This is a genomic window from Xanthobacter dioxanivorans, from assembly GCF_016807805.1.
Taxonomy (GTDB): Bacteria; Pseudomonadota; Alphaproteobacteria; order Rhizobiales; family Xanthobacteraceae; genus Xanthobacter; species Xanthobacter dioxanivorans.
This window is the reverse complement of sequence record NZ_CP063362.1, coordinates 1,006,737-1,233,472: the sequence shown is the minus strand read 5'-3', so window position 1 is coordinate 1,233,472 and position 226,736 is coordinate 1,006,737. Positions and strand designations below refer to the sequence as shown.

At 67.3% G+C, this 226,736-nt stretch carries 205 protein-coding genes, 4 tRNA genes, 1 other RNA gene and 6 pseudogenes (2 of these 216 cut by a window edge); 119 read left to right on the top strand and 97 right to left on the bottom strand.

Going from position 1 to position 226,736, the window contains the following annotated elements; genetic code table 11:
• The 5 genes in view from EZH22_RS05900 to EZH22_RS05880 are tightly spaced (at most 55 nt apart) and all read left to right on the top strand, a layout consistent with a single transcriptional unit that may run on beyond the window.
• Positions 1 to 1,225: the 3' portion of a hydantoinase B/oxoprolinase family protein gene (locus EZH22_RS05900; protein ID WP_203194811.1), read on the top strand. 518 nt of this gene lie to the left of the window's left edge; only the last 1,225 of its 1,743 coding nucleotides appear in the window; its start codon lies off the left edge, out of view; its stop codon occupies positions 1,223 to 1,225.
• On the top strand, positions 1,222 to 2,085 hold the full coding sequence (locus EZH22_RS05895) for a sugar phosphate isomerase/epimerase family protein (RefSeq protein ID WP_203194810.1): 864 nt from the start codon (positions 1,222 to 1,224) through the stop codon (positions 2,083 to 2,085). The genes EZH22_RS05900 and EZH22_RS05895 overlap by 4 nt, the downstream gene beginning before the upstream one ends.
• A gap of 55 nt (positions 2,086 to 2,140) precedes the next feature.
• The gene (locus EZH22_RS05890; RefSeq protein WP_231711319.1) at positions 2,141 to 2,887 is read left to right on the top strand and encodes a TetR/AcrR family transcriptional regulator; all 747 of its coding nucleotides are present in this window, start codon (positions 2,141 to 2,143) and stop codon (positions 2,885 to 2,887) included.
• Positions 2,888 to 2,939: 52 nt separating this feature from the next.
• Positions 2,940 to 4,043, top strand: coding sequence for a phosphotransferase (locus EZH22_RS05885; protein ID WP_203194809.1), 1,104 nt, complete (start codon positions 2,940 to 2,942; stop codon positions 4,041 to 4,043).
• Positions 4,040 to 5,386 carry an aspartate aminotransferase family protein gene (locus EZH22_RS05880; RefSeq protein WP_408647672.1) on the top strand — a complete coding sequence of 449 codons (1,347 nt, stop codon included), beginning with the start codon at positions 4,040 to 4,042 and terminating at the stop codon, positions 5,384 to 5,386. The genes EZH22_RS05885 and EZH22_RS05880 overlap by 4 nt, the downstream gene beginning before the upstream one ends.
• 53 nt (positions 5,387 to 5,439) lie before the next feature.
• Here the strand turns inward: EZH22_RS05880 and EZH22_RS05875 are convergent, their stop codons facing one another.
• Entirely contained in the window at positions 5,440 to 6,774 is a 1,335-nt protein-coding gene (locus tag EZH22_RS05875) for an aspartate aminotransferase family protein (RefSeq protein ID WP_203194808.1), read from the bottom strand.
• Between the two features lie 144 nt (positions 6,775 to 6,918).
• Here EZH22_RS05875 and EZH22_RS05870 point away from each other — a divergent pair, with 144 nt between their 5' ends.
• The gene (locus tag EZH22_RS05870) at positions 6,919 to 7,461 is read left to right on the top strand and encodes a cupin domain-containing protein (protein ID WP_203194807.1); all 543 of its coding nucleotides are present in this window, start codon (positions 6,919 to 6,921) and stop codon (positions 7,459 to 7,461) included.
• 10 nt (positions 7,462 to 7,471) lie between these two features.
• Here the strand turns inward: EZH22_RS05870 and EZH22_RS05865 are convergent, their stop codons facing one another.
• Positions 7,472 to 7,657, bottom strand: a complete 186-nt coding sequence (locus tag EZH22_RS05865; protein ID WP_203194806.1) for a hypothetical protein — start codon at positions 7,655 to 7,657, stop codon at positions 7,472 to 7,474.
• Between the two features lie 299 nt (positions 7,658 to 7,956).
• On the opposite strand from EZH22_RS05865, the pseudogene EZH22_RS05860 reads away from it, so the two are divergent.
• A pseudogene (locus EZH22_RS05860) lies at positions 7,957 to 8,669 on the top strand (ABC transporter substrate-binding protein); the annotation flags it as partial.
• 254 nt (positions 8,670 to 8,923) lie between these two features.
• Here EZH22_RS05860 and EZH22_RS05855 read toward each other — a convergent pair.
• Positions 8,924 to 9,607 carry a TetR/AcrR family transcriptional regulator gene (locus tag EZH22_RS05855; RefSeq protein ID WP_203194805.1) on the bottom strand — a complete coding sequence of 228 codons (684 nt, stop codon included), beginning with the start codon at positions 9,605 to 9,607 and terminating at the stop codon, positions 8,924 to 8,926.
• A gap of 699 nt (positions 9,608 to 10,306) precedes the next feature.
• Here EZH22_RS05855 and mhpA point away from each other — a divergent pair.
• From mhpA to EZH22_RS05840, 3 genes are all read left to right on the top strand, one after another.
• A complete protein-coding gene (mhpA, locus tag EZH22_RS05850) occupies positions 10,307 to 11,833 on the top strand; it encodes a bifunctional 3-(3-hydroxy-phenyl)propionate/3-hydroxycinnamic acid hydroxylase MhpA (protein ID WP_408647719.1) in 1,527 nt (508 codons plus the stop codon).
• Between the two features lie 99 nt (positions 11,834 to 11,932).
• Complete coding sequence (locus EZH22_RS05845) at positions 11,933 to 12,835, top strand: SphA family protein (protein WP_203194803.1); 903 nt, start codon at positions 11,933 to 11,935, stop codon at positions 12,833 to 12,835.
• Positions 12,836 to 13,111: 276 nt separating this feature from the next.
• A complete protein-coding gene (locus tag EZH22_RS05840) occupies positions 13,112 to 13,657 on the top strand; it encodes a nuclear transport factor 2 family protein (RefSeq protein ID WP_203194802.1) in 546 nt (181 codons plus the stop codon).
• Between the two features lie 230 nt (positions 13,658 to 13,887).
• On the opposite strand, the gene bktB is transcribed toward EZH22_RS05840, so the two are convergent.
• The 4 genes from bktB to mmsB form a co-directional block, all read right to left on the bottom strand.
• Positions 13,888 to 15,075: a beta-ketothiolase BktB gene (gene bktB / locus EZH22_RS05835; protein ID WP_203194801.1), complete on the bottom strand. Its 1,188-nt coding sequence runs from the start codon at positions 15,073 to 15,075 to the stop codon at positions 13,888 to 13,890.
• A 941-nt stretch (positions 15,076 to 16,016) separates the two neighbouring features.
• Positions 16,017 to 17,243 carry an ABC transporter substrate-binding protein gene (locus EZH22_RS05830; protein WP_203194800.1) on the bottom strand — a complete coding sequence of 409 codons (1,227 nt, stop codon included), beginning with the start codon at positions 17,241 to 17,243 and terminating at the stop codon, positions 16,017 to 16,019.
• A 117-nt stretch (positions 17,244 to 17,360) separates the two neighbouring features.
• Positions 17,361 to 18,860: a CoA-acylating methylmalonate-semialdehyde dehydrogenase gene (locus EZH22_RS05825; protein WP_203194799.1), complete on the bottom strand. Its 1,500-nt coding sequence runs from the start codon at positions 18,858 to 18,860 to the stop codon at positions 17,361 to 17,363.
• Between the two features lie 28 nt (positions 18,861 to 18,888).
• A complete protein-coding gene (gene mmsB / locus EZH22_RS05820; protein ID WP_231711318.1) occupies positions 18,889 to 19,737 on the bottom strand; it encodes a 3-hydroxyisobutyrate dehydrogenase in 849 nt (282 codons plus the stop codon).
• Positions 19,738 to 20,003: 266 nt separating this feature from the next.
• Between mmsB and EZH22_RS05815 the strand changes: the two genes are divergently transcribed.
• Positions 20,004 to 20,891, top strand: coding sequence for a LysR family transcriptional regulator (locus tag EZH22_RS05815; RefSeq protein ID WP_203194797.1), 888 nt, complete (start codon positions 20,004 to 20,006; stop codon positions 20,889 to 20,891).
• A 317-nt stretch (positions 20,892 to 21,208) separates the two neighbouring features.
• Here the strand turns inward: EZH22_RS05815 and EZH22_RS05810 are convergent, their stop codons facing one another.
• Positions 21,209 to 21,925 carry a GntR family transcriptional regulator gene (locus EZH22_RS05810; RefSeq protein ID WP_203194796.1) on the bottom strand — a complete coding sequence of 239 codons (717 nt, stop codon included), beginning with the start codon at positions 21,923 to 21,925 and terminating at the stop codon, positions 21,209 to 21,211.
• Between the two features lie 294 nt (positions 21,926 to 22,219).
• On the opposite strand from EZH22_RS05810, the gene EZH22_RS05805 reads away from it, so the two are divergent.
• Complete coding sequence (locus EZH22_RS05805; RefSeq protein ID WP_203194795.1) at positions 22,220 to 23,074, top strand: fumarylacetoacetate hydrolase family protein; 855 nt, start codon at positions 22,220 to 22,222, stop codon at positions 23,072 to 23,074.
• Positions 23,075 to 23,231: 157 nt separating this feature from the next.
• Here EZH22_RS05805 and EZH22_RS05800 read toward each other — a convergent pair whose 3' ends face one another.
• Positions 23,232 to 24,161, bottom strand: coding sequence for an AEC family transporter (locus EZH22_RS05800; RefSeq protein ID WP_231711317.1), 930 nt, complete (start codon positions 24,159 to 24,161; stop codon positions 23,232 to 23,234).
• A 369-nt stretch (positions 24,162 to 24,530) separates the two neighbouring features.
• Between EZH22_RS05800 and EZH22_RS05795 the strand changes: the two genes are divergently transcribed.
• The 8 genes from EZH22_RS05795 to EZH22_RS05760 all read left to right on the top strand — a co-directional run bounded on the left by EZH22_RS05795 (position 24,531) and on the right by EZH22_RS05760 (position 31,485).
• Positions 24,531 to 25,316: an alpha/beta hydrolase gene (locus EZH22_RS05795; RefSeq protein WP_203194793.1), complete on the top strand. Its 786-nt coding sequence runs from the start codon at positions 24,531 to 24,533 to the stop codon at positions 25,314 to 25,316.
• Between the two features lie 61 nt (positions 25,317 to 25,377).
• A complete protein-coding gene (gene mdcA / locus EZH22_RS05790; protein WP_203194792.1) occupies positions 25,378 to 27,048 on the top strand; it encodes a malonate decarboxylase subunit alpha in 1,671 nt (556 codons plus the stop codon).
• A gap of 11 nt (positions 27,049 to 27,059) precedes the next feature.
• Complete coding sequence (mdcC, locus tag EZH22_RS05785; protein ID WP_203194791.1) at positions 27,060 to 27,377, top strand: malonate decarboxylase acyl carrier protein; 318 nt, start codon at positions 27,060 to 27,062, stop codon at positions 27,375 to 27,377.
• On the top strand, positions 27,370 to 28,299 hold the full coding sequence (locus EZH22_RS05780; RefSeq protein WP_203194790.1) for a biotin-independent malonate decarboxylase subunit beta: 930 nt from the start codon (positions 27,370 to 27,372) through the stop codon (positions 28,297 to 28,299). Before mdcC ends, EZH22_RS05780 begins: the two co-directional genes overlap by 8 nt.
• Positions 28,286 to 29,017 carry a biotin-independent malonate decarboxylase subunit gamma gene (locus tag EZH22_RS05775; protein ID WP_203194789.1) on the top strand — a complete coding sequence of 244 codons (732 nt, stop codon included), beginning with the start codon at positions 28,286 to 28,288 and terminating at the stop codon, positions 29,015 to 29,017. Before EZH22_RS05780 ends, EZH22_RS05775 begins: the two co-directional genes overlap by 14 nt.
• Before the next feature lie 55 nt (positions 29,018 to 29,072).
• Complete coding sequence (gene mdcG / locus EZH22_RS05770) at positions 29,073 to 29,684, top strand: malonate decarboxylase holo-[acyl-carrier-protein] synthase (protein ID WP_231711316.1); 612 nt, start codon at positions 29,073 to 29,075, stop codon at positions 29,682 to 29,684.
• A complete protein-coding gene (mdcB, locus tag EZH22_RS05765; RefSeq protein ID WP_203194788.1) occupies positions 29,660 to 30,556 on the top strand; it encodes a triphosphoribosyl-dephospho-CoA synthase MdcB in 897 nt (298 codons plus the stop codon). The genes mdcG and mdcB overlap by 25 nt, the downstream gene beginning before the upstream one ends.
• A 47-nt stretch (positions 30,557 to 30,603) precedes the next feature.
• Entirely contained in the window at positions 30,604 to 31,485 is an 882-nt protein-coding gene (locus EZH22_RS05760) for an acyltransferase domain-containing protein (RefSeq protein ID WP_203194787.1), read from the top strand.
• Positions 31,486 to 31,536: 51 nt separating this feature from the next.
• Here EZH22_RS05760 and EZH22_RS05755 read toward each other — a convergent pair whose 3' ends face one another.
• From EZH22_RS05755 to EZH22_RS05730, 6 genes and pseudogenes are all read right to left on the bottom strand, one after another.
• On the bottom strand, positions 31,537 to 33,105 hold the full coding sequence (locus tag EZH22_RS05755; protein WP_203194786.1) for an MDR family MFS transporter: 1,569 nt from the start codon (positions 33,103 to 33,105) through the stop codon (positions 31,537 to 31,539).
• A 1-nt stretch (position 33,106) separates the two neighbouring features.
• A complete protein-coding gene (locus EZH22_RS05750; protein WP_203194785.1) occupies positions 33,107 to 34,336 on the bottom strand; it encodes an HlyD family secretion protein in 1,230 nt (409 codons plus the stop codon).
• Positions 34,337 to 34,464: 128 nt separating this feature from the next.
• A pseudogene (locus tag EZH22_RS05745) lies at positions 34,465 to 34,617 on the bottom strand (LuxR C-terminal-related transcriptional regulator); the annotation flags it as partial.
• 131 nt (positions 34,618 to 34,748) lie between these two features.
• Positions 34,749 to 36,140, bottom strand: a complete 1,392-nt coding sequence (locus EZH22_RS05740) for a sensor histidine kinase (RefSeq protein WP_231711315.1) — start codon at positions 36,138 to 36,140, stop codon at positions 34,749 to 34,751.
• 613 nt (positions 36,141 to 36,753) lie between these two features.
• Positions 36,754 to 37,128 (bottom strand): response regulator transcription factor, encoded by a 375-nt coding sequence (locus tag EZH22_RS05735; RefSeq protein ID WP_203194782.1) that lies wholly within the window; start codon positions 37,126 to 37,128, stop codon positions 36,754 to 36,756.
• Between the two features lie 263 nt (positions 37,129 to 37,391).
• A complete protein-coding gene (locus EZH22_RS05730) occupies positions 37,392 to 37,640 on the bottom strand; it encodes a hypothetical protein (RefSeq protein ID WP_203194781.1) in 249 nt (82 codons plus the stop codon).
• Positions 37,641 to 37,930: 290 nt separating this feature from the next.
• On the opposite strand from EZH22_RS05730, the gene EZH22_RS05725 reads away from it, so the two are divergent.
• From EZH22_RS05725 to EZH22_RS05715, 3 genes are read left to right on the top strand one after another with little or no spacing between them, the layout of a single operon-like run.
• Entirely contained in the window at positions 37,931 to 38,125 is a 195-nt protein-coding gene (locus EZH22_RS05725; RefSeq protein ID WP_203194780.1) for a hypothetical protein, read from the top strand.
• 27 nt (positions 38,126 to 38,152) lie between these two features.
• Complete coding sequence (locus EZH22_RS05720) at positions 38,153 to 38,578, top strand: organic hydroperoxide resistance protein (RefSeq protein WP_203194779.1); 426 nt, start codon at positions 38,153 to 38,155, stop codon at positions 38,576 to 38,578.
• On the top strand, positions 38,578 to 39,381 hold the full coding sequence (locus EZH22_RS05715) for an SDR family NAD(P)-dependent oxidoreductase (RefSeq protein WP_231711314.1): 804 nt from the start codon (positions 38,578 to 38,580) through the stop codon (positions 39,379 to 39,381). The genes EZH22_RS05720 and EZH22_RS05715 overlap by 1 nt, the downstream gene beginning before the upstream one ends.
• Before the next feature lie 115 nt (positions 39,382 to 39,496).
• Here the strand turns inward: EZH22_RS05715 and EZH22_RS05710 are convergent, their stop codons facing one another.
• Complete coding sequence (locus tag EZH22_RS05710) at positions 39,497 to 40,906, bottom strand: aldehyde dehydrogenase family protein (RefSeq protein WP_203194778.1); 1,410 nt, start codon at positions 40,904 to 40,906, stop codon at positions 39,497 to 39,499.
• Between the two features lie 114 nt (positions 40,907 to 41,020).
• Positions 41,021 to 43,966 (bottom strand): ATP-binding protein, encoded by a 2,946-nt coding sequence (locus EZH22_RS05705; protein WP_203194777.1) that lies wholly within the window; start codon positions 43,964 to 43,966, stop codon positions 41,021 to 41,023.
• Between the two features lie 397 nt (positions 43,967 to 44,363).
• On the opposite strand from EZH22_RS05705, the gene EZH22_RS05700 reads away from it, so the two are divergent.
• The 4 genes from EZH22_RS05700 to EZH22_RS05685 all read left to right on the top strand — a co-directional run bounded on the left by EZH22_RS05700 (position 44,364) and on the right by EZH22_RS05685 (position 47,757).
• Positions 44,364 to 45,491 (top strand): C4-dicarboxylate TRAP transporter substrate-binding protein, encoded by a 1,128-nt coding sequence (locus tag EZH22_RS05700; RefSeq protein WP_203194776.1) that lies wholly within the window; start codon positions 44,364 to 44,366, stop codon positions 45,489 to 45,491.
• A 44-nt stretch (positions 45,492 to 45,535) separates the two neighbouring features.
• Entirely contained in the window at positions 45,536 to 46,057 is a 522-nt protein-coding gene (locus EZH22_RS05695) for a TRAP transporter small permease (protein ID WP_203194775.1), read from the top strand.
• Complete coding sequence (locus tag EZH22_RS05690; RefSeq protein ID WP_231711313.1) at positions 46,054 to 47,361, top strand: TRAP transporter large permease; 1,308 nt, start codon at positions 46,054 to 46,056, stop codon at positions 47,359 to 47,361. The genes EZH22_RS05695 and EZH22_RS05690 overlap by 4 nt, the downstream gene beginning before the upstream one ends.
• Positions 47,362 to 47,484: 123 nt before the next feature.
• Positions 47,485 to 47,757 (top strand): hypothetical protein, encoded by a 273-nt coding sequence (locus tag EZH22_RS05685; protein WP_203194774.1) that lies wholly within the window; start codon positions 47,485 to 47,487, stop codon positions 47,755 to 47,757.
• Between the two features lie 60 nt (positions 47,758 to 47,817).
• Here the strand turns inward: EZH22_RS05685 and EZH22_RS05680 are convergent.
• The 3 genes from EZH22_RS05680 to otsB form a co-directional block, all read right to left on the bottom strand.
• A tRNA-Leu gene (locus EZH22_RS05680) sits at positions 47,818 to 47,904 on the bottom strand.
• Between the two features lie 212 nt (positions 47,905 to 48,116).
• On the bottom strand, positions 48,117 to 49,604 hold the full coding sequence (otsA, locus tag EZH22_RS05675; protein WP_203194773.1) for an alpha,alpha-trehalose-phosphate synthase (UDP-forming): 1,488 nt from the start codon (positions 49,602 to 49,604) through the stop codon (positions 48,117 to 48,119).
• 5 nt (positions 49,605 to 49,609) lie between these two features.
• Entirely contained in the window at positions 49,610 to 50,356 is a 747-nt protein-coding gene (otsB, locus tag EZH22_RS05670) for a trehalose-phosphatase (RefSeq protein ID WP_203194772.1), read from the bottom strand.
• Between the two features lie 269 nt (positions 50,357 to 50,625).
• Here otsB and EZH22_RS05665 point away from each other — a divergent pair, with 269 nt between their 5' ends.
• Both EZH22_RS05665 and EZH22_RS05660 read left to right on the top strand, forming a co-directional pair.
• On the top strand, positions 50,626 to 50,982 hold the full coding sequence (locus EZH22_RS05665; RefSeq protein ID WP_203194771.1) for a hypothetical protein: 357 nt from the start codon (positions 50,626 to 50,628) through the stop codon (positions 50,980 to 50,982).
• 84 nt (positions 50,983 to 51,066) lie between these two features.
• Positions 51,067 to 51,309, top strand: a complete 243-nt coding sequence (locus tag EZH22_RS05660; protein ID WP_408647671.1) for a YMGG-like glycine zipper-containing protein — start codon at positions 51,067 to 51,069, stop codon at positions 51,307 to 51,309.
• Positions 51,310 to 51,676: 367 nt separating this feature from the next.
• On the opposite strand, the gene EZH22_RS05655 is transcribed toward EZH22_RS05660, so the two are convergent.
• Positions 51,677 to 51,859, bottom strand: a complete 183-nt coding sequence (locus EZH22_RS05655) for a DUF1328 domain-containing protein (protein WP_203196396.1) — start codon at positions 51,857 to 51,859, stop codon at positions 51,677 to 51,679.
• A gap of 327 nt (positions 51,860 to 52,186) precedes the next feature.
• On the opposite strand from EZH22_RS05655, the gene EZH22_RS05650 reads away from it, so the two are divergent.
• The 4 genes from EZH22_RS05650 to EZH22_RS05635 all read left to right on the top strand — a co-directional run bounded on the left by EZH22_RS05650 (position 52,187) and on the right by EZH22_RS05635 (position 55,574).
• Complete coding sequence (locus EZH22_RS05650; protein WP_203194769.1) at positions 52,187 to 52,543, top strand: hypothetical protein; 357 nt, start codon at positions 52,187 to 52,189, stop codon at positions 52,541 to 52,543.
• Positions 52,544 to 52,795: 252 nt separating this feature from the next.
• Complete coding sequence (locus tag EZH22_RS05645) at positions 52,796 to 53,020, top strand: hypothetical protein (RefSeq protein ID WP_210352036.1); 225 nt, start codon at positions 52,796 to 52,798, stop codon at positions 53,018 to 53,020.
• A gap of 495 nt (positions 53,021 to 53,515) precedes the next feature.
• Complete coding sequence (gene rpsA / locus EZH22_RS05640) at positions 53,516 to 55,228, top strand: 30S ribosomal protein S1 (RefSeq protein WP_203194767.1); 1,713 nt, start codon at positions 53,516 to 53,518, stop codon at positions 55,226 to 55,228.
• Between the two features lie 118 nt (positions 55,229 to 55,346).
• Complete coding sequence (locus EZH22_RS05635) at positions 55,347 to 55,574, top strand: hypothetical protein (protein WP_203194766.1); 228 nt, start codon at positions 55,347 to 55,349, stop codon at positions 55,572 to 55,574.
• 12 nt (positions 55,575 to 55,586) lie between these two features.
• Here EZH22_RS05635 and EZH22_RS05630 read toward each other — a convergent pair whose 3' ends face one another.
• From EZH22_RS05630 to EZH22_RS32800, 10 genes are all read right to left on the bottom strand, one after another.
• Positions 55,587 to 56,336 (bottom strand): carbonic anhydrase, encoded by a 750-nt coding sequence (locus EZH22_RS05630; protein ID WP_203194765.1) that lies wholly within the window; start codon positions 56,334 to 56,336, stop codon positions 55,587 to 55,589.
• 221 nt (positions 56,337 to 56,557) lie between these two features.
• Positions 56,558 to 57,538 (bottom strand): phosphotransferase enzyme family protein, encoded by a 981-nt coding sequence (locus EZH22_RS05625; RefSeq protein ID WP_333473687.1) that lies wholly within the window; start codon positions 57,536 to 57,538, stop codon positions 56,558 to 56,560.
• Between the two features lie 99 nt (positions 57,539 to 57,637).
• Positions 57,638 to 58,237, bottom strand: coding sequence for a HupE/UreJ family protein (locus tag EZH22_RS05620; RefSeq protein WP_203194764.1), 600 nt, complete (start codon positions 58,235 to 58,237; stop codon positions 57,638 to 57,640).
• A gap of 23 nt (positions 58,238 to 58,260) precedes the next feature.
• A complete protein-coding gene (hypE, locus tag EZH22_RS05615) occupies positions 58,261 to 59,265 on the bottom strand; it encodes a hydrogenase expression/formation protein HypE (protein ID WP_231711312.1) in 1,005 nt (334 codons plus the stop codon).
• A gap of 61 nt (positions 59,266 to 59,326) precedes the next feature.
• Complete coding sequence (gene hypD, locus EZH22_RS05610) at positions 59,327 to 60,451, bottom strand: hydrogenase formation protein HypD (RefSeq protein ID WP_203194762.1); 1,125 nt, start codon at positions 60,449 to 60,451, stop codon at positions 59,327 to 59,329.
• A gap of 11 nt (positions 60,452 to 60,462) precedes the next feature.
• Positions 60,463 to 60,765, bottom strand: a complete 303-nt coding sequence (locus tag EZH22_RS05605) for a HypC/HybG/HupF family hydrogenase formation chaperone (protein ID WP_203194761.1) — start codon at positions 60,763 to 60,765, stop codon at positions 60,463 to 60,465.
• Positions 60,766 to 61,027: 262 nt separating this feature from the next.
• Positions 61,028 to 62,503 (bottom strand): sigma-54-dependent transcriptional regulator, encoded by a 1,476-nt coding sequence (locus tag EZH22_RS05600; RefSeq protein WP_203194760.1) that lies wholly within the window; start codon positions 62,501 to 62,503, stop codon positions 61,028 to 61,030.
• Entirely contained in the window at positions 62,500 to 63,489 is a 990-nt protein-coding gene (gene hypB / locus EZH22_RS05595) for a hydrogenase nickel incorporation protein HypB (RefSeq protein WP_203194759.1), read from the bottom strand. The genes EZH22_RS05600 and hypB overlap by 4 nt, the downstream gene beginning before the upstream one ends.
• Complete coding sequence (hypA, locus tag EZH22_RS05590) at positions 63,489 to 63,830, bottom strand: hydrogenase maturation nickel metallochaperone HypA (protein WP_203194758.1); 342 nt, start codon at positions 63,828 to 63,830, stop codon at positions 63,489 to 63,491. Before hypA ends, hypB begins: the two co-directional genes overlap by 1 nt.
• Positions 63,823 to 64,347, bottom strand: a complete 525-nt coding sequence (locus EZH22_RS32800; protein ID WP_203194757.1) for a nickel-dependent hydrogenase large subunit — start codon at positions 64,345 to 64,347, stop codon at positions 63,823 to 63,825. The genes hypA and EZH22_RS32800 overlap by 8 nt, the downstream gene beginning before the upstream one ends.
• Between EZH22_RS32800 and EZH22_RS32795 the strand changes: the two genes are divergently transcribed.
• On the top strand, positions 64,341 to 64,568 hold the full coding sequence (locus EZH22_RS32795) for a hypothetical protein (RefSeq protein ID WP_203194756.1): 228 nt from the start codon (positions 64,341 to 64,343) through the stop codon (positions 64,566 to 64,568). The two genes, EZH22_RS32800 and EZH22_RS32795, sit on opposite strands and share 7 nt — an antisense overlap.
• A 419-nt stretch (positions 64,569 to 64,987) precedes the next feature.
• Here the strand turns inward: EZH22_RS32795 and EZH22_RS05575 are convergent, their stop codons facing one another.
• The 8 genes from EZH22_RS05575 to EZH22_RS05540 all read right to left on the bottom strand — a co-directional run bounded on the left by EZH22_RS05575 (position 64,988) and on the right by EZH22_RS05540 (position 72,339).
• Positions 64,988 to 65,884, bottom strand: coding sequence for a [NiFe]-hydrogenase assembly chaperone HybE (locus tag EZH22_RS05575; protein ID WP_203194755.1), 897 nt, complete (start codon positions 65,882 to 65,884; stop codon positions 64,988 to 64,990).
• 5 nt (positions 65,885 to 65,889) lie between these two features.
• On the bottom strand, positions 65,890 to 66,744 hold the full coding sequence (locus tag EZH22_RS05570; RefSeq protein WP_203194754.1) for a hydrogenase expression/formation protein: 855 nt from the start codon (positions 66,742 to 66,744) through the stop codon (positions 65,890 to 65,892).
• A 10-nt stretch (positions 66,745 to 66,754) separates the two neighbouring features.
• Positions 66,755 to 67,195, bottom strand: coding sequence for a thioredoxin domain-containing protein (locus EZH22_RS05565; protein ID WP_203194753.1), 441 nt, complete (start codon positions 67,193 to 67,195; stop codon positions 66,755 to 66,757).
• Entirely contained in the window at positions 67,195 to 67,527 is a 333-nt protein-coding gene (locus tag EZH22_RS05560) for a HypC/HybG/HupF family hydrogenase formation chaperone (RefSeq protein ID WP_203194752.1), read from the bottom strand. Before EZH22_RS05560 ends, EZH22_RS05565 begins: the two co-directional genes overlap by 1 nt.
• A gap of 3 nt (positions 67,528 to 67,530) precedes the next feature.
• Positions 67,531 to 68,169: a HyaD/HybD family hydrogenase maturation endopeptidase gene (locus EZH22_RS05555; protein WP_203194751.1), complete on the bottom strand. Its 639-nt coding sequence runs from the start codon at positions 68,167 to 68,169 to the stop codon at positions 67,531 to 67,533.
• Between the two features lie 478 nt (positions 68,170 to 68,647).
• Positions 68,648 to 69,397 carry a Ni/Fe-hydrogenase, b-type cytochrome subunit gene (gene cybH / locus EZH22_RS05550; RefSeq protein WP_203194750.1) on the bottom strand — a complete coding sequence of 250 codons (750 nt, stop codon included), beginning with the start codon at positions 69,395 to 69,397 and terminating at the stop codon, positions 68,648 to 68,650.
• Between the two features lie 12 nt (positions 69,398 to 69,409).
• Positions 69,410 to 71,224, bottom strand: coding sequence for a nickel-dependent hydrogenase large subunit (locus EZH22_RS05545; RefSeq protein ID WP_203194749.1), 1,815 nt, complete (start codon positions 71,222 to 71,224; stop codon positions 69,410 to 69,412).
• Positions 71,221 to 72,339 (bottom strand): hydrogenase small subunit, encoded by a 1,119-nt coding sequence (locus tag EZH22_RS05540; protein ID WP_203194748.1) that lies wholly within the window; start codon positions 72,337 to 72,339, stop codon positions 71,221 to 71,223. The genes EZH22_RS05545 and EZH22_RS05540 overlap by 4 nt, the downstream gene beginning before the upstream one ends.
• 273 nt (positions 72,340 to 72,612) lie before the next feature.
• Between EZH22_RS05540 and EZH22_RS05535 the strand changes: the two genes are divergently transcribed.
• The 6 genes from EZH22_RS05535 to EZH22_RS05515 all read left to right on the top strand — a co-directional run bounded on the left by EZH22_RS05535 (position 72,613) and on the right by EZH22_RS05515 (position 77,660).
• Positions 72,613 to 74,232 (top strand): RNA-directed DNA polymerase, encoded by a 1,620-nt coding sequence (locus EZH22_RS05535; protein ID WP_210352035.1) that lies wholly within the window; start codon positions 72,613 to 72,615, stop codon positions 74,230 to 74,232.
• Between the two features lie 93 nt (positions 74,233 to 74,325).
• An RNA gene (ffs, locus tag EZH22_RS05530) (signal recognition particle sRNA small type) lies at positions 74,326 to 74,423 on the top strand.
• Between the two features lie 303 nt (positions 74,424 to 74,726).
• Positions 74,727 to 74,849, top strand: a complete 123-nt coding sequence (locus EZH22_RS32345) for a hypothetical protein (protein ID WP_269902907.1) — start codon at positions 74,727 to 74,729, stop codon at positions 74,847 to 74,849.
• Between the two features lie 83 nt (positions 74,850 to 74,932).
• Positions 74,933 to 75,217 carry a hypothetical protein gene (locus EZH22_RS05525; RefSeq protein WP_203194746.1) on the top strand — a complete coding sequence of 95 codons (285 nt, stop codon included), beginning with the start codon at positions 74,933 to 74,935 and terminating at the stop codon, positions 75,215 to 75,217.
• Positions 75,218 to 75,437: 220 nt separating this feature from the next.
• Positions 75,438 to 77,306, top strand: coding sequence for a DNA polymerase III subunit gamma/tau (locus EZH22_RS05520; protein ID WP_203194745.1), 1,869 nt, complete (start codon positions 75,438 to 75,440; stop codon positions 77,304 to 77,306).
• 33 nt (positions 77,307 to 77,339) lie between these two features.
• Positions 77,340 to 77,660: a YbaB/EbfC family nucleoid-associated protein gene (locus tag EZH22_RS05515; protein WP_203194744.1), complete on the top strand. Its 321-nt coding sequence runs from the start codon at positions 77,340 to 77,342 to the stop codon at positions 77,658 to 77,660.
• Between the two features lie 139 nt (positions 77,661 to 77,799).
• On the opposite strand, the gene EZH22_RS05510 is transcribed toward EZH22_RS05515, so the two are convergent.
• Positions 77,800 to 78,381, bottom strand: coding sequence for a GNAT family N-acetyltransferase (locus EZH22_RS05510; RefSeq protein ID WP_203194743.1), 582 nt, complete (start codon positions 78,379 to 78,381; stop codon positions 77,800 to 77,802).
• Between the two features lie 186 nt (positions 78,382 to 78,567).
• On the bottom strand, positions 78,568 to 79,698 hold the full coding sequence (locus EZH22_RS05505) for a type III PLP-dependent enzyme (protein ID WP_203194742.1): 1,131 nt from the start codon (positions 79,696 to 79,698) through the stop codon (positions 78,568 to 78,570).
• 653 nt (positions 79,699 to 80,351) lie between these two features.
• Between EZH22_RS05505 and EZH22_RS05500 the strand changes: the two genes are divergently transcribed.
• The 3 genes from EZH22_RS05500 (at position 80,352) to hemA (ending at position 82,973) form a co-directional block, all read left to right on the top strand.
• Positions 80,352 to 80,888, top strand: a complete 537-nt coding sequence (locus tag EZH22_RS05500) for a hypothetical protein (RefSeq protein ID WP_203194741.1) — start codon at positions 80,352 to 80,354, stop codon at positions 80,886 to 80,888.
• Between the two features lie 106 nt (positions 80,889 to 80,994).
• Positions 80,995 to 81,513, top strand: coding sequence for a hypothetical protein (locus EZH22_RS05495; protein ID WP_203194740.1), 519 nt, complete (start codon positions 80,995 to 80,997; stop codon positions 81,511 to 81,513).
• A 173-nt stretch (positions 81,514 to 81,686) separates the two neighbouring features.
• Positions 81,687 to 82,973, top strand: coding sequence for a 5-aminolevulinate synthase (gene hemA, locus EZH22_RS05490; protein ID WP_203194739.1), 1,287 nt, complete (start codon positions 81,687 to 81,689; stop codon positions 82,971 to 82,973).
• A gap of 355 nt (positions 82,974 to 83,328) precedes the next feature.
• On the opposite strand, the gene yidC is transcribed toward hemA, so the two are convergent.
• Genes yidC through rpmH form a run of 3 tightly spaced genes read right to left on the bottom strand, consistent with a single transcriptional unit; the run spans position 83,329 to position 85,762 of the window.
• Positions 83,329 to 85,152: a membrane protein insertase YidC gene (gene yidC / locus EZH22_RS05485; protein WP_203194738.1), complete on the bottom strand. Its 1,824-nt coding sequence runs from the start codon at positions 85,150 to 85,152 to the stop codon at positions 83,329 to 83,331.
• Positions 85,149 to 85,598, bottom strand: coding sequence for a ribonuclease P protein component (rnpA, locus tag EZH22_RS05480; RefSeq protein WP_203194737.1), 450 nt, complete (start codon positions 85,596 to 85,598; stop codon positions 85,149 to 85,151). The genes yidC and rnpA overlap by 4 nt, the downstream gene beginning before the upstream one ends.
• 29 nt (positions 85,599 to 85,627) lie before the next feature.
• Positions 85,628 to 85,762, bottom strand: coding sequence for a 50S ribosomal protein L34 (gene rpmH, locus EZH22_RS05475; protein ID WP_012113946.1), 135 nt, complete (start codon positions 85,760 to 85,762; stop codon positions 85,628 to 85,630).
• Between the two features lie 406 nt (positions 85,763 to 86,168).
• Here rpmH and EZH22_RS05470 point away from each other — a divergent pair, with 406 nt between their 5' ends.
• The 4 genes from EZH22_RS05470 (at position 86,169) to EZH22_RS05455 (ending at position 91,493) form a co-directional block, all read left to right on the top strand.
• Positions 86,169 to 87,953: a glucan ABC transporter ATP-binding protein/ permease gene (locus EZH22_RS05470; protein WP_203194736.1), complete on the top strand. Its 1,785-nt coding sequence runs from the start codon at positions 86,169 to 86,171 to the stop codon at positions 87,951 to 87,953.
• A 196-nt stretch (positions 87,954 to 88,149) separates the two neighbouring features.
• Complete coding sequence (locus tag EZH22_RS05465; RefSeq protein WP_203194735.1) at positions 88,150 to 89,592, top strand: D-alanyl-D-alanine carboxypeptidase family protein; 1,443 nt, start codon at positions 88,150 to 88,152, stop codon at positions 89,590 to 89,592.
• Between the two features lie 189 nt (positions 89,593 to 89,781).
• Positions 89,782 to 90,954 (top strand): CobW family GTP-binding protein, encoded by a 1,173-nt coding sequence (locus EZH22_RS05460; protein WP_203194734.1) that lies wholly within the window; start codon positions 89,782 to 89,784, stop codon positions 90,952 to 90,954.
• Positions 90,951 to 91,493: a DUF924 family protein gene (locus EZH22_RS05455; RefSeq protein ID WP_203194733.1), complete on the top strand. Its 543-nt coding sequence runs from the start codon at positions 90,951 to 90,953 to the stop codon at positions 91,491 to 91,493. Before EZH22_RS05460 ends, EZH22_RS05455 begins: the two co-directional genes overlap by 4 nt.
• Here EZH22_RS05455 and EZH22_RS05450 read toward each other — a convergent pair.
• From EZH22_RS05450 to EZH22_RS05440, 3 genes are all read right to left on the bottom strand, one after another.
• Positions 91,483 to 92,730: a TIGR03862 family flavoprotein gene (locus tag EZH22_RS05450; protein ID WP_203194732.1), complete on the bottom strand. Its 1,248-nt coding sequence runs from the start codon at positions 92,728 to 92,730 to the stop codon at positions 91,483 to 91,485. The two genes, EZH22_RS05455 and EZH22_RS05450, sit on opposite strands and share 11 nt — an antisense overlap.
• A gap of 113 nt (positions 92,731 to 92,843) precedes the next feature.
• Entirely contained in the window at positions 92,844 to 94,343 is a 1,500-nt protein-coding gene (locus EZH22_RS05445) for a phosphomannomutase/phosphoglucomutase (RefSeq protein WP_203194731.1), read from the bottom strand.
• A 244-nt stretch (positions 94,344 to 94,587) separates the two neighbouring features.
• Positions 94,588 to 95,949: an aspartate aminotransferase family protein gene (locus EZH22_RS05440; protein WP_203194730.1), complete on the bottom strand. Its 1,362-nt coding sequence runs from the start codon at positions 95,947 to 95,949 to the stop codon at positions 94,588 to 94,590.
• 256 nt (positions 95,950 to 96,205) lie between these two features.
• Between EZH22_RS05440 and EZH22_RS05435 the strand changes: the two genes are divergently transcribed.
• On the top strand, positions 96,206 to 98,029 hold the full coding sequence (locus tag EZH22_RS05435; RefSeq protein WP_203194729.1) for a tetratricopeptide repeat protein: 1,824 nt from the start codon (positions 96,206 to 96,208) through the stop codon (positions 98,027 to 98,029).
• 489 nt (positions 98,030 to 98,518) lie between these two features.
• Positions 98,519 to 99,940: a sigma-54-dependent transcriptional regulator gene (locus EZH22_RS05430; RefSeq protein ID WP_203194728.1), complete on the top strand. Its 1,422-nt coding sequence runs from the start codon at positions 98,519 to 98,521 to the stop codon at positions 99,938 to 99,940.
• Between the two features lie 17 nt (positions 99,941 to 99,957).
• Here EZH22_RS05430 and hslU read toward each other — a convergent pair whose 3' ends face one another.
• From hslU to EZH22_RS05415, 3 genes are all read right to left on the bottom strand, one after another.
• The gene (gene hslU, locus EZH22_RS05425) at positions 99,958 to 101,298 is read right to left on the bottom strand and encodes an ATP-dependent protease ATPase subunit HslU (protein ID WP_203196394.1); all 1,341 of its coding nucleotides are present in this window, start codon (positions 101,296 to 101,298) and stop codon (positions 99,958 to 99,960) included.
• Between the two features lie 47 nt (positions 101,299 to 101,345).
• Positions 101,346 to 101,894, bottom strand: coding sequence for an ATP-dependent protease subunit HslV (hslV, locus tag EZH22_RS05420; RefSeq protein WP_203194727.1), 549 nt, complete (start codon positions 101,892 to 101,894; stop codon positions 101,346 to 101,348).
• Between the two features lie 75 nt (positions 101,895 to 101,969).
• Positions 101,970 to 102,761 (bottom strand): alpha/beta fold hydrolase, encoded by a 792-nt coding sequence (locus EZH22_RS05415; RefSeq protein ID WP_203194726.1) that lies wholly within the window; start codon positions 102,759 to 102,761, stop codon positions 101,970 to 101,972.
• Positions 102,762 to 102,980: 219 nt separating this feature from the next.
• On the opposite strand from EZH22_RS05415, the pseudogene hisB reads away from it, so the two are divergent.
• From hisB to coaA, 7 genes and pseudogenes are all read left to right on the top strand, one after another.
• Positions 102,981 to 103,572 (top strand): annotated as a pseudogene (hisB, locus tag EZH22_RS05410) (imidazoleglycerol-phosphate dehydratase HisB).
• A 9-nt stretch (positions 103,573 to 103,581) separates the two neighbouring features.
• The gene (locus tag EZH22_RS05405; protein WP_203194725.1) at positions 103,582 to 104,055 is read left to right on the top strand and encodes a DUF2628 domain-containing protein; all 474 of its coding nucleotides are present in this window, start codon (positions 103,582 to 103,584) and stop codon (positions 104,053 to 104,055) included.
• Between the two features lie 4 nt (positions 104,056 to 104,059).
• Complete coding sequence (gene hisH, locus EZH22_RS05400; RefSeq protein ID WP_203194724.1) at positions 104,060 to 104,707, top strand: imidazole glycerol phosphate synthase subunit HisH; 648 nt, start codon at positions 104,060 to 104,062, stop codon at positions 104,705 to 104,707.
• Positions 104,704 to 105,432, top strand: a complete 729-nt coding sequence (hisA, locus tag EZH22_RS05395; RefSeq protein ID WP_203194723.1) for a 1-(5-phosphoribosyl)-5-[(5-phosphoribosylamino)methylideneamino]imidazole-4-carboxamide isomerase — start codon at positions 104,704 to 104,706, stop codon at positions 105,430 to 105,432. The genes hisH and hisA overlap by 4 nt, the downstream gene beginning before the upstream one ends.
• A gap of 7 nt (positions 105,433 to 105,439) precedes the next feature.
• Positions 105,440 to 106,216 (top strand): imidazole glycerol phosphate synthase subunit HisF, encoded by a 777-nt coding sequence (hisF, locus tag EZH22_RS05390; protein WP_203194722.1) that lies wholly within the window; start codon positions 105,440 to 105,442, stop codon positions 106,214 to 106,216.
• 43 nt (positions 106,217 to 106,259) lie between these two features.
• Positions 106,260 to 106,586, top strand: a complete 327-nt coding sequence (locus tag EZH22_RS05385; RefSeq protein WP_203194721.1) for a phosphoribosyl-ATP diphosphatase — start codon at positions 106,260 to 106,262, stop codon at positions 106,584 to 106,586.
• A 22-nt stretch (positions 106,587 to 106,608) separates the two neighbouring features.
• A complete protein-coding gene (gene coaA / locus EZH22_RS05380; RefSeq protein ID WP_203194720.1) occupies positions 106,609 to 107,580 on the top strand; it encodes a type I pantothenate kinase in 972 nt (323 codons plus the stop codon).
• A gap of 185 nt (positions 107,581 to 107,765) precedes the next feature.
• Here the strand turns inward: coaA and EZH22_RS05375 are convergent, their stop codons facing one another.
• The 4 genes from EZH22_RS05375 to EZH22_RS05360 form a co-directional block, all read right to left on the bottom strand.
• A complete protein-coding gene (locus EZH22_RS05375; protein ID WP_203194719.1) occupies positions 107,766 to 108,467 on the bottom strand; it encodes a GntR family transcriptional regulator in 702 nt (233 codons plus the stop codon).
• A 70-nt stretch (positions 108,468 to 108,537) separates the two neighbouring features.
• Positions 108,538 to 108,993: a universal stress protein gene (locus EZH22_RS05370; protein WP_203194718.1), complete on the bottom strand. Its 456-nt coding sequence runs from the start codon at positions 108,991 to 108,993 to the stop codon at positions 108,538 to 108,540.
• A gap of 92 nt (positions 108,994 to 109,085) precedes the next feature.
• On the bottom strand, positions 109,086 to 110,567 hold the full coding sequence (locus EZH22_RS05365; RefSeq protein WP_408647718.1) for a M48 family metalloprotease: 1,482 nt from the start codon (positions 110,565 to 110,567) through the stop codon (positions 109,086 to 109,088).
• Between the two features lie 89 nt (positions 110,568 to 110,656).
• Entirely contained in the window at positions 110,657 to 111,553 is an 897-nt protein-coding gene (locus tag EZH22_RS05360) for a thermonuclease family protein (protein WP_203194717.1), read from the bottom strand.
• 803 nt (positions 111,554 to 112,356) lie between these two features.
• Between EZH22_RS05360 and EZH22_RS05355 the strand changes: the two genes are divergently transcribed.
• The 3 genes from EZH22_RS05355 (at position 112,357) to EZH22_RS05345 (ending at position 117,582) form a co-directional block, all read left to right on the top strand.
• Positions 112,357 to 112,635 carry a CopG family ribbon-helix-helix protein gene (locus EZH22_RS05355; protein WP_203194716.1) on the top strand — a complete coding sequence of 93 codons (279 nt, stop codon included), beginning with the start codon at positions 112,357 to 112,359 and terminating at the stop codon, positions 112,633 to 112,635.
• Positions 112,623 to 112,931, top strand: a complete 309-nt coding sequence (locus tag EZH22_RS05350) for a type II toxin-antitoxin system RelE/ParE family toxin (protein WP_203194715.1) — start codon at positions 112,623 to 112,625, stop codon at positions 112,929 to 112,931. Before EZH22_RS05355 ends, EZH22_RS05350 begins: the two co-directional genes overlap by 13 nt.
• A 2,266-nt stretch (positions 112,932 to 115,197) precedes the next feature.
• Positions 115,198 to 117,582 carry a DEAD/DEAH box helicase family protein gene (locus EZH22_RS05345; protein WP_203194714.1) on the top strand — a complete coding sequence of 795 codons (2,385 nt, stop codon included), beginning with the start codon at positions 115,198 to 115,200 and terminating at the stop codon, positions 117,580 to 117,582.
• A gap of 116 nt (positions 117,583 to 117,698) precedes the next feature.
• Here EZH22_RS05345 and EZH22_RS05340 read toward each other — a convergent pair whose 3' ends face one another.
• Together EZH22_RS05340 and EZH22_RS05335 are read right to left on the bottom strand one after the other, a co-directional pair.
• Positions 117,699 to 118,103: a lysozyme inhibitor LprI family protein gene (locus EZH22_RS05340; RefSeq protein WP_203194713.1), complete on the bottom strand. Its 405-nt coding sequence runs from the start codon at positions 118,101 to 118,103 to the stop codon at positions 117,699 to 117,701.
• Between the two features lie 156 nt (positions 118,104 to 118,259).
• Positions 118,260 to 118,679 (bottom strand): hypothetical protein, encoded by a 420-nt coding sequence (locus tag EZH22_RS05335; protein WP_203194712.1) that lies wholly within the window; start codon positions 118,677 to 118,679, stop codon positions 118,260 to 118,262.
• Between the two features lie 423 nt (positions 118,680 to 119,102).
• Here EZH22_RS05335 and EZH22_RS05330 point away from each other — a divergent pair, with 423 nt between their 5' ends.
• A complete protein-coding gene (locus EZH22_RS05330) occupies positions 119,103 to 119,675 on the top strand; it encodes a DUF805 domain-containing protein (protein WP_203194711.1) in 573 nt (190 codons plus the stop codon).
• 1,546 nt (positions 119,676 to 121,221) lie between these two features.
• Positions 121,222 to 121,998 (top strand): hypothetical protein, encoded by a 777-nt coding sequence (locus EZH22_RS05325; protein WP_203194710.1) that lies wholly within the window; start codon positions 121,222 to 121,224, stop codon positions 121,996 to 121,998.
• Positions 121,999 to 122,028: 30 nt separating this feature from the next.
• Here EZH22_RS05325 and EZH22_RS05320 read toward each other — a convergent pair whose 3' ends face one another.
• The gene (locus tag EZH22_RS05320) at positions 122,029 to 123,267 is read right to left on the bottom strand and encodes a tyrosine-type recombinase/integrase (protein ID WP_203194709.1); all 1,239 of its coding nucleotides are present in this window, start codon (positions 123,265 to 123,267) and stop codon (positions 122,029 to 122,031) included.
• A gap of 156 nt (positions 123,268 to 123,423) precedes the next feature.
• On the opposite strand from EZH22_RS05320, the gene EZH22_RS05315 reads away from it, so the two are divergent.
• The 15 genes and pseudogenes from EZH22_RS05315 to EZH22_RS05250 all read left to right on the top strand — a co-directional run bounded on the left by EZH22_RS05315 (position 123,424) and on the right by EZH22_RS05250 (position 137,967).
• Positions 123,424 to 123,500, top strand: a tRNA-Arg gene (locus EZH22_RS05315).
• A gap of 245 nt (positions 123,501 to 123,745) precedes the next feature.
• Complete coding sequence (locus EZH22_RS05310) at positions 123,746 to 125,581, top strand: monovalent cation:proton antiporter-2 (CPA2) family protein (protein WP_231711309.1); 1,836 nt, start codon at positions 123,746 to 123,748, stop codon at positions 125,579 to 125,581.
• 64 nt (positions 125,582 to 125,645) lie between these two features.
• Positions 125,646 to 126,272: a glutathione S-transferase family protein gene (locus EZH22_RS05305; RefSeq protein WP_231711308.1), complete on the top strand. Its 627-nt coding sequence runs from the start codon at positions 125,646 to 125,648 to the stop codon at positions 126,270 to 126,272.
• A 268-nt stretch (positions 126,273 to 126,540) separates the two neighbouring features.
• Complete coding sequence (locus tag EZH22_RS05300) at positions 126,541 to 127,317, top strand: FadR/GntR family transcriptional regulator (protein WP_203194706.1); 777 nt, start codon at positions 126,541 to 126,543, stop codon at positions 127,315 to 127,317.
• A gap of 151 nt (positions 127,318 to 127,468) precedes the next feature.
• Positions 127,469 to 128,332 (top strand): ABC transporter ATP-binding protein, encoded by an 864-nt coding sequence (locus EZH22_RS05295; protein ID WP_203194705.1) that lies wholly within the window; start codon positions 127,469 to 127,471, stop codon positions 128,330 to 128,332.
• Complete coding sequence (locus EZH22_RS05290) at positions 128,332 to 129,129, top strand: branched-chain amino acid ABC transporter permease (RefSeq protein ID WP_231711307.1); 798 nt, start codon at positions 128,332 to 128,334, stop codon at positions 129,127 to 129,129. Before EZH22_RS05295 ends, EZH22_RS05290 begins: the two co-directional genes overlap by 1 nt.
• Positions 129,057 to 129,209, top strand: coding sequence for a hypothetical protein (locus tag EZH22_RS31615; protein WP_231711306.1), 153 nt, complete (start codon positions 129,057 to 129,059; stop codon positions 129,207 to 129,209). The genes EZH22_RS05290 and EZH22_RS31615 overlap by 73 nt, the downstream gene beginning before the upstream one ends.
• Positions 129,209 to 130,252, top strand: coding sequence for a branched-chain amino acid ABC transporter permease (locus EZH22_RS05285; RefSeq protein WP_203194704.1), 1,044 nt, complete (start codon positions 129,209 to 129,211; stop codon positions 130,250 to 130,252). The genes EZH22_RS31615 and EZH22_RS05285 overlap by 1 nt, the downstream gene beginning before the upstream one ends.
• Positions 130,253 to 130,295: 43 nt before the next feature.
• Positions 130,296 to 131,483: an ABC transporter substrate-binding protein gene (locus tag EZH22_RS05280; protein ID WP_203194703.1), complete on the top strand. Its 1,188-nt coding sequence runs from the start codon at positions 130,296 to 130,298 to the stop codon at positions 131,481 to 131,483.
• Positions 131,484 to 131,515: 32 nt separating this feature from the next.
• Positions 131,516 to 132,324 (top strand): annotated as a pseudogene (locus tag EZH22_RS05275) (ABC transporter ATP-binding protein).
• Positions 132,325 to 132,335: 11 nt separating this feature from the next.
• On the top strand, positions 132,336 to 134,219 hold the full coding sequence (locus EZH22_RS05270) for an AMP-dependent synthetase/ligase (protein WP_231711305.1): 1,884 nt from the start codon (positions 132,336 to 132,338) through the stop codon (positions 134,217 to 134,219).
• 140 nt (positions 134,220 to 134,359) lie between these two features.
• The gene (locus tag EZH22_RS05265) at positions 134,360 to 135,568 is read left to right on the top strand and encodes an acetyl-CoA C-acetyltransferase (protein ID WP_203194702.1); all 1,209 of its coding nucleotides are present in this window, start codon (positions 134,360 to 134,362) and stop codon (positions 135,566 to 135,568) included.
• A 4-nt stretch (positions 135,569 to 135,572) separates the two neighbouring features.
• Entirely contained in the window at positions 135,573 to 136,559 is a 987-nt protein-coding gene (locus EZH22_RS05260; RefSeq protein ID WP_203194701.1) for an enoyl-CoA hydratase-related protein, read from the top strand.
• On the top strand, positions 136,535 to 136,993 hold the full coding sequence (locus tag EZH22_RS05255) for a hypothetical protein (RefSeq protein ID WP_203194700.1): 459 nt from the start codon (positions 136,535 to 136,537) through the stop codon (positions 136,991 to 136,993). Before EZH22_RS05260 ends, EZH22_RS05255 begins: the two co-directional genes overlap by 25 nt.
• 35 nt (positions 136,994 to 137,028) lie before the next feature.
• The gene (locus EZH22_RS05250) at positions 137,029 to 137,967 is read left to right on the top strand and encodes an NAD(P)H-dependent flavin oxidoreductase (protein WP_203194699.1); all 939 of its coding nucleotides are present in this window, start codon (positions 137,029 to 137,031) and stop codon (positions 137,965 to 137,967) included.
• A gap of 28 nt (positions 137,968 to 137,995) precedes the next feature.
• On the opposite strand, the pseudogene hisN reads toward EZH22_RS05250, so the two are convergent.
• The 6 genes and pseudogenes from hisN to EZH22_RS05220 all read right to left on the bottom strand — a co-directional run bounded on the left by hisN (position 137,996) and on the right by EZH22_RS05220 (position 143,890).
• Positions 137,996 to 138,822 (bottom strand): annotated as a pseudogene (gene hisN / locus EZH22_RS05245) (histidinol-phosphatase).
• Positions 138,812 to 139,624, bottom strand: a complete 813-nt coding sequence (locus EZH22_RS05240; protein ID WP_203194698.1) for a DeoR/GlpR family DNA-binding transcription regulator — start codon at positions 139,622 to 139,624, stop codon at positions 138,812 to 138,814. Before EZH22_RS05240 ends, hisN begins: the two are co-directional and overlap by 11 nt.
• 14 nt (positions 139,625 to 139,638) lie before the next feature.
• Positions 139,639 to 140,715, bottom strand: a complete 1,077-nt coding sequence (locus tag EZH22_RS05235) for an ABC transporter ATP-binding protein (RefSeq protein ID WP_203194697.1) — start codon at positions 140,713 to 140,715, stop codon at positions 139,639 to 139,641.
• Between the two features lie 10 nt (positions 140,716 to 140,725).
• The gene (locus EZH22_RS05230) at positions 140,726 to 141,586 is read right to left on the bottom strand and encodes a carbohydrate ABC transporter permease (RefSeq protein WP_203194696.1); all 861 of its coding nucleotides are present in this window, start codon (positions 141,584 to 141,586) and stop codon (positions 140,726 to 140,728) included.
• Between the two features lie 34 nt (positions 141,587 to 141,620).
• Complete coding sequence (locus EZH22_RS05225; protein ID WP_203194695.1) at positions 141,621 to 142,523, bottom strand: carbohydrate ABC transporter permease; 903 nt, start codon at positions 142,521 to 142,523, stop codon at positions 141,621 to 141,623.
• A 68-nt stretch (positions 142,524 to 142,591) separates the two neighbouring features.
• Positions 142,592 to 143,890: an ABC transporter substrate-binding protein gene (locus tag EZH22_RS05220; protein WP_203194694.1), complete on the bottom strand. Its 1,299-nt coding sequence runs from the start codon at positions 143,888 to 143,890 to the stop codon at positions 142,592 to 142,594.
• 334 nt (positions 143,891 to 144,224) lie between these two features.
• On the opposite strand from EZH22_RS05220, the gene EZH22_RS05215 reads away from it, so the two are divergent.
• The gene (locus EZH22_RS05215) at positions 144,225 to 145,001 is read left to right on the top strand and encodes a phosphodiesterase (protein WP_203194693.1); all 777 of its coding nucleotides are present in this window, start codon (positions 144,225 to 144,227) and stop codon (positions 144,999 to 145,001) included.
• Between the two features lie 12 nt (positions 145,002 to 145,013).
• On the opposite strand, the gene EZH22_RS05210 is transcribed toward EZH22_RS05215, so the two are convergent.
• From EZH22_RS05210 to EZH22_RS05155, 12 genes are all read right to left on the bottom strand, one after another.
• Complete coding sequence (locus EZH22_RS05210; protein WP_203194692.1) at positions 145,014 to 145,751, bottom strand: ABC transporter ATP-binding protein; 738 nt, start codon at positions 145,749 to 145,751, stop codon at positions 145,014 to 145,016.
• Complete coding sequence (locus EZH22_RS05205; protein ID WP_203194691.1) at positions 145,744 to 146,514, bottom strand: ABC transporter ATP-binding protein; 771 nt, start codon at positions 146,512 to 146,514, stop codon at positions 145,744 to 145,746. Before EZH22_RS05205 ends, EZH22_RS05210 begins: the two co-directional genes overlap by 8 nt.
• Positions 146,514 to 147,416 (bottom strand): branched-chain amino acid ABC transporter permease, encoded by a 903-nt coding sequence (locus tag EZH22_RS05200; RefSeq protein ID WP_203194690.1) that lies wholly within the window; start codon positions 147,414 to 147,416, stop codon positions 146,514 to 146,516. Before EZH22_RS05200 ends, EZH22_RS05205 begins: the two co-directional genes overlap by 1 nt.
• Positions 147,413 to 148,297, bottom strand: a complete 885-nt coding sequence (locus tag EZH22_RS05195; RefSeq protein ID WP_203194689.1) for a branched-chain amino acid ABC transporter permease — start codon at positions 148,295 to 148,297, stop codon at positions 147,413 to 147,415. Before EZH22_RS05195 ends, EZH22_RS05200 begins: the two co-directional genes overlap by 4 nt.
• 19 nt (positions 148,298 to 148,316) lie before the next feature.
• The gene (locus EZH22_RS05190) at positions 148,317 to 149,447 is read right to left on the bottom strand and encodes an ABC transporter substrate-binding protein (protein ID WP_203194688.1); all 1,131 of its coding nucleotides are present in this window, start codon (positions 149,445 to 149,447) and stop codon (positions 148,317 to 148,319) included.
• Positions 149,448 to 149,459: 12 nt separating this feature from the next.
• A complete protein-coding gene (locus tag EZH22_RS05185; RefSeq protein WP_203194687.1) occupies positions 149,460 to 150,215 on the bottom strand; it encodes a pyrimidine 5'-nucleotidase in 756 nt (251 codons plus the stop codon).
• A 23-nt stretch (positions 150,216 to 150,238) separates the two neighbouring features.
• A complete protein-coding gene (gene nadC, locus EZH22_RS05180; protein WP_203194686.1) occupies positions 150,239 to 151,129 on the bottom strand; it encodes a carboxylating nicotinate-nucleotide diphosphorylase in 891 nt (296 codons plus the stop codon).
• Between the two features lie 105 nt (positions 151,130 to 151,234).
• A complete protein-coding gene (locus EZH22_RS05175; RefSeq protein WP_203194685.1) occupies positions 151,235 to 152,491 on the bottom strand; it encodes an amidohydrolase family protein in 1,257 nt (418 codons plus the stop codon).
• Positions 152,492 to 152,611: 120 nt separating this feature from the next.
• The gene (locus EZH22_RS05170; RefSeq protein WP_203194684.1) at positions 152,612 to 154,090 is read right to left on the bottom strand and encodes an aldehyde dehydrogenase family protein; all 1,479 of its coding nucleotides are present in this window, start codon (positions 154,088 to 154,090) and stop codon (positions 152,612 to 152,614) included.
• Positions 154,087 to 154,821: an orotidine 5'-phosphate decarboxylase / HUMPS family protein gene (locus tag EZH22_RS05165; protein ID WP_203194683.1), complete on the bottom strand. Its 735-nt coding sequence runs from the start codon at positions 154,819 to 154,821 to the stop codon at positions 154,087 to 154,089. Before EZH22_RS05165 ends, EZH22_RS05170 begins: the two co-directional genes overlap by 4 nt.
• Positions 154,822 to 154,964: 143 nt before the next feature.
• Positions 154,965 to 155,933 carry a CobW family GTP-binding protein gene (locus EZH22_RS05160; RefSeq protein ID WP_203194682.1) on the bottom strand — a complete coding sequence of 323 codons (969 nt, stop codon included), beginning with the start codon at positions 155,931 to 155,933 and terminating at the stop codon, positions 154,965 to 154,967.
• Positions 155,930 to 156,457, bottom strand: coding sequence for a CinA family protein (locus tag EZH22_RS05155; RefSeq protein ID WP_231711304.1), 528 nt, complete (start codon positions 156,455 to 156,457; stop codon positions 155,930 to 155,932). Before EZH22_RS05155 ends, EZH22_RS05160 begins: the two co-directional genes overlap by 4 nt.
• A 207-nt stretch (positions 156,458 to 156,664) precedes the next feature.
• On the opposite strand from EZH22_RS05155, the gene pdxR reads away from it, so the two are divergent.
• On the top strand, positions 156,665 to 158,122 hold the full coding sequence (gene pdxR, locus EZH22_RS05150) for a MocR-like pyridoxine biosynthesis transcription factor PdxR (protein WP_203194681.1): 1,458 nt from the start codon (positions 156,665 to 156,667) through the stop codon (positions 158,120 to 158,122).
• Positions 158,123 to 158,163: 41 nt separating this feature from the next.
• Here the strand turns inward: pdxR and EZH22_RS05145 are convergent, their stop codons facing one another.
• Positions 158,164 to 159,096, bottom strand: coding sequence for an alpha/beta fold hydrolase (locus EZH22_RS05145; protein WP_408647670.1), 933 nt, complete (start codon positions 159,094 to 159,096; stop codon positions 158,164 to 158,166).
• A 136-nt stretch (positions 159,097 to 159,232) separates the two neighbouring features.
• Between EZH22_RS05145 and EZH22_RS05140 the strand changes: the two genes are divergently transcribed.
• The 9 genes from EZH22_RS05140 to EZH22_RS05100 all read left to right on the top strand — a co-directional run bounded on the left by EZH22_RS05140 (position 159,233) and on the right by EZH22_RS05100 (position 168,521).
• The gene (locus EZH22_RS05140) at positions 159,233 to 160,132 is read left to right on the top strand and encodes a LysR family transcriptional regulator (RefSeq protein ID WP_203194680.1); all 900 of its coding nucleotides are present in this window, start codon (positions 159,233 to 159,235) and stop codon (positions 160,130 to 160,132) included.
• A gap of 118 nt (positions 160,133 to 160,250) precedes the next feature.
• The gene (locus tag EZH22_RS05135; protein WP_203194679.1) at positions 160,251 to 160,874 is read left to right on the top strand and encodes a cupin domain-containing protein; all 624 of its coding nucleotides are present in this window, start codon (positions 160,251 to 160,253) and stop codon (positions 160,872 to 160,874) included.
• Between the two features lie 232 nt (positions 160,875 to 161,106).
• Positions 161,107 to 162,333, top strand: a complete 1,227-nt coding sequence (locus EZH22_RS05130) for an alpha/beta hydrolase family protein (protein WP_203194678.1) — start codon at positions 161,107 to 161,109, stop codon at positions 162,331 to 162,333.
• A gap of 53 nt (positions 162,334 to 162,386) precedes the next feature.
• Complete coding sequence (locus EZH22_RS05125) at positions 162,387 to 163,631, top strand: cysteine peptidase family C39 domain-containing protein (protein ID WP_203194677.1); 1,245 nt, start codon at positions 162,387 to 162,389, stop codon at positions 163,629 to 163,631.
• 64 nt (positions 163,632 to 163,695) lie between these two features.
• Positions 163,696 to 164,688, top strand: coding sequence for an ABC transporter substrate-binding protein (locus EZH22_RS05120; RefSeq protein ID WP_203194676.1), 993 nt, complete (start codon positions 163,696 to 163,698; stop codon positions 164,686 to 164,688).
• Between the two features lie 7 nt (positions 164,689 to 164,695).
• Positions 164,696 to 165,484 carry an ABC transporter ATP-binding protein gene (locus tag EZH22_RS05115; protein ID WP_203194675.1) on the top strand — a complete coding sequence of 263 codons (789 nt, stop codon included), beginning with the start codon at positions 164,696 to 164,698 and terminating at the stop codon, positions 165,482 to 165,484.
• Between the two features lies 1 nt (position 165,485).
• Positions 165,486 to 166,328: an ABC transporter permease gene (locus EZH22_RS05110; protein WP_203194674.1), complete on the top strand. Its 843-nt coding sequence runs from the start codon at positions 165,486 to 165,488 to the stop codon at positions 166,326 to 166,328.
• 88 nt (positions 166,329 to 166,416) lie between these two features.
• Positions 166,417 to 167,655 (top strand): alpha/beta hydrolase family protein, encoded by a 1,239-nt coding sequence (locus EZH22_RS05105; RefSeq protein WP_203194673.1) that lies wholly within the window; start codon positions 166,417 to 166,419, stop codon positions 167,653 to 167,655.
• Positions 167,656 to 167,696: 41 nt separating this feature from the next.
• Positions 167,697 to 168,521, top strand: coding sequence for an aldo/keto reductase (locus EZH22_RS05100; protein WP_203194672.1), 825 nt, complete (start codon positions 167,697 to 167,699; stop codon positions 168,519 to 168,521).
• A gap of 27 nt (positions 168,522 to 168,548) precedes the next feature.
• Here EZH22_RS05100 and EZH22_RS05095 read toward each other — a convergent pair whose 3' ends face one another.
• Positions 168,549 to 169,289, bottom strand: a complete 741-nt coding sequence (locus tag EZH22_RS05095; protein ID WP_203194671.1) for an SDR family oxidoreductase — start codon at positions 169,287 to 169,289, stop codon at positions 168,549 to 168,551.
• A gap of 113 nt (positions 169,290 to 169,402) precedes the next feature.
• On the opposite strand from EZH22_RS05095, the gene EZH22_RS05090 reads away from it, so the two are divergent.
• Positions 169,403 to 170,296, top strand: a complete 894-nt coding sequence (locus EZH22_RS05090; RefSeq protein ID WP_203194670.1) for a LysR family transcriptional regulator — start codon at positions 169,403 to 169,405, stop codon at positions 170,294 to 170,296.
• Here the strand turns inward: EZH22_RS05090 and EZH22_RS05085 are convergent.
• The 5 genes from EZH22_RS05085 to EZH22_RS05065 form a co-directional block, all read right to left on the bottom strand.
• Complete coding sequence (locus EZH22_RS05085; RefSeq protein ID WP_408647717.1) at positions 170,282 to 170,503, bottom strand: SMP-30/gluconolactonase/LRE family protein; 222 nt, start codon at positions 170,501 to 170,503, stop codon at positions 170,282 to 170,284. The two genes, EZH22_RS05090 and EZH22_RS05085, sit on opposite strands and share 15 nt — an antisense overlap.
• Positions 170,504 to 170,604: 101 nt before the next feature.
• A complete protein-coding gene (locus tag EZH22_RS05080; protein ID WP_231711303.1) occupies positions 170,605 to 172,278 on the bottom strand; it encodes an FAD-dependent monooxygenase in 1,674 nt (557 codons plus the stop codon).
• A 6-nt stretch (positions 172,279 to 172,284) separates the two neighbouring features.
• A complete protein-coding gene (locus EZH22_RS05075) occupies positions 172,285 to 173,223 on the bottom strand; it encodes an antibiotic biosynthesis monooxygenase (protein WP_203194669.1) in 939 nt (312 codons plus the stop codon).
• A complete protein-coding gene (locus EZH22_RS05070; RefSeq protein ID WP_203194668.1) occupies positions 173,220 to 175,916 on the bottom strand; it encodes a molybdopterin-dependent oxidoreductase in 2,697 nt (898 codons plus the stop codon). Before EZH22_RS05070 ends, EZH22_RS05075 begins: the two co-directional genes overlap by 4 nt.
• Positions 175,913 to 176,743: an FAD binding domain-containing protein gene (locus EZH22_RS05065; RefSeq protein WP_203194667.1), complete on the bottom strand. Its 831-nt coding sequence runs from the start codon at positions 176,741 to 176,743 to the stop codon at positions 175,913 to 175,915. Before EZH22_RS05065 ends, EZH22_RS05070 begins: the two co-directional genes overlap by 4 nt.
• Positions 176,744 to 177,397: 654 nt before the next feature.
• Here EZH22_RS05065 and EZH22_RS05060 point away from each other — a divergent pair.
• The 10 genes and pseudogenes from EZH22_RS05060 (at position 177,398) to ppk2 (ending at position 189,014) form a co-directional block, all read left to right on the top strand.
• Complete coding sequence (locus EZH22_RS05060; protein WP_203194666.1) at positions 177,398 to 177,706, top strand: DUF485 domain-containing protein; 309 nt, start codon at positions 177,398 to 177,400, stop codon at positions 177,704 to 177,706.
• Between the two features lie 5 nt (positions 177,707 to 177,711).
• A pseudogene (locus tag EZH22_RS05055) lies at positions 177,712 to 179,435 on the top strand (cation acetate symporter).
• Positions 179,436 to 179,675: 240 nt separating this feature from the next.
• Positions 179,676 to 181,079: a putative nucleotidyltransferase substrate binding domain-containing protein gene (locus tag EZH22_RS05050; protein ID WP_231711491.1), complete on the top strand. Its 1,404-nt coding sequence runs from the start codon at positions 179,676 to 179,678 to the stop codon at positions 181,077 to 181,079.
• A complete protein-coding gene (locus tag EZH22_RS05045) occupies positions 181,076 to 181,378 on the top strand; it encodes a hypothetical protein (RefSeq protein WP_203194664.1) in 303 nt (100 codons plus the stop codon). The genes EZH22_RS05050 and EZH22_RS05045 overlap by 4 nt, the downstream gene beginning before the upstream one ends.
• An 84-nt stretch (positions 181,379 to 181,462) precedes the next feature.
• Positions 181,463 to 184,195 (top strand): ATP-binding protein, encoded by a 2,733-nt coding sequence (locus EZH22_RS05040; protein WP_203194663.1) that lies wholly within the window; start codon positions 181,463 to 181,465, stop codon positions 184,193 to 184,195.
• Between the two features lie 88 nt (positions 184,196 to 184,283).
• The gene (locus EZH22_RS05035) at positions 184,284 to 184,742 is read left to right on the top strand and encodes a response regulator transcription factor (RefSeq protein WP_203194662.1); all 459 of its coding nucleotides are present in this window, start codon (positions 184,284 to 184,286) and stop codon (positions 184,740 to 184,742) included.
• Complete coding sequence (locus EZH22_RS05030) at positions 184,739 to 186,901, top strand: 3'-5' exonuclease (RefSeq protein WP_203194661.1); 2,163 nt, start codon at positions 184,739 to 184,741, stop codon at positions 186,899 to 186,901. Before EZH22_RS05035 ends, EZH22_RS05030 begins: the two co-directional genes overlap by 4 nt.
• A gap of 318 nt (positions 186,902 to 187,219) precedes the next feature.
• Positions 187,220 to 187,468: a hypothetical protein gene (locus tag EZH22_RS05025; RefSeq protein ID WP_203194660.1), complete on the top strand. Its 249-nt coding sequence runs from the start codon at positions 187,220 to 187,222 to the stop codon at positions 187,466 to 187,468.
• Positions 187,469 to 187,664: 196 nt separating this feature from the next.
• Entirely contained in the window at positions 187,665 to 188,144 is a 480-nt protein-coding gene (locus EZH22_RS05020) for a hypothetical protein (RefSeq protein ID WP_203194659.1), read from the top strand.
• A gap of 42 nt (positions 188,145 to 188,186) precedes the next feature.
• Positions 188,187 to 189,014 (top strand): polyphosphate kinase 2, encoded by an 828-nt coding sequence (ppk2, locus tag EZH22_RS05015; protein ID WP_203194658.1) that lies wholly within the window; start codon positions 188,187 to 188,189, stop codon positions 189,012 to 189,014.
• 111 nt (positions 189,015 to 189,125) lie between these two features.
• Here the strand turns inward: ppk2 and EZH22_RS05010 are convergent, their stop codons facing one another.
• The gene (locus tag EZH22_RS05010) at positions 189,126 to 190,394 is read right to left on the bottom strand and encodes an MFS transporter (protein ID WP_408647716.1); all 1,269 of its coding nucleotides are present in this window, start codon (positions 190,392 to 190,394) and stop codon (positions 189,126 to 189,128) included.
• A gap of 300 nt (positions 190,395 to 190,694) precedes the next feature.
• A complete protein-coding gene (locus tag EZH22_RS05005) occupies positions 190,695 to 190,940 on the bottom strand; it encodes a hypothetical protein (RefSeq protein ID WP_203194657.1) in 246 nt (81 codons plus the stop codon).
• Between the two features lie 544 nt (positions 190,941 to 191,484).
• Here EZH22_RS05005 and treS point away from each other — a divergent pair.
• Positions 191,485 to 194,769 carry a maltose alpha-D-glucosyltransferase gene (gene treS, locus EZH22_RS05000; RefSeq protein ID WP_203194656.1) on the top strand — a complete coding sequence of 1,095 codons (3,285 nt, stop codon included), beginning with the start codon at positions 191,485 to 191,487 and terminating at the stop codon, positions 194,767 to 194,769.
• Between the two features lie 70 nt (positions 194,770 to 194,839).
• On the top strand, positions 194,840 to 195,163 hold the full coding sequence (locus EZH22_RS04995; protein ID WP_203194655.1) for a hypothetical protein: 324 nt from the start codon (positions 194,840 to 194,842) through the stop codon (positions 195,161 to 195,163).
• Positions 195,164 to 195,166: 3 nt separating this feature from the next.
• Here EZH22_RS04995 and EZH22_RS04990 read toward each other — a convergent pair whose 3' ends face one another.
• Positions 195,167 to 196,123 (bottom strand): pirin family protein, encoded by a 957-nt coding sequence (locus EZH22_RS04990; RefSeq protein ID WP_203194654.1) that lies wholly within the window; start codon positions 196,121 to 196,123, stop codon positions 195,167 to 195,169.
• A gap of 226 nt (positions 196,124 to 196,349) precedes the next feature.
• Between EZH22_RS04990 and EZH22_RS04985 the strand changes: the two genes are divergently transcribed.
• From EZH22_RS04985 to EZH22_RS04970, 4 genes are all read left to right on the top strand, one after another.
• Entirely contained in the window at positions 196,350 to 196,514 is a 165-nt protein-coding gene (locus EZH22_RS04985; protein WP_203194653.1) for a Flp family type IVb pilin, read from the top strand.
• A 16-nt stretch (positions 196,515 to 196,530) separates the two neighbouring features.
• The gene (locus tag EZH22_RS04980) at positions 196,531 to 197,019 is read left to right on the top strand and encodes an A24 family peptidase (protein ID WP_203194652.1); all 489 of its coding nucleotides are present in this window, start codon (positions 196,531 to 196,533) and stop codon (positions 197,017 to 197,019) included.
• Between the two features lie 244 nt (positions 197,020 to 197,263).
• A complete protein-coding gene (locus EZH22_RS04975) occupies positions 197,264 to 198,631 on the top strand; it encodes a leucyl aminopeptidase family protein (protein ID WP_203194651.1) in 1,368 nt (455 codons plus the stop codon).
• A gap of 5 nt (positions 198,632 to 198,636) precedes the next feature.
• Entirely contained in the window at positions 198,637 to 199,512 is an 876-nt protein-coding gene (locus tag EZH22_RS04970; RefSeq protein WP_203194650.1) for a C40 family peptidase, read from the top strand.
• Between the two features lie 28 nt (positions 199,513 to 199,540).
• Here EZH22_RS04970 and EZH22_RS04965 read toward each other — a convergent pair whose 3' ends face one another.
• The gene (locus tag EZH22_RS04965; protein ID WP_203194649.1) at positions 199,541 to 201,172 is read right to left on the bottom strand and encodes a sensor domain-containing diguanylate cyclase; all 1,632 of its coding nucleotides are present in this window, start codon (positions 201,170 to 201,172) and stop codon (positions 199,541 to 199,543) included.
• A gap of 170 nt (positions 201,173 to 201,342) precedes the next feature.
• Here EZH22_RS04965 and EZH22_RS04960 point away from each other — a divergent pair, with 170 nt between their 5' ends.
• A complete protein-coding gene (locus EZH22_RS04960) occupies positions 201,343 to 202,020 on the top strand; it encodes a YggS family pyridoxal phosphate-dependent enzyme (RefSeq protein ID WP_203194648.1) in 678 nt (225 codons plus the stop codon).
• Between the two features lie 44 nt (positions 202,021 to 202,064).
• Positions 202,065 to 202,140 (top strand) — tRNA-Glu (locus EZH22_RS04955).
• 336 nt (positions 202,141 to 202,476) lie between these two features.
• Here the strand turns inward: EZH22_RS04955 and EZH22_RS04950 are convergent.
• Positions 202,477 to 202,551: transfer RNA gene (locus EZH22_RS04950), tRNA-Gly, on the bottom strand.
• A 141-nt stretch (positions 202,552 to 202,692) separates the two neighbouring features.
• Here EZH22_RS04950 and EZH22_RS04945 point away from each other — a divergent pair.
• Together EZH22_RS04945 and EZH22_RS04940 are read left to right on the top strand one after the other, a co-directional pair.
• On the top strand, positions 202,693 to 204,567 hold the full coding sequence (locus EZH22_RS04945; RefSeq protein WP_203194647.1) for an aminopeptidase P family protein: 1,875 nt from the start codon (positions 202,693 to 202,695) through the stop codon (positions 204,565 to 204,567).
• Positions 204,568 to 204,742: 175 nt separating this feature from the next.
• Positions 204,743 to 204,898 (top strand): DUF3309 family protein, encoded by a 156-nt coding sequence (locus EZH22_RS04940; protein WP_203196386.1) that lies wholly within the window; start codon positions 204,743 to 204,745, stop codon positions 204,896 to 204,898.
• A gap of 88 nt (positions 204,899 to 204,986) precedes the next feature.
• Here EZH22_RS04940 and pheT read toward each other — a convergent pair whose 3' ends face one another.
• From pheT to rpmI, 4 genes are all read right to left on the bottom strand, one after another.
• Complete coding sequence (pheT, locus tag EZH22_RS04935) at positions 204,987 to 207,401, bottom strand: phenylalanine--tRNA ligase subunit beta (protein WP_203194646.1); 2,415 nt, start codon at positions 207,399 to 207,401, stop codon at positions 204,987 to 204,989.
• A 12-nt stretch (positions 207,402 to 207,413) separates the two neighbouring features.
• Positions 207,414 to 208,523 (bottom strand): phenylalanine--tRNA ligase subunit alpha, encoded by a 1,110-nt coding sequence (gene pheS / locus EZH22_RS04930; protein ID WP_231711302.1) that lies wholly within the window; start codon positions 208,521 to 208,523, stop codon positions 207,414 to 207,416.
• Positions 208,524 to 208,740: 217 nt separating this feature from the next.
• On the bottom strand, positions 208,741 to 209,103 hold the full coding sequence (gene rplT / locus EZH22_RS04925) for a 50S ribosomal protein L20 (protein ID WP_012113955.1): 363 nt from the start codon (positions 209,101 to 209,103) through the stop codon (positions 208,741 to 208,743).
• A gap of 30 nt (positions 209,104 to 209,133) precedes the next feature.
• Positions 209,134 to 209,334: a 50S ribosomal protein L35 gene (gene rpmI, locus EZH22_RS04920; RefSeq protein WP_203194645.1), complete on the bottom strand. Its 201-nt coding sequence runs from the start codon at positions 209,332 to 209,334 to the stop codon at positions 209,134 to 209,136.
• Between the two features lie 589 nt (positions 209,335 to 209,923).
• On the opposite strand from rpmI, the gene EZH22_RS04915 reads away from it, so the two are divergent.
• The gene (locus EZH22_RS04915) at positions 209,924 to 210,403 is read left to right on the top strand and encodes a BA14K family protein (RefSeq protein WP_203194644.1); all 480 of its coding nucleotides are present in this window, start codon (positions 209,924 to 209,926) and stop codon (positions 210,401 to 210,403) included.
• 214 nt (positions 210,404 to 210,617) lie between these two features.
• Here the strand turns inward: EZH22_RS04915 and infC are convergent, their stop codons facing one another.
• The gene (gene infC / locus EZH22_RS04910; protein ID WP_203194643.1) at positions 210,618 to 211,142 is read right to left on the bottom strand and encodes a translation initiation factor IF-3; all 525 of its coding nucleotides are present in this window, start codon (positions 211,140 to 211,142) and stop codon (positions 210,618 to 210,620) included.
• Positions 211,143 to 211,449: 307 nt separating this feature from the next.
• Between infC and EZH22_RS04905 the strand changes: the two genes are divergently transcribed.
• From EZH22_RS04905 to EZH22_RS04895, 3 genes are all read left to right on the top strand, one after another.
• A complete protein-coding gene (locus EZH22_RS04905; RefSeq protein WP_203194642.1) occupies positions 211,450 to 212,367 on the top strand; it encodes a DUF3108 domain-containing protein in 918 nt (305 codons plus the stop codon).
• 229 nt (positions 212,368 to 212,596) lie between these two features.
• Complete coding sequence (locus tag EZH22_RS04900) at positions 212,597 to 214,000, top strand: glutamine synthetase family protein (RefSeq protein WP_203194641.1); 1,404 nt, start codon at positions 212,597 to 212,599, stop codon at positions 213,998 to 214,000.
• 70 nt (positions 214,001 to 214,070) lie between these two features.
• Positions 214,071 to 215,375, top strand: a complete 1,305-nt coding sequence (locus EZH22_RS04895) for an NAD(P)/FAD-dependent oxidoreductase (RefSeq protein WP_203194640.1) — start codon at positions 214,071 to 214,073, stop codon at positions 215,373 to 215,375.
• Positions 215,376 to 215,460: 85 nt separating this feature from the next.
• Here the strand turns inward: EZH22_RS04895 and EZH22_RS04890 are convergent, their stop codons facing one another.
• The 3 genes from EZH22_RS04890 to EZH22_RS04880 form a co-directional block, all read right to left on the bottom strand.
• A complete protein-coding gene (locus EZH22_RS04890; protein WP_203194639.1) occupies positions 215,461 to 215,814 on the bottom strand; it encodes a hypothetical protein in 354 nt (117 codons plus the stop codon).
• A 128-nt stretch (positions 215,815 to 215,942) separates the two neighbouring features.
• On the bottom strand, positions 215,943 to 216,686 hold the full coding sequence (locus EZH22_RS04885) for a TerC family protein (RefSeq protein ID WP_203194638.1): 744 nt from the start codon (positions 216,684 to 216,686) through the stop codon (positions 215,943 to 215,945).
• Positions 216,686 to 217,633, bottom strand: a complete 948-nt coding sequence (locus tag EZH22_RS04880) for a lipid kinase (RefSeq protein ID WP_203194637.1) — start codon at positions 217,631 to 217,633, stop codon at positions 216,686 to 216,688. Before EZH22_RS04880 ends, EZH22_RS04885 begins: the two co-directional genes overlap by 1 nt.
• Positions 217,634 to 218,164: 531 nt before the next feature.
• Here EZH22_RS04880 and EZH22_RS04875 point away from each other — a divergent pair.
• Complete coding sequence (locus tag EZH22_RS04875) at positions 218,165 to 218,854, top strand: TetR/AcrR family transcriptional regulator (protein ID WP_203194636.1); 690 nt, start codon at positions 218,165 to 218,167, stop codon at positions 218,852 to 218,854.
• A 47-nt stretch (positions 218,855 to 218,901) separates the two neighbouring features.
• Here EZH22_RS04875 and EZH22_RS04870 read toward each other — a convergent pair whose 3' ends face one another.
• Both EZH22_RS04870 and EZH22_RS04865 read right to left on the bottom strand, forming a co-directional pair.
• Positions 218,902 to 219,369 (bottom strand): VOC family protein, encoded by a 468-nt coding sequence (locus tag EZH22_RS04870; RefSeq protein ID WP_203194635.1) that lies wholly within the window; start codon positions 219,367 to 219,369, stop codon positions 218,902 to 218,904.
• 7 nt (positions 219,370 to 219,376) lie between these two features.
• The gene (locus tag EZH22_RS04865) at positions 219,377 to 220,570 is read right to left on the bottom strand and encodes a PA0069 family radical SAM protein (RefSeq protein ID WP_333473682.1); all 1,194 of its coding nucleotides are present in this window, start codon (positions 220,568 to 220,570) and stop codon (positions 219,377 to 219,379) included.
• Between the two features lie 299 nt (positions 220,571 to 220,869).
• Between EZH22_RS04865 and EZH22_RS04860 the strand changes: the two genes are divergently transcribed.
• The 6 genes from EZH22_RS04860 to EZH22_RS04835 all read left to right on the top strand — a co-directional run.
• The gene (locus tag EZH22_RS04860) at positions 220,870 to 221,022 is read left to right on the top strand and encodes an aa3-type cytochrome c oxidase subunit IV (protein ID WP_203194634.1); all 153 of its coding nucleotides are present in this window, start codon (positions 220,870 to 220,872) and stop codon (positions 221,020 to 221,022) included.
• 35 nt (positions 221,023 to 221,057) lie between these two features.
• Positions 221,058 to 222,206: a Re/Si-specific NAD(P)(+) transhydrogenase subunit alpha gene (locus EZH22_RS04855; protein WP_203194633.1), complete on the top strand. Its 1,149-nt coding sequence runs from the start codon at positions 221,058 to 221,060 to the stop codon at positions 222,204 to 222,206.
• A complete protein-coding gene (locus EZH22_RS04850) occupies positions 222,206 to 222,658 on the top strand; it encodes a proton-translocating transhydrogenase family protein (RefSeq protein WP_203194632.1) in 453 nt (150 codons plus the stop codon). The genes EZH22_RS04855 and EZH22_RS04850 overlap by 1 nt, the downstream gene beginning before the upstream one ends.
• Positions 222,659 to 222,668: 10 nt before the next feature.
• Entirely contained in the window at positions 222,669 to 224,075 is a 1,407-nt protein-coding gene (locus EZH22_RS04845) for an NAD(P)(+) transhydrogenase (Re/Si-specific) subunit beta (RefSeq protein WP_203194631.1), read from the top strand.
• A gap of 309 nt (positions 224,076 to 224,384) precedes the next feature.
• Positions 224,385 to 225,800: an exopolysaccharide biosynthesis polyprenyl glycosylphosphotransferase gene (locus EZH22_RS04840; protein ID WP_203194630.1), complete on the top strand. Its 1,416-nt coding sequence runs from the start codon at positions 224,385 to 224,387 to the stop codon at positions 225,798 to 225,800.
• 23 nt (positions 225,801 to 225,823) lie between these two features.
• Positions 225,824 to 226,736, top strand: partial view of a glycosyl hydrolase family 18 protein gene (locus EZH22_RS04835; protein WP_203194629.1) — the 5' portion only. It continues 47 nt past the right edge of the window; 913 of the gene's 960 nt are visible here — the first part of the coding sequence; its start codon is at positions 225,824 to 225,826; its stop codon lies off the right edge, out of view.

The window sequence follows — 226,736 nt, the reverse complement described above, 5'->3', positions numbered from 1 at the left end:
CATTTCGAAGAACGTGCGCCTGCCCGATCTCGTCATCGGCGACCTCGAGGCACAGCTGGCCACGTGTGCCCTGGGTGAGCGCGAGTTCCTGCGCCTCACCGAGAAGTACGGCATTCCGATGGTGGAGAAATTCCTCGCGGAGTTCCTGGACTATGGCGAGCGCCTCGTGCGCAAGGCCTTCGCCACCTGGCCCGATGGTGCCTATTCCTTCACCGACTACATCGACGGCGACGGCTTTGACGAAAGCGAGATTCCGATCCATGTGACCATCACGGTCAAGGGCGACCACATCGGCGTGGATTTCGAAGGCTCGTCGCCGCAGGTGAAGGGCGCGATCAATTCCACGCTGTCCTTCGTGAAGTCGGCGACCTACCTCGCAGTGCGCTGCGTGCTGGATGCTGACGTCCCGAACAATGCGGGCCTCTATCGCTGCGTCGACGTGAGCGCGCCGAAGGGCAGCGTCCTCAATCCCGAATTCCCCGCCCCCGTGGCCGCCCGCGCGCTGACCGGCTACCGGGTGGTGGACACCGTGCTCGGCGCCCTCGCCGCCATCGTGCCCGAGCGGGTGTGTGCGGCAGGCGAAGGCGGCAACACCGTGGTCTGCCTCGGTGGCTACGACACCCAGACCCGCGAGCCCTTCATCGTGGTGGACATGATCAACGGCGCGCTCGGAGCGCGGGCGACACGGGACGGCATCGACGCGGTGACGAACCCGTCGCAGAACATGTCGAACATGCCGGTCGAGATCATGGAGGCGACCTATCCGCTCATGATCGAGGAGTATGCGCTGCGCGACGATTCCTGCGGAGCGGGCAAGACGCGCGGCGGCCTCGGCGTCGTCCGCCAGTACCGCCTCCTTGCCGACGAGGCGGTGATGCAGCTGCGCGCGGACCGCTATGCCCATGCGCCGTATGGATTGTTCGGCGGCAAGCCGGGGGCGCTCTCGCGCAACCTCCTGTCAGAGTCCGGCAATTTCGAGCTGCTGGCCAGCAAGGTCACGCGCAACGTGACCAAGGGCACGGTGATCCGGCACGAGCAGGCCGGCGGCGGCGGCTATGGCAATCCTCTGGCGCGCCCGCCGGAACTGGTGCTGGAAGACGTGCTCGACGGCAAGATCAGCCCCGCTTATGCCCGCGACGGCTTCGGCGTCCTCGTGGTGAACGGCGCCGTCGATACCCACGCGACGGCCGCCCTGCGCAGCGCCATGGCGGGAGAACAGGCATGAGCCTTGTGCCCGGCGATTTCTCCCGCTTCGCCATCAACCAGATCACAACACCCTCCCTCTCCCTCGTCGAGGCGGTGGACACATATGCGCGTCACGGGGCGGGTGGCATCGGCGTGTGGAACCAGTATCTGGAAGGCATCGCCCCCGCCGCCGCCGGGCGGCTGATCCGCGATGCGGGGCTGTTCGTGCCGTGCCTGTGCACCACGGCATGGGTCAACCTCGCCGATCCCGCCGCCCGCGCGGCGGCCATTGAGGAAAACCGCCGCCGGCTCGATGCGGCGCACGATCTCGGGGCGGCCTGCCTCGTGGTGGTGCCCGGCGGCCTCGCCACCGGCGAGAAGGACATCATCGCCGCCCGCAACCGCGTTGAGGATGCGCTGGCCGAGCTTCTGCCGCACGCCCGCGCGGCAGGCGTATCCCTCGGCCTCGAACCCCTGCACCCCATGTTCGCGGCCGACCGCTCGTGCCTCAACACCTTCCGCCACTGTCTCGATCTGGTGGAGTCGATGGGCGCCGGCACGGGCATCGTGGCCGACGTGTACCATTGCTGGTGGGATCCCGAATTCCCGGAAGGGCTCAGGGCCGCCGGAGCCGGCCGCATCCTCACCTTCCATCTGTGCGACTGGCTGGTGCCGACGCGCGACGTCTATCAGGACCGAGGCATGGTCGGCGATGGCGTGATCGACATTGCCTTCCATTGCCGTCTCCTGAACGAGATCGCATACGACGGCCCGTTCGAGATCGAGATATTCTCCAAGCTCGACTGGTGGACCCGTGACGCCGCCGAGACGACGCGCATCAGCCTGGAACGCTGCGAGCCCTTCGTCGCACCGCGCGCTGGCGCCTCAGTTTGCGGTTGACGAGACTGGTGCCGCGCATCCTCATGGGATCGTGGTCGAAAAGGAAGGCTCGGTCGTGAGTGAAAAGCCCCGCAAGCGTGATTCCATCGGGACGCAGGACAAGATCCTCGCGGCAGCGCAGATGGAATTTGCCCGGCGGGGGTACGACGGTGCGCGGGTGGACGCCATCATCGCCCGGGCGAAGATCAGCAAGAACCTGCTCTATCATCACTTCAGCTCCAAGGAGGAGCTGTATGTGAAGGTGCTGGAGCGCACCTACGAGGCCATGCGCCGCCGGCAGGAGGAAATCCCCCTCACCGGCCTGGAGCCCGTGGCGGCGATCCGCCGCCTGTGCGACGCGACGTTCCAGACCTTCGTCGAAGAGCCCGAGGTCATCGTGATGATGAACTCGGAGAACATCCATCGCGGGCGCCATGTCGCCAAGTCGCCGATTATCCGTCAGCTTTACAGCCGCCTCGCCGGGGCCGTGGACGCGATCCTGCGGGAAGGCGAGCGCAAGGGGGTGTTCCGGCCGGGCGTGGACGCCATCGATCTCTACATATCCATCTCGGCGATGGGCTATTTCTACATCTCGAACCGCTTCACCCTGTCGATGATCTTCGACCGCGATCTGATGCGCTCCGATTTTCTGGAGCAGCACCGCAAGACCATCATCGACATGACCCTCGCCTATCTCACCGAAGGCGCCCCCAACCGGCCGCAGGGCGATGGCGACACTCCGCAAGAGGCTTCAGGGCGCGCGACGCGCCCATCCGAAACCGCAGCGCCCGGCCGGAGAAAGCGCGTGATCGCCAAGGTCTGAACCCCCTGCCGAAGCAACAGAGCGCCCCGTTCCGCGAGGAATCACGACAGAAATGCCCACGCCCTCCCACCCGCCCGACCGCCTTCTCATGGCCGGAGGGCTGGCCACCGCCTTCCGCTCGATTCCGCCGGACGCGGCGGGCGCCGTTCTCGCCCGCCATTTCGGCGTTTCGGGGACTTTGACGCGGCTCGACACCGAGAAGGACGACACCTTTCTGGTGGACGGCGCGCACGGCCGCCACATCGCCAAATTCTCCAATCCGGACGAGAACCCGCGCGAGATATCGCTGCAGGCCGAACTGCTCGATTACGTGGCAAAGACCGATCCTTTCCTGCCGGTGCCGCGCGTGGTGCGCACGCTGGCGGGCGCGGCCTTCCTGTCCCATGTGGACGGACACGGGCAGGTGCGGCTCGTGCGGGTATTAACCTATCTGGACGGCACGCCGCTCGACCGGATCGAGGCGATAGGCGAAGAGCGCGAGAAGGTGGGTGCCATCCTCGCCCGCCTTCGCCTCGCCATGGCGGGCTTCTCGCACCCCCACGACAGCCGCGAGATCGCCTGGGACGTGCAGCATTTGCCCAAGCTCGCCTTCCTGCTGGAGCGCATCGAGGACAGGGACCGCCGCCGCCAGCTCGAACGCGGGCTCGATCGCTTCCGCGCCCTCCAGGGCCGGCTCGCCGCCTGCCGCACGCAGGTGCTGCACAACGATTTCAGCCGCTCCAACGTGGTGGTTGATCGGGGGCGGGCGCAGTTCATCTCCGGCATCATCGATTTCGGCGACGTGGTGCGCACCGCCATCGTCATCGACCTGTCGACCGCGCTTCTCAACCAGCTCAGCCCGGTGGGATCGGAGCGCATGTTCGATGCAGGCCGTGACCTGCTGCGCGGCTACCTCGGCGTAGCCGACCTGACGCAGGACGAACTGCTGCTCCTGCCGCACATGATCATGGCCCGCGTGGTGGCCCGCGCCCTCATCACCACATGGCGGGCGGAGCAGTTTCCCGACAACGCGACCTACATTCTGCGCAACACGCACCAGAGCTGGTCGCAGCTCGACCATTTCCTCAGCCGCTCCGTCGACGAGATCAGCGAGACCTTTCTCGGCGCAGCACCCCCGCTTTCAGCCCGCCATGTGAAGGAGGCGTTTCCATCATGACCGCAGTGAAGGAACGCAAGATCAACGTCGGGATGGTGAATGGCTTCGATCCGGCCAACATCTCGGCCCTCGATTCCGCGACCCGGGACATGATCGAGCGCCGGCAGGCGCTGCTCGGGCCTGCCTACCGGCTGATGTATGCCAACCCGGTGGAAATCCGGCGCGCGAAGGGCACCCTCCTGTGGGACAGCGCAGGCAACGAATATCTCGACGCCTACAACAACGTCGTTTCCGTGGGCCACTGCCATCCGCGGGTGGCTGAAGCGGTCTACGAGCAGATGCAGACGCTGTGCACGCATACGCGCTATCTGCAGGACGGCATTCTGGAGTTCGCGAGCCAGATCGTTCCGACCTTCGGCGACCCTATCCGCCACATCATGTTCACCTGCACCGGATCGGAGGCCAACGACCTCGCGCTGCGGATCGCCATGCACCACACCGGGCGCAAGGGCATCGTCATCACGTCCGAGGCCTATACCGGCAATTCCTTCCTCACCGCCGGACTGTCGCCCTCGCTCGGCAGAAAGTCGCCCCTTGGAGAATGGGTGCGGCGGATTCCGGCGCCGGATTCCTACCGCATCGCCCCTGCGGAGATCGCGGCGACGATGATCCGCCAGCTGAAATACGAGATCGAGGAGCTGGAGCGGCGGGGCGAGGGGCTTGCCGCCTTCATCGCCGATTCCCTGTTCTCGTCGGATGGCATCTATGCCGATCCGACCGATATCCTCGCCCCCATCGCCGAGGTGGTTCGCGCCGCCGGCGGCGTCGTGATCGCCGATGAGGTGCAGGCGGGCTTCGGCCGCTCCGGAGACAAGTTCTGGGGCTTCCAGCGCCACGGCCATCGGCCGGATATCGTCACCATGGGCAAGCCCATGGGCAACGGCTTCCCCGTCGCCGCCGTGGCGGTGGCGCCCCATGTCATCGAGCGCTTCGGCAATGAGATGCGCTATTTCAACACCTTCGGCGGCAACACCGTGGCCATCGCCGCCGCGCGGGCGACTTTCGATGTCCTGATGTCGGAAGGGTTGCAGGAGAATGCCGCGCGCATCGGCCGGATGATCCAGGAGGGCATCCGGGAGATCGCCAGATCCGATGAGCGGATCGGCGATGTGCGTGGCGCCGGGCTCTATATCGGCGTGGAATTCGTGAAGGACCGGACGACCAAGGAGCCGGATTCCGCCACCGCCCTTGCCGTGGTGGACGGGCTGCGCCAGCGCCGCGTGCTTATCTCCGCGACCGGCTATCACGCCAACACGCTGAAGATCCGGCCGCCGCTCGTCTTCTCGGCGGCGGATGCCGACCGCCTCCTCACCACCCTGGCGGAGACGCTGAAGGCTGTGTGACCGGACCAGCCGCCGCAGGTGCCCGAAGGCCCTTGCGGCGGCTGGTTTCGCCGTCAGGCGGTGGTTTTCAGCGTGTCGGCGATCATCGAGACGAGGGTGCCGATCTGCTCCTTCTCGATGATCAGGGGCGGCGACAAAGCGATGATGTCACCGGTGACGCGGATGAGGAGCCCCTTGCGGAAGCACTCCACGAACACGTCATAGGCCCGCGCCCCGGGTGCGCCGTCGCGCGAGCGGAGCTCGATGGCGCCGACGAGGCCCAGATTGCGAATATCCGCGACATGCGGCAGCCCCTTCAGGGAATGCAGGGCCTCCTGCCAATAGTTCGCAAGCTCCGCCCCGCGGGTCAGGAGCCCCTCTTCGGCATAGATGCCCAGCGTCGCAAGCCCGGCCGCGCACGCCACCGGATGGCCGGAATAGGTGTAGCCATGGAACAGCTCGATCTGGCTTTCCGGGCCCGTCATCAGGCCATCATGAACCTTCCGCGAGGCGAAGACGGCGCCCATGGGGATCGCGCCGTTGGTCAGGCCCTTGGCGGTGGTCACGAGATCCGGCATCACGCCGAAATAGTCGGTCGCGAAGGGCGTGCCGAGGCGGCCGAAGCCGGTGATGACTTCGTCGAAGATCAGGAGGATGCCGTGCTTGTCGGCAATGGCCCGCAGGCGCTCCAGATATCCCTTCGGCGGCAGGATGACGCCGGCCGAACCGGCCATGGGCTCGACGATGACCGCAGCGATGGTCTCGGCCCCATGCAGGGCGACGAGCCGCTCCAGATCCTCTGCGAGTTCAATGCCATGCGCCGGCAGCCCCCGGGAAAAGGCGTTGCGCTCCATGTCGAGCGTGTGGCGCATGTGGTCGGCGGGGATCTGCGGGAAAACCCTGCGATTGTTGACCAGGCCGCCCACCGAGATGCCGCCGAATCCGACGCCGTGATAGCCCTTCTCGCGGCCGATGACGCGGGTGCGCGTGCCCTGCCCGATCGCCCTCTGATAGGCGATGGCGATCTTCAGGGCCGTGTCCACCGATTCAGAACCCGAACCGGTGAAGAACACCCGGTCGAGCCCTCCGTCCTTGCCGCCCGGCGCGATGGCGGCGAGCTTCTCGGCGAACTGGAAGACGATCGGATGGCCCATCTGGAAGGTCGGGGCGAAATCGAGCTCGCTCAGCTGCCGCGCGACCGCCTCCACGATCTGAGTGCGACCATGACCGGCATTGACGCACCAGAGCCCGGACGTGCCGTCCAGCACCGTGTTGCCGTCGATGTCGGTGTAATACATGCCCTTCGCACCCGACAGGAGCCGGGGCGCGGCCTTGAACTGGCGGTTCGCGGTGAACGGCATCCAGAAATAGTCGAGACTGGGCTGGTTGGGCCGGACGTGAAGGCTCATGCCGTTCTCCTCATGGCTGTCCCCACATCGACCAATTGTGCAGGCTGAACAAGTCGTTTTCTTACGCCTCCTATCTCATTGAAATTGCGCACATCGGATGGCAGTATTTTCGATATTCGCAACACTCGAAACGGGGCCGTCGCCATGGACATCGGGGACAGGCTGCGCCAGCTGCGGCTCCTGCACGGCATTTCCCAGCGCGAGCTCGCTAAGCGGACGGGCGTGACCAACTCGACCATCTCGCTGATCGAATCCAACACCTCCAACCCGTCGGTCGGCGCGCTGAAGCGGATTCTGGAAGGCATCCCCATCGGCCTCGCGGAATTCTTCGCGTTCGAGCCGGAGACGCCGAAGAAGACGTTCTATGCCGCCGAGGAACTCACCGAGATCGGCAAGGGCGCCATCTCCTATCGTCAGGTGGGTGAGCGCCTGTTCGGCCGCAAGGTGCAGATTTTGAAGGAATGCTATCAGCCGGGAGCGGACACCGGCATCGTCCCGCTCGTCCACGAAGGCGAGGAAGGCGGCATCGTCCTGTCCGGACGGCTGGAGGTGACGGTCGACGAGGTGCGGCGCATCCTTGGTCCGGGCGATGCCTATTATTTCGAGAGCCGCCGCCCGCACCGCTTCCGCTGCATCGGCCCCAACCCCTGCGAGGTTATCAGCGCCTGCACCCCGCCGAGCTTCTGATGGCCGGTTCTTATCCGGCGTGTGCGACCCAGGCCGGGAAGAGGTGGCCCAACGCGTCGCTCAACATCTCCATGGCGATGGCCGCCAGCACGATGCCGATCAGCCGCTTCGAGATACTGAGCGCGGTCGGCGAGAGGACGCAGGAGAGCGCCGGCGCCACGGCCATCGAGATGCCGAAGAACACCACATAGCCCATGAGGCCGAATGGCGAACAGCGCCGCGAACAGCTTGGCGGACAGCCTCAGATCGATACCGGCGAAGTTCACGTCGCAAGCCCCCTGCGGCGGACGAGTCAGGATGCCCGACCCTAGTGCAGGTGCCCTCCGGCTCAATGTGGGCGTGCCGGAGCGGCACGCCCACCTCGTCCGTTCAGATGCGCACCACCGTGCAGCCGCGCACGCCGCCGGCGATGATGTCTTCCGCCACCTGCGGCAGATCCGCCAGCGCGCTGCCCTCGTTGCGGCGACCGTGCTGTCGTGCGCCGTCGCCGTCCCGATCACGACCGCCCAGAGGGCTTCGGCCCAGGATCTGCCGACCTTCCGCATCGGCGTCATGAACGATCAGTCGAGCCTTTATTCCGACATCGCCGGTCCCGGCTCGGTGACCGCCGCCCAGATGGTGGTGGCGGATTTCCAGCCGGAGAAGCACGGCTTCAAGGTGGAGGTGGTTTCCGCCGATCACCAGAACAAGGTGGACGCCATGGTCGACGTGCCGACCTCGTCCGTCGCCCTCGCCGACATCAGCCGCGACAAGAACAAGGTCTTCCTGGTGGCGAGCGCCGGCACGTGTGATCTCACCGCAAAGGCCTGCACCTCCAACACTGTCCACTGGACCTACGACACCTGGGCGCTCGCCAACGGCACCGCCGCGCCATGATCAAGCAGGGCGGCGATTCCTGGTACTTCCTGACGGCGTATTACGCCTTCGGCCATGCGCTGGAGCGCGACGCGGCCGAGGTGGTGAAGGCCAACGGCGGCAAGGTGCTTGGCCGCGCGCTGGCGCCGTTCCAGAGCTCGGACTTCTCCTCCTTCATCCTCCAGGCGTAGGGCTCCGGCACGAGGGTCGTGGCGCTGGCCAATTCCGGCGGCGACACCATCAATTCGGTGAAGCAGGCCGCCGAGTTCGGGCTGTCCCAGAAGCAGAAGCCGGTCAGCCTGCTCATCTTCCTCTCCGACATCCATTCCCTGGGCCTGAAGACGTGTGGCGGAGGACTCGCTAGCACCTTTCTAAGGTTGGGGTCGAGGGATCCCCTTCGGATCCGGGGCGGACGTCGTAAAGTCGAAGAACCTCACGGCATTGCGGCTTTGTCGGCGACCTGATGGAATGGCCTTGCAGCCATTCCCGGCAGGATGCGCCTGAAAGGCACGACACTCAAAACCTTCCTCGCAGACGTCACCAGGCGGCCCCTCGTGATCACAGCCGCCATGGCCCGCAAGAGGGTTCCCCATCGGTAAAGTATCCTTCAACGTGCGCTCGTCACGTCCGGAAATTCAAAGTTATGCCAGAGTTGCAACGATATCGTTTCTTCAGCAATGATCGCCGCCTCCATCGGGCTAATGCCAAGCATACGCAGGCCCGCCTCGATGATCCGTTGTTGCACGATCCGCACTTCTGTCCCGATCCTGATCCGTTCAAGGCCAATTCGGCAGAGGGAAAGTATGATTGATATGATTTCCTCGCATTCCGGAACATCAAATCGATTTGATGTTCTGCCTTTGTGAACGTCGTTGCGGATGCCGGCTTCAATGTTGCCAAGGGGTTTCATTGTGGTTCCCAAAACGTCCACAATGAGCGGTATCCAATTGGGTTCCGAGCCCGCAATCTGAAGAAAACAGAAGATATGCCTCGCCACCAGCCGGGCGGCGTCCTCATGCTCCAACGCGGGGTTGTGGACCGACTTGACGATGGCCTCTGTCACCGAGACGCCGAGCTGATCAATGAGATCGTCTTTATTCTTGAAATATATATAGAATGTTCCGTTTGCCAGGCCGGATACTCTCGCTATCTCCGCGATTGATGCCTTGTCAGGTCCATGCATCGCAATAACGTTTATAGCTGCGTCCAAAATTCTGGCCCGCGTTACATTTGATTTCTTATCAAATGCTGCCGATTGCCGAAAACGAATGCTATCCGCCCGCTGTTTCATTTCCCACAATTGCTCACACCTAGGATGACGTGGCATCCCTAACATACCGATGCCCCGGACGCCCGCATGGCCCCGTCTGCAGCATACGCAAAAATTTGCGCATCGCCCATGCGGCTTGCTGAAGACGCGCCGGGAGGCTTGACACCGAATAATATGAGAGATACCTCATAAAATGAGATGTCTCTCATATCGAGATATGTCATACGAGCGCAGAACGCGCAGGGCCGCTAGAAGCCCAAAAAAGGGAGCAATCGAGATGCGGGAATTTCAGCTCGCCAGTTCTCGACGTTTTGGCAAACATGCCTCTGACCTCCGCGCGCGACAGGCGCGGCAAGCAGGCGCTTCTTTCTCGCCCGGCCAAGGAAGGCACGCCCGCAAAGCTGGCGCGCGAGCAGCTGCCACCCCCGAAGCCCGTGCGTCCCGGTTTGTCGGGCGGGTACAAGTATTATTCTTATGCTGATGGCCGTTACTGTAATTTTATCTAATTCATTTCTGATATAAATATTTACATTTATAAGTAGTATTCGATAGTCGTTTTCATGTTAGCTCTTGCAAAGAAATAATAAGTCAGACATTCGTCTTCTGACGAAAGATCGAATCATCATATAAAAGCACAATCATGGGAGTGAATCCGTGACAAATACGCCAAAAGAATACGATGCTGACGTTATTGTCATCGGCGCCGGCCCGGCAGGGCTTATGTCTGCCATTCTCCTTGGCCAACGGGGGCGGTCCGTAATTGTTGTTGAGCGTCACGCCGCGCACTATCCACTCCCCCGCGCGGTGACCTTCGATGACGAGGCTGCCCGTCTTTTGTCGCGCATTGGCATCGATGCAGACAACGATGAAAAGATCCAATATTTTAGGGATTGGTACGAGCTCAAGAACGGTAATGGCGAAGTTCTTGCGCGCTATGACTGGCGAGGCCAAACTAAAGCCGGTTGGCATCGGTTATACTGGTTCAATCAGCCCGAGCTCGAGGTCCGCCTGGCCGAAAGGATCCAGCAGATTCCCGCCATCAAGGTGGCCCGTGGATCAGAGCTGCTAGACCTCAGTCAGGATGGCCAATCGGTGTCGATTCGATGTCGAGAGGAAGCAACAGGCATCGAGAGGGTTCTCAGCGCCAAGTATTTGATCGGTGCCGACGGCGCCAATAGCCTTGTCCGCACAAAAACGGCGCTGCCGGTCCACGACCTCGGCTTCCAGTTCGATTGGCTCATCGTCGATATCAAGACCAATGAGCCGATGGTCTTTGACCCGCCAATCTTTCAGCTCTGCGATCCGACCCGCCCGACAACCGTCGTGCCGGCTGGCCCTGGGCGTCGGCGGTGGGAGTTCATGGTGCTGCCGGGTGAAACCCCCGAGCTGCTGAATAATCCAGACGCCGCTTGGAGACTGCTCGATAAATGGGGAGCCAATCCGCAGAATTGCACGCTCGAACGGCACGCCGTGTGGCGCTTTCAGGCCAAATGGGCGGAGACCTGGCGCAGCGGTCGCATTCTGATCGCAGGCGACGCCGCACACCTTATGCCCCCCTTTGCAGGACAGGGCATGTGCGCAGCATTGCGAGACGCCAATAACCTTGCCTGGAAACTTGACCTCGCGCTTGCCGGACTGGCCGACGACGGGGTTCTTGGAACGTATGGTGATGAACGAAGAGAACATGTCAGGGAATTCATAAATCTCTCTGTCGGAATTGGCGGTGTGGTGTGTATTACTGACCCGGCGGAGGCGGCGGAGCGAGATCGCGCCATGATGGCAGATCTCGCCGCGAATGGCCCGAAGCCCTCGACCGATCCCAATCTATCCCTAGGCAACGGCATCTGGATCGAAGGCCACGGCTGTGCCGGCAAGCTTTCCTCTCAGGGCTACGTATCGTTCGGCGGAAACACCGGACGATTTGACGAGTTCGTCGATGGAGGATGGGCGGCAATCGGCTGGAAGCTGAATCCTCTCGATCACATATCGCAACTCCAGAGGGAAGTGCTGGATAGGCTTGGCGTACGAGCGTTCGAGATGACGGACGAATACAAAGACGGTGCAATTTTCGATCGAGATGGAACATACAAGTCTTGGTTCGACGAAATAAAATCACAAATTATTCTTATTCGTCCTGATTTTTATGTGGCCATCAGCTGCAGCGCGGAATCCTTTTCCCGGTCATTGGACGAGCTTGGCGCCAAGATGCATCTGAAAGTCAGGTCTCTGGAATTGTCGCCGGCGTGATGTCCGCTTCACTAAAATATGGTGCTTAAGTCTAAAATTAATAGCGGCGGCACGGTCAATATCTGTGCCGCTTCGAACAATAAAAATCGGGGGGAATCCATGTTTATTTCAAAAAAAGTTCTGATGGCCTGCTTCGGCTGGCTTGCGCTCAGCGCGTCGGGCCCGTCGAATGCGACGGAGAATGGAGCTATTGCCTACCCTATCGGCGTCAATACGATTATGGCGGGGGCGATGCCGGGGCCGGGCGACACCTGGTTGCAGAACTATACGATATATTATGCGGCGGATGCATTTACGAATGGCCAGGGAAACAGTGCCGTGCCGGGCTTCGGAGCGGACGTCTTCGCCAATGCGGTCCGCATCTTCCATACCTGGGACGTGGAGTTCGGGCCGTTCCGCCTCGCTTCGGGAATCGTCGTTCCCTTTATGAATACGGATGTCGGGACGGTTTTCGGATCGCAAAGCAATTTCGGTTTTGGCGACATCACGCTTCAGCCGCTTTATCTCGGTTGGTCGAACGCAGAGAAGACCTTCTTCGGCTTTTCCGGTGTCGACGTTTTCGTTCCCACGGGCGGGGCCACGTCCAACAACTTCATTACCGTCAATCCCTATACGACATTCACCTGGATGCCGGTGCAGAAGCTTGATGTGTCGGGTGCGATTGGCGTGGAGTTCCATACCAAGAACGACGACACCCAATACCAGTCCGGCGCCCTGTTTTTCGTTGATTGGGGCGTCAATTATCATGCGTTCGACACAATTCCGGAGCTCACGGTTGGCGTCGGCGGTTATTTTGTCAAGCAATTCACTGACGATGAACTGCTGGGCGTCGCCTATCAGGGTGGATTTCGACAGCAGGGCTTCGCCATTGGGCCGCAGATTTCCTACGGCGGCCCGAATGGCGCCTTCGGTGTGAAGTGGCAGCACGAATTTGCCACCGAAAATCGGGCCGAAGGCGACCGCTTCTGGTTCCAGTTCTTCGTTCCGCTGCGCGCGCCGTAGCCGTATCGCCTTGTGGCTCAAGAGCGCGCGCCCGCGGCGGCGAAAGCGCGACATTAAAGGCCTTGGAAGGAACCGGGTGCTGTCGCCGAAGGCCTGTCTTCTGTGCGGGCGCAGCGCCGATCCGACCAAATTGAAGTTCAGCGCGCTGCGTTCCGGAATCCGGAAATGGATTCGGATGCAACGCGGAAGAGGCGTGGGAAATGGCCAAAGCCGAGCGGCCGCCCGCAGCCACGCAGCATCCGAACCTTGCCTCAAACACCATCCAAGGAGGAACCAATGGCAGGAGTTGATAGGACGATCCAAGGGCCAATCGAAGTTGATACCAGGCGTCCGGACAGCGAGTTGACGCGTGACGAGATCATCGCGCGCAACATGAGGGCGGTCGATGCTCATTTTCACAACGAGACGCCCGAGACGGTAGAGAAAGCCGTCGCACTCTATTCGGATGATATCAGCTGGGAGGCACCCAGCCGAGGCGTCGTGCTCAAGGACAGGGACAAGATTCTGGAATCCTACCGCGGCATCTTTCGGACGGTCGCTTATCACTCCTTCATTCCATTGCGGCGCTTCGCAACGGAGCAGTTCGTGTTCGACGATCAGATCGCGCATGTGAGGGTCGTCGGCGACGAGATGCCCAACCTTCCTTTTCCGAAAGGCACGGAAATGTCGGTTCGGCTGGCCCACGTCTTCGAGATGAAGGACGGCAAGATCCTGCGCGAAATCGCATACGAAATCTGGCGCCAGGAGGGGGCGCCGAATGCCGTTGACGACATTCCGGCGGGGTGCACGGAGGTGAAGTTTGATCTTGAGGTTCCGGCCTAGATCGCGCGGCGCCTGAGGGCAAGCCTGTCGGCCTCGGTCAAGGACCGAGGCCGTTGGCATAAGATGCGATACCCGCTTCGGAACGCTTCTCTGCTTCATAAGAGCAGCGAAGCGCCGCACGAATTGGACTGGTGCAGGTCAGGACCGGTGCGCCATCCATGTCCGAGCCGAGGCCCGTCCGGGAATTGCGCCTTCGGCGAGGCAGAAATGCTGCGACTTCGTCAGGAGGCTCAATCCGCCCGCTCGACGATGGCGGCGATGCCCTGCCCGCCGCCGATGCACATGGTTATGAGCCCGTAGCGCTTGCCGGTGCGCTGCAGCTCGTAGATGGTCTTCACGGCGAGGATGGCGCCCGAAGCGCCCACCGGGTGGCCGAGGGCGATGGCCCCGCCATTGGGGTTCACCTTGGCCGGATCGAAGCCGAGCGCCCGGCTCACCGCGCAGGCCTGGGCGGCGAACGCCTCGTTGGATTCGATCAGGTCGATGTCGTCGAGGGTGAGGCCCGCCTTGGCCAGCGCGGTCTTCACCGCCGGCACCGGCCCCATGCCCATCTCGGAGGGATCGACCCCCGCCAGCCCATAGGACACGAGCCGCGCCATGGGCTTCAGGCCCCTGGCCTTCACCGCCGCCCCGGTGGCGAGAACGACCATGCCCGAGCCGTCGTTGATGCCGGAGGCATTGCCGGCGGTCACGGAGCCGTCCTTCTTGAACACCGGCTTCAGCTTCGCCATGTCGGCCGCGCCCACCTCGGCGCGCACGTGCTCATCGGTGTCGAACATCACACTGCCCTTGCGGCTCGCGACCTCCACCGGGGCGATCTGGTCCTTGAAGTGGCCGGCGGCGATGGCGGCGGCGGCGCGGCGGTGGCTCTCCACGGCGGCGGCGTCCTGGTCCTCACGCGAGACCTGGTAGCGCTCGGAGATGTTTTCCGCGGTGACGCCCATGTGGCCGTGGCCGAACGGATCGGTGAGCACGCCCACCATCATGTCCACCGCCGTGGTGGGGCCCATGCGCTGCCCCCAGCGGGCGGCGGGCATCAGATATCCGCCGCGGCTCATGCTCTCGGCGCCGCCGGCGAGCGCGATCTCGGCATCGCCCAGCTTCAGGATCTGGGTGGCGTTGACGATGGCCTGGAGGCCCGAACCGCATAGGCGGTTCACGGTGAGGGCGGGCACCTCCTTGGGCACGCCGGCCTCCATGGCCACCACGCGCGAGATGTACATGTCGCGCGCCTCGGTGTGGATCACGTTGCCCACCACCGTGTGGCCCACGTCTTCTGCTGCGATGCCGGCGCGGGCGATGGCCGCCTTGGCGGCATGGGCGCCGAGGGCGATCGGGGGAATGTCCTTCAGCGCGCCGCCGAAATCGCCGATGGGCGTGCGGGCGCCGGAAACGATGAAGACCTCTGGGTTGCTCATGCCGCTTCCTTCCGGGATAGGCGGGCGTCGATGTCGGCGCCGGGCCTTGGAAAACGCGTGGGTTTCGAAATTCGTGAATCAGGCCGCCGCCCGTTCTGGCAATGGATGGCCGCCGCGCGCGCAGATCACGCACCGCCGCCGCCACCCTGGCATTACCGTAACGGCGCATGGGCGCAAAGGGCCCTTCCTTGAACTTCGACGCCAGCGTCGCGCCCGGGTCCACCACCTCGGGCGCGGCCACCTGCTCGGCCTGAAGCTCCGGGGCCGGGAGCACCAGCGCGCCCAGCCGGCGCCGCTCACCGTGTCTCGTGCCCCGGACCGAACATGTGGGGGCGATCGCCCGGTGTCGCTGTCACCCAAGCCGCCCTGATCGTGGAAACGGCCTGCCGCCGTAGAGGGGGCCCAGGTCACCGGATATCCCAGGTCCGTCGCCATCGGCGGTCGCGTGCGTGCGGATTGCCGGAATGGAGAGATCGGAGCTGGCTTCCGGCCCGGTCGTCACGAACGCAGCGGTCGTTTCGCCGGTGAGCTGCGGCGCGCGGTCGGCCCTGCGCGGCTCCGGCGCACCGGACCGGAGGGCGTTCCCACGAGGATGCGGCACACGTCGCGGTCGGCGGCGGCGCTGAAATACGCGCCTTCCTCGCGCGCCGCGACGGCCGCCGCCACCGCGGGCTTCAGGCGCCTTCGCGGCCGATATCGGCCGCGAAGGGAAGGCGGAACAGCCCGGCGGCGCCCGCCGCCTCGAACAAGGCGAGGGGCAAGTTTTCCCTCGCCTCCTCGCGCTGCCCGATCTCGTCGCGACGGGCGCGACTTACATCTCCGCGAATGCGCGGGCCCCGGCACGGATCCGCCGCCCTTCACCGGGGAGAAGCAGGCCATGGCAAAGTCGAGCCGGGTTGGGCTCGGGCATTTATCTATGGCTCATCTGTTGAGAGGTCGGGTCACTTTTCCGCCGAGGTCTTGCGGGCGGCAATCACCGAGGGGCAGCGCGACTGCTCGATGGGGGCCGCCGTGGTCTCGCGGGGGATCGTGCCGAGGATCTTGAAATAGTCCCACTCGCGGGTGGACTCCTCCGGCTTCTTCACTTCCACGAGATACATGTCCATGACCATGCGGCCATCCTCGCGAATGCGGCCGTTCGGGGCATAGGCATCCTTCACCGGCATTTCCCGCATCTTGGCGGCGACCTGCTTGCCGTCGTCGGTGCCGGCGGCCTCGATCGCCTTCAGGTAGTGCAGGACCGAGGAATAGGTTGCCGCCTGCACCTGGCCGGGCATGCGCCCGTTGCGCTCGTAGAAGCGCTTCGCGAAAGCCCGTGTCTCGTCGTTGGCGTCCCAGTAGAACGGCGTGGTGACCACCAGGCCCTGGGCGGATTTCAACCCGAGGGCGTGCACGTCGCTGATGACGACGCCGAGGCCGGCGAGCTTCTGCCCCGCTTGCGTGATGCCGAACTCGGCCGCCTGCTTGATGGCGTTGATGGTGTCCGTGCCGCCGTTGGCGAGGGCGATGACCTGCGCGCCAGAGCTCTGGGCCCGCAGCAGGAACGAGGAGAAGTCGGCAACGCCGAGCGGGTGGTTCACCTGGCCCAGAACCTTGCCGCCTCGCTCGGTGACCACGCGGGAGATGTCGTTGGCCATGGCGTGACCGAAGGCGTAGTCGGCGGCGAGCAGGAACCAGCGGGTCTGCCCCTGTCCCATCAGGGCGCCTGCCGTTCCGGTGCCTTGGGAATAGGTATCCCAGCCCCAGTGGAAGCCGGTGGGCGAGCAGCTCTCGTTGGTCACGGCGGTGCTCAATGGGCCGGTCATGAGCGTGACCTTGCCGAGGTCCTTCGCCATGGTGTTGACCGCGATGGCAACGGAGGAATTGGTGAGGTCGGCGATGGCGTCGACACCGTCCACGTCGAACCATCGCTTGGCGACGGCGGTGGCGATATCGGCCTTGTTCTGGTGGTCGGCCGAGACGATCTCGACGTTGATGCCCTTCGCCTTGCCGTTGAAATCTTCTACCGCCATGCGGGCCGCATCGACCGAGGTGCGTCCGCCGAAGTCCGAATAGACGCCGGACTGGTCATTCAGCACGCCAATCTTGACGCTGCCGCCGGAAAGGTCGGCGGCTTGGGAGAGTGACGCGGTCGCGAGCAGGGCCATTATGGAAAGGGCCGGTCTCATGGCATTCCTCCTTTTTTGGTTCGTCTTATTGATTGTTCTCGATGGCGCCGGTCTTGCCGGCGCCATCTGGTGGTCCCCGCCGGCGATGCCTGGGCGTCGCCGGCGGTGGCGCGTGCTTCAGGTGTTGCTGGGGAAGGCCATGGACAGCGCGCGATCGTCCTGCGCGTCGCGTTCCGGCCACCGTTGGGAGATGGTCTTCATCTTGGTGTAGAAGCGGGCCGCGTCGGGGCCGAACATGTGGGCATCGCCGAACTTGGAGCGGCGCAGGCCGCCGAAGTTGTAATACCCGACCGGCACCGGCACCGGCACGTTCACGCCCAGCATCCCGGCCTCGACCTCGGTGTAGAAGCGCTTCGCGGATTGCCCGCTTCGCGTGAAGATCACCGCGCCGTTCCCATATTCATGGGCGTTGACCACGGCGATGGCTTCGTCGAGCGTCTTCGTCCGCATCAATCCGCGCACGGGGCCGAAGATCTCTTCCTTCCACATCTGCATGTCTACGGTGACGTTGTCGACAAGCGAGGGGCCGACATAGAAGCCCTTGCGCTGCGCCTCCACGTCCCGCCCGTCGATGACGAGCTCGGCGCCCTCGTCTACCGCGCGCTGAATGGCGTCTTCCACCGCCTTCTTCGCGGCGGCGGTGACGACGGGGCCGAAATCGGCGCCCTTGTCGTTGTAGGCGCCGACCCGCAGCTTCTTCACCATGGGCACGATGATCTCGCGCAGGTCGCGAGCGGTCTGCTCGCCCACGGCCACCAGGAGCGAGACGGCCATGCAGCGTTGGCTCGCGGAACCGTAGCCGGCGCTCACGAACGCCGCGGCCGCGGCCTCCAGATCCGCATCCGGCATCACCACCATGTGGTTTTTGCCGCCCGTATAGGCCGCAACCCTTTTATTGTGGCTGCACCCCTTCTGGTAGACGTGCTCGCCGACCCGGGTGGAGCCGATGAAGCTGATGGCCGGGATCAGCGGGTGCGCCAGGATCGCGTCCACCGCCTCGGCATCGCCGTTCACCACATTCCACACGCCATCCGGCAGGCCGGCCTGCTTCCACAGCTCGCTGATGAGGGAGACCGCGCCGGGAACCCGCTCGGAGGGCTTCAGGACGACGGCATTGCCGACCGCCACCGCCATCGCTCCCATCATGAGCGGCGCCATGACCGGGAAGTTGAATGGCGAGATGCAGCCGACGACCCCCACCGGCTGGCGAATGGAGAACGTATCGATTCCGCCGCCGACGTTGAGGGAATACTCGCCCTTGGTGACCTGGGCCGCGTTGGTCGCGAACTCGACCGCCTCGACGGCGCGCCCGATCTCGCCCTTGGCGTCGTCGAGGGTCTTGCCGTTCTCGAGGCCAATGACTTCCGCGAGGGCGTCCGTGTTGGCGAGCAGCAGATCGCGCATCTTGAAGATGACCTGCATGCGCCGGGCCTGAGACTGCGCCGCCCAGGCGCGTCCTGCCGCCACGGCGATTTTCGCCACGTCGTCGACGGTGGCGCTGTCGGCGTACCTGCTGCGGTAGATCTCCTCGCCGGTGGAGGGGTTGAACACCGGACCCGTGCGGCCGCCCGAGCCGGCGCTGAAGGCGCCGCCAATATAATGATCTTTGCCGTACATGAGTTGCGTTCCTTGATCAGGGGGCGCGTCAAGCACCACGGGAATAGAGGGTCTGGATGCAGGAGAAGTCCGAGGCGCCGGCGCCGTCTTCCTTGGAGCGGAGGGCGTAGAGGCTCTGCGCCAACGCACCCATGGGCACCGAAGCGCCGTTGGCGCGGGCGTTGTCCAGGGCGAGGCCGAGATCCTTCAGCATCAAGGCGAGCTGGAAACCGGGGGCATAGCCCTTGCTGGCGGGCGCCTCCGGCAAGACGCCGGGCCAGGGGTTCCAGCGCTCCAGCACGAAGTTGTTGCCCGAGCTTTTCTGAATGATGGCGCTGAGGACCGCCGGGTCGAGCCCGTTGCGCACGCCGAGTTCCATCACCTCTGCGGTACCTGCCATGGCGACGGCGGCGAGCATGTTGTTGCAGATCTTGGCCGCCTGCCCCGCACCGTTGCCACCGGCATGGAACACGAACCGGCCCATCTTCTCCAGCACGGGACGGGCGGCGTCGAGCGCTTCCCCGCTGCCGCCCACCATGAAGCTGAGCGTCCCCTCGGCGGCGCGCGGCGGGCCTCCGGAGACCGGGGCATCCAGCATGGAAAAGCCCGCGGCAGCGGCCTCGGCCGCCACGGTCCGCGCCGTCTCGGGGGCGATGGTCGAGCAATCGATCAGCAGCGGCCGATCCTGCAGGGCATGGATGAGCCCCTCGGGTCCCAGATAGAGGTCGCAGACGATCTTGCCGTTCGGCAGCATGGTGATGACCGCATCGGCACCATCGGCGGCGTCAAGCGGGCTGCGGCCGGCGCGAGCACCCTCTGAAGCCAGGCGACTGACGGCGTCGGCGCTGAGGTCGTAGACTCCAACCTCGTAGCCGGCGCGCACGAGATTGGCGGCCATCGGAAACCCCATGTTTCCGAGGCCTATGAACGCAATTTTCTTCATAACGCTTCTCTCCCGAGCGTTCGTTCTCTTTTCGCCGCAGCACGGCTGACATTTCGCGGTGCTGACGGGCGCTACCGGGCATTCGAATGGAGCCCTTGGATTTAATGGGTATCATGCCCTCAGGGCGCTTGAACCTCCCATAAGCGCAACGTTAGTGTTCAAAAATGCACAGCGTAGTCGCGTCGAAAAACGCGGCCCCTCCTGGACCGGAGCCGACGACGATGGAGTGGGATGATCTCAGGTACTTCCTTGAACTCGCGCGCTCGCGCACGCTAACGGAGGCTGCCCGCCGGCTGGATGTGAAGCACACCACCGTGTCGCGCCGCATTCAGCGCCTCGAGCTTGTGGTCGGCTCCCCATTGTTCAACCGCACGTCATCGGGGCATGTTCTGACACCACGTGGACAAAGCTTGTTGGCGGAAGCTCAGGTCATCGAGGAACATTTCCTTGGAATAGATGAGGAGTTTTCGGACCCTTCCGACGAGATTTCGGGCGTCGTGCGGATCGGGTGCTCGGAAGGCTACGGCGTGCGCGTGCTTCCGCCACACCTGCGAAAGCTTCAAGGCATGCATCCGAACTTGCGGATCGATCTCATTGTGCAGCCGCGCCCCATTCAACTTGCCCGCAATGAGGCCGACATCGTGATCACCATCGATCGACCTGGCCGCGGCCCCTACCTGTTGACCAAGCTGGTGGACTACACCTTGCGCCTCTACGCTTCGCCGTCATACCTCGCCGAAAGACCGCCGATAGCCTCCCTCGAGGATCTCCAGCACAATCGCTTCGTGAGCTACATTGAAGAGAGCGGGCCCGCGAAGGGTCTCCCTGCGATCCTCGATCTGGTTCAAAGCAGCTGCAGTACACTTAGAAGTACGAGCATATTCGCACAGCTCGCCGCTATTGCAGGTGGCGCGGGTATTGGAATTTTACCAAGTTATCTGGCCAATGGAAGAGACGATCTGCTTCCGGTGCTTGGTAAGACAGTCGTCTTCAAGAGAACGTATTGGATGTTCATGCCGGCCGAGCTCAAGCGGATAGCGCGTGTCCCGGTTGTATGGCGCTTTTTAAAGAATGCGGCGAAGGAGCGGGCGGCTCAGTTCCTCACATAAGGGCTTTTACCCGTTTCACGGCATCGGGGAAACACCCTTATGTCTTCGCGCAATCGCGTTTCTTCACGCGAAGCGGTCGCCACGTCGCTCGAAAACGCGACAGGCGATGTGGACGGATGGGATGAGGATGAAGCTCGCGCCGAGGGGGAAGATGGCGGCGAAGCTGCGTTCGGCCTTTCGCATCGGAGCGCGATGCGCTTGACGCGCGTCGGGGGCGATTGCTGAGCGGCCGCGGGTCTGGTCGAGGGATCGTTGCTGCTTGGCCCAGCTCCGGAGAGGAAGGCCTGGAAATAGGATATAATACTAAGAATCATATATTATTGTGGCGTGTTTGCCTTCTCGCCTGCACCGGCGGAGATGGCTTCAACGACAATTCTGGAAGTCTCCCGGTAATGGGCCTTCAAGAGCGCGCAGGCCAGGTCTGCGTCCCGGGCCAAGGTGGCGTCCAAAATCGCCTTGTGCTCACCCGCGACGTCTCGCTTGCGCGTCGCCTGCGCGAGTGCGCGGCTGCCGAGCTGCCGATATCTCAGGCTGTGCTCGATCAGCATTCGGATAAAGCGCAGCAGCCAGGGCGACCCGCATCCGCTGACCAATTGCAGGTGAAATTGGATGTGCTCGTGTTCCCACTCCGGGTCGCTGGCGAGGAGGTGGCCCTGAATGCTCGCCATTCTGTGATGGGCGGCGATCAGCTCGGCCTCCCATTGGACCGAGCCGGCCCGGATGGATTCGCGAAGCGCGATGCCTTCGAGCTCGGTGCGCTGCTTGTGGATGTCCAGAACCTCCTCCGCGGAAACCTCGGCAACCCGAAAGCCTCTTTGATCTTCGGCCGTGACAAACCCGCTGGTGGACAGGCGCGACAAAGCCTCCCTCAAGGGAATTGTTCCGGCGTCATATCGCTCGGCCAACTCCCTGACGGAAAGGCGTGCGCCGGGCTTCAGGCTCCCGGTCAGGACGTCTTGGCGAAGACGGTCGGCGAGAAGCGAAGCCATCGTGCGCCGGCCGGATGAGGGGGGCAGTTCGGCAGGCGGGGACATTTCGAGCCCTTTTTGAACGGTCGACCAGATTTGCCGCGGCCGGAGCGCAACCGCCCTTGGGCATGTTCGCAGAGACGGCGCTGGAGTTCAATTGTCAACATAATATTGAAAATGATAAATCGTATATAATATCTTGACGCTCGGCGCATCGCCGGCCTAGGTTGGGGGTGGAATGCCCGAGCCTTCGAGGCGACGCTTTGAGCCTTGGCGAAGAGCAGTGCGTGCGGAGCTCTCCCCGATCGAGCGTCGGGTTCGAATTTGAAGTTCCTGTTCATCTAATGAAAGAACGCGATCATGCGCTACGTCGGTTACCTCAAGAATGGTGAGCGTTTTATCGGGCGCCGCGAGGGAAGCAAGGTTATAGAGATCTGTTCCGTAGATGAATTTTATGCATCGCCATCGGAAATGATTTCAAAATCCGATGGTGCCGTATTCGATATTTCAACCGTTGAACTGGCACCCCCGGTTCCGCTCACCTCTCGTGTGTTTTGCGTCGGTATCAATTACAGAGATCACGCGATCGAGGCCAAGGAGGTGGCCGGGATCGACCAGCCGAAGGTGCCGATGATCTTCGGCCGCTGGCAGAGTACGCTTGTCGTCGACGGCACCGGCGTTCCCGTTCCGCCGAATGAGCCAGGCCTCGATTGGGAAGTGGAGCTCGCGGTCATCGTGGGCCGCCGGTGCTGGGCGGCCACCGAGCAGAACGCGATGGACTGCGTCCTCGGGTACACGGTCTTCAATGACTTGAGTGCTCGCACCAAGCAAATGGAGACACGGCAATTTACTCTGGGAAAGAACGCCGACCTGAGCGGGCCCATCGGGCCGGTCGTGGTGACGAAGGATGAAATTGCGGACGTCAACAACCTTCGCGTGACCGCGCGCGTGAATGGTCAGGTCATGCAGGATGCGAACACAAAGGATTTTATCCATCGCATCGACCGGATCATCAGCTACATTACCGACACCGTTACGCTCCTGCCGGGTGACGTCATAGCAACGGGCACGCCAGGCGGCGTGGGAATCGGTAGAAATCCTCCGGTCTTTCTTAAGCCAGGTGATGTCGTGGAGGTTGAGGTTGAGGGTATCGGTACCCTGCGAAACCCGATCGTGAGCCGCGACGAGCTTCCATTTCCGTCCGCCGTGCAGTAGGGCGCCGCAGGGCTCTCCTCTCGTGCCTCCTGGTCGGCTCAGCGGCAATCCCGGCAAGAAATTTGGGTGGGATGCCGCAGGCCTGGGACAACCATCTTCATTTTGTTTTTCCTTGATGCTCTTGAAGTCCGAACCGGTGCGTTGCTTAAATCTGCGTCTACGCGGGAAACAGCAGCGCGATTATCATCGCCATCGTCACGGCACTGAAGAGTGTGCTTGCGATCACGATGGAGCCAGCGGTTGTCGAATCCTGCCCGTAGCTGACCGCGAAGAGAATGCCGAAGAAGCCGGAGGGAATGGCGGCGAGGAGAATGGCCACCCGCGCTGTGTCCAGCGGCACGGAGAGCCCGATGACCGCGGCGCCGGCCAGCAGCGGGCGCATGATGTCGGCCACAAGGGTAGCGGCGATCACCTTCCAGTATGGCCGGAACGACTGGGCTGAAAGCACCAGGCCCGTCAGGAAGAGAGCGACGCCTGCGGCCGCCTGTCCGATGAGCGAGAGGCTTGCAGAGACGACGGAATGAAGCTCGATGCCGGCCAGCGACAGCGCGATGCCGGCCATGGGGGCGACCACCACCGGCTTCGTCATGGCGCGCCTCAGTGCGCTCGCGATGGGCGTGCCCCCGCCCCCGGATTTCGTGTCTCTCCGGGCATAAAGCTCTACGATGACGAGCGTAATGGGGCTGACCATGATGGAGCCGGCGGCGATGGCGACGGCCACCTGGATCTGCCCCGTGGGCCCGAGAACTGCGGCGGCGATGGGAAGGCCCACGCCCGCGAGATTGGGGAAGGCGACCGTCAGGGCCTGAAGCGCGGCATCGGCGGGATCAGCCGCCAGGAACCGCCGCGCGCAGGCATACCACCCCACATATATGGCGAGCATGACGGTGCTGAGCAGAAGAAATAGAGGAACTTCGGCGAAGATCTCGCTGCGCGGCGCCGAAGCCATGGCGACGAATAGGGACGCTGGCAGCGCGAACTCCATGGTCAGGGAATTCAGGCCGCCGACATGGTGGTTATCGATCTTTCGAGCTTTCCCGGCAGCATAGCCGAGCGCCATCACGAAGAAAAGCGGCGCGAGCGCCATCAGGATTGCATGGGTCATATGAGGGTAACCTTGCCCGTGTTCTGGAATCACAAAGGCAGGATGGGCCGGATCGGCCGCTTGTCATGTAAATCAATGAAAATTCAAGGGACCGCCCTGGCAGGTTCGCCACCATAGGCAGCCTCCCTCTCTCAAAGGGCGGGTGCTTCAAAATCTTATATATATACATTTGTATTGACGGATTATATAAATATATAAAGATTTAAAACAATCAGATGATCGCAGTTTATGGCAGCATCATTGCGGTATTTTCACAAATTTACGCATCTTTACTCGCGCTTCGAGTCCATTTTTGAGAATTTTCTCGTCGCCATTGGGGCCCAGTCGCCCTGCAACCGACGAGGTAATACAATGCCGCTCCATCGTATCCGCCCCGCCTTGATGCTCGCATCGCTGCTCGCTTTGGCCGCTCCGGCCACGGCTTCGGCGGAACCCATCAAGAACATCGTCCTGGTGCACGGCGCCTGGGTCGACGCCTCCGGCTGGAAGCCGGTTTATGACATCCTGAAGAAGAAGGGCTTCCGCGTCTCCATGGTCCAGGAGCCCGAGACGTCGTTCCAGGACGACGTTGCCGCCGCCAAGCGCGTGCTCGACATGCAGGATGGCCCCACCATCTTGGTCGGCCATTCCTATGGTGGCTCCATTATCACGGAGGCGGGGGTGCACCCCAAGGTGGCTGGCCTCGTCTACATCGCCGCCCATGCTCCCGATGTGGGCGAGGATGAGGGCGAGCTCGGCAAGAAGATGCCGAGCGTGCTGGCGAAGACGCCGGGCGCCATCGAGAAAACGCCGGACGGCTACACCTATCTGAACCCCGAGCTGTTCCCGAAGCTGTTCGCGCCTGACCTGCCGAGGGAGCAGGCGGAATTCGAATCCCGCTCACAGGTGCTTGCCAAGGCCGAGGTGTTCAGCACGCCGCTCACCGCCGCAGCGTGGAAGGCCAAGCCCAGTTGGGGCATCGTGGCCGGAAATGACCAGATCATCAATCCCGACCTGGAACGCTTCTACTACCAGCGTGCCAAGGCGCCCTTCATTGTCATCGAGGGCGCCAGTCATTCGGTTTATGAATCCCATCCCACGCAGGTCGCTTCCGTCATCGAAGAGGCCGCGCGCAAGGTGGCTGAGCCGGGCAATTAGGCAACCCCCGCCGTTGCGCCGCTCGGCGCAGCGGCATTCTTCCTGGTGCATGAGGCTCGCCATGACTGCCATATCGAACAGTCCATCGCAACGCGCATGGGATACGGCCCGCCAATCGCGCGACCAGCGCCTGTCGGCGGCCAGCCCCTATGCCAGGGGGAAGCTGGCCTCCCCCGAGGATGCGACGAAGCTCCTGGAGGCGGTGGTGCGCCCCGGAGACCGGGTCTGCCTGGAAGGTGACAACCAGAAGCAGGCGGACTTCCTCGCCGCCCGGCTGGCCGCGGTTGATCCCTCCGTGGTGAAGGATCTCCATGTGGTGCAGTCCGGCGTGGTTCTCTCCGAGCATCTCGATCTGTTCGAGGCCGGCATCGCGCGAAAGCTGGACTTCTCCTATTCCGGCCCGCAGGGCGCGGCGATTGCGAGGGCGCTCAAGGCCGGCAAGATCGAGCTCGGGGCGGTCCATACCTATATCGAGCTGTTCTCGCGCTATTTCGTCGATCTCACCCCCCATGTCGCGCTCACCGTGGCGCGCGCAGCGGATCGCGACGGCAACCTCTATATGGGGCCGAACACCGAAGATTCGCCCGTGGTCATCGAGGCGACCGCCTTCAAGCAGGGTATCGTCATCGCCCAGGTGAACGAACTGGTGGACACGGTGCCGCGTGTCGACGTGCCGGGCGACCGGGTGGACTTCGTCGTGCTCGCGCCGTCGCATTTCTATGTGGAGCCGCTGTTCACACGCGATCCGGCGCAGATCACCGAAACGCAGATCCTCAGCGCCATGCTGGCGATCAAGGGCATCTACGCACCCTACGGCGTGAAGCGCCTGAACCACGGCATCGGCTTCAACACGGCGGCGATCGAACTGATCCTGCCCACCTATGCCGAGAGGCTGGGGCTGAAGGGCAAGATCGCCACGCATTTCGCCCTGAACCCGCATCCGACCCTGATCCCGGCCATCGAGACCGGCTGGGTCGAGCAGGTGCACAGCTTCGGCTCCGAAGTCGGCATGGACGACTACATGCGCGCGCGGCCGGACATCTTCTTCGCCGGCCGCGATGGCTCCATGGCCTCGAACCGCATGTATTGCCAGTCGGCCGGCCTCTACGCGACCGATCTGTTCATCGGCTCGACGCTGCAGATCGACCTGCAGGGCAATTCCTCCACCTTCACCCGCGACCGCATCGCCGGCTTCGGCGGTGCTCCGAACATGGGCTCGGACCCGCGCGGGCGGCGGCATGCCAGCGACGCCTGGCTCAAGGCCGGGCGCGAGGCGGCGGGCGACGCGCGGGCGCTGCCGCGCGGGCGAAAACTCGTCGTGCAGATCGTCGAGACCTTCGGCGATAAGATGGCGCCGACCTTCGTCGAGAGCCTGGACAGCATCGAGCTGGCGAAATCCCTCGATCTCGCCTTGCCGCCGGTGATGATCTATGGCGACGACGTCTCCCACATCATCACCGAGGAGGGCATGGCCAACCTCCTTCTGTGCCGCACGCCTTATGAGCGCGAGCAAGCGATCCGGGGCGTGGCGGGCTATACCGATGTCGGGCGTGCGCGGGACCGCAAGACGGTCGAGGAATTGCGCGCGCGCAAGGTGATCCAGCGGCCCGAGGATCTCGGCATCGACCCGTTGAATGCCAATAAGAGCCTGCTTGCCGCGCGCTCCATCAAGGAGCTGATGCATTGGTCGGGCGATCTCTACGACCCGCCCCACAAATTCCGCAACTGGTGAGGAGCCGGCCCATGGAAACCCTCAGATTCCGCCACACGACACGTGGCCCCGCCGCCGGCATGATCCGTAGCGCCCTCGTCGGCGTCGTCGGCTCCGGCAATCTCGAAGTGCTGCTGGAGCGCATGCTCCAGGCGACCGAATGCACGGTGGAGATCGTCACCCCGGTGCGTGGCTATGACGAGGTGTGGGAGGCGGTCATCGCCGACTTCGTCGAGCGCGCCTCGCCCGGCGGCCTGCGCATCTCGATTAATGACGGCGGCGCCCGGCCCGACACGGTGATGCTCCGGCTGTTGCAGGGCGCGCGGACCATGGAGGTCGGCAATGACTGACATGCGCCACATCGAAGCCGGCTCCGTGAGCTGGTTCCTCTCAACCGCCCGCGAGCGCCTTACGCGGCTGCTCGATCAGGGCAGCTTCACCGAATTCCTGCCGCCGACCGAACGGGTACAGAGCCCGCACCTTGCCTTGTTCGACCTGCCGGCGGCCTTCGACGACGGCATGATCGTCGGGCGCGGGCGGCTTGAAGGGCGCGACGTGCTGGTGGCCGGGCAGGAAGGCCAGTTCATGGGGGGCACCTTCGCCGAGGTCAGCGGCGCCAAGCTCGTCGGCCTGCTGCGCGCGGCGCGCGACGATGCGAAGCTGCCGCGTACGGTGCTCCTGCTGCTGGACAGCGGTGGGGTGAGGCTTCAGGAGGCCAATGCGGGCGAGCTCGCCGTCGCCGAGGTGATGCGCGCCATCGTGGAGGCACGGGCCGCCGGGGTCGCTGTGATCGCGCTGGTGGGCGGGCGGGCGGGCGCCTTCGGTGGCGCCGGGCTCACCGCCGCCACCTGCTCGGCCATCGCCATCTCCGAGCAGGGGCGCACAGGTGTCACGGGCCCAGAGGTGATCGAGACCAACAAAGGCGTCGAGGAATTCGACTCGCAGGACAAGGCCCTGGTCTGGAGCGTGACCGGCGGGCGCACCCGGCGCCTCATCGGCGGCGCAGATGCCTATGTCGATGACAGCATCGCCGGCTTCCGGGGAGCTGCCCTTGCCCTCATGGATCGGGCCCCGACCTTCGATCTCGCGACGCTCAAGGCGGAGCAGGCGCGGCTCGCCGTGCGGGCCGAGCGGCTTGGGGCGTGCAACGCGTCGACGGAGATGTGGGCCACCCTCGGCGTCCCCGATCCGCAGGCTATCGGCAATATGGACGACAACGCCTTCCGGGCGGTGGTCGCGGGCGTGGAAGGAACAGATCATGACGCTCGATGAGATCCTGGACAGCCTTTTTCCTGCGGGCCATGTCATCGCTCGCCATGCCGATCATCTGTTCCTCGGCACCGGCAAGCGCGCCGATGGCGGCACGGTTGAGGTGATCGGCATCACCGACGGCGAAGCGCTCGGCATCACCGGCATCCTGCCGCTGGCGGATCGCGTGCTCGACATCATTGCTGCGGGCGGCACGGCGCCGATCCTGGTGGTCGTCGACACCCAGGGACAGCTCATGTCCCGCCACGACGAGATGCTCGGCCTCAATGAATATCTGGCTCATCTGGCGAAATGCTTGCTCCTGGCGAGCCGGAGCGGCCATCCCACCGTCGGGCTGAACTATGGCAAGGCCGCCGCCGGGGCCTTCCTCGCCACGGCCGGCGCCACGGACATCCTTATCGGCCTGCCCGGCGCCGAGCCGGCGGTGATGGACCTGCCTTCGATGGCGCGGGTGACCAAGCTGCCGCAGGCGAAGCTGGAGGAACTCTCCAAGACGACGCCGGTCTTCGCACCGGGTCTTGCATCCATGACGGCGGTGGGGGCGGTGTCGGAGGTGTGGGATCCTGCCAAGCCTCTAGCGGACCAGTTCGAAGCAACGCTGGCCGCTATGCCCGCCCACGATGTCCGGGACACGCTCGGCGCCGCGCGCGGCGGTCGCCCCGTCGCGGCGCAGATCGCGCGGCGCGTGGCGGACCAGGCCTGCGGTGTCCACCATGCCTAGCCATCCATATCGCCGCCACGATTTGCTGCGGATCGAACCGAAAGCGTGGCGCGGCATGCTCGCCGCCACGAATGGCCTCGACGCTCTCGCTGGGGAGGCCCGGCAACTGGTCGAGGGCTGGGCCGGGCGCGGTTGGCCGGTGATCGTGCGCCGCTGCGGCGTGAACGACGGGGACGACGTCGCGGTCGGACTGCCGCTGCCGCCCGGGCTCGGCAAGCTGAGGCTCGGCTTCTTCCTTCCCGCCGACAGCGGGATGAAGGCCGTCGCGGCCGTCTCACCGGCCGAGGCCGCACGCTCGGCCCTCGCCCCCCTGCGGCCACAGCTGGTGGCCGTCGCGGCCCTCGGGGCTCGGCTTGGATTGCGGTCATCCGTCTTCGGGGCGCTGCTCTGGCAACATCTGACGGGGCTCGCCTATCTGCGGCCCGGCTCGGATATCGATCTGCTCTGGCCGGCGCCGCGCCCAGATAGGCTGGACGAATTGCTGGAAAATCTCGTTGCGCTCGATACCGCGGGTCCGGCCCGGCTTGATGGCGAGATCGTCCTGCCCACCGGCGAAGCCGTGAACTGGCGCGAGCTGCACAGTCAGCTTGTCCGCTCGGGCGGCACAGTCCTGGTCAAATCCATGCACGGAGCGGAACTCAGATGCGCACGACGCCTCTTCGCGTGACCGCAGACTTGCCGAAGCGCGCTCCGACGCAGGGCCTGGCGCCGCTCGCGCCCGTCGATGCGGACAGGATCGGCCAGATGGCGGCCGATGCGCTGCTTGCCGAACTGGACACCTGGCCGAAGCCCGGCCTCGTCAGCCCGTTCGACAATGGCAGCCATGATGACATGGACTACGGGACGTTCCTGCGCAGCATCGCCGCGCTGCGCCCCTTTTATACCGAGTTGGCCGTCGCGGGCTCGGCCGATGCCGACATGAACACGTTGCGCCGGATCGGCCGGCGCGCGGAAGACGCCATGCTCGCTGCCACCGGCGGGGTGAACACCCATCGCGGGGCCATCTTTGCGCTGGGGCTGCTCTGCGCGGCTGCAGGCGCAGCGGGCGCCGGGAGCTCCCCCCTTTCGGCCGAACGGCTGATGCTGGCGGTCGGCATGCGTTGGGGCAGCGAGATCCTGCGCGGTCCCATTCCGCTCAACAGCCACGGCAGCGGTGCGCTGCGGCGCTACGGCGCCGGCGGAGCGCGGTCGGAGGCGGCGCAGGGTTTCCCTCACGCCCGGGACATCGGCCTGCCGGCGCTGCGAGCCGGACGGGTACGCGCAGGCAACGAGGACGCTGCGCGCGTGCATACCTTCTTCGCGCTTTTGGCGGCGATGGAGGACACCAACCTGCTCCATCGCGGCGGCCCCGAGGGTCTGGCGGACGCACACGCCGATGCGCGTCGTTTCCTCCTTGCCGGCGGCGTGGGCCGGGCGGACTGGCTCGCCCACGCCATCGCCGTCCACCGTCGGTTTGTCGCACGACGCCTCAGTCCCGGCGGCTCGGCCGATCTTCTCGCCGTGACGATCTTCCTCGACCGCATTGAGCGCGCGTCTTGAGCGGCATTGTCATTCTATGTTCGGGGCAGGGCGGCCAGGGCCCCGGCATGTTCGAGCTGGCCGCATCCGAGCCGGCGGCGGCGCCCGTCTTCGCGGCGGCTGCCGCGGTCCTCGGCGGCCGTGATCCGCGTGATCTCGTGCGGCAAGGCGAGGAGGTCATCCATCGAAACGATGTCGCCCAGGTGCTGTGCTGCGCGGCGGTGTTGGCGGCCTGGGCCGTGATCGGTCCTGCCGCGCCGCGCCCGCTCGTCATTGCCGGCTATAGCGCCGGAGAAGTGCCGGCCTGGGCGGTCGCGGGCATCATCGATGTGAAGACGGCTTTTCATCTGGTGGCGCGCCGTGCCGCCCTCATGGACGAAGAGACGCACGAGCCTTGCGGGCTTGCCGCCATCGTCGGTTTGCCCGGCCATGTGATCGACGGGATCTGCCGCACTCACGCACTCCACATCGCCATCATCAACGGCCCATCGCATTTCATCGTCGGCGGCGGCGCAGCCGGCCTTCAGGCCGCTTTGGCGGACGCTGCGGGCCGTGGCGCCACCCGCGCGACGATGCTGCCCATCCACGTGGCCTCACACACGCCGCTGCTTGCGGCAGCAAGCGCGCGCTTCGCCGCGGTGCTCACGCAAAACATGGCAGATGCGGCCCTGCCGGATGGGGTCCGGCTGATCAGCGGAATTGACGGCATGCCGGTTCGCAGCCTCATCGAAGGTCTCCCCAAGCTGGCCGCGCAGGTATCCACAACCGTCGACTGGGCGGGCTGCATGGATGCCTGCCGTGCCGCGCGCCCCGCCCGCATGCTCGAACTCGGCCCCGGCAATGCGCTGGCGCGGATGGCGGGCGAACTTGCGCCCGGCATACCGGCGCGCAGCGTCGCCGACTTCCGCACCGCGGAAGGGCTACGCCGCTGGGTCGCATCGGCGCCCTGAACCCGCACGGGGAATCCATCGCCCACAACGGATCTCATTCGAGCGACGTGATTATCCCTTTACCGGCCCGCTCGCGACCGCTTTACGCGTGAGCATGACGGCGCCGGCCGCAAGGAGGAGAACGCCGCCGAGCACGGCGAACGTGTCGGAAAAGGCCATGACGAGCGCCTGCTTGGCCACCAGCTGGCCGAGCAGGATTTCGGCCTGGTGATAAGCCCGCTGCGGGTCCGGTATGCCGTGCTGGAGGAAATAGTCCTGCATCTGCTCCAGGAAGCCGCGTGTCGTCTCGCGATAAGGCGTCGCCGACTGCCCGATGATGTTGGAGTGGAATTGCTCGCGCTTGCTGATCACGGTGGCAAGTGCAGCCGTGCCGACGGCACCGCCCAGGCTGCGCATCATGTTGAAGATGCCTGAGGCGGCGGCGGACTGGGCTGGCGAAATGCCGAGCATGGCGATGCCCGTCAAGGGCGAGAGCACGATCGCCTGCCCCAGCGCTCGGACGATGTTGGTCCAGATCAGTTGGTCGCCGCCGACGTCGAGATCCAGATGGGTGTTCATGAAGCAGCTCGCCGCGAAGATGGCGAGCCCGACACAGACGATGGCGCGGGAATCGAAACGCTTCAGCAGCTGCGGCACGAAGGGAATGATGAGGAGCTGCGGCAGCCCCACCCAGGCCAGGACCATGCCGATCTGTTCGGCATTATAGCCCTGGACCTCATCGAGATAGCTGGGCAGCACGAAGACCGAGCCGAACAGGGCGCAGCCCACCATGGTGTTGGCGAGCGTGCCGAAGCCGAAATTGCGTCCTGTCAGCAGACGCAGCTGGACGGCCGGCTTCTCAATGGTGAGCTCGATGGCGACGAAGATGGCGAGGCAGACCACAGCCACCGCCGACAAGTGCAGGATCTCGGGGGAGCCGAACCAGCCCTTCTGGTTGCCTTCGTCCAGCACCGTCTGGAGCGCCCCCAAGCCGACCGCCATGAAGGCGATGCCGAACCAATCGCCTTCCTTCAGAAGATCAAGCCGCATGGGCGCGCGCTCGAGCGTCGGAAAAAGCAACGCGAGCATCACCGCGCCGGGGATGATGTTGACGAAGAACACATATTGCCAGCCGTAATGCTCGGTCAGGTAGCCCCCGATGGTGGGGCCAATGGAAGGCCCGAAGGTGGCCGTCATTGCGAAGGCAGCAATGCCCAAAGGCCGCTGGTGGAGCGGCAGCTTCGTCAGAATGATCGTGAAGGCCATCGGGATCATCACGCCGCCGCTGAATCCCTGAAGGCCGCGCAGCACGATCATCTGGCTGAGGCTGGTGGCGAACGCGCAGCCCACCGAAAAGATCAGGAACAGCGTGGCATTGCCGATCAGCAGGCGGCGGAAGCTGAAGACGCGGCTCAGATAGTCCGTCAGCGGGATCATGATGATTTCGCCGATGAGATAGGAGGTGGAGATCCACGTCCCATTGTCCGAGCCGGTGCTGATGCCGCCTTCGATTTGCGGAAGGGAGGAATTGGTGATCTGGATGTCGAGGACTGCGATGAGCGCGCCGAGCATGCAGCCGGTCACTGCGATCCAGGTGCGAAGGTTCGCGCCCTTCGGTCCGTCCTGCGCGCGGGCGTCCATGTCACTCCTCCCCCTTTGCGAGCATGCCTTGGGTGGAGGGCGCCATGGTGGGCGCTGCCATATCGAGCGCCGCCGCAGGAGGACGGGGCTGTTCCCGCACCGAAATGGTAGTGGTCACCGACATGCCCGGCAGAAGCCGGCCGGCCAGCGGATCGGCGCGGTCAATGGTGACCTTCACCGGGATGCGCTGGACGATCTTGGTGAAATTGCCCGTGGCATTGTCCGGCGGAAGTAGAGCGAATTCCTGCCCGCTCGCCGGCGCGACGCTGTTCACCACGCCTCGCACGGAGGTGCCGGGGAACGTGTCCACGGAAATGCTCACCGGCTGGCCGCGCCTCACGTCGGTGAGCTGCGTCTCCTTGTAGTTCGCGACGATATAGGTCGCCTGCAGCGGGACGAGGGCGAGGAGCTGCGTGCCGGGCTGCACAAACTGGCCGACGCGCAGCGTGCGGGCACCCACAACGCCGTCGACGGGGGCGCGCAATTTCGTATAGCCGAGATTGAGCTGTGCCTGGTCGAGGACGGCCTCGTTGTGCGCAAGGGTCGCCTTGGCCTGCTCCAACTGGGCCTTCAGCGTATCGACCTGCTTCTGGGCCGCCAGCAGGGCGGCCTTGTCCCTGGCCAGGGCTGCCTTCGCCTGCGCGCCGGCCGATGCCGCCTGCTGGGCATTCTGGATGCTGCCATAGCCCGCATTGGCGAGCGTGGCGTAGCGCTTGTCATTCTGCTCCGCATAGAGCTCGGCGGCCTGATCTACATCGATGGTGGCTCGCGCCTCGTCGATCAGCGCCTGCTGCTCTGCGATCTGCGCGGTAAAGTTCGCGATGCTGGCCGTGGCCTGGGTGACATCGGCCAGGGCCTGGTTGACGCTGGCCTCATAGTCGCGCGGGTCGATGGTCGCCAGGATGTCGCCGGCCTTGACCGGCTGGTTGTCGTTCACCTCGACGGTGCGCAGATAGCCGGAAACCTTGGGCGCGATGGTGACAACGTCCGCCTGCACATAGGCATCGTCGGTCGTCTGCTCGAACCGCCATGACGTCCAGTATTCGAACCCGGCATAAGCGAGGCCGCAAAGCGCCAGAAGCCCTGCGGCACTCACCAGGAGCAAGCGAAATCGGGAGCGGGCCGGCCGCTGCGCCGCGGGCGGCGGAGCAAGCGGTGGCGCATCGGTCGGGCCGACCGACGGCAAGACACGCTTGGCGGTGGCGGGAGATGGATTCACCGCGATGTTCATGGGTCGCCCTCCAGGAGGTCGGGTATCGTGGGGACATCATCGGACGGGACCCGTGCCGGGTCTTTCCGAAGCCCACGTCCCTATCGCAGGAGCACGGCGAGGAGGCCCTCCGCGGTCATGGCCGACGCTTACTTCCTGGCGCTCGAAAGGCCCGGGGCCTCCGCCACGCGGACAAGGTCCGCCAATGAGCGGGCTTCCATCTTCCGCATCACGTGCCCGCGGTGGATCTTCACCGTGATCTCGCTGAGGCCCACCTCCGCCGCCAGCGGCTTGTCCATCAGGCAGAGGCGAAAGGCTCCACCTTCAGGCCGAAGGACCGGAACAGGCTGGAAAGCGCCTCACGCAGCGCCGGGTCGTCGTCGACCACGATAACGAACGGCTCCGTGGATTGCGTGGGATGGCGGGCGGGTGGTCACGATCCGGCTTTCTCAATCACAGGCAGCAACACTTTGAAGCACATTCCGCCTTCATCGTTCAACGCAGCGGAAATGCGGCCAGCATGGGCTTCGATAATCGATCGCGAGATCGACAGGCCCATGCCCATCCCGTCCTTCTTGGTGCTGTAGAAGGCGTCGAACAGCATAGGCAAACTCTGCGGGTTTACGCCGGGGCCGCTGTCTCGAACCTCGATAATGACGGCCTTATCGACGTCCGTGTCGGCGAGGGCCGTGCGGATCTTCAGATGGCGCTGGCCTTCAGGAACCGCCTCCATGGCCTGAAGGGCATTCAAGGCGAGATTGATGGTGACCTGCTGGAGCTGGACCCGGTCGCCAAGGACGGGAGGCAGATCTGCGCCAAGGGAAAGATCGCACGACACACGATTGTTCGACAGCTCCCGCTCAAGCAGAAGGAGGACATCGTCCACCACTTCGTTGATGTCGGTCGCCACGTGAAGCGGGTCGCTGCGACGCGCAAGAGATCGCAGCCGGGCCACCACGTCGCTGGCCCTGCGGCCGTTGCGGATCATCTGCTCGACCGCCGCCTGCGCCTCCTCGATGTCTGGAACCGTCCGTCCAAGCCAACGCAGGCACGCTTCGCCATTGGTGACCACGGCGGCGAGCGGCTGGTTGACTTCGTGGGCGATGGACGCCGTCATCCCGCCCATGGTGGTGATGCGCGTTACGTGCGCCAGCTCCGCCTGCGCCTGGTGAAGCGCGTTTTCGGCCCGCTTGCGCGCGGTGATGTCGCTGTTCGTCTCCATGGTGGCCAAAGGCCGGCCGCGCTCGTCGCGCTGAAGCGACCAGCGGCTCATGATCACCAGGCGGTCGCCGCCTCTGGTGACGTGGACAAGCTCGCCTTCCCACCTTCCGGTGCGATGGATCTCGGCATTGATCTCCGACGTCGGCGAGGGGAAGACGGTCTGCAGCAATTCCGCCGCCTTCCGGCCCACGGCCTCGTCCCCTGACCAGCCATAGAGCTTCTCGGCGCCATGGTTCCAATAGGTGATGGTGTCGGTATCGTCGCGCACGAAGATGGCGTCGTGCGTAAGGTCGAGCAGGTCGGCCTGCTCGCGCAGCGAACGGGTCGCCGCCTGGTTTCGGAGCGACAGCAGGGTGGTCACGGTGATGGCCGTGATGCTTACGACGCTTCGCATGGCGGCGGCGAGACCATAGTCCTGCCCGTGAATGATGGTGAAGCTCAGCAACGTGAGGCAAATGCAGGCGCCGCCCACCAGCAGCAGGCTGCGGCGCTCCAGGAAGCTGGCGGAAAACAGGACAACGCCGACGTAGAGCACCGCGATCGCCATATCCAGCGGGGACAGCGTATCGATAATGAAGATCGCCGCCGCGAGCCCCGCCGCCATGGACGGTATGAGCCACCCCCTCGATGGCTGCCCCTCAGGCCGGCTGGAACCTGCGGCACCCTGTGAACCGGACATTCCGTCCTCGGCGATTGGCGTGGCTTCAGATCGAAGCTGCGAAGTTCAGCGCGTTTGGCAAGTGCATGCGGATGCCGCACGCGGATGCCGCGCACATATGCTTTTGGAAGATTGCGAGTTTTCTGACCATCTGTCTTGTCGAACCACCCTTGGGTGTCGAAATCGCAGGTCGCTCCGGGTGCGGCTCCGGTCTTTGCCGCGGCGGGGAACCATGGCTGGTGCTTCAAGGCAGCGCCGATTCCCGTGGTGATGTCTCGGAGCCGCCGTGTGAGTGTCCCTCTCTTTCTCTCTGCTTGATCCTTGGCGGGTTGGCTGCCCGCTCGGCGCGACCGCGCTGGCTGAAGACCCCGGATTTTGGCGTGGCAGGTTCCTGGGGTGGCCCTGGGGTGGCAGGTTCCTGGCATTGCAGCCTCGGCGCGGGATGGTCGACGCCTGCGCGATCCTGAACAGCGCCCTGATAGAGATCGGGCTGCTCCTGCTGTCCGCCAGATAGCAGCCTGGCAGCTTCTGATCACCCGTCACACGATGTCCGCGGATATCATGCGGGGGCGCCAAGCGCGCGGTCGATGCAGTCGATGATGGCACTGCCGTCGAACGGCTTGCTCAGAAAGCCCACGGCTCCCGCCGTCATGGCCCGGCGCCGGACACGCTCCTCCGGAAACGCAGTGATGAAGATCATCGGCACCATATTGCCCTGCGCCCTCAATCTCGCCTGCAACTCGATGCCGGATATGCTTGGCATCTGGATGTCGGTGATCAGGCAGGATGTGTCGTGCACCCGTTCGGAATTGAGGAACGCATCGGCCGAGGCGAACGTGCTGGCACGCAGGCCCAAGGACCGGACGAGGCTCTCAAGGGCCGTGCGCACCGCTTCGTCGTCGTCAACGATGGTTATGATCGGGTGATCGGACACTTGAAAAATCCTTTCGTCGACCGTCGCTTCGTGCCTGGCGCCGGCGCATCCGCGTTTCGGGGAAGATGACCCTAAATGCCGGAAAGTTAAATCATACGGTCGTTTGTTGACCTCAGTGGGAAGGACTTATTGACTGCCGGATCCGTCCTGCGATGCACGCACAAACGCGTTCAATAGGCGGGCGATGTCGCGCCCGCCTGTTCAGGTCGCTCATGCGAGGCCGCCGATCCGGCGGCGACCGCTTCCGCGCGGAGGGATGGGGATCACTCCACGTCCGGATCGAAGGCGGGGCCCCAGTGAGGATCGACCTCCTGGTGAAGCGGCGCCTGCTGGGCGCTCTGCAAGACCAGCAGCGGATTCGCAGGGGCGTAGGGGCTCAGCGTTTCCTGGGCGGAGACGCGATACTGCTCCGCATTCTCGGGGCCGATATTGGGACCCGCGAAGGCGGTGGTGGACGCAGCGATCACCGTGAAGGTGGAAATGATCGCCAGGGTCTTCGTGAATGTATTCATTGTGCTCACTCCCAGTTGAGTGAGGAGAATGTACCCGGACGATATCTGGAATATAATTCTACATATGTTTTGTTTTGCGTCCGTTGGTTTCTGACTCGCCATCCTTGGGTATAGTTCAGGCGCCTGGCATGGAAATTCGACGGTAAGGCCCGCCCGCCGACATCGGGGGGCGTGTCGAAGGATCTGCGGATGAGACGCCCATACGCAAGGGTTAGGCCGGATACCCTATGGCTGATAGCCGGTGAGACACGATCCTCGCAATGATCTGGTCAACAGGCGGAGGGGCCACCATGCACACCGCATCTAAGCTGACGATCATTCTTGGCGCGCTTGTTTTCGTTCTCATGGGCGTCGAGATGTCTCCGGCAGATCCTGTCCTGATGCAGGGGCAGGATGCAGCCGCGCTCGCGCAGACGAACGGAGCCGCGGGCGTTCAGGCAAGCCTGCCTGCTCCGGCGAGCGTTCTCATTGCCCCGCAGGCCTAACCACCCTCCCATAGGAAGGTTTCACTCATGACCATTCTTTACACCACAAAGGTCACCGCGACCGGGGGCCGCAAGGGTACGATCCGGAGCGAGGACGGCATCCTCGATCTCAAGCTCGCCCTCCCGAAGGAGCTGGGCGGCATGGGCGGTGCCACCAATCCCGAGCAGCTTTTTGCCGGCGGCTACGCGGCCTGCTTCGAGAATGCGCTGCTGCGCGTGGCGCGGGAGTCCGGCCACCGTTTTGCTGATGGAGACGTCGAAGTGGTCGCAGAGATCGGGCTGAGCCGCAACGAGGCCGATGCCTTCGTGCTGCATGCGGCACTCGCCATCACCTTGGCAGGGCTCGATCAGGCAATGGCCGAGCAACTCGTGCACGGCGCCGACGCCATCTGCCCCTATTCCAATGCCATTCGCGGCAATGTGGATGTCACCAAGACGGTGAGGGTGCGGTGATGACCACGGATGTGGAAGAAGACATGGCCGACAGTTTGGATACTGCGCCTTCGGGCAAGGTCGCGATCATCACCGGCGGGAGCCGTGGACTCGGGCGCAACACCGTGCTCGCCCTGGCCAAGAACGGAGTGAAAACGATCTTCACCTATCGCGCGAACCGCGTCGAGGCCGACCGGGTCCGCAGCGAAGTGGCGGAGCACGGTTGCCAGTCGATCGCGCTGCCGCTCGATACCTGCGACATCGCATCGTTCGACGGTTTTGTGGCGCGTGTGCGCCAAGCCCTCGCCGAGCTGGGTGCCGACCGTTTCGACTATCTGGTCAACAATGCCGGCACCGCGCACCACAACTCAATCGAGCAAACGACGGAAGAAGAACTGGACGCGCTCTACAATATCCATTTCAAGGGCGTGTTTTTTCTGACGCAGAAACTGCTGCCGCTTATCCGGGACGGCGGACGCATCGTCAATTTTTCCTCCGGCCTGACCCGCATCGTCGTTCCCGGCAGTGCGCCCTACGGCGCGATGAAGGGGGCTGTGGAGGTCCTGACGCGCTACATGGCCAAGGAATTCGGTCCGCGCGGCATCGCCGTGAACGTCGTTGCGCCCGGGGCCATCGCCACCGATTTCAGCGGCGGCATGGTGCGCGACAATCCCGATATCGCCCGCCGCGTCGCCGAGATGACCGCGCTCGGCCGGGTGGGACAGCCGGACGACATCGGGCCCATGGTTGCCTCCCTGCTCTCCGAAGCGAACCGCTGGGTCAATGCGCAGCGCATCGAGGTTTCGGGCGGCATGTCCATCTGAGGGCGACACCCCGGCACCTCCTTTGGAGAAATCGGGTTTGATTCCGCGAGGCCATGCCGGGCTGTGATCGCGCGGACGTCCGTCCGGCCGGGCCGCCGGGTCCGGGCGGCCCTCTTCACATCGACAGCGCCTGCCATTCGATGAATTCATCGGGACCGCGCACGCTGTGCATCCAGCCCATGCCCCTCAGGTTTTGGTGGGATGAAGCCTCGCGCTGCGCGCCGCCCGGGCCGTTGATCGAAACCACCTCGAGCCGGCCAGCGACCACCCGAGCTCCGGCTCGGAGGTCCACGGCTGCGCTGGCGCCATAGCCACCGTCATTCGAGATCTGGATCGCCTGATCGATCTCGTCATAAGGGATCACCAGAATCACCGGGCGTATCGTTTCCCGCGTCATGCTCGTCTGAGGGGGCGTATTCGAAAGGACGGCCGGCTGGAGGAAGGCGCCAATGGCGCCGCTTATGTCGACCGGTGCCCCGCCGAGCACGAGCTCGGCGCCCTCGGCGGCGCCGCGTTCGATCGCGTCCATGACCGCGCTTCGCTGCTGCCGGGAGATGAGCGGTCCGATATCGGTATCGGGCGCCAGCGGATCGCCCAGCCGCAACAGGCCGGTCGCCTGGCGCAGGGCGGCGACAAGCTCGCTTTGGCGATGGCGCGGCACAAGGAAGCGATCCTGCCGCGCGGGCCACTGGCCGCTGGCAAACAGGCTGATGTCGCGCAGGCCCTCGACCGCCGACGAGATGTCGACATCGGGAAGAATGATCGCCGCCGATCGTCGTCCGGTCTCGAGCGTCAGCGGGTTTGACCGTGACGACGCGATGGAGGCGAGGCGCCGGCCGTCCGGGCCGGACGTGGAAAGCGCCACGCGGTCGACGTCGGGATGCCCGGCAAGGTGGTCCGCCGTCTCTCCCACGGTCACGAGGATGCTGAGAACGCCTTCGGGCAGTCCGGCCTCCATCATCAGCTCACCGATGACCTGACCGTCCAGCGCGGTAATGGGATTGAGGGCCAATATGACCGCGCAGCCGGCGAGCAGCGCCGGGATGAGCCAGCCGACCGCCATAGTGTGCGGCGCGTTCCAGGCGGGCATGGCCGCCACCAGCCCGGCCGGCTTACAGGTGATCGTCATATCCTCCGCGGCCTTCCCGCATCCATGCGTGCGGGACCGTGCGGCTTCGAGATAGGTGGCGGCCTGAGTGGCGAGACCGTCACCGAGGAGAGCGTTGAAGCGCAGCGGTATCGCGTTCTCGCGGGTGACGAGCGTCAGCAGGGACGGCAGGCGTTCAACATAGGACGACAGGAACCGCTCGACGACATTCATGCGCTGCGAAAGCGGATGCCCCGACCAGACGCCGGCATCGATCGCGTGCCGTGCCGCGCGGACGGCAAGGTCCACGTCCGCACGACTGGCAAGGGGTGCAACGCCGACCCATTCCCCGTTGAACGGCGAGCGAACCTCGCACAGACCGCCGCCGAGTGGCTCCATGCGCCGGCCGCCGATAAAGTTACGGTTATAAACCACCATCTCCGAAAATCTCCGGCGTCGGACGCGGAGCCGACGATCGCCCCTTCGAGGCCCACGACGACGCTCATTGGCAGGGTCCGGAGATGATGGCCCGACCGCCGTGGCGAGGCTCGTTCAGCTCTGTAAATCCGCGTAAAGGCTAAGCCCCAGTCGGTGGTCAAGGGGGATCGGCCCTCGCCAGGCCCTGCCCGCCAGCAATCCGCGGGCGACCGGCAGGAACGGGCTCGGCGCGGTCTCGGCGAACTGGCCGCTGATGTCGGCGAGAGCCGACGCGGTCTCCGCCCGCGGATCCAGGCGATGCCGCGCCACGGCGATTTTGAGCTCAAGATGACGGGCGGATTGGCGCCTTGCCAGCTCCAGGGCGTCCAGCATCAGTTGGTCCACATGCTGGCTGGAAGCGCCCGCCGCAGCTTCCAGTTCCGCCTGCGCGAGCAGAAGGTCGGCGAGACAGCAACTTCCGCCGAAGGCGCGCGCTTTCTCCAGCGCCGCTGCGGCCGTGGCGCGAGCCGCGTCGATGAGGCCCAACTGTCCCTGGCCTCGCGCCAGGTTCACCATGATCTCCACGGTGATGACGTGATGGTCCTCGATCTGGCAAAACGCCAGGGCCCGCTCCATGGCCTTCACGCCCTCCGCCGGCTTTTCCCGCAGGACGGCGAGCGTGCCCAAGAGACCTTCGCTGACGACCCGGTAGGGCGTGAGCGCGTGTCGGGAGGCGTGATCCACGGCACGGTGCAGACGCTGCTCGGCAAGATCCAGCTCCTCATTCCACAGCGCAACCTCGCCGGTGTACATGAGCGCAATGCAGATCGAGACCGGATGGCCCCGGCGCTCGGCCTCTTGGATACTGTCCTCGGCAAACAGTGCGGATCGCAGCGTGTCGCCGCGCAGCCATAACGTCCGCGCCATGATCTCCATGGCGCGGACGCGATGGTCGTAGCCGAAATAGTCGACATGGGCGGGAGCCGCGACAGGGATGTGCTCGAACCCGCGCTCGCCAAATACCTGCGATTTCAATTGATCGCCCAGAAGATGGTGGCTGCAGCCGATCATCCATTCGGCCATGGCCATTGCTTCCGGCGTGCCGACGGTGGCGCTGAGCGCCGCGCACCGCTCCGCGACGGCGAGCGAGCCTCGGAAATTGCCGATGCGCGTCAGGAAGATGTGTTCGCCGCCGAGCAAATGGAGTTCATGCGTCGGCTCGTTCAGCCGCGCCGCCAGCGCCTGGCCATGGGCGATGGCGGAGCTGGTCGTACCGCGATTGCCGCGGGTGAACATGGCTCCAATGGTCAGCCCTTCCAGCAGCAGCAACTCGACATGGCTCCCTCGGGCGTCCTCGTCCATCGTCTCCAGCGCCATGCGGCACCAGCTTTCGCATTCGCCGAGCAGCGCCAGGCCGAGAAAAAGCGGTGCCGAAATGGCCGCAAGCGCGACGAATGCGTCGCGGCGCGCAACGTCGACCTGGCTCCAGCGCAGCGAGGCGCGGATGTCGCCCATGCGGACGGCGTGCGCGGAGAGGTCTCGGCCGCTGAAGATGGCCGTGTCCAGCTTGTCCATGCGCAGGACATCGATGAGATGCCGGGTCAGCCGCAGGGACATTGCGTCGGATTCGTCGGCCTCTTTAAGCTTACGGCTGGCGAAGACCCGGGTCGTATCCAGAAGGCGAAAATAGACGGGCGAGCCGCTGGCCGACGCCCAGATCAGCGACTTGTCGACCAGCCCGGTCAGGGCGCTGGCAACAGCGAGCTTGTCCTCCTCTGCATCCGCGGCGACCGCCAGGGAGTCCTTGAGCGTGAAGAGGCCAGCGAAAACCGACAGGCGGCGCAGGACGCGCTGATCGCGCGGTGACAGCAACGCATGACTCCAGTCGAAAACCGCGTCCAACGTCTGATGCCGGGCAGGGGCGCCCCGGCGTCCCTCCCAATACAGACGGACACTGTCGCTGAGCATGTCCGCCACCCCTCTCAGCCCGAACGTGCCGGCGCGGCTCGCGGCCAGCTCGATGGCGAGTGCCATCCCGTCAAGGCGCCGGCAGATGTCGGCGACCAGGTCCGCGCCCGCGTCGTCCAGCGGCGCGCGATGGCCGCTGACCGCAGCGCGATCCATAAAGAGCTGCACGGCGGGGAAGGTCAGCGCCTCGGCCGCCGTGAGCGCCGCCCCCTCCGGTGGGGCGGCCAGAGGCGGCAGCAGGTGCACATGCTCACCCTCCACCCGCAGCGCCTCGCGGCTGGTGGCGAGCAGGCGCAGCTCCGGCAATTCACCGAACAGGCGGCCGCACAAACCGGCGGCGGCGTCGATCAGGTGCTCGCAATTGTCGAGGATCAGCAGCATCGGCCGGCCCTGCAATTGCGAGATGATGATGTCCTCGGTCTGGCCCGGCTTCGATACGATCCCGAGGGTGGTGGCCAAGGTGGAAGCGACCAGATTTGGATCGCGTACCGGGCTGAGGTCGACAAAGGCGACGTCGCCGTCCTTTCGAGTCTGGATCGCATGGCCGACGAACAGGGCGGCCGTGGTCTTGCCCATGCCACCGGGGCTGACGAGCGTGACGAAGCGCTGGTCATTCAGCATCCCGACCAGATGGTCCACGAGCGGGTCGAGCCCGACGATGCGGGCGGCCGGCAGCGGAAGCCGCTGCGCTGGCCTGGCCTGAGACTTGGCCGGCCCGCCGGATGCCTCCTCGACGGCGGCCATCACGGGCGGCGCAACGGGTGCGGCGCCTGACCAGGTGACCGGCGCAACGAAGCAATAACCACGGCCGACCAGATTCTCGATATATTCGCCGTCCGTCGCACCGATGTTCAGCGCCTTGCGCAGCGCGGAGATGTGCACGCGGAGATTGGCTTCCTCGACCGTCAGGCCAGGCCATGCGTGAGCCAGGAGTTGACGGTGTGTCAATACCTTTCCAGCGCTCTCCACCAGGGCGATGAGCAGGTCCATCGCCCGGCTTCCGACCTGGATGACGTCCCCGCCGCGCGACAGCCGCCGGCGGGCGGGGTTCAGCATGTACGGCCCGAAGATCGCCATCCGCCCGGCGGGGGCATTGTCGGAGGCCTCAGGCATATGCGGCCTTGCGACGGGCGTGCGGCGTCATCCGCAGCATGGATCGCCCAAGCCGCCGTCCCACGGGCAACCGCGACCTGACATTCGAGGCCAGTGGCACGAAATGCTCCTCCCAAAGCCCGTGATTACGCCGCCGGACACCGTCGTGACCAAAGCCCGATTTACCCAATCGCGGAAATGTGATCATGGGCATCGGCGTCCAAGCCAGAGGCATTGCACCGCCGCGCCCCGTCACGGCGCCGCCGATGCATTTTCATTGCCGCCAATTTACCCGGTGTTCTTCTGGCGGGCCAATAGGCCTATGCTAGACTATAAAGATGTCTGACAGGCCTCGCGCTGCCGCGCGGCGTCAGATCCATTTCTGCCCAGGTGTCAGAGTGGCAAGATGAGCCGTGGAGTGGTGTACGCCCTGGCCGGTCTCTTCCTCGCGGTAGCATTTCGCCCGCTGGGCGCGGCCGAATTATCCTTTGCCATCGGCCACCCGCCGCAATCCTACCTCGTCAGGGGCGGCGAGGTCTTTGCCGCAGCCCTTCGCCGGGAGACCGGGGGCGAGGTGACCGCGCGCGTCTATGCCATGTCGCTGCTAAGCTTGGCGGAGACCTCGCCCGGTCTCCGCGCCGGGCTCGCCGATATCGGAGTGGTGCTGACCACCTACCAGGCCGGAGAATATCCTGCGACCAACCTGATCCATGACGCGTCCATGGTGCTGGACAGGTTCTCCAGTCTGCCGCGCCGGTTGAAGGGGGCCGCCTATGCACCGGCCATGGCCGAGTTCATCCTGACGCGCTGCCCGGAATGCGTCGCGGAATTTGCCCGTCAGAACCAAGTATACACCGGCGCGGCTGCGACGACCCCCTATGCCCTCAGTTGCGTTCGTCCCGTTCGTTCCATGGCGGAGCTCCGCGGCGCCCGGCTCAGGGTCGGCGGCGCGAACTGGGCGCGCTGGGCGGAGGCGATGAAAGCCGTGCCCGTCACCATGGCCGGCAATGAGATGCTCGAGGCACTGACGCAGCGCATCATCGACTGCGTCGTCCTATCCCTTCCGGATGTCCGCAACTTCGGCTTGAGCGGCTCGATCCGCTCCATCACGGCGGATGTTCCCGGCGGCGTCTATGTGGCGGCCTTTGCAAACGTCAACCGCGATGTCTGGCGCAGGCTGACGGCCGCGGAGCGCAGGGCCATCATGAAGGCTACCGCCTGGGGAACGGCCACTACCAATTGGGCATATGGCGAGGGCGAGCAGCAGGTGATCGGGCAGGCCGTTGCGGCCGGCGGCTCCGTCTACGAGGCCGACGCGGCCGTCCGCGAGGCGAGCGCGCGCTTCACTGAGGCTGACCTCAGCCGGCTTGCGGAGATTTACGCCGCCCAGGGCGTCGGGCGCAGCCGGCAAATGCTGGATGAATTCCTGCCGATCCTCGAACGATGGGCGCTGGGTGTGAGCCAGGTCTCCTCCGCCGAGGAACTGGCGGACATCTATTGGCAGGACCTGTATTCGAAGGTGGACGTAAGCGACCCCGGCCGCTGAATACCGGCGCGCCATGCGTCAAAGTCGCGCCAGAGGGGGATGGGGTGAAGCGGATCATTGGGTTGGTCGATGCGGCGGCCCGGGCGGGGGCCTTCCTGGGCAGCGCCGCCATCCTCCTGATGATGGTGCATGTCACGCTCGATGTGGTGGTGCGCAAGCTGCTCGGGCAGCCCCTGCCCGGAACGCTGACCACCGTGACGCACTACTACATGGTGATCGTTGTCTTCGCGCCGCTGGCGCTTGTCGAGCGGCACGGCGGCCACATCTCGGTCGATCTCCTGGTGCCGCTCATGCCGGCCCGCGTGAAAAGGCTCATGCGGGCGGCGAGCGGCCTGGCCGCAGCGCTGATCATGGCGCTGGTCGCCTGGCGCGGCTGGATGGATGCGGTGCGCGACTGGGAGGTCAGTGCAGCGCAGGTGCAGGGCAGCGCCATCATGCCGGTATGGCCGGCTCATTTTGCCGTTCCAATCGGAGCCGGCCTCCTGGCCATCGCCTTTCTGCTGCGTCTCACCCCCCGGTTGCCCGGCGATGCCTCTTCCCAGCGGCAGCCGGAGCATGAGCCGTGAGCGGCGTCGAAATCGGCCTGCTCGCGCTGGTTCTGCTGATTGCCGCTCTGCTGCTCGGCATGCCCATCGGCCCGGCGCTCATCGGCGTGTCCTTCCTCGGCCTATGGGCGGTGAAAGGATGGATGGTGGCTCTCGGCGCCCTTGGCGTTGTGCCGTTCAATTTCGCGGCGAACTGGGTTCTCAGTTCGCTGCCCATGTTCCTTCTTCTCGGCCACCTATGCCACCGCGCCGGACTGACCGACGGCTTGTTCCGGCTGGCGCGGTTATGGCTCGCCGCGGTTCCGGGCGGTCTCGCCATCGCCTCGGTTCTCGGTGCCACCGGCTTTGCCGCCATGTGCGGCTCCTCGCTGGCGTGCTCGGCGACGATCGGCAAGATCGCGATCCCGCAGATGATCGAGGCCAGATACCACCCTCAGCTCGCCGCGGGCTCGGTCGCGGTGGCGGGAACCATCGGCGCGCTGATCCCGCCGTCGATCATCCTCATCTTCTATGGGCTGATCGCCGAAGTGCCGGTGACGCAGCTCTTCCTTGCCGGCATCAGCGCCGGGCTCCTCACAGCCATCGGCTATATCCTCGTCATTCTCATCCGGACCCGGCTCGACCCCTCGCTCGCGCCACCGGTCGATCACCACGTGACCCGGGCCGAGCGGCTCGCCGCGTTGCGTGAGACCTGGCCGGTCATCCTCCTCATCCTCGCGGTCTTCGGGGGCCTGTTCGGGGGCATATTCACCCCCACCGAGGCCGGCGCCGCAGGCGCGGCGGCGGCGGCGCTCATCGGCTTTGCCAAGCGCTCGCTCAGCCTTCGTGCCTTTACCGAAGCGGTGGGAGAAACGGCGAGGGCGACCTGCGCCCTCATCCTGATCGGCATCGGCGCGAGCCTGCTGGCGCGGTTTCTGACGCTCAGCGGAGCCGGCGTGTTTATAACCGATGCCTTCGCCGTGCTGGGCGAGCGCCCGGCGGCGCTGATGCTGGCCATCACCCTGCTCTACATTTTCCTCGGGTGCTTCCTCGAGCCCATCAGCACCATGCTCATCACCTTGCCAATCGTCCTGCCGCTTGTGGCCAAGGCGGGGCTCGATCCGATCTGGTTCGGCGTCGTTCTGACGAAGCTGCTGGAGTTCGGCATGCTGACGCCACCGGTCGGCCTCAACGTTTTCGTCATCAAAGGCGTGGTCGGCGACCTCATTCCCACTTCGGAGATTTTCCGCGGCGTGTTCTGGTTCGGGCTGATGGACATGGCGGTCCTCACGCTGCTCATCTGCATACCCGATATCGTTCTCTTCCTGCCGCGCGTGCTTGGATAAGCACTGACGATTCCGGTGATCGATGACCAGATACGCTGTTTAACAGCGCTTTACGCCGCTTGGCTCCTCTTACACGTCCCGCCAGATAAGCTGCTCTTGCTTCGTGGACCGATGGAGACAGCAATGGACCGCAATGATGGATGTTCGTGTCTTCCCGTCGGGATGGCGGGCGTCGTGAACCGGCACGGATGGTCCCGAGGGGGCGCCGACCACGTACGCGGGACGATGGCCAATGCGGTGACGGCGATCTTGCTTCAGGCGGAGGTGATCCGCCGCCACGCCCCGGTTGATGGCCCGCTCGAGCCGGTGCTTGAAAGCGCTATCGAGCAGATCATGCTTAACGCCAGGCGAATATGGAACCAAATTGAAGCCACAGTTCTGAATCCGATGACCTGATCGGGTCTCACAACGGGCGATCAGCATGATTCTCGCCGCGGCAAGGCTGCCAGGGGCAGTTGGTGCGGGCGGTCGGACTCGAACCGACATATCCGTAAGGACGGCGGATTTTGAGTCCGCTGCGTCTACCAATTCCGCCACGCCCGCACGTTCGCCGCCGAATGCCCTGAGGGGTGGGGCAGGGCTGTCGGCAGCGATGACCTGCTATAACCACAAAGGGGCGCGGGCAGCAACCGCGTGCGTGGCCTGGCGTCGAGCAGGCCCGCGCCGGCACCGGAGCAAGCCCGTCGCTGCCGGCGCGCGGGGCACGGGCGGCGAGAGCAAGGCCTCCCGTACCTGCCGCCGCCGCGCTCGCGCTCTCAGGCGCCCCGGGGCATGAGGCGGCTCGACCAGGGGCTGGTGGGACTCGGCGGGCGCACCACGGAGCGGATGGCGGCGCGCGGCAGGGCGATCTCCCGGCGCTCCGTCGCCGGCTCCTTCGGGCTGAGGGCGGCGAGGAAGGCTTCGGCCCAGCAGTCGATGTCGCGGACCTCGAGGATGCGCATCATGCGCGCGTGGCGCTCGCGGCGCTCGGCCAGCGGCATGTCCAGGGCGCGCCGCAGCGCCGTCGCCATGCCCTCGGTGTCGTGCGGGTTCACCAGCACCGCGCCGGTGCCCAGCTCCGCCGCCGCGCCGGCGAACTGAGAGAGCACCAGCACGCCGGGGTCGGCGGGGTCCTGCGCCGCCACGAATTCCTTGGCCACGAGGTTCATGCCGTCGCGCAGGGGCGTCACCAGCGCCACGTCCGCGAGGCGGTAGAAGCCGGCCAGCGCCGAGCGCGAATAGGTGCGGTTCACGTAGCGCAGCGGCGTCCAGCTCACGTCGGCATAGGCGCCGTTGATCTGCCCGGCCTTGTGGGAGACGTAGCGGTCCATCTCCTGGTATTCCGGCACGTCGGTGCGGCTCTTGGGGGTGATCTGCACGTAGGCGACGCGATCGTGCCATTCCGGGCCGGTGCGCAGGAAGTGCTCGTAGGCGTCGAGCCGGTTGGGGATGCCCTTGGAATAATCGAGCCGGTCCACCCCGATGATCAGCTTGCGGCCCATGAGGCTCTCATGGAAGGCCTTGACGAAGCGGGTGCGGCTGGCGTGCCGCGCCCGCCGCACGAAGGCCCCGGTCTCGATGGCCACGGGAAAGACGCCGAAGGCGACGCGCCGGCCGCCGATGTCGCAGCCTGTCCCGTCCGGGGTGGGCTGGCCGCCGCGGGTTTCCAGGTAGCGGGCGAAATTGTCCTTGTCGCCCTCGGTCTGGAAGCCGACCAGGTCGTAGGAGGCGAGCGCGCCCACCGTCTCGGAATGCTGCGGCAGGGCCTGGATGATGTCCGCCGGCGGCATGGGAATGTGCAGGAAGAAGCCGATGCGGTTCTGGTGCCCGCTCTCGCGCAGGTACCGGGCCAGCGGCATCATGTGGTAGTCGTGGATCCACACCACGTCGTCGGGCCGGATGATCTTGGCCAGGTGCTCGGCGAACATGCGGTTGACCCGGATGTAGCCGGAAAGGTCGGAGCGGTAGAATTCCGACAGGTCGACCCGATAGTGCAGCACCGGCCACAGCACCCGGTTGGCGAAGCCGTTGTAATATTCCTGGTAGTCCTCGGTGGTGAGGTCGATCACCGCATAGGTCATGGCGCCGTGGTGCGTCACTTCCGGGGCGTCGGACGGCTCGGGGGCGACGCGCCCGCTCCAGCCGAACCAGATGCCGCCCTTGTCCTTGAGGGCGGCGTTCACGGCCACGGCAAGGCCGCCCGCCGGTCCGCCGGACCGCTGCGGCAGCGCCACCCTGTTCGATACGACCACGATGCGTGACACGAGGTTCACCTCCTGCGCTGCCGCGGCTCCGCCGCGAGGTGAGTGAGGAACCGGCGCACGGCCGGCGGGTCGGGAAGGACGGCCTCGGCCCCCTCGCGTGCCGTCCCGACGGCGATGGCGACGCCGCCGGCGGCCGAGACGGCGCGGAAGGCGGCCTCATCGGTGACGTCGTCGCCGATGAAGACCGGCACCCGGCCGGCGAACGGCGCGCGCGCCATGAAGGCGGCGACCGCGGTGCCCTTGTCGCGGCCGGCACGCTTGATTTCGAACACGTGATGGCCGGGCAGGACCGCAAGCTCCGGCCACGGCCCGAGCACCTCGGCGATGGCCCGGCGCAGGACCGGCGCGATGGCGGGATGCGCCCGGTAGTGGATGGCCAGGGACGGGCCCTTGTCCTCGGTGAACGCGCCCTCGAAGGCGCCGGCCAGCGCGATCAGGCGGGCGGCCAGCGCGCGGTCGAGGTCGGGCGCGGCGTCCACGGCGGCGCCGGGGAAGAGGCGGATCTGGGCGCCATGGCTGCCGGCCGCCGCGAACCGGGCCGGTGCGAACAGGAGGTCGAGCCGCTCCACCGTGCGCCCGCTCACCAAGGCGAGGGCGCCGTCGGCGGACCCGGCGAGCGCGGACAAGGTGTCCGGCAGCCCCTCCGGCACCACCACCGCGTCCGGGTGGGCGGCGATGTCGATCAGGGTCCCGTCCACGTCGAGAAAGAACGCATGCGTGCGTGCGCCGATGGCCCGGCAAACCGCGGGCAAGGGCTCCCGCGCGAAAGGCGGCTGCGCGGAAGTTTGCGTGTCGGTCGGGCCTGCGAGCACACGTGCCTCCATATCCCCATTCCGTATCCCCGTACTGCTGACAGAACGCTCGCGGCCCTGCCATGGTTCCCTCACGGGAGCGACGCATTCTCGCCATGCGACCGCAACGCCGCGCCGGCAGGGCCTGAAGGTGGGCGCGGTCGGATCAGGCTTCGGCGGAACCGCAGGCGTTGCCGGGCGTTCGAGGAAGGGTGAGGGAGATCATTCGCATGCCCGAATCGGGAAGGTACGTCGTTACGGCGCTCACGCGCCAGGTCGCGGCTCTGAAGACGCAGTTGGCCGAGCTTCAGGAGGCGCTGGCCCCCAAGGAAGCGGCGATTGGGCGGGCCGCCGCGGATGCGCGGGAGTGGGTGTCCGACCACGCCAAGGCGTTGCCGTTCCTTGATCTGGGGCGCCGGCGAGCGGTGCATTCCGGGTATGCGCGGCCGGCGGCGGTGGCCGCGGCGGCGCTGGTGGTGGGCCTCGGGGTCGGGTGCGTGCTATATGCCGTTGCGTCGGCCCGGCGGAGGCGCCCGGCGTTCGCCGCGTCGAAAGGCGGTGCGCGCCGACCGTCGCCGGGCGTTTGAATGGGTGAATGGGAGCCCCGGCCGCCGGGGCATAGGGCAAGGGAGAACATGATGAAAGCGGCTCTCATTGTGTGTGTGAGTGCGATGGCTCTGACCCTGGGTGGTTGCAGCGAATATTCGCGGCAGGACCGGGCCGTGGGCGGCGCGGCCATCGGTGCCGGCACCGGTGCGCTCATCGGCGCGGCGGCCACGGGGACGGGCACCGGCGCGCTCGTCGGCGGCCTCATCGGCGCGGGCGCGGGCGCGGTCATCGGTGCCGAGACCACGCCGCGGGCGTGCTGGGCGCGCGACGGCTACGGCAACCGCTACCGGGTGCAGTGCCCCTGAGCGACCGGCTCGGGACAGACGGGATGAAGGAAGAGGCGCCCTCCGGCGCCTCTTTTTTTGCCCGGCGTGCGCCGCCGCGCGGCGGCGGCGGGCGGTCGCCTGGAAAGGCCCCTGGAAACAACGGATTGCGGCCTGGGTGGGCGGGGTGGCGACCCCTCGCGGCGCGGCGACAGGAGCGTCGCGGGCGCCCGTCTTCTGCGGCTCAGGGACGATGATCGCGCCGATTTAAACCATAAGTTTACCATGGTGGGGCAGGATCGGCTCATCTCCAAGCAACTCGGGCCGGGCCGCCTTCGCGGCCCGGCCCTTTTTTCATCCGGCACCCGGTCGCCGCGATCACGAAATCTCGATCAGCGCGGCGAAGGCCTCATGGTACCGATGGGCCGCGCCCGCGCCGGACCAGGCCGACCACGGCCGAGATAAGGAAAAGTGCGATCGCCACGAAGAAGATGATCTTCGCGATCTCGATCGCTGTTCCCGCGATGCCGCCGAACCCGAGGAGTGCGGCGATGAGGGCGACGACGAGAAAGGTAAGCGCCCAGCTCAACATTTTGTCTCTCCTTCCGATGGACGGCGCGATGAAGGCGTCGATGCTGCCGCTGCCCGTCCGCGCCCGTTCGATCACAGTTATTCTACAGTTGGGGGAACGGAGCCGCGGCCACGCCGGTTCCCGGCCCGGGCGCTGGAATGCGCGGCTTTTCGGGTGCCGGAACAAAATCCGCCGACGCCGCGTTTCAACGGCAATCGGATGAAGAACGATGTCTGTCCCAAGGATTTCCGTCTCACCGGAGGTCTTTCATCCCGCGGGGCAGATTTCACTCTCGAACAGCACGCGCCTCGAACACAGTGCGCCCCGAACACAACGCGGAGGATCAGGATGACCGGACCGCGAACCAGCGAGACCCAGGCCGGCGGCCGTGCCGGCGCCCCGGCGAGCCCCCGCATCGGCGGCCGCCCCGCCCGCGCCGGCGGCCTGCCGGCGTCCGCTGCCCCCCACGGCTATGACCATGCCGAGTTTGCGCCCAACGAGAGCCGGCGCGACTTTCCGCCTCGCCGCCCGCGGGTTCCCGATGAGGAGCGCCGCCTGCTGAAGGCGGCCGAGGCCGCCTTCGAGGGGCCGGATCGCCGCCCCGACGCCGATTCCGCCGCCCACCCCTGGGACCGCGACGGCGGCGAGCATCTGGGCGGTGCGCCGGCGGACGGCAAGCCTTCGCCCCGGCTCTATCGTGAATGACCCGATCGGGCCTGACCCCGGCGCGCCGCGCCTCGGCGTGCGCGATGCCGGGCCTGCCCGGCGCGTCGCCCGGCGCGCCGACCCATGGAACCGAATCCACGCTCGACACTTCTTATATTGCAACGCACGCGACGGAATGCGAAATGTCGGTTCCGCTCGCGTCTGTCACGAAGAACCGCCATGCGAACGGCACGCCCTGAAGGCCCCCTCGACACGCCCATGATGACGCAGCATCAGAAAGAGGCAGGCGGCATGCGAACGCCTCACCGTCGTGACATCTCCGCACGTCAGGACCTGTTGGGCCGCGAGCTGCGAAAGCTGTTCGACGATTTCACGCAGGAAGACATGCCCGACGATCTCAAGCGCTTGGCCGAGCAGCTCCAGTCGGCCTTCGAGGGCCGCAAGGACGAGCCCGACGCCCCGGAGGGCGGCCTTGCCGCCGCCGAGCGCGAGCCGGAAGGCGGCGGCGCGCCCTGAGCGCGCGCCCTGACCCCATGAGGGAGAACGCGTTGCCCGGCCCGCCTGCGAGACACGCCGGCGGGCGGGTTCCCTTGCGCCCGGCTCCGGCCCGCGGGCGGCCGGGTGCCGCGCGAACCCGCCGGTCCGCCGCCTGGCCTGCATCGCGCCCCCTGCATCGTGCGCCGTGCCTCCCGGCCCTTGCATCCGGGCCCTTGCGTCGCGGGGCTTTCTGCACTATTTGAGCGGCGTCCGAGGCCGTGCTCCCAAAAAGCTGGGAGCCGCCCGGGCGGGCCGGGGTGACGCGGGATACGCGCACCTTTCGTTGGAGGCAGCCCGCCCTGGCTTTCGCTGAGCCGCGCATCCGGACACTCGATCCATCGCCCGTACCGCCCGGCTCATGCGCCGGCCCGCCGCTTTTGCGGCGGCCGTTCGGCATTCCCATCGGATGCCGGACACCCGAGCGGTCCGGGCCTCGCAACGCGAGATGCCGGCGCAACGAAGTCTGGAGCGTGAATGTCCGCCGTAGAAACCACCCGTGATGATTTCGCCGCCCTGCTCGACGAGAGCTTCGGCCGCGCCGACATGCAGGAAGGTGCCGTCGTAAAAGGCATCGTGGTCGCCATCGAGAAGGATCTGGCGATCATCGACATCGGCCTGAAGACCGAGGGCCGCGTGGCCCTGCGCGAGTTCGCCGGCCCCGGCCGCGAGAGCCCCATCAAGGTCGGCGACGAAGTCGAGGTCTATCTCGAGCGCGTCGAGAACGCCATGGGCGAGGCCGTCCTCTCGCGCGACAAGGCGCGCCGCGAGGAGAGCTGGGTCAAGCTCGAGAAGGCGTTCACCGCCAACGAGAAGGTGTTCGGTGTCATCTTCAACCAGGTGAAGGGCGGCTTCACCGTCGATCTCGACGGCGCCGTGGCCTTCCTGCCGCGCTCCCAGGTGGACATCCGCCCGATCCGCGACGTCGGCCCGCTGATGCACAACCAGCAGCCCTTCCAGATTCTCAAGATGGATCGCCGCCGCGGCAACATCGTGGTCTCCCGCCGCACCGTGCTGGAAGAGACCCGCGCCGAGCAGCGCCATGAGCTGGTGCAGAACCTCGAAGAAGGCCAGGCCATCGACGGCGTGGTCAAGAACATCACCGACTACGGCGCGTTCGTGGACCTCGGCGGCATCGACGGCCTGCTGCACGTCACCGACATCGCCTGGCGCCGCGTGAACCACCCCACCGAAGTGCTGAACATCGGCCAGACGGTGAAGGTGAAGATCATCAAGATCAACCACGAGACCCACCGCATCTCGCTCGGCATGAAGCAGCTTCTGGGCGATCCCTGGGAGGGCATCGAGGCCAAGTATCCGGTGGAGGCCCGCTTCAAGGGTCGCGTCACCAACATCACCGACTACGGCGCGTTCGTGGAGCTGGAGCCGGGCATCGAAGGCCTCATCCACGTCTCCGAAATGTCGTGGACCAAGAAGAACGTCCACCCCGGCAAGATCGTCTCCACCTCCCAGGAGGTCGAGGTCCAGGTGCTGGAAGTGGACAGCGCCAAGCGCCGCATCTCGCTCGGCCTCAAGCAGACGCTGCAGAACCCGTGGGAGGCCTTCGCCGAGAAGTATGCCCCCGGCGCGGTGGTCGAAGGCGAGGTCAAGAACAAGACCGAGTTCGGCCTGTTCCTCGGCCTCGACGGCGACGTGGACGGCATGGTCCACCTCTCCGACCTCGACTGGAACCGTCCGGGCGAGCAGGTGATCGACGAATACCGCAAGGGCGACATGGTCAAGGCCGTGGTGCTCGACGTGGACGTCGAGAAGGAGCGCATCTCGCTGGGCATCAAGCAGCTGGCCGGCGATCCCTTCGCCGAGGCCGGCGAGGTGAAGAAGGGTGCCATCGTCACCTGCGAAGTCACCGACGTGAAGGACGGCGGCATCGAGGTGAAGCTCACCGGCACCGACCTCTCCGCCTTCATCAAGCGCTCCGAGCTCGCCCGCGAGCGCAACGACCAGCGCCCCGAGCGCTTCTCGGTGGGCGACAAGCTGGATGCCCGCGTCACCCTGTTCGACCGCAAGGCGCGCAAGGTGCAGGTCTCCGTCAAGGCGCTCGAGATCGCTGAAGAGAAGGAGGCCGTGGCGGCCTACGGCTCGCAGGATTCGGGCGCGTCCCTCGGCGACATCCTCGGCGCGGCGCTCAAGCAGCGCGCGGCCGGTGGCGAGGGCGACAAGGAAGACTGATCGCGCCTGGCGATCATTCAGCAACGCGGAAGGGGCCGGTGCATCGCACCGGCCCCTTTTCTTTTATTCGGCAACGGGCAATGTTCGCGATCTCTACCGGAGAGTGTGGAGGCGCGCCGTGACCGACCGTTACAGCAGCGCCGTTCTCACTGTGATTGCGGCCACCCTCGTGGTGAGCACCGTTCAGCGCATGGTGACCCCCGCCGACGCGCAGTTCGGGCCCTGCGGCAACTCGGCAAGCACGCCCTGCACGGTGATGCTCGTCGGATGGGACGACTATCACGGCCACCCCGCGGGTCCCTGTAACCAGAAGTTTCCGTGCATCGCCGTGAAGTCGGTGCCGTGACCCGCCGCCGCGTCAGTTGAGCCGCAGCAGGAAGCGCCGGTTCACCGCCTGCAGCGGGCGGGCGTTCATGGGGAAGATGGCGAGGAAGGCCTTGATGTCGGCCTCGGCCACCTCGATGGGCTCGGCGAACACGTTCCAGTCCACCACCTCCGAGCAGGGCGGGGTGGTGAGCGAGCCCTCGTAGCGATAGGTGGCGCGTTTGGCGGGCAGCAGGCCGGTGGGGTCCAGCGGGGCCTTGAGCGCCTCGGAGCCCTCCGTCTTCGGCGCGGCGGCCATCAGCGTGGAGAAGGCGGCATTGGCCTTGCCCGGCACGATGAACAGCCCCACCACCAGCAGGTTTCCGTCCGGCGCGGCATGGACGAAATGCGCCTCCATGGCGGTGCGCTTGCCGTTGACGGCATGCTCGCTCGGCGCATGGAAGTGGAACTCGCGCAGCACATAGGTCTTGCCGCCCATGGTGGCGGTGGAGGCCTCGGAGGTGGCGTCGGCCTGGATGGCGTGGCCGTTATTGACCACCTTGAAGGCGTCCGGCTTCCAGGACAGTGCTGGCCCGGTTCCGGCCGCCTCGACGGCGCATTCCAGGTTGATGGGCGACTGCTGGCTGCCGATGGCGCAGGACTTGAAGTCGCTTTCCAGCTTGCCCCATTCCTCGGGGCCGCCATGGCCCTCATAGGTCCAGTGGACGCTCGCGGCGCGGGCGAGGGTGGCGCAGAGCGGGCAGGCGGCGAGGCCGGCGAGCAAGGCGCGGCGTTTGATGGCCATGGTTTCCTCCAAGGACTTGGCGAGAGCACGCGTTCACCGGCCTGCGTCGCAAGCTGGTCGGATACCGCGTTCTCCATCTCAGAGTGAGAGGGCGATTCACCGGGCAAATGGGTTCAACTTGCTCGGATCGCGCTCTGAGCCGGCCGATCCGCCGACCGCGTGCGACTAGAGCGTAGAGCACGATGCAAGGCAACGCTTCTGCACGGGCAGGTCGGCCCCGTTCACCCCATCCGCGCCAGGAAATCCTCGGCCAGCGCCAGGGTCCCGTGCGTATAGGGCTCGCCCATGGACCGGGCGGTGGGCGTCTCCGCATGGGAGGCGATCCAGGCGGTGAGCAGCATGCGGCGGAGCATCACCAGCACGTCGAGCCGGGCCCCGGCATCGGCGGGCAGCGGGGCGAGGGTGCGGTAGCCCTCCATCCAGGCCGCCTTCAGCGCCGGCACCACGGGCGTGTGCTCGATGAAGGAGACGGCGGCGGCAAAATCGTAGAGGTACCAAGAGAAGCCGCAATCGTCGAAGTCGATGAGGGTGAGATCGTCGCCCTCCACCAGCAGGTTGGCGAGGCGCAGGTCCGCATGGACGAGGCCGAAGCTGTCCGGCGTGGAGAGCGGCGCCAGCCTCGCCTGCAGCACCCGCGCGGTGCGCTCCAGCAGGGCGCGGCCGGGCTCGTCGAGGCCCGGGGCCGCGCGGAAGTCGCCCCACAGGGGGCGGGCGCCCAGCATGCTCTCGAAATCCCACACCTTGCGGGTGAAGCCGTCGGGTCGCCGCCAGCGGCGCGCGTGGGCATGCAGGCGCGCATGGATGGCGCCGAGCCGGTGGAACCAGCGGGGCAGGTCGTCGCCCTCCCGCGGCTCGGCGCCGGGCACGAAGGCGAAGGCGGTGATGCGGCGGGGGGTGCCGGCGTCGTCGATCTCCACCAGGGCGCGCCCGTCGCGGGCGGGCAGGATGGCTGGGGTGGGCACCACCGCCTCGGCGCGCAGGGCCGCGATCCAGGCGAGCTCGGAGGAAATCTCGGCCGTGCCGTGATAGCCCGGCCGGTAGACGCGCAGCACCAGGTCGCGGCCGGGCGCGCTGGCGCGGAAGGTGGCGTTCTCGGAAATGGCGAGGAGGCTCAGGGCGGCGTCGGCCGGCAGCTCCCAGAGGGGAAGATGGGCGCGGATCAGCCCCTCGATCCGCGCCAGATACGCGTCGTCGTACAGCACCCGCCGGGCTCCTTGCGGTCTGGCATTCCAGATCCGGGGGCCTATAGCACGGCCGGGCCGCGCGCGCCCGGCCGTGCATTCATGCCGGGGACGGGAGCCTCAGAGGATCCCGCCGAGAAGGCCGATGCCGGCCAGCGCCACCGCCGCGCCGGCGCCGCGCACATAGCGGGTGCCGTGGGTCTCGCCGAAGCGGCCGACGGCCATGCCGAGGCTAAGGCCGGCGAGGTGGAGGAGGGCGGTCGCGCTCATGAAGCCGAGGCCATAGCCGAGGCCCGAGGCGTCGAGGGGCATCTCGGTGCCGTGGGCGTGGCCGTGGAACACGGCGAAGACGCCCGCCACCGCCATGGCGGCGGCCAGCGGCGCCTTCACCCCGAAGGCCACCACGAGGCCGAGCACCACCACCGACAGGGCGATGGCGACCTCCACGAACGGCAGCCCGATGCCGCCGATCCCCAGCGCGCCGCCCACCGCCATCAGCGCCACGAAGGTCGCCGGCACCGCCCACATGGCCCGCCCGCCGAGCTGGTAGGCGAAGATGCCCACGGTCACCATGGCGAGCAGGTGGTCGAGCCCGCCCATGGGGTGGGCGAAGCCGGCATCGAAGCCGTGCACGGCCCCCACGCCCGTATGGGCGAAGGCCAGTTGCGGCAGGGCCGAGAAGGCGGCGACGGCGAGCGCCGTGCGGACTGTGTGACGCATATCTTTCTCCCCAAGTGAAGGTTTCAGCAGATGCGGGGCAATTGATCGCCGACCAGCATATCGACGATGCGCTCTCCCCCGAAGCGCGTTCGCATGACGACCCGGCCGGGCCGCTCGCCGGTGATCTCGCCGATGATGGCGGCGTCCTGCCCCAAGGGATGGGCGCGCAGGGCGGCCAGCGCGGCCGGCGCTTCGTCCGCCGGCACCACCGCGAGGATCTTGCCCTCGTTGGCGAGGTAGAGCGGATCGAGGCCGAGGATTTCGCAGAAGCCCATCACCTCCGGCCGCATGGGCAGCGACAGCTCGTCGAGCTTCACGCCCACGGCGCTGGCCTCCGCCAGCTCGTTGACCACCGCGGCGATGCCGCCGCGGGTGGCGTCGCGCATCATGCGGATGCCGGGCGCCGCCGCGATCAGCGTGTCGATGAGGCCGTTCAGCGGCGCGCAGTCGCTCTTTATCTCGGTGTCCAGCGCCAGGTCGCCGCGGGCGTTGAGGATGGCGGCGCCGTGGTCGCCGAGCAGGCCGTTCACCAGCACCACGTCGCCGGCCCGCGCCCTGCCGATGCCCACGTCGAGGCCGGCGCGCACCACCCCGATGCCGGTGGTGGTGATGAAGAGCTTGTCGCAGGCGCCGCGCGGCACGACCTTGGTGTCGCCGGTGGCGATGGAAACGCCGGCCGCCCGCGCCGCCTGCGCCATGGAGGCGACCACTGCCCGCAGCGTCTCCACCGACAGACCTTCCTCGATGATGATGGCGCAGGAGAGCGCCACGGGCCTTGCCCCGCCCACGGCGAGGTCGTTCACCGTGCCGCACACGGCCAGCGTGCCGATGTCGCCGCCGGGAAAGAACAGCGGGTCCACCACGAAGCCGTCGGTGGTGAAGGCGAGCCGGTCGCCATGGGCCATCAGCGCCGAAAGGTCGAAGCGCGCCTGGTCCTCGGGCGGGGCGTGGCCGGCGCCGGAGAAGGCGGAGAGGAAGACGTCCTCGATGAGATCGCGCATGGCGCTGCCGCCGCCGCCATGGGCCATGGTGACGGTCTTCTGCGTCAGCGCCCGGCGGCGGGCGGGAGGGGGGCGGAGAAGGGGATGTTCATGCGGCCTCTCCGCGAATACCGCCATACTGGTAGTAGGCGGCGCAAGAGCCTTCCGACGAGACCATGAGGGCGCCGAGCGGCGTCTCCGGCGTGCAGCCCTTGCCGAACTCGGGGCAGGCCCAGGGTTTCACCGCGCCGGTGAGCACCTCGCCGCAGCGGCAGGAGGAGGGGTCGGCCACCTTGATGTCCGGCACCGCGAAGCGCTTCTCCGCGTCGAAGGCGGCATAGGCCGGCTTCAGCCGTACCCCGGACCCGGCGATGGAGCCGAGGCCGCGCCACTCGAAGGTTTCGCGCGGCTCGTACACCTGCGCCACCGCCCCGAGGGCCGCCGGGTTGCCGAAGTCCGGCACCACGCGGGCATACTGGTTCTCGATCCGCGCCGCGCCCTGCTCGATCTGCCGCAGCACCATGAGCAGCGACTGCAACAGGTCAATGGGCTCGAAGCCGGCCACCACCAGCGGCTTGGCGAACTCCTCCGCGATGAAGCGGTAGGGCGCCGTGCCGATCACCATGGACACGTGCCCCGGCCCGATGAAACCGTCGATGCCCAGGTCCGGCTGCTCCAGGAGCGCCCGCAGGGTGGGGATGATGGTGATGTGGTTGCAGAACAGCGAGAAGTTGGTCACCCCCTCCCGCGCCGCGCGCAGCACGGTGAGGGCGGTGGACGGCATCGTCGTCTCGAAGCCGAGGCCGAAGAACACCACCTCGCGCTCCGGATTGCGCTTGGCGAGCGCGAGCGCATCAAGCGGCGAATAGACCATGCGCACGTCCGCCCCCTCGGCCTTGGCCTGGAGCAGGCTCTTGCGCGAGCCCGGCACGCGCATGGCGTCGCCGAAGGTGGCGAAGATCACCTCGTCCCGCTCGGCGATGGCGACGCAGTCGTCCACCCGGCCCATGGGCAGCACGCAGACCGGGCAGCCGGGGCCGTGCACGAACTCCACGAGGTCGGGCAGAAGGCCTTCCAGCCCGTAGCGGAAGATGGCGTGGGTGTGTCCGCCGCACACCTCCATGATGGCGAAGGGCTTGTCCCGTCCCCGCTCCAGGCGGGCGGCGATGGCGCCGATCTCCTTCACCAGAGCCGAGGCGAGGGCGGGATCGCGGAATTCGTCCACATAGCGCATGTCCGGTCTCCTCAGGCCGTCGGGATCGGGTGAAGCTCGACGCTGCCGGTGATGAGCGCCTCCATCTCGGCCGCCGCCTCGCCGATCTCGGTGAGCACCTTGAGGGTTGCGGCGGCCTCCTCTTCGTCGATGCGGCTCATGGCGAAGCCCACATGCACCAGAACCCAGGCGCCGATGAGGTCTTCGAGCGGCGCGCCGGGCGCGGCGACGCACACCACGTCCACCGTGCGGCGCACGCCGGAGACGTCCACCACGCACAGCATGGCGTCCGCATCGGCGACGGCGACGATCTGTCCGGGAATGCCGAGGCACATGGGCTGGCTCCTTCAAACTTCGATGCTGGCGCGATGTAACTCCCTCTCCCCTTGCGGGAGAGGGCTGGGGTGAGGGGTGTTCCCTCCGTTCGTCCCGGCTGTGGTGAAAAGCGACGCATGCTGCTCACCCCTCACCCCCAACCCCTCTCCCGCCCGAACTCGGCTGCTGCCAAGTTCGGTTCGTGGAGGTCGAAGTCGGCAAAAGCCGACTTCGAGGGGAGAGGGGAGCATGGCCGGCACATGGGTCATCATCCCCACCCCCTCAATGCTGGCCGAAGGCGCCGCCGCGGGCGATCCCGTAGCGGTCGAGCTTGGCGCGGAGCCCCACGCGGGAGAGGCCCAGCTCCTCCGCCGCGCGGCTCTTGTTCCAGCGACAGCGCACCAGCGTCTCGGTGAGGATGGTGGCCTCCATGCGCTCGATGCGGTCCTTGAGCGGGCCGCCATCGGGCAAGGCGATGGCCTCGCTGGCGCGGGTCTCCGGCGCGCGGGTCTCGGCGGCGGCGGCGCGCACCAGGTGCGGCGACAGCAGGTCGGCCGAGAGGGTGTCGCGCTCGGCCAGCACCAGCATGCGCGTCACCTCGTTCTGCAGCTCCCGCACGTTGCCCGGCCAGTCATAGGCCTGCATGCAGGCGAGGGCCTCCTCGGTGAAGCCCTTGGCCCGCTTGCCGTGCTGGGACGAGAGCGCATCGAGGATGGAGCGGGCGAGCACGGGGATGTCGGCGCGGCGCTCGCGCAAGGCGGGCAGGGTCAGCACCATGGCGCAGAGGCGGTAATAGAGGTCCTCGCGGAAGCGCCCGCGCCCCACCTCGCCGTAAAGGTCGCGGTGGGTGGCGGCGAGCACGCGCACGTTCACCCGCTTGGATTCGTTGGAGCCCACCGGGCGGATCTCGCCTTCCTGCAGGAAGCGCAGCAGCTTCACCTGGAAGGCCGGCGACACGTCGCCGATCTCGTCGAGGAAGATGGTGCCGCCGTCCGCCTGGTCGAGCAGGCCGATGCGGGTGACGTGGGCGCCGGTGAACGAGCCCTTCTTGTGGCCGAACAGCTCGGATTCCAAGAGCTCGTCCGGGATCGCCCCGCAATTCACCGCGAAGAAGGGGCGGTCGGACCTCAGGCTGGAATAGTGGATGGCGCGGGCCAAGAGTTCCTTGCCGGTGCCAGTCTCGCCATGCACCAGAACCGGCACGTCGAAGGTGGCCACCTGCGCCGCGCGCAGGCACAGGTCGGACAGCGGGCTGCCGGGGGCGCGGATCAGCGTGTCGAAGTGGAAGTTCTGCTTCACCCGCGCCTCGAGCGCGCCGAGGCGGGCCTCGGCGGTGGGGGCGGTGAGCTTCATTTCCAGGTTGAGGCGCTCGTGGTCGCGCTGGAGCTGGAACAGGTGCGCGGCGTTGCGCGCCGCCAGCAGCAGCTGGTCCGGATGCCAGGGCTTGGGGATGAACTGGTAGATGCCGGCCTCGTTGATGGCGCCGATCATGTCCGCCGGCTCGGTGTAGCCGGTGACGATGATGCGCAATATGTCCGGCCAGCGCTCGCGCGCCTCGGTGAGCAGGGCGACGCCGGTGGTCTGCGGCATGCGCTGGTCGCAGAAGATCACCTGGATCCACTCGTTCTCCAGGATGCGTCGCGCCTCGTCCGCGTTGAGGGCGGTGAAGACGTCGAACTCCTCGTCGAGCACGCGGGCGATGACCTCCACCGAGCGCGGCTCGTCGTCCACCACGAGGATGGCGGGACGCCGGTTCATCGCGTCCCTCCCGCCGCCGCGCGTAGGGCAGAGGCCTCGGCCTCGCGGGCGCTCGCCAGCGCATCGAGGCGCGCGGCGCGGGCGGCTTCCAGCCAGTTGATCCAGCGGGCGAGGCCGATCTCGCCGCGGGACGAGGTGGTGAGGATGTCCGCCGTCGGGTTGATGCGGCGGATGTTGGCCTCCAGCGTCGCCATGTCCGCATCCACGTGCGGCGCCAGGTCGGCCTTGGTGATGAGGACGAGGTCGGCACCCTCGAAGATGTCGGGATATTTGAGCGGCTTGTCCTCGCCCTCCGCCACCGAGATCAGGGTGACGCGCTTGGTCTCCCCAAGGTCGAAGGCGGCGGGGCAGACGAGGTTGCCCACGTTCTCGATGAACAGGACGCCGCCGGGGGGAAGCGGCAGCTTCCCGAGCGCGTGGCCCACCATGTGGGCGTCCAGGTGGCAGCCCTTGCCGGTATTGATCTGCACCGCCGGGGTGCCGACCGCGCGGATGCGCGCGGCGTCGTTGTCGGTCTGCTGGTCGCCCTCGATGACGGCGCAGGGCAAGCGGCCGGAAAGCGCCTTCAGGGTCTCCACCAGCAGGGTGGTCTTGCCGGCGCCGGGGCCGGAGAGAAGGTTCAGCGCCAGGATGCCGGCGGCGTCCAGCCGGGCGCGGTTGCGGCCGGCGTAATCGTCGTTCTTGGCGAGGATGGAGGTCTCGATCTCCACCATGCGCGCCTGGCTGAGGCCTGGCGCATGGGCGCGGGCGGGGCCGGCGCCGTAGTCCAGGGTGCCGGCCGCGGCGGCATCGTCGTGCGGGTGGTGATGATGCCCGTGGTCATGATCATGCCCGTGGCTGTGGGTGGCGCCGTCCGCATGGGTGTGCGTGTGCGCCGCGCCATGGGCATGAGAATGCGCGTGCGCATGCGAATGGGCGTGGGCATGCCCGCTCGTGGCTTCGGAAATGGTGGCGCCGTCGCCGCTGCAGCCGCAGACCGTGCACATCACATCACCTCCAGGTCTTTGATCTTCATGTCCGTGCCGCCATTGGGCACGAGGCGCTCCCCGCCGCATTTCGGACAGGGGGCGAGGCGGTGGTCCAGCGGCACGGTCTCGCTGCACTCGAAGCACCAGGCGGTGCCGTCCTCGTCCAGCACCACCAGTTCCGCGCCCTCGGCCAGCGAGCCGCGCATCACCACGTCGAAGCCGAAGCGCAGCGCCTCCACCTCGATGCCGGCGAAGCGGCCGACGGCGAGCCGCACGCGGGTGACGCGGGAGAAGTTCTGCGCCTTCGCCGCCTCTTCCATGGCGGTGAGCAGGCTCTCGCAGACGGCCATCTCATGCATGGGCGAAATCCTCCGCGAAGGCGAGCGAGACGGGTACGCAGGGATTGAGGGCCGAGATGAGCAGCGGCGCAAGGCGGCGCGCGTCCGGGCCGGGTGCCAGAGCGGCGAAGGCGCGGTCCAGGAGGCCGCCGGGGGCGAGGTTCCAGGCGCTGGGGGAGAGGATGCGGTAGGCGGCGACGCGCCCGCCTTCCACCCGCGCCCCGTGGCCGAGCAGCCCCCGCGCGGCCGGGGCGAGGCCCAGGCCAGAGGCAAGGGAGGGGGCAAGGCCGGCAGGCCCGCGCCGGCCGGCCGCAGCGCCGCGAGGCAGTCCACCAGCCGGGCGATCAACCGCACGAACAGGCTCGGCCCTTCCGCCGCGAGAAGGGCGGCGAGGAGCGGGGTGCGGCCGACGCGGCCGAGCGCCGAGGTCTCCCGCAGTTGGGTCTCGCGGAGCACGGAGGCGGCGGCAGGCCTTCCCGTTCCCGAGCGCTCGACCCCCTCTCCCCTTGTGGGAGAGGGCAGGGGTGAGGGGTGGCACAGCCTCGCGGCGCCCGCCGCCCCCTGTCGGGCGGTGCCGACCCCCTCACCCACCGCGCGCCGCGCGGCACCCTCTCCCGCAAGGGGAGAGGTGAGGCCGGCAAGGGCGTCCGCCACATCCTGCTCCGTCAGCTCCGGCAGTCCGGCGCGGCCCTGCGCCGGGTCCACCTCATGGCGGATGCGGGCCAGCAGGCGGGCGGTGCCGGTGGGGGCGGCGTGTAGCCACGCCTCCAGGCCGGCGAGGGAGAAGCCGGACAGATCGCTTCCATCCCCCACCAGCGCCGTGGCGAAGGCGCGATCGCCGTCCGGCCGGGCCAGGAGCCGCAGCGTCTCGCGGTCCGGGCTCGCGCCGAGGGCGGCGGGCCAGGCGTGGAGGATGGCGAGGGCGTGGTCGCGCACGCTCTCCCGCGCCATGGCCGCCGCATCGGACTGAGCCGGCAGGCCCAGCGCCGCGGCGGCGGCATGGCCGTGGGCGGCGCCGCACAAATTGAAGACGAGGGGGGCGAGCCGCCCCGCCTCCTGCGGCGTGCGGCCCACGAGGGCCTGCGCCGGGTCGGGTCCCGTCTCCCGCGTGACGCGCCAGCCCGCCCCGCGCGCATCGGGCGCGAGGGTCAGGCGGCGCAGGGTGACGGGGGCGTGGATCATGCGGCACCATCCGGCTGGGCCGCCAGGACGTTCCCCTGCGCCCCGTCGGCGCGCGGGCCGAGGAACACCGCGCGGCGCGACATCTCCACCGGCGCGGCCGGGTGGGGCGCCGTCGCCGCCGCTGCCGCCGCTTCTTCCGCTGCCGCGAGAGCTGCGGCTTCCGCCTCCGCCCGGCGGCGGATCTCGGCGGAGCGGGTGCCGTCCTCCCGGTTGGCGGGATCGAGCAGCGCCGGCAGCACCGCCTCGGCGGTCTCCACCGCCTGCAGCATGGAGGAGAAGTCGAACATGGGCGAGAACAGGGAGCAGGCCTTGTAGGGGCCCGTCTCCGGCCGGGTGGCGGCGAGGAATTCATAAGCGCCGGACGGGAAGTCGATCAGCTCCTTGTCGCCGGTGCGCAGGCCGGACCAGTCGTCGTCCGCCCCCGGCAGCAGCACCAGGTTCATGAACCACGGCGTCACCAGCACCCCCAGCACCCGGCCCTCGTGGATCCGGAAGCCCAGCGCCTTCACCCCCAGCGTCTCGTTGACGAAGGGCACGCCCTTCATCTTGCCCGAGTGGATCTCGCGGAAGGTGGCCTCGAATACGCCCGGCATGTCCTTGAGCTGGGCTTCGAGATGCGGATCGACGGGGGCGGCGCGGGCCACGGCGGGAAGGTCCGGGGCGCCGCCGTCCAGCACCATGAACTGCTCGCGCGCGCCGTCGCACACCGGGCAGCGCCAGTGGTCGGGCAAGGCGTTGAACGGGGTGCCGGCGGGGACCTGCCACGTCTCGCAGCCCTCGGCGGGGTCGTAGACGTGCCAGCAGATCTTGCATTCCAGGCGCGCGGTGGGGGCAAGCCGCGCCCGGTCGCCCAGATAGGAGCCTTCGAAGAAGGCGTGCAGGTCGGTTGCCATGGCGCTCACCGCATGGCCGCCAGCACCTCGGTGAGGCGCTCGGCGGAATCGGTGATGTCCTCGCGCGCGGCGCAGGCCACCTCGGGCACGTCGGAGACCTCGATGGTGTCGAGGATGAGCATGTCCTGTGAATTGTAGAAGCGCACCCGCCACACGTTCCTGGTGGCGGTGGCGTCGATGCGGCAGTTGCCGTAGCCGCGCGACAGCACGGTGGTCGCCCCCGTGCCCAGCCGCGCGTCGAGCATGGCGAGGTCTTCCGGCGTGTGCGGCAAAAGGGAGAGGTTGATGACGTGGGGCGGGTCCCCCGCCGCGCGGGTGCGGGAGCGGTCCTCGATCTCCACCAGCAAAGCCGGGGCGTTGAAGATGCCGGGGGCGGGCGCGTCGAGCCCGGAAAGGTCGATGCCGGTGGCGGCCCCGAAGGCCCGCACCAGCGCGCCGCGCGGGAAGGCGGCGACCTCGATGCGCTCGGTGCCGGCGCCGCCGCGCAGGCGCCACACCCCGGCGAAGGTGGCTTCCTGGATCTCGATGGCGCGCATGTCGCCGAGGCCGGCGACCATCACCGCCACCTCGCCCTCGCCCATGGCCTCGTCCACCAAAGCGAGGTTGGCGGGGTCGAGGTGGGACAGGGAGATGGGCAGGCAGGCGCCGGGCGTCCACGCCTCCAGCGCCGCGATCACCTCCTCCAGCACCAGGAAGGCGGGGGCGAAGCGGTCCTTGTCCTCCACCTCCGGCAGATGCGCCTCGAAGGTGCGCATGCCCGAGGGCAAGGGAAGATAGGCGAGCCCCTCCTCGTCGGTGCCGGGCTGGCTGCCGGGGCCGAAGCCGGTGGGGGGCTGGGTGGCGAAGGGGCTCGAGGACATGGGGCAGGCCTCAGTGGGTGGCGGCGGAGGGGGTCTTGAGCAGGGCGCCGAGGCGTTCGAGATATTCGTCCCAGTCGCGCATGCGGGCGACGGCGCCCACCGGCGCGCTGGCCCGGACCACCACGATGGCGGGAAGAGCGAGGCTCAGCGCCTCGCGCAGGGCCGCTTCCGCCTTCGGCCCGGCCACGGCGCCGCCGATGACCGCGTCGCCGCCCAGGGCCTTCACCAGCTCGGGCAGCACCACGGCGATGTCCGGGCTCTCCAGGTGCGCCTTGCCGTGGGCGGGCAGGAACAGGAAGTGGTCGCGGGCATCGAGCCGCGCCGCGTCCTCCAGCACCTCCACATAGGGCCAGCCGCGCTCGGCGACGAGGCGGCGCACCAGCGGGTGCAGCTTGGGATCGAGCGCGGGGGCAGGACCGGTGGCGAGATCGGGGGCGGCGGCCTCGGGCATCAGGCTTCCTTTCGGCCGGCGGCGAAGGCCGCGGCGAGATGGGGCGGCAAGGTGGGCTCGCGATTGGCGAGGTCGGCGAAGGCGCGGTCGACGAGGCCGGCATCGGCCTGCCCCGCCATGATGGCGGCGATCCCGGCCAAGGCCTCGGTGACGAGGCGGGCCTCCTGCGCATCCATGCGGCGGCGGGCGGTGCCCTGGAACACCAGCACGTGGTCGCCGGGCACGGCATCGGGCACCAGAGCGAGGTCCACCCGCTCGGCGCGGCCGTCGGCGGTGCACAGGGCGAAGGTGCCGTCCACCTCATCGACGCGCATGGGAAGGCCGAGGCACATGGCTCAGCTCCGCGCCGCGGCGAGCACGCGCGGGTCGCCGATGCGGCAGGCCGCCTCGGCGCTGGGGCGCTCGGTCTCGTAGGCGTCGCGGGCGACGGCGGGGGTGACGAGGGTGCCCTCCCCGGCGCGCGGGGCGGGAACGATGCCGAACTCGGCCGCGAGGATGTCGAGCACCTTGCGCGCGGCGGCGGGCACCTGCGCGGCAATGGTGGCGGTGAGGCCGCCGCCGTAATCGTCCAGCAATTGCGGCTGCACGCCCACCAGCACGATGCGGGCGGGAGTCTTCCCGCGCAGCGCGAGGAGGCCGAGGATCTCCTGGAAGCCGGTCTGGTGCAGGCTCACCTTGCGGGCGGCGAGCACGGCGGGCACCTCGGCATCGGCGAGGATGTGCAGGGTGCCGGGGACGAGGCCGTAATCCACCGCATCGACGATGATGACGCCGTCGGCCTCTTCCAAATAGGGCAGGAGGTAGAGGCCCTGGGTGCCGCCGTCGAGCAACGTGACGGTGTCCGCGAAGGCGTGCGAGGCGTCGAGCGTCTCCAGCACGCGGACGCCGAAGCCCTCGTCGGCCCACAGGATGTTGCCGATGCCGAGCACCAGGATGCGCGGCTGATCGGGCGCAGCTTTCCGTTCGTCGTCCATGCGACGCGTCCCTCCTCGAACACGGCCTCCCGCGACGGTCTGCCGCCGTCTGATTTCGAGTTCCTCCAATTCAAGGAGCGTGCCAGCAGGGTGCAGAGCCGGCCAAAGTGTTGATTCGGATCGTGGCCGCTGCATACCTCGAACGTGGCGGGATGGCGTCGAATGAAAGGAGTGTGTCCTTTTCATCCAGAATTTGGAATCTGAATTTCCGCTTTCCGGATGATGGAAGGCATTTCCAACCGTTTCACCCCGGCTTCGCGCACACCCGCCATGCGGGTTTCGGAGGGGCGGCGGCCTCGCCCGCGGCTCTTCCGGGGACGTCCCGCCGGGCTCGCATACCGCCTGCGTGACGCGGAAGCGGGGAGGGTGGCCCAAGGAAAAAGGGCGCGGCCGGCGCCGCGCCCTTTCCTGTCGTCCGTCCGAGGGAAACCCCGTGCCCGGCCTGACGGCGGAAGGGGGAGCCCCTCCCGCGCCGCTCTCACGCCGGATCGTCGTCGCGGAAGGTTCGGTAGCCGTTGGTCATGGCGGAGACCATGGACTGCCGGGACATGATGTCCTCCCGGATCACCGAATAGACGTGGATGATCACGAACAGGATGATCACCCACATGCCGAGATGATGCAGCGTGTGCACCTGCATGGAGCCGCCCAGAAGCGGGATGACCCAGCCGAACAGCTTGTCCTGCCACGATCCCAGGCCCGTGCCCTCCGAATAGAGGGCGAAGCCGGTGACGATCATGAATGCCAGACCCAGCACCATCACGAAGAACATGAAGACCTGGGCCAGCGGATTGTGACCCATGAACTTCAGCGGCCGTGGCTTGAGGAAGGCGTACCACTTGATCTCGATGAAGAAGCCGCGCCAGAAGCTCTTCCGCCAGAAGGGGAAGGTGAACAGCTCGCGCGAATAGGTATTGCCGAAGAAGGCCCAGATGATCCGCCCCAGGAACCCCACGGCGAGGATGTAGCCGGCCGAGAAGTGGATGAAACGGATGGTGCCCATCAGATAATGGGCGCTCGGCTCGCCCGAGAGCGTCGGTAAAGGCGAGCCGATGAGATAGCCGGTGACGCACAGCACCACGATGGAGAGGGCGTTCACCCAGTGCCAGAGGCGCACCGGCGCCTCGTAGATGTAGAAGGTGGTCAGCTTCCTGCCGCCACTGGTCGCCGTCACCGGGGCGGCGGGCACCGCCGGGGGGGCGGCGCCGGAGAGAGAGGTGTCGGTCATGGCATTCCTCCCTCAGCGCACGGTGACGCGGGCGAGTTCCTCGCCCTCGGGGGACATCACATGGGTGGAGCAGGCCAGGCACGGGTCGAACGAGTGCAGCGTGCGCAGGATCTCCACCGGCTCCTCGGGGCGCTGCATGGGCGTGTTCATGAGGGAGGCCTCGAACGCGCCGATATTGCCCTTGGGATCGCGCGGCCCGCCGTTCCAGGTGGTGGGCACCACGCACTGGTAGTTCTCGATCCGCCCGTCCTTGATCTTGATCCAGTGGCCGAGGCCGCCGCGCGGCGCCGCCACGGTGCCGACGCCCTTGGCCTCCTTCGGCCAGGTGGCGGGATCCCACTTCTCCATGTTGGCGGTGGAGGTGTCGCCGGCCTTGATGTTGGCGATGAGGTGGTCGAAGTCGTCCAGCATCATCTTGGCGCAGTAGTGCGCCTCCAGCGCCCGGGCCAGCGTGCGGCCGATGGTGGAGGGCAGCGCCTGCTTGGGGGTCAAATTGGTGCCGGCGAGGGTGTTGAACTGGCCCAGCGCCTCGTCCACCTGCCCCTTCACGAAGTCGACGCCCTGGGCGTAGGCGAGGATGTAGCGGGCCAGCGGGCCCACCTCCACCGCATTGCCCTTCCAGCGCGGCGCCTTGATCCAGGAATACTTGGCGTTCTCGTCCACCGCCTCGATGTTGGTGCGGGTACCCTTGGCGTTGGGGCCGAGCACGTACTGGGGATCGGTGATGCCGTCCCACGGGTGCAGGCCCTTGTCCTTGTCCGCGTCGCCATAGGTGTACCAGGAGTGCGCCACGAACTCCTGCACCTGCGCCGGGTCGCGCGGGTCGATGGGATGCACCTCGTTCCAGTTGCCGTTGAGGATGACGCCGCCGGGCAGGCGGTCGGTCTTCTTCTGGCCCTGGATGGCTTCGTAGTCGCCATAGTCCATGACGTTCTGGCCGGAGAGGCCGCCGCCATAGAGCCAGCCCTTGTAGAAGGAGGCGATGGCGATCACGTCCGGCACATAGACGTTCTGCGAGAACTCGAAGGCTTCCTGGAGCTTCAGCTTCACGAAGTTCAGCCGCTCCATGTTGAGCGGGGCGCCGGCGGCCATGTCGCCGTTCATGTTGATGGCGCAGGGCACGCCGCCCACGAGATAGTTCGGATGCGGGTTCTTGCCGCCGAAGATGGTGTGGACCTTCACGATCTCGCGCTGGAAATCGAGGGCTTCCAGATAGTGCGTCACCGCCAAGAGGTCGGCTTCCGGCGGCAGCAGATAGGCCGGGTTGTCCCAATAGCCGTTCTTGAAGATGCCGAGCTGGCCGCTCTCCACGAACTTCTTCAGCCGGTTCTGCACGTCGCGGAAATAGCCCGGCGAGGACTTGGAGTGGGACGAGATGGACTGCTGCAGCACCGAAGTCGCCTTCGGGTCCGCCTTCAGGGCGTTGACCGGGTTCACCCAGTCCAGCGCGTGCAGGTGGTAGAAGTGGACGACGTGATCGTGCCACTGCAGCACCTTGGCCATGATCTCGCGGATCAGGAAGGCGTTGTTGGGGATCTTGATCTGGAGGGCATCCTCCACCGCGCGCACCGAGGTCAGCGCATGGCAGCCGGTGCACACGCCGCAGATGCGCTCCACGAAGGCCCAGGCGTCGCGCGGGTCGCGGCCCTTGAGGATCACTTCCAGCCCGCGCCACATGGTGCCGGTGGAGACCGCGTTGCGGATGATGTTGTTGGCATCCACATTCACCTCGCAGCGCATGTGGCCTTCGATGCGCGTCACCGGATCGACGACGATGCGCTTGCCTGATGTGTCGAGGGAAAAGCCGTTCGGCGTCTGGATGGTCACTTCTCGCCTCCCTCGGTGGTGGTCGCGCCCTTGGTCGCACCGTCCGTGTTCTTGTGCTGGGCGCGCTTCAGCGCGCTGATGGCGGCATGGGCCGCGACGCCCGCGCCCACCGCGCCGGCGGCAATCAGGCCCACCTGGTCGGCGTTGGCTTCGATGCCGAAGCCGGAGCCCTTCAGGTCAGCGAGGCGCGCATACCACGAGCCCTTGTCCCAGAAGCCGTCTTCCGAGCAGCCGATGCAGCCGTGGCCGGCCTGGATGGGGAAGGAGACGCCATCGTTCCAGCGCACGGTGGAGCAGGCGTTGTAGGTGGTGGGGCCCTTGCAGCCCACCTTGTAGAGGCAATAGCCCTTGCGCGCGCCCTCGTCGTCGAAGCTCTCCACATACTGGCCGGCATCGAAGTGCGGCCGGCGATAGCATTTGTCGTGGATGCGCTGGGAATAGAACATCAGCGGCCGGCCCTGCCGGTCGAGGGCGGGGAGCTGGTCGAAGGTGAGCATGTAGGTGATGACGCCGGTCATCACCTCGGCGATGGGCGGGCAGCCCGGCACCTTGATGATGGGCTTGTCGAAGATCACCTCGTGCACGGGCGTCGCGCGGGTGGGGTTGGGGCGCGCGGCCTGCACGCAGCCATAGGAGGCGCAGGAGCCCCAGGAGATGATGGCCTTGGCGTCCTTCGCCACCTTCTTCAGCTGGTCCACGAATGGCTTGCCGCCGATGATGCAGTACATGCCATCCTCGTTCAGGGGTGGATTGCCCTCCACCGCGAGGATGTAGTTGCCCTTGTACTTGGTCATCACCTCGTCGAGGATCGCTTCCGCCTGGTGGCCGGCGGAGGCCATGAGCGTGTCGTCATAATCCAGCGAGATCATGGACAGCACGACATCCTTGGCCAAGGGATGCGCCGAGCGGATGAAGCTCTCCGAGCAGCAGGTGCATTCCAGCCCGTGCAGCCACAGCACCGGGGTGCGCGGCTTGGTCTCCATGGCATAGGCGATCTTTGGCGCGAACTCGGGCCCGAGGCCGAGGGCCGCCGCCGTGAGCGAGCAGTATTTCAGGAACGAACGGCGGGTGATGCCCTGCCGCCGCATGACCTCATAGAACGTCTCGAGGGCCATAAAGGCGTCCCCCTCTTGGTTGACCTTTGGGCTGACCTTGTCCTCCCCGCCGGCGTCGAGGCCGGGGGATTGGAACCGTTTCAGCAAGGCGTGTGCCAGAGAGGGAGTGTGTGGGATTTCAGGGGGTTGGGTGTTGGGGCGGGGCGGAAGGGGTGGATGGGGGGTGAGCGGTTTCAGGGGTGGGGTGGAAAGGGGGTTGCCGGGGCAAGCGGGATGCGAGCATATTTAGGGCAGAAGCCGTCAGTGACAGAATCCTGAATCGTGGTGGTGATAATGTCCCTCAAACGTGACCTTTTGGCGAAGGGATATCTGCCGGAAAATCTGCCGCCGATATTTAGTTCTGTTAAGCTTGGCGATTTTCTTTCGACACGATCTGATTATCAGACACACAAGAAAATTGCTACGCGGCCCGCTACGCATAATTCCTCAAAACGGGGCATGACGCGCAGGCAATTCTCCGTGGCGCACCCTGTAATGGCTCACGATTCAGCAAAAATTATCGACGATAGATCTAGTGAGTTGAATCAATTTTTTCTAAAGTCAAACTTTAGCTTATCAAGGCCCATCTACGATGAAAAATCTGACAGGGCCGTAAATATATCGACTCATTCCGAGCTCGAAAAAGTAATATCTGAAAAACTAAGTGTGTACAGATTTATTGCTAAAACTGATATATCGAGATTCTACCATTCAATTTATACGCATTCTATACCTTGGGCGTTGCATGGGCGTCTTGCGGCGAAGGAGGATAGGAGTTTTGATTCAAATTTAATCTGGGGAAACAAGATTGATCAAATAATTCGGCAGGGGCAAGACGGCCAGACAATAGGGATTCCTGTGGGTCCCGACGCTTCGCGTTACTTCGCAGAGATTGTAGCAACTGCGATTGATGCGGACTTTGAAGAAAGATTCGTGGGAAAAAATATTGGCATAGTTAGGCATGTCGATGACGTGTGGATTGGAGCGAATAGTCATGGAGACGCAGAGCAGGCGCTCTGGAAATATAGGGAGTCTATCAGACATTTTGAGCTAGATATAAATGAATCAAAAACGAAAATTTACGATGCAGATTTTTCATTTGCGGATTATTGGCCGCTCGAAATATCTAACCTGATTTCGCTTGCCGTGGATGGGCCGCCGAGGAGATCTGAGGATCGGCTTCGGTCTGCCCTTGAGTTTGCCTTTTCTTTGGCCGTTAAAAACAATGACGATGGCATTCTAAAATATACAATCCGACAAATCGATAATTCCGGCATTAAGACATCTTATTGGAATGTTTTTGAGCCTTTTTTGAAGCGCGTGACTGCTCATTTTGGTCATGCTGTAGACTATGTTATGAGAGTTATAATTTGGAGACAATACGTTAAAGGTGACGTTGATATAAACGTATGGAGTGGACTTATTAAGGAATTGATCACAAAGCACGGACGACTAGGAAATGACAGTGAAGTATGTTGGCTTATATTTGCTTCCCTGCGGCTAAATATTGATTTAAAAGAAATAGAAACGAGTGTGATAGCTAACAATTGCGCAAGTCTTTCGATATTGTCCACTCTCGTTGCTGCGGAGTTGGGCATGATGAGGAAGTCGATATTCGATGATGTCATTCCAGTTTGTGGTTCGGATGGCGGGTATGGACCATATTGGCCCGTAATAATGGAATGGAAAACGAGAGATTGGCCTAGAAAGAATAAATTTCCTTGTAAAAACGAGTTGATGAAGGATATACAGAATGATAAAATCAGTTTAATATTAACTGACGCAAAAATACATGTGTTTGATGACGTTGATGAGGGCGATTTCTCGGCTATAACGAGAGCTATCGAGCCTCGTATAAGTATATATGACAACGATGGCGAAGGTGATGAGGATGAGGAAGAGTTCTTATTTTAGGGGGCGCCTCGGTGATGTTTTGATCGCTTGCTCTTGATCGAACTCCGCAGCCACCCCCTTGCATCCCTCCCCCGCCCCTGCCATATAGCGCGTGGGAGGTTGGCGGTGGACGAGCCACTCGCCAACCGGGTCAGGTCCGGAAGGAAGCAGCCCCAACGAGCCCGACTCGGGTCTTCGTCCAGCCTCCCACCTCATTTGCGTTCAGAACCGGTCCCGCCCGCCGCGCCGCCTTCGGCCCGGCGTGAGGCGTGGCGTGAGTCGGCGCGGCTTCTCCCTGCCGCCCAACCGCCGCCCCCTCTGCCCCCCCATCCGCACCCGCCCTGGCGTCATGCGCGCAAATCCGTGCATTGCACGTCACGCGGCGGGCGCGGCGTGTTTGGGAAGGCCGGGCCGTCGGGGAGGACGTCGCGAAGGGCTTGCGCCATGTGGGGCATCGTGAGGGCGCCTGCAGGTCAACCGCTCTGCGGCCCATGCGAGCGAGGAGAGCCGCCGGCATGCGCTCGCCGCCTACGCCCGGCCGGCGCGATATGGCCGGCAAGTGGGAATATGAGGACGGCTTCCGCCGCTATGTCTGCGTGCGGCTGAACGACATGGACATCGTCACCAGCCCGGAATAGCCCGCCTGAAAGCGCCGCGCTCCCGTCGCAATCCCGTACCGATCGGCGCATAGACACGCAGTGCCTGTTCCAAGGAGGCTGCCATGTGGGTCGTCGTCGTCATCGTGCTGAGTGCCCTCGTCAATCCGGAAACGTCCGTCAACCGCGAAAACAGCTATCCCACCGAGGACGCCTGCAAGGCCGCCATCGCCCGGAACATTCCGGCGCGGCTCGATGCCAAGAACAAGGAGGCCTTCGCCCAGGGCTCGCGGCGCTATGTCTGCATGCATGTGCCGGCCGCCGAGGCGCCCAAGGCGGCGCCCGCCGCCACCCCGGCGGCCCCCGCCACCACCAAGCCGCCGCTGCCCGAGGTGCCGAAGGCCAAGTAAGAGCCAAGTCGCCAAGGCCAGATTGCGAGGCCAGGTCGCGAGGCCAGGTCGGGCGTTCGCGACGGGGCTCGACCGCCGCGCAGGCGCGGCCGCGTCATCAACAGGCGTGGCCGGCCCGTCCCGCCAATTCGTCCCCCGCGCCTCGACGCGCGCGCTCGCGATGCTATGTATGGGGGAGGGACGCATCCCCTCACCCCAAGGCTGACCCCAAGGCGGCTTCATGAGCGACGACACGCGCGCGCACCCCGACGACGACGGGCCGGGGCTCGACCTCGGCGGACCGCCGCCGGTGCCGGCCGCGGCGCCCGTCGTCGCGGCCCCGGCTCCGGCCGCCTATCGCGTGCTGGCCCGAAAATACCGGCCGCAGAATTTCACCGACCTCATCGGCCAGGAGGCCATGGTCCGCACCCTGCGGAACGCCTTCTCCTCCGGGCGCATCGCGCAGGCCTACATCCTCACCGGCGTGCGCGGGGTGGGCAAGACCACCACCGCCCGCATCCTCGCCCGCGCGCTCAACTACGAGCCCCAGGAAAACACATCGCCCGGCGGCCCGAGCCTCGACCTGGCGGTGATGGGCAAGCAGTGCCGCGACATCATCGAATCGCGCCATGTGGACGTGATGGAGATGGACGCGGCGTCCAACACCTCCATCAACGACATCCGCGAGATCATCGAGAGCGCCCGCTACCGGCCGGTGATGGCGCGCTACAAGGTCTACATCATCGACGAAGTGCACATGCTCTCCACGGCGGCCTTCAACGGCCTGCTCAAGACGCTGGAGGAGCCGCCGGAGCATGTGAAATTCATCTTCGCCACCACCGAGATCCGCAAGGTTCCGGTCACCGTGCTCTCCCGCTGCCAGCGCTTCGACCTGCGCCGGGTGGAGGCGGGGGTGCTCGCCGCCCATCTCGCCGGCATCTGCGCCAAGGAGGGCGTGACCATCGAGCCGGAGGCCCTCTCCATCGTGGCGCGGGCGGCGGAAGGCTCGGTGCGCGATTCGCTCTCGCTGCTCGACCAGGCCATCGCCCATGGCGGCGGCACCGTCTCGGCGGAAGAGGTGCGGCGCCTGCTCGGCCTCGCCGACAAGGGCCGGGTCATCGATTTGTTCGAGGCGCTGATGAAGGGCGAGATGGCCCGCGCCCTGGCCCAGTTCCGCGACCAGTATGATGCGGGTGCCGACCCGGCGGTGATCCTCACCGACCTCGCCGAATTCACCCACCTCGTCACCCGGCTCAAGATCGTGCCCGACGCCGCCGAGGATGCGGCCCTGGTGGAGGCCGAGCGCGTGCGCGGACTCCAGATGGCGCAGCGCCTGTCCATGCGGGTGCTGGCGCGGGCCTGGCAGATGCTCACCAAGGGCATCGGCGAGGTGCAGCAGGCGCCAAAGCCCGCCCAGGCGGCGGAGATGGCGCTGGTGCGCCTCGCCTACGCCGCCGACCTGCCCACCCCCGACGAGGCGCTGCGCCGGCTGAAGGACCAGCCGGCCGCCGATGCGCCGGCTTCGTCCGCCGCCCCCTCTCCGGCCCCGTCCCCCGCGCCCTCGGGCGGCGGCGGGGGCGCGCGCCTGTCGCTGGCGCCCCGGGCCGTGGCCGAGCCGCGCCCCGCCGCGCGGCCGGCGCCCGTGGTCCTGGCGGAGGCGGGGCCGCGCCTCGCCAGCCTCGCCGACGTGGCGCAGTTCGTCTCCACCAAGCGCGACCTCGCCCTGAAGCACGCCATCGAGACCTCGCTGCGGCCGGTGCACGTGGAGGACGGCCGCATCGAGGTGGCCCTCCTTCCGGGCGCGCCGGCGAGCGTGATCCAGGACCTCTCCCGCAAGCTCTCCGAATGGACCGGCCGGCGCTGGCTGGTCTCCCTCTCCGCGCAGCCGGGCGGCCCCACCCTGGCGGAGGAGAACGAGGCGGTGCGCGCCGAGCGGGAGGAGGGCATCAAGGCCCACCCGCTGGTGGCCGCCGTGCTCGCCCGCTTCCCCGGCGCCGAGGTGGTGGACGTGCGCACCCGCGCCGAGGCTCCCCTCCACGAGGAGGTGCTCGCCCCCTCCGAGGAGGACCTGCTCTCCGGTCCGGGGCTGGACGACGAGCTGGAATACTGATTCGCCACCACGCAGCACGGAGGTTGAAGTCTCATGCGCGACCTGATGGGCATGATGAAGCAGGCCAAGGAGCTCCAGGAGCGCATGCAGCAGATGCAGGCGGAGCTGGAGCAGGTCGAGGTGGAGGGCGCCTCCGGCGGCGGCCTCGTCAGCGTGCGCGTCACCGCCAAGGGCGAGTGCAAGGCGGTGCGCATCGATCCCTCGCTGGCGAAGCCGGAGGAGGTGGAGATCCTGGAGGACCTCCTCGTCGCCGCGCTCGCGGATGCCCGGGTCAAGGCCGAGCGGGTGATGCAGGAGAAGATGCAGTCGCTCACCGGCGGCCTCGCGCTGCCGCCGGGCATGAAGCTGTTCTGACACGACGCCGTTCTGACACGACGTCCCGCCGACACTCGGCCGACACCGCCGATGGTGCCGGGTGTCGGCACCGGTGTCGCCTCCGGTGCCGCCGTTCCTGGGGCGCCCTCCCGCCGGGGGCCGGCGGAGGGGCGGGGGCTCAGGCCGAGCGGCGGAACGCGCCGTCGGCGGTCGCCCCGATCTGGAGATCCTGCGCCAGCTCGGCGAGGGAGGGGCGGGCGATGCGCGCGCCGGTGGGGCTGATCAGGCCGCGCGCCCCGTCCAGCGCCCCGGCGGAAAGATCCAGCGCCAGCAAGCGGTCGCGGTCATAGGCGCCGGGCATCCACAAGGCGCCGGTGTGCTGCGCGGTGAAGCCGAAGCGGCCGTAATAGGGCGCGTCTCCCACCAGGATCACCGCCGCATGCCCGAGCGCCCGCGCCCGCTCAAGCGCGTTGCGCATCAGGTCGCCGCCCAGCCCGCAGGCGCGGAACCACGGATGGACCGCCAGCGGACCCAGCAGCAGCGCGGGTTTGCCGGGACCCGCGGTCACGTTCCACAGCCGCACGGTCCCCACCAGCCGGCCGTCCGGGCCATGGGCGGCGAAGGCCAGCCCCGCGGCCGGCAGCCGGCCTTCCCGCAGCCGCTCGGATGCCTTGGCCCGGCGCTCCTCGCCCAGGCACAGATCGAGCAGGGCCTCGCGCGCGGCCACATCTTCCTGCGATTCCAGCACAATCTCAGTCATCAGCAGCTCCAGTGCCACAACGTGAGAAGCGAAGAAGTCCGTCCCGGCCGCGCGGATGCGGCCGGCCCGAAGGCGTGGGACGGTGCGGAAGACGAGGGGAAGTCCCCCTCCTCATCGCCCCGGACGGCGCCTCGCCGGTGCCGGGGGTGGGACCTCTCGCCGGCGGGGCAGCACGCCCCCCGGGCCTCAGATCACGTAGGACTTCAGCGGCGGGAAGCCGTTGAACGCCACCGCCGAATAGGTGGTGGTGTAGGCGCCACAGGCCTCGATGATCACCTTGTCGCCGATGGAGAGCGAGAGCGGCAGCTCCACCGGGGTCTTCTCGTAGAGCACGTCGGCCGAATCGCAGGTCGGCCCGGCGAGCACGCAGGGGGCGGTATCGTCCCCGTCGCGCGGGGTGCGCAGCGGGTAGCGGATGGCCTCGTCCATGGTCTCGGCGAGGCCGCCGAACTTGCCGATGTCGAGATAGACCCAGCGCAGCGCGTCGGTCTCGGACTTCTTCGAGATGAGGACCACCTCGGTTTCGATGAGGCCGGCATTGCCCACCATGCCGCGGCCCGGCTCCATGATGGTCTCCGGAATCGCGTTGCCGAAATGCTTGCGCAGGGACGAGAAGATGGCCTCGCCGTAGGAGATGGCCGCCGGCACGTCCTGCAGATAGCGGGTCGGGAAGCCGCCGCCGAGATTGACCATGGAGAGCGAGATGCCCCGCTCCGCGCAGGCGCGGAAGATCTGCGCCGCGGAGGCGAGCGCGCCGTCCCAGGCGTTCACGTTCTTCTGCTGCGATCCCACGTGGAAGGACACGCCGTAGGCCTGGAGGCCGAGGCGATAGGCGTGCTCCAGCACGTCCGCGGCCATCTCGGGCTCGCAGCCGAACTTGCGGGACAGGGGCCATTCGGCGCCGGCGCCGTCGCACAGGATGCGGCAGAACACCTTGGCGCGCGGGGCGACGCGGGCGATCTTCTCCGCCTCCTCGTAGGAGTCGACGGCGAACAGGCGCACGCCCAGCTTGAAGGCGCGCTCGATGTCGCGCTCCTTCTTGATGGTGTTGCCGAACGAGACGCGGTCCGCCCCGGCGCCGGTGGCGAGCACCATGTCGATCTCGCCCACGGAGGCGCAGTCGAACGAGGAGCCCATCTCCTCCAGCGCCTGCAGGATGGCGGCATCGGGATTGGCCTTGACGGCATAGAAGACGCGGGTGTCCGGCAGCGCGCGGGCAAACGCCTGGTAGTTGGTGCGCACCACGTCGAGATCGACGACGACGCAGGGGCCGTCCTCGCGTCGGGTACGCAGGAATTCGCGGATGCGATCGGTCATGGTGTCCTCTCCGTGACCTGAAGCCTCGTGAAGCGCGGACAATCCGCGCGACGACAGGGACGGACGACCCCGAGGGGCCGGCCGGGGCACGCGCGAGCAGGTTCGCGGCGATGTGGACTCGCCGACGCGCCTGCGGGCCGTACCCGCTTCGCCGGGCTTCAAACCCGGCCGCATCATCGGACCGAACGGCAGGCGAACCGCCCGCGACGGCGAGGGCCGAAGCAGGGGCGAGACAACTGCGCACGATTGGAGAGGGAAGTCCCGCTCCGCACGGCCGGCAAGATGTAGTGCCTCTTCAGTAACGCCGCCCTTTGGAGGGGCGACCGAGACCAAAAAAGCCCTTACGTCGTTGCTTCAAGTCACGTCCCCCGCATTGAGGAGCGGGGTGGGCCGGTTCCCTCCGGCTTGTCGATCGTCCTGGCAGCTTTCCGGCCTCTTGTCCGGAGATCCTACCGACCGACACGCGACCACAGGCACGTGCGAAATTGGGCAGAGCGGATGTAGTGGATTCGCCCTGCCCATGCAAGTGGCGTTTTGATGATTTTTGCCGCGTGCAAGCTGCAGCAGGAGCAGGCGAAAGTCCCGAAGGTGGCTATGCTTCAGGCGCTCCGGTCCACGGCGTGTGCGGGCCGGGCTTTCAGGCGGGCGGCATCATGGGCATGCGGCGGTCGGTCTTCCTCAGGCATCCGGCTGTTCTGGCAGCCCTTCTCGCGCTCGCGACGGCGCCGCCCGTGCAGGGGCAGGAGGTGGTGGCGCTGGCGTTCGAGGGCTGGGACCGCACCGACAGCCCGAACGGCGTCGTCACCTTCACCTGCGCCAGCCCCCGCTGCCCACCCAAAGCGAAGCTCAGCTACAAGCGCCAGCCCCACCGCCCCACGGTGAGTATGGCCCAGTTCGAGGCCCACCACACCCGCCTGTCGCAGGACGCCCCGGCCAACTCGGCGGGGCGCGTCACCCAGGCCCGCATCACCGGCTTCACCGAGCGGAGCGTCGAGGGCGTGCGGGTGCTGGCGGGGCGCCGGGAGGTGGGATGGAGCGACGGCACCGGCACCGCTGCCGTCGACGCCTTGCTGATCGGCCCCGCCTCGTCCTTCAGCGTGGTGAGCGATGCCGGCGATCTCAAGATGGCCGAAGCCGTCTTCGCCCACGTCCTGCCGCGCCTGATCGACCTCGTGCTGGCGACACGGTGAATGGGCATCGGCCGGAGGCCGGCACCGGCGAAGATCAAGCTTGCGTCATTCTTCTGCCGTAACGAGAACTCTACCATGACGGGTATCTTTTGGGGGAAGTCCGTCCATGTCGCGTCTCATTCGCGCCGGTGCGTTCGCGCTGGCGGCGGCCATCGTCGCTCCGCAGGCCCGGGCCGAGAATCCGTTTGGCCTGGAGGTGCCCGGGTGGTCGAGCCGCCAGGCCCAGACGGGCACGGTCTATTTCTCGTGTGAACGCGAGAGCTGCGGGGGCAGCGAGGCGGTCATCAGCATCAGCCGCCGCAACCGCGCCCAGGATCTCACCCTGGAAAAATTTCAGGAAACGCAAGCCCTTATCAACGCAAATATTCTCAAGTACGGCGCGCGCTCATCGACCCTTGGTCCGGCCATGGTGGCGGACGCGACGCAGAAGCCGGTGAAGATCTTCACCATCCCCCGCGATGTCGTCGACAAGGAGGGTCAGGCGCGCTTTTACCAGAACGCCTTGCTGGTGGGGCCGGCCGCTTCGCTTTCGGTGGTCAGCGAGGGCGGCACCCGCAAAGTGGCCACCGATAATTTCCGGCTTCTCCTGCCGCGCCTAATCGACCTCGCGTTGGCGCTGCGCTGAGGCGCCGGCGGTTGCGCAAACGCATGCATTTTTCCCATTGCCCGCGCCGGATCGCCGCGCGGCGGCCTCGGCTCTTGATTGGCATCAATACAAGGAGCACTCTGCCGTCATAGCCTTAGAACAATGAAGGATCGCAAGGCCCCGCGATCCCTTGCTGTCGCCGCAGGTTCGGAATGAACTACGATACCTTCTTCGCCGATGCCATCGACGCCCTGCGCAAGGAGCGCCGCTACCGCACCTTCGCCGAGATCGAGCGCGATGCCGCGCACTTCCCGCGGGCGGTGTGGCATTCCCCCGGCGGCCCGCGCGACATTGTGGTGTGGTGCTCCAACGACTATCTCGGCATGGGCAGCCATCCGGACGTGGTGGCCGCCATGTGCGACGCCGCCCGGGCGCGCGGCGCCGGGGCCGGCGGCACCCGCAACATCTCCGGCAACAGCCACGAGATCGTGATGCTGGAGCGCGAGCTCGCCGACCTGCACGGAAAGGAGAGCGGCCTTGTCTTCACCTCCGGCTACATCTCCAACGCCACCGGCATCTCCACCATCGTCAAGCTGATCCCCGACTGCGTGGTGCTCTCCGACGAGCTCAACCACAATTCCATGATCGAGGGCGTGCGCCACGGCGGCCGGCAGAAGGCCATCTTCCGCCACAACGACCTCGGCCACCTTGAGGAGCTGCTGAAGGCGGCCGGCGACCGGCCGAAGCTGGTGGCGTTCGAGAGCGTCTATTCCATGGACGGGGACATCGCCCCCATCGGCGCCATCTGCGAGCTGGCCGAGCGCTACGGCGCCCTGACCTATCTCGACGAGGTCCACGCGGTGGGCATGTATGGCGAGCGCGGTGGCGGCGTCGCGGAGCGCGACGGCGTCATGCATAAGGTGGACGTGATCGAGGGCACGCTGGGCAAGGCCTTCGGCGTGGTCGGCGGCTACATCACCGGCAAGCGCCTGATCATCGACGCCGTGCGCTCCTACGCGCCGGGTTTCATCTTCACCACCGCGCTGCCCCCGGCCGTCGCCGCGGCGGCCGCCGCCTCGGTGCGGCACCTCAAGACCTCGCAGGCCGAGCGCGACGGCCAGCGCACCCAGGTGGCCAAGGTGAAACGCGCGCTCGCCGCCGCCGGCCTGCCGCAGATGGACACGCCCACCCATATCGTTCCGGTGATGGTGGGCGACGCCAAGGCCTGCAAGATGGCGAGCGATCTGCTGCTCGCCGAGTACGGCATCTATATCCAGCCCATCAACTATCCCACCGTGCCGCGCGGCACGGAGCGGCTGCGCATCACCCCCACGCCGTTCCACGACGACGCGCTCATCGCCCATCTCGCCACGGCGCTGTCGGATGTGTGGGAGCGGCTGGAGCTGCCCTACGCGGACCGGGTGGCAGAGCGCGCCTCCGCCTCGCGCAGCGCGGCGCTGGGCCCGGCGCCCATTCCGCTGCCGGTGGCCGGGGGCTGAGGCGGCCCGCGCGGCCTGAAATCGAACACCGAAAAACAAAATGCCCCGGCTGGTCCGGGGCATTTTGTTTTTGGGGCTGGCAAGGCTGCTCGGGCGATCATCCCGCTCGGTCTGCCGGTTCGCGGGATGGGCGCACGCTTGGCTGCGCACCCTTGGCGGCGGTCGCCACGTGAAACACTGGCAGCGGCGGGCGCCGGCGGCGTCGCGCCATCCCGTTGCTTGTGCCCCGGGAAAAGCAACTCTTGATACGAAAAGGCCCGCACCGGGCGGCTTGCCGTGCAAGCGGACCGGTGCGGGCCCTGGAATTACACGACCGCGCCACGCGGTCGCGTCGGTTTCCCGGCCTCAGCGAGCCTCAGCTCTTGGCCGGAGCCTTTTTCTTGAAGGCGTTGCGGATGTTGTCCCATAGCTCGATCTTCACCCCGTGGCGCTTCATGATCAGCGCCTGCTGGGTGACGGAGAGGGTGTTGTTCCACGCCCAGTAGATCACCAGGCCCGCGGCGAAATGGGCCAGCATGAAGGTGAAGATGATGGGCATCCAGTTGAAGATCATCTGCTGGGTGGGGTCCGGCGGGGCCGGGTTCAGCTTCATCTGCACCCACATGGTGATGCCCATGATGATCGGCCACGCGCCCAGCATCAGGTAGGCGCCGAGGACCGGCACCGAGGACGGATCCCAGGGGATCAGCCCGAACAGGTTGAAGATGGTGGTCGGGTCGGGCGCCGAGAGGTCGCGGATCCAGCCGAAGAAGGGCGCGTGCCGCATCTCGATGGTCACGAACAGCACCTTGTAGAGGGCGAAGAACACCGGGATCTGGATCAGGATGGGCAGGCACCCCGCCACCGGATTGATCTTCTCCTTCTTGTACAGCTCCATCAGCGCCTGCTGCTGCTTCACCTTGTCGTCGGCGTAGCGCTCGCGGATGGTGGTCATCTCCGGCTGCACCGCCTTCATCTTCGCCATGGAGGCGTAGGACTTGTTGGCCAGCGGGAAGAAGACGCCCTTCAGCGCCACCGTGATGATCAGGATGGCGACGCCGAAATTACCCACCAGCCGGTACAGCCAGTCGATGGCCAGGAACAGCGGCTTGGTGATGAAATAGAACCAGCCCCAGTCGATGAGCAGGTCGAAGCGGTCGATACCGTATTTCGTCCGGTATCCATCCACCACCTGGACCACCTTGGCGCCGGCGAACAATTGCCCGCTGGAGGCAACCGTGCCGCCGGGCTCCACGGTGAGGGGGGCGGCGAGATAGTCGGCCTGGAAGGTGGGGGTACCGTTGATGGTGGCGGTGGAGAACTTCCCGTCCACCTTCACGGACTGGTCCGGGATGACGGTGGCCGCCCAGTATTTGTCGGTAATGCCAAGCCAGCCGCCGGTCGCGGACAGGGACACCGGCTTGTCCTTGTCCATCTTGGCGTAGGTGACCTCCTGCAGCCCGTGCTCGCCGAGCACGCCGATCATTCCCTCGTGCAGGATATAGAAGCCGGCCACATGGGGGATGCCGTGACGCGAGACGAGAGCGAAGGGATAGAGGGTGACGGCGCCGCCGGTCTTGTTCTCTACCTCGTCCTTCACCGCGAACATGTAGTGGTCGTCGATGGTGAAGGTGCGGCGGAAGACGAGGCCCGCGCCGTTGTCATAGGACAGGACCAGGGGCGTCTTCTCGGTGAGCGTGCCGCCGCTGGAGGTCCAGAGCGTGTTCGGCCCCGGCACCGTCACGTTGGCGCCGGCGGCAGAGGTCCAGCCGAACTCCGCGTAGAAGGGATTGGGGGCGCCCGACGGGGACAGGAGCACGATGTTCGGGCTCTTGGGGTCCACCGTCTCATGGTATTCAAGGAGGGAGAGATCGTCGACGCGGGCGCCGCGGAGGGAGATGGAGCCCTTCAGGCGCTGGGTGTCGATGGCGACGCGGGGCGCCGTGGCGAGGGCCTCCTCGCGGGTGAGCGGGCGCCCCGGGGCTGCCGGCACGCCGGCCTGCGGCACGCCGCCGGGCGTCGGCGCCGTCCCCGGCGCGGCCCCCGGTGTCGCCTGCTGCTGGGCCTGCTGGGCGATCTTCTGCTGCTCGGCCGCCTGCCGCTGGCGCTCCGCCTGGGGAATGCCGAAGAAAAACTGCCAGCCGATGAGGATCGCCAGGGACAGCCCGATGGCGATGAACATGTTGCGGTTGTCACTCATGCCGGAAGGCCTCCGTCGGCGGGCGTCGGCTGATGGTCGGAAACGTCTGGATCCGGGGCGCCGGCCTGCCGCTCGCCGGCCGACTTGCGGGACCGGGAACCACCCGCGCCGCGCGGGCGCTCGGGGGCGTTGAGCTTGCGCACGGCACGCGCGATGTCCTGCACCAGGCCGTCGAAAGGCGCCCGCAGGGCGCCCTCGCGGGCAACCAGGACATAATCGAAGCCGGGGCGGCCGGCTTCCGGCAGCACGTGCCGCACGGCCTCGCGCAGGCGGCGGCGGATGCGATTGCGCACCACCGCGTTGCCGATCTTCTTTGTCACCGTAAAGCCGACGCGCACGTTCGCACCGTCGCCCCGGTCGCGGCCCTGCATCAGGAACAACGCTCCACCGGCGCGGCCGGCCTTGGCGGCGGCGAGAAAGTCACGGCGTTTGCGGAGACGATCCACGATGGGCAGCTCCGCGGGGCGTCCACCTCTCAGGCGGACAGGCGCTGGCGGCCGTGATTGCGGCGGGCGGCGATGATCTTGCGGCCGTTGCGGGTCGCCATGCGCGCACGGAAGCCGTGGCGGCGCTTGCGCACGAGCTTGCTGGGTTGATAGGTGCGCTTCACGGTTCAATTCTCCGGATATCTTGCATGGCTTTAGGCAACGGACCCCAGCAGCTGCGCTGCGACGGCGGTTTTCGCCGGTGCCCGCTCGCGCGCTCGAGACCGAGGTCGTTGCGAGAAATGAGGGCTGGGCTCCGGCCGCCGCAGCCGCCTGAGTTCGGGGTCGGCTTATAGGGGCGGCGAGGGCGCGCGTCAATCGGTGGCGTGCGCGGGGGGGCGGATCAGTTGGAGGTGGCACACCGGCCGGGCCACTCTCTCCCGCGGGCGGGGGAGGGCTTCCCGGTGCGCCCGGTCGCCACGGCAGGCCTCAAAGGGAGAGGCCACCGCGGCTCCGCCTTGATCCACCCCCTTGCGCCCGAGCCTGCGCTTCGCTCTTGTGGCGGAACACCGGCACCGGAAAGCGGCGACCATGAGCCTCCTGCGCATCTATGCCCGCACCATCTCCCTGCTGGGGCCGCAGGCGCGGCTCGGCGCGCTGCTCGCCGCCGGCAACCTGCTGCTGGCCATCGCCCAGTTCGCCGAGCCCATCCTCTTCGGCCGCATCGTGGACACGCTCGCCTCGGCCCAGGCGGCCGCCCGCGTGCCGAGCTTTGACGACCTCACCCCGCTGCTGGCGGCCTGGGTGGGCTTCGGCCTGTTCAACATCGGCGCCGGCGTGCTCATCTCGCTGCACGCCGACCGGCTCTCGCACCGCCGCCGCCTGGGCGTGCTGACGCAGTATTTCGAGCACGTGCTGCAACTGCCCCTGAGCTTCCATGGGGAGACCCATTCCGGCCGCCTGCTGAAGGTGATGCTGGAGGGGGTCGACGCCCTGTGGGGCCTGTGGCTGTCCTTCTTCCGCGACGACTGCGCCGCCGTCATCTCCCTCGTGGTGCTGGTGCCGGTGGGCATCTGGATCAACTGGCGGCTCGGCCTGGTGCTGATCGCCCTGATGGTGGTGTTCGGCATCGTCACGGGCTATGTCATCCGTCGCACCGAGGCCATGCAGCGGGAGGTGGAGGAATACAATTCCGACCTCGCCGAGCAGACCTCCGACGCCCTCGGCAACGTGGCCGTGATCCAGAGCTACACCCGCATCGAGGCGGAGGTGTCGGGCCTGAAGGATACGGTCAACCGGGTGCTGGCCTTGCAGATCCCGGTCCTGTCCTGGTGGGCCCTGGTTTCCATGGCGACCAAGGCGGCGACCACGCTCACCATCCTCGCCATCCTGCTCATCGGCACCTGGCTCTACGTGCACGGGCTCGCCGCCATCGGCGAGATCGTGACCTATGTGGCGTTTGCCAACATGCTCATCGGCCGGCTCGACCATACGGTGAGCTTCTTCAACCGGCTCATCCTCTCCGCCCCGCAGCTCTCCCAGTTCTTCGACGTGCTGGATACGGTGGGCTCGGTGCGCGACAAGCCGGGCGCAAAGCCCTTGGCTGGCGTGAAGGGCGAGGTGACGTTCGACGACGTCTCCTTCTCCTACGACGGCAAGCGCACGGCGGTGGGCGACGTCTCCCTCCACGCCGAGCCGGGCCAGACCTTTGCCTTCGTCGGCTCCACCGGGGCGGGCAAGTCCACGGCGCTGGCGCTGCTGCACCGGGTGTTCGATCCCCAGTCCGGGGCCATCCGCATCGATGGGGTGGACATCCGCGACGTGACCCTCGCCTCCCTGCGCAAGTCCATCGGCGTGGTGTTCCAGGAGCCGTTGCTGTTCAACCGCTCCATCGCCGACAACCTCAGGGTGGGCAAGCCCGATGCCACCGATGCCGAGATGTGCGAGGCCCTGGCCCGCGCCCAGGCGCTGGAGCTGGTGGAGCGTAACCCCAGGGGTCTCGCCGCGGTGGTGGGCGAGCGGGGGCGGGCGCTGTCCGGCGGCGAGCGCCAGCGCCTGTCCATCGCCCGGGCGCTGCTGAAGAACCCGCCCATCCTCATCCTCGACGAAGCGACGAGCGCCCTCGACGCCGCCACCGAGCAGAAGGTGCAGGCCGCCCTCGACGAGGTGATGAAGGGCCGCACCACCTTCGTTATCGCCCATCGCCTCGCCACCGTGCGCAACGCCGACCGCATCCTCGTGTTCGAGCAGGGGCGGGTGGTGGAGGCGGGGACCTTCGACGACCTGGTGCGCCTCGGCGGCCGGTTCGCCACGCTCGCCCGCGCCCAGTTCATGACCGGGGCGCAGACGGTGGAACGGCCCTTGGCGGAGACGTAGGGGCAAGGCGAAGGTTTCGCGCTTCCACCCTCGCATTTTGCCGGAGTGCGGCAAGAATGTGGCAAACAGAACCGGGGTGCAGCACAGGCGGCGCGCCCCTTTCCGGTGCATTTCGTCTTTTCCGCGGTTGCGAAACCGGGTAATGAGGAATCCTATTCGGTGAAGAGCCCTCACCTCTGACACGGGAGCGGATCGGTTGGCGCGCACGAAGACCAGTTCCGCCGCCGGAGCGACTTTCCTCGGTCTCGCCGCAGCGGCGTTCAGCCTCTTCCTTGCGCCGTTGACGCTGGCGCAGCCGGCGCGGGCCAATCCCATCCTCCTGGTGGAAGCCGATACCGGGAAGGTGCTGGAGCAGAAGGAAGCCGGGCGTCCCTGGCATCCCGCCTCCGTCACCAAGCTGATGACCGTCTACGTCGCGCTGAACGCGGTGAAGAACGGGCGCCTCACCATGGACACGCCCCTCACCGTCTCGGCCCTCGCGGCCTCCCAGCAGCCGTCCAAGATGGGCTTCCGGCCGGGCACCGTCGTCACCCTCGACAACGCACTCAAGATGGTGCTGGTGAAGTCCGCCAACGACATGGCCTGGGTGGTGGGCGAAGGCGTCTCCGGTTCCATGCCCGCCTTCGTGGCCGAGATGAACGCCACCGCCGCCCATTTGGGCATGTCCGGGACCCATTACGAAAATCCCAACGGCCTGCCCGATCCCGACCAGGTCACCACCGCCCGCGACCTCGCCATCCTGGCGCGGGCCATCATCTATCATTTCCCCGAGCACGAGGCGCTGTTCCGCATTCCCGCCATCCGCATCGGCAAGGCGGTTCTGCGCAACTACAATCGTCTGATCGACCGGTATCCCGGCGCCGACGGCATGAAGACCGGCTTCGTCTGCGGCTCCGGCTACAATCTTGTGGCCACCGCCACGCGCGGCAACAAGCGCCTCATCGCCGTGGTGCTCGGCGCGCGCTCCGGCGTCGCCCGCACCGAGCAGACGGCGCTGCTGTTCGAGAAGGGCTTCCAGTCGTCCTGGTCGGTGTTCGGCGCGGCGTCGCCCCTGCTGTCCAACATCTCCAACAGCGGCGGCCCGGCCTACGACATGAAGGCCGAGGTCTGCGGCGGCAAGCGGTCCGTGGTGGCTTCCGAGGCCGACGAGGAGCCCGATCCCACCGCTTCGAGCAGCTTCGGCTTCGCCTTCGCCGCGCCGAACCTGCCCAAGTCCGGCGCCGAGCTGCTGCAGACGCTGCCGCCCTCCATGCCGATCGTCCAGGTCTATGTGGGCACCCGTGGCGCCCCGCAGGACCTCGCCACCGCCTATCCCGAGGACGACAAGCCGAAGAAGAAGGCGGGGCCCAAGCAGGCGGCCAAGCCCGCGGCCGGCGCTGCCGACACCGCCTCGGCCGAGAGCGGCGACGGCACCAAGCCCGCGGCCAAGCCGAAGCCGAAGCCCGCCGTGGCCAGCGCCTCGGCCAAGCCGAAGCCGGCCGGCGGGACGGAGGAGGCGGGGGCAACCCAGAAGAAGCAGGTGCAGCCCACCGCGCCGGTAACCGCAGGGGCCGTGCCCACGGCCAAGCCGAAGCCCAAGCCGAAGCCGGCCGAGGCGCCTGCCGACGGTGCGGCGCCCGCTCCCAAACCCGCCACCTGAGGCAGGCCGCCACCTGAGGCAGCCCGCTCCTGAGAAAGGCTCACCCACCCAGGGGCCGCCGCGCGGGCCTGAGGTGGCCGCGACCGATCCGCCGGGTGCGGATAGACCGCTCATCACCCTTGACCCGGCGGCCCGCCTCGTGGAGGCAGGTGGGGAGATTTCCCTGTCGTCCGTCCGGAGGTCCCCGCCATGACGGGCAGCCCGTCCCTTTCCGAAGACCCTGCCCCCGCGCCGCGTCGCGGGCCGCCCGCCCCCATTCCGGTCACGGTGCTCACCGGCTTCCTCGGCGCCGGCAAGACGACCCTGCTCAACGCGCTGCTCGCTGATCCCGGGCTTGCCGATACCGCCGTGCTCATCAACGAGTTCGGCGAGGTGGGGCTCGACCACCTGTTCGTGCGGCCAGTGGAGGAGGGCATCGTCATGCTCGCCTCCGGCTGCCTGTGCTGCACCGTGCGCGGCGACCTCGTCACGGCGCTGGAAGACCTGCTGCGCGGGCGCGACAACAATCGCCTGCCGCCGTTTTCCCGCGTCATCATCGAAACCACGGGCCTCGCCGATCCCGCCCCTGTGCTCCACACCATGATGACCCACCCCTACCTTGCCATGCGCTACCGGCTCGACGGGCTGGTCTGCGTGGTGGACGCGCTGAATGCCGACGCCACCCTCGACGCCCAGGCCGAGGCGGTGAAGCAGGTGGCCATGGCGGATCGCCTCGTCCTCACCAAGACCGACCTTGTGAGCACGGCGGGCGAACGGGCGGCCCTCGATGCCCTCAAGGCGCGGCTCAAGCGTCTCGCCCCGGCCGCCCGGCTGCTCGATGCGGCGGCGGGGGAGGCGGACGCGGCGGCGCTGCTCGGTGCCGGCCTCTACGACCCCGCCACGAAGACGCCGGACGTGGCCGGCTGGCTCGCCGAGGAAGCGGTGGCGGCAGCGCAGGAGGCGCAGGGCGCCGGCCTCGACCCCGACCGGCAAGACCCCAATCGCCATGACGGGCGCATCCGCGCCTTTACCCTCGCCACCGATGCCGCCATTCCGGCCGGGACGCTGGACCTTTTTCTCGAGCTGCTGCGCGCCACCCATGGCGCGAACGTGCTGCGCATGAAGGGCATCGTGAAGGTGGCGGAGGAGCCGGAGGCGCCCATCGTGATCCACGCCGTCCAGCATGTGATGCACCCGCCCGCGCGCCTTCCCGCCTGGCCGGACGACGACCACCGCACCCGGCTGGTGATGATCGTGCGCGATCTCGACCCCGGGGTCATCGCCCGGCTGTTCAATGCCTTCCTGGGCGTGCCGGAGGTGGACGCGCCGGACCGCGCGGCGCTCACCGACAATCCCCTGGCGCCGCCGGGGATGGCGCGATGACGCCGCAGGAGGTGCTCGCCTTCTGGCTCGGCTCGGGGCCGGAGAAGTGGTTCGACGGGGGTGAGGCCTTCGACGCCGAGGTGCGCGCGGCGCTCCTGCCGGCCCATGCGGCGGCCGTCGCCGGTGCGCTGGACGATTGGGCGCAGACACCGCTCGGCGCGCTGGCGCGGATCATCCTGCTCGACCAGGTGCCGCGCAATGCCTTCCGCAGCACGCCGGGCGCCTTCGCCAGCGATGGCCTTGCCCTGGCTGCCGCCGAAGCGGCGATCGCGGAAGGCTTCGACGCGGCCTGGCAGGTGCCGGAGGCGCTGCGCACCTTCTTCTACCTGCCCTTCATGCACGCGGAGGACCCTGTCGCGCAGGCCCGCTGCCTGGACCTCTACCGGGCCATCGGACACGAAGAGGGCGTGCGCTACGCCCTCGTCCACAAGGAAGCCATCGACCGCTTCGGCCGCTTCCCCCATCGCAATCCCATTCTCGGGCGCGCCATGAGTGCGGAGGAGCAGGCCTGGCTGGACGCTGGCGGCTTCAGCGGGTGAGGCCGAGCCGCGCCTTCACCCCCTCGGCCGCCGCCCGGCCTGTGGCGAAGCAGGCCTGGAGGAGATAGCCGCCGGTGGGCGCCTCCCAGTCCAGCATCTCGCCGGCGGCGAAGACCGGCGGCAGGGTCTGCGGCAGGCCGGCGAGGGCGAAATCCGGTCCGATGCTCTTCCAGGCGATACCGCCGGCGGTGGAGATGGCGCGCTCCAGCCCGGCATGCCCGGTCACCTCCAGCGGGAGATCCTTGATCAGGCCGGCCAGGGCCTCCGCGCCCGGCCGCGCCGGTCCGGTCACCTCGCGCACCAGATTGGCGGCGACCGGGGGCAGGCCTCCATTCTTCGCCAGCACGGTGGAGAAGGAGGCCTTGGGCGGGGCAGCGGCGAGCCGGGCGGCAAGGGCCTTGGCGTCCACGTCCGGGCGCAGGTCCAGATGGAGGGTGATGGCGCGGTGGCCCAGCGCCCGGCGCAGGTCGGTGGACAGGGCGTAGATGGCCCCGCCTTCCAGCCCGGAGGCCGTCACCACCGCCTCGCCGCGCACGACGGTCTTGCCGAAGCGCACGGCGATGCGCTTCAGCGGGGTGCCGGCGAAGCGGGTGCGGAACACCTCCGACCAGGCGATGGTCACCCCCATGTTGGCCGGGGCCAGCGCGTTCACCGCGATCCCCGCCGCGCGCAGGGCGTCCACCCATCCCCCGTCGGCGCCGAGGCGGGGCCAGGAGGCGCCGCCGAGCGCGAGGATCACGGCATCCGCCGTCACCTCCGCCGGGCCGTCGGGCGTGTCGAAAAGAAGCGCGCCCGAGGGGGCCCAGTCGCGGAAGGCGTGGCGCAGGTGGAAGGAGACGCCCTGGGCCCCGAGCCGGGCGAGCCATGCGCGCAGCAGGGGGGAGGCCTTGAAGGTCAGGGGAAAAACCCGCCCGCTGGAGCCAACGAAGGTCTCCTCGCCCAGGCCCAGGGCCCAAGCGCGCAGGGCGTCCGGCGGGAACGCCGTCAGCGCGGGCGACAGGCGTTCCTCTGCCGCGCCGTAGCGGGTGAGGAAGCGCGGGAGCGGCTCCGAATGGGTGAGGTTGAGCCCGCCGCGCCCGGCCATGAGGAACTTGCGGGCGACGGACGGCATGCGGTCGTAGACCGCGACGCGGGCACCGGCGGCAGAGAGCACCTCCGCCGCCGCCAGTCCCGCGGGACCGGCGCCGACGATGGCGATGAAAGGCGCGTACTGGCTCACTCTGGCTCCGATGCCCATAAAACGAAGACCCTCCCCCGCTTACGGAGGAGGGTCGGGAAAAAGGCAAGGCCGGCCCGAGCTGCGAATCCGGGCCGCGAACCCGGGCCGGCGAACGTCAGGGCGCCGCCGCCTCAGATGGTCTGGTTATACGCGCCCACTTCCGGATGGGTGCGCAGAACGCTGTCCACTTCCTTGAACATCTCGCGCATGCGCTCCTCCGAGACCGGGCTCTCCACCACCACGACGAGCTCGGGCTTGTTGGAGGAGGCGCGCACCAGGCCCCAGGAGCCGTCCTCGCAGGTGACACGCACGCCGTTCACCGTCACCAGGTCGCGGATCTTCTGGCCGGTGACGAGGGCGCCCTTCGCCGCGAGATCCTCGTAGTGCTTCACCACCTGGGCGACGATGCCGTACTTGGCCTCGTCGGTGCAGTGGGGCGACATGGTGGGCGAGGACCAGGTCTTCGGTAGCGCCTCGCGCAGCTGCGACAGCTTCCGGCCGGGGTTGCGGTCCAGCATGTCGAGGACGGCGATGGCGGAGACGAGGCCGTCGTCATAGCCACGGCCCACCGGCTTGTTGAAGAAATAGTGGCCGCTCTTCTCGAAGCCCACGAGGGCGCCGGTCTCGTTGACCCGGCGCTTCATGTAGGAATGGCCGGTCTTCCAGTAGTCCGCCTTGACGCCGAGCCGGATCAGCTCCGGATCGGTGGCGAACAGGCCGGTGGACTTCACGTCCACCACGAAGGTGGGGTTGGGATAGATCTTGGCGAGGTCGCGGGCGAGCAGCACGCCCACCTTGTCGGCGAAGATCTCCTCGCCGGTGTCGTCCACCACGCCGCAGCGGTCGCCGTCGCCGTCGAAGCCGAGAGCCAGGTCCGCCTTGTGCTCCAGCACCGCGTCCCGCATGGCATGGAGCATCTCCATGTCCTCGGGGTTGGGATTGTACTTGGGGAAGGTGTGGTCGAGCTCGGTATCGAGCGGGATCACCTCGGCGCCCAGCGCCTCCAGGATGCGCGGGGCGAAGGCGCCGGCGGTGCCGTTGCCGCAGGCGGCCACCACCTTGATGGGGTGCTTCAGCTTCGGCCGGTCGGTGAGGTCCTTGATGTAGACCTCGGGGAAGTTCTCCACGAACACGTAGGAGCCGCCGCCCTTCAGATTGAATTTAGCCGACAGAACAATATCCTTGAGCCGGCTCATTTCATCCGGCCCGAAGGTGAGCGGGCGGTTCACGCCCATCTTCACGCCGGTCCAGCCGTTGTCGTTGTGGGAGGCGGTGACCATGGCCACCGCCGGCACGTCGAGGGCGAACTGGGCGAAATAGGCCATGGGCGACATGGCGAGGCCGATGTCGTGCACCTTGATGCCGGCGGCCATCAGTCCGGACACCAAGGCCAGCTTGATGGAGGAGGAATAGCTGCGGAAGTCGTGGCCGGTGACGATCTCCGGCTTGATCCCCATCTCGTGCATCAGCGTGCCGAGCCCCATGCCCAGCGCCTGCACGCCCATCAGGTTGATTTCCTTCTGGAACAGCCAGCGGGCGTCGTATTCCCGGAACCCGGTCGGCTTCACCATGGGCTCGGATTCGTAAGCGTAGGTGTTGGGAGTGAGGACCGGCTTCGGCGTGGGGAACATCAGGACAGCTCCTCAAGGGAGAATTTTTGCGGTTGCGAGATAGCACGAAATCGTGACCGGGCGAACGGTCCGGCGCGCAGATGGTTCCCCTGCCGGGGCGACCTTATTGTGAACGCGCGGCGGCGCCCGGCAGGCGCGGGCGCGGCGTTTTGGGGCGCGCCGTCCCTCCGGCCCCGGAAGGTGCCGCAGGCGCGCAGGCGGCTTTCGCCGATCGCCGGCGCCGGGACGACGGGCCGCCTTCGGTTCAGGCGACCTTCTCGATCACGCTTGCGAGCTTGTCGACCAGCTCGCCCACCTGGTCCTTGGTGATGATCAGCGGCGGGGTCACCACCAGCGCATCGCCGGCGATGCGCATCATCAGGCCGTCTTCATGGAAGGCCCGTTCCAGCGCCTCGTAGCCGCGCAGGCCCGGCGCGCCGGGCTTGGGGGCAAGGTCGATGGCGCCGGTGATGCCGACGGTGCGGATGTCGAGCACGCCGGGCTTGTCCTTCAGGCTCATCACCGCGTCGGCGAAGAAGGGCTCCAGCGCCTTGGCATAGGCGAAGGTGCCCTCCCGGGCGTAGAGGTCGAGGGTGGCGAGCCCGGCGGCGCAGGCGAGCGGATGGGCCGAGTAGGTATAGCCGTGGAACAGCTCCACCACGTGCTCCGGCCCCTTCATGAAGGCGTCGTGGATGGGCTTGCGCACCAGCACGCCGCCCATGGGCACCGCGCCGGCGGTGATGCCCTTGGCGAAGGTGATCATGTCCGGCACCACGCCGTAGCGCTCGGCGGCAAAGGCGTGGCCGAGGCGGCCGAAGCCGGTGATCACCTCGTCGAAGATGAGCAGGATGCCGTATTTGTCGCAGATCTCGCGCAGCCGCTTCAGATAGCCCTTGGGCGCCGGCAGCACGCCGGTGGAGCCGCCCATGGGCTCGACGATGACGGCGGCGATGGTGGAGGCGTCGTGCAGGGCGACGATGCGCTCCAGCTCGTCGGCGAAGTGGGCGCCAAAGTCCGGCTCGCCCTTGGTGAAGGCCTGGTTCTCACGGTCGTAGGTGGCGCGCAGGTGGTCCACGCCCACCAGCATGCCGCCGAAGGTGCGGCGGTTCGCCACGATGCCGCCCACGGAGATGCCGCCAAAGCCCACCCCGTGATAGCCGCGCTCGCGGCCGATGAGCCGGGTGCGCGCGCCGGCGCCGGTGGTCTGGTGGTAGGCGAGGGCGATTTTCAGCGCGGTGTCCACCGCCTCTGAGCCGGAATTGCAGAAGAAGACATGGTCGAGATCCGCCGGCGCGAGGGCGGCGATGCGGCTCGCCAGCCGGAAGGCGTCGGGGTGGCCGTACTGGAAGGTGGGGCCGAAATCGAGATCCGCCGCGGCGGAGCGAATCGCCTCGACGATGGGCTCGCGATTGTGACCGGGATTGACGCACCACAGCCCGGCGCAGCCGTCGAGGATCGCGCGGCCTTCCGGGGTATAGTAGTACATGTCCTTGGCGCGGGAGACGAGGCGTGGCCGCTTCTTGAAGGAGCGGTTGGAGGTGAACGGCATCCAGAAGGCTTCAAGATCGTTGGGCGCCGCATCCGTGCGCGTGTCCGAACCTTCCGCGATGAGATCATCCAGAGCCATGGTGAAACTCTCCCTGCCGGCGAAGATCGGCATCGTGCCATCGTTCGGCCTCGTCGGTGCGGAAGCTAGCAGCGCGGGGACTTGCTGGGAACAGCGGGACGGGGGAAGTGTCGCACGGGGGCACGCTTCCCATGGTGAGCCGCCCCCTTGCGCGGGCACGGCTTCTGACCCAATAAGATGGGTGACCGTGCGTAAGGATGGTATCTTGGTGGAGATTTCGCCAGAGACGCGAGACGAATCCGACTTGGATGCCGGGATGAACCCTGGTTTTCCGGACGGAGTCACGGCGGACCTTGAGCGCGAGCGGCAGGTCCGCGCAGCGCTTGAGCGCGTGCTCGCCTCGGCTGATTTCAGCGCCTCCCCGCGCCTCGCCGCCTTCCTGCGCTTTGTCGTGGAGGCGACCCTCGACGGGCGCGCCGAGGCGATCAAGGGCTATACCATCGCGGTGGAGGCCCTCGGCCGGCCCACATCCTTCGACCCCCAGGCCGATCCCATCGTGCGGGTCGAGGCGACCCGGCTGCGCCGCGCGCTGGAACGCTATTACGCCACCCAGGGCACCGAGGACCCGGTCGTCATCGACATTCCGAAGGGCGGCTACGTGCCCCGCTTCCTGCCCCGGGCGGAAGCGGAGCCGGAGGATCGTCCGGCGGCGGACCTGCCGGGATCCGCCGGTCCGGCCGATGCGGTCCCCGCACCTGCGCCTCGTACGGGTTCCGTGCCGTCGCGTGCCGCGCTGTGGCGCCTGGGCGTGGCGGCCTCCTTCATCCTGCTCGCCGCCGGCGCGGCCCTGTTTGCCCTTCCCTCCGAGCGCCAGGCGCCGGCGCAGAGGTCGGCGATGCTCGCCGACGCGGTGCGCCTGCCCATCGTGGAGGTGCGGCCCATCGAGGCGGCGGGGAGCGCGGCGCCCGCCGAAGGGGATCTGAGGGCGATCGAGGAGCGCATGCGCGACGCCTTCGCCCGCTTCGACTTCGTCGAGGTGAAGGCGGCCGGTGCCAGCGCGCCGGAAGGCGCCATCGCCGAGGCGTGCAACGGGCCGCGGTCGCGTTCGGTGTTTTCCCTGGCGGCGCTGGCCGAGGGCCGCGCCGATGGCACCTTCTCCCTCGTCGCGCGGCTGACCGACCGGTGTGACGGCTCCATCGTCTGGTCGGCCGCCCTCGACGGGCTGGCGCAGGGCGCCGGCCTCGCCGAGAGCGAGCGCAGGGTAGTGCACGACATCGCCGCCGGCATCATGGAGACCTACGGCGTCATCCCGGTGCGCGCGCGGACGCAAGCGCTCGCCCGGGCGCCGGCGTCGGGCTACGGCTGCATCGCCGGCGCGGTCTCCCTTCTGCGGCAGGATGCCCAGCAGGCCCAGCGGGCCGTCAACGTCAGTGGCTGCCTCGCGGACCTGACCAAGGGCAATCCCGATTTCGCCCTCGGGCACGCGGTGCGGGCGATGACCATGCTCTACACCATGATGCGCGAGGGCGCCTATTCCGCGTCTGACGAGGCGCTGGAAGGCGTTCTCGACGAGGCGGAGCGGGCGGTGGACCTCGCCCCCGCCAGCGCCTACGCCACCCGCACCCTGGCACTCGTCCAGCTGTTCGCCGGCGAGCCGGCGGAGGCGGTGACCACGGCGCAGAAGGCGCTGGAGCTCAATCCGCTCGACTTCGACGTGGCCGCCGCAGTGGCTACCGTCTATATCGGCGCCGGCCGGATCGACGAGGGCGAGGCACTGCTGCAGCGCGCGCGGCGCGAGGGGGCGGTGCGCAGCCCGCTCCAGGATGCCTTTCTCGGCTTCGCCGCCTTCATGCGCGACGACGTGTTCGCCGCCCAGTCCCTGGTGCCCCAGCTGGCTTTGCATCCCGGATTCGAGAACAAGCTTGCCCTTTCCCTGGTCCTGCATGCGCTCGGCCGGGGCAGCGAGGAGCGCGAAGCCCTGGCCAGCCTCGTTCGCCGGATGCCGGAGGGGGCGGACGGGGTCCGGCAGATGGTGCACCGGCTCCTGCCCTCGCAGGTGCACGCCCAGAAGGCGCTCGACGCCCTGGAAACCGCCGGCCTCTCCCGTGAGGCGGTGGCCGGCAAGCCGCCGCGCGGCTAGCGCGGACCGACATTCAGATCGAGCGGCGCCCTGCCTGCACCACCGTCATGGCCGGGACAAGCCCGGGCATGACGGCGGCCGAAGAAAAACGCGGACACTGAAGGTCGATCGCTCCCAGAGGGTTTTCGAGCGAAGTGGAGATCGGTTCGCGTGAAGAAAACGCGATCACGCAAGACACAGAGCGTTTCCCCGGTTCCGTGAAACGGGGAAACGCTCCAGGCGGGATCCGCGTCGAAAGCCGAACAGACGAAGTGCGATCCCGGCGGCTTCCCGCGCGAGACGACCGGCGCGGGTTGCGTGGGATTGCCGGCCCCTGCGCGAAATCAGCTTGAGGCACCGGCGGGCAGGTCTTTCCCGCGTCGCGGGCACCGGCTTTATGTTCTCGCCGCCCGATGCCGGTGGCGGGCGATCCGCGCGTGGCGTGAAAGGCTTCCTTTACCTTGATGGCGGAAGAATCGGCGGCATGAATTCTTTCCAGCGATCATCGCCATGACCGGTTATTACCCATGCGTGCGGCCGGAACGGAACACCTGCGTCCTCGTCTGCGACCCGGATCCGGCGTCCCGCCGCCGCGTGCGCGCCGTGCTGGCCCGGCGGGATGCGCTGCATGTGATGGAAGCGGACACGCTGGAGGCCGCGACCGTCGTCATTTCCCGCTGCGCGGCGCTTCTGTTGTCGGTGGGGCGGGATGCGGAAGACGCCGTCATGCGGTTCCGGGCCGCCGGATTCGAGGGCACGCTCGTGGTGGCGCTGGCCGACGGCAGCGTGGCCGACGCCGTTGCCGCCATGCGGGCGGGTGCCGACGACGTGGTGCCGCAGCCGCTCAAGCCGGAGGACGTGGTGGATCGCCTGCTCGCCGCGACCCCGGCGCGCCGGCCCGATCGCCGCCGCGACGCGCCGCGGCCGCCACCCAGACGAAGCGGCGACTTCTGCGGCTTCCTCGGCCGCTCCGACCCCATGGCCGCGCTCTATGACGGGATTACCCGCATGGCCGCGTCGCGGGCGCCGGTCTTCATCACCGGTGAGAGCGGGGCCGGCAAGGACCTCGCTGCGGCCGCCGTCCACGCCTGTTCGACACGGCGGGACGAGCCGTTCGAGACGCTGAGCTGCCGCTCATCCGTGCGGGCCGAGCTGGAGCGCGACCTGCTCGGCCAGGTGCGGGATGCGACGGCGGGGCAAGGCGCCGACAGGGCGGGCGCCATCGAGCGGGCCCGCGGCGGCACGCTCTGCCTCGACGAGATCTGCGACATGGACCTGGAGCTCCAGGCCAAGCTGCTCGGCTTCCTGGAAGCCGGGCGGTTGCGCCGTGTCGGCGAGGCGGAGGACCGCGAGGCCGACGTACGCATCATCTGCACCACCGGCCGTGACCCGCTGGAAGAGGTGCGCGCCGGCCGCCTGCGCGAAGACCTGTTCTATCGCCTGCACGTGCTGCACCTCCACATGCCGCCGCTGCGGGCGCGGGGAGACGACGTGATCCTGCTCGCGGAGACCTTCCTGGCGCGCTTTGCCGGGGAGGAGGGGCGGCCCTTGGCGCGCCTCGGCCCGGAGGCCGCCGCGGTGCTGCGGTCGCGGGCCTTCCGCGGCAACGTGCGCGAGCTGCAGAACCTGATGCGGCGTGTCGCCATCCTGCTGGACGGACCGGTGGTGCCGGCGCATCTCGTGGCCGATCCCGGCGCGGAAGGCACCGCGGTGGCCGAAGCTCCGCCGGCTGCCGCGTGGATCGGGGTCTCCTCCGTCTGGGGCACGCCGGCCCGGGTGGAGCCCCTGTCGGTGGTGGAGCGGCGGGCCATCGAGGCGGCGATCAGCGCCTTCGACGGCAACATCGCCCTGGCCGCCGCCGCCCTCGACCTCAGCCCGTCCACGCTTTATCGCAAGAAGCTCGCCTGGCAGGACGGCCGGCGCCTCTCCTGAGACGCGGGTGGTGACGGCTACAGGATGAACCGGCTCAGGTCCGCGTTCTTCGCGAGGTCCGCGACGCGCGAGCGGACATATTCGGCGTCCACCACCACCTCCTCGCCGGAGCGGTCGGGGGCGGAGAAGGACAGGTCGTCGAGCACCCGCTCGATCACCGTCTGCAGCCGCCGGGCGCCGATATTCTCCACGTTGGAATTCACCTCCACCGCCGCGTCGGCGATGGCTTCCACCGCGTCGGCGGTGATGGTGAGGGTGACGCCTTCCGTCGCCATCAGCGCCACCGACTGCTTGACGAGGCTCGCCTCGGTCTCGGTCAGGATGCGCACGAAGTCCGCCCGCGTCAGCGCCTCGAGCTCCACGCGGATGGGCAGGCGGCCCTGCAGCTCCGGCAGGAGGTCGGACGGCTTGGAGACGTGGAAGGCGCCGGAGGCGATGAACAGGATGTGGTCGGTCTTCACCGAGCCGTGCTTGGTGGAGACGGTGGTGCCCTCGATCAGCGGCAGCAGGTCCCGCTGAACGCCCTCGCGGGAGACATCGGCGCCGGAGCGGCCTTCGCGGCCGGCGATCTTGTCGATTTCGTCGAGGAAGACGATGCCGTTGTTCTCCACCGAGTGGATGGCCTCCTGGGTGATGGCGTCCTGGTCGATGAGCTTGTCGGCCTCCTCGGTGAGGAGGAGGGGATGGGCTTCCTTGACGGTGACGCGGCGCGGCTTGGAGCGACCGCCGAAGGCCTTGCCCAGCATGTCGCCCAGGGAGATGGCGCCCATCTGGCTCCCCGGCATGCCGGGGATCTCGAACATGGGCATGCCCTGGCCGCCGCCGGCCTGGACCTCCACCTCCACCTCCTTGTCGTCGAGTTCGCCGGCCCGCAGCCGCTTCCTGAAGGCGTCGCGGGTGGCCGGAGAGGCGCCCGCGCCCACCAGGGCGTCGAGCACGCGGTTCTCGGCGGCGAGGTGCGCCTTGGCCTGCACGTCCTTGCGCTTGGTCTCGCGGATGAGACCGATGCCCACCTCCAAGAGGTCGCGCACGATCTGCTCCACGTCGCGGCCCACATAGCCGACTTCGGTGAACTTGGTGGCCTCCACCTTCAGGAACGGCGCGCCGGCGAGGCGGGCGAGGCGGCGGGAGATCTCGGTCTTGCCCACCCCGGTGGGGCCGATCATGAGGATGTTCTTGGGCAGCACCTCCTCGCGCAGCTTGTCGTCGAGCTTGAGGCGGCGCCAGCGGTTGCGCAGGGCGATGGCCACCGCCCGCTTGGCCTTGGCCTGGCCGACGATGTGGCGGTCGAGCTCGGAGACGATCTCGCGGGGGAAAAGTCGCTCATGAACACTCGCTCTGACAGGTCGTTTCGAAATCCCGGTTCCCGGTTCTGCGGCCGGGGGCGGGCGCGTCGAGGCCGCGCTCAGCCGCCGATGGTTTCCACGACGATGTTGCGGTTGGTGTAGACGCAGATGTCGGCGGCGATCTCCAGCGAGCGGCGCACGATGGCCTCCGGGTCCGCCTCGCGGTCGAGCAGGGCCCGCGCCGCGGCCAGCGCGAACATGCCGCCCGAGCCGATGCCGGCCACCCCCGCGTCCGGCTCCAGCACGTCGCCGGTGCCGGTGAGCACCAAGGAGACCGAGGCGTCGGCCACGATCATCATGGCTTCGAGGCGGCGCAGGTAGCGGTCGGTGCGCCAGTCCTTGGCCAGCTCCACCGCGGCGCGCTGCAACTGGCCCGGATACTGCTCCAGCTTGGCCTCAAGCCGCTCGAACAGGGTGAAGGCATCCGCCGTGGCGCCGGCGAAGCCGCCGATCACGTCCCCCTTGCCCAGGCGCCGCACCTTGCGCGCGTTGGCCTTCAGCACGGTCTGGCCGAGGGTCACCTGGCCGTCGCCGGCGATGGCGACGCGGTTGCCCTTGCGGACCGAGACGATGGTGGTGCCGTAGATGGTATCCGGGGAATGCTGCATGAAAGGCTCCGCTCCGGCCCTTACTTATGCCGTTCCGGCGCGGACGCAACACGTGCCCGTCAGTCCCGCGGTGCGTCAGCTGCCGTTCAGGAAGGCGCGCACCGAGGTGGCGAAGTTCTGCGGCGCTTCCACCATGGGGCAATGGCCGCTGTCGAGGATCTCGTCCAGCGCCGCGCCGGGAATGGCGTTCGCCACCTCCCGCACCAGCGCCGGGGAGAACAGGCGGTCGTCGTCGCAATACAGGACGAAGGTGGGGGACGCGATGTGGCCGAGGCGGGCCAGCGTATCCACCTTCACGCAGGCATCGAGCTGGCGCAGGAAGGCGTCCTTCTCCTGGTAGAGGCCGGCATCGAGGGCCTGCTGCACCGAGGCGAACAGGGGCACCGACTTCAGCGTGCGCATGCCCAGCACGAAGGTGGTGAGGGCGGCGCCGAAGGTCAGCTCGTCGTCGAGCTGCAGGCGCAGCTCCTTCAGCAGCCGCATGATCTCGGTGGTGTAGAGATCGTTGCGGGCGAATGTGTTGGACAGGACCAGCCGGTCCACCCGCTTTGGCGCCATGAGTGTCAGTTCCTGGGCGATCGCGCCGCCGAGGGAGTGGCCGACCACGTGGGCGCGGGCGACGCCGACGGCATCGAGCACCGCTAGGGCGTCGCGGGCCATGTCGGCGGCGGCGTAGGCGGCCTTCGCCCGGCCGCTCTTGCCGATGTCGCGGTTGTCGAACTCGATGAGGGTGAAGCCTGAAAGCAGCGGCCGCGACAGGTTCCAGAAGGAACGCTCCGCCGAAAGGCCGGAAATGATGAGAAGGGGCGGCCCCTCCCCGCTGACCTGGTACGCGAGTTCGATCCCGTCATTCGTCGTCGTCGGCATTGGCGGGGTCCCCGGTTACCGGGGACCTATGGCACATTTGCTGCGCCGCGGCGAGGGCGCGGCGCCCTCCGGCGTGAGCATGGCAGGGGTAGAACCTACCTCTGGTTACCATTTTGAGGGAGCTTGACGCACGGCAGCGCAATGCGGGCCCCGTCATCGCTTCGCCATATGGCGTCGCAGCGGCGTTGCTGGTAGAACGCGCGGCCTTGGAGGAGTTCCATGCGCAAGGCCGAAATCGTCCGCGAGACAAAGGAGACCCGCGTCGCCCTCACCGTCGATCTCGACGGAACGGGGAAGGCTGCCATCTCCACCGGCATCGGGTTTCTCGACCACATGCTGGACCTGCTCGCCCGCCACGCCCGCTTCGACCTCGACATCAAGGCCGAGGGCGACCTGCATGTGGACTTCCACCACACCACCGAGGACGTGGGCATCGTGCTCGGCCAGGCGGTCCGGAAGGCGCTCGGCGACATGCGCGGCATCACCCGCTACGCCGACGTGCTGCTGCCCATGGACGAGACGCTGACCCGCGTCGCCCTCGACATATCCGGCCGGCCGTTCCTGGTCTTCCGCACCGAATTCGCGGTGCCGAAGATCGGTGAGTTCGACACCGAGCTGGTGCGCGAGTTCTTCCAGGCCTTCGCCTCCAGCGCCGGGGTGACCCTGCACGTGGAGACGCTGTACGGCGTCAACGCGCACCACATCGCTGAAAGCTGTTTCAAGGGCCTCGCCCGCGTGCTGCGGGCGGCGGTGGCGGTGGATCCCGGCGGCGGGGGAAATCCCCTCCACCAAGGGCGCCCTCGGGAATTAGGAGCGGACCATGGGCATCTGGACGGTCCTGACCCGGGACGTTCCCGGCGACACCACGGCGGCGGCGGCCGGCCGCGCGGTCTTCGTCCGCGAGAAATTCTCCTGGATGACGCTGTTCTTCGCGCCGATCGTCCTGCTGCGCTTCCGCCTGTGGCTCGCCCTCGCCGCCTATGTGGCGGTGGCGGTGATCCTCCGGCTCACCCAGACCTATGGCGGGCTCGCCGACGCGGTGAGCAGCGTGGTGATGGTGGGCTTCCACCTGCTGCTGGCCTTCGAGCTGCCGGCCCTGCGCCAGCGCAAGCTCGCACGGCTGGGCTACGAGGAAGCCGCCGTGCTGGTGGCCCGCGACCGTGGCGAGGCGGAGCAGCGCTTCTTCGCCGGCTGGAGCGGACCGCGCGTCGCCGCGCCGCTGCCGCAGATCCGGCCGGCGACCGGCCCCGGTGTTCCCCAGTCGGGGGTCATCGGCGCCTTTCCGGGAGCATGAGGCGATGACGGTCGCGATCATCGACTACAATTCCGGCAACCTGCATTCCGCCGCCAAGGCCATGGAGCGCGCGGCGCAGGACCTCGGCGCGGAGAAGGTCGTCGTCACCAGCGACCCGGAGGTGGTGCGCGTCGCCGAGCGGGTGGTGCTGCCCGGGGTCGGCGCCTTCGCCGACTGCCGCGCCGGCCTCGACGGCGTGCCCGGCATGGTGGAGGCCATGACCGAGGCGGTGAAGGCGCGGGGGCGGCCCTTCCTCGGCATCTGCGTCGGCCTCCAGCTCCTCGCCGAGCGCGGGCTGGAGCACGGCGAGACCGCTGGCCTCGGATGGATCCGTGGCGAGGTGGACCGCATCGCGCCGCAGGACCCCGAGCTGAAGATCCCCCACATGGGCTGGAACACGCTCGAAGTGGCGCGGGAGCATCCCCTCCTCGCCGGCATCCCCACCGGCGCGGGCGGGCTCCATGCCTATTTCGTGCATTCCTACCACCTGAAGCCGGCCGACGGCATAGACCTCGTCGCTACCACCGACTATGGCAGCACCATCACCGCGATGGTGGCGCGTGACAACGTGGCCGGCACCCAGTTCCATCCCGAGAAGAGCCAGAAGCTCGGCCTCGCGCTCCTCGCCAATTTCCTGAAGTGGCATCCGTGATCCTTTTTCCGGCCATCGATCTGAAAGACGGCCTCGCCGTTCGCCTCGAACAGGGCGACATGGCGCGGGCGACCGTGTTCAACCGCGATCCCGCCGCCCAGGCGGCGGAGTTCGAGACGCTCGGCTTCCGCTACCTGCACCTCGTCGACCTCGACGGCGCCTTCGCCGGCAAGCCGGTCAACGCGGCGGCGGTGGAGCGCATCCTGGAGACCGTCTCCATCCCGGTGCAGCTCGGCGGCGGCATCCGCGACCTCGCCACCGTCGAGGCCTGGCTCGGGAAGGGGGTGACGCGGGTCATTCTCGGCACCGCCGCCGTGCGCGACCCGGACTTCGTGAAACAGGCCGCCAGGGCCCATCCCGGCCGCATCGCCGTCGGCCTCGACGCCCGCGACGGCCGGGTGGCGGTGGAGGGCTGGGCCGAGACCTCGGACCTCGCCGCGGTGGACATCGCGCGGCGCTTCGAGGATGCGGGCGTCTCCGCCATCATCTACACCGACATTGCCCGCGACGGCCTGCTCAAGGGCCTCAACATCGAGGCCACCGTGGCGCTGGCGGAGGCGGTGAACCTGCCGGTGATCGCCTCCGGCGGCCTCGCCTCGCTCGCCGACATCGAGGCGCTGCTGGAGCCCCGGGCGAGGAAGCTGGAGGGCGCCATTACCGGCCGTGCCCTCTATGACGGGCGGCTCGACGCCCGCGAGGCGCTGGCGCTGGTGGCCGGACGATAGGTGTGCCATGCTGAAAGTCCGCGTCATTCCCTGCCTCGACGTGAAGGACGGCCGCGTGGTGAAGGGAGTCCAGTTCGTGGACCTGCGCGACGCCGGCGACCCGGTGGAGGCTGCGCGTGCCTATGACGCCGCCGGCGCCGACGAGCTCACCTTCCTCGACATCACCGCCAGCCACGAAAACCGCGGCACCATCCTCGACGTGGTCCGCCGCACCGCCGAGCAGTGTTTCATGCCGCTGACCGTGGGCGGCGGCGTGCGCACCGTGGACGATGTGCGCACCTTGCTCCATGCGGGTGCCGACAAGGTCTCCATCAACACCGCCGCCGTGAACCGCCGCGCCTTCGTGGGCGAGGCGGCGGAGAAGTTCGGCGAGCAATGCATCGTCGTCGCCATCGACGCCAAGAAGGTGAGCGGCGAGGGCGAAGAGAACCGCTGGGAGATCTTCACCCACGGCGGGCGCAAGCCCACCGGCATCGATGCCGTCCAGTACGCCCGCGACGTGGTGGATCTCGGCGCCGGCGAGATCCTGCTCACCTCCATGGACCGCGACGGGACCGGACAGGGGTTTGACTGCGCGTTGACGCGCGCGGTGTCGGACGCGGTGCACGTGCCGGTGATCGCCTCGGGCGGGGTCGGCATCCTCGACCATCTCGTCGAGGGCATCCGCGAGGGCGGCGCGTCGGCGGTGCTGGCGGCGTCCATCTTCCATTTCGGCACCTTCACCGTGCGCGAGGCCAAGGAGCGCCTGGCCGAGGCCGGCCTGCCGGTGCGCCTCGATGTCTAGGGCCGTCTCTTCCCTTCCAGCCGCTGCCGACCGGGCCACCTTGATGAGCGACAGCTTCTCCCTGACCGACCTCGAAGCCATCGTCGCCGCCCGCGCCGCGGCGGACGCAGGCGCGTCCTACACCCGCTCGCTGCTCGACAAGGGGATCGGCAAGTGCGCCCAGAAGCTGGGCGAGGAGGCGGTGGAGACGGTGATCGCCGCCGTCTCGGCGGACCGCGAGGCCCTTGTCGCGGAGACGAGCGATCTCCTCTACCATCTCCTCGTGGTGCTGAAGGCGCGCGGCGTGTCGCTGGCCGAGGTGCACGCGGAACTCGCCCGGCGCACCGGCCAGTCCGGGCTCGCCGAAAAAGCCTCCCGGCCGGCCGGCTGAGACGAGACCACGAGGCACCCGCATGGATCGTCGCGTCGACGCCGGCCTCTCGCCCTACCGCACCTTCTCCCGTGCCGAGTGGGCCGCGTTGCGCCGCGACACGCCCATGACGCTCCGGCCGGACGAGATCACGCGCCTCGAGGGTCTCGGCGTCCACCTCTCCATCAAGGAGGTGGAGGAGATCTATCTCCCCCTCTCGCGCCTGCTCTCGCTCTATGTGGCGGCGACGCAGAAGCTGTTCCGCGCCATGAGCCACTTCCTCGACCAACGCGAGAGCGAGGTGAACGGCGAGGGCAAGATGCCCTACATCATCGGGGTTGCCGGCTCGGTGGCGGTGGGCAAGTCTACCACCGCGCGCGTGCTGCAGGCGCTGCTCGCGCGCTGGCCCAACACGCCGAAGGTGGACCTCGTGACCACGGACGGCTTCCTCCTGCCCAACGCCATCCTCGAGCGCGAGGGGCTGATGGACAAGAAGGGGTTTCCGGAGAGCTACGACCTGCCGCTGCTGCTGCGCTTCCTGACCGACATCAAGGCGGGGCGGCGTCCGGTTCGGGCGCCGCTCTACTCCCATTTCTTCTACGACGTGATGCCTGACACCCACGTGGAGATCGACCGGCCCGACATCCTCATCGTCGAAGGCCTCAACGTGCTCCAGACCACGCGTCCGCCGAAGGACGGCAAGGCGATTCCCTTCGTCTCCGACTTCTTCGACTTCTCGGTCTATATCGACGGCGACGAGGATGTGATCGAGCGCTGGTACGTGGAGCGCTTCATGCGCCTGCGGGCCACCGCCTTCCAGGACCCGCTTTCCTACTTCCACCGCTATTCCCAGCTCACGGAGGAGGAGGCACGGGCGACGGCGGTCTCCATCTGGCGGAGCATCAACCTGCCGAACCTCTCCGACAACATCCTGCCCACGCGCCAGCGGGCCGACCTCATCCTGCGGAAGTCGGGCGACCACGAGGTGGCGGAAGTCAGCCTCCGGCGGCTGTGACAGCGCCGGAGGGTGTCGCGCGCATTATTTGAGCTGCGCTTCCCCTTGGCGATGCCGGCATTGGCGCAGGCCTCGTCCAGATGCCCGCCCGGCGCGCCCCTTCCGCCTGGGACCCGGGAACATCTTTGTTGAACAGGTCCTTCGGGCGTCGCCCCTGGCCCGCATGCCGGGCCTGCCGCCCGCCCCTATTCCCCGGCGAGAGAGGCGAGCCCGCAACCCGGCGCCTTGGCGCGCTGGTCGAGCCAGTCGGCCATGCCGAGCCCCAGCCGGATATCTTCCTGCAGGGCGTGCCGCGCTTTCTCCGGGTCACGCGCCTTGAGGGCGCGCAGCACGGCATAATGGGGGTGGTTCTCGCGGTCGATCCGGTCCCGGGAGACGGTGCCGTGGAACACGCCGAGCAGCGGGCCCATCAGCGTCCACATGTTCTCGACGATGGATTCCACCAGCGGCAGGCCGGCGACCTCCATCAGCGCGAAGTGGAAGTCGCGGTTCCCGAGGCTCGCTTTCTTCGGGTCCTGCGCTCCCTCGATGAAGTCTTCCTGGATCTGCTCGAGCCGCTGGATCTGCTGGTCGGTGATGTGCCCGGCGGCGCGCGCGGCGGCGGCGCCTTCCAGTTCCATGCGCACCAGCTGGATCTCGCGCAGCCGCCGGCTGTCCAGCATGGGAACGTGGACGGCGGTCGCGGCCTTCATCTCCAGCGCCTGCTCGCTGACAAGGCGGAAGATGGCCTCGCGCACCGGCGTGATGGAGGTGCCGAGGTCGGCCGCGAGCGCGGAGATACGCAGGCGCTCGCCGGGTTCGAACTGCCCGTCGATCAGCGCCCTGCGGATGCGCCCGTAGACGCGCGCCGAAAGATTTTCCTTCTCGACCTGCCGCAGCTCCGCCATCGCGCCCTTCGACGTTTCACCGGGACCAAGGCCCGGCCTATATCATATGATCGGCCGCGACGGCGCTGCGTCAGGCCGCCGGATGTGCGGCGCGCACCACCAGGACCGGAATGCTGGAATGGGTGAGCACCTTCGTGGTCTCGCTGCCGAGCACGACCGCCGACAGGCCCCGCCGCCCATGGGAGGCCATGACGATGAGGTCGCACCGTTCCTGCTCGGCGGTGGCGATGATGCCTTCAAAGGCGTGGTTGCCCTCCACGTGCACGCGGGCCGCCTCCACTCCGGCGACGGCCGCCGCCTCGGCTGCCTTGTCGAGGACGCGGTCGGCGCGCACCTGGGCATTGCGGCGATACTCCTCCTGCGTGTCGGCGAGCTGGTCGGCTTCCGTCGTCAGGAGGTGGAAGGGCTCGCTCGCGGTCATGACCGTGAGGCGCGCCTGCAGGGCGGCGGCAAGCTGGACGGCGTGGCTGACGGCGAGGTCGGACAGGGCCGAGCCATCGGTGGCGACGAGGATGTTCTTGTACATCGCGATCTTCCCCAGCTGGGAGGCGCGATCATAGCACTCCCGCGCGGCGGTTCGGCTTGCGCGGAATCAATCGCCTGGACGACGGCCACGCCTTACTCGGCGATGATCTTCACCTTGTCGCCGTACTTGAGCTTGGCACCGTTCTCGAGCCCGTTGAGGATCAGGAAGCGCTCCAGCGGGCGGTCCGGCACCTGCATGCGGGCGGCGAGCTTGTCCGCCGAATCGCCCAGTCCGATCGAAACGATGCGCAGACGCAGCGGCTTCACCGTTTCCGCCTCGCCGGTGGAGACGCGGCGGAAGGTGTCCGCGGCGACGCGGAACTGCTTGTCCAGCTCCGGCGTCAGCTCGCGCGCGGCGAAGATGAGGCGGTAGACGTCCGCGCCGAAGCGGATGGCGAACATGCGGAAGGACCACTGGTCGCCGCGCGCGATGGCCGTGGCCGCGGTGAAGCCGTTGACGGTGAGGCTCTCCACCGTGTTGATCTCCACCCCGTCGATCCAGCCCGAGGACAGATATTGCGCCAGCGACTGTTCGGCGGGAACGCGCACCGCGTCGAGCCGAAGGGCCTCACGCCCGGTCTGGGTGGCGCCCAGCACCGCCTGGGAAGTGTTCTCCAGCGAGAAGCCCTCCGGCGCGGTGAAGGTGAAGCCGAGCTTGGGGTGGAAGAATTTGCGCCCGCGCACGAAGCCTTCCTTGGGATCGTCGCCGTAGACCATGCCCTCGATGGCCGAGAAGTAGGCGGCGCGATCGCGCTCGCCGTCGGCCTGGCCGTTCGGGCTGGCATACTGGCGGGCATTGGCGATGGCGATGGAGATGCGCTCGGGCGTCGCCGGATGGGACGAGAGGAAATCCATGTCCGGCGTGGTGGACGACGATGAGCCGGAAAAGGCCGCGCTCTTCAGGTCGCCGTAGCGGCCCATGTCGGTGAGGAAGCGCGAGGCGCCGTAGGGATCGAAGCCGGCGCGCGCCGCGATGCCCACGCCGATGGCGTCCGCCTCCAGTTCCTGTCCGCGCGAGAAGGAGGCGAGGGTGCGGCGGCTCTTCTGCATGGCGAGCGCGCCGAGGTCAGGATCGTTCACCACGTCGGAGATGACACGACTCACCAGCACCGCCTGCTTGACCTGATCCTCGCGGATCACGGCATGGCGGGCGATGACGTGCGCCATCTCGTGGGCGAGCACGGAGGAGAGCTCGGAGGTGTCGTTGGCCAGCGAAAGCAGGCCGCGGGTGACGTAGAGCGAGCCGTCCGGCAGGGCGAAGGCGTTGATGGCCGGCGAATTGAGGACGGTGACCCGGTACTTCAGGTCGGGCCGCTCGGAGGCGGCGACGAGCCGCTCCACCACCTGCTGGATGAGCGCCTTGAGCTGCGGATCGTTGTAGGCGCCGCCATAGCCCGCCACCAGCCGCTCGTGCTCCCGGCGCTGGGCCGGCGACATGTCGGCGAATTCCGAGGCGGAGGATTGCGCGTTGAGCGGCAGGCTCGCCTGATCGAGATCGAAGCCGGCGCAGCCGGCGAAGAGCAGGGGCAGCAGCAGGGGGAGGGCGCGGATAAATCGGGTGGCATGGGCGCGCACGCAGCCGAGGGGCGCTGATGCCCCCGTCCGCTTTGCTTCCGCCGCACTGCGCAGCCTCGTCTCCCGCACCTTGCCTTCGTGCACCCGTATCACCTTTCGTTGCGTCGGGCCGGTCGCTGCGGCGGCACCGTCTCGGTGCCGGCCACCCGCAGGATCTCGCCGGTCCGGCGCAGCTGGACGGCAGGCCCGCCATCCACGCGCACCACGCCACGCACCCGCACCATCGTGCCGCGCAACATGGCCGGATCGAGGCTATCGCCCAAGATTATGGCGAAATCCTCCTTCGGAAGGATGACCGTGAAATCCTGCCGCCAGGTTGCGCCGAAATTCAGGTAGACGCGCTCGCGGGTGACGCCCACGGCGCGCACCCGCCCCTGAACCAGGGTGAAGAGGCCGGCGCGGCGAAGGAGCCCGGTCTCGTCGGCGGCCTTCAGAATGGTCCCCGGCTGCGCCCAGATGCCTCGCCTCTGCTGCTGCGCTTCCGCTTCCGCCGCAAGCCGTTCGGCACCGCAGGCCGCATCCCCGGCGGGCTCGGCAAAGCCGGCGCCGGCGCGCAGCAGGGCCGTGGCGAGGTCCTCGCCGGCCGCGCCGCCTTGCGCCGCGAGCGCCGCATCCCCCGTTAGCCGGCCGTGCCGGTCGGCCCGTTCGGCGCCGGGATGCACGCGCATGCCCTCGATCACCGTGGCCGCTGCTGCCTCGGCGGCGCGCAGCACGGCGGGCGCCGCCGAAATCCGGGTGGGCAGCACGATGCCGTCCGGCACCAGGCGGCGCCCGTCCGCCAGCAGCAGGGCGCCGGTCTCGGACCAGTGGACGGCGACCCCGTCGCCATGCTCCACAGGCAGGACGATGGCGCAGGCACGGGGCTCCGCGTCAGCCCCGGCTGCCCGGGCCGGATCATGCGTTGCGCCGATGGTCACGGCACACACGAGGATGGCGCCCGTGGCGGCGGCGAGGCTGCCGGCGACAGATCGGCGCGGGAGCGCCATGCGCGGATCCACGTCGGTCCCGTGCGCGGGTGTTCCGTGCTTGCTTGTCCCTTGTCCGGTGCCCTGCTTCATCTTGCTTCCTGCGGCGTCCGTGCCGGGGACTACCCGCCTGATGGCTCGGCCGACGCCCTGCTTGCCGCAGGGCCGAAGGGGCGCGGGCCGAAGGGGCCGCGCAGGACCAAGCGTCTCCTCCGGCTGGCGACGCCCGTCGGCGGATTCTCTCGGGACGCCGATCGTCGATGGCTCCCTTCCGATTTACCCTAGGATAGTGGATCCGCGCGGGAGCATGAAGGCCGCCGCCGATCACCTGTGCTTACAGACCGTTTCCGGTGGCCGCAGGACACCCTTTTCTCGCGCGGGCGTCCGTTCTAGAAGGGGCGTGGCGTCCCGGTAGCTCAGCAGGATAGAGCAGCGGTTTCCTAAACCGCAGGTCAGGGGTTCTATTTTGCCCCGGCATCTCGCCCAACGCATTGGTATTTCAGCTTATTTGTCAATGTCTCGTTTTCACGGATTTATTGAATCTTATCTCGGGTAACAACAGGGTAACGCGCGGAACTCGCTAGAGCGTTACCGTTCCGGCCGGAGATGCCGCAAGAGCGGTGGTCGTCTCCAGCCGCTCTCGACCTTCCACTTTGGGCCAAAGGGTCCCATCCAGACACTCCCCTCCAAGAAACCAAGGAAGCAGGAGGTGGAGCCTCGTCGGCAGGCCCATCCAAACTCGGCAAGCGTGTCCGCGGTGGACAATGGGGAATGAGCGGCTACAGTAGCAAGAGGTATTACCTATTCGCAGTGGAGCCCCACGCATGGCAACGGCAACATCCATCAAGCTCGACGACGAGCTAAAAGGGCGCATCCAGCGTCTCGCCGAAGTTCGCCGCCGCTCCTCCCATTGGATCATGCGGGAGGCGATCGCGCAGTATGTGGAGCGCGAGGAAAGGCGCGAGGCCCTGCGCCAGGACACCGTCAAGGCATGGGATGAGTTTCAGGCAACGGGCGTGCATGCCACGGCCGAGGATGTCGAGAAATGGCTGTCGAGTTGGGGCACTGAAGGCGAGCTGCCGGCGCCTCAATGCCGCAAGTGAGATTTTCGCCAGCTGCGATCCGCGACCTTGAAGGATTACGGTCTTTTCTGAGCCCTAAGAATCCTGCCGCTGCGAAAAGAGCCGGCGAAGCCATCATAGACGGCGTTCGTGCCCTCGGCTCGCATCCACACATGGGCCGGACGATCGACGGTCTACCCGAGCAGTTTCGGGACTGGCTCATCCCGTTCGGGGACAGCGGCTATGTCGCTCGCTATCATTTCGGCGACGATGGAGTGACCATCCTTCTCTTGAGGCACCAGAGAGAGATGGACTGGAGCGGTAAGGGCCACGGGTAAGCTTTGGGTGCACGACGCTTCGCGCCCATATCCAGGAGACACCGTAAAGGGGCCCGCATACCGTTGTCCTGAGCCAATAGGCAACAGAATCAGGCTACCCTCTTAAATCGCGAAATTAGACTGAAACGTGGAGTTCAGGAATGCGGCGCCGAATCCGTTGAGTATGCACTTTCGAAACACCACATGATTATGACGCCTTGCGAGCCATCGATCGAAATCAGAATAGACGGAATAGTAAAGATGGACATCGTAAAAAAGACGCAACTACGTGAAGCGATTATCGCTCACATGAGAGACATTCCAAAGTGGTCCGATCTTCGAACATTTGGAAAATCCAAACTGCTGTCATTAACCGTCATCGTTCCACTTATCGGATGGATAATATTATTTAATAATCAATTCGTTGATCTGATATCGATATCACCAGACATATTCCGCCGGTTCTCCGCAAAAACTGTAGATGCATCAGGCCTCGAACGCCACATAACGATCGGCTGGCTTAAATTCACGTATTTTGGCCTTAGTCTACTCGGCATATCATCTCTATTATATACAATTCTTTGCCCGAAACTCATTAAAAATAATGATTCAGAATCCGATTATATTGCTCGCGAAAAATCTCTATCCACCCCTTCCCGAATTGGAATTATACTAAATTCAATAAGCAGACATTATACAAAAGATTGTCACTTCGACAACACCATCCGATACATACTGATATCCGCCGCATCTCCGGAGGTTTTTCACACAATTTATGAAAGCGTAATCAATGAGATGTGGGAAACGCCAGCACCGGAAGTCGATGGAGCGGAGGGCCAAATAGAGGCTGACGCCGATCTCGAAACTGGCCGAAATCACGATGGCGAATTGTATTCAAATAACGGAAATTTAAATATTTCCTACGTCGCAGAATGCATCAGTACCCAGCGTCGGGCCCAACGAAATATCTGGATGTCAATGTACGCAGTCGCGCCACGTTTTGATACCGATATACTAACAATCGAGTATCTCGTGTCAGACAACTCGCGGCCCATGGCGCGAGCAACAATATTGCTACTTTACGTGTCTGGATTTGCAATAACATCTTGGCCATCAATAAGCACGTTCTTATCTGTCATGATGTCAATATTATAATTCCAATAATAACTGTCCAGACATACAATCCAGCGAACAGTAAATATGCATATCTATCAGATATGACATAAGAGACAGTGAAAAACCGAATGTTACCGCTCTGCAACGGCAGAGGTGTCTGACTTGGCGTCACGTCCGCATCGCAGCCATACACTGCGATGGGACCGCCACTAGCCAAGTTTGCTGAATCAGAAATCTGGCCCAACTTTCCTTTTGGCGAACCTGGGTCCCATCCAGACACTCCCCTCCAAGAATCCAAGGAAGCGGGTGGTGGCCGTTCGCGTTGGGTCCCATTCGGCAGTTCGATCCGAGCGTCACCGGATTTCGCTCGGCTCGCTAAACGGCAAACGGCCGACCCTTTAAGAACGCTGCCCTGATCCAACCCAATCCAGATTTCTAATATCTTACCATTAATCAAACGGTCTCCGGTAATCGTGAAGGGCCTCGCAAACGGCAGGCACTTTCCACCGAAGCGAACCGCGAACGCCCGTCTCTAATGCTCCCATTATGAGCAGATTTCAGCGATCGCAGCGATTTTCCGGTTGGAAATGCAAAAACACCCAGATTTAGTTCTGTTTAGCGCAGGAGCTCGGCCATAAACTACATCCGGTTACCGTTTTGGCCTGCATGTTAAGGGATATCGGCGCAGGTCCTCGCATCGACTGAGAAGGGCATGGGCGGCACGTCTTCGGGAATCGAGGAAGGGTCCCGCCACCTTCAATCCCATGCCATGAGCCTCTCCCTGAGCACTCTCCGTCCAAGAAACCAAGGAAGCGGGTGGTGATCGCTCGCATTGGGTCCCATCCGACGAATTTGCCGCTCGTCCTCTCGGCTACATCGCGATCAGCGCCCGGCAAAGGGCGAGAGCGCAAACCTAGAAGACAATTTTACCATCAATTTCAATGCGCTGCCTAAAATATGTTTACTATGACAACGCAACCATAAGTACGAAATTCTTTTTAAAAACAAAAGTTCCTTTGATTATCAATGGCTTATGCAGAGTTCTTCTTGACTCGGACCTCGGATCGAGATATAAAGAAGGCGTTCATGAACGAACTCACCAAGTCAACGCGGTCGCCATATTGGGCCGTGAACGACGATATTTGTATAATTCATAAGAAAGGAAATTGAATTGAAGATTAGGTATATTGATAAGCCCGCTGGAGCAAATAAGACGCGTTTCATAATCGCCGAGATCGCCGAGATGGTGCGTTGGGGACACAAGGTATTGCTTGTGCAGAAGTCCAAAGACTTGATAGACCAGACATACCGCCATCTAACGGAAGGAGCGAGTCTCGCGCCTTTCGTCACGAGATTACACGAAGATACGGTGGTGGGACAACACGTTGTCTCGGCTATCATCAATCACTTCAGGAATGCCGAGCCAAAAGGACAGGCGCTGATCATAACCGAGCAAGCATTTGACCTTGTTCCGTATTTTCACAGAGCCGAGTTTTGGGACTTGATCTTCGATGAGTGCCCTCATGTGGAAAAGGGTTTCTCAATCGAAGTGCCGGTAAACCATGGCTTCCTCACGGAGCACGTTATGACTAGAGGCGAGGGCCTCTACGTTCCCCTCTGCGTCAAATCGGAAGCAGACCTAAGAAATATCGTCAGGAAAAAGGACAAGGTGAATGATATATTTCGCGATGCAGCAAAGCAGTTGCTTTCTGCGGGGTGGGACTGTTTCGTTCACCAGGAGAGGTATGATAGTATAGTCGACGGGGACAAGGGAGCCAAGAAACTGTGCATTTGCTCGGTCCGCAACACCCTCGTGATATCCAGGTTCAAAACCTGCACTGTGGCATCGGCCATGTTCAAGGACACGTTCTTTTTCAAGATACTTTCTAATAGAGGCGTTGATTTCGTTGATTATGGCGAGCGCGCGTATGCGCCAGTGAGAAAGGATGCGGAGATAACGTTTTCGTTTGACCGACATCCCAATGGGCATCTTCTCGACATTCATTATCTCGACGTGCCCAGATGGTCCAAGGAGATCATGAAGAAACACGCAAGCCTTGTGTCAGACCTGAAGGCATACGCCATCGGCGTATTTTCCGATAGACCATTCATTTTCCAATCAAACAAGGCCAAGGACGATTTCCAAATAGACAATTTGGCCCTAGTAAAGGCCGATGGCGTAGACATTGGTGGAGCATCACACGGACTGAACTCCTACGAGTACATAGATAACGCGTTCATATACACTGCGCGAAACCCTGATGACGACTATAGGCGTTTTCTGAATTGGCTCGGTCTATCGGATAGGGATATCGACATTGGAATCCATTGCTTGGAGATATATCAGGCCGCGATGCGCTGTTCGCTTCGCGATATCGAATCAACCACGCGAAAGATCGTGATCGTTCCGGACACGAGAGCAGCTTTTTGGCTTGCAGGCCTATTCGACGGAGTCACTTTGACGAAGGTTCCCATTGAGGTTCCCAAGAGAGTAGGCAAGGTTGGCAGACCGAGAATCCATGCAAGTGATAAGGATAGGAAGAGAGCCCAAAGGGCAAGAGACAAGGAGAAGAGGCAGGATAATCTACCTGTAGAAGAGAACGGTATTATTGTTACATGTCACGAAACCCTTATAAGGGAGGATATTGTGACACGAACTATTCAGAATAACGATATGATATGGATTCTGAATTTCTATGATCCGTTACATATCAAAGGTGGCCCAGGCTACACTCCGGCAGCAACTCATGTGGTGCCTCTGGTATCCGTTGTTGAGGTTGTCAACATGATGTCGGCAGCATTCGATATGAGTTATCAAAAGAAGGTTGACAATCCATGTTTCAATTTCACGATATTTGATGATCCCCATGTGAATGCCCGAGAGGCAATCTATGCCCAAGGGACATCGGCTATCATCCTCGATAACGATGGCGGTGGTATCTCCCGTGCGGAATTCGCGAGGATATTTCATTCAGAAAAAATGATCATTTCCAATAGCTTCAGTTCTACAAGAGAATGGGAAAAATGGAGGGCTGTGATACTGCTATCAAGAGCAGTGTCGGGAGAAGAATACCGTCGTCTGCTACAGGCGATCATGATCGAGTTGGAAGCGCATGGATACGCCGTCCACGGCTTTGATAAGTCGAAAAAATCCCTTGTAGATATCTTCCACTTTCCGTGCCGAGCGGACAATGGGGAGTCCTTCTTTGAGGAATTGGTGGGGGACGAACGCCAACTGATAAACCCCGACTATTGGCTGCAAAAGGTGCCTGCGCATGTGCCTTCTCCTCCTATCGCTCCTTTGCACATCGAAGGGGAAGAATGGCCTCCCGAGGTCACTGAGGCCGTAAAGGAGGCGGTGGCGATATTCGATGAGACTGGCACTCGCGCAGGCCAAGGGGACGGGGCAATTTGGGACCTTGCAACAGACCTGTGGACGCACGGATTGCAAGCTGACGAAGCGAGGCCAATCTTGGATGACGCCGCGCGCCGATCCACGTCACCGGAGGATCGCCTCAAGCAGGTCGAGCGCATCATAAAGGGCTGGTCGAAATAATGAGGATGGCCGACCTTTGATATGATATATCTGAGACGAAACAGGGAGACGCCTACAATCCGGCGCCTCTCGATATGCGCGAACCCCTGATAGGTTGATATTCGCCGCCTCGACTATCAGTTTTTCTGGCTATTCGCTTTTTCCAAAACGTCCGCACGACGAGCGGCTTCTGTAGCCATGCACAGTGGATAGTCGTAGACCGCAGCGGCTTTGCTGCCATCCCCTGCGGCCAGACATTTCGCGTCACGCCACTTGATCCAAGCTCTCTCGGCCTCCCTCAAATGGTATTGCCTCTGAGGCGGCAAGCGGGCCATTGCGTCACGGTAGGCCATATTGAGTCGCGCATCTTGCCTATCGAGCTCCTGGGCAAGACATGTCTTCGTTTGAACGCCCGATTGTGACCGTGCGCGGCATTCCTCATATTGGGCGCTAAGATCGGATGCGAAGCCTGTCGTTCCGCTGAAGACAGATACGAAGAGGGTGATCTGAATGGTCCGCAACAATGGACGGCGTAAGGTCATCAGCTCTTCCTTGAGTGAGCGGCGCTTGGTTCTAGCCTATAGGGATAATCGACACCCGATTTACGCCTGATAATATTTTATCATTTTACCTTATCAGCGTTGGGTGACATTTGATGGATATCAGGCGAACGAGATTATTAGTTTGCAGTTAACTATCTATCGTTGCTTAACAGATAAATTACCCTTATATCGACTGAATTCGAATATCGTGCGCTTACCGGGCCCAACAGGTCCGTCTGATTGGCATCTAGCAATAACTTGAGCATCATATGAGCATCCGGAAGGTGCACAGTCCTTTTTCTCGCGCACTTGCTCCGGTTCGCAATGCCAGCCGTCCGCGCCAAAACTCCAAGGGTTGATGGAAATAATTTTCTTGCATACTCCATCTTCTGCCCAACTCGGCAAAATATAGTGAGTCTCTCTACCTTCCTGCGATTCGAAACACCAATCACCTACTTGCATGATCGGCATTGTCGCATCGGCTGCAAAAGCAATGACAGGTATGGCCACAGCGGCAATAATGGTTGTCGCTGCCATCAAAAGTCTATTGGGATCATGAAGCTGAGGCTGGTCCACCGCATTTCACCTTAAATTGGGAACTATGTTGATGGATCAGGATGCAGCTATTGGTGGCAGACGGTCAATGCCACGCTTGGCATTGGATGTAAGAAACAGCTTCGCGCGGCGCTGTCCGCTCCTCACGCCTCTGGCCTCTTCATGCCTCAGCTAAGAGCTATCGATGTCAGCGCTTTGCGCCCTTCACCCCCCTTCTTTGAAGGGAGAGACAAACGGCTCGCGCTAAGGTAGATAGGTAAGCGGAACGTCACGCAACGTTCTGGGGCGTGGAAACCCCTGTGGTTCGGTATGGGTGTCGACCGGAACGGCACCAACTCCTTGACCTATGGTCGGGGAGCCTGTGGCGTATGCAACAGGTTCTCGGACTAAAGGCCACAGGGACCGTAACCACTCGGTTTTCCAACTCCCCGATCACCAAGGGCAATGAGCAGCGTAAGGCGGGGGCGAACCGCCAACTGCGCTCGTTTTGGGTTGGGGGATGTCGTGAACCTTAACGATGCCGTAAAAACTTGCTTCAAAAAGTATGCAGAATTTAGCGGGCGAGCAAAAAGAAGTGAGTTCTGGTGGTACAGTCTTTTTGTCGTGTTACTTTCTTTCGCGTATACATGGAAATCTGATAATTTATTTTTCTATTATGTCGGAAATGCATTTTCTTTACTGACCATAATTCCATCTTGGGCAGTCGGTAGCCGGCGCCTTCACGACGTTGGCCGCAGCGGCTGGTGGCAGTTGCTTGCCTTAGCCATTATCGGGCTCTTGCCGCTCCTGTATTGGTGGGTTCAGCCGTCTCAGCCCGGTCCCAATCGATATGGCGAGGAACCGGAGGCCGACAAGGGCACTCCTCCTGCATCACCAATTCCGCAAGCCGCTCATCCTCAGCCCAGCCTACAAAGCGCTCCTGTGACCCCCAGTGCGCCTGTCGCAGGCCCACCAACCGAAACCCGCGAGGCCCCAAGGGGTATGCTGCACTGGACGCAGCAAAATCGGGATCAATAGCGCCGAGGTCACGGGGGAATCATCGCAATGTTTGGATCAGTGATTGTTCGGTCTTTGCTGATGCTCGGTGTGTTGGTTTGGGTCGCTCCGGCCTTCGCCCAAGAGGAACACATATGTGTGCGGGCAATTCCCAAAGGGTACGTGGTTGTGCACGGCGTATGGTATGACGAAGGGCGGTGGTTCGTTAAATATTCGAATCCACCATTCAACAGCACTACTGTAATCAACGTCAGCCCATCAACCTATGAAGTCGGAGCCCACGGCAGTAAGTGGGGTCCAGGTTGGATTCGTTTTCATTGGTACAGATGCTGACGAAATTACCCGTTTGGCAGCCCGCCCCATTAATTTCCGGAGAACACGCCTGTGCACGTAAATCTAAAAATCGTCCTTTTGATTTTCGGATTATTGCTTCTTGCCGATGATTTGAGGAATGGAGGAATCTTCCCTCAACACGTCTATTGCGCAATCGGCGCCGGGATATCCAATACCGGTTTCTCGGCTGAGAACATGAAAAACAATCCATTAGGTGTCGACGTCCAAAGAGCGATTTTGCTGAGTACTGCCGTTGGCCTCATGCAGGCCACTGGACAAATATCCTCGGAGGAAGCTCTAGCCATTATGGACGGCCGAATGCCATTTTGCCTCAAGATGGTATCCGTACTAAAATACCTCACGGCGGTCATTAGCAATAGACAAATGGCTGATGGTTGGAGCGTTTTTCAGACTCGGTGAGGGTCCTCATTCGTGACGGGCATCGGACCATTACAGGATATCGACCACGCGCCCATTCGCATCGATTGCCCTGACTCGACAGCCAGGGTTTGAACGCGCAGTGGCCTTCATGGCGTTCGTGATGTTCGGCGCCAGGTTTTGGACAACCATGACTGTTGTCCACTCACCAGAAACCCTCTGCCGTTGAATCTGGACCTGATCCATCTTCTTTTCCAATTTATTTTTGTTATTACCTTACGGAATGCAAATCTACCATTCCTTCGGCTTTCATCTCGGTTGCATCGTTATGCATCGGTCTCGATAATGCGGAAATCGGCTCACGTTCTCAGCTCACGCACCCGATCGCTTCGAGCTAAGGAAATATTAGGCGCGCCCGAATGCCGTATTCTGATATTCCTCGGCCAATCGAGATCAGATATGCCTTAATCGCGTGCAGGGCAACCTGGGTATGCGCAGCACTTATGGCCGTGTTATCAACGTTCTGCATGGTTCTTTTCGGTTGGGGAAGGCCTGGGTTGCCTCCTCGGTATATCGACAGATTTCCAGATAACAGCGCATACTTTGCTATTTTCTTTCTTTTAGTCTCGAAGAGCTTCCAATTTCACTGGGACCATTGGCGACTCGTATGCGAAGGGAAATCAGCCTTCATCCGAAAGATTGGCGAAGAGAGTTTCACATTGATGTGGAAGCGGATCGGACTTGGTTTCGCGGCCGCTAGCGCAATCGCGCTTCTAATTTCGATTGGCGAAAATGTAAAAATATTGAAAATATCATTTGGATTATAAAGATATTGAGACATAGAAGGGAAGGTGGGATGAGAATCCTCAAGCCTCGCTATTGGTATCCTTACCTGCGCATGTCTCGCGCACTCGTTGGTTATCCAATCTACGCCCCGCCACATTTGAAGTGCGAGTCTGATTTGACCGACGATGAGGCGCAGGAGAATTTTGATTATTTTATGAGAGTGAAGGATGAACGCCTCGAAATGTTCCTTGAATGGATGTGGCGCAACTTTCGAATTCGCCTTTCTTTCAATCCAGAATCGATCGACAAGTTTGACCGATGGGCGAAATTTTATAATGGCTCGATCGTCGCGGATGGACAGCGTATGATCTGGCGCTCGTACAACGATTATGATCCGGCTTGGACCGGCCGGTTTATCGGGTGCAATCTCATGTTGGATGCCGGTATCTATCTTGGAGAATATCTGATCTGCAAGAGGCCGACGATAAGATGGGGGATGGACAAGGGATATTTTTCAAAAATCGATATAGACGAAATAGAAGAATATGATGAAGATAGTGTAGAATATAATATAGACCAGAACGTGGAGCGGTACCCCTCCGGAAATTATAATAAGGTCCTGCTTCTTTTCCAAAATGGGCGAAGCGACAATCCCCTACCACTCCAAATGTACAACGCCAACAATCAGGCGCCATATCTTTTCTTGGATGGAGCCCTCGATGGCCTTGCGGGTCAAGGGAGCTATAATTCGGCAAGAGCGTGTATCGCGCAGGCTCTTTTCTTCCACGATCTCGCCCCTGACAGCACCGGCTTCACTCCCGATTTTTCAACTCGTCCAATCGAGTAGGCCCTTTCCGGATGGAGCCTCATTCGTTCGTTAGGGCGCGCCAATCGTCAGTTGCGCGACATGTCCGCCCCAAGCCTCTGCCGCCTGCCGCTTCTCGTCCGCATACTCATGCTTCTGATAAACATCAACGATCCCACCGAACGTGCCGCTCGTGTGATTGAGCAGCTTTTCAACCACGTGCACCGGAACGCCAAGCCTCGCCATTCCTGATGCCATCGTGCGCCGGAGGTCGTGAAGGCGCCAATCGGGAATGGAGGGGGCATCCTGCTCATTCTCTCCCTTGAGCAGCTTCGCAATCGTTTTGTCCATTGCCTCCTTGGCCTTCGAGAAACCCGAGATGGGCGTTTTACCGGTGGTGGTGAACACGAAGGGGGACTCTGCCTCCCCATCCTTCATGCGCGGCAAGCCATTGATGATGGCGACGGCTTCTGGCGACAGGGGCACTACATGCGCCTTGTCGTTTTTCGCCCTTTCGCGGGGAATGGTCCAAGTGGCATTCGCGATATCAAGCTCGCTCCACCTCATGCCCGCCACTTCATCGCGACGTTGGCCAGTCAGAATGAGGAGATGAACGAACGGCCCGAACGGCCAACCCAACTTATCCGCCGCTTTCAACGCCAAGCCCAACTCTTCATCGTTCAGAATTCGGTCGCGGCTTTTCTCATCGGTGGGCGCCTTGATGCCGGCGATAGGCGATTTCTCGATAAGGTCTCGCTGCACGCACCAGTTGAAGAAATGGCGAACCACGGCGAGAAGGCGATTGGCTGTGACCTTCGCCCCTCGATTGATGGCGGCATCAAGCAGATCGTTCACGTCACGCTTCGTTATGGACTTGATGGATCGGCCCTTCCAAGCGGCAATCACGTCATTGGACAGGAGGCCCTCTACCCGACGCAGGGAGCTTTTCCTGAGGTGCTTTTGGGCTTGGCGCTCCAGATAGGCTTCAATGACTGACGCAACGTCATCTTTGATGCCTTCGGCGGCTTCGCGCTTGGCCTGCTTCTTTTCCTCGCTTGGATCACGGCCTTCTGCGACAGCGGTCATAATCTGAGCTGCCAATATGCGAGCATCAACGAGCTTGATCGCGGGATATGCGCCGAGCGTGTGCTTCCTCGGTCTGCCCTTGGAGCGATAGCGGACTGCCCAACTCTTTGCACCGCTAGGCTGGACGATCAAATAGAGGCCGGTTAGATATCCGTCGGCGATTTCCTGGCGGGACGCAGTTGGCTTGAGCGCATCAATGCCCCTCACGGTTAGGGATGCGGCCATGGGCACCTCTGGGGATTGGGGTAACGACCTCATTATGGGGGTAACGTCTGGGTAACACAAGGCGGCCGCAAGCGAGGGCATGATATATAGCGATTCTACAACGTAAAATATTAAAAACAATAAAATATCAAGGGCTTATAGACCGAAAAGCCTTAAGTCCCGGTAGCTCAGCAGGATAGAGCAGCGGTTTCCTAAACCGCAGGTCAGGGGTTCGAATCCCTTCCGGGACACCATAAGTTTTATTTTTCAAATACTTAGATTCGCGTTGGCCAGTCAGGTTTGCCACCCCTTCGCCCGCCCTCTTCATAACGGCCGGCCTCCATCGCCGGCACCCGCCTCGACGACACGCCGCGCCAGCTTCCCGGCGGCGTGGGGTGAAGGCCGGGCGGAAATCGCATGCCTTCGTCCGACTTCTTAATTACGTTACGTCATATCCCTGCCGCGACCGGCGGCGAACCGGATGCTGGAGCGTGGCGCCGTGGCTGAGCCGTCGAATCTCGAGTTGGTGCAGATCGTGGCGGTGCTCGGCGCCGGCGTTATCGTCGCGCCCCTGTTCAAGCGCGCGGGATTCGGGTCGGTGCTGGGCTATCTTGCCGCCGGCCTCGCGATCGGGCCGTTTGGCCTCAAGGTGGTCGCCGCGCCGGAGGCGGTGCTGCATTTCGCCGAGCTCGGCGTCGTCATGTTCCTCTTCGTCATCGGGCTCGAGATGCGGCCGGCACGGCTGTGGGGGCTGCGGCGGGATATCTTCGGCCTCGGCGCGACGCAGGTCCTGACATGCGGGGCGCTGCTGACCGGCCTCGGCATGCTCGCCGGGCTGGCGCCGGCGACCGCCTTCATCGCCGCCATGGGCTTCGTTCTCTCCTCCACCGCCGCGATCATGCAGATCCTCGACGAGGCGGGCGAGACGGCGACGCCGCCCGGCCAGCGGGCGGTCTCGATCCTGCTGCTGGAAGACCTCGCCATCGTGCCCCTGCTGGCGCTGGTCGCGGTGCTCGCGCCCGCGACCGGCCAAAATCTGAGGGCCGACTGGGTGAGCCTGGCGATCGCCGCCGGCGCGGTTGCCATCGTCGTCGCCGCGGGGCGCTGGCTGCTCAATCCCCTGTTCGCCCTTCTGTCGGCCGTCCGGGCCCGCGAGATCATGACTGCGGCCGCCCTCACCGTGGTGCTGGGAACGGCGCTCCTGATGCAGGTGGCGGGCCTTTCCATGGCCATGGGCGCCTTCCTCGCCGGCGTGCTGCTGTCCGGCTCCACGTTCCGCCACCAGCTCGAGGCGGACATCGAGCCGTTCCGCGGGCTGCTCCTTGGCCTGTTCTTCATGGCGGTGGGCATGTCGCTGAACCTCGACGTGGTGATGCAGCAATGGGGCCTCGTGGCGCTGGCGGTGGTCGGCTACATGGTGGTGAAGGCCGCCGGCATCCTGGCCGTGGCGCTGCTGTTCGGCGCTGGCCGGCGGGAGGCCATCTACCGGGCGGCCCTGTTCGCCCAGGGCGGCGAGTTCGCCTTCGTGCTCTACGCGGCGGCTGCCGCCGTCGGGATCTTCGATGCCCGCATCAGCGCCGTCATGTCGTCGACCGTGATCCTGTCCATGGTGCTGACGCCGCTCACGGTGATGGCGGCGCGCCGCCTGCTGCCCGCGGAAAAGCCCGATCTCGACGGGCTGGAGGCGCCGGACGGCCTCAGCGGATCGGTGCTCCTGGTGGGGTTCGGGCGCTTCGGGCAGGTGGTCAGCCAGGCCTTCCTCGCGCGGGCGCTCGACGTCACCATCATCGACAACGATCCGGGCATGATCCGCAGCGCCGCCAGGTTCGGCTTCAAGATCTATTATGGCGACGGCACCAATCTCGACGTCCTGCACGCCTCGGGCGCCGGCAGCGCGCGGGCGATCGCCATCTGCGTGGACGATCGGGCGGCCGCCAACAAGATCGTCACGCTGGCGAAGGAGACCTTTCCCCAGGCGGGCCTGCTGGTGCGGGCCTACGACCGCGGCCATGCCTTGGAGCTGGTCAACCAGAAGGTGGACTTCCAGATGCGCGAAACGCTGGAATCAGCCTTCGCGTTCGGCCAGAACGCGCTGGAATTCCTGGGTCTCGCCCCCGCCGAAGCCGAGGAGACCATTGCCGATATCCGCCGCCGCGACGCGGAGCGCTTCTGCCTGGAGCAGACGAGCGGGCTTTATGCCGGCCTCGATCTCATCCACTCCAATGCCCCGACCCCCGAGCCATTCACGCGCCCGCGCCAGGCGGCAACGCCGCTCAATACGGAAGCCGGCGTGCTGGCGGGCGAGGCGCTGCGTCGGGAGCCCTCTCCCACCTGATCGGCGGGCGGGCCGGCGCTGTCATGCTTCTTGCTTGCCTCGTTGCATGGCACTGAAATTCTACATGACGCCCGGTTCCTGCTCGACCGGCATCCACATCCTGCTCGAAACGCTGGAGCTGCCGTTCGAGGCGTGGATCATCAACATCCCCGCCGGCGATCATCTCCGGCCGGACTACCTCAAGATCAATCCGAGGGGCACGATCCCGACGCTCGTGCTCGACGACGGCCGCGCGCTCACCGACTTCAGGTCCATCGCCTTGTGGCTTGCCGAAACCTATCCGCGCGGCCGGTTTCTTCCGCAGGACCCGGCGCTGGCGGCACGCGCCGTCGAGCTGCTCGATTTCGCGCTGATCCAGCTGCACGGGGAGGGCTATACCCGGATCTTCACCTCGGAACGCTACATCCCGTCGAGCGAAGCCCGACACGGGCAGGGTCTGAAAGACGACGTGGCCTCGCACGGCCGGGAGATCGTGAGCCAGGCGTTCGAGCTGCTCGAAAGGCGGATGCCGGCCGAAGGCTATGTCGTGGGGCCGCACTTCTCGATTGCCGACGCAGCCTTATTTTACAACGAATTCTGGGCCGACAGGATCGGTATCCTCTTGCCGCCGCGCGTGGCCGCGCATTATCGCCTGGTGCGGGCGCGCCCCGTGGTTCGCCAGGTGCTGGCCGAGGAGGGGTATCGATCCTGATCACCCCCAAGGTCGCGGGGGAGCCTTGCCGGCGGGATCATCGGTCGCGGATCTTCTCGGCCAAGGCGGCGTCGGCGCGGCGATCATGCCCGCGCCATCGCTCCGCCGTCGGCAGCCTGACCTCCCCATCGCCCTGCAGGCAGGATGGCGAAGGAAGAGCCGCGTTCAATGTTCCCGGATGGCACGACATCGGCCGTTGTGACGGGCCGTCTTGACATCCCGCGCGGGCGATGGGAGCATTTGTCGGACAAAGGTGCAATTGGCTCATATGTCCGACAATTCTGCCGAGCATTTTGAACGCATCCGCGTGCCCTCGGCCTACGAGATGGTGGCGGAGGCCATCGAGGCGGAGATCGTTTCCGGCCGGCTGCGGCCGGGGGACGAGATCGGCACCGAGGCGGCGTTGGTCCGGCAGTTCGGAGTCAACCGCTCCACCGTGCGCGAGGGCATCCGGGTCCTGGAGCAGGGGGGGCTGGTGCGGCGCGAGGCGGGGCGCAAGCTCTTCGTCTGCGAGCCGCGCTACGGCGCGCTCTCCAGCCGCATGAGCCGCGTCCTGGTGCTGCAGGATGTCACGTTCCGCGAGCTTTACGATGCCGCCCTGATCCTGGAGGTGGGCGCGGTGGAAGGCGCGACCGCCCATGCGGACCATGACGATATCGAGGCCCTCGAAGCCAACCAGACGCGTCTGGAGGCGGCCATCGGCAATCCGGTCCGGGTGTCGGAGATCGACACCGAGTTCCACGCCCTCGTCGCCCGGGCATCCCGCAACCGGGTGCTGGAGCTGGCGCGCGAGCCGGCGGCATTGCTCTTCTTTCCAACCTCGGAAATGATCTGCCGGCGCGTGCCGGAAGGCGCCGCGCGCATGGCGCAGGCGCACCGCAGCATTATCGACGCCGTCAAGGCCCGCGACCTCGACCTCGCCCGGACCTGGATGGCGCGTCACCTGGCGGACTGGCGCAAGGGCTTCGTGCGCGCCGGCCGCGAAATCGACGAACCGGTGGAGCGCATCTTCGCGCGCTACGCCCTGAGCAAGTCCGCCACCTGAAGACGCCGGCCACCTGACGACTGTTTCTCCAAGCGATCAAGATCTCCGGACGCTGAACCGGGGACATGGGAGGAAGCGCCTTGAACATGCAGAACTCGGCCGACCGCGCCGGGCCGTGGGACCGCGCGGACGCGCGGCCGGGGAAGGGGCGATGAGCGCCCTCATCCCGCGCCGCGCGCCGCTGGACGCGCCCCGTGCCGCCGCCGCTCACGTCGCCGTCAGCGGCCTGTCCCTGTGGTTCGGCGGGCTGAAGGCGCTGACCGATGTCTCCTTCGAGGTCCGGCCCGGCACCATCACCGCCTTGATCGGGCCGAACGGCGCCGGCAAGACCTCCCTGTTCAACTGCATCTCCGGCTTCTACCGGCCGCGGGCGGGGCGGATCGTGCTCGATGGCGCGGACATCACCGCGACCCACCCGCCGGCGCGCGCCCGGGCGGGGCTCGCGCGCACCTTCCAGAACATCGCCCTGTTCAAGGGCATGACCGTGCTCGACAACATCAAGCTTGGCCGCCACGCCCACATGAAGACCAACCTGCTCCAGGCGCTGGCCTATTGGGGTGCGGCGCGGCGCGAGGAGATGGAGCTGCGCGCCGAGGTGGAGCGGGAGATCATCGATTTCCTGGAAATCGACCACATCCGCAACAAGCCGGTCGCCTCGCTTTCCTACGGGCTGCAGAAGCGGGTGGAGCTCGCCCGGGCGCTGGCCATGCGTCCCCGCCTCCTGATGCTCGACGAGCCGGTGGCCGGCATGAACCGGGAGGAGACGGAGGACATGGCGCGCTTCATCCTCGACGTGAAGGAGGAGTGGGGCATTTCCATCCTCATGGTGGAGCATGACATGGGCATGGTGATGGACATCTCCGACCATGTGGTGGTGCTCAATTTCGGCAAGGTGATCGCGCAGGGGCCGCCGGCCGAGGTGCAGCGCGACCCCGAGGTTGCCGCCGCCTATCTCGGCTCGGGCGACCCGGCCGAATTGATGCGCCGCCTCGCCGCCCCGCGGGAGGCCGCCTGATGGATTGGCTGTTCTTCGCCGAGGTGACGCTGGCGGGCCTGGGCTCCGGCGCGCTGCTTGCGCTCACCGCGCTGTCGTTCGTGCTCATCTACAAGGCGACGCGGGTCATCAACCTCGCGGTCGGCGAGATCCTGATGCTGGGCGGCTATCTGTTCTTCGCCTTTTCGGCGGGCTTCGGCCTGCCGGTCTGGGCCTCCATCCCGCTGGCCATCGCCGGCGGCGGCGCCGTGGGGGCCCTGGTGGAGCGCGCCCTGATCCGCCCCATGCTGGGGGAGAGCCCCATCTCCGTCTTCATGGTCACCGTGGGGCTCGGCTCGGTGCTGATCGGCATCGCCGAACTCATCTGGAACACCGACCCGCGGGCGCTGCCCGATTTCATGGGGGCGACTCCGGTGTTCATCGGCGAGGCCTATGTCTCGCGCAAGATCGCCATCGGCTTCGTGGTGGCGGCGCTGGTGATCACGGCTTTCCTCATCCTGTTCCGCACCTGGCGCGGCGGCATCGCGCTCAGGGCCACCGCCACCGATCAGGCCGCGGCCTATTCCTGCGGCATCGACGTGCCCGGCGTGTTCTCCCTGGCCTGGATCGTCGCCTGCGCCACGGCGGCGGGGACGGGGATCCTGGTGGGCGCCATCGGCGGCATCTCGCCCACCATGGGCGTCTTCGGCCTTTCCGCCCTGGTGGTGGTCATCATCGGGGGCTGGATTCGGTGCTCGGGGCGTTGGTGGGTGGCATCCTCATCGGCGTCGTGGAGGCCTGGGCCGGCACCTATCTCGGGGGCGAGTTCAAGCTGGTGACGACCTTTTCCATCCTCATCGCGGCGCTGATGATCCGGCCCTACGGCCTGTTCGGCACCATCGAGATCGAGCGGCTCTGATGCGCATCGCCACCGCCAAGGAAACCTACATCTCCGACGAGGGCCTGCTCGTCACCGCCACGCAGCGCCGCTGGATGGTGGTGCTGGCGGTGGTGCTCGCGCTCGCCCCCTTTGTGCTCAACGCCTACTGGCTCTATCTCGCCTGCCTCGTCGCCATCAACGTGGCCAGCGCGACGGGCCTCAACATCCTCACCGGCTATACCGGCCTCGTCAGCCTCGGCCAGGCGGCGTTCATGGCGGTGGGGGCCTATGCGGTGGCCTTCCTCGACGGCCATCTCGGCACGCCTTTTCTCCTGAACATCGCCGCCGCCGGCGTGGTCTCGGCGCTGGTGGGGATAGTGGTGGGCGTGCCGAGCCTGCGCGTGAAGGGCCTCTACCTCGCCATCGCCACCATCGCCGCCTCCTTCATCCTGCATTTCGTCTTCACCAACTGGGTGGCGGTGACGAACGGCGTGCGCGGCGTGAACGTGGCGCCGGCACGCCTTTTCGGCCTCGAGCTCGCCAGCCCGTTCGCCCTCTATTTCGTGATCGTGCCGATCACGGCGCTGATGGTGCTGGGCGCCGCCAACCTGTTCCGCACCCGCATCGGCCGCGCCTTCATCGCCATTCGCGACCGCGACATCTCGGCGGAGGTGCTGGGCATCCCGCTGTTGCAATACAAGCTGATGAGCTTTGCCTTGTCCTCCTTCTACGCCGGGGTGGCGGGGGGCATGTGGGCCTATTTCTTCCGCGTCGTGACGCCGGAGAGCTTTCCCTTCGCGACCTCCATCTTCTTCCTGGCGGCGGTGATCGTGGGCGGGCTGGGCACCATCCTCGGCTCGATCCTCGGCGCCGCCTTCATGACGCTGGTACCGGAGCTGTTGAAATACGTGGTGGAGTGGCTCGGCCCCGTCTTCCCCAATGCGGGCGCGGCGCTCTCGCCCGTGCGCACCATCGTGTTCGGGGCGCTGATCATCGTGTTCCTGGTGTTCGAGCCGCAGGGGCTGGCGGAGATCGTCCGGCGCATCCGCCGCTTCTTCACCCTCTGGCCGTTCCGCAACTGAAGAAACACAACAACATAAAACATAAACGAGAGAGGAAACGCCAATGACCAAGCTTTCGAGACGCAGCGTGCTCGGCCTTGCCGCGACGGCGGGGCTCGCATCCACCGCCCTGTTTCCCGCGCTGACCGCCCATGCCGACGAGAAGGAGCTGGTGATCGGCGGCTCGATCCCGCTCACCGGCGTGTTCGCCTTCGCCGGCGTCGCCATCGAGGCGGGAATCTCCGACTTCGTGAAGATCACCAACGAGGCGGGCGGCGTCGCCGGGCGCAAGCTGCGCCTCGCCTATGAGGACACCAGCTACAAGGTCGACCAGTCGGTGGCGGTGTTCAACAAGCTGACCACCCAGAACGACATCCACCTCTATTACGGCGACTCGACGGGCTTCGCCAAGACCATCAACGAGGAGCTGAACCGCCGCGGCAGCATCCTGATGGCCGGCGCTTCCTTCGGCAGCGAGCTGAACAATCCGGTCGCCTATCCGTTCCAGTTCATGGCGGGCCCCGATTATGTGGAGATGATCGCCATCCTGCTCGAATACATCGCGAGGCAGCAGAAGGGCGCCAAGATCGTGTTCGTGAATTCGGACACCGAGTTCGGCCGCGACCCCATCGAGGCCAGCGTGAAGCGCGCGAAGGAGATGGGCCTCGACGTGGTCGGGCAGATCGTCACCCCGCCGACGGCGGTGGACGTCTCCACCGAGATCCTGAAGCTGCGCCGCGCCAATCCGGACTACACCATCTTCCACGGCTACGTGCTGGCGCCGCTGCCGGAATTCCTCACCCAGGCCAAGCAGCTGGGCCTCAAGTCGAAGTTCATGGGCACGTTCTGGTCCATGGACAATTCGCTGTGGGCGGGGGTCGGCGCTCCGGCGGACGGCTTCATGGGGGTGATGCCGTATCGCTATTACTTCGACACCGAGGGCAACTCGCCCATGCTGGAGAAGATCCGCAAGCTGCGGCCCACCTACCAGGCGACCGGCTACACCCAGGGCTTCCTCACCGCCATGCTGATGACCGAGGCGGCGAAGCGCACGCTGGAGGCGGGCAAGGAGCTCAGCGCCAAGAACCTCAAGGCGTCGCTCAACACTATCAAGGACTTCGACACGGGCGGGCTGATCGGCGTGCCGATCTCCATCCCCGGCAATTCGGTGCCGGTGGGGCGCATCTATTCCTACAACGCCGCCGACAAGCAGATGAAGGCGGCGTCCGACTGGATCAGCCTGAAGAAGTGAGGGCATCTGTCTTCGAGGGGACCTGAACTGCCATGACCGCGCCCGCCATGCTCGAGATCAGCAACATCGAGGTCGTCTACAACAAGGCGATCCAGGTGCTTCGCGGCCTGTCCCTGCGTGTCGAGGCGGGGCAGGTGGTGGCCCTGCTTGGCTCCAACGGCGCCGGCAAGTCCACCACGCTGAAGGCGGTGTCCAACCTCCTGCCGCTGGAGGACGGGGCGGTCACCGCCGGCTCGATCTCCTTCGAAGGCGCGCCGCTGTCCGCATTCACCCCGCACGGGCTGGCGCGGCGCGGGCTGTTCCATGTGATGGAGGGGCGACGCATCTTCGAGGATCTCACCGTCGAGGAGAATCTCGTCGCGGCCACCTACGCCCTCACCGGGCGCAAGGCGCGGCCCACGTCGTTCGACCTCGTCTATGACTACTTCCCCGCCTCCACGAGCGGCGGAACGGCCGGGCCGGCTACCTGTCCGGCGGCGAGCAGCAGATGCTGGCCATCGGCCGGGCGCTGGTGGCCGAGCCGAAGCTCATTTTGCTGGATGAGCCATCGCTGGGCCTCTCGCCGAAGCTGGTGGAGGAGATCTTCACCATCATCGCCCGCATCAACCGGGAGCGGGGCGTGTCCATGCTGCTGGTGGAGCAGAATGCGGCGGTGGCGCTCGCGGTCTCGCACTACGGCTACATCATGGAGACCGGGAAGATCGTGCTCGACGGGCCGACCAAGCGGCTGATCGCGGATCAGGACGTGCGCGAATTCTATCTCGGCATGGCCGGCGAGGCGGGGGCCAAGAGCTATCGCGACATCAAGCACTACAAGCGCCGCAAGCGCTGGCTTTCGTGAGGGAGGCGCAGATGAGCTTGCCCAGGATGACGCCGCAATCCCCGCCACCCAAGAGCGCGCCGCCCAAGAGCGCGCCGCCAGAATCCGAGGCACCCCGGTTCCCCGACCTCACCTTGCCGCAGATGCTGCGCCTGCACGCCCTGCGCCAGCCGGTGCGCGTCGCCATCCGGCAGAAGGAGTTCGGCATCTGGAATCCGGTGTCCTGGCAGGACTATTTCGAGCGCGCCTCCCTGGTGGGCCACGGATTGAAGGCGCTCGGCCTCGGCTCCGGCGGCCACGTGGCGGTGCTCTCCGAGAACCGCATTGAATGGGTGCTGGCCCAGCTCGGGGCCGGCCTCGTGGGTGGGGTCACGGTGGGCGTCTATCCCACCAGCCCGGCAGGCGAGGTGGCCTATGTGCTCGGCCATTCGGACACCGAGATCGTGGTCTGCGAGGACCAGGAGCAGGTGGACAAGGTGCTGGAGCGGCGGGACGAGCTGCCCTTGCTGCGGCATGTGGTGGTGATGGAGAAGAAGGGCCTGCGCGGCTATGCGCCGGGCACGGTCATCGCCTTCGACGAGCTCATGGAGCGCGGCGAGGTCCACCGGCGCGCCAATCCGGACTTCATCGACGCCGTGCTGGCGGAACAGGCGCTCGGCGACATCGCGCTGATCATCTACACCTCCGGCTCGACGGGCAAGCCGAAGGGCGCCATGCTCTCCTACGGCAACCTGCGCGCCCAGGCGATCGGCATCGCCGAGCGGCTCGGGCTGACCGCGGCGACCACCCACGTCTCCTACCTGCCGCTCTGCCACGTGGCGGAGCAGATGCTGACCACCATGGCGCCGGTCTATCTTGGCTCGCAGGTGAATTTCGGCGAATCCATCCGCACCATCCAGGAAGACCTGCGCGAGGTGGCGCCGAGCATGTTCCTGGGCGTGCCGCGCATCTGGGAGAAGCTGCACGCCTCCATCTACATCAAGATGCTGGAGGCGGGCGGGCTGCGCCGCGCGGCGTTCGAGCGCCTGCTGAAGGCCTGCGCGCCCTTCGCCGAGAAGCCGCGGGACGAGCGCTCGCTCCCCGAGCGGGCGGTGTTCCTCCTCGCCTATCTCCTCTTCTTCCGGGCGCTTCAGAACTTCATCGGCCTGCGCATGGTGAAGGTGGCGATGACCGGCGCCGCGCCCATCTCGCCGCACATCGTGCGCTTCTTCCGCACCATCGGCGTGCCGCTGATCGAGGTTTACGGCGCCACCGAGACCAGCGGCATGGCCACGGGCCAGCGCCTCGACGCGCTGGTGCCGGGCTGCGTGGGGCCGGCGGTGGAAGGCGTCGCGATCCGCAAGGGCGAGAACGGCGAACTGCTGGTGCAGGGCGCCATCGTGTTCCAGGGCTACTACAAGAGCGAGGAGGCGACCCGCGCCGCCTTGCGCGCCGGCTGGCTGCATACCGGCGACGTGATCGAGATGGTCGATGGCCAGGTGAAGATCGTCGACCGCCTGAAGGACATCATGATCACCGCCGGCGGCAAGAATCTGAGCCCCTCCGAGATCGAGAACGTGGCCAAGGGCAGCGCCTTCATCAAGGAGTGCATCGTCATCGGCGAGGCGCGCAAATATGTCTCCGCCCTCATCCAGATCGACTTCGAGACAGTGGGCAAATGGGCGGAGGAGAATTGCGTCTCCTACACCAACTTCCGCAATCTCGCCGAGAACCCGCAGGTGCGCGCGCTCATCGAGGCGGAGATCGCGCGCGCCAACGGCGAGCTGGCGCAGGTCTCCCACATCCGCCGCTTCCATCTCCTCACCAAGGAGCTCGACCACGACGACGACGAGGTCACCGCGACCATGAAGGTGCGGCGGTCCAATATCCAGAAGAAGTACGCCGAGGAAATCGAGGGTCTTTACGGAGCGAGCTAGAGGATATTCTCCCGCCGGCTTGCGATGAGGCAGGCGGCACGTCGTCCAGGCCATCGGCTTGCCGTGTTCATGCGTGCGCGCCGGTCTTCCCCTTCCCGAAATGCCCAGGCCGCCGGCGAGCGCCCGCGCAGGATCATCCCATGCCCGACGCCTACATCCTCGACCATGTGCGCACCCCCCGCGGCCGCGGCAAGCCGGACGGCGGCCTGCATGCGGCGACCCCGGTGCACCTCGCCTCCACCGTGCTCACCGCCCTGCGCGCGCGCGGCGGGCTCGACACCGCCCTCGTCAGCGATATCGTGATGGGGGTCGTGATGCCCGTGGGCGAGCAGGGCCAGTGCCTGCCGCGCCTCGCCGCCCTCCATGCCGGCTATGCGCAGGAGGTGGCGGGGGTGCAGGTCAACCGTTTCTGCGGCTCGGGGCTTGAAGCCACCAACATGGCCGCCGCCAAGGTGATGGCCGGGCAGGCGGACCTCGCCATCGGCGGCGGCTGCGAGTCCATGTCGCGCATTCCCATCCTCTCCGACGGCGGCGCCTGGAGCACCGACCCGCAGGTGTCCTTCGCCAGCTATTTCGTGCCGCAGGGCATCAGCGCCGACCTCATCGCCACCAAGTGGGGCTACACGCGCGCCGCCGTGGATGCCTTCGCCGTGGAGAGCCACCGCCGCGCCGCGCGCGCCTGGTCGGAGGGCCGCTTCGCGCGCTCCGTGGTGGCGGTGCGCGACCGGGTGGGCGAGGTCATGCTGGAGCGCGACGAGACGGTGCGCGGCAATTCCACTGTCGCGGACCTGGCGCGTCTGAAGCCCTCCTTTGCCGCCATGGGCGCGGCGGCCGGCTTCGACGACATCGCGCGCCTGCGCTATCCCGAGGTGGGCGAGATCGCCCATGTGCATCACGCGGGCAATGCTTCCGGCGTCGTCGACGGCGCCGCCGCCATTCTCGTCGGCACGCGCGAGGCCGGAGCCGCGGCGGGGCTGACGCCGCGAGCGCGCATCCGCGCCTTCGCCGAGATCGGCTCGGAGCCCACCATCATGCTGACCGCCCCCGCCTTCGCTGCCGAGAAGGCGCTGAAACGGGCGGGCATGAGCGCGCGGGACGTGGACATCTTCGAGGTGAACGAGGCGTTCGCCGCGGTGGCCCTGCGCTTCATCGAGGCGCTGGATCTCGATCCGGCGCGGGTCAACGTGAATGGCGGGGCCATCGCCATGGGCCATCCCCTCGGCGCCACCGGCGCGATGATCCTCGGCACCGCCCTTGACGAGCTGGAGCGCAGCGGAGGAACCACCGCCCTGGTGACACTCTGCATCGGCGCCGGAATGGGCGTCGCCACCATCATCGAGCGGGTGTGAGGCCATGCTGACCATCGACATCGACCAGGATGGCATCGCGCTTGTCACCATCGACATGCCCGGCCGGTCCATGAACGTCATCGACTGGCCGATGCTGGACGCGCTGGACGCGGCGGCCCGGCGCCTCGTCGCGGATGCGGCGGTGACCGGGATCGTCTTCACCTCGGGCAAGGGCGCGTTCATCGCCGGGGCTGACCTGGCGATCATGGAGGACCTTTCTGGCCCCGGCCTCACGGCGGGCGAGACGGCGCAGCGCGCCGGGCGCATGGGCGATGTGTTCCGCCGCATCGAGACCTGCGGCAAGCCGGTGGTGGCGGCAGCGCCGGGCACGGCGCTGGGCGGCGGCTTCGAGCTCATGCTCGCCTGCCATCACCGCATCGCCGCTGACACGCCGAAGGCGGTGTTCGGCCTGCCCGAGGTGAAGCTCGGCCTCCTGCCGGGCGCGGGCGGCACCCAGCGCCTGCCCCGGCTGATCGGCATCGCGGAGGCCCTGCCGCTGCTGCTGGAGGGCCGCGCTCTGACGGTGGCGGAGGCACAGGCGGCGGGTCTCCTCGACGCGGTGGTGCCGCCGGAGGCCCTGCTCGACACGGCGAAGGCGGCCCTGCGCGAGCAGCGCGTGTCGCCGGAGCCGGCGTGGGACCAGAAGGGCTTCGGCTGGCCCGGCGCGGCGCCCGCGAGCCCGGCGGTGCAGGAGCTGTTCGCGCTCGTCAATGCGCGCACGCTGGCGGCGACGCGCGGCCTTTATCCCGCGCCGCAGGCGATCCTGTCATGCGTGTTCGAGGGCGCGCGCCTGCCCATGGACAAGGCGTTGAAGGTGGAGCGCGATTATTTCGCGACCCTGGTGCGGGGGAAGTGTCCCGGGCGCTCATCCGCACCCTCTTCTTCGCCCGGCAGGCCGGCGACAAGGCCGGGCGGCGGGCCGGGGATCCGGGGGATGCGCTGGTCCGCGCGGGGCGCGAGGCCTATGTGGCGGAAGGCCTTCGCCTGGTGACGGAGGGCATGTCGCCGACGCTCGTCGAGAATTTGGCGCGTGCCGCCGGCCTGGAGCAGGGGCCGCTGGCGTTGGCGCGGGCGGCCGGGCTGGCCTTTCCGGAAAGCGAGGCCGCCGCCCCTGCGGCGCAGGACGAGGTGCGCGAGCGGCTGCTTCTCGCGCCGGCGCTGGCGGTGGCCCGCGCCCTTGCCGCATCCGGTGGCGCCGCGCCCGAGCTGGCGGATCTCGACGCGATCCTCGGCTGGGGTTATCCGGCCTGGACCGGCGGCCCCCTGTGGTTCATCGCCAGCATGGGACCCGACCGCCTCGCGGCGCGGTGCCGGGCGCTGGAAACCCGCCACGGCGCCCGCTTCGCACCGCCTGCCATCATGCCCACGTCGGGCGCTCGTGGCGCAGGAGAGGGCCGGGAGTCCCCGGCCTCCACCCTCGTCTGATATCCTCGGTTTCGACCGCCCCTCAGGGAGAAGACATGTCCATTCCCGCGCAGCTCCAGGGCCGCCTGAAGATTCCCGCCGTCGCCTCGCCCATGTTCCTCACCTCCGGTCCGGACCTCGTCGTCGAGGTCTGTCGCTCGGGGATGGTGGGGACGTTTCCGGCCCTCAACGCCCGTACCAGCGACGATTTCCGCTCCTGGCTCAACGAGATCAAGACGCGGCTCGCGGCGTTCCCGGACGCCGCCCCGTTCGGCGTCAACCTCATCGTGCACAAGTCCAATCCGCGCCTTGCCGCGGACCTCGCCATCTGCATCGCCGAGAAGGTGCCGCTCATCATCACCTCGCTGGGCGCGGTGCGCGACCTCGTCGACGGGGTGCATGCCTATGGCGGCCTCGTCTTCCACGACGTGATCAGCCGTCGCCATGCCGAGAAGGCGGCGGAGGCGGGCGTGGACGGCATCGTCGCTGTCTGCGCCGGGGCCGGCGGGCATGCGGGCGCCGTGAGCCCGTTCGCCCTGGTGGCCGAGATCCGGCAGGTCTTCGACGGCACCATCCTGCTGGCCGGCGCCATCAACACCGGCGCGCAGATCCTGGCGGCGCGGGTCGCCGGTGCGGACCTCGCCTACATGGGCACGCGCTTCATCGCCACCCGCGAGGCGATGGTCGACACGGCATACAAGTCCATGATTCTCGATACGGCGGCGGCGGACATCGTCTACACGTCCGCCATCAGCGGTGTGAACGCGAACTTCCTGCGGCCGAGCATCGCCGCGGCCGGGCTCGATCCGGACCACCTGGTGTCCCACGGGGCGCTCGACATGGCCAGCGAGGCGAAGGCGTGGAAGACCGTCTGGTCGGCAGGGCAGGGCGTGGGCGGCATCGCCGACATCCTGCCGGCCGCGGAGCTGTGCGCGCGGCTCGGGCAGGAATACCGGGAGGCCGTGGCGCGGGTGGCAGCCGATCCGTTTGCCTGACGGAGGTGGCGGGCCCGGGAGGGCGGCCCTATGCCGCCCGCAGGACCTCCAGCGCCCGGGCATGGAGCGCGGCGTTGGCGGCAGCGACGACCCGCCCGCCCGATGCGATGGAGAGCGGCGCGCCGCACCAGTCGGTGATGACGCCGCCGGCCTCCTCCACCACCGGCACCAAAGCCATGAAGTCGTAGGGCTTGAGGCTCGCCTCGACCACCAGGTCCACATGGCCGCTGGCCAGCAGCCCATAGGCGTAGCAGTCGCCGCCGAAGCGGCGCAGGCCGACCTTGTCGGTGAGCGCGGCGAAGGCGATCTCCTCGGCGGGGGAGAACATGTCCGGCGAGGTGGCGAACAGCCGGGCATCGGCGAGGCGCTCGACCGCGCTGGTACGGCAGGGCGCGCCGTTGAGCCGGGTGCCGCCGCCGGCAACGCCGATCCAGCGCTCGCCCAGCGCCGGCACCTCGATGAGGCCCACCCGCGGGCGTCCGTCCACCACCGCCGCGATCAGGGTGCCGAACAAAGGCAGGCCGGTGACGAAGCTCTTGGTGCCGTCGATGGGATCCACCACCCACACCACCTGCCGGTCGATGCCGACGGCCGCCTCCTCCTCGCCGAGGATGCCGTGGGCGGGGTAGCGCGCCGCGATGGCCTCGCGCAGCGCCCGTTCCACGGCGCGGTCGGCGATGGTGACGGGGCTTTGATCCGCCTTCCATTCGATGCCGAGGGGGTGCGGAAGTGGGCGAGGGCGAGGGGCCGCGCGCGATCCGCGAGGTGTTCGGCGAAGGCGCGCAGGTCTTCCGCCACCGGGCTCTTCGCGGGGATGCCCGGCGCGGGCGGGGTGCGAGCGGGGCTATTCGGCATAAGCGGGCCTGCGGCCGTTGCCCTCGCCCGCCTCGGTCAAGGGCGGCGCCAGAACCAGGCGTGCGTGCTCCAGCGCCTCGCGAAAGGCGGCGGGTGGCGGCGCGTCGGAGACCAGGATGTCCACCGCTGGCCAGTCACACACCTGGATGAGGCCGGGCTTGGCGTATTTCGAGCCGTCCAGCAGCAGCATCACCTTGTCGGCGAGCGGGATCATGGCGCGCTTGAACTCGGTCTCGAACAGGTCGAAGTCCATCAGGCCGCGCGATGCGGAGGCGGCGGCCACCGACATCACGAACAGGCTCGGTGTGAATTGCGAGGCGAAATCGATGGCGGACGGGCCGATGATGGTGCGGTCGTCCGCCCTGAGCTCGCCGCCCGGCAGGATCACGCGGTGGTTCCGGCCGGAGGAGGACAGGATCTGCGCCACCTCCATGGAGAAGGTGATGGCGGTGAGCCGGCCCGGCCGCGGCGCCAGCACCTGGGCGAGGAAGCAGGAGGTGGACGAGTTGTCGAGGAGAATGGTGGCGTCCTCCTCGATCAATTCCGCCGCGGCATGGGCGATGCGGCGCTTGGCCGGCGCCTGCTCCCGCAGGCGGCGGTCGAAGGGGGCCTCCCATTCGGCCACGTTGAGGCGCACGCCGCCGTGGAACTTGTCCACCATGCCGGCTTCCGCCAGCGCCTTCAGGTCGCGCCGGATGGTCTCGTCCGACACCTGGAAGTGCTCGGCGAGGTCGGTGATGGTGGCGGAGCGCCGCGCGCGCAGCAGCTCCACGATCTCTTGCTGACGCACGGTCTGGGCCATGGACGCCGGCCTCCCTAGTGACGGGGCAGGGCGCGGCCGGTGGCCGCGTCGAACAGGCGGGCGCGCGTCATGTCGAAGCTCACCCCCACTTCCGCGCCGACCGGCGGGGCCTGGGTGACGGGGGTGCGCACCATGATGCGGTCGTCGCCCACCAGGATCTCGGCCAGGGCCTCGGAGCCGATCAGCTCGGTGCGCTCCACCCGGCCGCGCGCCAGGCAGGGTCCGTCGGACGGCCCGACGATCACCTCTTCCGGGCGGATGCCGAGGAGGATCTCGCCCGCCTCGGCGCGCTCCGGCACGTGGGTGGAGAAGGCGGCATGGCTGACCACGCTGCCGGAGCCGTTGGGCCTGACCGCGCAGCGCAGCAGGCTCATCTCGGGCGAGCCGATGAAGGTGGCGACGAAGGTGTTGGCGGGGCGCATGTAGAGGTCCATGGGCGGCCCCAACTGCTGGAGACGGCCTTCCGAGAGGATGGCGACGCGCGTGCCGAGCGTCATGGCCTCGATCTGGTCATGGGTCACGTAGATGACGGTGAGGCCCAGCTCCCGGTGCAGCCGCTTCAGCTCGCCGCGCATGTGGGTGCGCAGCTTGGCGTCGAGATTGGAGAGCGGCTCGTCGAACAGGAAGACCTTGGGCTGGCGCACCAGCGCCCGGCCGATGGCAACCCGCTGGCGCTCGCCGCCGGACAAGGCGTTGGGCTTGCGGTCGAGCAGGTGGGTGATGTGCAGGATCTCCGCCGCCTGGCCGATGCGCCGGTCGATCTCCGGCTTCGGCAGCTTCGAGGTCTTCAGCAGCCCGAACGCCATGTTCTGGTAGGCGCTCATGTGCGGGTAGAGGGCGTAGGATTGGAATACCATGGCGATGTCGCGCTTCTGCGGCTCCGCATGGGTCACGTCCCGCCCGTCGATGAGGAGGCGGCCGGCGGTGATGTCCTCCAGCCCGGCGATCATGCGCAGCGTGGTGGACTTGCCGCAGCCGGACGGGCCGACGAGGACCATGAATTCCTTGTCCGCCACGGCGAGGTCCACCCCGTGCACGGTGGGGCGCCCCTGATAGGACTTGCTCACGCCCTGAAGAACGACTTCGGCCATGCCATACCCTCTACTTCAGACCCGCGTGCATGAAGCTGTCGACGAAGCGGCGCTGGAAGATGACGAAGAACAACAGCAGCGGCGACACCACGACGACGGTCGCCGCCATCAGCCGTGTCCAGTCGGCGCCGCTGTCGGATTTCGCCAGCAGGCCGAGGCCGATGGGCAGCGTGCGCACGCTCTCCGAATTGGTGACGAGCAGCGGCCACATGTAGTCGTTCCAGTGGGTCACCACGGCGATGATGGAGAACGCCACCAGCGTCGGTTTCACCAGCGGCAGGTAGACGTGCCAAAGGATGCCGAGGTGGCCGCAGCCGTCGAGGCGCGCGGCGTCCGCAAGCTCGGTTGGCACCTGCCGGAACGCCTGGCGCAGCATGAACGTGCCGTAGCCGGAGGCCACGAAGGGCACGATGAGCGCCGGCAGGGAATTGAGGATGCCGAGCTCGCGCACCGTGACGAAGTTGGTGAGGAAGGTGGCGTAGATGGGGAACATGATCTGCAGCAGGAACAGGGTGAAGAGGATGTTCTTGCCGGGGAAGTTCAGCCGCGCGAAGGCATAGGCCGCGAGCGTGATGGTGACGAGCTCGCAGATCAGGATGCCGCCGGTGGCGAGGATGGAATTGACCAGGTAGGTGCCGAACGGCGCCACCGCCATGGCGGCGGGATAGTTGCTCCACTGCGCCACTGCGGGCAGGAAGCCGGCACTGGGATCGAACACCTCCACCCGCGTCTTCAGCGAGGTGACGAGGATCCACACCAGCGGGCTGATCCACAAGGCGAGCAGCGGCAGCAGCACGAAATGGAGCCAGTTCCTCCGCAGTGCGGTGCGCACCTTGAGCAAGGTGCCGCGGGAGGTGGCGGGGGCGGACAATTCGAGGGGTCCTGCAAGGTCGCCATGGGTGGTCCTAGCGCCCGAGATAGTGGACGCGCCGGCCGAACACCAGCGCGACGAGGGTGATGAGGCCGCCGACGAACAGCAGCAGCACGTTCGCCAGCGTCGAGGCGTAGCCGATGTCCTGATACTGGAAACCGTTCTGGTAGATGTAGAAGGTGAGCACGTTGGTGGCGTCCGCCGGACCGCCCTGGGTCATCACGTAGACGTAGTCGAAGATCTGGTAGGAGTGCAGAAGCCCGATGATGACGACGAAGTAGAGGGTCGGCGAGATCAGCGGGATGGTGATGTGGATGAGCCGGTTCCAGGCGGAGACGCCGTCGAGACGCGCCGCCTCGTAGAGGTCGGAGGGCACCATCTGCAGCGCCGCCAGAAGGATCAGCATGAAGTAGCCGGAATACTTCCAGATGCTCATGATGATGATGGCGATCATCGCCGTGTTGCTGTCATAGAGCCATTCGAGCTTGGGCAGGCCGACGAGTGCGAGCGCGTGGTTGATGGGGCCGTAGCCCGGGGCATAGAGGAACACCCACACCATGCCGGCGGCCACCGAGGGGATCATCACCGGATAGAAGAAGGCCGAGCGGTAGAAGGTCATGCCGCGCAGCTTGCTGTCGAGGGCGACGGCCAGAAGCAGCGCGCAGGCGATGGCGGAGGGAATGGTGACGAGGGTGTAGAAGGCGGTGTTGGCCAGCGACTTCCAGAACAGGCCGTCGGTCCACAGCCGCTCGTAATTCTCCCAGCCGAGGAAGAAGATCTTGTCCGACCCGAGCATCACGTCGTGGAAGCTGAACCAGACGGAGCGGACGATCGGCCAATAGGTGAAGGCGGCCAGGAAAACCAGCGAGGGCGCAAGCAGCAGGTAGGCGAGCCCGGCTTCACCGATGCGGGCGCGCAGTGCGGGACCTGTGACCATGCCGATCCTCATGAAGGGATGAGCCCCTGGAAAGGGGCGCCCACCCGATGGGGTGGGCGCCGTTCGCGTCACGAGCGCCGGCGCAGCAGGCGCTGGATCTCGCGGTTGGAATTGTCCGCCGCCTCCTTCAACGCCGCGTCCGGCTTGATGGAGCCGGCGAGCGTGCGGTCGAGGGCGCTTTTCAAGTATTCGCGTACCTTGTGATAGCCGGGCACCTGGAGGAACGCGCCGGCATAGGCCGACTGTTCCAGCGCCACCCGCGCCTGCGGCACCTGCTCCAGGTAGGCCTTCATCTCGGGGGTTTCCCAGGACGACTTGCGCACGGCGAGATAGCCGGTATCGCGGCCCCACTGGGACTGCACCTGCGTGGAGGTCATCCAGCGGGCGAAGGTCCAACTGGCCTCGATCTGGGCGTCGGTCTGCTTCTTGGCGATCATGATGGGGCCGCCGCCCTGGCAGGCGCCGAAGGTCTTGTTCTTCGGCATGAAGGCCACGTCCACCTCGAACGGCGAGGACTTGCGCAGGTTGGTGAGCGATCCGGTGGAGTGGTAGAGCATGGCGGTGCGGCCCGCCATGAAGTCGTTGGCCGAGCCCTCCCAGGTGGAGGCCGGCGGCATCACGCCCGCCTGCACCATCTTCACCCAGAATTCGAGGGCGTCCACCGCCTCGGGCTTGTCGAACAGCACCTTGTCCTTGGTCCACGGCACGAGGGCGTTCTGGCGGCAGTAGCACTCGAAGATCCAGTCGTGCCAGCCGCCGCCGATGGTGAGGCCCCAGCGCTTCAGCTCGCCGTTCTCGCGGATGGTGAGGGCCTTGGCCACGTCCAGGAGCTCGGTCCAGGTGACCGGCGCCTTGGTGATGCCGGCGGCCTTCAGCGCGTCCTTGTTGAGGTAGAGCACCGGGGTGGAGGGCTGGAACGGCAGGCCGTAGAGCTTGCCGTCGGAAATGCAGGTTTCCAGGAAGCCGGGCAGGAAGTCCTGGTAGATGTCGTCGGCCTTCGCCTTGCCGGTGATGTCGGCGAGGGCGTCGAGGCCGAGGAAGGTCTGGAGGGCCGAGTTGATGGGCAGCCAGGTGGCGGGCGGATCGCCCACGCCCAGCGCGGTGATCACCTTCTGCTCGGTGTTGTCGTAGCTGCCGGCATAGACCGCCTCCACCTCGATCTTCTCGTGGGCGGCGTTGAACTGGGCGATCATGGCCGTCATCAGCCGGTTGATATCGCCGGACACGCCCACCGGATACATGAATTGCAGCTTCACCTTGTCCGCCGCAAAGGCGCTCCGCCCGCCGAGGCCGGCCATCGCGGCCGCCGCTCCGCCGACAAGAACACTACGCCGGGAAATGTTGGAAAATGTGGATTTGACCGACATCTCATTCCTCTCACAGAGCGAGTGGGTATCGCGCAGGCAAACGACGTCCGCCGCCGGATGTGGCTGAAGGGGCCGTGTTCTGTAGCTTCCCGTAGGGGCGCCAGGGTCTTTTCGACCACGCTCGGCGCGTTGCTTTTTAAGGCCGTGACCGTGACATTGGTGTGACCCTAACTCTGGGGAAGTTGGAATTCGAGGCCATAAATTGTGCAAGATGCACAAATAACCACATTTTCCCTCGGGCGCCTCGACCGCTTCGGCGCAAGCATCTAGAAAAGCGCGAGGCTTAATGTGGCCGGGCGTGCCGCCGGTGCGCAGGTGTGTGGGAGTTCGCCGGATGCTGATCGCGCAGCTCACAGATTTTCATGTCACCGTGGCCGGCGCGCGGGTCGGCGCGGACGTGGACACGCGGGCCAACTTCGCCGCCCTCGCGGCGCATGTGGGCGCGCTGGTGCCCCGGCCCGACCTGCTGCTGGTGAGCGGCGACCTGGCGGAAGCCGGTGTGGAGGAGGAATATGCCTTCGTCCTCGCCGGCCTTCGGGGCCTCGGCATCCCCTTTGCCGCGGTGCCGGGCAATCACGATCGGCGCGCGCCGCTGCGGGCCGCCTTCGGTCCGCACGCCGGGCAGGAGCCGGGCCACGGCGGGCTCGTTCTCGACCTGCCGGGCCTGCGTGTCATCGGGCTCGACACGCTGGTGGAGGGGCAGGGGCACGGTGCCATCGATCCGCCGCAGCTCACCTGGCTGGAGGGGGTGCTCGCCGGGAATGACGGGCGGCCAGTGCTGGTCTTCATGCACCATCCGCCGTTCGCCACCGGCATCCCCGCATTCGACGCCATCGGCCTGCGCGCGGGGCGGGACGGGCTCGCGACGCTGCTGCGCGGGCGGGCCGACATCGCCGGCCTCCTGTGTGGCCACGTCCACCGGGTCATGGCCGGTAGCTTCGCCGGCCACCGGACCTTCATCGCGCCATCGGCCAGTCACCAGTTCGCGCTGGACCTGGACACGCCGGGTAGCTTCCGCGTGGTGCGCGAGGCGTCGCAGATCGCCCTGCACCGCGTCGTGGACGGGGCGCTGGTGTCCTGCCTCGTCGCCGGTCCCGCAGCCGCGGGCTGAAGTGGAGCCCGCTCAGGCGCCGGCGGCCGCCGTGTCCGCCGTCGCCCGCATGCCGAGATAGGCGGCGACGACGCGGGGGTCCTTCCCCAGCGCCTCCGACGTGTCGCCGAACACGATGCGGCCGTGCTCCATCACATAGCCGTAGTCGGACACCGACAGGGCCTTGCGCGCGTTCTGCTCCACCAGCAGCACGGTGGTCCCCTGGGCATTGATGTCGCGGATGGTGGCGAAGATGTCGTTCACCACGTGGGGCGCAAGGCCCATGGACGGCTCGTCGAGCAGCAGCAGCCGGGGACGCGCCATCAGCGCGCGGCCCATGGCCAGCATCTGCTGCTCGCCGCCGGAGAGGGAGCCGGCATATTGCAGGCGGCGTTCCCGCAGTCGGGGAAAGCGGGCGTAGATGCGCTCCATGTCCTGCGGCACCTGCGGGTCGTTGCCGCGCACATAGGCGCCGACGCGCAGATTGTCCTCCACCGACATGTTCGCCACCACCCGCCGCCCCTCCGGCACGAGGCTGACGCCGGCGCGCACGATCTTGTCGGCGGGGCTGGCGGTGAGGTCCTTTCCGTCGATGCGCACGGTGCCGGAGAAGGCGCGCACCAGCCCGCAGATGGTGAGCAGCGTGGTGGTCTTGCCGGCGCCGTTGGCGCCGATGAGGCACACGCAGGCGCCCTTCGGCACCCGCATGTCCACGCCCTCGACGGCGGCAACCGTGCCGTAGCCGGAGGTGACCTTGATGAGCTCAAGCATCCTCGGTCCCCAGATAGGCCTCGATCACGCTCGGCATGCTGCGGACCTCCTCCGGCGTGCCCGCGGCGATCTCGCGGCCGAAATTCAGCACCACGATATGGTCGCTCACGCGGGCGACGAACTCGATGTCGTGCTCGATAACGAGCACGGTCACCCCCATGTCGCGGATGGCCAGCACCAGGTCGGCCAGCGCCTGCTTCTCGGCGAAGTTCATGCCCGCCGCCGGCTCGTCGAGCAAAAGCAGGCGCGGCTTCGTGGCGAGGGCGCGGGCGATCTCCACCCGCCGCCGGTCGCCGTAGGACAGGCCGCCCACCGGAACGTCCCGCAGGTGCGAGATGCCGATGAGCTCGAGCAACGCCTCGCAGCGGGCGGTCTCGCGCGCCTCGCTGCGCTTCACCGCGGGCAGGCCGAGCAGCACGTCGAGGAGGCCGGCCGACTGGTGCCGATGGGCGCCCAGCAGCACGTTGGCGAGGGTGGTCTCGGTGGCGAGAAGGCGGATGTTCTGGAAGGTCCGGGCGACGCCCAGCGCCGCGACGCGGTGCGGCGGCAGGCGCGCGATGTCCACGCCGTCGAGGCGGATATGGCCGGCATCGGTGGGATACAGGCCGGTGATCATGTTCATGGTGGTGGTCTTGCCGGAGCCGTTGGGGCCGATCAGCCCGGTGACGCGGCCGGCGGCGGCGGTGAGCGAGACGCAGTCCACCGCCACCACGCCCTGGAAGCGCTTGGCCACCTTCCACAGCTCTAACGTCGCGGCGGCCATCACTTGGCTCCCTGGCCCAGGGTGGAGGCGCGCGGCACGGCGGCGCGGGCCCTCGGTCGCAGCCGGATCAGCGACATGGCGCCGCCGGGCAGGAACAGCACCACGCAGAGGATGAGCAGGCCCATGAGGATCTCGCGCCACTGGCTGGAGAAGCGCAGCACCTCGGGCAGGATGGTGGTGAAGATGGCGCCGACCATCGGGCCGAGCAGCGCGTTCACCCCGCCGAGGATGGGGAAGGCGAGGGCGTCCACCGAGCGCACCAGGCCGAAATCGGACGGGCCGACGAAGAAGTTCAGGTGCGCCGCGAGCCCGCCCACCCCGCCGCTGACGAAGCCGGACGCCACGAACAGGGAGAGTCGCTGGGCGAAGACGTTGACGCCCATGGCCTGGCTCATCACGTCGTCCTGGCGGATGGCGGCGATGGAGCGGCCGAAATAGGAGCGGCGCAGGGCGAACACGAAGTAGATGGCGATGAGCACCAGCAGCACCAGCTGCCAGGTCTCCGTATAGCGCGGGATGCCATAGATGCCGATGGCGCCGCCGGTCACCGAATCCCAGTTGAGGGCGATGACGCGCACCACCTCGGTGAAGGCGAAGGTGGCGAGCATGAAGTAGTCGCCGCGCAGCCTGAGCACCGGCGCGCCGATGAGGAGGGCGACGGCCGCCGCGAGGAGCCCGCCGGCGACGACGGCGACGGCGAACGGCGCGCCCACCTGCATGGTGAGGAAGACGCTGCAATAGGCCCCCACCGCCATAAAGCCGCCGGTGCCCAGCGTGAACATGTTGGCGGCCAGCGCCAGCCACACCCCGTAGGCGACGAGCGTGTTGAGCAGGCACAGGTTCACGAGGTTCCCGTAGCTCGCCATGAAGGCGTCGAGATGGGCGAGGACCGCGGCGATCATGCGCGGCGCTCCTCGAAGCTGGAGAAGAGCCCCGTCGGCTTCACCAGCAGGATCAGGAAGATGAGGCCGAAGCCGATGGCGTCGCGGAAGGCAGAGCTCACATAGGCCACCGAGAACACCTCCACGAGGCCGAGCAGGAAGCCGCCGGCCACGGCGCCCGGGATGTTGCCGAGGCCGCCGAGGATGATGACCGTGAGGCCCTTCACCAGCATGTTCTCGCCCATGAACGGCGACACCACGTTGAACAGCAGGCCCAGCAGCACCCCGGCGCCGCCGGCGAGCGCGCCGGCGATGAAGAAGGTGACGAGGATGGTGCGCCCCACCTCCACGCCGACGATGCGCGCCACGTCCTCGCTGAACGCCACCGTGCGGATGGCGCGGCCGACCGAGGTCTTCTGCAGGGTGAAGGCCAGCGCCACCATGAGCACCACGGCGGTGGCCACGACGATCACCTGCAGGAGTTGGATGCGCACGCCGCCGATTTCCCACACCTGCGCGGTGAGCGGGCTCGGCGGATAGCCGTGCACCGCGGTGCCGAACACCTCCTGCGCCACGCCCACCAGCAGGCGGGCGAGGGCCAGGCTGGCGACGAGCCCCATCCATTTGTGCCCGCCGCGCCGGCGCAGGGTGCGGAAGACGAGGAACTCGGACGCCATGCCGAGCAGTCCGCCGCCCACCAGCGCCACGACGAGCGCCAGGGGCAGCGGCAGCCCGAGGAGCGCCACCTCCAGGCCGAGATAGGCGCCCACCATGAAGAAGGCGCCCTGCGCCAGGTTCACGATATTGAGCACGCCGAAGATCAGCGTGCAGCCAATCGCGAAGACGGCATAGATCGAGCCGAGCGACAGCCCGTTCACGATCTGCTGGAAGAAGGTGGACATGGCGCGCCCGGCCGCCGGCTCAGTTCGTCGGGGCGAGCTGGAACTTGCCGCCCTTCAGCTCCAGCACCTTGGCGGCGAGGACCGGTTCGCGGTCCTTGTCGAAGGAGAACGGGCCGAGGACGGTGTCCAGGTCCTTGGTGTCGGCGATGGCGGCGCGCAGCTTGGCCGGGTCGGAGGCGCCGCCCGCGCGCTTCACCGCGTCGGCGAAGATGGTAACGGCCGCATGCGCCTGCGCCGCGAAGGTGTCGGGCGCGTTGCCGTACTTGGCCTTGTAGGCCTCGACGAACGCCTTGTTGATGGGGTTGTCGTAGTCGATGAACCAGCCCGAGCCCACCAGGAAGCCCTCGGCCGCGGGGCCGGCGAGGTCGGCGAGCTTGGTGGAGATGGCGGCGTTGGCGCCGAGGAAGACGGTGGACTGGGGAATGCCCAGCTGGCGCGCCTGGCGCACGATGTTGGCGGTCTCCTCCGCGAGGCCGCCGACGACGATGATGTCGGGATTCGCCGCCTTGATCTTGGTGAGCTGGGCGGAATAGTCCACGTCGCCCTTCTGGAAGGTCTCGGTGGCGAGGATCTTGATGCCGGCCTTGTCGATCGCCGCCTTGTGCACGCCGTAGGCGGCCTTCATCAGCACGTCGTCGATGCCGTAGATCTGCGCGGCGGTCTTGGGGGCGTAGCGCTTCTGGGCGTAGGCGAGCACGCCGGGGAACACCGCCGCCTCCGGGGCGCTGGTGCGGAAAATGTACTCGCCGATGGCGGGTACGCCGGGCGCGGTGTTGGAGGAGGCGATCACCGGCACCTTGGCGGCGTTGGCGATCGGGTCGGCGGCGAAGGCGGAGGTGGTGAGCGTCGGCCCGAAGATGACCTTCACCTTGTCCTGGTTGATGAGGCGCTGGAAGATGTTCACCGTCTGGCCGCGGTCGCCGGCATCATCCTGGTGTACCGGCACCAGCTTGATGTCGCCGAGCTTGCCCGAGGCGTTGATCTCCGCGGCAGCAAGTTCCGCGCCGTTCTTCTGCATCACGCCGTAGAGCGCGGCGGAGCCGCCGGACGTGGACTGGACGATGCCGAGCTTCACGTCCTCGGCGCTCGCGGCGGATGCGAGGCCGAAGGCGGAAACCGCGATCAGAAGTGCCGTCAGGCGGGCGTGCATGGCCTTAACTCCTCAGGGGTGGGTCGATGCTGCGTCGGGGGAAGCGGAGGGTGGTCTGCGGCCTGCGCCGATGGCCTGCAGGACGGGCGTGAGGTCGTCGGCCCGGAAATGGACGTGCGGGGCATGGTCGGGCATTTCGGCGAGGCCGTGATCGCCGATCAGCACGGTCTGCATGCCGAGGTCGTGGGGCACCGCGAGGTTGACCGCCCGGTCGTCGAACATGATCGCCCGCGCCGGCACCACGGCATGGCGGTCGATCAGCGTCTCGTAGGCCTCGCGCCCGGGCTTGCCGATATAGCTGCAGGCCTCGATGTCGCACACCGCGTCGAACAGGCCGGCGATGCCGAGATGGTCGAGGAGGCGCGCGGCATGCCGGGCCGAGCCGTTGGTGAACACCAGGCGGCGGCCCGGCAGGGCGGCAAGCGCCGCGGTCAGCTCCGCGCGCGGCCCCACGGCCGCGAGGTCGATCTCGTGGACGAAGCCGAGGAAATCGGAGGGGTGCACCCCGTGGTGGCGCTGCAGCCCGATGAGCGAGGTGCCGTAGCGGGCGTAATAATGGGCATGCAGGTCCGCCGCCGCCTGCGCCTCGCAGCCGGTCAACTCCTGGATGAAGCGCACCACCCGCAGGCGCATCTGCTCGTAGAGGCCGGCCGAGTGGGGATAGAGCGTGTCGTCGAGGTCGAAGACGAAGGTGTCGATGTCCGGCCGCAGGCGGATGCCTGCGGTTGCCGTCTGCGAAGCCTGGGTCGTCGGGTCGTCCTGCGTCATCGTCTCCGTCCGCCGCGGCGGCGTCAGTTGGACAGCTGCTTGAGGCGGCTGATGGTGCGGTGGGCGCTCGGCTTGATGTCCTTCACGTCGAGGCTGATGTCGAGCGCCTTCACGGTGTGGGTCAGGTCGCCGATGGAGATCACGTCCACGCCGAGCTCGGCGATGGGCACGATGGTGGTCTCGTTGATGCCGCCGGAGGCTTCGGTCATGGCGCGGCCGTTCACCAGCTTCAGGCCCTCGCGCATCTCCTCGAGGTCCATGTTGTCGAACATGATGATCTCGACGCCGGCCTTGAGCGCCTCGTCCACCATCTCCAGCGTCTCGCACTCCACCTCGAACTTGAAGGTATGCTGGGCGCTGGCGCGCAGGATCTTCACCGCCTCGGTGATGGAGCCCGCGATCTTGATGTGGTTGTCCTTCACCAGCACGCAGTTGGCTAGGTTGAAGATGTGGTTGTGGGCGCCGCCCACCCGCACCGCGTACTTCTGCACCATGCGCAGGCCCGGCCAGCCCTTGCGGGTGTCGGTGATGCGCACCTTGGTGTGCTTGATGAGGTCGCGGTAGCGGCGGGTCTTGGTGGCGATGCCGCTCATCTGCTGCAGCCAGTCGAGGGCCGAGCGCTCGATGACGAAGAAGGTGGAGGCGCGCGCCTGCACCCGCATCAGCACGGTGCCGGGCTCCACCTCGTCGCCATCCTCCACCAGATACTCGATCCGCGCCTCCGGCTCGATGGTGCGGATGGTCTCGTCGGCGAACAGCATGCCGCAGACGATGCCCTTGCCCTTGGCGTAGATGTTCGCGGTCTGGATGGGATCGTCACCGACCAGGAAGCCGCCCGTGGTGTCACCGGAGCTCAGTTCCTCGCGCAGGCCCATCTCGATGAGCGGGCGGATCATAAAGCGGTTCACTTTCATGGGTCGGCTCCTGAGCGGCATGCGCCGCCCCATTCCCGGGGTGCGGCTGATAACATAGTGTGTCCATAGACACAATTGACTACGCGTTGTCCCGCCTCCGCCGCGTCAGGCGGAGAGCTTGTCGGTGAACACTTTCCCGCCCTTCATGATCAGATGAAGGCGATCACGCTGCTCCAGGATGCGGATGTCGGCCAGGGGATCCCCGTCCACCACCAGCACGTCGGCGAGGCAGCCCGGCTTCAGCGCCCCGAGGTTCGGCCGCTCGATGCATTCCGCGGCCCTGGTGGTGGAGGCGACGATGACCTCCATGGGCGACATGCCGAGCCAGTCCACCATGAAGCCCAGTTCCACCATGTTCTCGCCGACCAGCAGCCGGTGCGACTGGTCGGTGCCCATGGCCACCTTGACACCACGCCGCACGGCTTCCTTCCACAACGGGATCTGGGTCTGCATCAGCGAATAGATCTGCGCGTCCTTCACGTCCTCCTGACCGAGCTGGTGGCTCGCCCAGTCCTTGTTCTTGCGGCGATGCTCGATGGAGAGGGGCACCAGAGCGAGGGTCGGCACCCACCAGATGCCCGTCTCGATCATCTTGTCGATGCATTCCTCGTCCATGAACCAGCCATGTTCCAGGGAGTGGATGCCCGCCTGCACGGCATTCTTGATGCCGGCCAGCCCCTCGGCATGCACCGCCACGCGCTTGCCCTTGGCGGCGGCCTCGGAGACGGCGGTCGAGATCTCCGCGATGGTAAATTGCGGCTCGTCCCAACTGTCGGTGACCGAAGTGATCCCGCCGGTGGCGCAGATCTTGATGAAATCCGCGCCACGCATCAACAATTCGCGCACCAGGCGGCGGATTTCCTCCACCCCGTCGGCAACGGTGTTCGGCAGCCACGCGCGCTTCTGGATGCGCATGCCCGCCGGCAGCCAGTAGTCGCCGTGGCCGCCGGTCTGCGACACCATGCCCAACGAGATGAGCAGGCGCGGGCCGTCGATGACGCCTTCCGCGATGGCCTCGCGGAAGCCGGCATCGGCGCCACCCATGTCCCGCGCCGTGGTGATGCCGCAGGCGAGGGTCTCGCGGAATACCTCGATGGACTTCAGCACGTTGTAGGTCGGGGTGTTGAGCAGATGCTGGCGCATGTCGCGGGCGCGATAGGTGCCGTGCACATGGGTGTCGATGAAGCCGGGCAGCACCGTGCGTCCTGCGGCATCGAGGATGGTGGCGCCGGCGGGCACGCCGACCTGGGTCTCGGGGCCGGCCGCGGTGATGCGCCCGTCCTCGATCACCACGACGCCGCGCGCGACGGGGTCGACGCCGGTGCCGTCGATCAGGGTGCCGCCAACTATCGCGATGGCCATTCGCTGCTCACCTTTCTCGTCTGACGAAAAAACTAGCAATGTGAATTGCTGTGCATTGAGAGCCAGGCGCCGTCCGGACGTTGGGTCCAGCGCCGGGCCACTGGCCCGATCTTGGTGCCGTTACGTGAGATCCACGATCACGTTTTTGATTTCGCTGTAAAATTCCAGCGCGTTGAGGCCCAATTCGCGGCCGATGCCCGAGCGCTTGTAGCCGCCGAATGGCGCGAAAACGCTGGTCTTGCTGGCACTTGGCAGGCCATTCACCGCCACCATGCCCGTGCGCATGGCACGGGCCACGCGCAACGCTTGGCCGATATCGCGCGACCAGACCGAGCCGTTGAGGCCGTATTCGCTGTCATTGGCCAGGGCGACCGCCTCGGCCTCGGTCTCGAACGGCGTCACCGAGCAGACCGGCCCGAAGATCTCGCGGGCGAAGGCGGGATTGTCGGCGCCCACCTGCGACAGGATGGTTGGCGGGTAGAAGAAGCCCTCGCCCTCGGGCATCCGCCCGCCGCACACAAGGGTGGCGCCGGCGTCGAGGGCGAGGTGCACGTTGCGGTCCACCTCGGCGCGGTGGGCGGCCGAGATCAGCGGTCCGAGGCTGGTGGATGGGTCCAGCGGCCCCCCCGTGCGCAGGCCGGCGGCGGCGTCGCGGAAAGCGGCCTCGAAGGCCGGTACCGCCGCGCGCTGTACCAGCAGGCGCGAGCGGGCCGAGCAGGATTGCCCCGCATTGCCGAAGCCCGAGGCGACGGCGCCGGCCGCAGCCTTCGCCATGTCGGCATCGGCAAAGACGACGCTGGCATTCTTGCCCCCGAGCTCCAGCGCCACGCGCTTGATGGAGCCGGCGGCCATGCGCATCACCTGCGCGCCCACGGCGGTGGAGCCGGTGAAGGAGATGCCGTCGATGCGCGGGTCTTCTGCAAGGCGCCGGCCCACCTCGCCGTCGCCGGGCAGGATGTTGACCACTCCCGCGGGCGCGCCCGCGGCCTGGCAGGCCTCGGCCAGCAGCAGGGCGGTGAGCGGGGTGAGCGGCGCGGGCTTGAGGATGCAGGTGCATCCCGCCGCCAGCGCCGGCGCCAGCTTCCAGGCGGCGCCCAGCAGCGGGAAGTTCCAGGGCACGATCTGCGCCACCACGCCCAGCGGTTCGCGCAAAGTGAAATCCAGCAGGTCACGGCCGAGGGGAATGGTATCGCCGAAGAACTTGTCCATGGCGCCGGCATAATAGGTGAACACGCGGATCGCGCCTTCCACCTCCCGCGTGGCCCCGGACATGGGCTTGCCGCCGTTGACCGCCTCCACGGTCGCGAACTCGGCGAGGCGGGCCTTCAGGCCCGCCGCGATGGCATGGAGCACCGCGCCCCGCTCGACCGGCGGCAGATGGGGCCAGTCGCCGGTGTCGAACGCGCGGCGGGCCGCGCAGATGGCGTCTTCCACCTCCGCCGCGCCGGCCATGGCCACCCGCGCCAGGGCTTGGCCGGTCCACGGATCGACGAGGTCCTGGTCCTGCCGCTCGCGCGGGGTGACGAAGCGCCCGTCCACGAAGGGCTCGAGCCGCAGGTCCCGCACGGCGGGGACCGGCCCTGCGTCGGTGGCGCTCACGGGTGCACCGCCTCCCCGGCCTGCATCTGGGCGTAGAGCTTCGCCGCCGCCGCCGCGGGATCCGCCGCCTCGGTGATCAGGCGCCCGACGATGGCGAAGCGCCGCGGGCAGGCCTGCGACGCGGCGAGCGCCGCCTCGATCGTCCCGCCGAGCGCGCCGAAGCCGGTGATGAAGACCAGCGGCTTCTCCACGTTCGCGCCGATCCAGTTGGACCAGCGGGTGATCTTGGCGGCGTCGTGCGCCGGCAGCACGAAATGGTCGGCGCCGGCGGCGACCGAGCGGGCGAGGATGCGGTCGAGGGCGTCGTCCACCAGGTAGCCGCCGCCGGATACGCCGTAGTCCGGCACCGGGATCTCGCCGCCCACCACCGGCGGGATGCCGGCCTTGAGAGCCTCGCCGACGAAGCCGTCCACCGCGGTGGGGCCGGCGACCGGGAACAGGATCAGCCCGTCCACCCCGGCCTCGGCGCACATGGCGGTGAACTTCTTGGCCATGTCCGGCATGTCCGGCCCGGCCTTCTGGTGGTCGTAGAGGACCGGCAGGTCGGTGAGATCGCGCAGCCGGCGCATGGCTTCTCCGAGGCCCAGGCGCAGCACGCTGGTGAGCCCCAGCTTGTAGCCGACAACGCCCTCCACCTTCGACGTGGCCTTCACCACCAGATCGAAGCGCTCCTGCGTTTCGATGTCGAGGGCCGGAACGATCCCCACCTGGCCTGAAAACACCTTAGCCATCGGTTTCCTCGCTGACGTTTCTGTGTCGTCCGGACGCTAGGCGGGGGCGAGCCCTGCGGGTAGCGCCTGCGGATGACGGGGATGTGGGGCCAGTGGCCGGCGAGGGGCCAGCCCGGCCCCATTTCCACGCCTGGTGCCAGGGCTCAGGCGGCGAGCCGGGCCATGGCGGCGAGGAGGGTGAGGGCGTCCTGAAGGTCCTGCTCCTCCATGCCCCGGCCGATCAGCACCATGCGATTCTCGGTGACGCCGCCGGACGCGGCGGACAAGGTGCCGGGCGAATAGACCAGGCCCTGCACCCCGTGCAGCACCACGGGCTCGGCGAGTTCCTCGAGCTGGAGGATGCCCTTCAGCCGCAGCAGGGTGCCGCCGAACAGGTCGCCGATCCGGTCCAGCCAGTCGTCCACCGCCTCCCGCGTCAGCCGGCCGGGAAAGGCGAGGGACGCCGTCGCCACGGCGTGGGAGACGGCGGTTGCCGCGAACCGGCGACGCATGGGCCGCGGCTCCTGGCGCGGGTCGAGCCAGATCAGCCCGCCATTGTGCCCGGCATGCGACAGCAGATGGCGCTCCGCCAGCGGGTTGAGCGCAGCCACCTCGCTTTCCACCGCTGACAGCTGCGCGGGCGACACGAGGTCGGTCTTGGTGACCAGGATGCGGTCAGCCAGCGCCACCTGGGTCACCCCCTCGGCGTGATGGGCGAGGGTGGACGGGAAGTTCGCCGCGTCCACCACCGTGGTCACGCCGGCAATGGAGAAATGCCGGTTGAACAGGGGATCGGCGATCAGCGCATGGAGGATGGGCGCGGGGTCGGCGAGCCCGCTGGTCTCCACCACCACGCGGCGGAAGGCGAAGCCGTCGAGGGCGCGCCGGCGCAGCAGGCCGTTGAGGGTGGTGTTGAGGCTGCCCTTCAGACGGCAGCAGATGCAGCCGCCTTCCAGCAGCAGCACCTCGTCGCTCCCGGTCTCGATGAGCGCGTGGTCGATGCCCGCGTCGCCAGCCTCGTTGATCACCACGGCGGTGTCGCGGAAGGCCGGCCGTCGGAGGAGATCGTTGAGCAGGGTCGTCTTGCCCGAGCCGAGGAAGCCCGTGAGCAGGACGACCGGGATGTCGCTCATGCCGAAAGGAGACGCAGCAGCAGGCCGAGCGCGGCGCGCACCGCCTCCAGGCGGACGTTGTCGCGGCTGCCGGCGAAGACGTGGCGCTCCTCGATGAGCGTGCCGTCGCGGCCGGCGGCGGCGACGAAGATGGTGCCGACCGGGTTGATCGCATTGCCCCCGCCCGGGCCGGCATAGCCGGTGATGGCGACGGTCGCGCCGGCTCCCGAATGGTCGAGGAGGCCGAGCGCGAGCCCGCGCGTCACCTCGGTGCTGACGGCGCCGTGTGCCGCCGAGACCGCTTCCGGGACATCGAGGCCGGTGGCCTTGGCCGAGGAATGGTAGAGGACGTAGCCGCGCTCGAAGATCTCGGAGGCGCCGGACACCGAGGTGAGGCAGGCGCTCACCAGCCCGGACGTGACGGTCTCGGCGGCGGCGAGGCGGATCTTGCGATGCCGCGCCGCGTCGAGGACCTCGGCGGCCATGGTCAGGAGGGGAGCGGGAAAGAGGGTGTCATCCGCGGCAAGGAGGGCGGTATCCGACATTCACGTCGCCTTGTTGAACAGCGCAGGCCGTGTGCATGAAGCACGTCCGGCTGCCGTGAAAAATGGTTTCCCGCCCCGCGCCAAGTCAAGGCGAGGCGGCCTTGGCCCCAAAAGGCTGTTATCGACTGGACCTCTCGCCGGTGGCCTCGGCCGGCTCCAGCATCTACTGTCGCCGGTGCCCGCCGGACACCATCAATCGAGGCTCGCGTGCTGATCTCGCTCGATCGATCTTCCTCAAGCAGCCTGCAGGAACAGCTCTTCGAGCAGATCCGGCAGCAGATCCTGGATGGGCGGCTGAAGGGCGAGGCGAGCGTGCCGTCCTCGCGCCACCTCGCCCAGCAGCTGGGGATCTCGCGCAACTCGGTCACCTTCGCCTATGAGCGGCTGATCAACGAGGGCTACCTCATCACCCGCCCCATGGTGGGCACCTACGTGGCCGCGGTGCTGCCCGAGCGGGCCATGAGCCCGGCGGGCGGGGCCGCGGAGGCGCCGGCCCCATCCGAGCGGCGCTCGCCCGAGAAGCTGGCGCCTGCGGCCTTCACCGGGCGTTCCCACGCCATCCTCAACAACAGCCGCATCCCCATCGATTTCTGGCCCCAGCGCACGGACCCGCGCGCCTTCCCGCTGAAGACCTGGCGCCGGCTGATCCTGCATGCCCTCGCCGTGGCCGGCCACAACCTGACCGAATACGGCGATCCGTGCGGGCTGATGGCGCTGCGCGCCGCCATCGCCGACCACGTGGCGGTGATGCGCGACATCCATGTGCGGCCCGAGCAGGTGGTGATCGTGGCCGGCGCCCAGCTCGCGCTCAACCTGGCGCTGCGGGTGCTGGCCCGCGAGGGCGACACCATCGTGATCGAGAACCCTTGCAGCCAGGGCGCCGCCTACCTGTTCGAGAGCGTGAACATGCGGCTGTGCCCCATCGCCGCCGACGAGGACGGCATCGACACGGCGCAGCTGGCGCGGGTGGCGGCGCAGATCGCCTACGTCATGCCGTCGCACCAGTACCCCATGGGCGGCGTGCTCTCGCTGGAGCGGCGCAAGACCATCCTGGAATGGGCCGACCGCACCGGCGCCTACATCATCGAGGACGACTACGACAACGAGTTCCACTATGGCGGCATGCTGCTGCCGGCGCTCAAGGCCATGAGCCCGGAGAACGTCATCTATCTCGGCACCTTCTCCAAGTCGCTCGGCGCCGGCCTGCGGACCGGCTACGCCATCTTCCCCGACCATCTCGCCCCCGCCGCGGGTGCCGCCAAGGCGCTGCTCGACAATGGGCAGGTCTGGCTGGAGCAGGCGGCGCTGGCCGAATTCCTGCTCACCGGCGGCTTCGTGCGCCACCTGCGGCGGGTGCGGCTGCGCTACCAGCAGCGCCGCAACGCCATCGTCGCCGCCCTGCGCCAGCATTTCGGCCGGGTCGATCTGAGGGGAACCGAGGCCGGCACGCACCTCGCCTGGAAGCTGCCCGCCGGGCTGCCGCGCGCCCATCAGGTGGCGGCGCTGGCGCGCAGCCAGAATGTGGGCGTCTACACCATCCAGAGCGGCGGCGGCCACGAATACGGCAATGCCGACGTGAGCAACGACTGGCTCCTGCTCGGCTATGCCTCCCTGGCGGAGGACCAGATCGAGGCCGGCATCAGCCGCCTGAAGAGCCGGCTGTAGGGCGGTTTCGGCGGGAACGCGCCTTCGCCCCGGGCGGAAGCTCAGCCCTTCTTGTCCAGGAATGCCCGGACGATCGCGATCGTGGCCGAAGGGTTCTCCTCCATGATCCAGTGGCCGGATTCCGGGACGACCGCCTCGGTCACGTCGCTCGCGCCGGCGCGCATCACCGTCGCCATCATGGGGCCGAACGACTTTTCGCCGCCGACGGCCAGCACCGGCATGGCGAGCTTGCCCTTGGCGGCGAGGAAGGCGCGGTTGTCGATCGCGTCCTGGTCGAACGCGGCGAACTGCGCGAACCCCGAATGCATGGCGCCCGGCAAGGCGTACAGCGCGGCGTAGTGCACGCGCGAGGCCTCTGGGAAGCGGCCCGGATCCGCCGAGAACTCGTTCCAGAAGCGGTCGAGATAGATGCGCTCGCGCCCGGCGACGAGCCGCTCCATGTCCGGCCCGCCGAAGCGGAAGTGCCACAGCAGCGGGTTCTTCAGGATTTCGTCCCAAGGCCCGATGCCCGGCACCGGCGCGTCGATGAGCACGAAGCTTTTCACCCGCTCGGGGTGCTGCGCGGCGAAGGCGAACCCGACCATGTTGCCGATGTCGTGGGTCACGAGGTCGGCGCTCAGGACCTTGAGGGCGTCGAGGACCCCGGCCACGTCTTCGGCCTGGGTCTTCTTGTCGAAGCCGGACGCGGGCTTGGAGGAAAGCCCGAGCCCGCGCAGATCGGGGACGATCACCGTGTGGTCGCGGGCGAGGTCCGCGGCCATCGGCGCCCACATGTCGCCGGTCTCGCCATAGCCGTGCAGCAGAACCACCGCCGGCCCCGCGCCGCCGACGCGGACATGGATCGTGGCGCCGTTGGTCGCAATCTCCCGTGCCGCAAAGGACGCGGGGAAGGCGGGCACCTGGGCGCCGGCCGACGCGGCGAGGTCGGGGGCCATCAGGACAAGGGCGCCAAGGGTGATGCCGGACTTCAGCATGGTCGTCTCCCGCCCACCGGGAGGGCGGTCGCTGCGACCGTCTCTGTCTGCCCCGCTGGCCACGCAAAAGTTAGCAGTCCGAACGCGTCCGGATTAGGCTCGCAAAGAAGGAACAGCTTTTCGGAAAAACCGAACGATGATGAAGCTGGACGCCATCATGACCTTCGTCGTCATCGCCGATGCGGGCTCGCTCAGCGAAGCGGCGCGCCGGCTGCGCGTGTCCAAGTCGGTGGTGAGCGACCGTCTGGCCGAGCTCGAACGCAGCCTTGGCGCCACCCTGGTGCATCGCAGCACGCGCCGGCTCACCCTCACCGAGGACGGCACGGCATTCCTCGCCCGGGCGACCCGCATCGCCCGCGAGGTCGAGGCGGCCGCGGCCGATATGGCGGAGCGGCGGGGCGCCCTGGTCGGTCCCCTGCGCATTTCCGCGCCGGTGACCTTCGGCCGGATGCACCTCGGGCCGGCGATCTACCCCTTCCTTGCCCAGAATCCGGGGATCGCGCTCACGCTCGACCTTGATGACCGCCGCGTCGATGCCACCGCCGACGGCTTCGATGCGGTGGTGCGGCACGGCCCGATCGCGGATTCGCGGCTGATGGCGTGGCGCCTGGCGCCCAGCAGGCGGGTGCTGGTGGCCGCGCCCGACTATCTCGCGCGGCACGGCGCGCCCGGATCGCTGGCCGAGCTCGATGGCCATAGCGGCATCTTCTACACGAACCGCGGCGCCGGGGACTGGCGCTTTCCCGGGCCGGAGGGCGCGACGAGCGTGCGCGGCCGGCCCGCCCTTTGCGTGAACAACGGCGACATGATGCGCGACGCAGCCCTCGCCGGGCTCGGGATCGCTCTGCTGCCCCTGTTCATCGCCGGAGCCGAGATCAGGAGCGGCCGCCTCAGGGCCGTCGACGTGGGCGTCGAGCCGGAGGCCGCCTTCATCTATATCGCGCATCCGGAGGGCCGCCGGTCCTCCGCCAAGCTCAGGGTCTTCGCCGATTGCCTGCGCCAGGCGTTCGGCAGCCCGCCCTACTGGGAGCTGTGACGCCCGGGCCGCAGGTCAGGTCCGCGCGCGAAGTCGTTGCGCCGGGGGGGCGGGCTCTGTAGGTTGGGGCGAGGGTCCAGTTTCTGCGGGCCAGCCTCTCCACCGACAGTGCCAGGGTATGAGCGACATTTCGGATTTCATTGTGCAAGGCGTCGCGGCGAAGGAAGAGGCGGAGCAGGCACCCAGGCTCCAGGTCGGCACCCGCCTGCGCCATGCCCGCCTGCTTGCCGGCGCCCGGCTGAAGGACATCGCCGAGGCGGCCAACTGCTCCGAAAGCCTGCTGTCTAAGCTGGAGAACAACAAGATCCAGCCCTCGCTCAACATGCTCGCCCGCGTGTGCGAGGCCCTGCACCTCACCATCGGCGAGCTCTTTGCCACGCCGGATGCCGACCAGGAGGTGGTGCAGCGCACCGGGCAGCGGATGGTGGTCGAGCTTGATCCGCTGCGCCGGGGGGAGGGGATCCGGATGGAGCGCCTCATCCCCTACGCCAAGGGGCACCTGCTGCAGGGCAACGTGCACATCGTCGCCGCCGGTGGCGGCAGCGACGGGCTGGTCGCGCACGAGGGCGAGGAGGTGGGGTATGTGCTGTGCGGGCGCATAGAGCTTCTGCTCGGAGACAAAATCTTCAACGTGAATGCCGGCGACAGCTTTACCTATCGCTCCGAAATCCCGCACGGCTACAGAAATATCGGCGAGGAAGAGGCCCGGATCATCTTCATTAATACGCCGCCTTCTTTCTGATTTTTAGTTCAGGCGCGCAAATTTGAGGCGAAGGAAACGCGCCGGCATCGCGCGCGGACGATCATCGCCTACCGGGTAGGCTTCGTGGTGCCGGGCTGCCCATGAGGGGACCAAAGCCTGCCTATTTCATAGACTTTCTCTATCTTTCCTAAAATTCAAGTGACTTGAATTCGGCTTTCGCATGGCTTTAAGTTCTCCGCAGGGTCGCTGGCGCGGCCGACGGAGGAAAGCTATGGCGGAAGCGTTGCTCATCGATCAGGTGATGGATGAGGCCCACGGCACCTACCAGCCCTATGGCTGGCACCACTGGCCGAAATTTCCCTGGATGAGCTACCAGTTTCGCCGCGCCCTGGGCGAAACCCAGGAGGGCGGCGGAGCGGTGTCCGAGTGCTTCCTCGCCGCCAGCCGGATGATCCCCGGCGACCAGGAAAGCTGGCATCGCGAGTGGAAGCACATCGCCGACTTCAATCAGCAGCGCGGCGACGAGGAGTTCGCCAAGGGCCATGTGCGCACCGCCATGAACTGCTGGCTGCGCGCCGCCAATTACTATCGCCACACCGAATTCTGGCTGGAATACGCCGACCCGCGCCGGCTTGAGACCTTCACCCAGATGGAGGCCTGCTCCGCCAAGTTCATCACCAACCTGAACCCGGCCGGCGAGGTGCTCGAAATCCCCTACGAGGACGGCAAGACCCTCTACGCCTATTTCGTCCGCGCCCCCTTCGACACCGGAAAGCAGCCGGTTCTCATCTGCATGGGTGGCCTTGATTCCATCAAGGACGAGATGTGGTTCATGCAGGCCCACGGCGCTCTCCAGCGCGGCATCTCGGTGCTGATGATCGACGGGCCCGGGCAGGGCGGAACGTTGCGCCGACACAAGATCCCGACCCGGCCCGATTATGAGGTGCCGATCGGCAAGTGCATCGACTACCTCGTCACCCGCGACGACATCGACCCGGCGCGCATCGCCGTGTGCGGCTCCTCCCTCGGCGGCTACTACGCGGCGCGGGCCGGCTGCTACGAGCCGCGCCTGGCGGCGGCCATCTCCCATGGCGCCATCTGGTCGATCCAGGAATTGTGGGCCGGCGCGGGCGAGGACCATGGCCTTGCCGACCACATCAAGTCGGTGTTCGGCGCCTCTTCCATGACGGAGGCCCTGGAAAAGGCCGCACCCTTCAAGCTGGAGGGTCACCTCGACCACATGACGTGCCCCTACCTCATCGTCCATGGCGGACACGACGTGCTCGGCGTCGCCGCGGCCCGCAAGGTGGCGGACTATGCCAAGTCCAAGGGCGTGGACGTCACCCTGCGCTTCGTCACCGAGGAGGAGACCGGCGCCGACCACTGCCAGCATGACAACCCGACCATCGGCCAGGAATTGATGGCCGACTGGCTCATGGACGTGTTCGGCATAAACGAGCGCGAGCTGCGCAGGAAGATCACCAATCCCCTGATCTGAGGCCTCGAAAGGCAGAAGTCATCATCTGAGCAGACCCTCACCGGAGTAGACTCATGGCATACGTCACCGGCTACGACGACGCTTACTATTCCATGACCTGGATGGGCGCGAAGGCCTATCCGGAAGGCGGTAATTCCGGCCGCTGCTACTTCACCGGCCTGCTCGGCATGTACCGCCTGTTCGGCGAAAGCGACGTGCTGTTCGCCGACGGCACCTCCGGCGACGGCTTCTCCTTCCGCTGGACCCCGGTGTGGGGCGCCCCCGCCTTCAACGGCGGCGCCGGCCCCTTCCACGAGATCTGGGAATACACCTCCTCCTCCCTCGGCTTCGAGGGCCACTGGGAGGAGGACCACGAGAACGGCTTCGACGAGGCGTTCGCCAAGCTGTGCGCGCTGGTCGACCGGGGCATCCCGGTGCAGGTGGGCCTGCACTACTCGCTCATGCTGCCCTATGGGGCCAGGACCTCGCCGCGCCTGAAGTTCCAGCACGAGACCATGGGCAAGACAGGTTTCGGCCACCATGTGGTGGTCGCCGGCTATGATCTCGACAAGGGCACGGTGACCATCTTCGAGCCCAACGACATCATGCCCCACTCCCGCTACGAGGCGCCGATCAGCGTCTTCCGCGAGGCATGGGCCCAGGCCAAGCAGCGCGGCGCCAGCGGCTACGAGCCGTGGGAGCACCACCATCCCTTCGGCGGGGAATGGACCCTGCACGATGGCTACGGTCCCTTCCTCATGGTGTGGGTGGAGCCCGGCCGAGATCCCGCCTGGGACATCGCCACATCCATCCGCCACTCGTTCCGCCGCAACCTTAAGATCCTGTGCGGCGATTATCCCAAGCCCTATGCCCTGTTCGGCAACCAGTGGCAGATCCCGCGCTTCGAGACCGGAGCGCCGGGCATGGCCGCCTTCGCCGAGAAGATCCGCAAGGGCGAGGTCGAGGACGTGCTCGCCCCCGACGGCACGCGCCGCCCGCTGTTCCTGCGAGGCCAGATCCCGAACCACGGCGTGCTCGGCCGGGCCGGCGCCGCCGGCTATCTGCGCCGCGTCACCCGGGAGCTCGGCCTGCGCGGTCTCGACACCACCGACGCCGCCGCGGCGGCCGAGTTGATGCAGAAGTCGTCCGACACCTTCCGGGTGTTGCGCTACGAGGCGGACCTGAAGGCGGCCGGCGAGATCCTCTCCCGCATCGCCGACATGGAGCTGTCCGCCCTCGCCGCCATGACGCGGGCCGTTGAGGCGGTGCGGCAGATCACGCACGTCGCGCCCAAGGCGCACGGCATCGCCGCCGAATGAGCGTCCGCGCGGGGCGCGCAAGCCCCCCGCGCCCCGTCTCCCATATCCTTGCAGGGGAACAAGAATGACGATCAGAGGAGCATTGCTCGGTCTGTTCATGAGTGTGGCCGCGGCGGGGTCCGCGGCGGCGCAGGCGGTGGACAATTACACGGTCAAGGTGGTCGCCGGCACGCCCGGCTACGACCACATCCAGCCCTTCGTCGCCGAATACCTGAAGCTCTGGGACAAATACGGCGTCAAGGTGGAGTTCATCGGCGGGAACTACCAGCGTTCCAACCAGATGATGGCCATCGGCGACTATGACGTGGGCTATAACCAGTATGCGAGCGCCCTGCGCTATCTCTCCGCCGGCATCGAGAACACCATCGTCGCCGCCTCCTCCGCCAATTGCGCGCTGATGGTGGCCTCGCCCAATGTGAAGTCCTGGGCGGACCTCAAGGGCAAGCGCATCGGCATCGTCACCAAGTTCGACGTGCAGTATCTCACCCTCACCAAGGAGATCCTGCCCCGCTTCGGCCTCACCGAGAAGGACGTGCAGCTTGCTTTGGTGCCGGTGCCGGAAGTGGCCTCCGCCCTGCTGACCGGCGACATCGCCGCCGCCTTCCCGTTCGAGCCCTACGGCACCAACGCCATCGACAAGGGCGCCAAGCTGCTTTTGCCCGCCAACGAGCTGGTGGACAAGACGAAGCTGGATTCCGACATGCTGCGCAACGGCATGATCATGAGCAAGAAGTTCGTGGCGGCGCATCCCGAGCTGGCGAAGCGCCTAGTCTGGGCGCATCTCGATGCGGTGCACATCATGCGCACCGACAAGAAGCTCGGCATGGAAGTGCTCAAGCACTACGTGCCGAACATGGACAGCAAGCTGCTGGAGCAGTCCTACGGCAATTGCGGCTGGACCTACAACGCGCCGCCCAAGGTCTGGATCGAGGCGCTGCTGGGCTGGATGGCGCAGGACAATCTGCTGCAGAAGCCGGTGAAGTACGAGGACGCCGTGGATCTCTCCATGGTCGAGAGCTATCCGGGCTATCCCGGCTATGAAAAGCTGAAGAAGTGAGGCCCGCATGGTGATCATCGACGGCCTCGACAAGAGATACGGCAACCAGGGCGCGGACGTCTCCGCGCTGGTGGATATCAACCTGAAGATCGAGGAGGGCGAGTTCATCTGCCTGCTCGGCCCTTCCGGCTGCGGCAAGTCCACCCTCCTGAAGATCGTCGCCGGACTCATCCCGGCGACGCACGGGCGCATGAGCATCGACGGCAAGGCGGTGGACGGGCCGGGGCCCGACCGCGCCGTGGTGTTCCAGGACTATGCGCTGTTCCCGTGGATGACCGTGCGCGACAACGTGGAGTTCGGCCTCCGGGCGCGCGGGCGCTCGGCGAAGGAGCGGCGGGAAATTGCCGACGGGCTGCTGAAGACCGTGGGCCTTGCGGATTTCGCCGCTCGCTTTCCGCATCACCTGTCCGGCGGCATGAAGCAGCGCGTCTCCATCGCCCGCGCCCTGGCGGTGAACCCCTCCCTGCTGCTCATGGACGAGCCCTTTGGCGCCCTTGACGCGCAGACGCGCGAGACGCTGCAGGACGAACTGCTGCGCATCTGGCGCGAATACAAGAAGACCGTGATCTTCGTGACCCACTCCATCGAGGAGGCGCTCTACCTCTCCGACCGGATCGTGGTGATGACCGCCCGCCCGGGCCGCATCAAGCAGGTGATCGCCGTGAGCGAGCCCCGGCCCCGGGACATGACCAGCGAGGCCATGGGCCGCCTCCAGCGGGAGGTGCGAGGCGTGCTCGGCGAGGAGATCAACCGCGCGGCCCAGCTGGAGCAGGCCGACATGATGGCGGGAGCGTGAGATGGCGATGACGGCTTCCCCCAAGGCGTCCACCTCCAAGGCGACAACCTTCGCCTCCTACCTGCCGCGCCTGCGCCTGCCGGGGCGGGACCGGCTGCTGGGGCTCGGCACCATCGCCGGCTTCCTGCTCATTTGGCAGGTGGTGTACAGCTTGGGGCTCATGCCCAAATGGGCCTTCCCATCGCCGTTCCAGGTGGTGGTCGCCTTCTACGACCTGACCCTGTCCGGCGCCCTGCTGTCCAACACGGCGGCGAGCGTCGGACGGCAGATCACCGGCGTCATGCTGGCGGCTCTGGTGGGCATTCCGGCCGGCCTGGTGATGGGCGCCTCGCCCACCATCCGCGCCGCCTTCCTGCCCTTGTGCCGGCTGCTCTATCCCATTCCCGGCATCGCCTGGATCCCGCTCGCCATCCTGTGGTTCGGCGTCGGCTTCACCTCCACCGTGTTCGTGATCTTCTTCTCCGGCATCTGGTCGATCATGTTCAACACCATGACCGGGGTGCAGACCCTGTCGGGCCAATACACGGAGGTGGCCAAGGTCTATCTCGCCTCCCGCAGCCTCTACACGCGCGCCATCCTCATTCCCGGCTCCTTGCCCTACATCATCACCGGCATGCGCCTGACCTATGGCGTGGGCTGGCGCGTGATCGTCGGGGCGGAGATGATCTCGTCCATCACCGGCCTCGGCTTCCTCATCGATGACGCCCGCTGGCAGCTTCGGCCCGACATCATGATCTGCGGCATGATCACCATCGCCATGATCGGGTGGGTCTCGGAGAACTGGTTCTTCGACTGGGTCGAGAGGAAGACCGTCGAGCGCTGGGGCATGAAGACGGCCGGCTGAGCCGACCCCTCTGCATTGAAATCCGGACGGCGCCCTACGGCGCCGGCCCGCCTTCCGCACGCCCGAAACCTCTGCGCGGAGCCGTCCCATGACCGACACCGAAGCCAAGCTCATCGACGCCGTCGCCACCGACGCCTCGCCCCATTACGAGCCCTACGGCTGGCATCACTGGCCCGATTTTCCCTGGCCGTCCTACCAGTTCCGCCGCGCGCTGGGCGAGACGCAGGAGGGCGGCGGCACCGTCTCCGAGAGCTTCCTCGCGGCGAGCCGGATGATCCCGGGGGATTACGACAGCTGGCACCGCGAATGGATGGTGGTAGCCGACAACAACTTCCGCCGCGGCGAGGCGGAGGAGGCCAGGGGCCACATCCAGACCGCCATGAACTGCTATCTGCGCGCCGCCGACATGTACCGCTCGGCCGAGTTCTGGCTGGAGCCGACGGATCCGCGCCGCATGCCCACCTTCGAGAAGGCGGAGCTGTCCACTCGGCGCTTCCTTGCCCACACTGTGCCGCAGGGCGAATTCGTGGAGGTGCCGTACGAGGACGACGGCAAGCCCATGTACGGCTACTTCATCCGCGCGCCGTTCGACACCGGCCGGCAGCCGGTGCTGATCTCGTTCGGCGGGCTGGATTCCTACAAGGATGAGCTCTGGTTCATGACCGGGCGCGGCGCGCTCCAGCGCGGCATCTCCGTATTGCTCATGGACGGGCCGGGGCAGGGGGCGACCCTGCGCCGCCACGGCCTTGCCAACCGCTACGACTATGAGGTGCCGGTGGGCCGCTGCATCGACTGGCTCGCCACCCGCGACGACGTGGACACGAGCCGGATCGCCGTCTCCGGCTCGTCATTGGGCGGCTATTATGCGGCCCGCGCCGGCGCCATGGAGCCGCGCCTCGCCGCGGCCATCTCCCATGGCGGCGTGCTGAGCCTCTACGAGCGCTACAAGGATCGCGCCGAGGACCATGGCCTCGCCTCCCACATGAAGTGGGTGTTCGGCGCCGACAGCATGAAGGGCGTCGCCGAGAAGACCAAGAATTTCGACATGCGGGGCGTGTTCGAGAACATGAAATGCCCCTATCTCATCCTGCACGGCGGCCACGACGTGCTTGGCGTCGAGGCGGCGCGGCAGGGCTACCAATATGCCAAGGCCGCCGGCGTGAACGTCACCCTGATGCTGGTGGATGCCGAGATGACCGGCGCCGAGCATTGCCAGCACGACAATCCGACCTTGGGTCAGGAATTGATGATCGACTGGTTGGCGGACGTCTTCGGCATCGATCAGGTTGACCTCTCGCGGTCGCGCGCCATAGCGCCGGCCGCGTAGCCTTTCCGTCCGGCTCGCATTCCCAGGTTTCGGAGCATTCCATGACCGATATCGAAACGCGCGGCATCCTCTTGCCGCGCCTGGGCTTCGGTACCTTCCAGATGACCGGCGATACCTGCCGGGCCGCGGTGGAGAGCGCCCTCGCCCTCGGCTATCGCCACATCGACACCGCCGCCATGTACGGCAACGAGGCGGAGGTGGGCGCGGCCCTCGCCGCCTGCGGCCTTCCCCGCGACGCGCTGCACGTGACCACCAAGGTCTGGCACGACCAGCTCGCGCCCGATGCCATCCGCCGTTCCATGGACGCGAGCCTGGAGAAGCTCGGGCTCGACCATGTGGATCTCTTCCTTGTCCACTGGCCGTCGCCGCAGATGAACCTGCCGGCGGCGATGGCGACGCTGGCGCGCCTCGAGGAGGAGGGCCTCACGCGCGCCATCGGTGTCGCCAATTTCACCTTGCCGCTGCTGAAGCGCGTGGTGGAGGAGATCGGCGCGCCCATCGCCTGCAACCAGATCGAGTATCACGTCTTTCTGGATCAGGCGCCGATCCGGACCTACCTCGCCGGCCACGGCGTTCCCGTCACCGGCTATTGCCCGCTCGCCAGGGGCGCGGTGGCCGAGAGCGCGGAGCTGCGTGCCATTGCCGGGAAGCACGGCGCGACGCCGGCCCAGGTGGCGCTGCGCTGGCTGCTGGACCAGGGCGAGGTGGCGGTCATTCCCAAGGCGGCGGGCGCGGCGCGGCAGAAGGAGAATCTTGGCGCGCTCGGCCTCACCCTCGACCGCGACGACCACGCCGTCATCGCCCGCCTGCCCAAGGCGCAGCGCTTCGTGAGCCCTCCCTTCGCGCCGGTCTGGGACGCGGCCTGACGTCGAGGGATGGAACGCGGGGCGCGATCAGATGATCCCGCCGTTCACCCGCAGGGTCTGGCCGTTGATCCAGCCGCCGTCCGGCCCCACCAGCAGGGCGACCGCCGAGGCGATGTCTTCGGGCTGGCCGAGGCGCTCCAGCGGGGCGAGCTTGGCCAGGCGGTCGATGACCTCCTGCGGCTTGCCGTCGAGGAAGAGCTTGGTCGCAGTCGGTCCCGGCGCCACGGCATTGACGGTGATGTTCCGGCCGCGCAGCTCCTTGGCAAGGATGCTGGTCATGGCTTCCACCGCCGCCTTGGTGGCGGCGTAGACGCCGTAGGTCGGCTGCAACAGGCCGACGACGCTGGACGAGAGGTTCACGATCCGCCCGCCGTCCCGCAGCCGCCGCGCCGCCTCGCGCAGGGTGTTGAAGGTGCCCTTCAGGTTCACCGCGATCTGCCGGTCGAACAGGGCGTCGTCGCTGTCGGCGATGGTCGCGAGATTCATGATGCCGGCATTGTTGACCAGCACGTCGACGCCGCCGAACGCGGTCTCGGCGCTGTCGAACATGCGGCGCACCGCCTCGACGCTGGAAATATCGGCCTGGGCGGTGACGGCGCGGCCACCGGCGGCTTCGATCTTCGCCACGAGGGCTTCCGCCGGGCCGGTGCTGCCGGCGTAGTTCACCACCACGGTGAAGCCGTCTTTGGCGAGGCGTTCGGCCACCGCCGCGCCGATGCCGCCCGAGGCGCCGGTGACGATCGCGACCTTGCGGGAGTGATTGGCCATGAGTCCTGCTCCTTGCTGCTCGCCGGTGTCCGGCGGGTGTGAGGAGACAATGCCCATTTCATTCTGCCAGATAATCACCCATGATCCGGCATCACCATTCGAGATGTCGAACAATGGATCGGTTCGATGCCATGCGGGTCTTCACCCGGATCGTGGAGCGCCGGAGCTTCACCAAGGCCGCGGAGGATCTCGGGCTTCCGCGCTCGTCCGTGACCGACGCGGTGAAGGGGCTGGAGGCCCGGCTGGGTGTTCGCCTGCTCCAGCGCACCACCCGCCAGGTCAGCCCGACGCTGGACGGGGAGGCTTATTACCAGCGCTGCGTGGCGCTGATCGCCGATCTGGAGGATGCCGAAGGCGCCTTCGCCGGTGCCAAGCCCGCGGGCCTCGTGCGCATCGACGTGCATGGCACGCAGGCGCGCCATTTCCTGCTGCCGGGTCTTCCCCGCTTCCTCGACGCCTATCCGGGCCTGCGGCTTCACATCGGGGAGGCGCACCAGGCGCTGGACATGGTGCGGGAGGGGTTCGACTGCATCCTGCGCGCCGGCACGCTGAGCGACAGCCCGCTGATCCGCCGCAAGCTAGCGGAACTCGGCCGGGGCACCTACGCCAGTCCCTCCTACATCGAGCGGTTCGGCATCCCGGCGTCGCCGGACGATCTGGGGAACCACCGCATCATCGGCCTGCTTGCCCCGGACGCCGCCGCCGTCAGCCCGCTTGTCTTTCTCGATCGCGGCAGGGAGCGGCAGATGACGCCGCCCTCCGTCGTGACCGTGACCGGCGCCGAAACCAACGTGGCCTGCGCCTGCCAGGGGCTGGGGATCATCCAGGTTCCGCGCTATCGCATCGTCCCCGAGCTGGCCCGTGGGACGCTTGTGGAGATCCTTCGAGATTATCCGCCGACGCCGCTGCCGGTTCACGTGCTGTATTCGCACACGCGCCAGCTCTCGCCGCGGGTGCGCGTGGTCATCGAATGGATGGCGGAGCAGTTCCGGCTACGCGCCGTCTGAGCCCACCGGCCCATCCGGGACGCCGGTGCGCGCCCCGCCGGGGACGGCGCCCTGCGGGTTGACATCGATGGCGTAGAGCGAGGTCTGCGCGGTGATGAGCAGCCGGTTGCGCTTGCGCCCGCCGAAGCACACGTTGGAGACGCGCTCCGGGATGGGGATGGTGCCGAGATGGGTGCCGTCCGGCGCATGGCAGTGCACGCCGCCCAGGGCGGAAGTCCAGACGTTGCCGAGGGCGTCAAGGCTGATGCCGTCCTGGAAGCCGTCCTTTCGCGCGTCGGATTTCCCTGAGGGCGGTGCCGGCGCGGCGTTCAGGTCTCCCGGGTTCCCAAAAGCGCGCCGTAGGCGGCGAGGGCCTCGGCGTGGCCGGCATCGGCGCGCAGGCCCACATGGCCGTCGGGCCGGACCACCAGCAGCGTCATCGCGCCGACGCCCAGCCGGTCGGCGGCGTCGGGTTCCAGGCGGCCGTGCCCCTGCCCCTGCCCCTGCTCCGGCTGCGCGGTCAGCGTGAAGGCAGCCTCGACGACCGGGACGCCGGCGCGCGACTGGATCGCGCGGTGGACGTCCGCCAGCTCGTCATGGGTCGTCGATGCGCCGCCGATGAGAAGAGCCGTGTGGCCGGGGCGGTTGGTGAACGCATCGAGGGTCAGAACGCCGCCATCGGCGGCACGGACCTCGATCCGGTCCGGCAGCCGCTGGCCGGGGGCGAGCGCATGGTGCCGGTCGCCCATCACGATCGGCGAGCCGCCGTAGTCGATGTTCAGTTCCGCCTCGGCGACGGCTTCCTGGTGGCGCGTCGCGGGGTTCGCGAACACCGCGCGGATGGCCGCGTCGCGGGCGCGGCGCTCGCTCGGGTCCTTCAGCATCTGGGCGCTGTCCGCCTCGTCCCCCGAGGTCGTCACCATCTGGGCCACCGGGCGCCTTTCGGCCTCATAGCTGTCGAGCAGGGTGTCGGGGCAGTGCCCCTGGCAGACCAGCGCGAGCTTCCAGGAGAGGTTGTACGCATCCTGCAATCCGCTGTTCATCCCGTGGCCCTGCACGGGGCTGCAGGTGTGGGCGGCGTCCCCGGCCAGCAGCAGGCGTCCCGCCCGGTACCTCTGCGCGACCTTGGTGTGGCACTGGAAGCGGGTCGGGTTGGCGACGTCCTCGAAACGGGACGACGGCAGGTAGCGGGCGATGGTGGCCGAGGCATCGGCCACCAGATCGGAGTCCTCGGTGCTCGGCCGGAGATAGACGCGCCAGCGCCGGTCCGGCAGGGCGGTGAGGATCACCGGGATCTCGTCGAGATAGGCGTAGTTGGCCTCGTACGATTCCGAAAAGCCGCCCACGGTGGCGTCGAACACGGCCCATGGTTCGGCGATGTCGTGCCCGTCCTGGGCGATGCCCGCCAGTGTCCGGACCGTGCTGCGGTGCCCGTCGCATCCGGCCACCCACTGGGCGAGAACCTGAATTTCCGCGCCCTCGCGCTCCATTGTCGCCAGGACGCCGTCCGCGCGTTCCTCCAGGCCGACCAGCCGGGTGGAACGGGTGACCGTACCCCCCTGCCGGATCAGGTAGTCGGTGAGGATGGCTTCGGTGACTTCCTCGGAGACGCCGAGATTGAACGCATAGCGGCTGCCGCAGAGCGCAAGGTCGATGTCCCCGAGCGCGCTGCCGTTCGAATGCAGGCGCGCCCGGCGCTGCCTGACGCCGGCCGCGAGCAGGGGCTCGACGATGCCGAGGGATTCGAAGATCTCGATGGAGCGCGGATGCACGACCGTCGCGCGATCCCAGTCCAGGGGTCGCTCGTGCGCATCAATGAGAAGGCAGTCCACGCCGCGGCGATGGAGCTCGGCCGCCAACAGAAGCCCGGTCGGGCCGGCGCCCACCACGAGGACAGCCACAGCACAATCCACGTCGAAACCCTCCCCGGAAAACGCAGGCATCATGCCCAGCGCGGCCGCAAGGTCAAAGCTTTCCCTGGGCCGCCCGATCGCCGGCAGCAACCGCGCTCAGGACAGGGTGAAGGCGGCGATCATCGCGCCGTAGAGCAGCACCAGCACGCCGGCGCCGACGGCGTCGATCCATCGGCTGCCAGGCCGCAGCCACCAGCCGAAGCGCCGGCTCACCCACGGCACCAGCAGGCTCAGGAGGAGGACGCTGACCACGTTGCCGACGAACAGCGCCACCGGAAACGGCAGCTTCGCGCCCTGCTGGAGCAGCGGCGTCTGCACCAGGGCGCCGAACAGGAACACCACCGGGTAGAGCATGAGCACCACCAGCATGTTCTGCTTCCACGCCGCCGGCGCCTGGCCGGCCGTGGTGCCGAACCACTGGTCGAAGCCGGTGCGGGCGAGCCGGGTATGGAATTCCGCCGTGAAGGGCTCCGCCTCCGCCAGCATGGCCTTGCGCTCGGGCGACAAGAGCCATGCGTTCAGGTTGGCCTCGGTGTCGAAGCGCAGGATGGAGAGGAAGTCCTCCTGCACGCCGGGAATGGGCGCCTCGAACCGGTAGCCCTGGAAGCCGGGCGCCCGGCTCTGCGCCGCGGCGATGCGCTGCTCCCAGGCGCGGTAGGCCGCCTCCTGCCCCGGCTTGAGCCGGGTGGAGATGACCATGGCGATGGGCGCCGGCAGCACGCCCGATGCCCCGTCCCGCACCAGATGCACGTCGTCCCGGCCGGCCAGCATGTGCGTGACGCCGGCGAGCCGCGCCAGCCGGGCGCCGGAGTTCAGCCAGCCCACGGCCGCGTCGGTGCTGGCGAAGCGCTGGAGGATCACCCAGTCCACCTGCGTGGGCGGCGCGGGCGGGGCGATGGACTGCTCGATGAAGCCGGGAAAGCCGGCGATCACCTTCTGCGTCTCCTCCTGCCACGCGGCGAAGGCGGCCTCGTGCCCCTCCAGCACCCGCGTCTGGATGACGACGGTGACGGACCCTGCCGGCGCCTCGGTCACGGCGCCACGCTGAGCTGGTCGAAGATGCGATCGGGCGTGAACGGCAGCTCCGCGAAGCGCACGCCGGTGGCATCCGCCAGCGCGTTGGAGACCGCCGGCGCCACCGCATTGATGGCGCATTCGCCCTGCGCCTTCGCGCCGAGAGGGCCGATGGTGTCGAAGGTGTCGGCGAACAGGATTGTGGTGCGCGGCGTGTCGGCGAAGGCCGGGATGTGGTAGTTGCGCAGCGCCGGGTTGAGCGGCCGGCCGTTCTCGTCGTGCACCATGTGCTCGGTGAGCGCCCAGCCGAGCCCCATGGCCACCGCGCCCTCCAGCTGCCCGCGGCACTGGACCGGATTGATGAGGCGTCCGATGTCGGCCGCATGCACGCTGTGCAGGATGCGGATCTCGCCGGTGACGCGGTGCACCGCGAGGCGCACGCCCTGCACGTTGAAGGCGATGGTGCGCGGCGAGAGGTAGGCCTTGCGCCGGGCCTCGAAGCGGTGGCCGAGGGCGGTGCCGCGGCGGTGCAGCTCGGCGAGCGGGATGCGGCTGTTGCCGCTCACCACCGCCCCGTCGGCCAGCGCCCAGTCGCCCGGCGGGATGCCGGTGAGGCGGGCGGCGCCGGCGCGGATGCTGTCGCGCAGGGCCCGGGCGGTCAGTTCCACCGCCTGCCCGGCCACCACCGTGCCGGTGCTGGCGAAGGTGCCGGAATCATAGGGCGCGAGGTCGGTATCGGCATTGATGATGGCGATGGATTCGGCGCGCGCGCCGAGCAGCTCGGCGGCGATCTGCCGGTGCGCGGTGATGGAGCCGTTGCCCATTTCCGTCGAGCCGATGGCGAGGTGGTAGGAGCCGTCCGGCTCCAGCCGCATCTGGCCGCCGGAGCGGTGCTCGGTGGGCGGGCCGCTCTCCAGCATGGACACGGCGAAGCCGGTGCCCTGCGCCCAGTCTCCCTCCGGCACCGGCAATCCGCCGCCGCCGGCCAGCTCCGCCTCCACCAGATCGAGGCACTGGTCGAGGCCATAGCTGCCGAAGGCCACGTCGGAGGGGTCTCCCCACACCGATTCGATGACGTCGTCCGGCCCGATCATGTTGCTGCGGCGGATCGCCAGCGGGGCGATGCCGAGCTTGGCCGCGAGGTCGTCCATGGCGCATTCGATGGCGAAGGTGCTCTGCGAGGCGCCATAGCCGCGAAAGCCGCCGCCGGGAATCATGTTGGTGTAGACGGCGCTGCCCTCGGCCTTCTTGTTGGGGCAGCGATAGGCGGCGATGGGGCTGCCCAGCGCCGCCGCCAGGGTCTCGCTGCCGTGGCCGCCATAGGCGCCGGTATTGGAGACCACATGCACCTCGAGGGCGGTGAGGGTGCCGTCGGCGCGGGCGCCGATCTTCACCCGCGTGGTCATCTGGTGGCGGGTGGTGGCGCCGAGGAATTCCTCCTCGCGGGTGAACTCCCACTTCACCGGGCGCCCCAGCTTGAGGGTGGCGAGGACGCACAAATCCTCGGACACCATCTCCTGCTTGCCGCCGAAGCCGCCGCCGACGCGCTCGGTGAACACGTGCAGGTCGTGCGGGAAGATGCCGAACAAATAGCAGAGCTTGCGGTGGACGATGAACGGCGCCTGGGTGGAGGTGCGCACATGGACGCGTCCCTCTTCGTCCCGCCAGGCGATGGAGCCATGGGTCTCCAGGTGCGCGTGCTGGACGCGCGAGGTGGAATAGGTCTTCTCGTGCACCACCGCCGCGGCCTCGAAGCCGGCCGCCACGCTGCCCACCTCGCCGCCGAAGGTGACGTAGATGTTGCCCCGGGCCGCGTTGCCCTTGTGGTGGAGGACGGGTGCGCCATCGGCCATGGCGAGGACCGGATCGAACACGGCGGGCAGGACCTCGTACGCCACCTCCAGCGCCCGGCAGCCGGCTTCCGCCGCCGCCTCGCTCTCCGCCACCACGGCGGCGACACGCTGGCCGACGACGCGGACCACGTCGTCGAGGATGTAGGTGTCGTCCGGATCCACGAGATGATCCTCGTGGGTGGCGGTGCTGTAGAGCTTGCGCGGCACGTCCTCGAAGGTGAACACTGCGACGACGCCCGGCACCGCCAGCGCCTTCTCCCGGCCGATGCCCAGGATGCGCGCATGGGCGTGGGGCGAGCGCAGCACCTTGAGGTGGAGCAGGCGGTCCACCGCCACGTCCATGGTGTAGCGCGCGTGGCCGGTGACGATGCCCCGGCTGAACGGGTTGGGCAGGCTCGCGCCGCAGGCCGCGCCGGCGACGTCGTGATCGGTGGCGCGGATGCCGTCCACCGCATCCTCGATGGACCGGTAGCCGGTGCAGCGGCAGAGGTTGCCCTTCAGCGATCGCGGCAGGTCGGCGCGCTGGGCCTCGTCGAGGGCGGCCACGGTCATGATCATGCCAGCGGTGCAGAAGCCGCACTGGAACCCCTGCGCCTCCATGAAGGCCGTCTGCACCGGATGAAGCTCATCCCCGTGCGCGAGGCCCTGGATGGTGGTGACCTGCCGCCCCCGGGCGCGGAAGGCCGGCATCAGGCAGGAATGCACAGGCACCCCGTCGAGCCATACGGTGCAGGCGCCGCAATCGCCGGCGTCGCAGCCCTTCTTCACGCCGAACACGCCGCAATCGCGCAGGAAGGTCCGCAGGCACTGGCCCGGCCGCGGCTCGTCGGAAACCTGCCGCCCGTCGATGGAGTAGGTCACGCCGCGCCCCCGGTTGCCGCCAGTTCGGCCCGGATCTCCTGCGCGAAATGCGCGGTGAGGTGCCGCTTGTAGGCGGGCGTGCCGTTGACGTCGTCGAAATAGCCGTCCGCCGGGATCGCCGCGGCGATGGCGGCCTGCATCGCCGGCGCGTCCGGCAGCTGCGGGAAGTGCAGTTGCACCGGGCGCGGCGTCGCGGCGGTGATGGTCAGGAGCAGGTCGCCCGCCGGCCCGCGCGTGCCGATGAGCAGCGCCGCCGAGCGGCCGAGCTTGGTCAGAGAGGCCCGGCGCATGGCGAAGCGCTTCTTCAGCGCCGAGGCGGGGATTTGGATCGCCCGCAGCAGCTCGCCCGGCGCCAGGATGTTGGCGTGGTTGCCGGTGACAAAGTCGAGGGCGGCCACACTGCGCGGTGCGCCCGCGCGTGGCCAGAGCAGGTAGGTCGCCTCGAGCGCCACGGTCAGCGAGATCATGGCGCCGGCCGGCAGCGACATGCAGATGTTGCCGCCGACGGTGGCGACGCCGGCCACCTTGAACGACATCAGCAGCGAATGGACGCACGCCCGCAGCAGTGGCGCCGCATGCCAGTCCGGCGGCGCCACGGTGTCGCCGACGCGCGCAATGGGACAGGTGGCGGCGATCTCGATGCCGGCATCGGACAAGGTGAGGTCGGGCCAGGCGAAGCCCTGGAGGTCCACCAGCGTGTCGACGGAGGGCTGCGGCTCGGACATCAGCCACGTACCGCCCGCGAGCCAGGCATGCCCCGCCGGCCACGCCTCGATGTCACCGGGGAGCGTGGGCGTCCTGATCTGCCGGACCGTGTTCAGATCCATTGATCCTCCCCGTTCGGGATGCGGTGGTGAAGGCCGGCGAGGAAACAGCGGGGGATGGGATGTCGGCGGCGGACGGGAACTGAGGGGCGTGATGTGCTGGCGAAGCTAACACGCGCAGCCGGTTGCAACCAAGGCGGATCTGATCGATCTGCGCGGTCGCGCGGCGATGGGACACGAGGGATTTTGTCGTCGCGGGAGCCACCCCCTGCGGCGCCCGGCGGGGCTGCGGATCGCGACCGCCGGGCCGGCGGCCGTATCCTTGTTTCTTGCTCCGACCGGCGCAAACGCCACTTTCGACATAATACGAAGGATGAACCAATCAGAGTCTTTGGCCGAAAGTATAAGATCGGGCGTCGACTGGAACCCGACCTCCCGCATGCGGTCGAAATGCTGGGGCGAGGGTGCTTAAATCCCCCAGAAAGGCGCATAAACATTCAATCTAATGCGATTCTTCGTGGACCCGTGCGGCCCGCGGGGCACCTGATCCTGCCTTAAGGGCATCGCCCAAAGTACGGTATTTACCCAGCTAGCGCCGGGCACGCGACTGGTCCAGATTGCGGGCGCGACGGAAGGGCCGCGTGCAGGGCACCCGTCAACCACAACATAACAACCAGGCCCGCGGAACCTCCGCGGCCCGCAAAAGGGGGGGCTCCAATGGATGCATCTCTTGCCGCTCGCATAGCGGCCGATCCCAATTACCAGCTCCTGAAGTCGAAGCGCTCGCGCTTCGGCTGGATTCTCACGCTGGCGATGCTGGTGGTCTATTACGGCTTCATCCTGCTTATCGCCTTCCGGAAAGACATTCTCGCGGTGCGCATCGGCGACGGCGTGATGACGTGGGGTATTCCGATCGGCTTCGGCGTGATCGTCTTCACGATCCTCATCACCGCCCTCTACGTCCGGCGCGCCAACAGCGAGTTCGACGATCTCTCCGAGAAGATCAAGCAGCAGGTGCTCAAGTGACCGCGATGCACACTTCCATCGGCAGGGCGCTGCGCCTTGCGGGCGTCCTCGCCCTCGCTCTCCTGCCCGCGTCGGCCTTCGCCGCCGAGGCGATCGGCGCGTCGGAGAAGCAGAACACCAACTGGACGGCGATCGCCATGTTCGCGATCTTCGTCGTCGGCACCCTCTTCATCACCAAGTGGGCGGCGGCCAAGACCAAGTCGGCGGCCGACTTCTACACCGCCGGCGGCGGTATCACCGGCTTCCAGAACGGCCTCGCCATCGCCGGCGACTACATGTCGGCCGCCTCCTTCCTCGGCATCTCCGCGGCGGTGATGAGCTCCGGGTTCGACGGGCTGATCTATTCGATCGGCTTCCTCGTCGGCTGGCCCATCCTCACCTTCCTGATGGCGGAACGCCTGCGCAACCTCGGCAAGTTCACCTTCGCCGACGTGGCCGCCTTCCGCTTCGCCCAGACCCCGGTGCGCATCTTCGCCGCCTCCGGCACGCTGGTGGTGGTGGCCTTCTACCTGATCGCCCAGATGGTGGGCGCCGGCCAGCTCATCAAGCTGCTGTTCGGCCTCGACTACTGGATCGCGGTGGTCATCGTCGGCGCGCTGATGATGGTGTACGTGCTGTTCGGCGGCATGACCGCCACCACCTGGGTGCAGATCATCAAGGCCTGCCTGCTTCTGGGCGGGGCCACCTTCATGGCCCTCATGGTCATGTGGCGCTACGGCTTCAGCCCGGAGGGCATGTTCGCCGCGGCGGTGGGCGTCAAGACCCAGATCGCCCTGGCCAAGGGCGCCGCGCCGGAGGCGGCGGCCGCTGCCGGGCAGTCCATCATGGGGCCGGGGACTTTCATCAAGGACCCGATCTCGGCCATCTCGTTCGGCATGGCGCTGATGTTCGGCACCGCCGGCCTGCCCCATATCCTGATGCGCTTCTTCACCGTGCCGAGCGCCAAGGAAGCGCGCAAGTCGGTGATGTGGGCCACCGGGTGGATCGGCTACTTCTACCTGCTCACCTTCATCATCGGCTTCGGCGCCATCACCTTCGTGCTCACCAATCCGGAGTTCCTCGACGCCAAGGGCGGCCTCATCGGCGGCTCCAACATGGCGGCGGTGCACCTGGCTCGGGCGGTGGGGGCAACATCTTCCTCGGCTTCATCTCGGCGGTGGCGTTCGCGACCATCCTCGCGGTGGTGGCGGGCCTGACCCTATCCGGCGCCTCGGCGGTGTCGCACGACCTCTATTCCACCGTGTTCAAGGGCGGCAAGGCCGACAGCGCCTCGGAGCTGAAGGTCTCGCGCATCACCACCATCTGCCTCGGCATCCTGGCGGTGCTTCTGGGCATCGCCTTCGAGAAGCAGAACATCGCCTTCATGGTGTCCCTGGCCTTCGCGGTGGCGGCCTCGGCCAACTTTCCGGTGCTTTTCATGTCGGTGCTGTGGAAGGACTGCACCACCAAGGGTGCGGTGGTCGGCGGGTTCCTCGGGCTTGCGTCCTCGGTGATCCTGACCGTGCTGTCACCTTCGGTGTGGGAGGCCACCCTCGGCAACCCGGTGGGCTCGGCGCCCTTCCCCTATGCCTCGCCGGCCCTGTTCTCCATGACGCTCGGGTTCCTGGGGATCTGGCTGGTCTCGATCCTCGACAACAGCCAGAGGGCGAAGATCGACCGGGCCGGGTTCCCGGCGCAGGAGGTCCGGTCGGAGACCGGCATCGGCGCCTCGGAAGCCTCGGGGCACTGAGGCGAGCGCCCGATGCCGCGCCCGCCCGATACGGAGCCCGGCACCAGCGATGACGACCGCCTGATACCCCGGGCCGATACGGCCCGGGGACAGGGCGGCCCCAGTCCCCCCGCCGAGGACCACGCGGACGGCGGCCTTTCGCAGGCCGCCGCGTCCTTCGACCCGCCGCGTCCCACCGACCCGCCCCGACCCGGGCGGGTTTCGGCGTCCGGCCGGGAGCGGCGCGAGCTCGTGTCGCTGATGACGTCGCGGGTGCGCGACGTCTATGTGCGCAAACCGTTCTTCGTCGATGGCGGCACCGACATCGTCAGCCTGTGCCGCGCCCTCTCCGAGCGCCGGCTCAGCGATGCGCTGGTGCGCGACGACGGGCGCATCGGCATCTTCACCACCACCGATCTGCGCGACGCCCTGCTGCGGGAGACGCCGCCGGATCGCCTCGCGGTGCGCGAGGTGGCGACCTTCGAGCCCTGGTCGGTGCGCCCGGACGACGAGCTCTACGACGCCCTCATCCTCATGCTGCGCCACCGCATCCACCGGGTGCTGGTGCGCGAGGGCGCGGGCAGCGGCGAGGACGGCATCGTCGGCGTGCTCGGCCAGCTCGACCTCATGGCCTTCGTCGCCAACCACTCCCACCTCATCGCCCTGGAGGCGGCGCAGGCCACCAGCTTCGACGAGCTGAAGGCGGCCGCGCGCCAGATCGACAGCCTCGTGACCGTGCTCGATGGCGACGGCGTGCGCGTCGAGGTGATCGCCGCGCTGGTGGGCGAGCTCAACCGGCAGGTCTTCCGCCGCCTGTGGGAGATGCTGGCGCCGCCGGAGCTGCGCGCCAATAGCTGCCTGGTGGTGATGGGCTCGGAAGGCCGCGGCGAGCAGATCATCAAGACCGATCAGGACAACGCCCTTTTGCTCGCCGACGGCTTCGCCTGCGAGGGGCTGGAGGCCATCACGCAGCGCTTCACCGCGGCGCTCATCGATTTCGGCTATCCCCCGTGCCCCGGCGGCATCATGCTGAGCCGCCCGCTGTGGTGCCAGCCCCTCTCGGCGTTCAAGGACACGCTCCGGCGCTGGATCCATGGGGGGGATCCGGAAGGACCCATGAACCTTGCCATCTTCCTTGACGCGGCCGTGGTGGCGGGGGATGGCGGGCTGCTCGCGGCGGCACGGGCGCATGTGGACTTCCTGATGATGAACGACGCCGGCTATTTCGCCCGCTTCGCCCAGGCGGTGGAGCGCTTCGGCGAGGGCGGCAGCTGGTGGTCCCGCCTGCCCGGCCTCACCGGGCGCGCCGCCGCCGAGATCGACCTGAAGAAGCTCGGCATCTTCCCGCTTGTGCACGGGGTGCGGGCGCTGGCGCTGGAGCACCGTATCTATGCCCTCGGCACGGCGGAGCGCCTCCAGGCGCTGGTGGAGACCGGGCACATGGAGCCCTCCTTCGCCCGCGACCTGACCGATGCGCTGCGCTTCCTCATCGGCCTGAAGCTCGCCAGCAACCTGCGCCAGATCGCCGAGGGCCGGCCCCCCGGCAATGCCATCCGCCTGACCGAGCTCGGGACGCTGGAGCGGCAGGCGCTGAAGGAGGCCCTCGCCATTGTCCGCGGCTTCAAGCAGTGGCTCGGGCGGCACTACCGGTTCGACGCGCTATGACGGCGAACGGCGACGATCACGCGCCCGCACGGGCTCCGGCCGAGGCGCCCGCCGAGCGCGGCCCGCGCCCGCAGCTTCTCCTGGCGCTGTGCGGCGCCGGGTTCCTGGCCTTCAACTTCCCGCTGCTCATGGTGTGGGATGCGGACGTGACGGTGTTCGGCCTGCCCTTGCTGCCGGTGGCGCTGTTCGCCATCTGGGCGGCGCTCATCGTTGCCCTCGCGGTGGCGAGCGAGCGGCGGCTGAGGGGTGCCGATTCCGTCCTTCCCCCGTCGCCGGCGCCCGCCGGCGATGGCTCCTGAGCCGCAGGCGGACGAGGGCGCCATGGGCGAGCCGAGCCGCATCTCCCGGGTCGTGTCCGCGCCCGTCCGCCGGGGGAGGGCGCCATGATCCCGGCGCCTGTGGTGGTGGGCGCGGCGGTGGGCTACCTCGCGCTCCTGTTCGCCGTCGCCGCCTTCGCCGACCGGCGGGCGGCGCAGGGCCGCTCGGTGATCGGCAACGCCTGGATCTACGCCCTGTCGTTGGCGGTCTACTGCACCGCCTGGACCTATTTCGGCAGCGTCGGGCGCGCGGCCACCACCGGCGTCTGGTTCCTGCCCATCTATCTCGGGCCCATGCTGGCCATGCTCCTGGCCTGGATCGTGGTGCGCAAGATGATCCGCATCGCCCACACCTACCGCATCACCTCCATCGCCGACTTCATCGCCAGCCGCTACGGCAAGAGCCCGCTGCTCGCCGCCGTCGTGACGCTCATCACCGTGGTCGGCATCGTCCCCTACATCGCGCTGCAGCTGAAGGCGGTGTCCTCCGGCTACGTGCTGCTCACCGGCTCCGGCACGGCGCACGGCGCGGCGGGCCCCGCCTGGTGGCAGGACGGCACGCTGCTGGTGACCCTGGCGCTGGCCCTGTTCACCATCCTGTTCGGCACCCGCCACCTGGACAGCGCCGAGCGGCACGAGGGCATGGTGGCGGCAGTGGCCTTCGAATCCCTGGTCAAGCTCCTCGCCTTCCTGGCGGTGGGGGTGTTCGTCACCTGGGGCCTGTTCGACGGCATGGCCGACATCTGGGCGCGCGCCCAGGCCTTGCCCGAGCTGAAATCCCTGCTGCGGCTCGGCGGCGAAGGCGGGGCCGGCAGCTTCGGCTATGCCCAGTGGTTCACCCTCACCCTGCTCTCCATGCTCTCGGTGCTGCTGCTGCCGCGGCAGTTCCAGATGATGGTGGTGGAGTGCGTGGACGAGCGGCACCTGAAGCGCGCCGCCTGGGTGTTCCCCGCCTATCTCCTGGTCATCAACATCTTCGTGCTGCCGCTGGCGCTGGGCGGCATGGTGCTGTTCGGGCCGAAGGGCGCGGATCCGGAAACCTTCGTGCTCTCCTTGCCCCTCGCCCATGGCGCGGCCGGCCTTGCGCTGTTTGCCTATGTGGGCGGGCTGTCGGCGGCCACCGGCATGCTGATCGTGGAGACCATCGCCGTCTCCACCATGGTATGCAACGACCTGGTCATGCCCTCGCTGCTGCGGCTGAAGGCGTTCGGCGCGCGGGCCGGGGGCGACCTCACGCGGCTGCTGCTCAACATCCGCCGCGCCGCCATCCTCGGCATCCTGCTGCTGGGCTACCTTTATTTCCAGGTGGCGGGGGAGGCCTATGCGCTGGTCTCCATCGGCCTCATCAGTTTCGCCGCCGTGGCCCAGTTCGCGCCCGCCTTGTTCGGCGGCATGTACTGGCGCGACGGCACGCGCCTCGGGGCCGTCTGTGGCCTTGGCGGCGGCTTCCTGGTCTGGGCCTATACCCTGATGCTGCCCTCGGTGGCGAAATCCGGCTGGATCGACGACGGCTTCCTCCTCCACGGCCCGTTCGGCCTCACAGCCCTGGCCCCGGAACGGCTATTCGGGCTGTCCGGGCTCGACAGCCTGTCCCACTCCCTGTTCTGGAGCCTTCTCGTCAACGTCTCTCTCTATGTGGCCCTGTCCCTGTGGCGGGGGCCCTCGGGACGGGAGGCGAGCCAGGCGCTGCTGTTCGTGGACGTGTTCGCGCGCGGCCGGGCGGCCGGCACCGAAGAGCCGGTGTTCTGGCGCGGCCGCGCCCGCCCGGCCGACCTGATGGCGCTGGCGAGCCGCCTGCTCGGCCCGGAGGCGGCGCGGCAGATCTTCGCCGAGCATGCCCGCGAGAGCGGCGTCTCCGAGGTCGCCGACCTCACCGCCGACGCCCGCCTCGTCGACCGGGTGGAGCGGCGGCTCGCCGGCGCGGTGGGCAGCGCCTCGGCCCGGGTGCTGGTGGCGGCGGTGGCCGAGGAGGAGCCGCTGGGCACCGCCGACGTGATGGAGATCCTCAGCGAGGCCTCGCAGCTGCGCGTCTATGCCCGCGCGCTGGAGGTCGCATCGGCCGATCTCACCGCCGCCAACGCGCAGCTGAAGACGCTGGACGAGCTGAAGGACGACTTCATGTCGTCCGTCACCCACGAGCTGCGCACCCCGCTCACCGCCATCCGCGCCCTGTCGGAACTGATGCTCGACGCGCCGGACATGGAGGCGGCGCAGCGCGCGGAGTTCCTCGCCATTATCGTCGGCGAGAGCGAGCGCCTCGGGCGGCTCGTCAACCAGGTGCTGGACATGGCCAAGATCGAATCCGGCCAGGCCGAATGGAACAGCGCCGACGTGGACCTGCGCCGCCTCGTCGGCGACGCGGTGAAGGCCACCGCCGAACTGGCCCGCAGCCGCGGCGCCGAGATCACCTTCACGGCGCCCGACGCGGTGCCCCTTCTGCGCGCCGATCCCGATCGGCTGACGCAGGTGATGCTCAACCTCATCTCCAACGCCACGAAGTTCGTGCCGGCGCAGGGCGGCCGCATCGCGGTGAGCCTCGCCTTAGACGGCGACAGCCTCGTGGTGGCGGTCAAGGACAACGGGCCGGGGGTGCCGCCGGCCGACCGCGACACCATATTCGAGAAGTTCCGGCAGGGCGGCGACGCCCTGACCCGGCCGCCCGGCACCGGCCTCGGGCTTCCGATCAGCCGCCAGATCGTGGAACATCTCGGCGGGCGGATGTGGCTGGACCAACAAGAGGGCAGCGGCGCATGCTTCGCGTTCCGACTGCCCCTGCGTTCACATCCCGATGGGACATGAGCTGCGCTCATCCCGCATCGGCATCGCTTGAACGACGTCCATCGGACCCGTCCCGGACAGGACCGATGCAAGAAAGGGAGGACACGCCATGGAGCCCGAACTGATCCCCGAGCCGGGGCCCGCCCCGCATTCCAGCCGCGTCGCCAAGGTGCTCATCGCCGACGACGAGCCCAATATCGTCGTCTCGCTGGAATTCATGATGAAGCGCGAGGGCTTCGACGTGCGCGTCGCCCGTGACGGCCGCGAGGCGCTGGAGGCCATCCGCCGCGAGCACCCCTGCCTGGTCCTTCTCGACGCCACCATGCCGGGGATGAGCGGCTTCGACGTGTGCGAGGCGGTGCGCGCCGATGCGGATGTCTGCCGTACCCGCATCGTCATGCTCACCGCCAAGGGCCGGGAGACCGACATGGCGCGCGGCGTGGGCGCGGGGGCGGACGCCTACGTCACCAAGCCCTTCTCCACCCGCGAGCTGGTGCAGAAGGTGAAGGACATGCTGGCGAGGGACACGCCCGCAAGGGAGGCATCGGCAGGGGACGCGCCGGCATGAGCCCTGGCCGGCGTCTGGTCCTCGCCGTGCTGACGCCGGGCGCGATCCTCGGCCTCTGGTTCGTGCTCGGCGCGGGCCTCCTTTATGCGGCGCTGGGGGAGGACGAGCGGGCGAGCGTCGTCGCGGCCCTCGCGCCCCTCGTCGACAGCCACGGCATGCTGGTGGTGCTGTGGTGGTTTCTCGCCGCTGCCGGTCTGGGCCTTCTCGCCCGCCGCCTCCATGCCGCTTATGTGGAGGCGCCCGCCCGCCTCGCCGACGCGACGCGGGTGCTCGCCGGCGATGCGGCGGGTCCCGATGTCACCCCGCAGGGCAGCCCCGGGACGCGGGTCCTCGCCGAGGCGGTCAACGCCCTTGCCGGGCAGCGCCGCGCCCTGGAGCAGGACATGGCCCGGCTGGTGGCGGATGCGAGCCGCGACGTGGCGGTCCAGCGCGACCAGCTCGCCGCCCTGATGGCGGAGCTCGCGCAATCGGTGGTGGTGCTCAATCTCGAAGGGCGGATCCTGCTCTACAATGCGCGGGCGCGCGGCCTCTTCCGCCGCCTGTCGCCGGCCCCGGGCGGCGCCGGCGGGGCGGAGCTGATCGGGCTCGGGCGCTCCATCCACGCGGTCATCGACCGGGCCCTCATCGACCATGCGCGCGAGGGCATCGAGGCGCGCATCGCCCGAGGCGACGCGCGGGCCTCGGCGCGGTTTGTCACCACCACGCCGCTCGGCCACCTCATCCAGGTGTCCCTCGCCCCGGTGCGGGCGGGGGCGGACCAGACGGCGGCGATCAACGGGTTCGTGCTGCTGCTCGACGACATCACCGAGGAGTATGAGGCCCAGTCCCGCCAGGACCGCCGCTGGCTCGATTTGTCGGAGGCGAGCCGCGCCTCCTTCGCCAGCATGCAGGCGGCCCTCGACATGCTCGACTATCCCGACCTCGATCCGGCTGACCGGGAGCGCTTCCAGGCGGTGGTGCGCGACGAGGTCGGTGCCATGAGCGCGCGGCTTACCGCGCTGGCCGCCACCGCCTCGCAGGACATGAAGACGCGCTGGCCGCTGCAGGACATGCTGGGCGCCGACCTCGTCGCCGCGGCCGCCCAGCGTATTGCCGCCGAGACCGGGCGTCGGGTGGCGACCGACGCGGTGGACGGCGACATCTGGCTCAGCGTGGACAGCTTTGCCCTCATCAAGGCGCTGGCCTTCCTCGCCGCGCGGCTGGTGGAGGCAGTGGGCGAGCCGGACCTCGCGCTGCGGCTCGCGCCGGCCGGCGGGCGCGCCCATCTGGACCTGGCCTGGAGCGGGACCGGGGCGCCGGGGCGTCGCCTCACCGGCTGGCAGACGAGCCCCATGCAGGCGGGGGACGCCCCTTCTCCCCTGTCGGTGCGCGACGTGGTGGAACGGCATGGCGGCGAGCTGTGGCTGGAGCACGCCCGCGATGGCGCGGGCGCCTGCTTCCGCTTCCTGCTGCCGGTGGCGGCCGGCGTCGCGCCCGAGGTCCCGGCGCCCGGCGAAAGCCGCCCGGCCTATTACGACTTCGACCTCTTCGCCGCCAGCGCCCAGAGCCGCGAGAGCGACGACCAGCCGCTCGGCGAGATCGCCTACACGGTGTTCGACACCGAGACCACCGGCCTCGACCCCGCCGGCGGCGACGAGATCCTGCAGATCGGCGCCACCCGCATCGTCAACGGGCGCCTGCTCGCCAGCGAATGCTTCGACCAGCTGGTGGACCCCGAGCGCTCCATCCCCGAGGCCGGCATTGCCGTGCACGGCATCCGGCCGGAGATGGTGCGCGGCAAGCCCCGGCTCGCCGCCGTGCTGCCCGCCTTTCACGCCTTTGCCGCCGAGACGGTGCTGGTGGGCCACAACGTGGCCTTTGACCTGCGTTTTCTGACCCTCAAGGCGGATGCGACCGGCGTGCGGTTCGACCAGCCGGTGCTCGACACCCTGCTGCTTGGCGGCGTCGTCCATCCGGGGGAGGACAACCACAGCCTGGAGGCCATGGCGGCGCGGCTCGGCGTCGCCGTCGCCGGCCGCCATACCGCGTTGGGCGACGCGCTCGCGACGGCGGAGATCTTCCTGAAGCTGCTGCCGCTGCTGCGCCAGCGCGGCATCCTCACCCTCGGGCAGGCCCGCGCCGCGGCGCAGACCTCCTACTACGCCCGCCTGCGCTACTGAACTTCGATCGGCCGGCCTGCGCCGGACGGGAGCGGCCGAATGGTCCCGTGCGGACCCGGCTGCGACCGCCTGTCGCGCGGGCGGGCGCAGGGCCGCCGCCCACGGATTGATCGCGATCAAAGAATAGCCGTTCCCCCTCTCCTAGCCTCGCGGGGTTGACAGGGTCTTCGGGCAAAACCGGTGGAACGCAAGGATTTGCGGACGGCCGGGCAACGGGCGGCTTCACGCCCACAGAGGTGCGGCGCCGCTGTTTTCGACGGCGGCGAAGCTCGGCGTCCCCGTGTGATTTTGATGATCCCTTCCAGAGGAGACGATGTGATGAGTGCCCTTGCCAAGCGCGTTGAGTTGCCCGTCGACGAAGCTCCGGTCCAGAAGGTGGACGACGTGCTCATCCATGTCCGCTTCAACCCCAATGCCGAGGTGTTCACCATCGACCGCCTCCCGGAGGGCGTCGCGCCGAAGGCCTGGTTTGAGCGCCTCTACCTCCATGCGGCCCCGTATTACCGTACCCTGGCCAACGGCCGCGGTTTCTTCCGCATTCCGGCCGAGGTGTTCGCGGCCGTCTGATCCACATTCCGCACGCATTGGAAAAAGCCGGCGCGGGCCTCCCGCGCCGGCTTTTTCCGTGGGTGTGGTGCGATCGAACCTCAGCCCAGGGAGGGGTTTTCCGTTGCCCCGAGAAAGTGTTGATATTGGACAAGGACGCCGGTCCGCCCGAGACGAAACTGGCGTCCCGATTCACAACGGACAGAGGGAGGACGCCATGGCCGAGACCGGCACGCACCGCATCCTGGGGGACGAGACCTTCATGAGCGCCGACGACCTGCGGTCCTACATGCAGGAAATCGAGCAGTCGAAGCTCACCAAGGAGCTCTCCGCCATGGACCGCGCCGAGAAGGCGCGCGAGGAGCTCATCAAGACCCTCTCCCAGCCGGTGGACCTCACGCCCGAGCGGCTGCACCAGATCTCCGAGAACCTGCGCACCAAGATGCGCCTCGCCGCCCAGCGCGGGGAGACAGAGATCATGGTGATGCGCTTTCCGAACACCCTGTGCTCCGACAAGGGGCGCGCCATCAACAATGCGGAGGACGGCTGGCCGGACAGCCTCACCGGACGCCCGCGGCAGGCCTACGAGCTGTGGCGCGACCATCTGCGCGCCGGCCACTACAAGCTGAAAGCCATGATCATCGACTGGCCGAACGGCATGCCGGGCGACGTGGGCTTTTTCCTGAGCTGGGCCTGATCCGGGCGGCAGGCATCGGATGGATTGCCAGGGGAGGGACGGATGTCCAAGGACAAGAAGAAGAAACACGCCGTCAGCGCCGACGGCGAGGCCAACGCGCCGCTGACCCGCAAGGCCTATGATCAGGAGCTGAAGGCGCTGCATGGCGAGCTGGTGAAGCTGCAGCTCTGGGCCAAGCATACCGGCGCGAAAGTGTGCGTGATTTTCGAGGGGCGGGACGGTGCCGGCAAGGGTGGCGTCATCAAGGCGATCCTGGAGCGGGTGAGCCCGCGCACCTTCCGCGTGGTGGCCCTGCCGCCGCCCACCGACCGCGAGAAGTCGCAGATGTTCATCCAGCGCTACGTGCCGCATCTGCCGGCGGCGGGCGAGATCGTTATCTTCGACCGGTCCTGGTACAACCGGGCCGGGGTCGAGCGGGTCATGGGCTTTTGCCCGGAGGAGACGGCGAAGAAGTTCCTCGCCTCCGTGCCGTTCGTGGAGAAGGCCATCGTCGAATCCGGCGTCATCCTCATCAAATACTGGTTGGAGGTGTCCGAGGAGGAGCAGACGCGGCGCATGGAGAGCCGCATCGACGATCCGCGCAAGGTGTGGAAGCTCTCGCCCATGGATCTGGAATCCTATTCGCGCTGGTATGACTATTCCCGCGCGCGGGACGAGATGTTCGAGGCTTCCGATACCCAGTGGGCGCCCTGGTTCGTCGCCCACTCGGACGACAAGAAGCGGGCGCGGCTCAACATCATCTCGCACCTGCTCTCGCGCATCCCCTACGAGGAGGTGCCGCGGGAGAAGATCGAGCTGCCCAAGCGGCAGAAGTCGCACGGCTACCAGGAGGCGGACTATGCCCGCCACCGGGTGCCCGAGCGGTACTGACCCTCCGCCAGGGTGGACGCCTGCGGACAATGTGATCCAGGACGAGGACCGGTCGACCTTCAGTGTCCGCGTTTTTCTTCGGCCGCCGGTCGATCTGAATGTCGATCCGCGCTAGGACAGGCGTCCGCCCAAGGCGGGCTCGGCGGGCTCCGCCGGGTCGCCGCTCCGGCTGGCCGGCGCGCGCCGAGCCTTGAGGTCGAGGGCGTGGGACAGCGCCGCGAGCCCCAGGGCGAGGCCGGCAATGGCCGCGCCCATGAAGGGCAGCTCGCCATAGGGCAGGCCGAGGGTGAGCGCGAGGCCGCCGGCCCAGGCGCCGATGGCGTTGCCCAGGTTGAACGCGCCCTGGTTGACGGTGGAGGCGAGGTTGGGCGCGTGCGCCGCCTCGTTCACCACCCGCATCTGCAGCGGCGCGATCAGCGTGAAGGCGAGCACGCCCCACACGAACAGGGTCACCGCCGCCGGCCCCGGTCCGTGGCTGGTGAAGGCGAACAGGCACAAAAGCGGGATGATCACGCACAGCGTGCCGATGACGGTGGGCATCAGCCGCCAGTCGGCGAGCCGGCCGCCGAGGAAGTTGCCGCAGGTCAGCCCCACCCCGAACAGCAGCAGCATCGCCGTGGTGCCGTGGACGCTGATCCCGGTGACCTGCTGGAGGATGGGCGCGATATAGGTGAAGACGCTGAACAGGCTCGCCGAGGAGGCGATGGAAATCCCCATCGCCAGCATCACCTGCACGCTGCCCAGGGAACGTGCTTCCTGCCTCAGGCTCATGGCGGGCACGGGCATGTGGCGCGGTAGGAAGGCGGCGAGCGCCGCGGCGGCGGCAAAGCCGATCGCCACCACGGCGAGGAAGGTGCTGCGCCAGCCGAGCGCCTCGCCCAGCGCCGTCCCCAGCGGCACGCCCAGCACGTTGGCGAGGGTGAGGCCAGCAAACATCATGGCGATGGCCTGCGCCTTGCGCCCCGGCAGGACGAGGCTGGCCGCCACCACCGCCCCGAGGCCGAAGAAGGCGCCGTGGCACAGGGCGGTGAGCACCCGCGCGCCCATCAGCAGCCAGTAGCCGGGGGCGAGCGCGCACAGGAGATTGCCGAGGATGAAGACACCCATCAGCGCCAGCAGCGCGTGGCGGCGGTCCATGCGCGCCGTCGCTACGGCGAGAAAGGGCGAGCCGAAGGCCACCGAAAGGGCGTAGCCGGTCACCAGCAGGCCAGCCTGCGGGATGGTGACGGAGAGCTCCGCCGCCATTTCCGGCAGCAGGCCCATGATGACGAATTCGGTGGTGCCGATGCCGAACGCGGCGGCACCGAGGGCAAGCAGCGGCAGACGGGGATGGACGGGCATCGTCGCCGACGACGCGCCGCCGCTGGGCGGTTGGGCCATGAAGATCACCGGGCGGGGCAGGGTACCGGGGCGGTCGAACCGCACGGCGCCTTCCGGCCGGGAGCGCAGGCGCGACCGATCCGAAGGCGCGCCGTCCGACGCATCACCTCAATCTATATCGCAGCGCAACATAACCCAAATGCATTTGCTGCCGATGCGCTTCCCACGCGGCGCATGGGCCTGCCCGGAGGCCGCCGCGGACGTGTGAACGCCCCCGCCACGGCACCGGGAGGCGCCGCCACGAGAGCATCGGGGACGAGGAAAGGGCCTCGGGGAAGAGATGCAAAAGCCGGAAAGCGCCTACATCAGCCGGCGGCTGGCATCGGCCGGCACCAGTTTCATGGCATCGGCGAAGGTCTCGAAAGCCACCCAGGCGCGGCGTTGCAGATCCGGCAGGCGGGCGGCCTCCATCTGGTCCAGCAGCATCTCGGCGTGCTCACCGACGGGGTGCGCGCGCACGAAGCCGATGGCGTCGTCGAGCGAGCGCAGCACAATGCAGGAACCATCAACGCAGATCTTCAACGGTCGGCGCGCGGCTTCAAACATGTTCGATCCTCCGTATGTGAGGCAGCCGTGGACGGGGCAGCGTTCGGACTGCGTTCTTGTTGTGCCCGGTCACGACTGGCGGCCGCTTCCCGCGTTCAGGGGAGGCCGACTTCACGACGCACATGACCGGATAGGCGGGCACGGAGGCTCCCGAGGCCCGCTTGACCTGGAAAACGCCGGATCCGCCGCCGGGTTCCCGCGGTTTCAAAAAAAATTCGAGGTCCCCGCATCCTTCGTTTTCGGGATGCCGCGGGCGCCGGGCAGGAGGAGAAGGGGGCGCGCGGGCCGGGAGCATGCCGCATCCTCGGAGCGCGCCAGCCGGACGGCATACCCCCGCATGCCGTCCGGCTGCCCCATTCTTCGGCTTTCCTCATCGAGACGGCATTCGGAACCGCCACGCTCCAGGCGCGTTTGCAGGAGACGGGCCTCGGGCCCGACATCCACGGTTCAAGGACTGACGTGCCCCTGCGCGCCCCGCAACTTTCCGCCCCGACCCTTCCCCGTGCGAAGCGCCTGCGTCGCCCCAACGAAAGGGCCTGCCTTCATGCCTGAGCCCGTCACCGCCGGGGATGATCCGCTCTGGTACAAGGACGCGATCATCTACCAGCTCCACGTGAAGTCCTTCTTTGATGCCAATGACGACGGCATCGGCGACTTTCGCGGCCTGATCTCGAAGTTGGACTATATCGCCGACCTCGGCGCCACCGCGGTCTGGCTGCTGCCCTTCTATCCCTCGCCCCGGCGCGACGACGGCTACGACATCTCCCTCTACGAGGGCGTGTCGCCGGACTACGGCACCATGGATGAGGCGCGCCGCTTCATCGCCGAGGCGCATGCGCGCGGCCTGCGCGTCATCACCGAGCTGGTGATCAACCACACCAGCGACCAGCATCCCTGGTTCCAGGCCGCGCGGCGGGCACCGAAGGGCAGCCCCGAGCGCGACTTCTACGTGTGGGCCGACGACGACAAGGGCTATCCGGGCGTGCCCATCGTCTTCTGCGACGTGGAGAAGTCCAACTGGACCTTCGACGAGGTGGCCGGCCAGTTCTACTGGCACCGCTTCTATTCCCACCAGCCGGATCTCAACTTCGACAATCCGGAGGTGCTGGAGCGCGTGCTCTCCATCATGCGCTTCTGGCTCGACCTCGGGGTGGACGGGCTTAGGCTCGATGCCGTGCCCTATCTCGTCGAGCGCGAGGGCACCGATTGCGCCAACCTGCCGCAGACCCATGCGATCCTCCGGAAGATCCGCGCCCATCTCGACGCCCATTACCGCGGCCGCATGCTGCTCGCCGAGGCCAACCTGTGGCCGGAGGACACGCAGCAATATTTCGGTCCGGCGGCGGACGAGTGCCACATGGCGTTCCACTTCCCGCTCATGCCGCGCATGTACATGGCCATCGCCAAGGAGGACCGCTTTCCGGTCACCGACATCCTGCGCCAGACCCCCGAGATCCCGCCCACCTGCCAGTGGGCCATCTTCCTGCGCAACCATGACGAGCTGACGCTGGAGACGGTCACCGATTCCGAGCGCGACTATCTGTGGAGCGTCTATGCGGCGGACCGGCGGGCGCGCATCAATCTCGGCATCCGCCGCCGCCTGGCGCCGCTGCTGGCCCGCGACCGGCGGCGCATGGAGCTGATGAACTCCCTGCTGCTGACGCTCCCCGGCACGCCGGTGATCTATTACGGCGACGAGATCGGCATGGGCGACAACATCCATCTCGGCGACCGCGACGGCGTGCGCACCCCCATGCAATGGTCGCCGGATCGCAATGGCGGCTTCTCCCGGGCTGATCCCGAGCGGCTCGTTTTGCCGGTGATCCAGGATCCGCTCTATGGATTTTCGGCGGTGAACGTGGAGGCGCAGCAGCGGGACGCCCATTCGGTGCTCAACTGGACCCGGCGCTTCCTCGCCGTGCGCAAGGAGCACCTGGCGTTCGGGCGGGGCGCCTTCCGCCTCGTCTTCCCGCGCAACCGGCGCATCCTCGCCTATCTGCGCGAGCATGACGGCGAGGTGGTGCTGTGCGTCGCCAACCTCGCCCACACCCTCCAGGGCGTCGAGCTGGACCTGCCGGAGTTCGACCGCCGCGTGCCGGTGGATCTCGTCAGCGGCACGTCGCTGCCGGCCCTCGGCCGGGCGCCCCTCGCCCTCACCTTGCCGCCCTACGGCTTTTATGCCTTCGGGCTCTCGGTGACGGCGCTGGAGCCGGCCTGGCGCGATCCCGCGCCCGAGGCGCTGCCGGAATTCGCCACGCTGGTGGTGCGCGACGGGCTCATGGACGCCCTGTCGGAGCGCCACCGGCCGATGATCGAGCGGGAGGCGCTGCCGGGCTACCTCGCCCGCCGGCGCTGGTTCGCGGGGCGAGCCTCGGAGATCGGCGCGGTGCGCATCGCCTGGGCCATGCGCCTGCCCGGAACCCAGCGGGAGCTGGCGCTGGCCGAGATCGAGGCCGACCTCGGCGGCCGTCTCGAGCGCTACCTCATGCCCCTGTGCATCGCCTGGGAGGACCAGCACCCGCCCGCCATCGCCGAGTCCCTGGCGCTCACCCGCGTGCGGCAGGGCCGGCGGGTCGGCTTCCTCACCGACGCGGCCGTGCTCGATGGCCTGCCCCACGGCGTCGTCCGCGCGCTCAAGGACAAGACGCCGGTGCCGCTGCCGGACGGCGGCAGCCTCTCGTTCTCGCCCACTGACCGCCTCGACGGCGTCGAGGTGGAGCGGGCCGCCCCGGCCGAGCTCGCCGATGCGGACGAGCCGGCGGCCAGCCTCGCGCTCACCGACCAGGTGGTGGTCAAATTGTTCCGCCGGGTGGAGTTCGGCCGTACCGGCGAGGAGGAGATGGCGCGCCATCTCGGCGCCGTCGGCTTCGCCCCCGCCCCGACCCTGCTCGGCGCGGTGACCCGCAACGACCAGGCCGGCGCGCGGGCGCCGGTGGCGCTCGTCTACGGCTTCGTCCGCAACCAGGGCAACGCCGCCGACTGGACCATGGCCCAAGTGCAGCGCGCCCTCGACGCCGCCGCCGCCACCGCGGACGGCGGTCACCACCGGTTCGAGGAGGAGCTCGCCGGCGTGGTGCCGCTGCTGCGCAGCGTCGGCCGGCGCCTCGCCGAGCTGCACGCCGCATTGGCGGCGCCGCTGGCCGATCCCGCCTTCGCGCCGGAGACGGCGGGACGCGAGGCGCTCGCCGCCTGGCGCGCGCAGGCCCGGGTGATGTTCGCCGCCGCCCTCGACAGCCTGGCCGGCATGCCTGCGCCGGACGCCGCGGTCGTGGCGGGGCTCGCCGCCCTCGACCGGCTGCGTCCCGGCCTCGAGGACCGGCTCGCCGCCCTGTTCCGGGAGGATCCGGCGCCGCTCATCCGCATCCACGGGCGCTTCGATCTCGGCCATGTGCTGGTGACCGGCGGGGAGGCGGTGATCGTCGGTGCCCAGGGCGGCATCGACGGCGCGCCGGAAGGGGCGCGGGCGAAGCAGTGCCCGTGGCGCGACCTGGCGCAACTGCTGGCTTCCCTCGATCATGCAGTGGCGCGCATCTCCATCGGCGAGGCGGGCAGCGCGCGCGATGCGCCGGCCCTGCGCATGGAGCTGCTTTCCGCCTTTCGCGCCCGGGCGGAGCGGGCGATCGTCGGGGCCTATCTCGAACGCACCCCGTTTGCCGCGTCCGGGCGGTCCCTCGCCGACGCCTTCCTGCTGGAGGCGCTGGCGCGGCAGGTGCGGGACGCCGGCGAGACGCGTCCGGAGCTTGCCGCGGCGCTCCTCGGCGGCCTCCTGCGGCAGGCGGAGCGCCTGACGCAGGCAAGCGTGGCCGAGGAGGCGGCGCAGCCGGCCTGAGCCCGGAACGTACGCGGCCCCGGCGTCGTTCATCTCCTTGCGGGGCCTTCTTCCCGCAAGGAGATGTGCCGTGACCAGCCGGACTGCCGCCCAGACAACGAAAGCCGAGGCCGACGCGCGTCTCGACGAGGCCCTGGCGGAGAGCTTCCCCGCCAGCGATCCGCCCGCCATCGCGCGCGCCACGCCCCCGGCCGCGCCGAAGGCGGAAGCGGCCGGCGCAACTGCGGCCACGGCCGCCGCAGCAACCGCCGCCACGTGCGAGCGCAAGGCCCGGGACTCGCGGACCCTCGATGAAGCCCTCGACGAGAGTTTCCCGGCGAGCGACCCGCCATCCATCGTCCAGCCCCACGGGCCGGACGCCGACGCCGACGCCGACGACTGCCCGATGCCGTGACCTTCAGCGCCGGGGCATCTGCGGCCGGGGATGGCCGGGGCCATCGGCGGGGGCGGGGATGAATTCGTCGTGGTCCATGGGGATCAGGTCGAAGCGCCCCCGGCGCCACGCGTCTTTCGCGTGCTCGATGCGGTCGAGCTCCGAGGCGACGAAGTTCCACCAGATGTAGCGCGGCCCATCCAGGGGTTCGCCGCCGATCAGCATCAGGCGGGCGGGGGTGAGGGCGCGGGCCTGGGTCGCCAGGCCCCGGCGAATCACCAGCATTTGGCCCGGCGGGAAGGCGACGCCGTCCACCTCCACCTCGCCCTCCAGGGTGAACAGGGCCCGGTCCTCCTGGGTCGGGTCGATGGGCAGGCTGGCGCCGGCCCCGAGCTTCACCTCCGCATAGGTGGCGGGCGAGGCGAGGGCGACGGGAGACGTGGCGCCGAAGGCGCTTCCCAGGATGACGCGCGCGGTGACCTTTCCGTCGGAGACTTCCGGCAGCGCCTCCACGCCCGCATGCAGGAAGGCCGGGGCATCCTCCTCCCGCGCCTTGGGCAGGGCGATCCAGCTCTGGATGCCGAACAGGTCGCCGCCGCGCGCCTTCACGCTCGCGTCGTGCCGCTCGGAATGCACGATGCCGCGTCCGGCGGTCATGAGGTTGACCGCGCCCGGCTCGATCACCCGCTCGGTGCCGAGGCTGTCGCGGTGGATCATGCTGCCGTCGAACAGGTAGGTGACGGTGGCAAGGCCGATATGCGGATGTGGGCGCACGTCCTCGGCCTGGTGCGCCGAGAACCGCACCGGCCCCATTCGGTCGAAGAAGATGAAGGGGCCGATCATGCAGCCGTGGGTGGACGGCAGCACGCGGGCCACTTCCATGCCACCGATGTCGCGGGCACGCGGCACGATCACCAGCTCCACCGCATCGCAGCTCGCGGTGTCGCCCGGCAGGGGATCGGGACAGGGGGAAAAGCTCATCGCACGCACCTCGCTGCGGGAACGCCGCCGCCGAAGGTGCCGGCAAGCCGGCGCGAGGTCAAAGGGGCGCTGGTCACGGATACGGGAGGGGAGCATTAACCCTGCGCGCAGCCGGGCGGTCGGCCGACCATGCCGGGGCCGCATTCTTTACTTCCCCGCAAGGGGCCGCCCCTAGCGTCGGCTCCACCGCGGCGCCCGTGCCGCAGGGCCATGGGAACAAACGTCCATGAAGCTTCTCTTTTCACGCTTCATCCGCGAAGAGGACGGCTCGACCGCCCTCGAGTACGGCTTGATCGCCGCCGGCCTGTCCATCGCCATCGTCACCGTCCTGGTGCAGATCGCCTCCACCTTCTCCCGCCTCCAGGCGACCGCCGCCTCGGCCGGAAACTGACGGCGGGAGCCGGCCCATGGCGCATCTGGAGGTGACAGACCTCATCCTGCTCGGCCTTTATCCGACTGCCCTGTGCGCGGTGATCGGGGCGGATCTGGCCCGCCGCATCATCCCCAACCTGGTGGTGGCGGCGCTGGTCGCGGGATTCGGCGCCTTGTGCCTCGCCATGCCGGTGCCCGATCTCTCCCTGCGCCTGCTTCTGGCCGGGGCGGTGACCGCGCTGGGCTTCTCCCTGTTCGCGGAAAAACTGCTGGGAGCGGGGGATGCCAAGCTCGCCGGCGCGCTGATGCTGTGGATCGATCCCGTCCAGGTGCCGCTGTTCGCCATGGCGACCGGCATCATCGGCGCCCTGCTCACCCTCGGGGTGGTGGCGGAACGCCGCCATGCCGGCTTCCGCAGCGATATCGTCGCCCTCGCCCGCACCCACACGCTGCCCTATGGCGTCGCCCTCGCCGGGGCAGGCCTCATCCTCCTGCCGTTTTCCAGCCTGATGCGGATCGGCTGATCCGGTGCCCGTCGTGGCCGGACGGCGGGCGGCCGGGGCCTTTTCGCGCGAAGAAAAGCGCAGTGAACCGGCAGGCCGGAATGCTTTCGCGATTCAACCCGGCGTGAAAACGATCTAGAGACGGCTCCAGTGCAACGTTCGCCTCCGCCACCCCGGTCCGCCGGACAGGCGGCGGCAGGATGCGGCACCGTCCCGCCGCGTGCCCGATGCGCCCGGCGCCGCCCGGTGCCGGAGAGGTATGGACATGCTTGATTGCCTTTCGTCGGCGGCCGATGCCGCCCGTCCCGTGTGGTGCGTCACGCGGGAGAGCCTTGCCGCCGCCGACCTTCCCGAGAGCGTCCGGCGCTTCGCCGAGGCCGCCAGCTTTGCCGGCGAGGCGGGCAAGTTCCTCCTGGCCCCCGGCCCCGACGGGACCGTCGCCGGCGCCCTGTTCGGCGTCGCCGGCGGCGCCCGGGCGGATGCGTTCGCCACCGGCGCGCTGCCCGCGCTCCTGCCCGCCGGCGACTGGCGGCTCGTCGGCGAGATCGCCGAGCCCCGCCTCGCCGCCCTCGCCTTCGCCCTCGGCACCTACCATTTCTCCCGCTACAGGAGCGCCCCGGCGCGGGCGGTGCACCTGGTGCCGCCGGAGGGGGTGGACGTCGCCGCCCTCACGCGGACGGTGGAGGCGGTCCGGCTCACCCGCGACCTGGTGAACACCCCGGCCAACGACCTCGGCCCGGCCGAGCTGGAGGACGCGGCCCGCGCGCTCGCCGCCCGGCACGGCGCGGGCTTCTGCTCCATCGTGGGCGATGCCCTGCTGGCCCAGAACTTCCCCCTGATCCACGCGGTGGGCCGCGCCGCCACGGGCGCGCCGCGCCTGCTGGAGATCCGCGCCGGCGATCCGGCCCACCCCAAGGTGACGCTGGTGGGCAAGGGCGTGTGCTTCGACACCGGCGGGCTCGACCTCAAGCCCTCCGCCGCCATGTTGCTGATGAAGAAGGACATGGGGGGCGCCGCCAACGCCCTCGGCCTCGCCCACCTGCTGCTCGCCCGCAAGGCGAAGGTGAACTTGCGCGTGCTCATCCCGGCGGTGGAGAATTCCGTCGCCGGTGCCGCCTTCCGGCCGGGCGACGTGCTGAAGAGCCGCAAGGGCCTGTCGGTGGAGATCGGCAACACCGACGCGGAAGGCCGCCTCGTGCTGGCCGACGCCCTGGCCCTGGCCGACGAGGAGGCGCCCGAGCTGATCGTCGATTTCGCCACCCTCACCGGTGCGGCGCGGGTCGCCCTCGGCCCGCAGCTGCCCCCGGCCTTCACCCATGACGAGGCCCTCGCCGCGGACCTTGCCCGCCATGCGGCAGCGGAGGCCGATCCGCTGTGGCGCCTGCCCTTGTGGGCACCCTATGCGGGCATGCTCGATTCGAAGGTGGCCGACACCAACAACGTCTCCTCGGGCGCCTTCGCCGGGGCGATCACCGCCGCCCTGTTCCTGGAGAAGTTCGTGAGCGCGGCTCGCTCCTGGCTGCATCTCGACATCTTCGCCTGGAACCCGAGCGCGCGGCCGGGGCGGCCGGAGGGCGGGGAGGCGCAGACCATCCGTGCCCTCGACGCGCTCCTTGCCGAGCGCTACGGCTGACCGCCATGCCCGTTTCCTCCTCCGCGGCCGCCACCGGCCTCGACCCCCGCCTCACCCCGGCCCGGCCCGATCTGGCCGCTGCGGAACTGGAAGGCATCGTCTCCGCCCCGCGCTACGTGGCGGGGGAGGCCCGGCGCATCGCGGTTCCGGCCGCGCCGCTGCGCCGCCGTCGCGCCGGCGATGCCCCGCTCGAGACCGAGGCGCTGTTCGGCGAGACGGCGCGGGTGTTCGAGACCGACGGCGAGGGCTGGTCCTGGGTCCAGCTCGACGCCGACCACTATGTGGGCTACCTGCCCAGCGATGCCCTCGCCCCCCTCGCCGCGACCCCCACCCACAAGGTTGTGGCGCTGCGGACCTTCGTGTTCCCCGGCCCGGACATCAAGCTGCCGCCGCGCGAGGCCCTGGTCATGGGCAGCCGGGTGGCGGTGCGGGAGGTCCGCGGCGCCTTCGCGGTGACGCCGGACGGCTTCCTGCCTTTGGTCCATCTCGCCCCGATCGACGCGCGCGAGAACGATTTTGTTGCGGTCGCGGCGCGCTTCCTTGGCGTGCCCTATCTCTGGGGCGGTCGCTCCAGCCTTGGCATCGACTGTTCGGGGCTGGTCCAGTCGGCGCTCGCCGCGGCCGGCATCGCCGCCCCGCGCGACAGCGACATGCAGGAGGCGGCGCTGGGCGAGGAGGTGCCTCTCGGCGGCCCGGTGCGGCGGGGCGACCTCTTCTTCTGGCCGGGCCATGTGGCCATCGCCGAGACGGAAGAGACGCTGCTGCACGCCAACGCCTTCCACATGGCGGTGGCCCGCGAATCGCGCGCCGGGGCGGTGGCCCGCATCGGCGATGCGGGGCTTGCCCTGCGGCGTATCCGCAGGCTTGCTCCGGCGCCCTGACCGCGTTGCGCGCGGCGGGGCCCGGCCCTCAGGCCTGGGTGACCACCCGGTCCCGCCCCGTCCGCTTGGCCTCGTACAGTGCCGAATCGGCGGCGGCGACCAACGCGTCCGGGCTGCCCTCCGGCGTCGGCACGGTGGAGGCGACGCCCAGGCTCGCGGTGAGCCGGCGCCGGGGCACGCCGGGATGGGCGATGGCCAGTTCGGCGAGCAGGCGGCGGGCGTCGTCGGCGAAGGCCACCCCCGCTTCGAGCCGTGCGCCGGACATGAGGACGATGAACTCCTCCCCGCCGTAGCGGGCGACGAGATGCGAGGTGCCGGCGGCGGCCGCCGAGAGCATGCGGGCGACGGACCGCAGGGCCTCGTCGCCGGCCACGTGGCCGAAGGTGTCGTTAAACGCTTTGAAATGGTCCACGTCCAGCATCACCAGCGTGAGCGGCGTGGCGTCGGCGCGCGCCCGCACCCAGTCCTGCGAGAATTGCACGTCGAAGGTCCGGCGGTTGGCGAGGCCGGTGAGGCCGTCGGTGCGCGCCAGCGAGGCGAGCCGTCCGTTGATGGTCCGCAACTCGCTGTTGCGCTGCGACAGGCGCTGCGCCATTTCGTCGAAGGCCTGCACCAGCGGCGTGAACTCGCGCACCCCCACGTCCTTCACCCGGGTGGCCTCGCCGCGTCCGACCGCCGCAACCGCCCGCGCCAGGCGCGTGATGGGCGCGATCACCAGGTGCTCGGCCGCCACCCAGGCCAGAAGCAGGAAGCAGGCGAGCGCCACGAAATGCGCCACCGCGGTGGCAAGGATCTTGCGGTCGATGGGCGCGAGCACCTTGGCGGTCTCCATGCCCACCACCACGCGCAGGTCCAGCCCCTCGAAGCGGCTGAAGGCGAAGATCCGCTCCTTTCCGTCATAGCCCGGCGCGGTGACGATGCCCTCGTCGGCGGCGAGGATGGCGCGGGTCAGCGGATGGTCGGGGAAATGGTGCTCCACGATGTCCGCCTGCGCCGGATAGCGCACCAGCACCGTGCCGCCGTCCGCCACCACGTCCACCACGGCGCCGGATTCCACCGCGCTGCCGGCGGCGATCCGCGACAGCCATTGCAGGTCGACCAAAACCCCGGTCACCGTCTTGGGCCGGCCGTCGGCGCCGCGCTCGGCACGCAGCAGGAACACGGAGTTGCGGCCGCTGACGCGTGACACGGTGAGGTTGGTCATGACCACGTCGTCTCCGGCCAGCGCCTCCTGGAAATAGGCGCGGTCGAAGAGATTAACCCCCATGGCGAGCGGGAGATGGGCGCAGCGCACCTGGCCGGAGGGATCGGCGACGTAGACCCCCTGTATGCCGGCGACCTCATCCGCCAGCCGGGTGACGTAGCGTACGCACTCCGCCGGCTCCTTGAGCAGGTCCGGCGCCTGCCGCGAGACCACGTCGAGCACGGTGCGCGCCCGGGTGAGCCCCTCCATCTGCGCCAGCGTGGCGCGGCGGGCGAGATCGCGCACGTCGTCCTCCACGCCGACGATGAGGTCGTGCCGGTCGGACAGGAGGGCGAGCATGCGCTCGGCGGAGAGCGGGAAAGCCACGAGCAGGATGAGGACGAGGATGCGTCGACGCAGGCTCGATCGCTGAGGGCGGTCCCCGGCCGGCGAATCCGCGCCACTCACTTCGACCATCGCTCGGCCCTGCTCCCCGAGGAACAACGCTCGGTGGGGCGAACCACCAGGTTTCAGACCAACTACTAAACGCTTCTTGATCCCTTGGGGAGATCAGTTCATGTGCACGGGCATCATGCTTTCGCGGGCCTTCAAGGCCTTGTTCGGTATCGCGGAGTTCGGGTCGACCCATGGACAGCATCGAACGGCTTCAGGCGGTGCGCGCCGAAATCGCGCAGGCCTGCCGCGCCTGCGGGCGCAACCCCGCGGACGTCACGCTCATTGCGGTGTCGAAGACCTTTCCGGCCGCCGACATCGCTCCGGTGATCGACGCGGGGCAAACGGTGTTCGGCGAGAACCGCGTGCAGGAGACCCGCGACAAATGGCCGGCCCTGCGGGCGGCGCATCCGCCGGTGGAATTGCACCTCATCGGCCCGCTGCAGTCCAACAAGGTGCGCGAGGCGGTGGCGCTGTTCGACGCGATCCACACGGTGGACCGGCCGAAGATCGCCGCGGCCCTGGCGGAGGAGATCGCGCGCTCCGGCCGCCGGCCGCGCCTGTTCGTGCAGGTGAACACGGGGGCGGAGCCGCAGAAGGCAGGGGTGTTGCCGGAGGCCGCGGACGCCTTCCTCGCCGAGTGCCGGGAGCGTCACCGGCTCGAAATTTCCGGCCTGATGTGCATTCCGCCGGCGCAGGACGTGCCCGACCCGCATTTCGCGCTCCTGGCGAAGATCGCGGCGCGCAACGGGATCTGCGGCCTTTCCATGGGGATGAGCGCGGATTTTTCGGCGGCGATCCGGCAGGGCGCGACTCACGTGCGCGTCGGCAGCGCCATCTTTGGTCATCGTCCGCTCGTGAACGAGGCTTGAAGTCCCCCGCATTCACCGATATAGAGGCCGCCTCTCCGCGAGATGCTCCCATCGTCTAGCGGTCTAGGACGTCGCCCTCTCACGGCGAAAACAGGGGTTCGATTCCCCTTGGGAGCGCCAATCGCCGGGAAAATCATTTGGTTTCCCCTTGCTCTGCCTGCTTATGCCCAACCCTCTCCGGGCTGGGTTGGGGACATGCGTTCTCTTCGCCCTTCCAGCCTGGCAAGCCGGCTTGTTCGGCGCCGTGATATGGCGCGGCGGATGACGCAGGTGCCGATCTGGATGCAATCGGCTCCTCAGCCGGCTAGTCGCAGGCGTCAACGACCTTCGCCACGTGCGAGGAAGCGCTCGGCAAAAGCCACGAGGGAGCTGAGCTGCGCAAGGCTCGCAGGACGCATCGTTAACGAAGACGAGGAGCATCGTAGGTTGGCAAGCTCTTGTCACAGCTCGCGAAACTGGAGCGGGCGATGGGAATCGAACCCACGACATACAGCTTGGGAAGCTGTCGTTCTACCACTGAACTACGCCCGCACCGGCGCAGACCATAATCGCAGGGCCCCGATCCCATCAAGGGCGTTTCCGTGTGGCCGCAGAGATACCCACCGCGTTGCGGGCCCGCCCCCGGGCTCATAAGGTCGCGGCCATGTCCTCTCCCGCACAGCGGCGCCATCCATGACCGTTCATCACAAGAGCCCCGGGGCCTTCAAGGCCGTGTTCCAGACCTTCGACGATCTCGCTGATCGCTCGGCCGGCCCCGGCCGCCTCGCGGCGCTGCGCTCGGAGCTCGCCCGGCAGGGCTTCGACGGCTATGTGGTGCCGCGGGCCGACGCGCACCAGAACGAATATGTCCCCGCCTGCGAGGAGCGCCTCGCCTTTCTCACCGGCTTCACCGGCTCCGCCGGCACGGTGGTGATCCTGCCCACCGAGGCCGCCCTGTTCGTGGACGGGCGCTATACCCTGCAGGCCCCCGCCCAGGTGGACGAGAGCGCCTTCACCGTGGTTCCCCTCGCCCAGGAGCGGCCGGACAGGTGGATCGAGGAGCACCTGCCCCGCGGTGCCCGGCTGGGCTACGATCCCTGGCGCACCACCCTCGACGGGCGTGACCGGCTGGCGAAGGCGGTGGCGGCGGCAGGCGGGATCCTGGCGCCGCTGGAGGCCGACCCGGTCGCCGCCGTCTGGCCGGACCGGCCGGCGGCGCCCCAGGCGCCCATCCGCCTGCTCGACCTGTCGGTGGCGGGGGAGGACACCGCCGCCAAGCTTCGCCGGGTGCAGGAGAAGCTCGTGGCGGAAAAGCTCGACGGAGCGCTGATCTCCGATCCCCATGGCGCCGCCTGGCTGTTCAACATGCGCGGGGCCGACGTGGCCCACACGCCGTTGCCGCTCGCCTGGTGCATCGTGCCGGCGGAAGGGCTGCCGGACCTGTTCGTGGAATCCATGAAGCTGTCCCATGCGGTACGGGCGGCGCTGGCCGGGCATGCGCGCCTGCACGGCGTCTCGGACCTCGACCGCGTGCTCGCCGCCTTCGCCAAGGGGAACGAGCTCGGGCGGAACGAGCTCGGGCGGAGGGTGCGGGTGGACCAGGCGACGGCGCCGGTGCGGCTCGCCGGCCTGATCGAGGCGGCGGGCGGCGTGGTGGACAAGGGGGCCGACCCCATCGCCCTCCTGAAGGCGCAGAAGAACCCGGCGGAGATCGCCGGCATGCGCGCGGCCCACGTGCGTGACGGAGTGGCGCTGGCGCGCTTCCTCGCCTGGTTCGATGCCGAGGCGCCCACCGGCCGGCTCACCGAGATCGACGCGGTCGAGGCCCTGGAGACGTTCCGTCGCGGCACGGGCCAGCTCAGCGACGTGTCCTTCCCCACCATCGCCGGGGCGGGGGAGAACGGCGCCATCGTGCATTACCGCGTCACCCGCACCACCAACCGGGCGATCCATCCCGGCGAGCTGTTCCTGCTGGATTCCGGTGCCCAGTATCCGGACGGCACCACCGACATCACCCGAACCCTCGCGGTGGGGCGGCCCACCGAGGAGATGCGCCGGCACTACACGCTGGTGCTGAAGGGCCATCTGGCGCTTAGCCGGGCGGTGTTTCCCGAGGGCATCAACGGGGCGCAGCTCGATCCGCTGGCGCGGCAATATCTGTGGGCGGCGGGGCTCGATTTCGACCACGGCACCGGCCACGGCGTGGGGGCGGGGCTCTCCGTGCACGAGGGGCCGGCGCGCATCTCCCAGCTCGGCCACGTGGCGCTGGCCGAGGGCATGATCCTTTCCAACGAGCCCGGCTATTACCGCACCGGTGCCTACGGCATCCGCATCGAGAACCTGATCCTGGTGGAACGGCGCGCGGTGGAGGGGGCGCAGAAGCCCTGCCTCGGCTTCTCCACTCTGACCCTCGTGCCCTACGACCGGCGGCTCATCGATCTGGCGCTGCTGGATGCAGCCGAACGGGCACAGGTGGACGCCTATCACCAACGGGTCGCCGAGGCACTCGCCCCGGAGCTCGACGCGGACGTGCGGGACTGGCTCCAGGCGGCCACCGCACCGCTCTGAGCCACGCCGCGGGCGCCCAGGAGCATCAGCGGCGGAACTTGGACGCGGCATGGGCGTTTTCAGAATCGAGAGGCCGGCGGGTCCGGCCCTCGTTCAAACCAACCGCCCGCGTGTCCGGGCCGGTTCGCTCGCGCGGCCGGCGGTGCCAACGCGTGCGCCGAAGGGAGGCTGCCCCGTGTTGTCCACCATCCTCATCATCGTTCTCGTGCTGCTGCTGGTCGGTGCCCTGCCTAACTGGGGCTACAGCTCGGGCTGGGGCTACGGGCCGGGCGGCATCGTCGGGGTGCTGCTGATCGTCGTGATCGTGCTGGCGCTGACAGGACGCCTCTAGGGGCGATCGACCTTCAGTGGCCGCGTTTTTCTTCGGCCTTCGTCATGGCCGGGACACGCCCGGCCATGACGAAGGCGTCTGGCGCGGCTCAGGCCCGCAGCGTCGCGCCGGTCTTTTTCGCCACTTCCGCGACGATGCGGCCGGCCACGTCCTCGATCTCCTTGTCGGTCAAGGTGCGCTCGCGCGGCTGGAGGGTGACCTCCACCGCCACCGACTTCTTGTCGGGGTCGATGCCCTTGCCCTCGTAGATGTCGAACACGCCGACGCCGGTGACCAGCTTCCGGTCGGCGCCCTGCGCCGCCTTCAGGATGTCGGCGGCGGCCACATCCCGGCCGACCAGGAAGGCGAAGTCGCGCTTCACCGCCTGGAACGCGGACAGCTCAAGATTCGGCTTTACCCGCGTCGCCTTGGCCTTGGGCTCGGGGATCTTGTCGAGCACGATCTCGAACCCCACCAACGGGCCGGCGACATCGAGCGCCTCCAGCACGGCCGGGTGGATCTCGCCGAAATGCGCCATGGCATTGGAGCCGAGGCGCAGGGTGCCGGAGCGGCCGGGGTGGTACCAGCCCGGCGCATCGGTGGTGACCTGGAGGTTGGACACCGGCGCGCCGCAGGCGGACAGGGCCGCGTAGGCGTCCGCCTTGGCGTCGAACACGTCCACGGCCGCCGCGTTGCCGGACCAGTGCCGGCCGGCGCCCGAGGGCTTGGCCGTGCCGCGGCGGATGCCGGAGGCGGCCTGCCGCTGGTCGTTCGGCGTGTCGCCGGCGAACACCTGTCCCACCTCGAACAGTGCCACGTCGGCGAAGCCGCGGTCGGCATTGGCCCCCGCCGAACGGATGAGGCCGGGCAGCAGGCTCGGCCGCATGTCGGACAGGTCGGAGGCGATGGGGTTGGACAACGCCAGCTCGGGCGCGCCGCCGCCGAACAGCTTCGCGGCCGCCTGCGAGACGAAGGACCAGGTGACGGCCTCCACCATGCCGCGGGCGGCGAGGGCGCGGCGGGCCTTGCGGCTGCGCAGCTGGAGGGGCGTCAGCACCGCCTTGCGCGCGTCTTCGCCGCGGGGCAGCTCGGTTGAGGGCACGCGCTCCAGGCCGAGGATGCGCACCACCTCTTCCACCAGGTCCGCCTTGCCCTCGATGTCGCCGCGCCAGGAGGGCGGCACCACCTCAATCACCGGCGCCGCGCCGGAGAGGGAGAAGCCGAGATTTTCCAGCACCTCGCGGATTTCCGCCTCGGTGGCGTCGAGGCCGGACAGGCGCTTCACCTCGGAGAGGGGAAAGGCAATGGTGCGGGTGGTGTCCGGGATTGCGCCGGCCAGCACCAGCTCGGACGGCTCGCCGCCGCACAGCTCCATGATGAGGTGGCTGGCGAGGTCGAGGCCGGGGACGGTGAAGGCCGGGTCGACGCCGCGCTCGAAGCGGAAGCGGGCATCCGAATTGACTGAGAGCCTGCGCCCGGTCTGGGCGATGGTGATGGCATCCCACAGGGCGGATTCGATCACCACGTCGGTGGTGGTCTCGTCGCAGCCGGACGCTTCCCCGCCCATGATGCCGGCGAGGCTCTCGACGCCGGTGTCGTCGGCGATCACGCACATGCTCTCGTCGAGGGTGTAGGTCTTGCCGTCCAGCGCCAGCAGCGTCTCGCCCGGCCGGGCGCGGCGTACCACGAGGTCGCCCTTCACCTTGGCGAGGTCGAAGACATGGAGCGGCCGGTTGCGGTCGAACGTCATGAAATTGGTGACGTCCACCAGCGCATTGATGGGGCGCAGGCCGATGGCGCGCAGGCGGTCCTGCATCCATTGGGGGGAGGGGCCGTTCTTCACCCCCTTCACCACGCGCAGCGCGAAGGCGGGGCAGAGCGGGGCGGTCTCGCCGAATTCCAGGGTCACGCGCAGCGGGGCGGGGAAGGTGCCCTCCACCGGCTTCACCCGCGGCGCCATCAGCTCGCCGAGGCCGGCGGCGGCAAGGTCGCGGGCGACGCCGGCGACGCCGAGGCAGTCGGCGCGGTTGGGGGTGACGGCGATCTCGATCACCGGATCGTCGAGCCCCAGCACCTGCGCGAACGGCGCGCCCACCGGGGCGTCGGCCGGAAGCTCGATGATGCCCTCATGCTCCTCCGACAGGCCCATCTCGCGGGCCGAGCAGAGCATGCCGCGGCTTTCCACGTCGCGGATCTTGCCGATCTTCAGTTCCGTGCCGGTGGCGGGAATGACCGTGCCCGGGGCCGCGAAGACGGTCTTCAGCCCGGCGCGGGCGTTGGGGGCGCCGCAGACCACCTGGATGGGGGCGCCTTTCCCGATGGAGACGGTGCAGACCTTGAGCTTGTCGGCATTCGGGTGCTTCTCGGCGGTCAGCACCTCGCCCACCACGAAGGGGGCCAGCTGCTTGGCCTTGTCCTCGACGCCCTCGACCTCCAGGCCGATGAGGGACAGGCGCTCGACGATCTCATCGAACGAGGCGGTGGGCTCCAGGTGGTCCTTGAGCCAGGAGAAGGTGAATTTCATCGGTCCTGCTCCTTACGCGCTCAGGCCGCCGGCCAGCGTCGGGAAGTCCAGCGGGCGGAAGCCGTAGTGGGAGAGCCAGCGCACGTCGGCCTCGAAGAAGGCGCGCAGGTCGCTCATGCCGTATTTGAGCATGGCGATGCGGTCGATCCCCATGCCCCAGGCGAAGCCCTGGTATTCGTCCGGGTCGATGCCGCAATTGCGCAGCACGTTCGGGTGCACCATGCCGCAGCCGAGGATCTCCAGCCAGTCGGAACCCTCGCCGAAGCGGATCTCGCCGGGACGGGAGCGGTCGCACTGGATGTCCACTTCCATGGACGGCTCGGTGAAGGGGAAGAAGGACGGGCGGAAGCGCATCTTCACCCCGTCCACTTCGAAGAACGACTTGCAGAATTCTTCGAGAATCCACTTGAGGTGGCCGAGGTGCGCGCTCTTGTCGATCACCAGCCCCTCCACCTGGTGGAACATGGGCGTGTGGGTCTGGTCCGAATCGCAGCGATAGGTGCGGCCGGGGCAGATGACGCGGATGGGCGGCGTCTTGGTCTGCATGGTGCGCACCTGCACCGGCGAGGTGTGGGTGCGCAGCACCTTGCGCTCCCCGTCCGCGCCGGGGGGCAGGAAGAAGGTGTCGTGCATCTCGCGGGCGGGATGGCCGGCCGGGAAGTTCAGCGCGGTGAAATTGTGGAAGTCGTCCTCGATGTCCGGTCCCTCGGCCACCGAGAAGCCCATGTCGGCGAAGATGGCGGTCAGTTCCTCGGTCACCTGGGCGATGGGATGGACGCGGCCCGCCTCGGCGGCGGCTTCGCGCACGGGCAGGGTGACATCCAGCGTCTCGGTGGCGAGGCGGGCTTCCAGCGCCTCGCGCTTCAGGGCCGACCTGCGGTGGCCGATGAGGCCCTGCACCCGGTCGCGCAGGCCGTTGATGGCCGGGCCCATCACCTTGCGCTCGTCCGGGCTCATGCCGCCCAGCGACTTCAGCAGGTCGGAGACCGAGCCCTTCTTGCCGAGGGCCGAGATGCGCACCTCTTCGAGGGACGCTTCGTCTGGAGCACGCAGGGCGGCGGTCTCGATGTCTTGCTCCAGGACCTTAAGGGCGCTCGGGTTGGTCAGCACCGGGTCGGACATGGGAAATCCCTGAGAATCTGGCATCGCCGCGCGGCACCGGGCGCACCCGGCCGGGCGATCATGAGGTCGCGCCGCTTATAGACGGGGCGCGCCCAATGGCAAAAGCCCCGGACGGATCACCGCACGGGGCTTTTGAAGGTCTCGGAAAGGCGGAACGGAAAAGCGCGGGTCGCAGCGCATGTCCTGGGACAGGCGCTGCCGTGACCTCGGGCAGAACTCAGGCGAGCGCTGCCTTGGCCTTCTCCACCAGGGCCTTGAACGCGTCGGGCTCGTGGATGGCGATATCCGAGAGCACCTTGCGGTCGACCTCGATCCCGGCCTTGCCGAGACCGTCGATAAATCGCGAATAGGTCAAATCGAGATCAAGCGCGCGCACGCCGGCATTGATACGCTGGATCCAGAGCGCGCGGAAGTTGCGCTTCTTCACCTTGCGATCGCGGTAGGCATACTGCATCGACCGTTCGACGGCCGACTTCGCAGCGCGGATGGTATTCTTGCGACGGCCGTAAAAGCCCTTGGCGGCTTCGAAGACCTTCTTGTGCTTGGCGTGTGAGGTAACGCCACGTTTCACGCGGGCCATGGAAAAACTCCTTCAGATCGCGGTGCGGCGTCAGCCGTTCGGCAGGAACGACTTGCGGATCACGCGCCCGTCGCTCTCGCACAGGATGGCGGTACCGCGCTGGTTGCGGATCTGGTTGTTGGTCCGCTTGATCATGCCATGGCGCTTGCCAGCCTGGGCCGCGATCACTTTTCCCGTACCCGTGAGACGGAAGCGTTTCTTCGCTCCCGACTTGGTCTTCATCTTGGGCATTTGGCTCTCCGTGGCATGCGTCCGCCACGCCTTTCGGCGGGGAACGCTCAGCCTCTTGTTGCTGTTGAGCGATCTGAGCCAGCGCGGCAGCCCTTATTCGCCGGCCGGCTCGAAGGCGGCAGTCGTTACAGGAGAGTGGATGGAAAGGCAAGTCGGCCGCGGCAAGTCGGCCGCGGGAAAGGCCGGCGCCCCGTTGGGGCTGCCGCTGCACTGCGGCGAGGTTTGTGTGCCGCACTGTCACGCAGGGTTGAACGGAAGCCCGCCGAATTTGAGCCGTGGCAATAACTTCGCCGCGTTGTAGCCGTAACTTGACATAGGTCCGGCGAAACAAACGACACAAATTCGGTCGAGGCTGTACAGCGTAGAGGGAGTGAGCATCATGTTCGGAACGAAGAGGGTAGCCCTGCTTGCGGCCATAGCCGTGGCAAGCGGCGTGCTTTCGTTCTCCGGAGCCCCCGCGGGCGCGCAGGCGTTGCGGCTGGGCCTCGTAGACCAGCAGGCCAATCGGGACATCGCTGCCGTCGACACCGTTGCCTATCGCGGCGGCGGTCGTGTCGGCGGATTCCGTGGCGGCGCCCGCATGGGCGGCATGCGCTACGGTGGTGGCATGCGCTACGGCGGGGCGCGTTACATGGGCGGCGCACGCTACATGGGCGGGGCGCGCTATGTCGGCCCCCGGCGTGCTGTGGTTGCCAATGCCTACCGTCCCGGCTTCCGTCCCGGACCGGTCCGCCCCGGCTGGGGTCCTGGCCGTCCGGGTTGGGGTCCTGGTGGTCCGGGCTGGGGTCACCCGGGGTGGCGTCCTCCGGTGGGCGCGTGGGGTCCCGGCGCGTGGCGCCCGGGTTGGGGCTGGTACCGTCCCGGCTGGGGCTGGGGCTATTATAACAATACCGGCGCCTGGATCGCGCTCGGCGTGGCGAGCGGCGTGGCCCTCGGCGCGGCGGCGGCAGCTGCGGAGACGCCGGTCTACAGTGACTCGGTGGCCTACTGCATCCAGCGTTTCCGGTCCTACAACCCGGCAACCGGCACGTACACGGGGTATGACGGCTTCCAGCATCCCTGCCCGTAAGGGATGACGGCTGCACGCATGCGGAGGGGCCCGGCCGGCAAGCCGGGCCTTTTCTTTGCGGCGACGCCGAAGCCTGCCGGCACAAGGCCGCCGGCCTGCGCACCGGGGATCGCACCCGGCCCGAGACAAAAAAGCCGGCCTGCGTGGCAGGCCGGCACACTCTCAAGGTCTCAGAGCGGGAGACCGCGAACTGCGGGCCCGAACAGACGCGTCCTCACCTCGGGGAGAGGATCATGATCATCTGCCGGCCTTCCAGCATGGGCTCGGCTTCCACCTTCGCGATGGTAGCCACATCCTCCTTCAGCTTCTGGAGCAGCTTGAAGCCGATGTCCTGATGCGCCATCTCGCGACCGCGGAAGCGCAGGGTGACCTTCACCTTGTCCCCTTCCTCGAAGAAGCGCTGCATGGAACGCATCTTCACTTCGTAGTCGTGGATGTCGATGCCCGGGCGGAGCTTGATCTCCTTGACTTCCACCACCTTCTGCTTCTTGCGCGCCTCGCTCGCCTTCTTCTGGTTCTGGTATTTGAACCGGCCGTAGTCGAGAATCTTGCAGACGGGGGGAGCGGAGTTCGGCGAGATCTCGACGAGGTCGAGGCCGGCCTCCTGCGCAAGGGCGAGAGCATCGCGAATGGCCACCACGCCGCGGTTCTGTCCATCCTGGTCGATCAGCTGGACTTCGCGGATGCGGATTTCCTCATTGACGCGCGGTCCATCCTTCTCCGGCGCGACGGGTCTCATGGGGCGGCGAATGGCTTCAGCTCCTCAGAAATTGACACAGACCCTGCGGGGCGAACGGGCCGCGGCGCCGGTCCTGCCGTCGTCAACGTGACCCGCCTCTCAGGGTAGGCTGGAAAGATCGTGACAAACGGTCGTAAAGTCAATGACCCTTCAGGATTCGCAAGCGGTCGCCGATGCTCCTCGCCCGCGCGCCCGGCCAGGCCGGAGCCACAGTTCAGCCCTCTTCCTTGCGCATGGGAACGGAAGTCATGCGTGCGCCCGGCGCACCCGACCGCAACCGCCGCCCCATCGGCTACGGACGCATCACATGATCGAGCCGCATCGCCCATCTGTCTACGCGCGCCGCCTCGCCGCCGCGATCCGTGGCACCGCGATCCGTGGCACCGCGATCCGTGGCACCGCGATCCGTGGCACCGCAATCCTTGGCGCCGCGATTATCGGCGTCCCGCTTCCCGCCCTCGCGGACGGCCGGCTTACCGCGAAATACACCCTGTCCGTGGGCGGGGTGGAGCTCGGCCGCGGCTCCATCGTGGTGGAGGCGGGGGACGCCGCCTACGAGATCTCCGGCTCCGCGCGCGTCACCGGCGTATTGCGGGCCGTGTCCTCCGGCAAGGGCGTGGCGGCCGCCCGGGGCAACCTCTCCGGCAACAAGATGGTGCCGCGGGTCTATGCCATGAACGCGGAAGCCGACGGCAAGGCGGAAGTCGCGCGCATCGCCATGTCCGCGGGTGCGGTGAAGGAGATGGACGTCGAGCCGCCGCTCAAGCCGTTGCCCGACCGGGTGCCGCTGACCCCCGGCGTGCTGCAGAACGTCATCGATCCCATGAGCGGCGCCTTCATCTATGTGCCCGGCACCGCCGACCTGCTGTCGTCGGCGGCCTGCGAGCGTTCGATCCCGGTGTTCGACGGGCGCCAGCGCTACGACATCTCCCTTGCCTATGTGCGCACGGAGAAGGTGAAGGCGGACGGCTATACCGGGCCCGCCGTGGTCTGCTCGGTGCGCTATGCCCCCGTCGCGGGCCACAGGCCGACCCGCTACACCGTCAAATACATGATGGAAAACAAGGATATGCTGGTTTGGCTGGTGCCCGTCGCCGGCACCCGGCTTTTGGCGCCGTTCAAGGTGTCCGTCGCCACCCTGATCGGGACCGCGGTGCTGGAGGCGGAAAGCTTCGAGACCCAGGCGAAGGCCGATCCGGTGTCGGTGAGCGCGCCGCGTCCCTGATGCGGAATCCGCGCCTCGGCCGCCCATGCCACCATATCTCGTAGGGGGCGAAGCAGGAACGCGCATGCCCGCGCGATTCGGTCGCGATTCGTTCAGGCCCTGTTCCCATTCCCGCCGATCGAGCCCCTTTTCAGGAAACGCGAGCGTGTCCTTGACAGGGGCGCGTTGACACTGCCCCGAAGGCAGGTGTTCCCTGAGGCTGCGTGAGCGGTTCACGCGAGAGGACATCATGTCGAAACGCAGCAAGGGTGCGCAGAAGAAGGAAATCACGGCGCCGCGCGGCGTCGCCTCCCTGACCGAGGCCAAGGCCTGGATGGCCAGCCGGGGAATTACCGAGATCGAGTGCACGGTGCCCGACCTCGCCGGCGTGGCGCGGGGCAAGATCATGCCGGCCTCGAAATTCTTTTCGTCCCCCGTGATGAACCTGCCGCTCTCGGTCTTCTTCCAGACCATTTCGGGCGAGTATCCCGACTATGAGGGGCTCGTCGATTCGGTGGTGGCGGACAGCGACCTGGTCCTGGAGCCGGACCTCTCCACCCTGTGCTCCGTGCCCTGGGCGCAGGACCCGACCGCCCAGGTGATCCACGACGCCTTCCATCGCGACGGCCGTCCGGTGGAGGTCTCGCCCCGCCAGGTGCTCAAGCACGTCATCTCGCTCTACGAGAAGAAGGGCTGGAAGGCGGTGGTGGCGCCGGAGATCGAATTCTACCTGGTCGAGACCAACACCGACCCCGACTATCCGCTGAAGCCGCCGGTGGGGCGTTCCGGCCGGCCGGAGATCGGGCGGCAATCCTATTCGATCCAGGCGGTGAACGAGTTCGACGCACTGTTCGAGGACATCTACGATTATTCCGAGGCCCAGGGGCTCGAGATCGACACGCTGATCCACGAGGACGGCGCCGCGCAGATGGAGATCAACCTGCGCCACGGCGACCCGCTGACCCTGGCCGACCAGGTGTTCCTGTTCAAGCGCACCATCCGCGAGGCCGCGCTCGGCCACAAGATCTACGCCACCTTCATGGCCAAGCCCATCGCCAACGAGCCGGGCAGCGCCATGCACATCCACCAGTCGGTGATCTCCGCCGAGACCGGGCGGAACATCTTCTCCGACGATGACGGCGATCCCACGCCGGAATTCTTCTCCTTCATCGCCGGCCACCAGAAATATATGCCGGCGGTGATGTGCATCATGGCGCCCTACGTGAACTCCTATCGCCGGCTCACCCGCGATTCGATGGCGCCGATCAATCTCCAGTGGGGCTACGACAACCGCACCGCCGGCCTGCGCGTGCCGCCCTCCACCCCGGAGGCGAGGCGCCTGGAAAACCGCGTGCCCTCGTCCGATGCCAACCCCTATCTCGTCATCGCCGCGTCCCTCGCCTGCGGCTATCTCGGCATCATGGAGAACCTGCGGGCCACCGATCCGCTGGAGGGGGACGCGAAGAACCTCGACTTCGACCTGCCGCGCGGGCTTCTGGAGGCGGTGGCGGCCTTCGAGGAGAGCGAGGCCCTGTCCGAGGTGCTCGGCCGCCGCTTCGTCGCCACCTACGCGGCGGTCAAGCAGGCCGAGTTCGAGACCTTCATGCGGGTCATCTCGCCCTGGGAACGGGAGTACCTGCTGCTCAACGTCTGATGGAGCGTTGCTTCGGGCCAGATCCCGCGGGCCGCACGCCCGCGCGCAATGATAAGGAAGGGGGAACGCAATGATCCGCGTGACCGCCCCGCTGAATCCCGCCGGCCATGCCCGCTCCTGGTACGCGGCGACTGCGGTTCCCTGTCCCGCCTTCGCTCCCCTTAGGGGCGGCGCGAAGGCGGACGTGTGCGTGCTGGGCGGTGGCTATACGGGGCTGTCGGCGGCGCTGCATCTGGCCGAGGCCGGCTTCCGGGTGGTGTTGCTGGAGGCGGTCCGGGTCGGTTCGGGCGCCTCGGGGCGCAATGGCGGCCAGCTTCATTCAGGCCAGAGGCGCGACCAGGACTTTCTCGAGAAGGCCGTGGGCCTCGATGACGCCCGCAAGCTCTGGGACCTCGCCGAGGAGGCGAAGGCGTTGGTGCACGACCGCATCGCCCGCCACGCCATCGCCTGCGACTACCGGCCCGGTCTCATCCACGCCGACCACAAGCCGCACTTCGTCGCCGAGAGCCACGCTTATGCCCGGCGCCTTGCCGAGGTGTACGGCTACGACCAGGTGACGCCCCTCTCCCGCGAGGAATTGCGGGCGCTGGTGGGCAGCCCCGCCTATCACGGAGGGACGCTGGACCGGGGCGCGGGCCATCTCCACCCGCTCAACTTCGCCCTCGGCCTTGCCACGGCGGCGAGCGCCGCGGGGGTGGAGATCCACGAGGGCACCCGGGTGGCGAAGGTCGCGGATGGCCCCTCCGGGGTGAGCGTGACCACCGACACCGGCGGCACCGTCCATGCCGACTTTCTGCTCGAATGCGGCAACGGCCTGATGGACGGGCTGGACCGGCGGGTGGGGGCCCACGTCATGCCCATCTGCAACTACATCGCCGCCACCGAGCCCCTCGGCGCGCGGGCGCAGGAGATCATCGCCAATGACGCGGCGGTGGCGGACAGCAAGTTCGTCATCAACTATTTCCGCCTGAGCGCCGACGGGCGGCTGCTGTTCGGCGGCGGGGAGAGCTACCGGCGCTCGCTCCAGCCCGATGTGCCGGCCTTCGTGCGGCCGTTCATGCTGAAGATCTTCCCCCAGCTCGCCGACGTGCGGATCGATTACGGCTGGGGCGGGGTGCTCGCCATCACCCTGCCGCGCCTGCCCTTCGTGCGGCGCCTGTCGGACCATGTCCTGGTCTCGGCTGGCTATAGCGGGCAGGGGGTCGCGCTGGCGCCGCTGTTCGGCAAGATTCTCGCCGAGGCCGTGCGCGGCCAGATGGAGCGCTTCGACGTGCTCCAGCGCTTGCCGGTGCCGCCGTTTCCGGGCGGCACCCTCATGCGGTACCCGCTGCTGGTGGCGGGCCTGAGCTATTACGCCCTGCGCGACCGGCTCTAGATTGGGGAAAGAGGACGCCGCGTCCCCTCTCAACGTCCTTAAGGGCGATTTGCCGAGCAAATGGGTTCAGTTGCTCGGATCGCGCCTAGAGGCCGCCGAGCCGCCTGGCTTCCGCGAGGGCCTTGAGGCAGCCGGCCTCGTCGCCCGCGGCCTGTAGGTTGATGGCCTGGTTGAGGGCGCCGTAGGCGCCGGTCTGAGGCTCGCTGAGTCCGGCGGAGGAGAGCGAGCCCGGGGTGGGCTGCTGGTCGGTCTGCGCGCCGATGCTCTGCTGCTCTGTCGGCGGCTTCTGCGGACGGGGCAGGCGCGATTTCAGCTCGGCCTGCACGCCGACGATCTGCTCGAGGCAGGTCTGGGCCGAGGCGGGAGTGCCCCAGGCGAGCACGGCAAGGAACGGCGCCGCGGCGCAGGCGGCGGCACGGAGGAAGAGACGGGGAGGCATCGGCGAACCTCTGACTTTGACCTCGATCGGGGAGCGCGCCGGCCGGCAGCCCGGCGCAGCACCGAAGCATAGAGCAGATCGGGCCCGGCCCGCCATGCGGCGGAGCCGGGTTCCCGCATTGCGACGCCTCAGCCGTGCGGCGGCACCGTCCGGCGCCGCCGCACCAGCATGTTGAGCGCCTCGATGGCGGTGGAAAAGCCCATGGCGGCATAGACGTAGCCCTTGGGCACGTGGGCGCCGAAGCCTTCGGCGATCAGCGTCATGCCGATCATGATGAGGAAGCCGAGGGCGAGCATCACCACGGTGGGATTGGCCTCGATGAACTTCGCCAGCGGATCGGCGGCCAGGAGCATGCAGGTGACCGCCGCGATGACGGCGATGATCATGATCGGGATGTGCTCCGTCATGCCCACGGCGGTGATGATGCTGTCGATGGAGAAGACGAGGTCCAGCATCAGGATCTGGGCGATGGCGGCGGCGAAGCCGATGGTCACGCGGCTTTCCTTGACGTCCTCGGCATGGGTGACCGGATCCACGTTGTGATGGATCTCGGTGGTGGCCTTCCACACCAGGAACAGGCCGCCGGCGATGAGGATGAGGTCGCGCCATGAGAAGCCCTGTCCGAGGACCGAGAAGATCGGGGTCGTCAGCTTCACGATGATGGCGATGGTGCCGAGCAGCGCCAGGCGCAGCACCAAAGCGAGGCCGATGCCGATGCGCCGGGCCTTCGAGCGGTACTGCGGCGGCAGCTTGTTGGTGAGGATGGAGATGAAGATGAGGTTGTCGATGCCGAGCACGACTTCCATGGCCACCAGCGTCACCAGGGCCACCCAGGCGGCGGGGTCGGCGGCGAGTTGAAGGAGGTAGTCCATCACGGGGCACCCAGGAGCGATGAGGTTGCGGGAGAGGCGGCGCGGACCGGCGGCGCGTACACGCGGATGGCCGCCGGCCGGATGCGGAAATGCGCGGGGGTGAAGGTGACGAGCTCGCCATCGGTGTTGACGGGTCGGGGGCGGCTGGTCCGCACCACCACCTCGGTGGTGCGGAAGGCGCGCACGTCATCCCATTCGCCCTGCGTGCCCCGCCGGAGCGCGGGAAGGAGGGTCAGGAGCCGCCACCAATGGTCGACTTCAAGGCTGTAGAAATCCAGCTTTCCGTCGTCGGGGGCGGCCGAGGCCGCGACCGTCATGCCGCCCCCGTAATAGCGTCCGTTGCCCACCGAGACCTGCAGCGTGCGCACGGTCTCGACCTGGCCGTCATGCTCGATGAAGGCGGTGAAGAGCCGCGACTGCAGGAGCAGGCGGGCGGCGACGACGCCGTATCCCAATATTCCGAATTGCCGCTTGGCCTGCTGGGTCAGCGCGCGGGCGAGGTCGGCCGAGAAGCCGACGCTGGCGACGTTGAGGAAGGGATGGCCGTTGACCTCGCCGAGGTCGACGGCGCGCGGCTGCCCCGACACGATGAGGCGCGCCGCGGCGAGGGGATCGGGCGGGATGGCGAGGGTGCGGGCGAAGTCGTTGGCGGTGCCCAGCGGCAGGACGCCCAGCGGGAGCTGGGTGTCGAACAGGCCGGATGCGGCCGAGTTGAGGGTGCCGTCGCCGCCGCCGAGGATGATCAGGTCCACCTCTCCGGCGCGGGCCCGGATGAGATCGGACAGGGGGCGGTCCTGCGGGAGGTCGGCATCGATGAGGTGAAGGTCGTCGGACAGCGCGGCCCGCGCGGCCGTCAGCGATGCCGAGCCATTGCGGGCGCGGGGATTGACGACGAGGAGCGCGCGGCGCCGCCCGGCGCGATCGCTCGCGGAAGACGCAGCCGTCATGACGGCGGAAGAAAAAGCATGGGCGGTTCGGGTCCCAAAGAGTGCTGAGCACGCTGTGATCCGACATCACGCAGGTCGTCTGCGCCAGAGGGGCCCGGATCGGTTTCCGTAAAGTAGGGTGGGGGTGGAGGCCGCCAAGTCGGATGTGGCGCAATGTCGCGGGGTCCGGCGGGATCGACGGAGGGGCCGGAGGCAGGCCGGTTGTCCCGTTCGCAGCGCCGTCGCATCCGAAGGCCGGCCGAAATGAAAAAGGGAGGAGAGCGGGGGCGTTGCTCTCCTCCCTCGGTCCGATCAGCGCGTGGGTTGCGGAACCACGCGATTGACCGAACGGTTCAGTTCGATGAATGGAAGTTAGCCCAGTTCCGCGGCCTTGGCAACGGAGAACTGAACGGTTCGGTCAATTTTTTCCTTTCAAGGACTGTGGCGTGGGTGCAACCTGTTGGCCGGACATGGTGCGGCGGGCATTCGGAGCTTGCGCCGGGCGGGCGCCATCGCCGAGAACAGGGCGGGGAGAGAAAGCGACGTGAGCTTATGAGCGAGAGCGGTGCCGACGGGGACCTCAAGGTGCGCGCAGGCAACACGCGGGAGAGCCTGTCCGCCGCCGGGCAGGACCCCGAAAAGCGCAATCAGATCCTGGTGGGTGCGCGGGATGTGTTTTTCGATCGCGGCTTCGACGCTGCCAGCATGGGCGATATCGCGCGCGCGGCCGGAGTCTCCAAGGGCACCCTCTACGTTTATTTCGAGAACAAGGAAGACCTCTTCGCCGCCCTGGTCGCGAGCGAATGCGAGGAGACCGCAGAGCGGATGTTCGTGGTGGATGCCGAGGAAGAGGACGTGGAAACCGCCCTCACCAAGCTCGGCTATTCCTTCATCCACGCCGTCCTGCGCCCGAGCAGCATCGCGCTGCTGCGCACCGTCATCGCCATCTCTGCCAAGTTTCCCGACATCGGACGGCAATTCTTCGAGGCCGGCCCCTGCGAGGGGGTGAGCCGCCTGTCCCGCTTCCTCGCCGCCAAGGTGGAACAGGGGGTTCTCGACATTGACGACGTGGATCAGGCGGCGAGCCAGTTCCTCACCTTGTGCAAGGACGGCGTGACCATTCCCGTCCTCGTCGGCGCGCCGGACGCCCCCGACCCGGAATCGGTGGCGAAATCCGTACGGGGTGCGGTCCGCGTGTTCATGCGCGCCTATGGCGCCGACCGCTGCCGCCCGGACGCCTGAAGGCATCACGGCGCGGCGAGCACCGCACCCGCCGCGCACCGTGCGGCTCAAGATGCGGCTTTCTTGGGCACGGTCAGCCGACCTTCGGCATCGAATGGGAAGAAGGGATTGTGCGCCACTTCCCACAGGTGCCCGTCAGGATCGGCGAAATAGCCGCTCGTCCCGCCCCAGAAGACCTTCTGCGCCGGCTTCACCTGCGTGCCTCCGGCCGCAGCCGCACGGGCGATGAGTGCGGCCACCTCCTCTTCGCTTGCCACGTTGCAGGCGAGCGTCTGCCCGGCGAAACGCTGCGCGGGCTCGTCGGGAAGGGTTGCGTCCTCCGCGAGGCGATGGCGTGGGAACAGGCTCAGCACCACGTGCCCGGCCATGAAGAAGGCGACGCCCTCCGCTCCGGCGTCGCGCTGTTCGAGACCCATGGCCGAATAGAATGCGCAGGCGCGGGCGAGGTCACCGACGCCGAGGGTGACCAAATGGAGGCGCAGGGCTGGCGAAGGCGAAGTGGTCGGCACGGGCATGGGGCTCTCAATCGAACAGGGAAAGCTGCTGGCCGGGAGCGGCCGGACGGCGGAAATGGGTGGTGGTGAGCTTCATGCCCCGTCCCGCCAGGCCGAGGCGCCGGGCGGCGATCTCGAAGCGGCGGCCGATGGTCCACGCATAGGGGCCTTCGCCGCGCTGCCGCTTGCCGAAGGTGGCATCATAGTCCCGCCCGCCGTGCATCTGCCGGATGAGGCCCAGCACGTGCCGGGCCTTGTCGGGAAAATGCGCCACCAGCCATTCACGGAACAGGTCGGCGATCTCCAGCGGCAGGCGCAGCATGACGTAGCCGGCCTCGCAGGCGCCCGCGGCCTTGGCCGCGTCGAGGATGCGCTCCACCTCCATGTCGTTCAGCGCCGGGATGAGCGGGGCGGTGAGCACGGCCGTGGGGATGCCCGCGTCGGCGAGGCGGCGGATGGTGCCGAGCCGAACGTGCGGGCTCGCCGCCCTCGGCTCCATGGTCCGGGCGAGATGCGGGTCGAGGGTGGTGACGGAGATGGCCACCTTCACCAGGCCGCGCTCGGCCATGGGGGCGAGGATGTCGATGTCACGGGCCACCAGCGCCGACTTGGTCACGATGCCCACCGGATGGCCGAAATCCGCCAGCACCTCGAGAATGCGCCGCGTCACTTCGTAGCGCCGTTCGATGGGCTGGTAGGGGTCGGTGTTGGTGCCCATGGCGATGACGCGGGGCTGGTAGGAGGGGTGGGAGAGCTCCCGCGCCAGCAGTTCCGGTGCGTCCGGCTTTACGAACAGCTTGCTCTCGAAATCGAGGCCGGCGGAGAGGCCGTGATAGGCATGGGTCGGCCGCGCGAAACAATAGACGCATCCGTGCTCGCATCCGCGATAGGCGTTGATGGAGCGGTCGAAGGCGATGTCGGGTGACTGGTTGCGGGTGATGATCGTGCGCGCGCGTTCCTCCGTTACCTGCGTGCGGAAGGGGGGCAGCTCTTCGAGGCTCTGCCAGCCGTCGTCGAACAGCACCCGGGCCGCCGGCTCGAACCGCCCGGCGGCGTTGGACACCGCGCCGCGCCCACGCCGGCGCTCCGCCTCGACGCCCGCACCGCCCTCCCCGTGGAGCGCGGCGGGGACGGCAGGGGGCGGGAGCGCCCGCTCTTCCGCGAGGCGGCCGACAATGCGCGCCGACCGCGGCTCGGTCACCGCGAGCGGCGCCGCCTTCACCTTCCGCGCCGGGGGGGCTGGCTTGTCCCTCGGCGCGCCGTCGTCCGCAGGCGGGGACCGGCGTGCTGTGCGAGAGCGGGAATCACGATCGGGCATCATAAAAAAAGGCTAGCACCGCGCCGCGAACAAAACAAGAACATACGATGCCAGGCCAACGTGTTCTTCATATCGGACAATCGCTTCAGCCGAGCCCGCGGCACTCCCCCGGATTTTGGTGGCATATTGTACACCACAATGCGGTTGCCAGAAATTCGCAACTCCGCTAAAGGCCAATACAAACGCTGGAGCAGGGGGAAAAGATGGCTGACCACGCCACGGCCGAGTATGCCACCGCGGATGGCAACGACTACGCCGAACACGAGAGCACCTACGTCCTTTTCACCGCCCTGACCAAATGGGGCGCGATCGGCGTCGCTATCATCCTCGCCCTCATGTGGATCTTCCTCCTCTGACCCGCTGATGGGCGGGAGCACCGGAGACATTTCAGATGAAAATCGCTGTCCCCGCCGAGATTGATCTCGGCGAGCCGCGGGTCGCTGCGACCCCGGATACGGTGAAGCGTCTCGTCGCGCTTGGCGCCGACGTGGCGGTGGAGACCGGCGCGGGCGTGAAGTCCGGCATTCTCGATGCCGACTATGTGGCGGCAGGCGCCACCATCGCGCCGTCGGCGTCGGATGCGCTGTACGGCGCGGACGTGGTACTGAAGGTGCGCCGCCCGACGGAAGCCGAACTTTCGTCGTACAAGCCCGGCGCGCTGCTTCTGGCCATCCTCGACCCGTACGGCAATGACGAGGCGCTGGCGACGCTGGCCCGCTACAACGTCAACGCCTTCGCCATGGAGCTGATGCCCCGCATCACCCGGGCCCAGGTGATGGACGTGCTGTCCTCCCAGGCGAACCTTGCCGGCTACCGCGCGGTGATCGACGCCGCCGCGGAGTTCAACCGAGCCCTGCCGCAGATGATGACCGCCGCCGGCACCGTACCCGCGGCGCGCGTCTTCGTCATGGGGGCGGGCGTGGCCGGGCTCCAGGCCATCGCCACCGCCCGCCGCCTCGGTGCCATCGTGACCGCCACCGACGTGCGCCCCGCCGCCAAGGAGCAGGTCGCCTCCCTCGGCGCCAAGTTCGTCGCGGTGGAGGACGACGAGTTCAAGCAGGCGGAGACCGCCGCCGGCTATGCCAAGCCCATGTCCGCCGAGTACCAGGCCAAGCAGGCCGCCCTCGTCGCCGACCACGTGAAGAAGCAGGACATCGTCATCACCACCGCCTTGATCCCCGGCCGGCCCGCGCCGCGCCTGATCTCGGCGGAGATGGTGGCCTCCATGAAGCCGGGCTCGGTGATCGTGGACCTCGCGGTGGAGCGTGGCGGCAATGTCGCCGGCGCGGTCCCCGGCGAGGTGGTCGAGGTGGGCAACGTCAAGATCGTCGGCCACCTCAACGTGCCCGGCCGGATCGCCGCCTCGTCCTCTCCGCTCTATGCCAAGAACCTGTTCAACTTCTTCGAGACGATGGTGGACAAGGCCTCCAAGTCCCTCGCCGTGAAGTGGGAGGATGAGCTGGTCAAGGCAACGCTCATCACCCGCGACGGCGCCGTCGTGCACCCCAATTTCGCCCCGAAGACCGAGGGAGCGGCCTGATGAACCCCAATCCACAGCTGGCGGCCGACGCCGCACAACAGGCGCGCTACGCGGCCGAGGTGGCGCGACAGGCGGCGGAAGCCGCCCAGATGTATGCCGATCAGGCCGCCACCGCCCTTGGCGGTGTCGCGCATGCCGCCACCGGAGGCGCGATCGACCCGTTCGTGTTCCGCCTCTCCATCTTCGTGCTCGCCGTGTTCGTGGGCTATTACGTGGTGTGGTCGGTGACCCCGGCGCTGCACACCCCGCTGATGAGCGTCACCAACGCCATCTCCTCGGTGATCGTGGTGGGCGCGCTGCTCGCGGTGGGCGTGACCACGGTGGGCGACAGCGCCCATGCCTGGGGAGCGCGCATCTTCGGTTTCGTCGCGCTCGTCTTCGCCTCGGTGAACATCTTCGGCGGGTTCCTCGTGACCAGCCGGATGCTCGCCATGTACTCCAAGAAGAAGTGAGGCGGGGGACATGAACGCGAACCTCGCCGCCCTTCTCTATCTGGTCGCCGGCATCCTCTTCATCCTGGCGCTCCGCGGCCTGTCCCACCCCACCACCTCGCGGCAGGGCAACCTGTTCGGCATGGTGGGCATGGGCATCGCCATCCTCACCACGCTGGCCCTGTCGCCGCCGTCGGATCTCTTCGGCTGGGTGCTGGTGCTTGCCGGCATCGGCATCGGCGGTGGCATCGGCGCGGTGGTGGCCAAGCGCATCGCCATGACGCAGATGCCGCAGCTCGTGGCCGCCTTCCACTCGCTGGTGGGTCTCGCGGCGGTGCTGGTGGCGGCGGCGGCCCTCTATGCGCCGCGCGCCTTCGGCATCGGCGATCCAGGGCACCTGCACGGCGCGAGCCTGGTGGAGATGTCGCTGGGTGTGGCCATCGGCGCCATCACCTTCACCGGCTCGATCATCGCCTTCGCCAAGCTCAACGGCAACATGAGCGGCAAGCCGATCATGCTGCCGGCGCGGCACCTCATCAATGCCGGCCTCGGCATCCTGCTGCTGGTCCTGATCATCGCCTTCGTGCTCACCGGCTCGATCACGCTGTTCTGGATCATCACGGCGGTGTCGCTGGTGCTCGGCGGGCTGCTCATCATCCCCATCGGCGGCGCGGACATGCCCGTCGTGGTGTCGATGCTGAACTCCTACTCGGGTTGGGCGGCGGCCGGCATCGGCTTCACCCTGGGCAACACCGCGCTCATCATCACCGGCGCGCTGGTGGGCTCCTCGGGCGCCATCCTCTCCTACATCATGTGCAAGGGGATGAACCGCTCCTTCATCTCCGTCATCCTCGGCGGCTTCGGCGGCGACGCCGCGGCGGCCGGCGGCGGCGGGCAGGCGGAAGCCCGCCCGGTGAAGCAGGGCTCGGCGGACGACGCGGCCTACATCATGAAGAACGCCGAGAAGGTGATCATCGTGCCGGGCTACGGCATGGCGGTGGCCCAGGCCCAGCACGCGCTGCGCGAGATGGCCGACCTCCTCAAGGCGGAGGGCGTCGAGGTGAAGTACGCCATCCACCCGGTGGCGGGCCGCATGCCGGGCCACATGAACGTGCTCCTCGCCGAGGCCCAGGTGCCCTACGACGAGGTGTTCGAGCTCGAGGACATCAACTCCGAGTTCGCCCAGGCGGACGTGGCCTTCGTCATCGGCGCCAACGACGTGACCAACCCGGCCGCCAAGACCGACCCGCAGTCGCCCATCTTCGGCATGCCCATCCTCGACGTGGAGAAGGCCAAGACGGTCCTCTTCATCAAGCGCGGCATGGCGGCCGGCTACGCCGGCGTGGAGAACGAGCTGTTCTTCAAGGACAACACCATGATGCTCTTCGGCGACGCCAAGAAAGTCACCGAGGAAGTGGTCAAGGCGCTGGGCCACTGACGCATGCGTCCCGTGCAGCCTCCCTCCGGGAGGCCGCATGTTTTTCGAGGGCCGTTCCGCATCTGTGGAGCGGCCCTTTGTCTTTCCGGCCCGGCGGGCCCCGGAACGCCTTGACTGCCTACCACTTCTTAATCAGAAGCACATAAGGTCGCGCTCGGGATCTGGTGTCAGGATCCGGGCGAAACGCATCGACCCGCCTGCGGACACCGGTTACAGGCTTCAACAAGGTGAATGTGCGCGACGGGCCACCTTGCGAATCAGGCCGGCCTTTGCGCGCTCTCACATCTGATTCTTGGGGACTTGGGGGCGATGACACGTTGGACCCACGGCCTGGTCAACCGGCTCGTCCTTCTGTGCGACCTTGTCATGGCAGTGCTTGCGGCGGTGGTTGCGCACTGGCGGTGGGAGTTCCTCTCCTGGAGCCAGATGGCGATCCTGTGGGTGATCGGCGCGGTCACCTTCGTGCAGATCCTGCAGCTCGGCCGCGGCTACCGGGTCGAGCATTATGTGCGCCCGCTGCGCCAGATCGGCCACCTCGCCGTGGCCGGGGCGCCGGCGGGTGCGGTCGTCGCCATCTGCTACTACGCCCTCATCCCGATTGGTGACACCAATCTGGCCGCCTTGCTCGGCTGGGGCGCGGTCACCGCGATCGCCCTCATCCTCGGCCGCCTCGTCCTGGTGCGTATCGGCATGGGCCTGGTGCACAGCCACGCGGTGCTCCGGCGCAACGTGGTGCTCATCGGTGATCTCGACCGGGCCCGCGACCTGGTCCGCCGCTATGGCGAGGAAGAGGGCGCCGGCGGCCTTCTCACCTTCACGGCCCTGTTCGACGACGCCCATCCGATGGGCGCGCCGGCGCTGCCGGGGGCGCAGGACGATTTGCCCGTTCTCGGCGGTCTCAAGGACCTGCTCGAATACGTGAAGCACAATCCCGTCGACATCGTGGTGGTGACCAAGAGCTGGGACGACCCGCAGGCGATCAGCTCCATCGCCAACCAGATGTTCCAGATTGCCGCGGACGTGATCGTGGAGCTCGATCCCGATCGCTTCATGCTGAACTACGCCAACCTGACGCGGATCGCCGGGGAGCCGGCCCTGCAGGTGCAACAGCAGCCGCTCAAGGGCTCCCTCGGCCTGCTCAAGGGGGTCGAGGACTATGTGGTCGCCGCCATCGGCCTCATGCTCACCGCCCCGATCCTCCTCATCGCGGCCATCGCCATCAAGCTCGATTCGCCCGGGCCGATTCTCTTCCGCCAACCGCGTGTGGGCCTGAACAACCGCGTGTTCCAGTGCTACAAGCTGCGGACCATGCGGGTCGACCCCTCCGACGACGGCTCCAAGGGCACGTCCAAGGCCGATCCGCGCATTACCAAGGTGGGGGCCTTCCTGCGGGCCTCTTCCATCGACGAACTGCCCCAGCTTATCAACGTGATGAAGGGGGAGATGTCGGTGGTGGGCCCCCGCCCGCACGTGCCCAACATGCAGGTGGCGAGCAACGTGCGCTACGAGGCCATCCGCCAGTATGTGGCCCGCTACCGGATGAAGCCGGGCATTACCGGCTGGGCGCAGATCAACGGCATGCGTGGCGGCATCAACACCCTGGAGAAGGCCGAGCGGGGCGTCGAGCTCGACCTGTTCTACATCGAGCACTGGTCCATATGGTTCGACATCAGAATCATGCTTCTCACCATCACCAAGGGCATGGCCGGGCCGTCCGTCTTCTAACGCTCCTCCTGGTCTTCCTTGGCATGGCGGCTTCGGCCGGCGGCGCGCGCGCCGAGGACACGGCGCGCCCTTTCCTCGCCTATCTGGCCTCATGGACAGAAGTGAAGACCGACGATCCCGAGGCCACCCGTCTCGCCCGGCTGCCGGGCTACATCACCCACGTGGCGCTCGGCTTCACCCGGCCGGACCTCGCCTATGACGGCAACCTCGATCTCTCGCGCACCGGCCTGCTCTTTCCGTTTTCCGGGCAGGTGCTGAAGGGGGCGATCGCCACATTACACCAACGTCACCCCACGGTGCGGGTGCTCGTCTCCGTCGGCGGGTGGGGTCACTTCGGATGGGACGCGCGCAATTTCGAGGCCCTCGCCCGGTTGGTGAAGGATCTCGGCGCCGACGGCGTCGACCTCGACTACGAGACGCCGGACTCGGGCTGCACCCGCACCCCGGACGGGCGCGTCGCCTGCGCTGACGATGCTCGCGCCATCGCGGTTCTGGCGGATCTGCGCCGCGTCCTGCCGCGCCCCTATGTGGTATCCGTGGCGGGCTGGAGCGTCGGCGCCTATGGCGAGGGCACCTTCGCCACCGCCGAGCCGCGCTACGGCCCCTATGTGGGCATGATGCTCGCCGTGCTCCGTTCGCCGCAGGCGCGCGGCATCGACCTTGTCTCCATCATGGCCTACGACGCGGGCCCGACCTTCCGGCCGGAGCAGGCGTTCCGCGCCTATCGCCACCTCTGGAAGGGGCCGCTGGCGCTCGGCATCCCGGTGATGCCGTCCGAGTCGGGTGGCCCGCGCTTTACCGTCGAACGCACGGCACGGCAGTTCTTGGAGGTGCTCGGCGATCCGCAGGGCGGGGCCATGCTCTACGCCATCGGCCTCGAGCCGCCCGGTCCGCCGGGACCGGACAATCCGGACTATCGCTCCCTCGCCCTCACCA

Coding starts and splice junctions, on each gene's coding strand:
- EZH22_RS05895 (WP_203194810.1), top strand. CDS start 1,222: ATGAGCCTTGTGCCCGGCGATTTCTCCCGCTTCGCCATCAACCAGATC.
- EZH22_RS05885 (WP_203194809.1), top strand. CDS start 2,940: ATGCCCACGCCCTCCCACCCGCCCGACCGCCTTCTCATGGCCGGAGGG.
- EZH22_RS05880 (WP_408647672.1), top strand. CDS start 4,040: ATGACCGCAGTGAAGGAACGCAAGATCAACGTCGGGATGGTGAATGGC.
- EZH22_RS05875 (WP_203194808.1), bottom strand. CDS start 6,774: ATGAGCCTTCACGTCCGGCCCAACCAGCCCAGTCTCGACTATTTCTGG.
- EZH22_RS05870 (WP_203194807.1), top strand. CDS start 6,919: ATGGACATCGGGGACAGGCTGCGCCAGCTGCGGCTCCTGCACGGCATT.
- EZH22_RS05865 (WP_203194806.1), bottom strand. CDS start 7,657: ATGGGCTATGTGGTGTTCTTCGGCATCTCGATGGCCGTGGCGCCGGCG.
- EZH22_RS05855 (WP_203194805.1), bottom strand. CDS start 9,607: ATGAAACAGCGGGCGGATAGCATTCGTTTTCGGCAATCGGCAGCATTT.
- mhpA (WP_408647719.1), top strand. CDS start 10,307: ATGTCTGCCATTCTCCTTGGCCAACGGGGGCGGTCCGTAATTGTTGTT.
- EZH22_RS05845 (WP_203194803.1), top strand. CDS start 11,933: ATGTTTATTTCAAAAAAAGTTCTGATGGCCTGCTTCGGCTGGCTTGCG.
- EZH22_RS05840 (WP_203194802.1), top strand. CDS start 13,112: ATGGCAGGAGTTGATAGGACGATCCAAGGGCCAATCGAAGTTGATACC.
- bktB (WP_203194801.1), bottom strand. CDS start 15,075: ATGAGCAACCCAGAGGTCTTCATCGTTTCCGGCGCCCGCACGCCCATC.
- EZH22_RS05830 (WP_203194800.1), bottom strand. CDS start 17,243: ATGAGACCGGCCCTTTCCATAATGGCCCTGCTCGCGACCGCGTCACTC.
- EZH22_RS05825 (WP_203194799.1), bottom strand. CDS start 18,860: ATGTACGGCAAAGATCATTATATTGGCGGCGCCTTCAGCGCCGGCTCG.
- mmsB (WP_231711318.1), bottom strand. CDS start 19,737: ATGGCCGCCAATCTCGTGCGCGCCGGCTACGAGGTTGGAGTCTACGAC.
- EZH22_RS05815 (WP_203194797.1), top strand. CDS start 20,004: ATGGAGTGGGATGATCTCAGGTACTTCCTTGAACTCGCGCGCTCGCGC.
- EZH22_RS05810 (WP_203194796.1), bottom strand. CDS start 21,925: ATGTCCCCGCCTGCCGAACTGCCCCCCTCATCCGGCCGGCGCACGATG.
- EZH22_RS05805 (WP_203194795.1), top strand. CDS start 22,220: ATGCGCTACGTCGGTTACCTCAAGAATGGTGAGCGTTTTATCGGGCGC.
- EZH22_RS05800 (WP_231711317.1), bottom strand. CDS start 24,161: ATGGCGCTCGCGCCGCTTTTCTTCGTGATGGCGCTCGGCTATGCTGCC.
- EZH22_RS05795 (WP_203194793.1), top strand. CDS start 24,531: ATGCCGCTCCATCGTATCCGCCCCGCCTTGATGCTCGCATCGCTGCTC.
- mdcA (WP_203194792.1), top strand. CDS start 25,378: ATGACTGCCATATCGAACAGTCCATCGCAACGCGCATGGGATACGGCC.
- mdcC (WP_203194791.1), top strand. CDS start 27,060: ATGGAAACCCTCAGATTCCGCCACACGACACGTGGCCCCGCCGCCGGC.
- EZH22_RS05780 (WP_203194790.1), top strand. CDS start 27,370: ATGACTGACATGCGCCACATCGAAGCCGGCTCCGTGAGCTGGTTCCTC.
- EZH22_RS05775 (WP_203194789.1), top strand. CDS start 28,286: ATGACGCTCGATGAGATCCTGGACAGCCTTTTTCCTGCGGGCCATGTC.
- mdcG (WP_231711316.1), top strand. CDS start 29,073: ATGCTCGCCGCCACGAATGGCCTCGACGCTCTCGCTGGGGAGGCCCGG.
- mdcB (WP_203194788.1), top strand. CDS start 29,660: ATGCGCACGACGCCTCTTCGCGTGACCGCAGACTTGCCGAAGCGCGCT.
- EZH22_RS05760 (WP_203194787.1), top strand. CDS start 30,604: ATGTTCGAGCTGGCCGCATCCGAGCCGGCGGCGGCGCCCGTCTTCGCG.
- EZH22_RS05755 (WP_203194786.1), bottom strand. CDS start 33,105: ATGGACGCCCGCGCGCAGGACGGACCGAAGGGCGCGAACCTTCGCACC.
- EZH22_RS05750 (WP_203194785.1), bottom strand. CDS start 34,336: ATGAACATCGCGGTGAATCCATCTCCCGCCACCGCCAAGCGTGTCTTG.
- EZH22_RS05740 (WP_231711315.1), bottom strand. CDS start 36,140: ATGGCGGCGGGGCTCGCGGCGGCGATCTTCATTATCGATACGCTGTCC.
- EZH22_RS05730 (WP_203194781.1), bottom strand. CDS start 37,640: ATGAATACATTCACGAAGACCCTGGCGATCATTTCCACCTTCACGGTG.
- EZH22_RS05725 (WP_203194780.1), top strand. CDS start 37,931: ATGCACACCGCATCTAAGCTGACGATCATTCTTGGCGCGCTTGTTTTC.
- EZH22_RS05720 (WP_203194779.1), top strand. CDS start 38,153: ATGACCATTCTTTACACCACAAAGGTCACCGCGACCGGGGGCCGCAAG.
- EZH22_RS05715 (WP_231711314.1), top strand. CDS start 38,578: ATGACCACGGATGTGGAAGAAGACATGGCCGACAGTTTGGATACTGCG.
- EZH22_RS05710 (WP_203194778.1), bottom strand. CDS start 40,906: ATGGTGGTTTATAACCGTAACTTTATCGGCGGCCGGCGCATGGAGCCA.
- EZH22_RS05705 (WP_203194777.1), bottom strand. CDS start 43,966: ATGCCTGAGGCCTCCGACAATGCCCCCGCCGGGCGGATGGCGATCTTC.
- EZH22_RS05685 (WP_203194774.1), top strand. CDS start 47,485: ATGGACCGCAATGATGGATGTTCGTGTCTTCCCGTCGGGATGGCGGGC.
- EZH22_RS05665 (WP_203194771.1), top strand. CDS start 50,626: ATGCCCGAATCGGGAAGGTACGTCGTTACGGCGCTCACGCGCCAGGTC.
- EZH22_RS05660 (WP_408647671.1), top strand. CDS start 51,067: ATGGCTCTGACCCTGGGTGGTTGCAGCGAATATTCGCGGCAGGACCGG.
- EZH22_RS05655 (WP_203196396.1), bottom strand. CDS start 51,859: ATGTTGAGCTGGGCGCTTACCTTTCTCGTCGTCGCCCTCATCGCCGCA.
- EZH22_RS05650 (WP_203194769.1), top strand. CDS start 52,187: ATGACCGGACCGCGAACCAGCGAGACCCAGGCCGGCGGCCGTGCCGGC.
- EZH22_RS05645 (WP_210352036.1), top strand. CDS start 52,796: ATGCGAACGCCTCACCGTCGTGACATCTCCGCACGTCAGGACCTGTTG.
- rpsA (WP_203194767.1), top strand. CDS start 53,516: ATGTCCGCCGTAGAAACCACCCGTGATGATTTCGCCGCCCTGCTCGAC.
- EZH22_RS05630 (WP_203194765.1), bottom strand. CDS start 56,336: ATGGCCATCAAACGCCGCGCCTTGCTCGCCGGCCTCGCCGCCTGCCCG.
- EZH22_RS05620 (WP_203194764.1), bottom strand. CDS start 58,237: ATGCGTCACACAGTCCGCACGGCGCTCGCCGTCGCCGCCTTCTCGGCC.
- hypE (WP_231711312.1), bottom strand. CDS start 59,265: ATGGCCCATGGCGGCGGCGGCAGCGCCATGCGCGATCTCATCGAGGAC.
- hypD (WP_203194762.1), bottom strand. CDS start 60,451: ATGCGCTATGTGGACGAATTCCGCGATCCCGCCCTCGCCTCGGCTCTG.
- EZH22_RS05605 (WP_203194761.1), bottom strand. CDS start 60,765: ATGTGCCTCGGCATTCCCGGACAGATCGTCGCCGTCGCCGATGCGGAC.
- EZH22_RS05600 (WP_203194760.1), bottom strand. CDS start 62,503: ATGAACCGGCGTCCCGCCATCCTCGTGGTGGACGACGAGCCGCGCTCG.
- hypB (WP_203194759.1), bottom strand. CDS start 63,489: ATGTGCACGGTCTGCGGCTGCAGCGGCGACGGCGCCACCATTTCCGAA.
- hypA (WP_203194758.1), bottom strand. CDS start 63,830: ATGCATGAGATGGCCGTCTGCGAGAGCCTGCTCACCGCCATGGAAGAG.
- EZH22_RS05575 (WP_203194755.1), bottom strand. CDS start 65,884: ATGGCAACCGACCTGCACGCCTTCTTCGAAGGCTCCTATCTGGGCGAC.
- EZH22_RS05570 (WP_203194754.1), bottom strand. CDS start 66,744: ATGTCCTCGAGCCCCTTCGCCACCCAGCCCCCCACCGGCTTCGGCCCC.
- EZH22_RS05565 (WP_203194753.1), bottom strand. CDS start 67,195: ATGCCCGAGGCCGCCGCCCCCGATCTCGCCACCGGTCCTGCCCCCGCG.
- EZH22_RS05560 (WP_203194752.1), bottom strand. CDS start 67,527: ATGTGCCTCGGCCTTCCCATGCGCGTCGATGAGGTGGACGGCACCTTC.
- EZH22_RS05555 (WP_203194751.1), bottom strand. CDS start 68,169: ATGGACGACGAACGGAAAGCTGCGCCCGATCAGCCGCGCATCCTGGTG.
- cybH (WP_203194750.1), bottom strand. CDS start 69,397: ATGACCGACACCTCTCTCTCCGGCGCCGCCCCCCCGGCGGTGCCCGCC.
- EZH22_RS05540 (WP_203194748.1), bottom strand. CDS start 72,339: ATGGCCCTCGAGACGTTCTATGAGGTCATGCGGCGGCAGGGCATCACC.
- EZH22_RS05535 (WP_210352035.1), top strand. CDS start 72,613: ATGTCCCTCAAACGTGACCTTTTGGCGAAGGGATATCTGCCGGAAAAT.
- EZH22_RS32345 (WP_269902907.1), top strand. CDS start 74,727: ATGCGCTCGCCGCCTACGCCCGGCCGGCGCGATATGGCCGGCAAGTGG.
- EZH22_RS05525 (WP_203194746.1), top strand. CDS start 74,933: ATGTGGGTCGTCGTCGTCATCGTGCTGAGTGCCCTCGTCAATCCGGAA.
- EZH22_RS05520 (WP_203194745.1), top strand. CDS start 75,438: ATGAGCGACGACACGCGCGCGCACCCCGACGACGACGGGCCGGGGCTC.
- EZH22_RS05515 (WP_203194744.1), top strand. CDS start 77,340: ATGCGCGACCTGATGGGCATGATGAAGCAGGCCAAGGAGCTCCAGGAG.
- EZH22_RS05510 (WP_203194743.1), bottom strand. CDS start 78,381: ATGACTGAGATTGTGCTGGAATCGCAGGAAGATGTGGCCGCGCGCGAG.
- EZH22_RS05505 (WP_203194742.1), bottom strand. CDS start 79,698: ATGACCGATCGCATCCGCGAATTCCTGCGTACCCGACGCGAGGACGGC.
- EZH22_RS05500 (WP_203194741.1), top strand. CDS start 80,352: ATGGGCATGCGGCGGTCGGTCTTCCTCAGGCATCCGGCTGTTCTGGCA.
- EZH22_RS05495 (WP_203194740.1), top strand. CDS start 80,995: ATGTCGCGTCTCATTCGCGCCGGTGCGTTCGCGCTGGCGGCGGCCATC.
- hemA (WP_203194739.1), top strand. CDS start 81,687: ATGAACTACGATACCTTCTTCGCCGATGCCATCGACGCCCTGCGCAAG.
- yidC (WP_203194738.1), bottom strand. CDS start 85,152: ATGAGTGACAACCGCAACATGTTCATCGCCATCGGGCTGTCCCTGGCG.
- EZH22_RS05470 (WP_203194736.1), top strand. CDS start 86,169: ATGAGCCTCCTGCGCATCTATGCCCGCACCATCTCCCTGCTGGGGCCG.
- EZH22_RS05460 (WP_203194734.1), top strand. CDS start 89,782: ATGACGGGCAGCCCGTCCCTTTCCGAAGACCCTGCCCCCGCGCCGCGT.
- EZH22_RS05455 (WP_203194733.1), top strand. CDS start 90,951: ATGACGCCGCAGGAGGTGCTCGCCTTCTGGCTCGGCTCGGGGCCGGAG.
- EZH22_RS05450 (WP_203194732.1), bottom strand. CDS start 92,730: ATGGGCATCGGAGCCAGAGTGAGCCAGTACGCGCCTTTCATCGCCATC.
- EZH22_RS05445 (WP_203194731.1), bottom strand. CDS start 94,343: ATGTTCCCCACGCCGAAGCCGGTCCTCACTCCCAACACCTACGCTTAC.
- EZH22_RS05440 (WP_203194730.1), bottom strand. CDS start 95,949: ATGGCTCTGGATGATCTCATCGCGGAAGGTTCGGACACGCGCACGGAT.
- EZH22_RS05435 (WP_203194729.1), top strand. CDS start 96,206: ATGAACCCTGGTTTTCCGGACGGAGTCACGGCGGACCTTGAGCGCGAG.
- EZH22_RS05430 (WP_203194728.1), top strand. CDS start 98,519: ATGACCGGTTATTACCCATGCGTGCGGCCGGAACGGAACACCTGCGTC.
- hslV (WP_203194727.1), bottom strand. CDS start 101,894: ATGCAGCATTCCCCGGATACCATCTACGGCACCACCATCGTCTCGGTC.
- EZH22_RS05415 (WP_203194726.1), bottom strand. CDS start 102,761: ATGCCGACGACGACGAATGACGGGATCGAACTCGCGTACCAGGTCAGC.
- EZH22_RS05405 (WP_203194725.1), top strand. CDS start 103,582: ATGGGCATCTGGACGGTCCTGACCCGGGACGTTCCCGGCGACACCACG.
- hisH (WP_203194724.1), top strand. CDS start 104,060: ATGACGGTCGCGATCATCGACTACAATTCCGGCAACCTGCATTCCGCC.
- hisF (WP_203194722.1), top strand. CDS start 105,440: ATGCTGAAAGTCCGCGTCATTCCCTGCCTCGACGTGAAGGACGGCCGC.
- EZH22_RS05385 (WP_203194721.1), top strand. CDS start 106,260: ATGAGCGACAGCTTCTCCCTGACCGACCTCGAAGCCATCGTCGCCGCC.
- coaA (WP_203194720.1), top strand. CDS start 106,609: ATGGATCGTCGCGTCGACGCCGGCCTCTCGCCCTACCGCACCTTCTCC.
- EZH22_RS05375 (WP_203194719.1), bottom strand. CDS start 108,467: ATGGCGGAGCTGCGGCAGGTCGAGAAGGAAAATCTTTCGGCGCGCGTC.
- EZH22_RS05370 (WP_203194718.1), bottom strand. CDS start 108,993: ATGTACAAGAACATCCTCGTCGCCACCGATGGCTCGGCCCTGTCCGAC.
- EZH22_RS05360 (WP_203194717.1), bottom strand. CDS start 111,553: ATGGCGCTCCCGCGCCGATCTGTCGCCGGCAGCCTCGCCGCCGCCACG.
- EZH22_RS05355 (WP_203194716.1), top strand. CDS start 112,357: ATGGCAACGGCAACATCCATCAAGCTCGACGACGAGCTAAAAGGGCGC.
- EZH22_RS05350 (WP_203194715.1), top strand. CDS start 112,623: ATGCCGCAAGTGAGATTTTCGCCAGCTGCGATCCGCGACCTTGAAGGA.
- EZH22_RS05340 (WP_203194713.1), bottom strand. CDS start 118,103: ATGACCTTACGCCGTCCATTGTTGCGGACCATTCAGATCACCCTCTTC.
- EZH22_RS05330 (WP_203194711.1), top strand. CDS start 119,103: ATGAGCAGCGTAAGGCGGGGGCGAACCGCCAACTGCGCTCGTTTTGGG.
- EZH22_RS05325 (WP_203194710.1), top strand. CDS start 121,222: ATGAGAATCCTCAAGCCTCGCTATTGGTATCCTTACCTGCGCATGTCT.
- EZH22_RS05320 (WP_203194709.1), bottom strand. CDS start 123,267: ATGGCCGCATCCCTAACCGTGAGGGGCATTGATGCGCTCAAGCCAACT.
- EZH22_RS05305 (WP_231711308.1), top strand. CDS start 125,646: ATGACGCCCGGTTCCTGCTCGACCGGCATCCACATCCTGCTCGAAACG.
- EZH22_RS05300 (WP_203194706.1), top strand. CDS start 126,541: ATGTCCGACAATTCTGCCGAGCATTTTGAACGCATCCGCGTGCCCTCG.
- EZH22_RS05295 (WP_203194705.1), top strand. CDS start 127,469: ATGAGCGCCCTCATCCCGCGCCGCGCGCCGCTGGACGCGCCCCGTGCC.
- EZH22_RS05290 (WP_231711307.1), top strand. CDS start 128,332: ATGGATTGGCTGTTCTTCGCCGAGGTGACGCTGGCGGGCCTGGGCTCC.
- EZH22_RS05285 (WP_203194704.1), top strand. CDS start 129,209: ATGCGCATCGCCACCGCCAAGGAAACCTACATCTCCGACGAGGGCCTG.
- EZH22_RS05280 (WP_203194703.1), top strand. CDS start 130,296: ATGACCAAGCTTTCGAGACGCAGCGTGCTCGGCCTTGCCGCGACGGCG.
- EZH22_RS05270 (WP_231711305.1), top strand. CDS start 132,336: ATGAGCTTGCCCAGGATGACGCCGCAATCCCCGCCACCCAAGAGCGCG.
- EZH22_RS05265 (WP_203194702.1), top strand. CDS start 134,360: ATGCCCGACGCCTACATCCTCGACCATGTGCGCACCCCCCGCGGCCGC.
- EZH22_RS05260 (WP_203194701.1), top strand. CDS start 135,573: ATGCTGACCATCGACATCGACCAGGATGGCATCGCGCTTGTCACCATC.
- EZH22_RS05250 (WP_203194699.1), top strand. CDS start 137,029: ATGTCCATTCCCGCGCAGCTCCAGGGCCGCCTGAAGATTCCCGCCGTC.
- EZH22_RS05240 (WP_203194698.1), bottom strand. CDS start 139,624: ATGGCCCAGACCGTGCGTCAGCAAGAGATCGTGGAGCTGCTGCGCGCG.
- EZH22_RS05235 (WP_203194697.1), bottom strand. CDS start 140,715: ATGGCCGAAGTCGTTCTTCAGGGCGTGAGCAAGTCCTATCAGGGGCGC.
- EZH22_RS05225 (WP_203194695.1), bottom strand. CDS start 142,523: ATGGTCACAGGTCCCGCACTGCGCGCCCGCATCGGTGAAGCCGGGCTC.
- EZH22_RS05220 (WP_203194694.1), bottom strand. CDS start 143,890: ATGTCGGTCAAATCCACATTTTCCAACATTTCCCGGCGTAGTGTTCTT.
- EZH22_RS05215 (WP_203194693.1), top strand. CDS start 144,225: ATGCTGATCGCGCAGCTCACAGATTTTCATGTCACCGTGGCCGGCGCG.
- EZH22_RS05210 (WP_203194692.1), bottom strand. CDS start 145,751: ATGCTTGAGCTCATCAAGGTCACCTCCGGCTACGGCACGGTTGCCGCC.
- EZH22_RS05205 (WP_203194691.1), bottom strand. CDS start 146,514: ATGGCCGCCGCGACGTTAGAGCTGTGGAAGGTGGCCAAGCGCTTCCAG.
- EZH22_RS05200 (WP_203194690.1), bottom strand. CDS start 147,416: ATGATCGCCGCGGTCCTCGCCCATCTCGACGCCTTCATGGCGAGCTAC.
- EZH22_RS05195 (WP_203194689.1), bottom strand. CDS start 148,297: ATGTCCACCTTCTTCCAGCAGATCGTGAACGGGCTGTCGCTCGGCTCG.
- EZH22_RS05190 (WP_203194688.1), bottom strand. CDS start 149,447: ATGCACGCCCGCCTGACGGCACTTCTGATCGCGGTTTCCGCCTTCGGC.
- EZH22_RS05185 (WP_203194687.1), bottom strand. CDS start 150,215: ATGACGCAGGACGACCCGACGACCCAGGCTTCGCAGACGGCAACCGCA.
- nadC (WP_203194686.1), bottom strand. CDS start 151,129: ATGAAAGTGAACCGCTTTATGATCCGCCCGCTCATCGAGATGGGCCTG.
- EZH22_RS05175 (WP_203194685.1), bottom strand. CDS start 152,491: ATGGCCATCGCGATAGTTGGCGGCACCCTGATCGACGGCACCGGCGTC.
- EZH22_RS05165 (WP_203194683.1), bottom strand. CDS start 154,821: ATGGCTAAGGTGTTTTCAGGCCAGGTGGGGATCGTTCCGGCCCTCGAC.
- EZH22_RS05160 (WP_203194682.1), bottom strand. CDS start 155,933: ATGAGCGACATCCCGGTCGTCCTGCTCACGGGCTTCCTCGGCTCGGGC.
- EZH22_RS05155 (WP_231711304.1), bottom strand. CDS start 156,457: ATGTCGGATACCGCCCTCCTTGCCGCGGATGACACCCTCTTTCCCGCT.
- EZH22_RS05145 (WP_408647670.1), bottom strand. CDS start 159,096: ATGCTGAAGTCCGGCATCACCCTTGGCGCCCTTGTCCTGATGGCCCCC.
- EZH22_RS05140 (WP_203194680.1), top strand. CDS start 159,233: ATGATGAAGCTGGACGCCATCATGACCTTCGTCGTCATCGCCGATGCG.
- EZH22_RS05135 (WP_203194679.1), top strand. CDS start 160,251: ATGAGCGACATTTCGGATTTCATTGTGCAAGGCGTCGCGGCGAAGGAA.
- EZH22_RS05130 (WP_203194678.1), top strand. CDS start 161,107: ATGGCGGAAGCGTTGCTCATCGATCAGGTGATGGATGAGGCCCACGGC.
- EZH22_RS05125 (WP_203194677.1), top strand. CDS start 162,387: ATGGCATACGTCACCGGCTACGACGACGCTTACTATTCCATGACCTGG.
- EZH22_RS05120 (WP_203194676.1), top strand. CDS start 163,696: ATGACGATCAGAGGAGCATTGCTCGGTCTGTTCATGAGTGTGGCCGCG.
- EZH22_RS05115 (WP_203194675.1), top strand. CDS start 164,696: ATGGTGATCATCGACGGCCTCGACAAGAGATACGGCAACCAGGGCGCG.
- EZH22_RS05110 (WP_203194674.1), top strand. CDS start 165,486: ATGGCGATGACGGCTTCCCCCAAGGCGTCCACCTCCAAGGCGACAACC.
- EZH22_RS05105 (WP_203194673.1), top strand. CDS start 166,417: ATGACCGACACCGAAGCCAAGCTCATCGACGCCGTCGCCACCGACGCC.
- EZH22_RS05100 (WP_203194672.1), top strand. CDS start 167,697: ATGACCGATATCGAAACGCGCGGCATCCTCTTGCCGCGCCTGGGCTTC.
- EZH22_RS05095 (WP_203194671.1), bottom strand. CDS start 169,289: ATGGCCAATCACTCCCGCAAGGTCGCGATCGTCACCGGCGCCTCGGGC.
- EZH22_RS05090 (WP_203194670.1), top strand. CDS start 169,403: ATGGATCGGTTCGATGCCATGCGGGTCTTCACCCGGATCGTGGAGCGC.
- EZH22_RS05065 (WP_203194667.1), bottom strand. CDS start 176,743: ATGGATCTGAACACGGTCCGGCAGATCAGGACGCCCACGCTCCCCGGT.
- EZH22_RS05060 (WP_203194666.1), top strand. CDS start 177,398: ATGGATGCATCTCTTGCCGCTCGCATAGCGGCCGATCCCAATTACCAG.
- EZH22_RS05050 (WP_231711491.1), top strand. CDS start 179,676: ATGACGTCGCGGGTGCGCGACGTCTATGTGCGCAAACCGTTCTTCGTC.
- EZH22_RS05045 (WP_203194664.1), top strand. CDS start 181,076: ATGACGGCGAACGGCGACGATCACGCGCCCGCACGGGCTCCGGCCGAG.
- EZH22_RS05040 (WP_203194663.1), top strand. CDS start 181,463: ATGATCCCGGCGCCTGTGGTGGTGGGCGCGGCGGTGGGCTACCTCGCG.
- EZH22_RS05035 (WP_203194662.1), top strand. CDS start 184,284: ATGGAGCCCGAACTGATCCCCGAGCCGGGGCCCGCCCCGCATTCCAGC.
- EZH22_RS05030 (WP_203194661.1), top strand. CDS start 184,739: ATGAGCCCTGGCCGGCGTCTGGTCCTCGCCGTGCTGACGCCGGGCGCG.
- EZH22_RS05025 (WP_203194660.1), top strand. CDS start 187,220: ATGAGTGCCCTTGCCAAGCGCGTTGAGTTGCCCGTCGACGAAGCTCCG.
- EZH22_RS05020 (WP_203194659.1), top strand. CDS start 187,665: ATGGCCGAGACCGGCACGCACCGCATCCTGGGGGACGAGACCTTCATG.
- ppk2 (WP_203194658.1), top strand. CDS start 188,187: ATGTCCAAGGACAAGAAGAAGAAACACGCCGTCAGCGCCGACGGCGAG.
- EZH22_RS05010 (WP_408647716.1), bottom strand. CDS start 190,394: ATGGCCCAACCGCCCAGCGGCGGCGCGTCGTCGGCGACGATGCCCGTC.
- EZH22_RS05005 (WP_203194657.1), bottom strand. CDS start 190,940: ATGTTTGAAGCCGCGCGCCGACCGTTGAAGATCTGCGTTGATGGTTCC.
- treS (WP_203194656.1), top strand. CDS start 191,485: ATGCCTGAGCCCGTCACCGCCGGGGATGATCCGCTCTGGTACAAGGAC.
- EZH22_RS04990 (WP_203194654.1), bottom strand. CDS start 196,123: ATGAGCTTTTCCCCCTGTCCCGATCCCCTGCCGGGCGACACCGCGAGC.
- EZH22_RS04985 (WP_203194653.1), top strand. CDS start 196,350: ATGAAGCTTCTCTTTTCACGCTTCATCCGCGAAGAGGACGGCTCGACC.
- EZH22_RS04980 (WP_203194652.1), top strand. CDS start 196,531: ATGGCGCATCTGGAGGTGACAGACCTCATCCTGCTCGGCCTTTATCCG.
- EZH22_RS04975 (WP_203194651.1), top strand. CDS start 197,264: ATGCTTGATTGCCTTTCGTCGGCGGCCGATGCCGCCCGTCCCGTGTGG.
- EZH22_RS04970 (WP_203194650.1), top strand. CDS start 198,637: ATGCCCGTTTCCTCCTCCGCGGCCGCCACCGGCCTCGACCCCCGCCTC.
- EZH22_RS04965 (WP_203194649.1), bottom strand. CDS start 201,172: ATGGTCGAAGTGAGTGGCGCGGATTCGCCGGCCGGGGACCGCCCTCAG.
- EZH22_RS04960 (WP_203194648.1), top strand. CDS start 201,343: ATGGACAGCATCGAACGGCTTCAGGCGGTGCGCGCCGAAATCGCGCAG.
- EZH22_RS04945 (WP_203194647.1), top strand. CDS start 202,693: ATGACCGTTCATCACAAGAGCCCCGGGGCCTTCAAGGCCGTGTTCCAG.
- pheT (WP_203194646.1), bottom strand. CDS start 207,401: ATGAAATTCACCTTCTCCTGGCTCAAGGACCACCTGGAGCCCACCGCC.
- pheS (WP_231711302.1), bottom strand. CDS start 208,523: ATGTCCGACCCGGTGCTGACCAACCCGAGCGCCCTTAAGGTCCTGGAG.
- rplT (WP_012113955.1), bottom strand. CDS start 209,103: ATGGCCCGCGTGAAACGTGGCGTTACCTCACACGCCAAGCACAAGAAG.
- rpmI (WP_203194645.1), bottom strand. CDS start 209,334: ATGCCCAAGATGAAGACCAAGTCGGGAGCGAAGAAACGCTTCCGTCTC.
- EZH22_RS04915 (WP_203194644.1), top strand. CDS start 209,924: ATGCGCTACGGTGGTGGCATGCGCTACGGCGGGGCGCGTTACATGGGC.
- infC (WP_203194643.1), bottom strand. CDS start 211,142: ATGAGACCCGTCGCGCCGGAGAAGGATGGACCGCGCGTCAATGAGGAA.
- EZH22_RS04905 (WP_203194642.1), top strand. CDS start 211,450: ATGATCGAGCCGCATCGCCCATCTGTCTACGCGCGCCGCCTCGCCGCC.
- EZH22_RS04900 (WP_203194641.1), top strand. CDS start 212,597: ATGTCGAAACGCAGCAAGGGTGCGCAGAAGAAGGAAATCACGGCGCCG.
- EZH22_RS04895 (WP_203194640.1), top strand. CDS start 214,071: ATGATCCGCGTGACCGCCCCGCTGAATCCCGCCGGCCATGCCCGCTCC.
- EZH22_RS04890 (WP_203194639.1), bottom strand. CDS start 215,814: ATGCCTCCCCGTCTCTTCCTCCGTGCCGCCGCCTGCGCCGCGGCGCCG.
- EZH22_RS04885 (WP_203194638.1), bottom strand. CDS start 216,686: ATGGACTACCTCCTTCAACTCGCCGCCGACCCCGCCGCCTGGGTGGCC.
- EZH22_RS04880 (WP_203194637.1), bottom strand. CDS start 217,633: ATGACGGCTGCGTCTTCCGCGAGCGATCGCGCCGGGCGGCGCCGCGCG.
- EZH22_RS04875 (WP_203194636.1), top strand. CDS start 218,165: ATGAGCGAGAGCGGTGCCGACGGGGACCTCAAGGTGCGCGCAGGCAAC.
- EZH22_RS04870 (WP_203194635.1), bottom strand. CDS start 219,369: ATGCCCGTGCCGACCACTTCGCCTTCGCCAGCCCTGCGCCTCCATTTG.
- EZH22_RS04860 (WP_203194634.1), top strand. CDS start 220,870: ATGGCTGACCACGCCACGGCCGAGTATGCCACCGCGGATGGCAACGAC.
- EZH22_RS04855 (WP_203194633.1), top strand. CDS start 221,058: ATGAAAATCGCTGTCCCCGCCGAGATTGATCTCGGCGAGCCGCGGGTC.
- EZH22_RS04850 (WP_203194632.1), top strand. CDS start 222,206: ATGAACCCCAATCCACAGCTGGCGGCCGACGCCGCACAACAGGCGCGC.
- EZH22_RS04845 (WP_203194631.1), top strand. CDS start 222,669: ATGAACGCGAACCTCGCCGCCCTTCTCTATCTGGTCGCCGGCATCCTC.
- EZH22_RS04840 (WP_203194630.1), top strand. CDS start 224,385: ATGACACGTTGGACCCACGGCCTGGTCAACCGGCTCGTCCTTCTGTGC.